The sequence below is a fragment of the Agromyces albus genome (assembly GCF_030815405.1).
In the GTDB taxonomy this organism is placed as follows: Bacteria; Actinomycetota; Actinomycetes; order Actinomycetales; family Microbacteriaceae; genus Agromyces; species Agromyces albus_A.
Genome location: NZ_JAUSWX010000001.1, coordinates 1424857 through 1655542, shown reverse-complemented (window position 1 = coordinate 1655542; position 230686 = coordinate 1424857). Strand labels below are relative to the sequence as shown.

General features: G+C 68.0%; 201 protein-coding genes, 3 tRNA genes, 1 other RNA gene and 6 pseudogenes (2 of these 211 running past the window's edge). 81 read left to right on the top strand and 130 right to left on the bottom strand.

Annotated elements, in window-relative coordinates:
* Positions 1-2467, top strand: a pseudogene (locus QFZ29_RS07735) (DNA gyrase/topoisomerase IV subunit A); it begins 9 nt to the left of the window's first position.
* 117 nt (positions 2468-2584) lie between these two features.
* Positions 2585-3919 carry an FAD-binding oxidoreductase gene (locus QFZ29_RS07730; RefSeq protein ID WP_306893595.1) on the top strand — a complete coding sequence of 445 codons (1335 nt, stop codon included), beginning with the start codon at positions 2585-2587 and terminating at the stop codon, positions 3917-3919.
* On the opposite strand, the gene QFZ29_RS07725 is transcribed toward QFZ29_RS07730, so the two are convergent.
* The gene (locus QFZ29_RS07725) at positions 3920-5998 is read right to left on the bottom strand and encodes a DNA gyrase/topoisomerase IV subunit B (protein ID WP_129520688.1); all 2079 of its coding nucleotides are present in this window, start codon (positions 5996-5998) and stop codon (positions 3920-3922) included. It lies immediately after the preceding gene.
* 146 nt (positions 5999-6144) lie between these two features.
* On the opposite strand from QFZ29_RS07725, the gene QFZ29_RS07720 reads away from it, so the two are divergent.
* Positions 6145-6381, top strand: coding sequence for a DUF7455 domain-containing protein (locus QFZ29_RS07720; protein ID WP_306893594.1), 237 nt, complete (start codon positions 6145-6147; stop codon positions 6379-6381).
* A gap of 87 nt (positions 6382-6468) precedes the next feature.
* Here QFZ29_RS07720 and QFZ29_RS07715 read toward each other — a convergent pair whose 3' ends face one another.
* The 4 genes from QFZ29_RS07715 to QFZ29_RS07700 form a co-directional block, all read right to left on the bottom strand.
* On the bottom strand, positions 6469-7212 hold the full coding sequence (locus QFZ29_RS07715; protein ID WP_306893593.1) for a type 1 glutamine amidotransferase: 744 nt from the start codon (positions 7210-7212) through the stop codon (positions 6469-6471).
* Entirely contained in the window at positions 7209-8462 is a 1254-nt protein-coding gene (locus QFZ29_RS07710) for a Mur ligase family protein (protein WP_306893592.1), read from the bottom strand. The genes QFZ29_RS07715 and QFZ29_RS07710 overlap by 4 nt, the downstream gene beginning before the upstream one ends.
* 7 nt (positions 8463-8469) lie before the next feature.
* Complete coding sequence (locus tag QFZ29_RS07705; protein WP_306893591.1) at positions 8470-9813, bottom strand: RNA polymerase sigma factor; 1344 nt, start codon at positions 9811-9813, stop codon at positions 8470-8472.
* A gap of 289 nt (positions 9814-10102) precedes the next feature.
* Entirely contained in the window at positions 10103-11029 is a 927-nt protein-coding gene (locus tag QFZ29_RS07700; protein ID WP_306893590.1) for a proteasome assembly chaperone family protein, read from the bottom strand.
* Positions 11030-11115: 86 nt separating this feature from the next.
* Here QFZ29_RS07700 and QFZ29_RS07695 point away from each other — a divergent pair, with 86 nt between their 5' ends.
* From QFZ29_RS07695 to QFZ29_RS07685, 3 genes are all read left to right on the top strand, one after another.
* Positions 11116-12588: a leucyl aminopeptidase gene (locus QFZ29_RS07695; RefSeq protein WP_306893589.1), complete on the top strand. Its 1473-nt coding sequence runs from the start codon at positions 11116-11118 to the stop codon at positions 12586-12588.
* Between the two features lie 101 nt (positions 12589-12689).
* On the top strand, positions 12690-14063 hold the full coding sequence (lpdA, locus tag QFZ29_RS07690; protein WP_306893588.1) for a dihydrolipoyl dehydrogenase: 1374 nt from the start codon (positions 12690-12692) through the stop codon (positions 14061-14063).
* Positions 14064-14129: 66 nt separating this feature from the next.
* On the top strand, positions 14130-15719 hold the full coding sequence (locus QFZ29_RS07685) for a 2-oxo acid dehydrogenase subunit E2 (protein WP_306893587.1): 1590 nt from the start codon (positions 14130-14132) through the stop codon (positions 15717-15719).
* Here QFZ29_RS07685 and QFZ29_RS07680 read toward each other — a convergent pair.
* Positions 15716-17284, bottom strand: coding sequence for a protein kinase (locus QFZ29_RS07680; RefSeq protein WP_306893586.1), 1569 nt, complete (start codon positions 17282-17284; stop codon positions 15716-15718). The two genes, QFZ29_RS07685 and QFZ29_RS07680, sit on opposite strands and share 4 nt — an antisense overlap.
* Positions 17285-17394: 110 nt before the next feature.
* On the opposite strand from QFZ29_RS07680, the gene lipB reads away from it, so the two are divergent.
* The 3 genes and pseudogenes from lipB (at position 17395) to QFZ29_RS07665 (ending at position 19804) form a co-directional block, all read left to right on the top strand.
* Positions 17395-18030 (top strand): lipoyl(octanoyl) transferase LipB, encoded by a 636-nt coding sequence (gene lipB / locus QFZ29_RS07675; protein ID WP_306893585.1) that lies wholly within the window; start codon positions 17395-17397, stop codon positions 18028-18030.
* Positions 18027-19017: pseudogene (gene lipA, locus QFZ29_RS07670) on the top strand (lipoyl synthase). The gene lipB and the pseudogene lipA overlap by 4 nt, the downstream one beginning before the upstream one ends.
* Positions 19018-19090: 73 nt before the next feature.
* The gene (locus QFZ29_RS07665) at positions 19091-19804 is read left to right on the top strand and encodes a DUF4191 domain-containing protein (protein WP_129522073.1); all 714 of its coding nucleotides are present in this window, start codon (positions 19091-19093) and stop codon (positions 19802-19804) included.
* Between the two features lie 67 nt (positions 19805-19871).
* On the opposite strand, the gene QFZ29_RS07660 is transcribed toward QFZ29_RS07665, so the two are convergent.
* Positions 19872-20306 carry an RDD family protein gene (locus QFZ29_RS07660; RefSeq protein WP_373426193.1) on the bottom strand — a complete coding sequence of 145 codons (435 nt, stop codon included), beginning with the start codon at positions 20304-20306 and terminating at the stop codon, positions 19872-19874.
* A 140-nt stretch (positions 20307-20446) separates the two neighbouring features.
* Between QFZ29_RS07660 and glnA the strand changes: the two genes are divergently transcribed.
* Complete coding sequence (gene glnA / locus QFZ29_RS07655; protein WP_306893584.1) at positions 20447-21871, top strand: type I glutamate--ammonia ligase; 1425 nt, start codon at positions 20447-20449, stop codon at positions 21869-21871.
* Between the two features lie 108 nt (positions 21872-21979).
* On the opposite strand, the gene QFZ29_RS07650 is transcribed toward glnA, so the two are convergent.
* Together QFZ29_RS07650 and QFZ29_RS07645 are read right to left on the bottom strand one after the other, a co-directional pair.
* Positions 21980-24997 (bottom strand): bifunctional [glutamine synthetase] adenylyltransferase/[glutamine synthetase]-adenylyl-L-tyrosine phosphorylase, encoded by a 3018-nt coding sequence (locus QFZ29_RS07650; RefSeq protein WP_306893583.1) that lies wholly within the window; start codon positions 24995-24997, stop codon positions 21980-21982.
* A 10-nt stretch (positions 24998-25007) separates the two neighbouring features.
* Positions 25008-26345 (bottom strand): glutamine synthetase family protein, encoded by a 1338-nt coding sequence (locus QFZ29_RS07645; protein ID WP_306893582.1) that lies wholly within the window; start codon positions 26343-26345, stop codon positions 25008-25010.
* 86 nt (positions 26346-26431) lie between these two features.
* Between QFZ29_RS07645 and panB the strand changes: the two genes are divergently transcribed.
* Entirely contained in the window at positions 26432-27319 is an 888-nt protein-coding gene (gene panB, locus QFZ29_RS07640; RefSeq protein ID WP_306893581.1) for a 3-methyl-2-oxobutanoate hydroxymethyltransferase, read from the top strand.
* A 6-nt stretch (positions 27320-27325) separates the two neighbouring features.
* Here panB and QFZ29_RS07635 read toward each other — a convergent pair whose 3' ends face one another.
* Positions 27326-27511 (bottom strand): SPOR domain-containing protein, encoded by a 186-nt coding sequence (locus QFZ29_RS07635; RefSeq protein ID WP_306893580.1) that lies wholly within the window; start codon positions 27509-27511, stop codon positions 27326-27328.
* Positions 27512-27522: 11 nt separating this feature from the next.
* Here QFZ29_RS07635 and map point away from each other — a divergent pair, with 11 nt between their 5' ends.
* Both map and ppgK read left to right on the top strand, forming a co-directional pair.
* Positions 27523-28386 carry a type I methionyl aminopeptidase gene (map, locus tag QFZ29_RS07630; protein WP_306893579.1) on the top strand — a complete coding sequence of 288 codons (864 nt, stop codon included), beginning with the start codon at positions 27523-27525 and terminating at the stop codon, positions 28384-28386.
* Positions 28387-28416: 30 nt separating this feature from the next.
* Positions 28417-29169 (top strand): polyphosphate--glucose phosphotransferase, encoded by a 753-nt coding sequence (gene ppgK / locus QFZ29_RS07625; RefSeq protein ID WP_306893578.1) that lies wholly within the window; start codon positions 28417-28419, stop codon positions 29167-29169.
* Between the two features lie 35 nt (positions 29170-29204).
* On the opposite strand, the gene rnpB is transcribed toward ppgK, so the two are convergent.
* The 4 genes from rnpB to QFZ29_RS07605 form a co-directional block, all read right to left on the bottom strand.
* Positions 29205-29597, bottom strand: an RNA gene (gene rnpB / locus QFZ29_RS07620) — RNase P RNA component class A.
* Positions 29598-29678: 81 nt separating this feature from the next.
* On the bottom strand, positions 29679-30416 hold the full coding sequence (locus tag QFZ29_RS07615; protein ID WP_306893577.1) for a zinc ribbon domain-containing protein: 738 nt from the start codon (positions 30414-30416) through the stop codon (positions 29679-29681).
* 61 nt (positions 30417-30477) lie between these two features.
* On the bottom strand, positions 30478-31296 hold the full coding sequence (locus QFZ29_RS07610; RefSeq protein ID WP_306893576.1) for a Nif3-like dinuclear metal center hexameric protein: 819 nt from the start codon (positions 31294-31296) through the stop codon (positions 30478-30480).
* Positions 31297-31350: 54 nt separating this feature from the next.
* Positions 31351-31423, bottom strand: a tRNA-Val gene (locus QFZ29_RS07605).
* A 51-nt stretch (positions 31424-31474) separates the two neighbouring features.
* On the opposite strand from QFZ29_RS07605, the gene QFZ29_RS07600 reads away from it, so the two are divergent.
* Positions 31475-32173 (top strand): hypothetical protein, encoded by a 699-nt coding sequence (locus QFZ29_RS07600; protein WP_306893575.1) that lies wholly within the window; start codon positions 31475-31477, stop codon positions 32171-32173.
* 45 nt (positions 32174-32218) lie between these two features.
* Here QFZ29_RS07600 and QFZ29_RS07595 read toward each other — a convergent pair whose 3' ends face one another.
* Positions 32219-32677 (bottom strand): peroxiredoxin, encoded by a 459-nt coding sequence (locus tag QFZ29_RS07595; protein ID WP_306893574.1) that lies wholly within the window; start codon positions 32675-32677, stop codon positions 32219-32221.
* Between the two features lie 170 nt (positions 32678-32847).
* Here QFZ29_RS07595 and aceE point away from each other — a divergent pair, with 170 nt between their 5' ends.
* The 6 genes from aceE to QFZ29_RS07565 all read left to right on the top strand — a co-directional run bounded on the left by aceE (position 32848) and on the right by QFZ29_RS07565 (position 40473).
* Positions 32848-35574, top strand: a complete 2727-nt coding sequence (gene aceE, locus QFZ29_RS07590) for a pyruvate dehydrogenase (acetyl-transferring), homodimeric type (RefSeq protein WP_306893573.1) — start codon at positions 32848-32850, stop codon at positions 35572-35574.
* 11 nt (positions 35575-35585) lie between these two features.
* Complete coding sequence (locus QFZ29_RS07585; protein ID WP_306893572.1) at positions 35586-36800, top strand: PucR family transcriptional regulator; 1215 nt, start codon at positions 35586-35588, stop codon at positions 36798-36800.
* A 92-nt stretch (positions 36801-36892) separates the two neighbouring features.
* Positions 36893-37813, top strand: coding sequence for an ACP S-malonyltransferase (locus tag QFZ29_RS07580; protein WP_306893571.1), 921 nt, complete (start codon positions 36893-36895; stop codon positions 37811-37813).
* Positions 37814-37839: 26 nt separating this feature from the next.
* Positions 37840-38844 (top strand): beta-ketoacyl-ACP synthase III, encoded by a 1005-nt coding sequence (locus QFZ29_RS07575; protein ID WP_129522089.1) that lies wholly within the window; start codon positions 37840-37842, stop codon positions 38842-38844.
* 65 nt (positions 38845-38909) lie between these two features.
* Complete coding sequence (locus tag QFZ29_RS07570; RefSeq protein WP_056008597.1) at positions 38910-39158, top strand: acyl carrier protein; 249 nt, start codon at positions 38910-38912, stop codon at positions 39156-39158.
* Positions 39159-39237: 79 nt separating this feature from the next.
* Positions 39238-40473: a beta-ketoacyl-[acyl-carrier-protein] synthase family protein gene (locus tag QFZ29_RS07565; RefSeq protein WP_306893570.1), complete on the top strand. Its 1236-nt coding sequence runs from the start codon at positions 39238-39240 to the stop codon at positions 40471-40473.
* 152 nt (positions 40474-40625) lie between these two features.
* Here the strand turns inward: QFZ29_RS07565 and QFZ29_RS07560 are convergent, their stop codons facing one another.
* Positions 40626-41147: a DUF3145 domain-containing protein gene (locus QFZ29_RS07560; RefSeq protein ID WP_306893569.1), complete on the bottom strand. Its 522-nt coding sequence runs from the start codon at positions 41145-41147 to the stop codon at positions 40626-40628.
* A gap of 214 nt (positions 41148-41361) precedes the next feature.
* On the opposite strand from QFZ29_RS07560, the gene QFZ29_RS07555 reads away from it, so the two are divergent.
* Complete coding sequence (locus QFZ29_RS07555) at positions 41362-41985, top strand: PadR family transcriptional regulator (RefSeq protein ID WP_306893568.1); 624 nt, start codon at positions 41362-41364, stop codon at positions 41983-41985.
* A gap of 13 nt (positions 41986-41998) precedes the next feature.
* On the opposite strand, the gene QFZ29_RS07550 is transcribed toward QFZ29_RS07555, so the two are convergent.
* On the bottom strand, positions 41999-43492 hold the full coding sequence (locus tag QFZ29_RS07550; RefSeq protein WP_306893567.1) for a bifunctional 3'-5' exonuclease/DNA polymerase: 1494 nt from the start codon (positions 43490-43492) through the stop codon (positions 41999-42001).
* Between the two features lie 452 nt (positions 43493-43944).
* On the opposite strand from QFZ29_RS07550, the gene QFZ29_RS07545 reads away from it, so the two are divergent.
* The 3 genes from QFZ29_RS07545 to QFZ29_RS07535 all read left to right on the top strand — a co-directional run bounded on the left by QFZ29_RS07545 (position 43945) and on the right by QFZ29_RS07535 (position 46829).
* Positions 43945-44706 carry a hypothetical protein gene (locus tag QFZ29_RS07545; protein WP_306893566.1) on the top strand — a complete coding sequence of 254 codons (762 nt, stop codon included), beginning with the start codon at positions 43945-43947 and terminating at the stop codon, positions 44704-44706.
* A 152-nt stretch (positions 44707-44858) separates the two neighbouring features.
* Positions 44859-45329, top strand: coding sequence for an NfeD family protein (locus tag QFZ29_RS07540; protein ID WP_306893565.1), 471 nt, complete (start codon positions 44859-44861; stop codon positions 45327-45329).
* Positions 45330-45368: 39 nt separating this feature from the next.
* Positions 45369-46829 (top strand): flotillin family protein, encoded by a 1461-nt coding sequence (locus QFZ29_RS07535; protein ID WP_306893564.1) that lies wholly within the window; start codon positions 45369-45371, stop codon positions 46827-46829.
* Positions 46830-46872: 43 nt separating this feature from the next.
* Here the strand turns inward: QFZ29_RS07535 and QFZ29_RS07530 are convergent, their stop codons facing one another.
* Positions 46873-48150, bottom strand: a complete 1278-nt coding sequence (locus tag QFZ29_RS07530; protein WP_306893563.1) for a Fic family protein — start codon at positions 48148-48150, stop codon at positions 46873-46875.
* Between the two features lie 92 nt (positions 48151-48242).
* Positions 48243-48713 carry a hypothetical protein gene (locus QFZ29_RS07525; protein WP_306893562.1) on the bottom strand — a complete coding sequence of 157 codons (471 nt, stop codon included), beginning with the start codon at positions 48711-48713 and terminating at the stop codon, positions 48243-48245.
* Between the two features lie 82 nt (positions 48714-48795).
* Between QFZ29_RS07525 and QFZ29_RS20405 the strand changes: the two are divergent.
* The 5 genes and pseudogenes from QFZ29_RS20405 to QFZ29_RS07505 form a co-directional block, all read left to right on the top strand.
* Positions 48796-48972, top strand: a pseudogene (locus QFZ29_RS20405) (MarR family transcriptional regulator); the annotation flags it as partial.
* Positions 48973-49065: 93 nt separating this feature from the next.
* Positions 49066-49935, top strand: a complete 870-nt coding sequence (locus QFZ29_RS07520; protein ID WP_306893561.1) for an ROK family protein — start codon at positions 49066-49068, stop codon at positions 49933-49935.
* Between the two features lie 206 nt (positions 49936-50141).
* Positions 50142-53258: a glycoside hydrolase family 3 protein gene (locus QFZ29_RS07515; protein ID WP_306893560.1), complete on the top strand. Its 3117-nt coding sequence runs from the start codon at positions 50142-50144 to the stop codon at positions 53256-53258.
* 281 nt (positions 53259-53539) lie between these two features.
* Positions 53540-54112 carry a YceI family protein gene (locus tag QFZ29_RS07510; protein WP_306893559.1) on the top strand — a complete coding sequence of 191 codons (573 nt, stop codon included), beginning with the start codon at positions 53540-53542 and terminating at the stop codon, positions 54110-54112.
* Between the two features lie 1466 nt (positions 54113-55578).
* Complete coding sequence (locus QFZ29_RS07505) at positions 55579-56310, top strand: hypothetical protein (RefSeq protein WP_306893558.1); 732 nt, start codon at positions 55579-55581, stop codon at positions 56308-56310.
* A 32-nt stretch (positions 56311-56342) separates the two neighbouring features.
* Here the strand turns inward: QFZ29_RS07505 and QFZ29_RS07500 are convergent, their stop codons facing one another.
* The 17 genes from QFZ29_RS07500 to QFZ29_RS07425 all read right to left on the bottom strand — a co-directional run bounded on the left by QFZ29_RS07500 (position 56343) and on the right by QFZ29_RS07425 (position 78379).
* On the bottom strand, positions 56343-57149 hold the full coding sequence (locus QFZ29_RS07500; protein ID WP_306893557.1) for a GIY-YIG nuclease family protein: 807 nt from the start codon (positions 57147-57149) through the stop codon (positions 56343-56345).
* The gene (locus QFZ29_RS07495) at positions 57146-59656 is read right to left on the bottom strand and encodes an HsdM family class I SAM-dependent methyltransferase (RefSeq protein ID WP_306893556.1); all 2511 of its coding nucleotides are present in this window, start codon (positions 59654-59656) and stop codon (positions 57146-57148) included. Before QFZ29_RS07495 ends, QFZ29_RS07500 begins: the two co-directional genes overlap by 4 nt.
* A gap of 105 nt (positions 59657-59761) precedes the next feature.
* Positions 59762-59989: a hypothetical protein gene (locus QFZ29_RS07490; RefSeq protein WP_306893555.1), complete on the bottom strand. Its 228-nt coding sequence runs from the start codon at positions 59987-59989 to the stop codon at positions 59762-59764.
* A gap of 11 nt (positions 59990-60000) precedes the next feature.
* Positions 60001-60729, bottom strand: a complete 729-nt coding sequence (locus QFZ29_RS07485) for a M48 family metallopeptidase (protein ID WP_306893554.1) — start codon at positions 60727-60729, stop codon at positions 60001-60003.
* A complete protein-coding gene (locus tag QFZ29_RS07480) occupies positions 60716-63814 on the bottom strand; it encodes a type I restriction endonuclease subunit R (protein WP_306893553.1) in 3099 nt (1032 codons plus the stop codon). Before QFZ29_RS07480 ends, QFZ29_RS07485 begins: the two co-directional genes overlap by 14 nt.
* On the bottom strand, positions 63811-65067 hold the full coding sequence (locus tag QFZ29_RS07475; RefSeq protein ID WP_306893552.1) for a restriction endonuclease subunit S: 1257 nt from the start codon (positions 65065-65067) through the stop codon (positions 63811-63813). Before QFZ29_RS07475 ends, QFZ29_RS07480 begins: the two co-directional genes overlap by 4 nt.
* A complete protein-coding gene (locus tag QFZ29_RS07470) occupies positions 65064-67502 on the bottom strand; it encodes a type I restriction-modification system subunit M (protein WP_306896645.1) in 2439 nt (812 codons plus the stop codon). The genes QFZ29_RS07475 and QFZ29_RS07470 overlap by 4 nt, the downstream gene beginning before the upstream one ends.
* A 414-nt stretch (positions 67503-67916) precedes the next feature.
* Positions 67917-69206 carry a hypothetical protein gene (locus QFZ29_RS07465; RefSeq protein ID WP_306893551.1) on the bottom strand — a complete coding sequence of 430 codons (1290 nt, stop codon included), beginning with the start codon at positions 69204-69206 and terminating at the stop codon, positions 67917-67919.
* Between the two features lie 5 nt (positions 69207-69211).
* Positions 69212-69481, bottom strand: coding sequence for a hypothetical protein (locus QFZ29_RS07460; protein ID WP_306893550.1), 270 nt, complete (start codon positions 69479-69481; stop codon positions 69212-69214).
* Positions 69482-69589: 108 nt separating this feature from the next.
* Positions 69590-70000, bottom strand: coding sequence for a sulfate permease (locus tag QFZ29_RS07455; protein WP_306893549.1), 411 nt, complete (start codon positions 69998-70000; stop codon positions 69590-69592).
* Positions 70001-70111: 111 nt separating this feature from the next.
* Positions 70112-73573 carry a MobF family relaxase gene (gene mobF, locus QFZ29_RS07450; RefSeq protein WP_444876255.1) on the bottom strand — a complete coding sequence of 1154 codons (3462 nt, stop codon included), beginning with the start codon at positions 73571-73573 and terminating at the stop codon, positions 70112-70114.
* Positions 73574-73928: 355 nt separating this feature from the next.
* Entirely contained in the window at positions 73929-74645 is a 717-nt protein-coding gene (locus tag QFZ29_RS07445; protein WP_306893548.1) for a class I SAM-dependent methyltransferase, read from the bottom strand.
* Positions 74646-74786: 141 nt separating this feature from the next.
* The gene (locus tag QFZ29_RS07440) at positions 74787-75296 is read right to left on the bottom strand and encodes a mycothiol transferase (protein ID WP_306893547.1); all 510 of its coding nucleotides are present in this window, start codon (positions 75294-75296) and stop codon (positions 74787-74789) included.
* 113 nt (positions 75297-75409) lie between these two features.
* Positions 75410-76060, bottom strand: coding sequence for a hypothetical protein (locus tag QFZ29_RS07435; RefSeq protein WP_306893546.1), 651 nt, complete (start codon positions 76058-76060; stop codon positions 75410-75412).
* A gap of 91 nt (positions 76061-76151) precedes the next feature.
* Positions 76152-76406 (bottom strand): HIT family protein, encoded by a 255-nt coding sequence (locus tag QFZ29_RS07430; RefSeq protein WP_306893545.1) that lies wholly within the window; start codon positions 76404-76406, stop codon positions 76152-76154.
* Between the two features lie 215 nt (positions 76407-76621).
* On the bottom strand, positions 76622-77272 hold the full coding sequence (locus QFZ29_RS20400) for an alpha/beta hydrolase (RefSeq protein ID WP_373426192.1): 651 nt from the start codon (positions 77270-77272) through the stop codon (positions 76622-76624).
* Between the two features lie 276 nt (positions 77273-77548).
* A complete protein-coding gene (locus QFZ29_RS07425; protein ID WP_306893544.1) occupies positions 77549-78379 on the bottom strand; it encodes a PhzF family phenazine biosynthesis protein in 831 nt (276 codons plus the stop codon).
* 305 nt (positions 78380-78684) lie between these two features.
* On the opposite strand from QFZ29_RS07425, the gene QFZ29_RS07420 reads away from it, so the two are divergent.
* The 4 genes and pseudogenes from QFZ29_RS07420 to QFZ29_RS07400 all read left to right on the top strand — a co-directional run bounded on the left by QFZ29_RS07420 (position 78685) and on the right by QFZ29_RS07400 (position 83273).
* A protein-coding gene (locus tag QFZ29_RS07420; protein ID WP_373426191.1) for an IS5 family transposase occupies positions 78685-79496 on the top strand; the annotation gives its coding sequence in 2 pieces (ribosomal slippage) (positions 78685-79033 and positions 79033-79496; 813 coding nt in all).
* A gap of 104 nt (positions 79497-79600) precedes the next feature.
* Positions 79601-80485: pseudogene (locus QFZ29_RS07415) on the top strand (IS5/IS1182 family transposase).
* Between the two features lie 474 nt (positions 80486-80959).
* On the top strand, positions 80960-82717 hold the full coding sequence (locus QFZ29_RS07405) for a cellulase family glycosylhydrolase (protein WP_306893541.1): 1758 nt from the start codon (positions 80960-80962) through the stop codon (positions 82715-82717).
* Positions 82718-82763: 46 nt separating this feature from the next.
* Positions 82764-83273: an IS5 family transposase gene (locus tag QFZ29_RS07400; protein WP_373426190.1), complete on the top strand. Its 510-nt coding sequence runs from the start codon at positions 82764-82766 to the stop codon at positions 83271-83273.
* A 392-nt stretch (positions 83274-83665) separates the two neighbouring features.
* On the opposite strand, the gene QFZ29_RS07395 is transcribed toward QFZ29_RS07400, so the two are convergent.
* The 5 genes from QFZ29_RS07395 to QFZ29_RS07375 form a co-directional block, all read right to left on the bottom strand.
* On the bottom strand, positions 83666-84625 hold the full coding sequence (locus QFZ29_RS07395) for a DUF2510 domain-containing protein (RefSeq protein ID WP_306893540.1): 960 nt from the start codon (positions 84623-84625) through the stop codon (positions 83666-83668).
* Between the two features lie 476 nt (positions 84626-85101).
* A complete protein-coding gene (locus tag QFZ29_RS07390; RefSeq protein WP_306893539.1) occupies positions 85102-86115 on the bottom strand; it encodes an alpha/beta hydrolase family protein in 1014 nt (337 codons plus the stop codon).
* A gap of 128 nt (positions 86116-86243) precedes the next feature.
* On the bottom strand, positions 86244-87266 hold the full coding sequence (locus QFZ29_RS07385; RefSeq protein ID WP_306893538.1) for a DUF6545 domain-containing protein: 1023 nt from the start codon (positions 87264-87266) through the stop codon (positions 86244-86246).
* Positions 87263-87727 (bottom strand): hypothetical protein, encoded by a 465-nt coding sequence (locus tag QFZ29_RS07380; protein ID WP_306893537.1) that lies wholly within the window; start codon positions 87725-87727, stop codon positions 87263-87265. The genes QFZ29_RS07385 and QFZ29_RS07380 overlap by 4 nt, the downstream gene beginning before the upstream one ends.
* A gap of 65 nt (positions 87728-87792) precedes the next feature.
* Positions 87793-88230 (bottom strand): hypothetical protein, encoded by a 438-nt coding sequence (locus tag QFZ29_RS07375; RefSeq protein ID WP_306893536.1) that lies wholly within the window; start codon positions 88228-88230, stop codon positions 87793-87795.
* Positions 88231-88561: 331 nt separating this feature from the next.
* On the opposite strand from QFZ29_RS07375, the gene QFZ29_RS07370 reads away from it, so the two are divergent.
* The 14 genes from QFZ29_RS07370 (at position 88562) to QFZ29_RS07305 (ending at position 100352) form a co-directional block, all read left to right on the top strand.
* Positions 88562-89623, top strand: coding sequence for an ArdC family protein (locus tag QFZ29_RS07370; RefSeq protein WP_306893535.1), 1062 nt, complete (start codon positions 88562-88564; stop codon positions 89621-89623).
* Positions 89623-90555: a bifunctional DNA primase/polymerase gene (locus tag QFZ29_RS07365; RefSeq protein ID WP_306893534.1), complete on the top strand. Its 933-nt coding sequence runs from the start codon at positions 89623-89625 to the stop codon at positions 90553-90555. The genes QFZ29_RS07370 and QFZ29_RS07365 overlap by 1 nt, the downstream gene beginning before the upstream one ends.
* Positions 90543-91244 carry a DUF2637 domain-containing protein gene (locus QFZ29_RS07360; protein WP_306893533.1) on the top strand — a complete coding sequence of 234 codons (702 nt, stop codon included), beginning with the start codon at positions 90543-90545 and terminating at the stop codon, positions 91242-91244. Before QFZ29_RS07365 ends, QFZ29_RS07360 begins: the two co-directional genes overlap by 13 nt.
* Positions 91237-91650, top strand: a complete 414-nt coding sequence (locus QFZ29_RS07355; protein WP_306893532.1) for a hypothetical protein — start codon at positions 91237-91239, stop codon at positions 91648-91650. The genes QFZ29_RS07360 and QFZ29_RS07355 overlap by 8 nt, the downstream gene beginning before the upstream one ends.
* Before the next feature lie 57 nt (positions 91651-91707).
* On the top strand, positions 91708-92541 hold the full coding sequence (locus QFZ29_RS07350; RefSeq protein ID WP_306893531.1) for a hypothetical protein: 834 nt from the start codon (positions 91708-91710) through the stop codon (positions 92539-92541).
* Positions 92538-93617, top strand: coding sequence for a ParB/RepB/Spo0J family partition protein (locus tag QFZ29_RS07345; RefSeq protein ID WP_306893530.1), 1080 nt, complete (start codon positions 92538-92540; stop codon positions 93615-93617). The genes QFZ29_RS07350 and QFZ29_RS07345 overlap by 4 nt, the downstream gene beginning before the upstream one ends.
* A gap of 53 nt (positions 93618-93670) precedes the next feature.
* The gene (locus QFZ29_RS07340; RefSeq protein ID WP_306893529.1) at positions 93671-94282 is read left to right on the top strand and encodes a hypothetical protein; all 612 of its coding nucleotides are present in this window, start codon (positions 93671-93673) and stop codon (positions 94280-94282) included.
* Positions 94283-94292: 10 nt separating this feature from the next.
* Positions 94293-95468, top strand: coding sequence for a M23 family metallopeptidase (locus QFZ29_RS07335; protein WP_306893528.1), 1176 nt, complete (start codon positions 94293-94295; stop codon positions 95466-95468).
* 1 nt (position 95469) lies between these two features.
* Positions 95470-95736: a DUF6112 family protein gene (locus QFZ29_RS07330; RefSeq protein ID WP_306893527.1), complete on the top strand. Its 267-nt coding sequence runs from the start codon at positions 95470-95472 to the stop codon at positions 95734-95736.
* A 239-nt stretch (positions 95737-95975) separates the two neighbouring features.
* Positions 95976-96512: a DUF4365 domain-containing protein gene (locus tag QFZ29_RS07325; RefSeq protein ID WP_306893526.1), complete on the top strand. Its 537-nt coding sequence runs from the start codon at positions 95976-95978 to the stop codon at positions 96510-96512.
* Complete coding sequence (locus QFZ29_RS07320; RefSeq protein WP_306893525.1) at positions 96509-97672, top strand: hypothetical protein; 1164 nt, start codon at positions 96509-96511, stop codon at positions 97670-97672. The genes QFZ29_RS07325 and QFZ29_RS07320 overlap by 4 nt, the downstream gene beginning before the upstream one ends.
* A 49-nt stretch (positions 97673-97721) precedes the next feature.
* Positions 97722-98660 (top strand): toll/interleukin-1 receptor domain-containing protein, encoded by a 939-nt coding sequence (locus QFZ29_RS07315; protein WP_306893524.1) that lies wholly within the window; start codon positions 97722-97724, stop codon positions 98658-98660.
* Positions 98661-98726: 66 nt separating this feature from the next.
* Positions 98727-99638: an aminoglycoside phosphotransferase family protein gene (locus QFZ29_RS07310; RefSeq protein ID WP_306893523.1), complete on the top strand. Its 912-nt coding sequence runs from the start codon at positions 98727-98729 to the stop codon at positions 99636-99638.
* 204 nt (positions 99639-99842) lie between these two features.
* Positions 99843-100352 (top strand): GNAT family N-acetyltransferase, encoded by a 510-nt coding sequence (locus tag QFZ29_RS07305; protein WP_306893522.1) that lies wholly within the window; start codon positions 99843-99845, stop codon positions 100350-100352.
* A gap of 77 nt (positions 100353-100429) precedes the next feature.
* On the opposite strand, the gene QFZ29_RS07300 is transcribed toward QFZ29_RS07305, so the two are convergent.
* Positions 100430-100852 (bottom strand): NUDIX domain-containing protein, encoded by a 423-nt coding sequence (locus QFZ29_RS07300; RefSeq protein WP_306893521.1) that lies wholly within the window; start codon positions 100850-100852, stop codon positions 100430-100432.
* 294 nt (positions 100853-101146) lie between these two features.
* Here QFZ29_RS07300 and QFZ29_RS07295 point away from each other — a divergent pair.
* Positions 101147-101371, top strand: a pseudogene (locus tag QFZ29_RS07295) (transposase); the annotation flags it as partial.
* Here the strand turns inward: QFZ29_RS07295 and QFZ29_RS07290 are convergent.
* Positions 101368-101556 carry a tyrosine-type recombinase/integrase gene (locus QFZ29_RS07290; RefSeq protein ID WP_306893520.1) on the bottom strand — a complete coding sequence of 63 codons (189 nt, stop codon included), beginning with the start codon at positions 101554-101556 and terminating at the stop codon, positions 101368-101370. The pseudogene QFZ29_RS07295 and the gene QFZ29_RS07290 sit on opposite strands and share 4 nt — an antisense overlap.
* 170 nt (positions 101557-101726) lie before the next feature.
* Here QFZ29_RS07290 and QFZ29_RS07285 point away from each other — a divergent pair, with 170 nt between their 5' ends.
* From QFZ29_RS07285 to QFZ29_RS07250, 8 genes and pseudogenes are all read left to right on the top strand, one after another.
* On the top strand, positions 101727-101996 hold the full coding sequence (locus tag QFZ29_RS07285; protein ID WP_306893519.1) for a DUF6112 family protein: 270 nt from the start codon (positions 101727-101729) through the stop codon (positions 101994-101996).
* Positions 101997-102038: 42 nt separating this feature from the next.
* Positions 102039-103436: a conjugal transfer protein TrbL gene (locus QFZ29_RS07280; protein ID WP_306893518.1), complete on the top strand. Its 1398-nt coding sequence runs from the start codon at positions 102039-102041 to the stop codon at positions 103434-103436.
* 2 nt (positions 103437-103438) lie between these two features.
* Positions 103439-104901 (top strand): annotated as a pseudogene (locus tag QFZ29_RS07275) (SCO6880 family protein).
* A gap of 380 nt (positions 104902-105281) precedes the next feature.
* A complete protein-coding gene (locus QFZ29_RS07270) occupies positions 105282-105605 on the top strand; it encodes a hypothetical protein (protein WP_306893517.1) in 324 nt (107 codons plus the stop codon).
* A gap of 47 nt (positions 105606-105652) precedes the next feature.
* The gene (locus QFZ29_RS07265) at positions 105653-106093 is read left to right on the top strand and encodes a hypothetical protein (RefSeq protein WP_306893516.1); all 441 of its coding nucleotides are present in this window, start codon (positions 105653-105655) and stop codon (positions 106091-106093) included.
* Positions 106090-107583 carry an ATP-binding protein gene (locus QFZ29_RS07260; RefSeq protein WP_306893515.1) on the top strand — a complete coding sequence of 498 codons (1494 nt, stop codon included), beginning with the start codon at positions 106090-106092 and terminating at the stop codon, positions 107581-107583. Before QFZ29_RS07265 ends, QFZ29_RS07260 begins: the two co-directional genes overlap by 4 nt.
* 48 nt (positions 107584-107631) lie before the next feature.
* Complete coding sequence (gene dprA, locus QFZ29_RS07255) at positions 107632-108627, top strand: DNA-processing protein DprA (RefSeq protein ID WP_306893514.1); 996 nt, start codon at positions 107632-107634, stop codon at positions 108625-108627.
* Positions 108628-108671: 44 nt separating this feature from the next.
* Entirely contained in the window at positions 108672-110483 is a 1812-nt protein-coding gene (locus tag QFZ29_RS07250; RefSeq protein WP_306893513.1) for a type IV secretory system conjugative DNA transfer family protein, read from the top strand.
* 81 nt (positions 110484-110564) lie between these two features.
* On the opposite strand, the gene QFZ29_RS07245 is transcribed toward QFZ29_RS07250, so the two are convergent.
* Genes QFZ29_RS07245 through QFZ29_RS07230 form a run of 4 tightly spaced genes read right to left on the bottom strand, consistent with a single transcriptional unit; the run spans position 110565 to position 114735 of the window.
* Entirely contained in the window at positions 110565-112091 is a 1527-nt protein-coding gene (locus QFZ29_RS07245; RefSeq protein ID WP_306893512.1) for a GMC family oxidoreductase, read from the bottom strand.
* Positions 112084-112851, bottom strand: a complete 768-nt coding sequence (locus QFZ29_RS07240) for an ABC transporter ATP-binding protein (protein ID WP_306893511.1) — start codon at positions 112849-112851, stop codon at positions 112084-112086. The genes QFZ29_RS07245 and QFZ29_RS07240 overlap by 8 nt, the downstream gene beginning before the upstream one ends.
* Positions 112851-113693, bottom strand: coding sequence for an ABC transporter permease (locus QFZ29_RS07235; RefSeq protein WP_306893510.1), 843 nt, complete (start codon positions 113691-113693; stop codon positions 112851-112853). The genes QFZ29_RS07240 and QFZ29_RS07235 overlap by 1 nt, the downstream gene beginning before the upstream one ends.
* Positions 113694-113721: 28 nt before the next feature.
* On the bottom strand, positions 113722-114735 hold the full coding sequence (locus tag QFZ29_RS07230; RefSeq protein ID WP_306893509.1) for an ABC transporter substrate-binding protein: 1014 nt from the start codon (positions 114733-114735) through the stop codon (positions 113722-113724).
* A 191-nt stretch (positions 114736-114926) separates the two neighbouring features.
* On the opposite strand from QFZ29_RS07230, the gene QFZ29_RS07225 reads away from it, so the two are divergent.
* The gene (locus QFZ29_RS07225) at positions 114927-116561 is read left to right on the top strand and encodes an amidohydrolase (RefSeq protein WP_306893508.1); all 1635 of its coding nucleotides are present in this window, start codon (positions 114927-114929) and stop codon (positions 116559-116561) included.
* On the opposite strand, the gene QFZ29_RS07220 is transcribed toward QFZ29_RS07225, so the two are convergent.
* Entirely contained in the window at positions 116546-117496 is a 951-nt protein-coding gene (locus tag QFZ29_RS07220; RefSeq protein ID WP_306893507.1) for a LysR substrate-binding domain-containing protein, read from the bottom strand. The genes QFZ29_RS07225 and QFZ29_RS07220 overlap by 16 nt on opposite strands.
* A 157-nt stretch (positions 117497-117653) precedes the next feature.
* Here QFZ29_RS07220 and QFZ29_RS07215 point away from each other — a divergent pair, with 157 nt between their 5' ends.
* The 8 genes from QFZ29_RS07215 (at position 117654) to QFZ29_RS07180 (ending at position 125950) form a co-directional block, all read left to right on the top strand.
* Positions 117654-118985, top strand: a complete 1332-nt coding sequence (locus QFZ29_RS07215) for a flavin-containing monooxygenase (RefSeq protein ID WP_306893506.1) — start codon at positions 117654-117656, stop codon at positions 118983-118985.
* Positions 118982-119422 (top strand): RidA family protein, encoded by a 441-nt coding sequence (locus QFZ29_RS07210; RefSeq protein WP_306893505.1) that lies wholly within the window; start codon positions 118982-118984, stop codon positions 119420-119422. Before QFZ29_RS07215 ends, QFZ29_RS07210 begins: the two co-directional genes overlap by 4 nt.
* Positions 119419-120084, top strand: coding sequence for a DUF1028 domain-containing protein (locus QFZ29_RS07205; protein ID WP_306893504.1), 666 nt, complete (start codon positions 119419-119421; stop codon positions 120082-120084). The genes QFZ29_RS07210 and QFZ29_RS07205 overlap by 4 nt, the downstream gene beginning before the upstream one ends.
* The gene (locus QFZ29_RS07200; RefSeq protein ID WP_306893503.1) at positions 120077-121270 is read left to right on the top strand and encodes an amidohydrolase; all 1194 of its coding nucleotides are present in this window, start codon (positions 120077-120079) and stop codon (positions 121268-121270) included. The genes QFZ29_RS07205 and QFZ29_RS07200 overlap by 8 nt, the downstream gene beginning before the upstream one ends.
* The gene (locus QFZ29_RS07195) at positions 121254-122741 is read left to right on the top strand and encodes an aldehyde dehydrogenase (RefSeq protein ID WP_306893502.1); all 1488 of its coding nucleotides are present in this window, start codon (positions 121254-121256) and stop codon (positions 122739-122741) included. The genes QFZ29_RS07200 and QFZ29_RS07195 overlap by 17 nt, the downstream gene beginning before the upstream one ends.
* 22 nt (positions 122742-122763) lie before the next feature.
* A complete protein-coding gene (locus QFZ29_RS07190; protein WP_306893501.1) occupies positions 122764-124725 on the top strand; it encodes a primary-amine oxidase in 1962 nt (653 codons plus the stop codon).
* 206 nt (positions 124726-124931) lie between these two features.
* Complete coding sequence (locus QFZ29_RS07185) at positions 124932-125384, top strand: single-stranded DNA-binding protein (RefSeq protein ID WP_306893500.1); 453 nt, start codon at positions 124932-124934, stop codon at positions 125382-125384.
* An 8-nt stretch (positions 125385-125392) separates the two neighbouring features.
* Positions 125393-125950 carry a hypothetical protein gene (locus QFZ29_RS07180; RefSeq protein ID WP_306893499.1) on the top strand — a complete coding sequence of 186 codons (558 nt, stop codon included), beginning with the start codon at positions 125393-125395 and terminating at the stop codon, positions 125948-125950.
* A gap of 131 nt (positions 125951-126081) precedes the next feature.
* Here the strand turns inward: QFZ29_RS07180 and QFZ29_RS07175 are convergent, their stop codons facing one another.
* The 5 genes from QFZ29_RS07175 to QFZ29_RS07155 form a co-directional block, all read right to left on the bottom strand.
* A complete protein-coding gene (locus QFZ29_RS07175; protein WP_306893498.1) occupies positions 126082-127323 on the bottom strand; it encodes a tyrosine-type recombinase/integrase in 1242 nt (413 codons plus the stop codon).
* A complete protein-coding gene (locus tag QFZ29_RS07170; protein ID WP_306893497.1) occupies positions 127323-127556 on the bottom strand; it encodes a helix-turn-helix domain-containing protein in 234 nt (77 codons plus the stop codon). Before QFZ29_RS07170 ends, QFZ29_RS07175 begins: the two co-directional genes overlap by 1 nt.
* Before the next feature lie 170 nt (positions 127557-127726).
* Positions 127727-127800: transfer RNA gene (locus tag QFZ29_RS07165), tRNA-Ile, on the bottom strand.
* 9 nt (positions 127801-127809) lie between these two features.
* Positions 127810-129066, bottom strand: a complete 1257-nt coding sequence (locus QFZ29_RS07160) for a glycosyltransferase (protein WP_306893496.1) — start codon at positions 129064-129066, stop codon at positions 127810-127812.
* Between the two features lie 156 nt (positions 129067-129222).
* Positions 129223-130128, bottom strand: coding sequence for a DMT family transporter (locus QFZ29_RS07155; protein ID WP_306893495.1), 906 nt, complete (start codon positions 130126-130128; stop codon positions 129223-129225).
* A 52-nt stretch (positions 130129-130180) separates the two neighbouring features.
* Here QFZ29_RS07155 and def (QFZ29_RS07150) point away from each other — a divergent pair, with 52 nt between their 5' ends.
* Positions 130181-130747, top strand: coding sequence for a peptide deformylase (def, locus tag QFZ29_RS07150; RefSeq protein WP_306893494.1), 567 nt, complete (start codon positions 130181-130183; stop codon positions 130745-130747).
* Between the two features lie 43 nt (positions 130748-130790).
* Here def (QFZ29_RS07150) and QFZ29_RS07145 read toward each other — a convergent pair whose 3' ends face one another.
* The 11 genes from QFZ29_RS07145 to dusB form a co-directional block, all read right to left on the bottom strand.
* Positions 130791-132128: a permease prefix domain 1-containing protein gene (locus tag QFZ29_RS07145; RefSeq protein WP_306893493.1), complete on the bottom strand. Its 1338-nt coding sequence runs from the start codon at positions 132126-132128 to the stop codon at positions 130791-130793.
* A 2-nt stretch (positions 132129-132130) separates the two neighbouring features.
* Complete coding sequence (locus QFZ29_RS07140) at positions 132131-132493, bottom strand: PadR family transcriptional regulator (RefSeq protein ID WP_373426189.1); 363 nt, start codon at positions 132491-132493, stop codon at positions 132131-132133.
* Between the two features lie 120 nt (positions 132494-132613).
* A tRNA-Asn gene (locus tag QFZ29_RS07135) sits at positions 132614-132686 on the bottom strand.
* Positions 132687-132768: 82 nt separating this feature from the next.
* The gene (locus QFZ29_RS07130; RefSeq protein WP_306893492.1) at positions 132769-133626 is read right to left on the bottom strand and encodes an ABC transporter ATP-binding protein; all 858 of its coding nucleotides are present in this window, start codon (positions 133624-133626) and stop codon (positions 132769-132771) included.
* Positions 133626-135314, bottom strand: a complete 1689-nt coding sequence (locus QFZ29_RS07125; RefSeq protein ID WP_306893491.1) for an ABC transporter ATP-binding protein — start codon at positions 135312-135314, stop codon at positions 133626-133628. The genes QFZ29_RS07130 and QFZ29_RS07125 overlap by 1 nt, the downstream gene beginning before the upstream one ends.
* Positions 135311-136384, bottom strand: coding sequence for an ABC transporter permease (locus QFZ29_RS07120; RefSeq protein WP_306893490.1), 1074 nt, complete (start codon positions 136382-136384; stop codon positions 135311-135313). Before QFZ29_RS07120 ends, QFZ29_RS07125 begins: the two co-directional genes overlap by 4 nt.
* A 1-nt stretch (position 136385) precedes the next feature.
* Entirely contained in the window at positions 136386-137480 is a 1095-nt protein-coding gene (locus QFZ29_RS07115; RefSeq protein WP_306893489.1) for an ABC transporter permease, read from the bottom strand.
* A gap of 84 nt (positions 137481-137564) precedes the next feature.
* Entirely contained in the window at positions 137565-139196 is a 1632-nt protein-coding gene (locus tag QFZ29_RS07110; RefSeq protein ID WP_306893488.1) for an ABC transporter substrate-binding protein, read from the bottom strand.
* A gap of 187 nt (positions 139197-139383) precedes the next feature.
* Positions 139384-141255: a DNA primase gene (gene dnaG / locus QFZ29_RS07105; protein WP_306893487.1), complete on the bottom strand. Its 1872-nt coding sequence runs from the start codon at positions 141253-141255 to the stop codon at positions 139384-139386.
* Between the two features lie 42 nt (positions 141256-141297).
* On the bottom strand, positions 141298-142575 hold the full coding sequence (locus QFZ29_RS07100) for a deoxyguanosinetriphosphate triphosphohydrolase (RefSeq protein WP_306893486.1): 1278 nt from the start codon (positions 142573-142575) through the stop codon (positions 141298-141300).
* On the bottom strand, positions 142547-143704 hold the full coding sequence (gene dusB, locus QFZ29_RS07095) for a tRNA dihydrouridine synthase DusB (protein ID WP_129520460.1): 1158 nt from the start codon (positions 143702-143704) through the stop codon (positions 142547-142549). The genes QFZ29_RS07100 and dusB overlap by 29 nt, the downstream gene beginning before the upstream one ends.
* Before the next feature lie 92 nt (positions 143705-143796).
* On the opposite strand from dusB, the gene QFZ29_RS07090 reads away from it, so the two are divergent.
* Complete coding sequence (locus QFZ29_RS07090) at positions 143797-144279, top strand: aminoacyl-tRNA deacylase (protein WP_306893485.1); 483 nt, start codon at positions 143797-143799, stop codon at positions 144277-144279.
* Between the two features lie 34 nt (positions 144280-144313).
* Here the strand turns inward: QFZ29_RS07090 and QFZ29_RS07085 are convergent, their stop codons facing one another.
* Positions 144314-144439 carry a hypothetical protein gene (locus tag QFZ29_RS07085; protein WP_306893484.1) on the bottom strand — a complete coding sequence of 42 codons (126 nt, stop codon included), beginning with the start codon at positions 144437-144439 and terminating at the stop codon, positions 144314-144316.
* Positions 144436-145101: a DsbA family oxidoreductase gene (locus QFZ29_RS07080; protein WP_306893483.1), complete on the bottom strand. Its 666-nt coding sequence runs from the start codon at positions 145099-145101 to the stop codon at positions 144436-144438. The genes QFZ29_RS07085 and QFZ29_RS07080 overlap by 4 nt, the downstream gene beginning before the upstream one ends.
* A 76-nt stretch (positions 145102-145177) precedes the next feature.
* Here QFZ29_RS07080 and QFZ29_RS07075 point away from each other — a divergent pair, with 76 nt between their 5' ends.
* Positions 145178-145741: an AAA family ATPase gene (locus QFZ29_RS07075; protein ID WP_306893482.1), complete on the top strand. Its 564-nt coding sequence runs from the start codon at positions 145178-145180 to the stop codon at positions 145739-145741.
* An 8-nt stretch (positions 145742-145749) separates the two neighbouring features.
* On the opposite strand, the gene QFZ29_RS07070 is transcribed toward QFZ29_RS07075, so the two are convergent.
* Both QFZ29_RS07070 and recO read right to left on the bottom strand, forming a co-directional pair.
* Positions 145750-146556, bottom strand: coding sequence for an isoprenyl transferase (locus tag QFZ29_RS07070; protein WP_306893481.1), 807 nt, complete (start codon positions 146554-146556; stop codon positions 145750-145752).
* Positions 146553-147290 (bottom strand): DNA repair protein RecO, encoded by a 738-nt coding sequence (recO, locus tag QFZ29_RS07065; protein ID WP_306893480.1) that lies wholly within the window; start codon positions 147288-147290, stop codon positions 146553-146555. Before recO ends, QFZ29_RS07070 begins: the two co-directional genes overlap by 4 nt.
* 62 nt (positions 147291-147352) lie before the next feature.
* Between recO and QFZ29_RS07060 the strand changes: the two genes are divergently transcribed.
* Complete coding sequence (locus QFZ29_RS07060) at positions 147353-148012, top strand: trimeric intracellular cation channel family protein (protein WP_129520465.1); 660 nt, start codon at positions 147353-147355, stop codon at positions 148010-148012.
* A 49-nt stretch (positions 148013-148061) separates the two neighbouring features.
* Here QFZ29_RS07060 and leuA read toward each other — a convergent pair whose 3' ends face one another.
* The 13 genes from leuA to hrcA all read right to left on the bottom strand — a co-directional run bounded on the left by leuA (position 148062) and on the right by hrcA (position 161301).
* On the bottom strand, positions 148062-149837 hold the full coding sequence (gene leuA, locus QFZ29_RS07055) for a 2-isopropylmalate synthase (protein ID WP_306893479.1): 1776 nt from the start codon (positions 149835-149837) through the stop codon (positions 148062-148064).
* Between the two features lie 204 nt (positions 149838-150041).
* Entirely contained in the window at positions 150042-151439 is a 1398-nt protein-coding gene (locus QFZ29_RS07050; protein ID WP_306893478.1) for an ABC transporter permease, read from the bottom strand.
* Complete coding sequence (locus tag QFZ29_RS07045; protein WP_306893477.1) at positions 151436-152197, bottom strand: ABC transporter ATP-binding protein; 762 nt, start codon at positions 152195-152197, stop codon at positions 151436-151438. Before QFZ29_RS07045 ends, QFZ29_RS07050 begins: the two co-directional genes overlap by 4 nt.
* A gap of 85 nt (positions 152198-152282) precedes the next feature.
* Positions 152283-152948 (bottom strand): response regulator, encoded by a 666-nt coding sequence (locus QFZ29_RS07040; protein WP_306893476.1) that lies wholly within the window; start codon positions 152946-152948, stop codon positions 152283-152285.
* The gene (locus QFZ29_RS07035; protein WP_306893475.1) at positions 152945-154135 is read right to left on the bottom strand and encodes a sensor histidine kinase; all 1191 of its coding nucleotides are present in this window, start codon (positions 154133-154135) and stop codon (positions 152945-152947) included. Before QFZ29_RS07035 ends, QFZ29_RS07040 begins: the two co-directional genes overlap by 4 nt.
* A 109-nt stretch (positions 154136-154244) precedes the next feature.
* A complete protein-coding gene (era, locus tag QFZ29_RS07030) occupies positions 154245-155138 on the bottom strand; it encodes a GTPase Era (protein ID WP_241843070.1) in 894 nt (297 codons plus the stop codon).
* Complete coding sequence (locus tag QFZ29_RS07025; protein WP_306893474.1) at positions 155131-156447, bottom strand: hemolysin family protein; 1317 nt, start codon at positions 156445-156447, stop codon at positions 155131-155133. The genes era and QFZ29_RS07025 overlap by 8 nt, the downstream gene beginning before the upstream one ends.
* A 2-nt stretch (positions 156448-156449) precedes the next feature.
* Positions 156450-156911: an rRNA maturation RNase YbeY gene (ybeY, locus tag QFZ29_RS07020; protein ID WP_306893473.1), complete on the bottom strand. Its 462-nt coding sequence runs from the start codon at positions 156909-156911 to the stop codon at positions 156450-156452.
* Positions 156908-157921: a PhoH family protein gene (locus QFZ29_RS07015; protein ID WP_306896640.1), complete on the bottom strand. Its 1014-nt coding sequence runs from the start codon at positions 157919-157921 to the stop codon at positions 156908-156910. Before QFZ29_RS07015 ends, ybeY begins: the two co-directional genes overlap by 4 nt.
* 73 nt (positions 157922-157994) lie before the next feature.
* Positions 157995-158354 carry a histidine triad nucleotide-binding protein gene (locus QFZ29_RS07010; RefSeq protein WP_129520475.1) on the bottom strand — a complete coding sequence of 120 codons (360 nt, stop codon included), beginning with the start codon at positions 158352-158354 and terminating at the stop codon, positions 157995-157997.
* Positions 158355-158378: 24 nt separating this feature from the next.
* Positions 158379-159113, bottom strand: coding sequence for a 16S rRNA (uracil(1498)-N(3))-methyltransferase (locus tag QFZ29_RS07005; RefSeq protein WP_306893472.1), 735 nt, complete (start codon positions 159111-159113; stop codon positions 158379-158381).
* 6 nt (positions 159114-159119) lie between these two features.
* Positions 159120-160217 carry a molecular chaperone DnaJ gene (gene dnaJ, locus QFZ29_RS07000; protein WP_306893471.1) on the bottom strand — a complete coding sequence of 366 codons (1098 nt, stop codon included), beginning with the start codon at positions 160215-160217 and terminating at the stop codon, positions 159120-159122.
* 61 nt (positions 160218-160278) lie between these two features.
* Complete coding sequence (gene hrcA / locus QFZ29_RS06995) at positions 160279-161301, bottom strand: heat-inducible transcriptional repressor HrcA (RefSeq protein WP_306893470.1); 1023 nt, start codon at positions 161299-161301, stop codon at positions 160279-160281.
* A gap of 190 nt (positions 161302-161491) precedes the next feature.
* Here hrcA and QFZ29_RS06990 point away from each other — a divergent pair, with 190 nt between their 5' ends.
* A complete protein-coding gene (locus QFZ29_RS06990; RefSeq protein ID WP_306893469.1) occupies positions 161492-161926 on the top strand; it encodes a DUF4870 domain-containing protein in 435 nt (144 codons plus the stop codon).
* Positions 161927-162068: 142 nt separating this feature from the next.
* Entirely contained in the window at positions 162069-162446 is a 378-nt protein-coding gene (locus tag QFZ29_RS06985) for a DUF4870 domain-containing protein (RefSeq protein ID WP_306893468.1), read from the top strand.
* Positions 162447-162452: 6 nt separating this feature from the next.
* Here QFZ29_RS06985 and hemW read toward each other — a convergent pair whose 3' ends face one another.
* Genes hemW through lepA form a run of 3 tightly spaced genes read right to left on the bottom strand, consistent with a single transcriptional unit; the run spans position 162453 to position 166199 of the window.
* Entirely contained in the window at positions 162453-163679 is a 1227-nt protein-coding gene (hemW, locus tag QFZ29_RS06980) for a radical SAM family heme chaperone HemW (RefSeq protein ID WP_306893467.1), read from the bottom strand.
* 2 nt (positions 163680-163681) lie between these two features.
* Positions 163682-164332 (bottom strand): DUF1990 family protein, encoded by a 651-nt coding sequence (locus QFZ29_RS06975; RefSeq protein ID WP_306893466.1) that lies wholly within the window; start codon positions 164330-164332, stop codon positions 163682-163684.
* 10 nt (positions 164333-164342) lie between these two features.
* Positions 164343-166199: a translation elongation factor 4 gene (gene lepA / locus QFZ29_RS06970; protein WP_306893465.1), complete on the bottom strand. Its 1857-nt coding sequence runs from the start codon at positions 166197-166199 to the stop codon at positions 164343-164345.
* A gap of 164 nt (positions 166200-166363) precedes the next feature.
* On the opposite strand from lepA, the gene QFZ29_RS06965 reads away from it, so the two are divergent.
* Positions 166364-167194: an alpha/beta fold hydrolase gene (locus QFZ29_RS06965; RefSeq protein WP_306893464.1), complete on the top strand. Its 831-nt coding sequence runs from the start codon at positions 166364-166366 to the stop codon at positions 167192-167194.
* Positions 167195-167310: 116 nt separating this feature from the next.
* The gene (gene rpsT, locus QFZ29_RS06960; RefSeq protein ID WP_129520485.1) at positions 167311-167571 is read left to right on the top strand and encodes a 30S ribosomal protein S20; all 261 of its coding nucleotides are present in this window, start codon (positions 167311-167313) and stop codon (positions 167569-167571) included.
* 103 nt (positions 167572-167674) lie between these two features.
* On the opposite strand, the gene holA is transcribed toward rpsT, so the two are convergent.
* The 10 genes from holA to QFZ29_RS06910 all read right to left on the bottom strand — a co-directional run bounded on the left by holA (position 167675) and on the right by QFZ29_RS06910 (position 183936).
* Entirely contained in the window at positions 167675-168703 is a 1029-nt protein-coding gene (holA, locus tag QFZ29_RS06955) for a DNA polymerase III subunit delta (protein ID WP_306893463.1), read from the bottom strand.
* Positions 168704-168727: 24 nt separating this feature from the next.
* The gene (locus tag QFZ29_RS06950; RefSeq protein ID WP_306893462.1) at positions 168728-171109 is read right to left on the bottom strand and encodes a ComEC/Rec2 family competence protein; all 2382 of its coding nucleotides are present in this window, start codon (positions 171107-171109) and stop codon (positions 168728-168730) included.
* Positions 171110-171796 (bottom strand): ComEA family DNA-binding protein, encoded by a 687-nt coding sequence (locus QFZ29_RS06945; RefSeq protein WP_306893461.1) that lies wholly within the window; start codon positions 171794-171796, stop codon positions 171110-171112.
* A 105-nt stretch (positions 171797-171901) separates the two neighbouring features.
* The gene (gene leuS, locus QFZ29_RS06940; protein WP_306893460.1) at positions 171902-174475 is read right to left on the bottom strand and encodes a leucine--tRNA ligase; all 2574 of its coding nucleotides are present in this window, start codon (positions 174473-174475) and stop codon (positions 171902-171904) included.
* 87 nt (positions 174476-174562) lie between these two features.
* On the bottom strand, positions 174563-176026 hold the full coding sequence (pabB, locus tag QFZ29_RS06935; protein ID WP_306893459.1) for an aminodeoxychorismate synthase component I: 1464 nt from the start codon (positions 176024-176026) through the stop codon (positions 174563-174565).
* Between the two features lie 111 nt (positions 176027-176137).
* Positions 176138-177985 carry a PA domain-containing protein gene (locus QFZ29_RS06930; protein WP_306893458.1) on the bottom strand — a complete coding sequence of 616 codons (1848 nt, stop codon included), beginning with the start codon at positions 177983-177985 and terminating at the stop codon, positions 176138-176140.
* Between the two features lie 150 nt (positions 177986-178135).
* Entirely contained in the window at positions 178136-179878 is a 1743-nt protein-coding gene (gene cydC, locus QFZ29_RS06925) for a thiol reductant ABC exporter subunit CydC (protein ID WP_306893457.1), read from the bottom strand.
* Complete coding sequence (gene cydD / locus QFZ29_RS06920) at positions 179871-181505, bottom strand: thiol reductant ABC exporter subunit CydD (RefSeq protein ID WP_306893456.1); 1635 nt, start codon at positions 181503-181505, stop codon at positions 179871-179873. Before cydD ends, cydC begins: the two co-directional genes overlap by 8 nt.
* A 1-nt stretch (position 181506) precedes the next feature.
* A complete protein-coding gene (gene cydB / locus QFZ29_RS06915) occupies positions 181507-182511 on the bottom strand; it encodes a cytochrome d ubiquinol oxidase subunit II (protein ID WP_306893455.1) in 1005 nt (334 codons plus the stop codon).
* A gap of 12 nt (positions 182512-182523) precedes the next feature.
* Positions 182524-183936, bottom strand: a complete 1413-nt coding sequence (locus QFZ29_RS06910; protein WP_306893454.1) for a cytochrome ubiquinol oxidase subunit I — start codon at positions 183934-183936, stop codon at positions 182524-182526.
* 107 nt (positions 183937-184043) lie between these two features.
* Here QFZ29_RS06910 and QFZ29_RS06905 point away from each other — a divergent pair, with 107 nt between their 5' ends.
* From QFZ29_RS06905 to QFZ29_RS06895, 3 genes are read left to right on the top strand one after another with little or no spacing between them, the layout of a single operon-like run.
* Positions 184044-184418, top strand: coding sequence for a BlaI/MecI/CopY family transcriptional regulator (locus QFZ29_RS06905; RefSeq protein ID WP_306893453.1), 375 nt, complete (start codon positions 184044-184046; stop codon positions 184416-184418).
* Between the two features lie 2 nt (positions 184419-184420).
* Positions 184421-185347 (top strand): M56 family metallopeptidase, encoded by a 927-nt coding sequence (locus tag QFZ29_RS06900; protein WP_306893452.1) that lies wholly within the window; start codon positions 184421-184423, stop codon positions 185345-185347.
* A 40-nt stretch (positions 185348-185387) separates the two neighbouring features.
* A complete protein-coding gene (locus tag QFZ29_RS06895; RefSeq protein ID WP_306893451.1) occupies positions 185388-186092 on the top strand; it encodes a DedA family protein in 705 nt (234 codons plus the stop codon).
* Here the strand turns inward: QFZ29_RS06895 and QFZ29_RS06890 are convergent.
* The 5 genes from QFZ29_RS06890 to QFZ29_RS06870 form a co-directional block, all read right to left on the bottom strand.
* Positions 186089-187012 (bottom strand): ABC transporter substrate-binding protein, encoded by a 924-nt coding sequence (locus QFZ29_RS06890; protein ID WP_306893450.1) that lies wholly within the window; start codon positions 187010-187012, stop codon positions 186089-186091. The two genes, QFZ29_RS06895 and QFZ29_RS06890, sit on opposite strands and share 4 nt — an antisense overlap.
* Complete coding sequence (locus tag QFZ29_RS06885; RefSeq protein WP_306893449.1) at positions 187013-187753, bottom strand: ABC transporter permease; 741 nt, start codon at positions 187751-187753, stop codon at positions 187013-187015.
* The gene (locus QFZ29_RS06880) at positions 187750-188439 is read right to left on the bottom strand and encodes an ABC transporter permease (RefSeq protein ID WP_306893448.1); all 690 of its coding nucleotides are present in this window, start codon (positions 188437-188439) and stop codon (positions 187750-187752) included. Before QFZ29_RS06880 ends, QFZ29_RS06885 begins: the two co-directional genes overlap by 4 nt.
* The gene (locus QFZ29_RS06875) at positions 188436-189248 is read right to left on the bottom strand and encodes an ABC transporter ATP-binding protein (protein WP_306893447.1); all 813 of its coding nucleotides are present in this window, start codon (positions 189246-189248) and stop codon (positions 188436-188438) included. The genes QFZ29_RS06880 and QFZ29_RS06875 overlap by 4 nt, the downstream gene beginning before the upstream one ends.
* A 117-nt stretch (positions 189249-189365) precedes the next feature.
* Positions 189366-190028 (bottom strand): TetR/AcrR family transcriptional regulator, encoded by a 663-nt coding sequence (locus QFZ29_RS06870; protein ID WP_306893446.1) that lies wholly within the window; start codon positions 190026-190028, stop codon positions 189366-189368.
* 109 nt (positions 190029-190137) lie between these two features.
* Here QFZ29_RS06870 and QFZ29_RS06865 point away from each other — a divergent pair, with 109 nt between their 5' ends.
* Positions 190138-191199 (top strand): App1 family protein, encoded by a 1062-nt coding sequence (locus QFZ29_RS06865; RefSeq protein WP_306893445.1) that lies wholly within the window; start codon positions 190138-190140, stop codon positions 191197-191199.
* 50 nt (positions 191200-191249) lie between these two features.
* Here the strand turns inward: QFZ29_RS06865 and QFZ29_RS06860 are convergent, their stop codons facing one another.
* The 24 genes from QFZ29_RS06860 to QFZ29_RS06745 form a co-directional block, all read right to left on the bottom strand.
* A complete protein-coding gene (locus tag QFZ29_RS06860) occupies positions 191250-192311 on the bottom strand; it encodes a quinone-dependent dihydroorotate dehydrogenase (protein WP_306893444.1) in 1062 nt (353 codons plus the stop codon).
* A gap of 42 nt (positions 192312-192353) precedes the next feature.
* The gene (gene nrdR / locus QFZ29_RS06855) at positions 192354-192827 is read right to left on the bottom strand and encodes a transcriptional regulator NrdR (RefSeq protein ID WP_129520506.1); all 474 of its coding nucleotides are present in this window, start codon (positions 192825-192827) and stop codon (positions 192354-192356) included.
* Positions 192828-192924: 97 nt separating this feature from the next.
* Positions 192925-194235: a histidinol dehydrogenase gene (hisD, locus tag QFZ29_RS06850; RefSeq protein ID WP_306893443.1), complete on the bottom strand. Its 1311-nt coding sequence runs from the start codon at positions 194233-194235 to the stop codon at positions 192925-192927.
* 47 nt (positions 194236-194282) lie between these two features.
* Complete coding sequence (gene dnaE / locus QFZ29_RS06845) at positions 194283-197750, bottom strand: DNA polymerase III subunit alpha (protein WP_373426264.1); 3468 nt, start codon at positions 197748-197750, stop codon at positions 194283-194285.
* Between the two features lie 137 nt (positions 197751-197887).
* Positions 197888-198808, bottom strand: coding sequence for an RluA family pseudouridine synthase (locus QFZ29_RS06840; RefSeq protein WP_306893441.1), 921 nt, complete (start codon positions 198806-198808; stop codon positions 197888-197890).
* Positions 198809-198810: 2 nt separating this feature from the next.
* Positions 198811-199380, bottom strand: a complete 570-nt coding sequence (gene lspA, locus QFZ29_RS06835; RefSeq protein WP_373426188.1) for a signal peptidase II — start codon at positions 199378-199380, stop codon at positions 198811-198813.
* A 40-nt stretch (positions 199381-199420) separates the two neighbouring features.
* On the bottom strand, positions 199421-200110 hold the full coding sequence (locus QFZ29_RS06830) for a DivIVA domain-containing protein (RefSeq protein WP_306893439.1): 690 nt from the start codon (positions 200108-200110) through the stop codon (positions 199421-199423).
* 115 nt (positions 200111-200225) lie between these two features.
* Complete coding sequence (locus QFZ29_RS06825) at positions 200226-200531, bottom strand: YggT family protein (RefSeq protein WP_129520511.1); 306 nt, start codon at positions 200529-200531, stop codon at positions 200226-200228.
* A 4-nt stretch (positions 200532-200535) separates the two neighbouring features.
* On the bottom strand, positions 200536-201012 hold the full coding sequence (locus QFZ29_RS06820) for a cell division protein SepF (protein WP_306893438.1): 477 nt from the start codon (positions 201010-201012) through the stop codon (positions 200536-200538).
* A 33-nt stretch (positions 201013-201045) separates the two neighbouring features.
* Complete coding sequence (locus QFZ29_RS06815) at positions 201046-201717, bottom strand: YggS family pyridoxal phosphate-dependent enzyme (protein ID WP_306893437.1); 672 nt, start codon at positions 201715-201717, stop codon at positions 201046-201048.
* Between the two features lie 31 nt (positions 201718-201748).
* A complete protein-coding gene (gene ftsZ / locus QFZ29_RS06810; RefSeq protein WP_306893436.1) occupies positions 201749-202945 on the bottom strand; it encodes a cell division protein FtsZ in 1197 nt (398 codons plus the stop codon).
* A 170-nt stretch (positions 202946-203115) separates the two neighbouring features.
* A complete protein-coding gene (locus QFZ29_RS06805) occupies positions 203116-204168 on the bottom strand; it encodes an FtsQ-type POTRA domain-containing protein (protein ID WP_306893435.1) in 1053 nt (350 codons plus the stop codon).
* A gap of 13 nt (positions 204169-204181) precedes the next feature.
* The gene (gene murC / locus QFZ29_RS06800) at positions 204182-205582 is read right to left on the bottom strand and encodes a UDP-N-acetylmuramate--L-alanine ligase (RefSeq protein WP_306893434.1); all 1401 of its coding nucleotides are present in this window, start codon (positions 205580-205582) and stop codon (positions 204182-204184) included.
* Between the two features lie 91 nt (positions 205583-205673).
* Complete coding sequence (gene murG / locus QFZ29_RS06795) at positions 205674-206774, bottom strand: undecaprenyldiphospho-muramoylpentapeptide beta-N-acetylglucosaminyltransferase (protein WP_306893433.1); 1101 nt, start codon at positions 206772-206774, stop codon at positions 205674-205676.
* Entirely contained in the window at positions 206771-208021 is a 1251-nt protein-coding gene (gene ftsW, locus QFZ29_RS06790; protein ID WP_306893432.1) for a putative lipid II flippase FtsW, read from the bottom strand. Before ftsW ends, murG begins: the two co-directional genes overlap by 4 nt.
* Complete coding sequence (gene murD / locus QFZ29_RS06785; RefSeq protein ID WP_306893431.1) at positions 207981-209546, bottom strand: UDP-N-acetylmuramoyl-L-alanine--D-glutamate ligase; 1566 nt, start codon at positions 209544-209546, stop codon at positions 207981-207983. The genes ftsW and murD overlap by 41 nt, the downstream gene beginning before the upstream one ends.
* Positions 209531-210628 carry a phospho-N-acetylmuramoyl-pentapeptide-transferase gene (gene mraY, locus QFZ29_RS06780; protein ID WP_306893430.1) on the bottom strand — a complete coding sequence of 366 codons (1098 nt, stop codon included), beginning with the start codon at positions 210626-210628 and terminating at the stop codon, positions 209531-209533. Before mraY ends, murD begins: the two co-directional genes overlap by 16 nt.
* Positions 210625-212037, bottom strand: coding sequence for a UDP-N-acetylmuramoyl-tripeptide--D-alanyl-D-alanine ligase (locus QFZ29_RS06775; protein WP_306893429.1), 1413 nt, complete (start codon positions 212035-212037; stop codon positions 210625-210627). Before QFZ29_RS06775 ends, mraY begins: the two co-directional genes overlap by 4 nt.
* Complete coding sequence (locus QFZ29_RS06770; protein WP_306893428.1) at positions 212034-213581, bottom strand: Mur ligase family protein; 1548 nt, start codon at positions 213579-213581, stop codon at positions 212034-212036. The genes QFZ29_RS06775 and QFZ29_RS06770 overlap by 4 nt, the downstream gene beginning before the upstream one ends.
* Positions 213582-213594: 13 nt before the next feature.
* Positions 213595-215394, bottom strand: coding sequence for a peptidoglycan D,D-transpeptidase FtsI family protein (locus QFZ29_RS06765; protein WP_306893427.1), 1800 nt, complete (start codon positions 215392-215394; stop codon positions 213595-213597).
* A gap of 50 nt (positions 215395-215444) precedes the next feature.
* Positions 215445-216029 carry a hypothetical protein gene (locus QFZ29_RS06760; protein WP_306893426.1) on the bottom strand — a complete coding sequence of 195 codons (585 nt, stop codon included), beginning with the start codon at positions 216027-216029 and terminating at the stop codon, positions 215445-215447.
* Positions 216026-216979, bottom strand: coding sequence for a 16S rRNA (cytosine(1402)-N(4))-methyltransferase RsmH (gene rsmH, locus QFZ29_RS06755; protein WP_306893425.1), 954 nt, complete (start codon positions 216977-216979; stop codon positions 216026-216028). The genes QFZ29_RS06760 and rsmH overlap by 4 nt, the downstream gene beginning before the upstream one ends.
* Before the next feature lie 103 nt (positions 216980-217082).
* The gene (mraZ, locus tag QFZ29_RS06750) at positions 217083-217514 is read right to left on the bottom strand and encodes a division/cell wall cluster transcriptional repressor MraZ (RefSeq protein WP_306893424.1); all 432 of its coding nucleotides are present in this window, start codon (positions 217512-217514) and stop codon (positions 217083-217085) included.
* 276 nt (positions 217515-217790) lie between these two features.
* Positions 217791-218174, bottom strand: a complete 384-nt coding sequence (locus QFZ29_RS06745) for a DUF3040 domain-containing protein (protein ID WP_129521515.1) — start codon at positions 218172-218174, stop codon at positions 217791-217793.
* A gap of 74 nt (positions 218175-218248) precedes the next feature.
* Between QFZ29_RS06745 and QFZ29_RS06740 the strand changes: the two genes are divergently transcribed.
* Positions 218249-219361, top strand: coding sequence for a polyprenyl synthetase family protein (locus QFZ29_RS06740; protein ID WP_306893423.1), 1113 nt, complete (start codon positions 218249-218251; stop codon positions 219359-219361).
* A gap of 79 nt (positions 219362-219440) precedes the next feature.
* Here the strand turns inward: QFZ29_RS06740 and QFZ29_RS06735 are convergent, their stop codons facing one another.
* Positions 219441-219779 carry an Rv2175c family DNA-binding protein gene (locus tag QFZ29_RS06735; RefSeq protein WP_306893422.1) on the bottom strand — a complete coding sequence of 113 codons (339 nt, stop codon included), beginning with the start codon at positions 219777-219779 and terminating at the stop codon, positions 219441-219443.
* A 175-nt stretch (positions 219780-219954) separates the two neighbouring features.
* On the opposite strand from QFZ29_RS06735, the gene QFZ29_RS06730 reads away from it, so the two are divergent.
* A complete protein-coding gene (locus QFZ29_RS06730) occupies positions 219955-221190 on the top strand; it encodes a LysM peptidoglycan-binding domain-containing protein (RefSeq protein ID WP_306893421.1) in 1236 nt (411 codons plus the stop codon).
* A gap of 145 nt (positions 221191-221335) precedes the next feature.
* Positions 221336-223225, top strand: coding sequence for a Stk1 family PASTA domain-containing Ser/Thr kinase (gene pknB / locus QFZ29_RS06725; protein WP_444876254.1), 1890 nt, complete (start codon positions 221336-221338; stop codon positions 223223-223225).
* A 99-nt stretch (positions 223226-223324) separates the two neighbouring features.
* On the opposite strand, the gene QFZ29_RS06720 is transcribed toward pknB, so the two are convergent.
* From QFZ29_RS06720 to QFZ29_RS06710, 3 genes are all read right to left on the bottom strand, one after another.
* On the bottom strand, positions 223325-224695 hold the full coding sequence (locus QFZ29_RS06720) for a class II 3-deoxy-7-phosphoheptulonate synthase (RefSeq protein ID WP_306893419.1): 1371 nt from the start codon (positions 224693-224695) through the stop codon (positions 223325-223327).
* An 83-nt stretch (positions 224696-224778) separates the two neighbouring features.
* Positions 224779-225468 carry a lysophospholipid acyltransferase family protein gene (locus QFZ29_RS06715; protein ID WP_306893418.1) on the bottom strand — a complete coding sequence of 230 codons (690 nt, stop codon included), beginning with the start codon at positions 225466-225468 and terminating at the stop codon, positions 224779-224781.
* Positions 225469-225519: 51 nt separating this feature from the next.
* Positions 225520-226470: an ROK family glucokinase gene (locus tag QFZ29_RS06710; RefSeq protein ID WP_306893417.1), complete on the bottom strand. Its 951-nt coding sequence runs from the start codon at positions 226468-226470 to the stop codon at positions 225520-225522.
* Between the two features lie 152 nt (positions 226471-226622).
* On the opposite strand from QFZ29_RS06710, the gene QFZ29_RS06705 reads away from it, so the two are divergent.
* On the top strand, positions 226623-228458 hold the full coding sequence (locus QFZ29_RS06705) for an AMP-dependent synthetase/ligase (RefSeq protein ID WP_306893416.1): 1836 nt from the start codon (positions 226623-226625) through the stop codon (positions 228456-228458).
* Between the two features lie 71 nt (positions 228459-228529).
* Here QFZ29_RS06705 and def (QFZ29_RS06700) read toward each other — a convergent pair whose 3' ends face one another.
* The 3 genes in view from def (QFZ29_RS06700) to QFZ29_RS06690 are tightly spaced (at most 37 nt apart) and all read right to left on the bottom strand, a layout consistent with a single transcriptional unit that may run on beyond the window.
* Positions 228530-229021, bottom strand: coding sequence for a peptide deformylase (gene def / locus QFZ29_RS06700; RefSeq protein ID WP_306893415.1), 492 nt, complete (start codon positions 229019-229021; stop codon positions 228530-228532).
* A gap of 11 nt (positions 229022-229032) precedes the next feature.
* A complete protein-coding gene (locus QFZ29_RS06695; protein ID WP_306893414.1) occupies positions 229033-230424 on the bottom strand; it encodes a MinD/ParA family ATP-binding protein in 1392 nt (463 codons plus the stop codon).
* Between the two features lie 37 nt (positions 230425-230461).
* On the bottom strand, positions 230462-230686 hold the final stretch of the coding sequence (locus QFZ29_RS06690) for a pyruvate carboxylase (RefSeq protein WP_306893413.1). It continues 3180 nt past the right edge of the window; only the last 225 of its 3405 coding nucleotides appear in the window; its start codon lies beyond the right edge, outside the window; it ends in the stop codon at positions 230462-230464.

The window sequence follows — 230686 nt, the reverse complement described above, 5'->3', positions numbered from 1 at the left end:
GCCAAGAATCAGCCCGCAGACGAGACCATCGTCGAACGCATCGAAGACGTCGACGTCGCCACCGAGATGCAGGGCTCGTTCCTCGAGTACGCGTACTCGGTGATCTACTCGCGAGCCCTTCCCGACGCGAGAGACGGCCTGAAACCGGTGCAGCGGCGCATCCTCTACCAGATGGTCGAGATGGGCTTGCGACCCGAGCGCGGGCACGTGAAGTCCGCTCGCGTCGTCGGCGAGGTCATGGGCAAGCTGCATCCCCACGGCGACACCGCCATCTACGACGCGCTCGTGCGCATGGCGCAGTCGTTCACGCTCCGGGTGCCGCTCATCGACGGGCACGGCAACTTCGGATCGCTCGACGACGGGCCCGCAGCACCGCGATACACCGAGGCGCGCCTCGCCTCCCCCGCCCTCGCGATGACCGAAGGGCTCGACGAAGACGTCGTCGACTTCGTGCCGAACTACGACAACCAGCTCACGCAGCCCGACGTGCTGCCCGCGGCCTACCCCAACCTGCTCGTCAACGGGGCGAGCGGCATCGCCGTCGGCATGGCCACGAACATGGCGCCGCACAACCTCATCGAGGTCGTCGGGGCCGCGCGACACCTGATCGCCAACCCCGATGCGACGCTCGACGACCTGATGGAGTTCGTGCCCGGCCCCGATCTCCCCACCGGCGGCACCATCGTGGGGCTCTCGGGCATCAAAGACGCCTACGCCACCGGCCGCGGCAGCTTCAAGACGCGCGCCAAGGTGAGCGTCGAGAGCATCACGGCGCGCAAGACGGGCCTCGTCGTTACCGAGCTGCCGTATCTCGTCGGTCCTGAGAAGGTCATCGAGAAGATCAAAGACGGCGTCAACGCCAAGAAGATCAGCGGCATCTCGGATGTCACCGACCTCACCGACCGCACGAACGGCCTCCGACTCGTCATCGGCATCAAGACGGGCTTCAGCCCAGAGGCCGTGCTCGAGCAGCTCTACCGGCTCACTCCCCTCGAAGACTCGTTCAACATCAACAACGTGGCCCTCGTCGACGGCGGTCCGCAGACCCTCGGCCTGCGGGAGCTGCTGCAGGTCTACGTCGCCCATCGCATCCAGGTGGTCACTCGGCGGTCGGAATACCGACTGGCTCGGCGGCGCGAACGGCTCCATCTCGTCGACGGGCTGCTCATCGCGATCCTCGACATCGACGAGGTCATCCAGGTCATCCGCTCGAGCGACGACACCGCGGCGGCGCGGGCACGCCTCATGGAGGTCTTCGACCTCAGCCTCGTGCAGACCGACTACATCCTCGAACTGCAGTTGCGGCGCCTTACGAAGTTCTCGCGAATCGAACTCGAGGCCGAGCGCGACCGGTTGCGCGCCGAGATCGAGGAGCTCGTGGCGCTGCTCTCGAGTCGCCACCGAATCGAGGCGCTCGTCTCCGATGAGCTCGCCGAGATCGCCGAGCGGTTCGGCACGCCGCGTCGTACGCTGCTCACCGACGCGCGCCCGAGCATCGCCGGAGCAGCCGCCAAGCGTGCTGCCGCAGTGCTCGAGGTGGCGGGATGTCGCGTGCCGCGTGTTCCTGAGCGCCACGGGCCGCATCGCTCGCGTCGACCTTCCCGAGGGCGACAACGGCACCGCCACGATCGCACCGCCGGCCCGGCGCAGCAAGCACGACGCCATCCGCTCGACGCTCGACACCACGAGCCGCGCCGAGATCGGGGCGGTGACGAGCCTCGGTCGCCTCATCCGCTTCACGCCCGTCGACCTGCCGATGCTCCCGCCGACGTCGGTGCAGCTCGGCGCGGGCGTCAAGGTGGCCGACTACCTGAACCTGCCCAATCGCGATGAGCGGGTGCTCGCGCTCGTCTCACTCGACGCCGACCGCTCGATCGTGCTCGGCACGAAGCAGGGTGTCGTCAAACGCGTCGCGACCGGTGCGTACCCGAGCAAGCCTGAATTCGAGGTGATCGGACTCAAGGTCGGTGACGAGGTCATCGGCGCGGTCCAGGGCGGCGAAGACGACGAGCTCGTCTTCGTGGCCTCCGACGCGCAGCTCCTGAGATTCCCCGCGTCGACGGTACGGCCGCAGGGATGCCCCGCCGGAGGCATGGCGGGCATCAATCTCGGTGCCGATGCGCACGTCGTGCACTTCACGAGCCTGCCGGCGGATGCCGCGGCCGAGGCCCTGGTCGTCACGATCGCCGGTCACAGCGACACGCTCCCCGGCACCGATCCGGGCAGCGCGAAGGTCAGCGACTTCAGCGAGTTCCCGCCCAAGGGACGCGCGACCGGTGGCGTGCGCGCGCAGCGCTTCCTCAAGGGCGAAGACGTTCTGCACCTCGCCTGGGTGGGGCGCTCCCCCGCGCTTGCCGTGGGCGCCGACGGCTCGTCCCGGCAGTTGCCCGACGGCGGCGCGAAACGAGACGCCTCCGGCCAGCCGCTCGAGTCCGTCGTCGCCGCGATCGGCTGCCGCATCGGCTGACCGTCGCCCGGCACCCTTGACGCCGGCTCCATCGGGGTGCATATTCGCCCACGTGGCCGGATCCTCTTGCGATGCTCTTCGGGACTCGCGACCGGCTCTCGACGGACGGAGCCACCGATGACGCGATCTGCACTCCACGAGACGATCCACGGGCGAGTGCTGGAACCGGGCGACGCCGGCTACGACGCCGCACGCACCGTGTGGAACGGGATGATCGATCGGCGGCCTCGGTACATCGTGCAATGCGCTGATACCGCCGACGTCGCCGCGTGCATCCGGTTCGCCACGGATCACGATCTCGACGTGGGGATCCGCTGCGGCGGTCACGGCATCGTCGGCCACGCCGTCGCCGATGACGGACTCATGATCGACCTTCGTCCGATGGGCGACGTGACCGTCGACCCGGCCACGCGCCGTGCCCGGGTGCAGGGCGGGGCTCTGCTCGGAGCGCTCGACCGGGCAGCGCAGCAGCACGGCCTGGCGACGACGGCCGGGAATGTGTCGCATACTGGCGTCGGCGGCCTCACCCTCGGCGGCGGCATGGGCTGGCTTGCACGACAGCACGGCCTCGCGTGCGACAACGTGATCTCGTTCGAGGTCGTCACCGCGAGCGGCGAGACGCTGCGGGTGAGCGCCGACGAGCACCCTGAGCTGTACTGGGCGCTGCGCGGTGGTGGCGGCAACTTCGGGGTCGTGACCGAGTTCGAGTTCGCGCTCCATCCCGAACCCGGAACTGCGATCGCCGCGGCGTTCCGCTTCCCATATGCCACGGCGCCCCGGGCGATGCGGCGCTGGCGCGACCTGAGCGCCTCAGCACCTCGACAGGCGACGTTCGAGGCGATCATCGGGGCGGATGGCGTCTCGCTCGGCCTCGTCTGGGTCGGCGACCCCGATGACGGCGCCGCCGAGATCTCGACGCTTGCCGGTGAGTTCGCCGAGGTCGCCGAACCCGAGGGGCGATCCGTCGAGGCTTTGTCGTACCTCGAGCTCCAGACCCGCGAAGACGACATCGAGGGCCACGCCTGGCGGCGGTACTGGAAGGGTCACTACTTCAACGAGCTCGGCGACGACCTCATCGACGCGCTGCTCGCACGCGATGGAGACGACCTGCCCGACGTCAGCCTGCAGGCCTATGGAGGCGCGATCGCCGACGTCGCCGACGCGGAGACCGCGTTCTCGGGCCGCGACACGGCATTCGAGTTCGTGGCGGCCTCGCGCTGGACAGATCCCGCCGACGACGAGCGACGCATCTCCGCCGCGCGCCGCTATGCGGGCACCTTGGGGAGGTTCGCGAGCGGCGCCTACGTCAACGTCCTCGGCAACGACGGTGACGCAGGCATCCGAAGGGCATTCTCAGAGGAGAACCTCCGACGGCTGACTGCCGTCAAAGATGCCTATGATCCCGGGAACCTCTTCCACCTGAACCAGAACATCCGGCCGTCAGGCGGCTGATCAGGCGTCGATGCGGTCGCGCTCGAGTGCGTCGGAGCTGTCGATGATGAACTCCTTGCGCGGCGCCACCTCGTTGCCCATGAGCAGCTCGAACACCCGGCCGGCGTTCTCGGCGTCGCCGATGCCGACACGTCGGAGCGTGCGATGGCCGCGATCCATCGTGGTCGTCGCCAGCTGGTCGGCATCCATCTCGCCGAGGCCCTTGTATCGCTGGATCGGGTCCTGGTATCGCTTGCCCTGCTTCTTGAGCGTCGCGAGCACTCCGACCAGCTCGGCTTCGGAGTAGGTGTAGATCGTCTCGTTCGGCTTCGAACCCGGATTCATGATGACCACGCGGTGCAGAGGCGGCACGGCTGCGAACACACGCCCCTGCTCGATCATCGGACGCATATAGCGGAAGAACAGCGTGAGCAGCAGCGTGCGGATGTGGGCGCCGTCGACGTCGGCGTCGCTCATGATGATGACCTTGCCGTAGCGAGCGGTCGCGATGTCGAAGCTGCGCCCGGAGCCTGCGCCGATCACCTGGATGATCGAGGCGCACTCGGCGTTGCCGAGCATGTCGGACACGCTCGCCTTCTGCACGTTGAGGATCTTGCCGCGGATGGGCAGCAGCGCCTGGTGCTCGCTGTCGCGCGCGAGCTTGGCCGTGCCGAGCGCCGAGTCGCCCTCGACGATGAACAGCTCGCTGTGCGCGACGTCGTTCGAGCGGCAGTCCACGAGCTTCGCCGGCAACGACGAGCTCTCGAGCGCGTTCTTACGGCGTTGTGTCTCCTTGTGGGCGCGAGCGGAGATGCGCGACTTCATCTCGGCCACGACCTTGTCGAGCAGCAACGCCGATTGCGCCTTGTCGTCGCGCTTGGTCGAGGAGAACCTCGCGCCGAGCTCTTTCGTCAGGACATTCGCGACGATGGCCCGAGCGGCGGGAGTGCCGAGCACCTCTTTCGTCTGGCCCTCGAACTGCGGCTCGGGCAGCCGCACGGTGATCACCGCGGTGAGGCCGGCCATCACGTCGTCCTTCTCGAGCTTGTCGTTGCCGGCCTTGAGGCGGCGCGCGTTCAGCTCGACCTGCTGCCGCAGGAACTTGAGCATGCCCTGGTCGAATCCCGCCTGGTGCGTGCCGCCCTTCGGCGTCGCGATGATGTTCACGAACGACCGCACCACGGTCTCGTACCCCGTGCCCCAGCGCAATGCGATGTCGACCTGGCATTCTCTCTGCAGCTCGGTCGGCACCATCGCCCCGCCGGGGGTGAGCACGGGCACGGTCTCGGTGAAGTGGCCGGTGCCCGTCAGGCGCCAGACGTCGGTGAGCGGGGCATCCGTCGAGAGGTGCTCGACGAACTCGGAGATGCCGCCGTCGAACTGGAACGACGACGTGTGGGTCTGCTCGCCGCGCTCGTCGACGACATCGATCGCGAGGCCCGGCACGAGGTACGCCGTCTGCCGGGCGCGCCCCAGCAGTTCCTCGGTCTGGAACTCGGCGCCCTTCGTGAAGATCTGCCGATCGGCCCAGTACCGAATGCGGGTCCCGGTCACGCCCTTGGCGACCTTGCCGACTACCCGGAGCTCGCTGCGCTGCTCGAACGGCGTGAAGGGCGCATCGGGTGTGGGCTCACCCGAGTCGGTGAAGATGCCCGGCTCGCCACGGTGGAACGACATCGCCCACGTCTTGCCGTCGCGATCGACCTCGACGTCGAGGCGCTCGGAAAGGGCGTTGACGACGGATGCCCCGACGCCGTGCAACCCGCCGGAAGCCGCATACGAGCCCGAGCCGAACTTGCCGCCCGCGTGCAGCTTCGTGAAGACGACTTCGACGCCGCTGAGCCCGGTCTTCGGCTCGGCGTCGACCGGAATGCCGCGTGCACGGTCGCGAACCTCGACGCTGCCGTCGGGATGGAGCGTCACGCCGATCTCATTGCCGTGCCCGCCCAGCGCCTCGTCGACGGAGTTGTCGATGATCTCCCAGAGGCAGTGCATGAGGCCGCGCGAGTCGGTCGAACCGATGTACATGCCGGGGCGTTTGCGCACCGCCTCGAGTCCCTCGAGTACGGAGAGATGGCGGGCGGAATAGTCGGAGCTCACGTCGGTCAAGCCTAGTGACGGGAGGTGACACCTTCGGTCAGGCACTACGCGCAGAGCGAAATGCCCGGCTCAAGGGAAGGCAGATGCCGCGGGGCGTGTTTTCATTGATGAACGCAAGAACGAGTGTGAGCGACGGAGGAGGAGCCATGACTCAGCACACCGAGAGCACCGGTGCAGTCGATGAACTCGAGACCCCTTACGAGCTCACCGCCCTGGACCGATGCGATGCCTGCGGCGCGCAGGCCTACATCCGCGTCGTGGTCGCGAGCGGCGAATTGCTGTTCTGCGCACACCACGGACGCAAGCACCAGGAGAAGCTCGCGCAGATCGCGCACAGCTGGCACGACGAGTCGAGCCGACTGCTCGCCGACGACCGCAGCTGATCCCCAAGAGCTCGAACACGAACGCCCCGGTCTCCACCGGGGCGTTCGTCATGTCGGGCGCGCCCTCGCCGAACGCGGGCGCAACCCTCAGGGATTCATCGCGGATGCCGCAGCGCGGGCCCTGTTCAATTGCGCCTCGCGCGCAGCCTCGGCGTAGCCGTCGACGACCGACGCCTGCGCACCGGGCCGGTACTCGACGCCCGCGCGCGCAGCGGCGCCGCCCAGCAGGTCGTCGGCAAGCGCGGGATTCTTCGCGAGCACCGGGCCGTGCAGGTGCGTGCCGACGACGCTGCCCATGACGACGCCCTCCTGGGCGGAGTCCCTGCCGTTGCCACTGCCGACGCGCACGCGTCCGAGCGGCGAGCCTTCGGCTCCGACGTAGTCGCGAGAGTGGTTTTCGAACCCCACGAGGATCCCGAACCGGGGCGAGGCGACGACGAGGTCGCCGGTGATGCGGGATCGTCGGGGCACCGCGCGACCCGGCAGGATGCCGAGCCCTTCGAGGCCCGTGCCGTCAGGACGTTCGATGCCCCAGCTGAGCAGTTCCCACCCCGTGCCGACCGCGAGCATGGGCACGCCTTCGGTCGCCCAGCGACGCAGCTCATCGTGCATCGTCAGGAGGACCGCGCGGCTGGACTCGAGCGACGCGTCGCTTCCGGAGCCGAGCACGACCGCATCGACCCGATCGGGAAGGTCGGCGCGCGACTCCACGGCGACGAGCTGCACGGCGAGTGCCGCCCACCTCGCGCGAGCGGCGAGCACTGCGGCGTTCTCCGCGTCACCGTTCGTGTTCTGGAGGCCCGGGAGCAGCGAGACGATCGTGAGGGTCATTCCGCTCCCCTGAGTCCGAGGTGGGCGCGGGTACGGCGCATCGCGTCGGCCGTGAAGACGATCGTCTTCACGCCCGAGTCGGGCGCCGGTGCTGCGAGGAAGTCGTCGAGTGCTCGAGCCAGGTCGGGTTCGACGCGGTCGATCACCACTCCGTCGTAGGCGAGCATGAGTGCGGCTTCGGCGGCCTTCGATCCGCTGACGATCGAGACCCGGCGGAGCGAAGCGGCCTCCGTCGGCCAGAAGTACGACGGATCGCGAACGTCGGAGCCCATCGCGAAGAGCAGCTGCTCGGTGCCTGGTGCGATGCTGTCGATGTTCAGCTGGTAGCTCGCGGGGTTCTGGACGAGCACGAACTCCACCTCGTGACCGCGTACCGTCACTCGCTCGCCGCGGCCGAACACCGCGGGGATCTCGCTGAGGGCTCGCGCCGCCGTTTCAGCCGAGAAGCGATCGTCGAGCACCGCTTGGGCGGTCGCATAGGCGGCTGCTGCATCGACGGCGTAGTGCACGCCGCGTGCCGGCAGCTCGATCGAGACGGTCGAACGGCCGTCGCTGATCGTCGCGCCCCGGCCGGTGACGGATTCGACGCGGACGCCGTCGCCCTCGAACCGCTCGGGAGTCGTCTCGGTGTAGCCGAGTCCGCGCGTGGTCGAATCGAGCACGTCCTGCGAGACCCCGAAGCGTCGCACGTCGACGCCGGGCCGGACCCTGCCCGCGAGTCGCTCGAGGTACGCGTCGTCGGCGTTCACCACGACCGTCTCTCCGGCGCGGGCGGCGATACGACCGAGCATCCCGGCCACCATCTCGGAGTCGTGGAAACGGTCGATCTGGTCGACCATGACGTTCATGAGCGTCACGACTCGCGCGTCGACGCCCTGCATCACGAGGGCGCCATGACCTTCGTCCATCTCGAGCACGGCGACGTCGCCGGGCACCCGACCCCGCCAATCGGCCCGTTCGAGCAGCGCGGAGGTGAGACCCTGGCTGATGTTCGCAGTCGACGGGTTCGTGAACACGTCGACGCCGTGGGCGCGGAGAATCGCCACGAGCATCTTGGTCGTCGTCGACTTGCCGCTCGAGCCCGACACGACCACAAGCCCCTGCGGGAACCCCGACAGGGTGCGCTTCAGGTAGCCGGGAGCGATGCGGTTGACGATGAGGCCCGGAACGGCCGAACCGCCGCCCGGCTTGCGCAGCCTGGCGGCGAATCGGACGCACCTGCCGACGAGGATCGCCGGCGCGTAGCGCACCAGCGGCCTACTCGAGGTAGTCGCGGAGCGACTGCGAGCGCGACGGGTGGCGGAGCTTCGCCATCGTCTTCGACTCGATCTGGCGGATCCGCTCGCGCGTGACGCCGAAGGTGTCGCCGATCTGGTCGAGGGTCTTCGGCATGCCGTCGCCGAGGCCGAAGCGCATGCGGATGACGCCTGCCTCACGCTCGGAGAGCGAGTCGAGGAGCGACTCGAGCTGCTTCTGCAGCATCGTGAAGCCCACGGCGTCGGCCGGGACGACCGCCTCGGTGTCTTCGATGAGATCGCCGAACTCGCTGTCGCCGTCTTCACCGAGCGGGGTGTGCAGTGAGATCGGCTCTCGGCCGTACTTCTGCACCTCGATGACCTTCTCGGGGGTCATGTCGAGCTCCCGCGAGAGCTCCTCGGGCGTGGGCTCGCGGCCCAGGTCTTGGAGCATCTGGCGCTGCACGCGGGCGAGCTTGTTGATGACCTCGACCATGTGCACCGGGATGCGGATGGTGCGGGCCTGATCGGCCATGGCGCGGGTGATCGCCTGGCGGATCCACCACGTCGCGTAGGTTGAGAACTTGAAGCCCTTGGTGTAGTCGAACTTCTCGACTGCACGGATGAGGCCCAGGTTTCCCTCCTGGATCAGGTCGAGGAACTGCATGCCGCGACCCGTGTAGCGCTTCGCGAGCGAGACCACGAGCCGCAGGTTCGCGCCGAGCAGGTGGCTCTTCGCGCGCTGGCCGTCTTTCGCGACCCACTGCAGTTCACGGCCGAGCTGCGAGCGCCGCTCGGCATCGGTCATGTGCGAGAGCTTCTCCTCGGCGAACAGGCCGGCCTCGATGCGCATCGCGAGCTCGACCTCTTCGGCCGCGTTCAGGAGCGCGACCTTTCCGATCTGCTTCAGGTAGTCCTTGACGGGGTCGGCCGTGGCGCCGGTGATGGCGCTCGAGTAGACCGGAACCTCGTCTTCGTCGTCGACCGCGCGCAAGACGAGCGCTCCAGTCGGGTGCGGCTCGACCGCGACGGGCTTCGCGTCGTCGTCATCGGATGCGGCGTCGTCGCCCTGCTCCTCGGTGACGACCGCCTCGACGACGACCTCCTCGAGCTCGCCGGGCTCGACCTCCTCGTCGTCTTCGCCGTTGGCGGCCTTGGCCTTGCCTTTCGGCTTCGTCGTAGTCTTCGCGGTCGACGCGCGCGGCGTCTTCGCCGCCGGCGTCGCCGAACCCTTCGTCGCCGGTGCCTTCGCAGCAGCCGGCTTCGCCTTCGCGGCCGTCGACTTCGCGGCAGTCGCGCGCTTCGTGGCGGGCTTCTCAGCCTCTGCCTCGCTCTTCGCCGACGTCGCAGCCTTCGTCGTTGCCATACGTTGAACCTCTCCTACCGTTGCGCGGCGCGCGTGCCCTCTCGGACCCTCGGCGCGTGCTGTCGGCCCGGTCGTTTTCGGACACTATGAGGACCCATGTCAAGTCCGCATCTCGACGCAACCATGATTGCGCTGCGGACCAGAACGGGTCCTGCCCCCATTATACAGGCGGACGCTCCGCAAGAGCACCGTGGCGAGCCCGCGCGTCGCCTCCACTATGGGGAACACACCGGCGGCCCGTGACATTCCCCGAAACGCCGTCCGGATCCGGCGCGGCACTCCGCCCAGATCAGCTGCCGAGCGGGGAGTCGTCGTCGCGTGTGCGGCGGAATGCGAGGAACTTCTCGAGCTCGGCGGCGATCTCGTCGGCCGAGGGCAGCTCCCCGTCTTCGTCGGTGAGCGGCGAGCGGAGCGTCGTGCCCTCCATATAGGAGTCGTGCCGCTCCTCGAGTGTGCCCACGAGCTTGCCGAGCTCGCCGTTCTCGGCCACCTGCTCGTCGATGCGCGCGACGAACTCGCGGCTCTGCTCGCGAAGGACATCGGTCGGGAAGATCCGGCCCGTCGAGGCGCTGATGACCTCGAGCGCCGCGATCGCCGCGGCGGGATACTCCGCGTCGGCGAGATAGTGCGGAATCAGCAGCACGAAGCCCGTCGTCGGGTGGCCGAGCTCGTGCAGGCGGTACTCGACGAGGTGCAGGGCGTTCGCGGGAACCTGGGTCGTCGGCCGCCAGATCGACATCGCCTCGATGAGCTCGGTGCGATTGCCACTCACGGTGACCCCGATCGGCCTCGTATGCGGGACCGGCATCGGAATCGCGTTGATCCACGTCGTGGTCGAGACCTTGAGGTCTTCGATGAGCCCCATGACGGCCGAGCCGAACCGCTGCCACTGGAAGTCGGGTTCGTAGCCGGTGAGCAGGAGGAACGGCTGCCCGAGGTCGTCGGTCGCGAGGTCGAGCGAGAGGCGGGGCGGGCGAAAGTCGGCGAGGTGATCGCCCTGGAACAGGATGATCGGTCGGCGCGCGCGATAGTCGAGCAACTCGTCGGCATCGAACGTCGCCACGGTCGTGCTCTCGAGCGTCGACAGGAGGTAGGCGGTGGTCTGAGCCACCGCCCCGCCGGCGTCGGCGAAGCCCGTGAGTCCGGCCACGAGCGGGAGTCCAGGAGGTACCGTGACATCCGGATTCAGCTCGTAGAGGGAACGGGGATCGCGCATATCTCCAGCCTACTGAGGGGCACCGGAGGCATCCGCACGATCGAGCCGACGCCGATGGTGCCGAGAGCGAACAGTACGATCGCCTGATGGCCACCCCTGCGCTCACCGTCACCGATTCGCCCGCCGCCGAGGCTGAGGCCGACGTCGTGCTGCTCGCCGCCCGAAGCGGGCCAGACGGACTCGAGCTCCTGGCCGCTGACGGCTTCGACTGGGTCGAACCCCTCATCGCCACGCTCGGTGCCACGGGAGCGACCGACGAGCTCACCCGGGTCGGGGGCCTCGACGGCGGACCCCGTGTCGTCGCGGTCATCGGCGTCGGCGAGCGAGCGGATGCCGCGAGCCTCCGCCTGGCGGCCGGCAGCGCGCTGCGGCAGCTCACGGGCATCGCCACCGTCTCGATCGCGGTACCCGCCGACGAGGCGGCCACCGCCGCCGCGCTCCTCGAAGGGGCCGCCCTCGGCGCCTACGCCTACGGGGAGTACCGATCGAAGCCGAAGCCCACGGTCGCCGCGATCACCCTGCATACCCCCTTCGACGCAGACACCGTCGGCGTCGAACGAGTGCGCGCCGTCGTCGACGCCGTCGCCCGCACCAAGGACCTCGTCAACATGTCGCCGGCCGACCTCTTCCCCGCGCGCCTCGCCGAGATCGCCGTCGAGACCGCGAGCGCTGCCGGCGTGTCCGCTCGCGTCTGGGACGAGGAGGCGCTCCGGGAAGACGGGTTCGGCGGCATCCTCGCGGTCGGGCTGGGCTCGGAGCGCGGGCCGCGGCTCGTCCGCCTCGAGTACGCGCCGGCCGGGGCATCCGTGCACCTCGCGCTCGTCGGCAAGGGCATCACGTTCGACTCCGGCGGGCTCTCCCTGAAGCCGGGGCCGTCGATGGTCGGCATGAAGACCGACATGGCGGGCGCCGCCGCCGTGCTCTCGGCGATCGTCGCGCTCGCCGAGCTGGAGACGCCGATCCACGTGACGGGCTGGCTCGCCCTCGCCGAGAACATGCCCTCCGGGTCGGCCGTACGTCCGAACGACGTGATGCGCATGCGTGGGGGTACGACCGTGGAGATGCTGAACACCGATGCCGAGGGGCGGATCGTGATGGCCGACGCGCTCGTCGCGGCGAGCGAGGAGCAACCCGACCTCATCGTCGACGTCGCGACCCTCACGGGCGCGCAGGTCACGGCGCTCGGCAATCGGATCGCCGGGCTCATGGGCGACGACGAGACCGTCGCCAAGGTGCGCGCCGCCGCCGACGCCGTGGGCGAGGCCACCTGGCCGATGCCCTTGCCGAACGACCTGCTCACGCTGCTGAAGTCGGATGTCGCCGACCTCACGAACACGAAGCTCGGCGCGGGGGTGCCCGGAATGCTGCTCGCCGGGGTCTTCCTCCGAGCGTTCATCGGCACGCGTGACGGGTCGGACGACGAGCGGATCCCGTGGGCCCATCTCGACATCGCGGGGCCGTCGCACAACACCTCCGGCGGGTGGGGATTCACGGGTTCGGGTGCCACCGGAGTCGCCGTGCGCACCCTCGTCAGGCTGGGCGAGGACCTCTCCGCCTAGGTAGTAAGGTCATATGGGCGAGAACGTCGCCCATGCAATCTGCCCCGGGCACACCCGGAGGCAGTTCGTGTCGCAGATCTGGTGCGCAAGGGAGATTGCGGTTGTCCGAGCAGAACTTTGACATTGTCATCCTCGGTGGCGGCAGCGGAGGGTACGCAGCAGCACTGCGTGCCGTCGAGCTGGGCTTCACCGTCGGCCTCATCGAGAAAGACAAGCTCGGCGGTACATGTCTGCACCGCGGATGCATCCCGACGAAGGCGCTCCTGCACGCCGCCGAGATCGCCGACAACTCGCGCGAATCGGCGAAGTTCGGCGTGCGGTCGGCCTTCGAGGGCATCGACATCCCGGGCGTCACCGCGTATCGCGAAGGCATCGTGTCAAGCAAGTTCAAGGGCCTGCAGGGCCTCATCAAGGCTCGCGGCATCACCGTGATCGAGGGCGAGGGCCGCCTCGTCGCGTCGAACGCCGTGCAGGTCGGCGAAGACCGCATCGTGGGCAAGAACGTGATCCTCGCGACCGGCTCCTACTCGCGGTCGCTGCCCGGACTCGAGATCGGCGGCCGCGTCATCACGAGCGAGCAGGCACTCGAGCTCGACTTCGTGCCCAGCAAGGTTGCCGTGCTCGGCGGCGGCGTCATCGGCGTGGAGTTCGCGAGCGCATGGAAGTCGTTCGGCGCAGAGGTCACGATCATCGAGGCGCTCCCCCACCTCGTGCCGAACGAGGAGGAGTCCGTCTCCAAGCAGCTCGAGCGCGCATTCCGCAAGCGCGGCATCGACTACAAGCTCGGCGTGCGGTTCCAGGGCGTCACGCAAGATGACAACGGCGTCGTCGTGACGCTCGAGAACGGCGAGACCGTCGAGGCCGAGCTCCTGCTCGTCGCCGTCGGCCGCGGCCCCGTCACGCAGGGCCTCGGCTATGAAGAGGCCGGCATCACGATCGATCGCGGCTTCGTCATCACGAACGAGCGTCTTGCGACGAACGTGCCCGGCGTCTACGCCGTCGGAGACATCGTTCCCGGGCTCCAACTCGCGCACCGCGGCTTCCAGCAGGGCATCTTCGTCGCCGAGGAGATCGCGGGCCTGAACCCGATCGTCGTCGACGACGTGAACATCCCGAAGGTCACCTACTGCGACCCAGAGGTCGCCTCGATCGGCTACACCGAGGCGAAGGCCGCCGAGAAGTTCGGCGCCGACGAGGTCTCGTCGTACGAGTTCAACCTCGCCGGCAACGGCAAGAGCCACATCCTCGGAACGAGCGGCTCGATCAAGGTCGTGCGCGTGAACGACGGTCCCGTCGTGGGCGTGCACATGATCGGAGCCCGCGTCGGCGAGCTCATCGGCGAAGCCCAGCTCGCCGTGAACTGGGAGGCCTACCCCGAGGACATCGCACCGTTCATCCACGCTCACCCGACGCAGAACGAAGCGCTCGGCGAGGCATTCCTGAAGCTTGCCGGCAAGCCGCTCCATGCACTCTGAGCCGGCCGCCCAGAACACGACTGCAATAAGCTAGAAAGCGTCCCACGCTGTGAAGGAGACAAGCGCATGAGCGAATCCGTCAGCCTCCCGGCACTCGGTGAGAGTGTCACGGAGGGCACGGTCACCCGATGGCTGAAGAACGTCGGCGACCGTGTCGAGGTCGACGAGCCGCTGCTGGAGGTGTCCACCGACAAAGTCGACACCGAGATTCCATCGCCGGTGGCAGGCGTCATCGAGGCGATCCTCGTCCAGGAGGACGAGACCGTCGAGGTGGGCACCGCCCTCGTGACGATCGGCGACGGCACCGGCGCAGCCGAGGCTGCACCGGCGGCCCCCACGTCGGAAGCCGCCCCGCCCGCCGCGGAAGCAGCACCGGCGCCCGCGCCCGCTGCAGAAGCAGCTCCGGCGCCCGCCGCAGAGGCGGCGCCGGCTCCTGCTGCGCCCGTCGCCGAAGCAGCCCCTGCCGCGCCTCCGGCGCCGGCACCGGCGGCGCCAGCGGCGCCCGCGGCTCCGGCTCCAGCCGCCGAGCCCGCTGCACCTGCAGCACCGGCACCGGCCGCCCAGCCCGCTGCACCCGCACCGGCCTCCGAGCCCGCTGCACCTGCAGCACCGGCACCGGCCGCCCAGCCCGCTGCACCCGCAGCACCGGCACCGGCCGCCCAGCCTGCAGCACCGGCGGCACCGCCGGCTCCTCAGCCCGTTGCTCCCGCCGCACCCGAGGCCCCTGCTGCACCGCAGCCGACGGCCACGGGATCGCACGCCGGCCCCGCGGGCTACGTCACGCCGATCGTCCGCAAGCTGGCGAACGAGCAGGGCGTCGACCTCGCGAGCGTCACCGGCACGGGAGTCGGTGGTCGCATCCGCAAGCAAGACGTGATCTCGGCACAGACCGCCCCGGCGGCCGCCGCTGCGCCGGCACGTCCTGCTCTCGAGACGTCGCCACTGCGCGGCACCACCGTGCCGATGACGCGCCTGCGCAAGGTCGTCGCCGAGCGCGCCGTGGTGTCCATGCAGTCCACCGCACAGCTCACGTCGGTCGTCGAGGTCGACGTCACGCGGGTTGCGCGACTGCGCGACAAGGTGAAGGGCCGATTCCAGGAGGCGACTGGCAACAAGCTCTCGTTCCTGCCGTTCTTCGCTCTCGCCGCCGCCGAGGCGCTCCGCGCCTACCCGATCATCAACTCCACCGTCGACGGCGACACGATCGTCTACCCGGCGCAGGAGAACATGAGCATCGCGGTCGACACCGAGCGCGGTCTGCTCACCCCGGTCATCCGTGACGCGGGCGAGCAGAACATCGCCGGACTCGCGGCGCAGATCGCCGATCTCGCCGAGCGCACGCGTAACAACCAGCTCAAGCCCGACGAGCTCTCGGGCGGCACGTTCACGCTGACGAACACCGGCTCGCGCGGTGCGCTGTTCGACACGCCGGTCGTGTTCCTGCCCCAGTCGGCGATTCTCGGAACCGGCATCGTCGTCAAGCGCCCGGTGATCATCAGCGAAGACGGCTCCGACGCGATCGCCGTGCGATCGATGGTCTACCTGGCGCTCTCGTATGACCACCGCATCATCGACGGCGCCGACGCAGCCCGATTCCTCTCGGCGGTCAAGGCTCGCCTCGAGGAGGGCGCATTCGAGGCCGACCTCGGCATCTAGCCGAAGATCTCGCGCAAGCGCCAACCGGCCTCGCTCCTCATCACGAGGATCGAGGCCGGTTCGCGTTCGGCCGTCATGAAGGGCACGGAGACGAGCACCGCGGATCCCATCTCTGCGGTCAGCGTGATGCGGTCGAGGTCATAGTCGAGAGGCGGCACTCCGTCTCCTTCTCGCGCGGCGACCATCGCCGCGCGATCATCTGTCTCGATGGCCGAGCCGGGCTGCACGACCACGTCGAGGCACGAGAGATCGAGCGTGGCGAAGCAACTCGAACGCAATTCGAGCAGTTCGGCGACCGCAGCCATCGCATCGTCGGCGAGCAGAGCAGAGCCTCCCGCCGCGTCACCGGGTGTGGCGGTCGTGGGACTCGGAGGTTCGGTCGAGGAGACCTCGGCGCCGGCAGAGGCTGGTGACGTCGACTCGGGAGGCACGGTCGCGAGAGCCGGGCCGCCCGACTGTGCACCGTCGGCCGTCGCCGGAGGCACGAGGGTGAGCATCAGCACGAACGCTCCCGCGCTCATCAGGCCGCCGAAGAGCAGTGTTCGCCGTCGCCCGGCGAGCAGCTTGCGAAGTCGGTCGATCGTCGATGCCGCGCGATCGACGTCGGCCGCCGCTGCGATCTGGGTCGCCGTCTGGTCGGGGAGCTGGGCGAGCGAGAACAGCATGCGCAGGCCGGCTCCCACTCGTCGCCGCGGAACCACGGCCGCCCCGGGCGCCTGCTGCGACTCGTCGGGCGCTGGGAGCATCGGCGCGCCGATTCGCGCCGGAAGGCCGACGGGTCTCGGCCTCGTCGCAATGCCCGAGATGGGCTCGGGCGATGCTGCCCCGAAGAGCGTGCGTTCGAGCTCGGGCTCGCACGTCAGGAAGGGGCGTGCGTCGAGCCGCCCGCGGAGGAGATCGATCGCCGCAGAGAGCGCGCCCGAGGGACGGGTGGCGGCAGCGACATCCTCGACGAGCTCGGCGAGTGCCACGTGCCCTGCGCGCAAGAGGGCAGTGCGCTCTGCCGCTCCGCCGTGGCCGGGAAGCCGCTCGAGCGCGCCGAGTCCGACGAGCCGTGGTCGGCCGGCGTCGTCGATGAGCACGTCGCTCGCCGACAGCCGCGTGTGCACGAACCCGCTGCGCGCGAGCTCCGCGACCGCGACGACGATCGGCGCGAGCACGGTGACCGCCTCTCCCGGCGAGAGGCTGCGATCGGTGAGGATGCGGGCGAGGCTGACGCCCGGCATCCGCTCGACCGCGAGGCAGCAACGACCGTCGTCGAGCGTCGCGACATCGTAGAGGGCGGGCAGCGCACCCGACGCATCGGCCGTCATCGCCTCGACCTCGACGGCGATCGCCGTACTCGACGCGTGCGCCGGGTAGACGCGGATCGCCAGCAGCGGAGCGGGTTCACCCGGGGCGGTCTCATCGGGGCGATCCGCCGTCGCGAGGTACACGTCGGCCCGTTCGCCCGAGGCGATGCGCCTGATGAGCCGGTATCCGGCGAGCCTGCCGTCGACGGGCGGGCTCGGCGCGACGGCGGCCGGAGTGTCGACAGCAGAACGGCGGGCGGCACGGCGACTCATACGCCGATCCTGACGCGATTCCCGCGGCCGGCCCCGGCTGCAGCGCGCTCCCCCGGCTGATCGCCACCGGGTGCCGGTTGTCGAGGACGAGTCGCCCTAGACTGGTCGGCATGCTCGACTTCGTCGTCGCGGGGCTAAGCGCCAACTCCGTGCCGTACATCGAGGGTCTCGACCTTCAGCGCGCCGTCCATCGCGCGGTCGTCAGGGGCGAACGCCCCGACACCGTCATCCTCCTGGAGCACCCCTCCGTCTACACCGCCGGCAAACGCACAGCCCCCGAAGAGCGACCCACTGACGGAACGCCCGTCATCGACGTCGATCGCGGCGGCAAGATCACATGGCATGGTCCGGGTCAGCTCGTCGGGTATCCGATCCTTCGGCTCGAGGAGCCGATCGACGTCGTCGGCTACGTGCGGCGCCTCGAGGGGCTCCTCATCGACGTGCTGGCTGACCTCGGCATCGACGGCCGTCGCGTCGACCGCCGGTCGGGGGTCTGGGTCGGTCCACCCGGCTTCGAGAACAAGATCGCGGCCATCGGCATCCGAGTGGCCGACGGGGTGACCATGCACGGATTCGCCCTGAACTGCAGCAATTCGCTCGACCCATACGAACGGATCGTGGCATGCGGCATCCGAGACGCCGGGGTCACGACGATCTCCCGCGAACTCGGTCGCACGGTCGATCCAGAAGACCTCGTCGCGCCGGTCACCGAACGCTTCCTCGCCGAGGCGGCGGTCACCGCATGAGCACCGCACCTGATGGGCGCCGGATGCTGCGCCTCGAAGTCCGCAACGCCGAGACCCCGATCGAGCGCAAGCCCGAATGGATCAAGACGCGCGCGAAGATGGGGCCCGAGTACCGCGCACTGCAGTCGCTCGTGAAGAGCGAGGACCTCCACACCGTCTGCCAGGAGGCCGGCTGTCCCAACATCTACGAGTGCTGGGAGGACCGCGAGGCGACCTTCCTCATCGGCGGGTCCCAGTGCACGAGACGCTGCGACTTCTGCCAGATCGACACGGGAAAGCCGGCCGACTACGACGTCGACGAGCCGCGCCGGGTGGCGGAGTCCGTCGAACGGATGCAGCTGCGCTACGCGACGGTCACCGGTGTCGCCCGCGACGACCTGCCCGACGAGGGCGCATGGCTCTATGCCGAGACGATCCGGCAGATCCATGCCCACACGCCGGGCACCGGCGTGGAGATCCTGGTGCCTGACTTCTCGGGCAACCCCGACCACCTCGCCGAGGTGTTCTCGGCCCCGCCCCGAGGTGTTCGCGCACAACGTCGAGACGGTGCCCCGGATCTTCAAGCGCATCCGGCCGGCGTTCCGGTACGAGCGATCGCTCGACGTGATCACGCAGGGTCGCGATGCCGGCCTCATCACCAAGTCGAACCTGATCCTCGGCATGGGCGAGGAGCGTGAAGAGGTCTCCGAGGCTCTGCGCGACCTCCACGACGCGGGCACCGACATCATCACCGTGACGCAGTACCTGCGGCCGAGCCCGCGGCACCTCCCCGTCGCGCGGTGGGTGCGGCCAGAGGAGTTCGTCGAGATCAAGGAGGAGGCCGAGGAGATCGGATTCCTCGGGGTGCTCGCCGGACCGCTCGTGCGATCGTCGTACCGTGCAGGCCGGCTCTGGGCGCAGTCGATGCGCGCCAAGGGGCGACCGCTTCCGGAGTCGCTCTCGCATCTTGCAGACTCGTCGCTCGGGTTCGCCCAGGCGGTCGGCTGAGGGATCCGGATTCCGCCTCCGCCCGTCGAGAACACGGTCGGAGGCGGTCCGACTCGCCGGTATCCTTGACACCATGGCACGCACCAAGGACAAGCCGTCCGCTCCCAAGGAGCCCGGCCGCATGAAGCAGATGTGGCAGGTCTTCCAGATGACCCGCCGCTACGACCCGACTGCGCAGTGGCTCATGCTCCTGGCCTTCCTCGCGCCTGTGCTCGTGGGCCTCGCCGTCGCGCTCCTGCTCGGCGAGGGCAACGGGTTCACGATCGCCCTCTGGATCATCGCGGGTGTGCTCGCCGGCCTGCTCATCGCGCTCGTCATCCTCGGCCGCAGGGCCGAGCGGGCCGCGTATTCGCAGATCGACGGCCAGCCCGGCGCGGTCGGTGCGGTGCTCCGCAGCGGTCTCCGCGGCGGCTGGATCGGCAACGAGATGCCCGTGGCCGTGAACGGCAAGACGCAAGACGCCGTCTACCGCGCGGTGGGCCGTGGCGGCGTGGCGCTCATCAGCGAGGGCCCGGTCTCACGCACCAAGCGCATGCTCGACGACGAGCAGCGCAAGGTCTCACGCGTGCTACCGAACGTGCCGATCACGCTCATCTCGGTCGGCCACGACGAGGGAACGGTCGAGTTGTACCGGCTTCCGGCGACCCTGCGCAAGACCAAGCGCACGCTCACGAAGCCCGAGGTGCTCGCGGTCTCGAATCGCCTGAACTCCCTGCAGAGCTCGTTGCCGATCCCCAAGGGCATCGACCCGATGAAGGCACGCCCCCAGCGCGGCAAGGCACGCTGAACCGAGCGATTCGAAGCGGCATCCGTCGATCGGCGGATGCCGCTTTCGTCGTCTTGCGCAGTGTCGATCAGGCGCGGACGAGCACGGTGCCGGCGATCTTGTCGTGGAAGCCGCGCTGGTCGGAGTCCCACACGAGTGCCGGCACCACGAAGACGAGGAGCGCGGTGCGCACGACCGGGCGCCACACGCCGATCCAGCCGCCGGTGAGCGGCACGACCCGCAAGCCCACGGCCCGATGCCCGATGCTACCGCCGAGCGTCGGGATGAAGATCACCTGGAGCACCCCGAACACGATCGGCGTGACCCAGGTGTAGGCGACGGACTCGTAGGGCGTGAACAGCAGCGCGAGGAGCATGGCGCTCGCCCAGTCGATGAGCAGGCCCCCGATGCGCCGCCCGACGCGGGCCACGGAACCGGGACCGCTCTTGGGAAGCCCCAGCCGCTCCCCCGGCCAGCGGCTCGGCTCGAGATCTCCGAAGGTCTGCGGTTTCGCGTCTGGCACCAGTCGAGTCTACCGACCGCGGCGTCGCGTAACATGGCCGAAACATTCACGTCACGGTAGGGAAACGGCGGCTCGATAGCGTCGACTACCGACTGTGCAAGTCCGTTCGGTCCACCCGCGCCCCCTTGGAGTTTCGTCACATGTTCAGTGATTCGTCTGAAGTGCTCAAGTTCATCAAAGACACGGATGTCAAGTTCCTCGACATCCGTTTCACCGATCTCCCGGGTGTGCAGCAGCACTTCAACATCCCGGCCTCGACCGTCGATGAGGACTTCTTCACGGTCGGCCAGCTCTTCGACGGCTCCTCGATCCGCGGATTCGCGAACATCCACGAGTCCGACATGCAGCTCATCCCCGACGTGTCGACGGCGTACGTCGACCCGTTCCGCGCCGAGCGCACCCTGATCATGGTGTTCGACATCTACAACCCGCGCAACGGCGAGATCTATGCGAAAGACCCGCGCCAGGTCGCGAAGAAGGCCGAGAAGTACCTCGCCTCGACCGGCATCGCCGACACCGCCTACTTCGCACCCGAGGCCGAGTTCTACATCTTCGACGACGTGCGCTACCACGTCGACCAGCACTCGAGCTTCTACTCGGTCGACTCGAGCGAGGGCGCCTGGAACTCGGGACGCACCGAAGAGGGCGGCAACCTCGCCAACAAGACCCCCTACAAGGGCGGCTACTTCCCGGTCTCCCCCGTCGACCAGCACGCCGACCTCCGCGACGACATCTGCCTCAAGCTCATCGACGCCGGCCTCATCCTCGAGCGCAGCCACCACGAGGTGGGCACCGCCGGCCAGGGCGAGATCAACTACCGGTTCGACACGATGGTGCACGCGGCCGACGACATCCTCAAGTTCAAGTACATCGTCAAGAACACGGCGAACGAGTGGGGCAAGACGGCCACCTTCATGCCGAAGCCCCTCTTCGGCGACAACGGCTCGGGCATGCACACCCACCAGTCCCTCTGGAACGACGGCACGCCGCTGTTCTACGACGAGGCCGGCTACGGCGGGCTCTCCGACCTCGCACGCTGGTACATCGGCGGCATCCTGAAGCACGCACCCGCAGTGCTCGCCTTCACGAACCCGACGGTGAACTCCTACCACCGCCTCGTGCCCGGCTTCGAGGCACCCGTCAACCTCGTATACTCGGCGGGCAACCGCTCCGCGTCGATCCGCATCCCGATCACGGGCACCAACCCCAAGGCCAAGCGCATCGAGTTCCGCGCGCCCGACGCCTCGGGCAACCCGTACCTCGCGTTCGCCGCCCAGCTCATGGCCGGCCTCGACGGCATCAAGAACCGCATCGAGCCCCACGAGCCCGTCGACAAGGACCTCTACGAGCTTCCCCCCGAGGAAGCCAAGTCGATCCCGCAGGTGCCGGGCTCGCTCGGTGCAGCACTCGAGGCGCTCGAGGCTGACCACGACTTCCTCCTCGAGGGCGGCGTGTTCACCAAGGAGCTCATCGAGACCTGGATCGACTACAAGCGCGAGAAGGAGCTGAAGCCCCTCGCTCAGCGTCCGCACCCGTTCGAGTACGAGCTGTACTACGGCGTCTGATCTCACCCGACCCGGAAGGGCCCGTATCGCAGCAGCGGTGCGGGCCCTTTCGCATGGAATGGCCGATTCAGCTCCCGGGCATCGCAGCGCGGAATCGGTCGAACGCGCTCAGGACGTGGTCGGCTCGCGGCGCGGTTCGATCCCGTAGAAGCCGCGTTCGAACACCGCGCGCGAACGACGGGTGAGCTGCAGGTAGTCGTGCTCGAGCGCCGTCGCCGAGCCCGGTGGATAGCCCATGATGCGCGCGACGCCCTCGAGCTGCGATCGTTCCACCGGTAGCACGTCAGTCGTGCGGTCGAGCCACAGCGTGAGCGACGATCGGGCTCGTGAGGCGAACACCCAGGCGGCACGCAGCGTCTCGGCATCGGATGCCGCGATGAGCCGATGTTCGACCGCGCTCGCGAGCGCCTCGAGGGTCGACGGCGTGCGCAGCGCCGGAACCGCGGCGGCGTGCTGCAGCTGCACGAGCTGCACGAACCACTCCACATCGCTCAGCGAACCGCGGCCGAGCTTCAGGTGCCGGGTGGGGTCGGCCCCTTGCGGAAGCCGCTCCCTCTCGACCCGCGCCTTGATGCGCTTCACCTCGCGCACGTCCTGCTCGGAGATGCCGGCCGGGTAGCGCACGGAGTCGGCGAGTTCGGTGAAGTCGCGGATGAGGGCGGCGTCGCCGGCGACACCGCGGGCGCGGAGCAGGGCCTGCGCCTCCCACGTGAGCGACCAGCGCGCGTAGTAGGCGCGGTACGCGTCGAGGGAGCGGGCGACGACGCCGTTGCGGCCCTCGGGTCGCAGGTCGGCGTCGAGATCGAACGGCAGCCGAGTGTCTTCGCTGAGGCGCACGAGCTCGGCGACGATGCGGAGCGCGCGCGCCTGTGCGTCTTCCGGCGCGGCATCCGTCGCCCTGAACACGTAGACGACATCGGCGTCGGAGCCGATGCCGAGTTCGCGGCCGCCGAAGCGTCCCATGCCGATGACGGCGAACTCGATGCCGTCGGCCTCGCTCCCCCGGATCGCCGACACGAGTGCCGAGATATGGCTCTCGGTGACGTCGCTGAGCCCGCGGCCGAGCTCCTCGACGGTGCAGATGTCGAGGATCGCCGAGAGGGCGAGACGCAGCACCTCGCGGCGACGGATGGCGCGCAGCACGTTCGCCGCCGCATCGCGGTCGTCATGCCGGGCCAGCACCGCGCGAGTCTGGTCTTCGAGGGCGGCGAGTGAGCGGGGCCGCAGTTCGTCGACGTCTTCGAGCCACGCCACCGCCTCGGGAATGCGCTCGAGAAGCTCACCGACGAATCGGGAGCCCGAGAGCACTCGAGTAAGACGCAGGGCTGCATCGGACGAGTCGCGGAGGAGCCTGAGATACCAGTGGGTGGTGCCGAGCGTGTCGCTGAGCCGGCGGAACGACAGGAGCCCGTAGTCGGGATCGGCGCCGTCGGCGAACCATGAGATGAGCACGGGCATGAGGTTGCGCTGGATCGCCGCGCGACGGGAGACGCCCGCCGTGAGGGCGCCGATGTGCGCGAGCGCGCCGCGCGGGTCGAGGAAGCCGATCGCCGCGAGGCGGGCAGCTGCCTGTTCGCTCGTCAACTCGAGCCCCGACGCGGGCAGTGCCGCGACGGCCGAGAGGAGCGGCCGGTAGAAGAGTCGCTCGTGCAGGCCTCGCACGCGCTGCCGCGTCGCCTGCCACACTCGCGTGAGCTCGGCGGCGTCTCGTGCGAGCCCCGAGGCCCGGGCGAGTACCCGCAGACTGCCCTCGTCGCGCGGCATGAGGTGCGTGCGTCGGAGTCGGTCGAGCTGGAGGCGATGCTCGAGCACGCGAAGGATGCGGTAGTGGCGGGCGAACTCCGCGGCCTCCTCCCGGCCGACGTACCCCCGCTGGGCGAGCGCCTCGAGTGCAAGCAGCGTGCCGCCCTGACGGATCTCGACGTCGGTCGCCCCATGCACGAGTTGCAGGAGCTGCACCGTGAACTCGATGTCACGCAGCCCGCCCGGGCCGAGCTTCACCTGCACCTCGACCTCGTTCGGCGGGATGTGCTCCGTCACGCGTTCGCGCATGCGCTGCACCGACTCCACGAACCCCTCGCGACTCGAGCTCGACCAGACCTTCGGCGCGACGCCCGCGGCGTACCGTTCACCGAGCTCCTCGTCGCCCGCGAGCGGCCTGGCCTTGAGGAGCGCCTGGAACTCCCAGCTCTTGGCCCAGCGGTCGTAGTACTGCAGGTGTGAGTCGAGGGTGCGCACGAGCGCACCGTTCTTGCCCTCTGGCCGCAGGTTCGGATCGACTTCCCACAGCGGGGGTTCGATGCCCGGTTCACCGATGGCCCGCATCGCGAGCATCGCGAGCCGTGTGGCGATCTCGATCGCACGAGGCGTACTCACCACCGCCTCATCTGCCGACTCGGCGACGAAGATCACGTCGACGTCGCTCACGTAGTTGAGTTCACGAGCGCCCGCCTTGCCCATGCCGATGATCGCCAGTCGCGTCGCGGCGACCTCGGCGGCTGGGAACCGGCCCGGCGCCGCCGGCTCGGCGTCGCGGCGGCTCACGGTGCGGCGAGCGATCGCGAGCGCAGCATCGAGCGTGGCACCGGCGAGGTCGGCCAGCCCGGCTGCAACCGTGTCGACGGCCTCGATCGCGTCGCCACGCGTCAGGTCGTAGATCGCGATGGCGGCCAGAACACGCCGGTAGCCGACCCGGAGCGCGTTCGCAGCGGTTTCGGCCGGATCACCGGATGCCGTCGACGGCCCATCAACCGCCGCGACGAGCGCCACTCTCGCTTCCGCGACACTCGGCGGGGGCGACGGCACCTGACCGAACACGGCGAGCTCGGCCGGATGCCGCAGCAGGAAGTCCGCGAACCCGCGCGACGCGCCGAGCAGGCGCGCCATCCGCTTGGCCGACGCATCGTCGCCGAGCACCGCGGTCACCTCGTCAGGCGCCCGATCTCGCAGTCGGCGCACCGCGCCGAGTGCTTCGTCGGGATTCCCGGCGTGCGAGAACGCCGCGAGCAGCGACTCGCTGTCGGTTCCCGTCGTCGACGCGAGTTCGGCGAGGTCGGCCGCTGCTCGCTCGAGACCGTCGAATCCCGCTCGCGCGAGCCCGCCGAGAGTGGGAGCCTGGCGTGACATCCGCAACCGGTCAGAGGATCTCGAGATTACGCTGCAGCTCGAACGGCGTGACCTGGGAGCGGTAGTCGCGCCATTCCGCGCGCTTGTTCGCGAGCACGAAGTTGAAGACCTGCTCGCCGAGCGTCTCGGCGACGAGCTCGGACTCCTCCATGAACTCGATCGCGTGATCGAGACTCGCGGGCAGCGGGTTGTAGCCGAGCGCGCGACGCTCGCTGTCGGTGAGGGCCCACACGTCGTCTTCGGCCTCTGCCGGGAGCTCGTAGCCCTCTTCGATGCCCTTCATGCCCGCGGCGAGAAGCAGCGAGAACGAGAGGTACGGGTTCGCGGCCGAGTCGATCGCACGGTACTCGACCCGCGCGCTCTGCCCCTTGTTGGGCTTGTAGAGCGGCACGCGCACGAGCGCGGAGCGATTGTTGTGGCCCCAGCAGACGAAGCTCGGCGCCTCGTCGCCGCCCCAGAGACGCTTGTACGAGTTCACGAACTGGTTCGTGACCGCCGAGATCTCGGACGAGTGACGAAGCAGGCCGGCGATGAACTGGCGACCGATCTTCGAGAGCTGGTACTGGGAGCCCGGCTCGTAGAACGCGTTGGCATCGCCCTCGAAGAGGGACAGGTGCGTGTGCATGCCCGAGCCCGGCTTGTCGGAGAAGGGTTTCGGCATGAACGTCGCATAGACGCCCTGCTCGATCGCCACCTCTTTGATGACCGTGCGGAAGGTCATGATGTTGTCGGCGGTTGTGAGCGCGTCGGCGTACCGGAGGTCGATCTCGTTCTGGCCGGGACCCGCCTCGTGGTGGCTGAACTCGACCGAGATGCCGAGGTCTTCCAGCATCCGCACCGAGCGGCGGCGGAAGTCGTGCGCCGTGCCACCGGGAACGTTGTCGAAGTAGCCGGCGGAATCGACCGGGATCGGCCCCTCCTCGCCGTACTTCGACGACTTCAGGAGGTAGAACTCGATCTCGGGATGCGTGTAGAACGTGAACCCGCGGTCGGCGGCACGCGCGAGCGTGCGCTTCAGGACGTTGCGCGGATCAGCGACGGCCGGTTCGCCGTCGGGTGTCGTGATGTCGCAGAACATGCGCGCCGTCGGATCGATGTCGCCCCGCCACGGCAGCGTCTGGAACGTCGTGGGATCGGGGTAGGCGAGCAGATCGGACTCGAAGGAACGACTGAGTCCCTCGATCGCCGACCCGTCGAATCCGATGCCCTCCGTGAAGGCACCCTCTACCTCGGCCGGCGCGATCGCCACCGATTTCAGAGTCCCGACGACGTCGGTGAACCAGAGTCTGACGAACTTGACTCCCCGTTCCTCGATGGTCCGGAGAACGAAGTCGCGCTGCTTATCCATCCACACCCTCTCTCGCTCCTCTAGGGTACTGGCTCGCGAACCCACGGCACGCCGCTCGTGCCTGTGCCGTGTGCGAGACTGGCGACATGTCCGACCAGCCCGCGAAGACCGCAGCATCCGACACCTCGACGGGAGTCGAGCAGAACCCGTACGGCGGCACAGCCGCGACCGGCGGACCCAAGAGGGTGCGCACGAGGCACTTCCAGAATGCGAAGCGCGACGGCATCAAGATCACCGGGCTCACGAGCTATGACCAGCTCACCGCGCGCATCTTCGACGAGGCCGGAATCGACTTCCTGCTCGTGGGCGACTCCGCCGGCAACAACGTGCTCGGCTACGAGACCACCCTGCCGGTCAGGGTCGACGACCTGATTCCGCTCACGCGCGCGGTCGCGGGCGCCGTCAAGCGCGCCTTCGTCGTCGCCGACATGCCGTTCGGCTCCTATGAGAACGGCCCTGAGGACGCGCTCCACACCGCCGTGCGATTCATGAAGGAGACCGGGGCGCACGCCGTGAAGCTCGAGGGCGGCGAACGCAGCCAGAAGCAGATCCGCCGCATCGTGCAGGCCGGAATTCCCGTGATGGCCCACATCGGCTACACCCCGCAGAGCGAGCACGGACTCGGCGGCCACGTCATCCAGGGCCGGGGCGAGGGCGTCAAGCGGCTCCTCGCTGATGCGAAGGCCGTTCAGGATGCAGGTGCCTTCGCAGTCGTCCTCGAGATGGTGCCGGCCGACGCGGCCCGGCAGGTCACCGAGATGCTCCAGATTCCCACCATCAGCGTCGGGGCGGGTCCCTACACCGACGGGCAGTTGCTCGTCTGGACCGACTGGGCGGGCCTCACGATCGGGCGCGTGCCGAAGTTCGTGAAGCAGTACGCGAACCTCTCGGGCATCCTCAGCTCGGCGGCGAAGGAGTGGCGTGAGGACGTCGAGTCGGGCAGCTACCCGAACAGCGAGCACAGCTACGAATAGCCGGGGCTACTCCTCGGCGGCCTCTTCCTCGGCCCATTTGGCGCTGTTCGCCCGCAGGATCTCGAGCGCATGCTCGGCCTCGGCTCGCGTCTCGAACGGGCCGACCCGATCGACGGAGGGCGACTCGAAGCCGTGCTCCACCTCGCCGGTTCGCATGTTGTACCAGAACAAGTGCTCGACGTCCTCGGCCATAGGCTGATCCTATGCCCAAGAACGCCCACGGCACCCTGATCCCCGGCCGCCTGTCGCCGACGCGAGCCGTTCCCGCCGAGATCCGTCGCCCCGAGTACGTCGGCAGGCGAGCTCCCTCGCCGTACACCGGCGGCGACCTGTACTCCCCCGCCGAGGTCGAGGGAGTCCGCGCTGCAGGGCGAGTGGCGGCACGGGCGATCGAAGCCGCGGCAGCCGCCATCCGTCCGGGCGTCACGACCGAGGAACTCGACCGCATCGTGCACGAGTACGTGGTCGGGCACGGGGCGTACCCGTCGACGCTCGGCTACCGCGGCTTCCCGAAGTCGTCGTGCACATCGGTGAACGAGGTCATCTGCCACGGCATCCCCGACGACACCGTGCTCGGCGACGGCGACCTCGTCAACATCGACGTCACCGCCTACCTCGACGGGTTCCACGGCGACCTGAACCACACGTTCCTCGTCGGCGAGACGAGGGAGGAGGCTGCACTCCTCGTGGAGCGGACGCGCGAGGCGCTCGCGCGCGGCATCCGCGCCGTGGCGCCCGGCCGCCAGGTCAACGTCATCGGTCGCGCGATCGAGGCCTACGCCCGCCGATTCGGCTACGGCGTGGTCCGCGACTACACCGGTCACGGCGTGGGCCGCGCCTTCCACTCGGGCCTCATCATCCCCCACTACGACGCCCCAGAGTTCGACACCGTGATGGAGCCGGGCATGGTCTTCACCATCGAGCCGATGCTCACCATCGGCGGCATCGAGTGGGACCTCTGGCCCGACGAGTGGACCGTCGTCACTCGCGACGGATCGCTCACCGCACAGTTCGAGCACACGCTCGTGGTCACGGAACGCGGCGCCGACATCCTGACCCTGCCCTGAGCGCATCCGCCGACGCGATAGTGTGGCGCCATGGCGAGTGAGCACGCGATCGGCATCGACATCGGCGGCACGGGCATCAAGGGGGCAGTCGTCGACCTCGGCACCGGAGAGCTCCTCACCGAGCGCCGGAAGGTCGCGACTCCCGAGGGCGGGCGGCCCGCCGACATCCTCGAGGCCACCGACGAACTCCTCGCCGTGATCGCCTCCGACGCGGGCCCCACGCTGCCCCTCGGAGTGTGCTTCCCGTCGGTCGTGAAGCACGGCTACACCCTCTCGGCGGCGAACATCTCAGAAGATTGGATCGGCCTGCCCGCCGAGGAGCTGTTCGAGAAGGAACTCGGTCGCGAGATCCACTTCATCAACGACGCGGATGCCGCGGGCTTCGCCGAGTCGCGCTACGGCGCCGCCGTCGGCGTCGACGGTCTCGTCATCCTCGCGACGCTCGGCACCGGCATCGGCACGGCCTTCATCTACGACGGCGTGCTCGTGCCGAACACCGAACTCGGCCACATGGAGGTCGACGGCGTGCACGCCGAGAAGCGCGCCGCGTATTCGGCGATGGAGCGCGAGTCGCTCAGCTGGAAGGAATGGGCGGCACGGCTGCAGCGGTTCTTCGACACGGTCGAGTTCCTGTTCACGCCCGACCTCCTCGTCGTCGGAGGGGGCGTCTCGAAGCACCACGAGCAGTTCCTGCCGCTGCTCAAGCTCACGACGCCGATCGTGCCGGCGGTGCACCGCAACAACGCCGGGATTCTCGGCGCGGCGGCGCTCGCTGCACGTTAGGGGCGCCGCACGTTAGGGGCGCCGCGCGTTTGGGGCGAATGGGCCGGCTGATACGCCGGGTTCTGTTCACGCGGCATCCGAGGATGCAGCGCTGGACGGCCATCTCTCTCGGGACTACGTTGCCGCAGCCCTCCAGCGGTCTACCCGGGAACGGGGCGGGCAGCCCCATGGTTCCCTGTCTGACCTTGCTCCGGACGAGGTTTACCGAGCCGGCCACGTCACCGTGACCGCTGGTGGGCTCTTACCCCACCGTTTCACCCTTACCGCAGGCGAGCCTGCGGCGGTCTGCTTTCTGTGGCACTGTCTCGCGGGTTGCCCCGGGTGGGTGTTACCCACCGTCCTGCCCTGTGGAGCCCGGACGTTCCTCGGCATCCGCCGGTGCTTCCGAAGAAGCAGCCACCGGATGACGCGACCGTCTTGCCGACCCACTCGCAAGTCAAGTGTACAGCCCGAACCCGGACCCCAGATCCATGGTCAGGGGTCCGCCACCACGACGAGCAGTCGCGGCGTCAGAGGCCGGATTCGTCGGTGCGCACGAGGATCCGGTCGCACTCAGGGCAGAACAGCACGTCGTCGGATGCCGCTCGCCGCACGCTCTCGAGATCGGAACCCGTGAACGTGATCGTGCACCCGCCGCACGTGCGCTGGCGCAGGTGCGCCGCGCCGACGCCACCACCGCGCACACGGCGCTGCTCGTAGAGGGCGATGAGATCGTGCGGCAACGTCGTGGCGACGACCCCGCGATCGCGTTCGGCGTGGTCGCGCTCGGTGTTGAACTCGGCTGCGGCGGCATCACGCTCGGCCTCGAGGGTCGCGACCTCGGCCGCGATCGCGGCACGCTGCTCGTCGATTCCGGCGACGACGCCCTCGGCCGCCTCGACACGCTCCATGACCGCGAGCTCGATGTCCTCGAGATCGGAGAGTCGCTTCGTCAGTGAGGCGAGCTCGGACTCGAGGCCCGCGACATCCTTCACCGACGAGGTCTGCTGCAGCCGTTCGCCATCGCGCTTGATGCGCGCCTCGACGACGGCGACGTCGGACTCGAGGCGCTTGAGCTCGGTACGGGCGTCTTCGAGACCGCCGACCGCCTCGGCGCGCGAACGGCGCACGACCTCATCGCGGGTCGCGAGCTCGGCGAGGGCTGCCGACTGCGGCAGCGAACCGAGACGGTGTGCGATCTGCTGCAGGCGGGTGTCGAGGGACTGCAGTCGCAGCAGTTCCTGCTGTTCGGCTGGGGTGGCCTTCACGTGGTGCTCCTCGTGGGGGTCGGTGTGGAGGTCGATGTGGGGGTGGAGATGGAGGGAGTCATCATTGCACGACCTGGAAGTCCCAGGGATCGGTGCGGAGGTCGCTCACGAGCACCTCGAGGTCGGGATGGGCGCTCTGCAGCTGGGCCGCCGCTGCATCGAGCCAGAGCCACTCGCTCGCCCAGTGCGACACGTCGATGAGCGCCGGCCCACCCGCGAGCAGCGCCTGCTCGCGGGCCTCCGACGCCGGATGGTGGCGGAGGTCGGCCGTGATGTAGACATCGGCGCCGAGCACCGCAGGGTCGCCGAGCAGGGAGTCCCCGGCTCCCCCGCACACTGCGATGGTCTGCACGTGGTCGTCGAACCCGCCCGACACCCGCACACCGGTCGCGGTCGCGGGGAGGAGCTCGGCGAGCGTACGCGCCAGGCGGCCGAGTGTCGTGGGCTCCGCGAGCCGGCCGACACGGCCGAGCCCCAGGGAAGGATCGGTGCCGGGCACGATCGGCCGCGAGTCGAGGAGCTCGAGTCGCGCCGCGAGCACGGCAGAGGTGCCCTCCTCGACGACGTCGGCGTTGGTGTGTGCCGCGACGAGCGCGCAGCCGGCCCTGATGAGCCGCGCGAGGAGCGCGCCCTTGTAGCGGTCTTCGGCGATGCTCGTCACGCCGCGCAGGAGCAACGGGTGGTGGGCGATCAGGAGGTCGGCGTCACGATCGACGGCCTCGTCGACGGTGGCTCCCACGGCATCGACGGCGAGCAGGATGCGGCGCACCGAGGCATCGGGGTCACCCGTCACCAGGCCGGGGGCGTCCCACGCTTCGGCGCCGGAGAGCGGCCAGAGTCGATCGACCGTCGTCAGGACTTCGGCGAGGACTGCAGGCACCCGCCCAGCCTAGCGCCGCCCGTGTCGGAGGGCCGCGACGCGCGAACCGTGAAGTGGGCCCTGCCGGGCTCGAACCGACGACATCCACGGTGTAAACGTGGCGCTCTACCAACTGAGCTAAAGGCCCACGCCGCGCGGCGCACCCCCATGGTATCCGAGCCTCCTTAGACTCGCGCCCATGGAGGCTGCACAGAGACACCCGAGTCGCACGACGGAAGCAGAGCATCGCTGGCCGGCGGTCGTTGGACTCCTCGCGGCGCTCGCCCTCTACGCATTCCTGCCGAACGAACTGGTCGGCGGCCTGAGGTTCGTGGTCGTGGGCGCCGGCCTGGCATCGCTGATCCCGCTCGTCGCAGTCAATCCGCACCGGCTGATCCGTCAGACGGCATGGTCGAGGGCATTGTCGGTGGGACTGGCCCTGCTTCTGGTCCTCGCGAATCAGGTGACGCTCGTGCTGCTCGTGTTCAAGCTCGTGGAGGGGCGTCACGACGCACCCGGCCTGCTGATCGCCGCCCTTCAGGTGTGGGTCGCGAATGTCATCGGGTTCGCTTTGCTGTACTGGGACATGGACCGGGGTGGTCCTGTGGTGCGGACGACCTGGGCAAGGACCGAGTTGCCGGCCGCCGACCTTCGCTTCTCGCAAGACGAGGACGAAGACGCGGTCGCCGAGGTCGCGGTGCGATCTTCGGCCGTTCATGACTGGACGCCCAGTTTCATCGACTACTTCTACACGTCGCTCTCGAACTCGATGGCGTTCAGCGCGAGCGACTCGATGCCGCTGTCTCAGCGCATGAAGCTGTTGATGGGACTCCAGGCGTTCGGCGGATTCGTGATCCTCGCTCTCGTGATCGCTCGCTCGGTCAGCATTCTGGACTGAGCCCCACCTGCAGCGGAGCAGAGAGCGGATGTCGCCGCGACTCCGTCACTGCCCTGCGAGCGCTGCGCGGTATTGGTCGAGCGAGCGGGCCTCGCCGCGCGGCGACGTGAAGCTCTCCCGCACGATGCCGTCGGCCCCGATCACGAACGTCGCACGCAGGGCGAGCCCGGTCGACTCGTCGAATGCGCCGAACGACGCCGCGACCGCGCCGTGCGGCCAGAAGTCCGACAGCAAAGGGAACCCGTACGACTCGGCCTCCGCCCATGCGCGGAGCGTGTGCTTCGAGTCGACCGAGACGCCGAGGAGCTGGGTGCCGGCGGCCTCGAACATCGAGAAGTTGTCGCGCAGCTCGCACAGCTCGCTGTGGCAGACCCGCGAGAAGGCGAGCGGGAAGAAGACGAGCGTGACGGGCGTCCTCCCCGTGAAGTCGCCGAGCCGCACCGTCTGGCCGAACTGGTTCGCGAGGGCGAAGTCGGGGGCGACGGCCCCTCGTGCAAGGATCATGGGCGGTGCGCTTTCGTGGTGGTTCGAGTGGACGCGCGCCCAGCCTAGCCCCGGCGGCGCAGGCATAGAATCACTAGGATGGCGTGGTGCCATGCGACCGTGATCCGGTCCGCTTCGTCGTGCGCACGCCCCACACCGCAGGCATGATCTGCTGAAAAGAGAGGTCGAGTGTGACTGTCAACGACCAGGACCCCTACTCGGTCGAGGCGATGGACTCGGATCCCGACGAGACATCCGAATGGTCCGAATCCCTCGATGCGCTCGTCGCCGAGAAGGGCCACCAGCGGGCGCGCGAGATCATGCTCAGCCTGCTCAAGCGCTCGAAGGAGCTGCACCTCGGCGTGCCGATGGTGCCCACGACCGACTACCTGAACACGATCGCGCCCGAGAACGAGCCCGACTTCCCGGGTGACGAGGAGATCGAGCGCCGCTACCGCGCGTGGATCCGCTGGAACGCGGCCATGCTCGTGCACCGCTCCCAGCGCCCCGGCATCGCGGTCGGCGGGCACATCTCGACGTACGCGTCATCCGCAGCGCTCTACGAAGTGGGCTTCAACCACTTCTTCCGCGGGCAGGACCACCCCGGCGGCGGCGACCAGATCTTCATCCAGGGCCACGCGTCGCCCGGCACCTACGCCCGCGCATTCCTCGAGGGCCGGCTCGGCGCCGACCAGCTCGACGGGTTCCGCCAGGAGAAGTCCCACGCCCCCAACGGCCTGTCGTCCTACCCGCACCCGCGGCTCATGCCCGAGTTCTGGCAGTTCCCGACGGTGTCGATGGGCCTCGGTCCGATCAATGCGATCTACCAGGCGCAGGCGAACAAGTACCTGACCAACCGCGGCATCAAGGACGCCTCCGACCAGCACGTCTGGGCCTTCCTCGGTGACGGCGAGATGGACGAGGTCGAGAGCCGCGGCCAGCTCCAGGTCGCCGCGAACGAGGGACTCGACAACCTGACGTTCATCGTGAACTGCAACCTGCAGCGACTCGACGGCCCCGTGCGAGGCAACGGCAAGATCATCCAGGAGCTCGAGAGCTTCTTCCGCGGTGCCGGCTGGAACGTCATCAAGGTCGTCTGGGGCCGCGAATGGGACGACCTCCTCGCTCGCGACAACGACGGCGCGCTCCGCAACCTGATGAACATCACGCCCGACGGTGACTACCAGACCTACAAGGCGGAGTCGGGCGCCTACGTGCGTGAGAACTTCTTCGGCCGCGACCCGCGGGCGCTCGAGCTCGTGTCGCACCTCAGCGACGACGAGGTCTGGGGCCTCAAGCGCGGCGGCCACGACTACCGCAAGGTCTACGCCGCGTTCAAAGCGGCCGCCGAGCACAAGGGCCAGCCCACCGTCATCCTCGCGAAGACCATCAAGGGCTACGGCCTCGGTCCGTCGTTCGAGGGTCGCAATGCGACCCACCAGATGAAGAAGATGACGCTCGACAACCTCAAGACCTTCCGCGACGCGATGCGCATCCCGATCACGGACGCCCAGCTCGAGGAGAACCCCTACCTGCCGCCGTACTACACGCCCGGCGACCAGGACGAGGCGATCCAGTACCTGCACGAGCGCCGGCGCGCGCTCGGCGGCTACCTTCCCGAGCGCCGCACGAAGCACACGGCCATCTCGCTGCCCGACGACTCCGCGTACGCGATCGCGAAGAAGGGTTCCGGCACGCAGGAGATCGCCACGACCATGGCGTTCGTGCGCATCCTGAAAGACCTGATGCGCGCCAAGGACTTCGGCAACCGCATCGTGCCGATCATCCCCGACGAGGCGCGCACCTTCGGCATGGACGCGTTCTTCCCGAACGCGAAGATCTACAACCCGAACGGCCAGCACTACACGTCGGTCGACCGCGAGCTCCTCCTCGCCTACAAGGAGAGCCCGCAGGGACAGATCATCCACGTCGGCATCAACGAGGCCGGTGCGCTCGCCGCGTTCACCGCCGTCGGCACGTCGTATTCCACCGAGGGCGAGCCCCTCATCCCGATCTACGTGTTCTACTCCATGTTCGGATTCCAGCGCACGGGCGACGCGATCTGGGCCGCGGGCGACCAGATGGCGCGCGGCTTCATGATCGCCGCGACCGCGGGCCGAACGACCCTCACCGGCGAAGGACTCCAGCACGCCGACGGGCACTCACTGCTCCTCGCGTCGACGAACCCGGCCGTCGTGTCGTACGACCCCGCATACGGCTACGAGATCGGGCACATCATGCGCTCGGGCCTCAACCGCATGTACGGCGGCACCCACCCCGATCCGAACGTCATGTACTACATCACGGTCTACAACGAGCCGCTCGTTCAGCCGGCCGAGCCCGAGGGCGTCGACGTCGAGGGTATCGTGCGCGGCATCCACCGCATCGCGGAGTCGCCGGCGCAGGGCCCGAAGGCGCAACTGCTCGCGTCGGGCGTCTCGGTGCCCTGGATTCTCGAGGCGCAGGAGCTGCTCGCCCAGGATTGGGGCGTCTCCGCAGACGTCTGGTCTGTGACGAGCTGGACCGAGCTCCGCCGCGACGGCATCGCCGCCGACGAGCACAACTTCCTGAACCCCGACGCCGAGCGCCGCACGTCGTACCTCACGCAGAAGCTGTCGGGCGCCCAGGGGCCCTTCGTCGCGGTGTCGGACTTCATGCACGCCGTGCCCGACCAGATCCGCGCCTACGTGCCGGGCGATTTCGCAACGCTCGGTGCCGACGGCTTCGGCTTCTCCGACACGCGCCCCGCGGCTCGTCGCTTCTTCAAGATCGACGGACCTTCGGTCGTGGTTCGCACGCTCGAGCTCCTCGCAGAACGTGGTGAAGTCGACCGCGCACTCCCCGCCCAGGCGATCGAGAAGTACCGGCTGCACGACGTGAACGCCGGCACCACCGGATCGGCCGGCGGCGAGAGCTAGCAGGCGACGAGGTGGCGACGAGGCCCAAGACGAAGGCGGAGACGCTCGCATGGTTGCGAACCATCGCGGGTGAGCTGTCGACCGCGACGCTGAAGCGTCTCGAAGACACGCTGCCGTGGTACGGCGACATGCCGCCGAGCCGGCGCTCCGCCGTGGGTCTCGTCGCCCAGGCCGGCATCTCGTCGTTCATCTCCTGGTTCGACGACCCCAAGTCGACGCCGTGGATCGCGGCCGACGTCTTCGGCGCCGCTCCGAGGGAACTGCTGCGTTCGGTGAGCCTCCAGCAGACGCTGCAGCTCATCCGCGTCACCGTCGAGGTCGTCGAGGAACGCGTCAAAGACGGCAGCGAGCCGCTCCGCGAGGCGATCCTCCTGTATTCGCGTGAGATCGCGTTCGCGGCCGCCGATGTGTACGCGCGTGCTGCCGAGGCACGCGGGCTCTGGGACGCGCGCCTCGAGGCGCTCGTGGTCGACTCGATCCTCTCGGGCGAGTACGACGACGAGCTTCCGAGCCGCATCGCCGCACTCGGCTGGCACGGTCACGGCGAGGTCTCCGTGCTCGTCGGCACCGCACCGAAGCAGCTCGACGTCGACCACGTGCGCCGCGCGGCACGTCACATGCACGCCGACGTGCTCATCGGAGTGCAGGGCAATCGCCTCGTGCTCGTGATCGGCCGCGCCGACCCGCTCACGCGCGAGAACGACGACGCCATCGGCACGGCCGCGGCCCTCACCTTCATGGAGATCGCCGAACAACTCGAGCCGCATTTCGGGCCGGGTCATCTCGTGCTCGGTCACGAGGTGCCGAACCTCGTCGACGCGTCGAAGAGCGCGAAGGCCGCGCTTGCGGGGTTCGCGGTCGCCCGTTCATGGCGCCACGCACCTCGCCCCGTGCACGCCGACGACCTGCTCCCCGAGCGCGCCCTCGCCGGCGACCCACTGGCTCGTGCCACGCTCGTGCACCGCATCTATCGGCCGCTGCAGGCCCACTCCACCGAACTCCTCACGACGCTCTGGAGCTATCTCGACAACGGTCGCTCGCTCGAGGCGACGGCACGCGAGCTCTTCGTGCACCCGAACACCGTGCGCTACCGCCTGAAGCGCGTCTCCGACGTGATCGGATGGGATGCCACGGGCGCCCGCGAGGCGCTCATTCTGCAGGCGGCGCTCATCATCGGCTCGATGAGCGATCACGACCAGGCGCCACGCCGCCGACCGCCGAGCTGACCGGCATCCTGTGGCTTCGATACAAGGCTTTCGCGAAGAGCTTGTAGCGTGGGCACACCACCGTCCCGATACTGATTGGCAGACTTGAAACCGTGATCGTCGTCGTCTGCCCTGGACAGGGCTCCCAGACTCCCGGATTCCTCGCCCCCTGGCTCGCCGAGCCGGCCTATGCCGAGCGCCTGGGCGCGTTGTCGGACGCCGCGGGGATCGACCTCGCATCCCACGGGACGGTCAGCGACGCCGACACCATCCGCGACACCGCGATCGCCCAGCCGCTCATCGTCGCGGCCGGCATCCTCACGCTCGAACGGCTTCTCGCCGATGGTCGCAGCGAGGGCATCGGCGGTATCGCCGGTCACTCGGTGGGCGAGATCACGGCAGCCGCAGGCGCCGGAGTGCTCAGCGAGACCGCAGCGATGCGCTTCGTCGCCGCACGCGGGCGGGCCATGGCCGATGCCGCGGCGCTCGAGCCCACCGGCATGAGCGCGGTGCTGGGCGGCGACGAGACGGCACTCGTGGCCCGGCTCGACGAACTCGGACTCGAGCCGGCGAACTTCAACGGGGGCGGCCAGATCGTCGTCGCCGGCGCGCTCGACGCACTCGAGCGCCTGAAAGACGAGTCGCCGGCCGGTGCGCGAGTCATCCCGCTGCAGGTGGCCGGCGCCTTCCACACGCGGTACATGCGTCCCGCCGTCGAGCGCCTCGCCGCGGTCGCGGGCGATTCCGACGTGTCCGACCCCGGCGTGACGCTGTGGACGAACCGCGACGGCAGCGTCGTGGCATCCGGCGCCGCCTTCGTCGACCTGCTCGTGGGGCAGGTCTCCTCCCCCGTGCGCTGGGACCGCTGCATGGAGGCGTTCGCGGCGGCCGGCGTCACCGGCATCATCGAGGTCGCCCCGGCTGGCGCCCTCGTCGGGCTCGCGAAGCGGGGTCTCAAGGGCGTGCCGACCGTCGCGGTGAAGACGCCCGACGACCTTCCCGCCGCGATCGACCTCATCGAGCAGGCCGCCTGAGCCGGGCGCACACGAGAAAGCCGAGCATGACGAAACCCACCCTCCAGCAGTCGCACGGCCCCGCCTACACGCGCATCTACGCGATCGGTGCTGCTCGCGGCGCCAACCTCGTGCCGAACGACGACCTCGTGGGCCCGATCAACTCGTCCGACGAGTGGATCCAGCAGCGCACCGGCATCGTCACCCGCGCCCGCGCCGGCGCCGACGTCGAAGCCCTCGATCTCGCGACGGATGCTGCGCGCGAGGCCATCGAGAAGTCGGGAGTCGCGCCCGAGCTCATCGATCTCGTCATCGTCGCCACCGTCTCGAACGTGCAGCAGACGCCCTCGATCGCCGCGGTCCTGGCCGATCGCGTGGGCGCCAACCCGGCCGCCGCGTACGACACCAACGCCGCATGCGCCGGCTACGCCTACGCGATCGCCCAAGCCGACGCGCTCATTCGCACCGGCAGCGCCCACTACGCGCTCGTGGTCGGCGCCGAGAAGCTCTCGAACGTCGTCGACCCGACCGACCGCTCCATCTCCTTCCTGCTCGGCGACGGCGCCGGAGCCGTCGTCATCGGCCCGAGCGACTTCCCCGGCATCGCTCGCACCATCTGGGGATCGGATGGCTCGAAGGCCGACGCCGTCGGCATGAACGCCACGCTCACCGAGTACCGCGACGGTGCCGCCGAGTGGCCGACGCTGCGCCAGGAGGGCCAGACGGTCTTCCGGTGGGCAGTGTGGGACATGGCGAAGGTCGCCAAGCAGGCGCTGGATGCCGCTGGCATCACCGCCGCCGACCTCGCCGCCTTCATCCCGCACCAGGCCAACATGCGCATCGTCGACGAGTTCGCGAAGCAGTTGAAGCTGCCCGAATCGGTCATGATCGCCCGCGACATCGCCACGACCGGCAACACGTCGGCTGCATCGATTCCCCTCGCGACCCACCGGTTGCTCGAGGAGCATCCGGAACTCTCGGGGGGCCTCGCCCTCCAGATCGGCTTCGGCGCCGGACTCGTGTTCGGCGCCCAAGTGGTGGTACTTCCCTGAACCACCGACCCTCGTCCATCTAGACTGTGTCTCGGTCAAACGAGACACCCCCAAGGAGAAGAACAATGGCATTGTCCACCGAAGAAGTGCTTGCCGGCCTGGCCGAGCTCATCAACGACGAGACCGGCATCGCGACCGACACGGTTGAGCTGGACAAGTCGTTCACCGATGACCTCGACATCGACTCCATCTCGATGATGACGATCGTCGTCAACGCCGAGGAGAAGTTCGACGTCAAGATCCCCGACGAAGAGGTCAAGAACCTGAAGACCGTCGGCGACGCCGTCACCTTCATCGTCAAGGCCCAGGCCTAGCAACTGCTGGAGCGGGCCGGCGCGACCGCCCGGCCCGCTCGATCAGTTCGACCATCACCTCCAACGGAGTGTTTCTCGAATGACCAAGAAGATCGTCATCACCGGCATCGGCGCGACCTCGCCCCTGGGCGGCACCGCGCGCGACAGCTGGAACGCACTGCTCGCCGGCGAGTCCGGCGCTCGCGCGCTCGAACACGACTGGGTCGCCGACCTTGCGCTTCCCGTCACCTTTGCGGCCACCGCGAAGGTACCCACCGCCGAGGTGCTCGAACGCCACGAGACGAAGCGCCTCGACCCCTCGAGCCAGTTCGCCCTCATCGCGGGCCGCGAGGCCTGGGCGGATGCCGGTGCGCCCGAGATCGCTCCCGAGCGGCTCGCCGTCGACTGGTCGACCGGCATCGGCGGCGTCTGGACGCTACTCGACGCCTGGGACACCCTGCGTGAGCGTGGGCCCCGGCGCGTCCTGCCGATGACCGTGCCCATGCTCATGCCCAACGGCCCCGGAGCCGCGATCGGCATGGACCTTCACGCTCGCGCCGGCATCACGACGGTCGTCTCAGCGTGCGCGTCGAGCACCGAAGCGCTCGTGAACGCCTACGACCACCTGCAGCGGGGCCTGGCCGACGTCGTCATCGCCGGCGGCTCGGAAGCCGCGATCCACCCGCTGCCCATCGCGTCGTTCGCCGCGATGCAGGCCCTCTCCCGGCGAAACGACGACCCGTCGATCGCCTCCCGTCCCTACGACATCGGTCGCGACGGCTTCGTGCTCGGCGAGGGCGCCGCAGCCCTCGTGGTCGAGACCGAGGAGCACGCCAAGGCCCGTGGTGCACGCATCTACGCCGAGCTGCTGGGCGGATCCGTCACGAGCGACGCCTACCACATCACCGCACCTGACCCCGAGGGATCGGCCGCAGCACGGGCGATGATCGCGGCCATCGAGGGCGCCGGCGCACGCCTCTCCGACGTGCGTCACGTGAACGCGCACGCGACGAGCACTCCAGTCGGCGACATCGCCGAGTACAACGCGCTCAAGCGCGTGTTCGGCGATCTGCTCGACGGCATCGCCGTGACCGCGACCAAGGCGTCCACCGGGCACCTGCTCGGCGGCGCCGGTGCGATCGAGGCCATGTTCACGGTGCTCGCGCTCCACGAGCGGGTCATCCCGCCGACGATCAACCTCACCGAGCAGGATCCCGAGATCCCACTCGACGTCGTGACGTCACCGCGGGCGCTCGCGGGCGACGACGTCGTGGCGATCAGCAACTCGTTCGGCTTCGGCGGCCACAACGCCGTCGCTGCGTTCCGCTCAGCCTGAACGCGATGTCGCGCCGTTTGGCGCAGAGATGAGAAAGACCCCGGCCGCATTTCGCGGGCGGGGTCTTCTCGTCTGCGGCTCAGGTTTCGATCGTGCGTCACCGGGAAGCATCATCCGACGATCGCGTCACGCCACCGCGCGAGCCGCGCCGCTCAACCCACCTGGTGCAACCAGACGACCGGAGCGAAATCACTGGCATGCCGGAACGGCTCGAGCTCGTCGTCCCACGCCTGCCCGAGCGCGAGGCGGAGCTCGCGGTGCAGCTCGAGGGGATCGTTGCCGGCGATCTCCATCGCGTACCGGATGCGGTCCTCGGGCACGACCGTGTTGCCGGCAGTGTCGGTCTGCGCGAAGAACACGCCGAGCTCAGGAGTGTGCATCCAGCGTGCACCGTCGGAGCCCGGAGTCGGATCCTCGCTCACCTCGAAGCGGAGCTGCTCCCAGCCTCGCAGTGCAGACGCGAGCTTCGCGCCGCTACCGGCCTCGCCCTCCCAGTAGAACTCGGCGCGCATCATGCCGCGATGGACCGGCTGCATGCTCCACTCGAAGTTGACAGCGCTCCCCAGCGCTCGCCCTGCCGCCCACTCGACATGCGGACAGAGCGCCCGGGGCGAGGAGTGCACGAACAGCACGCCTCGCGCGGTGCGCGCGGCCCGCGTGGTCATCTCCGCCATCTCTCTCTCCGTTCTTGAGGTGCGTCTTCCCCTACGACCTCGGAACGGTTTGGATGGCTGGTGTTCGATTGTGGACGGCGAGCCGTCATGGGCGATTATGCCGCGGATCAGGGCCGGTGACAAGATCGGATCGCCGAACGTGTCACTCGCGGCATCCGGCGGGCCAGAACTCTATACTCAGTGAATTGTTCCCCCTTCTCGAGACGGAGTCCAAATGGCAGTGCGCGATGCGCTCCTCGCCCTGCTCACGGCGGGCCCCGCCTACGGGTTCCAGTTGCACGGCGGACTCGAGGCGCGCACCGGCGGGCGACGGCAGGTGAACGTCGGCCAGACCTATGCGACCCTCGAGCGGCTCGGCAAGCAGCGTCTCATCGAGCCGGCCGGAGCGACGGATGACGGACTCCCCCTGTATCGCCTCACCGCGCCGGGCAAGGCGGCCGCCACAGCCTGGTTCGACGGAACGGATGCCTCGGGCGCCGACCCGTGGGACGAGACGGTCGATCGCGTGCTCATCGCACTCTCGCTGCCCGACGTCGACGGACTCGCCGTGGCGCGCGCGGAGATCGACCGCTGGAGAGTGCGTCGCGATGACGCGTCAGCGTTGACGACCGCGTCGGAGCCCGCTGAAGCAGCCGATGGAGCCGAGCCCGAGGCAGACGCTCGCGACGCCGAGACGGAACTCGCTCGTCTCGCCGCGACGGCCGACGTCGCGGTCGCCGATGCGGCACTCGGGTGGCTGGAGACGGTTGCCGCGGCATCCGCAGAGCGCCTCGCCTTCGCGCCGCGAGCGACACGGCCCAAGCGCGGTCGCCGCCCGGCGCCGCCCTCACCCGGCTGATCGACGGGCCCGCTCACGCGTCGGCGAGGGCGTAGCTGTCGACCACCGCCAGGTCGAGCGGGAACTCGACGGGGAAGTCGCCGAAGAGGAGCCGGCCGGCGCCCATCGCCGACTCCTCGACCGCGGCGGCGACCTCATCGGCGAGAGCCTGCGGCGTGTGCACGATGATCTCGTCGTGGAGGAAGTACACGAGGTGCGGGGCGCGCTCGAACGCCGGTCCGGATGCCGGCGCCGGAACGATCGACCCGGCCGCCTCACCGTCTGCCCCGGCGATCGCGGCGAGTCGCGTGCGAAGCGCGGCCATCCAGCAGAGCGCCCATTCCGCCGCGCTGCCCTGCACGACGAAGTTGCGGGTGAAGCGGCCCCACTCGCGCGCGACCGACCGAGCGCGGCGCTCGTCGGCCGGCGAGGCCTCGGGCTGGCTCGCCCGAGACTGTGCGGCGTGCCACTCGGACGGCGGCAACGGAGACGATCGACCGAGGAGCGTCGACACCACGCCGCCGCGCTCGCCCTCGGCTGCGGCCCGGTCGACGAGGGCCATCGCCCTCGGGTAGGCGCGCGCGAGCCGCGGCACGAGCCGGCCGCTCTCGCCGGTGGTCGCGCCGTACATCGCGCCGAGGATCGCGTACTTGGCCTGCTCCCTCGTCTCGACGACCCCCGCGTCGACGATGCCCAGGTAGAAGTCGAGGCCGCGCCCAGCGGCGGCCATCGCCTCGTCGCACGCCATGCCGGCGAGCACACGCGGCTCCAGTTGTGCGGCATCGGCGACGACGAGCGTCCAGCCGGGATCGGCCACGACCGCGCTGCGCACGTTCTTCGGGAGCTGCAGGGCTCCCCCGCCGGCGGTCGCCCACCGGCCGGTCGCGGTGCCGCCCGGCACGTAGTCGGGTCTGAAGCGTCCGCCCGCGATCCACTCGTCGAGCCACGCCCAGCCGTTCGCGCTCAACAGCCGCGCGAGCTTCTTGTACGCGAGCAACGGCTCGATCGCCGGGTGCTCCTGCTCACGCAGCTCCCATCGGCTCGTCGAATCGACTTGGATGCCCGCCCGGCGCAGCGCCTTCAGCAGGTCGAGTTGAGAGTCGAGATTGACGGATGCCGCGTCGAGCGCGGTGCGCACCTGTGCTGCGAGCTCCTCCATACGGGCCGGCTTCCATCCGGCCTTCGGCTTCGGCCCGAGCTCGGCCTCGAGCACGCGCTCATGTGCGGCGCGGTCCCACGGAAGGCCCGCCGCATGCAGCTCCACGCCGATGAGCGCGCCGGCGGACTCGGCTGCGAGGAGCAGGCGCAGGGCGTTCGGTTCGGTGCTGCCGGCGACGAGGGCGAGTTGGCGGTCGTGCTCGGCGATGATCGCCTCCACTTGCACGGCCGAGGAGCTTGCGACCGCGTCATCCGTTCGATCGACCAGACCGGCGCCGCGTTCCGCATTGGCGTCGGCGGTGCCGACGGCGTCGACGCCACCCGAGACAGCGGCATCGAACTCGTCGAGCTCGAAGAGCGGCGTGCGCACGATCACCGAAGGTGCGGCGAGGACCGCAGCCGCGCCCGGCTCGCTCGAACCCCGCGGGCAGCCACGCCGGTCGCGGATGGTCGCCGCCGCTTCTCATCGTCGCCGTCGCGGCCGAGTACTCGAGGATCGCCCCGCATAGGCGCAGGTCGTGACAGCGTTCGACGCGCACACCGGCCTCGAGGAGCCTCGGATACCACGATCGCGTGTCGCTCCACACCCAGCGCGGACGCCGAGTCTCGAGCCGCCGCACTGCATCGGGAAATCCGGCGAGCGGTACGGTGACGGCCTCTGTCGACGATGCCTCGGGATCGATGAGCGTGACGCGACCCTGCCCCGCCATTCCGACCACGATGCGCACCACCCCATTCTCGTGGGCGCCGCAGACACCGGGTCGCTTCGCGAGTGTCGGCGGTGCCGCCGATGATGGGGATCATGCAGAGAATCGAGGCGACATGGTCGAGGTGAGCTTCCGATGCGGTCATGGCGCGGTGGCGGGTGAGCCCGGCGTCGTGACGCTCGGGCGTGTCTGCCCGCTCTGCATGCTCCTCCACGAGACGCAGCGCTCCCGCGCCGAGCTGCTCGGCCGGGTCTCCCCGCCCCAGCGCGCAGCACTCGCCGTCGAGACGAGGATCGGCGCGAGTTACGACTGGCGATGCGCCCGCGGCCACGATCGGTATCCGGCCACGGTGCGCGAGGTGCTCACCGGACCGAGCTGTGCGAAGTGCCGCACCAACGCAGCCGGCCCCACCGCGATGCGCGAAGCCGGCGTGGCCTTCATGAAGCCGGGACTCCGTGTCGGCACCTCGATGACCGAGCAGCGGCTGCGGGCGATGCTCGGCGAACGCATCCGCCTGCATCATCGCGTCAATGCCGTGCGCATCGCCCGCATGTTCTACGGCCAGCAGGAGGTCTGGCCCGACATCCTGGTGCCGCAACTGCGCATTGCGATCGAGTACGACGACCCCGGCAAGTCGCGTCGGGCGCATCGAGGGCTGAAGGAGGCATCCGACACCGAGAAAGACGAAGCGCTCCGCGAAGTCGGCTGGGAGGTCATCCGGATTCGTGCCGGAGGCCTCGAGGGGCTCGGCACGAACAGCATCGTGTGTCGCGCGCTCACCAGCGGAGTCGTCGACGAGGTGGTCGCGCTCATGCGGCGCATCCGCGGTGCTGGCGCGGTCGATGCCATCGCGATCGAGCACCGGCTCCTCTCCTGATCGCAGCACCAGGCGGGTACTCAACTGCCACTGCGAGGACGCGCCGAGCGCTCGAGCGAGCCCTTCGTGTGCGCCGGCCCGCGCACCGATAAGGTGAGCACACCCGTGCGTGCCCGTCGCCTGGGACACGTCCGTAGAGAGGCAGCCAGTCGATGCTCCTTCCGTTCCTCATCATCGGAGGCATCGGCCTTGTGCTGCTGCTCATCTCGCTCGTGCTCGGCGACATCTTCGACCAGTTCGAGATCGGCGACGGTGCCATCTCGGGCACCGCGCTCTCGGTGGGGCTCGTGGTCTTCGGCGCGGCCGGCGCACTCACCGCGAGCATGGGACTCGCGATCGTGTGGGCCTATGTGCTCGCGGTGGTACTCGCGGCGGTCGCCTACGTGTTCAGCGTGCTCGTGGTGCGCAACCTCACCCGCAGCTCCGACGGTGTGCCGCAGTCCGCGGTCGGCCTCACCGGAGTGTCGAGATCCGACATCACCCCCGCGGGCGGCGAGGTCAGCCTCGACGGCCCCGGCGAAGTCGAACGACGGCTGGCGTACTCCGACGCGCCCATCGCCGAGGGCGTGCGCATCCGCGTGATCGAGCATGCGGGCACCCGCGTGAAGGTCACCACCGATTAGCCCTGCCACATCCAGCCAAGCCTGCTCGAAAGGAACCCGATGCTCACGCCTGTCATGATCCAGGTGATCGCCGTCATCGCGATCGTCATCGCTCTGCTGTCCCTGCTCATCTTCATCGCCCGGCGCATCCGCCGCGTACCGCCGAACGAGGCCCTCGTCATCGTGGGGCGAGGTGCAGGGCGTCCGGCCGCGGGCGAGGCTCCCACCGGTCAGCGTGTCGTGATCGGCGGTCGCACCTTCGTGTGGCCGATTCTCCAGCAGGGGTTCTCGATCTCGCTCGAGCAGCGCCAGATCGGCATCACGGTCGAGGGTGTCGACAAGAACCGCATCAAGATCGCCATCAAGGCGTCCATCAACTTCAAGGTGAGCGGCACCGAGGAGGGCGTGCGCCGAGCTGCGCAGCGATTCCTCTCACAGCAGAGCGCGCTCACCGAGATCATCAAGGAGTCGCTCGAGGGCTCGCTCCGTTCGATCATCGGTGACATGACGATCGAGCAGATCATCTCGGACCGCAAGGGACTCTCCGATCGCGTCGTCGCCGAGACCAAGACCGACCTCGTCGAGCAGGGCCTCCAGGTCGATCTCCTGAACATCTCCGACATCTCCACGCCGGGCAGCGACTACCTTGCGAACCTCGGCCGCGCCGAGGCCGCGCGCGCTCGCCAGGTCGCCGAGGTCAGCGAGGCCGAGGCCGCCCGTGCGAGTGAGTTCGCCCGCATCGAGGCGGCTGAGCAGATCGCCGAGCGCCAGAAGGCGTTGAACCTCAAGCAGGCCATCATCAAGGCCGAGACCGACCGCGCGAACGCCGAGGCCGATGCCGCAGGTCAGCTGGCGACGGCCGAGCAGGATCGTCTCGTCGCCGTCGAGGAGCGCTCAGCCCTCACCGAGCAGGCGCTCGTCACGCAGGAGCGCCTCGACATCGAGATCCGAAAGCCCGCCGAGGCTGAGGCCTACGCCGAGGTGCAGCGAGCAACGGCCCAGCGTGACGCGACGAACGCGAGCACCGAGGCCGAGGCGTTCAAGCGCACGAAGATCGCCGAGGCCAACAAGGTCGCCGCCGTGCAAGACGCCGAGGCTGCCGCCACCGCGGTTCGCGTCTCGGGTGAGGCCGAGCGTGACCGCCAGGTCGCCCTCGCGGCCGGCATCCGTGCCCAAGGTAATGCGAAGGCGGCAGCGATTCAAGCCGAGGGTCTGGCGTCCGCCGCCGCGACCGACGCGAAGGCGCTCGCCCTCGAGAAGTACGGTGAGGCCGCGCTCGCCCAGGAGATCATCTCCCGCCTCCCCGAGATCGTGCGGGCGGCAGCCGAGCCCATCTCGAACATCGACACGCTTACCGTGGTGTCGACCGACGGCGCGAGCGCGATCACGAAGACCGTCGGCCAGGTGCTCGGCGAGGGCACCGAGGTTGTGAAGTCCCTCACCGGACTCGACGTGAGCGCCATCCTGGCAGGACTCGCGGGCCGAGCTGCCCTCGTGAAGGCGGATTCACCCGCCGAGTGAGTCGAGCAGGGCGGTGCCGGTGAATGCGGCTAACGAGTGGGGCCTAACGGCTACGACGAGCTCGCGCCCCGAAGGCATCAAGTGCGTCCAGTACCTCGCTGGCCTGCCAGATCCGGTATCGCGCCCGCCCACCCGCCTGAGTGAGCACGTCCGCGTCGACGAGTTTGTCGATCGAGGTCTGTGCAGCCACCTCGCTGACGCTGAGCGCTGATGCGACGGTTTTCGTGTTGATCACGGGCTGGCGCAGCAGGTACTCCTTCACCCGGTGCACCGATGAGTCAGCCCGGGCCACGACTGTCGCGTTCCACCGCGCGCGAACCGCCTCGATATCGTCGACCAGGCGTTGCCCGTTGTTGACCGCTGCGAATGATGCCTCCGAGACGGAGGAGACGATCTCGTTCGGGTCTCCCGTGCGGTAGGCGTTGAGCGCGTCGAAGTAGGCGTCGGTGTCGCTGAGCAGGCCGGCGGAGACTGGCACTGCCACGTTCCGGGTGACTCCCCCGGCGCGCAGCATCCCCTGCAGGAGGGCACGGCCGGTTCGGCCGTTGCCGTCTGGGAACGGGTGGATGGTCTCGAACTGGGCGTGCGCGATCGCAGCTTGCACGAGCACAGGAATGTCAGTGCGATGGGCGAACTCGACGAGGTCCTTCATCAGTCCGGGGACTCGGTCCCGGTGCGGCGGCACGAACCTCGCCGTGTGTGGTGACACGCTGCCTCCGCCGATCCAGACCTGCTCCTGGCGCCAGCTGCCCACATGGTGAGGGGCGGAGGACGTGAGCAGGGCCTCGTGCATCGCGATGATGGCTTCCTCATCCAGCCGGTCGGACAGCGCAATCGCTGCATTCATCGCCCGTACATTCGAGACGACCAGTTGTGCGTTCCCCGATCGTGACTCTCCGATCTCGGCGAGAGCCACTTGTTTCGCGCTCGAGGTGACGTTCTCAACCTCGGAACTGGATGCGCTCTCGGTGCGCAGCAGGATCGACGCGAACGGCGCCGCGATCATCCCGGCTTTCGTGTCGAATCGGGTGAGCTCTTTACTCGCGTCGTCAGCGACGGCGAGCACAGCGGGCTCGAGGTCCAGGCGAAGCTTCGAGATCTCTGGCGGGACTGATGCCTGGTATTCGCTTGCGGCGGCACGTAGGGCTCTGCGGGATGCGACCTCGTCTCCGGTTCGCACCCAGGGCCGAGGTTCATAGTCGATCGGTGGCCACGCACGCTCGGGTTTCGACAGCTCGACGGATGCCTCGGCCCTTGGCGCCGGCATGAATTGCGCGCCGGCGGGCTGACCTGCTCGTTGCCTCGGTTGACCATCTGCCATGAAGCGAGCTTACCAAAGGATATGCATATATCCTTTGGTTACCCGCTCATTGGATAAAGGATCGGTGATTCGCCACGGGCTGGTCGACTCATTCACAGTTCCGTACCAGGCCGGGAATCGTGCTCGTTACCCGACAACTCGGGATTCCAGCTCCTCGAGCCGCTTGGGCTCGACGCCGACGTGGTAATTGAGATGGCGCGCCGTGCTCGTGCTTCGCGGCCGAGGACGCCGATACGTTGGATGAGGGCTACGGGCCTGGCGACGAGGAACTTCAATGCGTTCCACGCGAACAGCAGCGCGAGCACGTTGAGCCAGGCCGAGCCGCGGGCACAGATCTGATTGCACCGGGGAATCGGACGTGACGAGAGCGATAAGCAATGCAGAACGCGTAGATAAACAGGGCTTCTGTAGGGCGGACGGGACTTGAACCCGTGACCGATGGAACTCCCCGGCCCCGACGTCGCCCTCGAGCGCGGTACGTCGACGGTGTCCGACACCATCTCGGTCGATCGCGCGGGGCGTGCCGACTTGCTGCGCCCGCGGGCGATGATGTAGATGATCATCGCGAGGCTTCAACACCGTCACCCGACACGAACAATCCGCTGCGACTTAGCTTCCACAGGCCGCTTGACATAGGAGATAATCATGGTCGATTCCCGCAGTGAGCCCGCATGGGCCTGGCCGGATCTCCACGACGCCCAGCGGGATGTGCTCCTCGAGGTACTCATCAACGGCTCGGCATCGCGCGCTGAGCTTGCTCGCCGCACGGGCTTGTCGCGCACGAGTCTCACCCGCCTCGCTAGAGATCTCGTTGAGCTCGGATTTCTGACGGAGGGCGAGACGAATGCTCCGAACGGGCGTGGTCGCCCGTCTGAGATCTTGAATCTCGAGCCGAGTGCGGCCCAGTTCGCGGGCGTGAAGCTCACTGGTGAAGCCTTGTACGCGGTGGTCACAGACCTGCAGGCCAACGTCATCGAGCTCGAGGAGCAGTCGCTTGTCTCTCGGTACGCTCCCGACGCGGTCTCCCAGATAGCGGAGATCGTCAGGGGCTTCAGCGCCTCCCACCCTCGACTGGCGTCCGTGGGAGTGTGCCTGGCTGGCGACGTTGAACGGGTGCGTGGGCGCGCGGTCATCGTGGGATCGTACTTCCTCGGGTGGGACAACGTGCCCCTCGAGTCTCTCATCGAGGCGGAAATCGGCCTACCCATCGCGATGAGCAACGACGTGCAGGCGCTCACGGCCGCCCATCATTGGTTCGGAGCGGGGGTTGGGCGCAGGTCCCTCGTACTGTTCGGCCTGGGCGCAGGCATTGGAGCCGGCATCGTCGTGAACGACGAACTCGTACGCGGCTCGCACGGGCATCCCGGAAAAGTCGGTCACATCCCTGTGCGGCACATCGGTCCGACGTGCGATCGGGGCCACGTCGGGTGTGCGTCCGCCTACGTCACCATCCCTGCAATCCTTCACAACGCGGCCGACACCAGCTTCGAGCATGTCCTCGAGCGTGCTGCCGCAGGCGACCGAGCGGCGCAGGGTGCGCTCGACGATGCCGGATATGCACTCGGTGTCGTCGTCGCTGAGCTGATGAACGTCATCGATCCTGAGAAGGTGATCGTGACGGGCGAAGGTCTTGCGGTAGCTCGTGCCGGCAAGGCGGCGATGGACATCGCACTTGCCGAGCGGCTGGAGTCGGCTTCCGAGCGCTCGGAGATCGACGTCCACGACTTCGCCTTCGCCGACTACGCCTGGGCGGCGGCCGTCAGCGCGATTCGCAAGGTCGTCTGACAGCCGGCGTTGCGCAGGTTCCACTTCGGGGAGGGAGTTTGTTGCGCCCCTTGACATATTGTTTCATGAGGGCACAAAATAAACGGGCACTCGCGAGAGCGTACGACGGACAGGGCAGTCCCTCATCGGCCAACCGGTCCTCGAAACACCTCACCACCCGCAGGAAATCGGGCGTCACCGCCACTACAAGGAAGTAGGACGCACCCATGAAGCACACCTTCCGCGCAACGCTTCGACACGTTTTCGTGAAACCTCCCCTGCCCACCAAATCGGCGGCACTGGGAGGACCGTCGGTCACTCACCGAGAGGACGTCGCGCCGATGCGAGGTCTACCGCTCCCCGGCCGCCGTTCTTCAACCCGCATCAAGTCGGCCGCGATTGTCGCCCTCCTGGCCGCACCGCTGCTCGCAAGTGGATTGGTCGCTGCATCTCCCAGCGCGAACACCGACCATCCGTTCCGCGACCCAGACCTTCCGCTCGACGAGCGCATCGACGATCTTTTGGGTCGGCTGACCCTGGACGAAAAGCTCGGATTCCTGCATCAGTCGCAGATGCCGATCCCGCGGCTTGACATCCCCTACTTCAAGGCCGGCACCGAGGCACTGCACGGCGTGGCGTGGTCCAACGACCTCGACAACAACTGGGGCCAAGTGCTTGCGACGGACGCGACCGTCTTCCCGCAGGCGGTTGGCCTGGCCAGCACCTGGGACACCGACCTCATCAACGACGTGGGATCCGCCGTCGGCGATGAACTCCGCGCCTACAACACGCTCGACCCGCAGCTCTGGGGTCTGCAGGCGTGGGCGCCCGTGGTCGACCCGCTGCGTGATCCGCGTGCGGGGCGCAATGAAGAGGGCTACTCCGAGGACCCGCTTCTCACCGGCGAGATTGCCACCGCCTATGGGTCTGGCTTGTCGGGTGACGATCCGCTCTACCTCAAGGTGGCGCCAGTCATCAAGCACTACTTCGGCTACAACAAAGAGGCCGATCGCAGCGTGTCGTCGTCCAACCTGCCGCCACGAATCCGCAAGGAGTACTCGCAGGCGCCGTTCCGAAGCGTGATTTCGGCGGATGCGGCGACCGGTGTGATGGCGTCGTACAACCTCGTCAACGGACGGCCGACCCACGTCGACCCGTCGATCAACGAAGACATCCGCTCGTGGACTGACAAAGACCTCTACAACGTCAGCGACGCATGGGCGCCGCACGCGGTGACGCAAGCTCAGTTCTACTTCGACGAAGAGGACGAGGCGTACGCGGCGGTCCTGAAGGCGGGTCTCGACGGGTTCACCGTCGATGAGAGCGACCCGTCGGCGATGAAGGCAACGCTGCACTCTGCGCTGGACAAGGGCTACATCACCGAGGACGACGTGGACACCGCGGTCAGACACGTGCTGTCCATTCGGTTCCGTCTTGGCCACTTCGACCCCGACGGCGGACCGTACGCCGACATCGGCCCCGAGGTCCTGAACAGCGCAGAGCACCAAGCCCTGAACCGCCGGACCGCCGCAGACGCCATGGTGCTGCTGGACAATGGCGCCGACACCCTGCCGCTCGATCCGGATCAGACGTCGAGCGTCGCAGTCATCGGGCCACTGCACGACACGGTGTTCAGCGACTTCTACGGCGGCAGCATGCCCTATGAAGTCACGCCCCTCGACGGCATCGCCGAGCGGCTCGGCGGGGCCGCGGACGTGACCGGAGTCGAAGGCCTCGACCGAGTGACGCTCAAGGACTCCGCCACCGGGCGGTACCTCACCGCAACCGGTACAGATCCCGCAGACCTCGTCGTGGCATCCGACGCCTCGCCATCTGTCGCGTCGCAATGGGACGTCAACGACTGGATGGCTGACTACTCGACGCTGCGCAACGCCGAGAACGGCAAGTACCTCAGTGGCGCGTTCGGGCCATACACGACGTCGTCGGACGAGCCCTCGGGTTGGTACGTGCAGCAGCAGTTCCGGTTTGAGGAGCAACCGGACGGGACGGTTCTGATCCAATACGTCGGGTACGAAACGAACGAGAACTGGTGGTGGATTCCCGAGCACTATGTGACCGTCGCGCCCGATGGGACTGTGGGCACCGGTTCCAAAGCGGATGCGGCTCATTTCGTGCCTGAGGTCGTGTCGGATGGCGTCGACGCCGCCGTCGCCGCCGCGGGCCAAGCCGATGCCGCAGTCGTCGTGGTCGGCAGCCACCCGTTCGTCTACGGCAGGGAGAACCACGACCGCACCGATCTCGCCTTGGGTCGCAGCCAGCAGGAACTCGTCGACGCGGTGACAGCCGCGAATCCCAACACGGTTGTGGTGCTGGAAACCAGCTATCCAACGACGTTCGACAACCAGCCGGAAACGATGTTGTGGACCACGCACGCCGGGTCCGAGACCGGCAACGCCGTGGCTGACGTGGTCTTCGGCGACGAGAACCCGGCCGGCCGACTGACGCAGACCTGGTATGCCGGCGTTGACGACCTGCCGAGCATCGATGACTTCGACATCGTCAAGAGCGGCTGGACGTACATGTATTGCGACGGCGCTCCGCTCTACCCGTTCGGCCACGGGCTGTCGTACAGCACGTTCGACTACTCCAACCTGAAGACATCCGGCTCGTCCGTGGGCGGCGATGGTGCGATTCGCGTCAGCGTGGATGTCACCAACACCGGCGACGCCGCAGGCGATGAGGTCGTCCAGCTCTATAGCCGGCAATTGAGCTCACGCGATGCGACTGCCGACAAGCAGTTGCGGGCATTTGAGCGGGTCTCGCTCGCGCCTGGCGAGACGAAGACGGTGCGCCTCGAGTTGGACGCGTCTGATCTTGCCCGTTGGGATGTCACGCGCGATCGCTGGGTGGTCGAATCGTCGGAGTACGAGCTGCTCGTCGGTTCGTCGTCCGCGGACATCCGGCAGCAGGCGACCGTGCGCGTGAAGGGCGAGACGATTCCGGCTCGCAACCTGTCGAAGCCGACTCGTGCGGAGAATTTCGACGACTATGCCGGCGTCCTCCTGGTCGACGAGAGCAAGGAACGTGGCACCGCTGTCTCAGCCGAAGGTGATGGCTGGATCAAGTTCGGCGACACCAAGCTGCGCGCGAACGACGTGACGTTCACCGCGCGAGTTTCGAACGCGTCGGACGAGAACGGTTCGATCCAAGTTCGGCTCGGCTCGCCGACAGGAGAGCTGGTCGGCACGGCCGAGGTGACGAGCACAGGCGACGTCTACCAGTACGAGACAACAACCGCGTCGGTATCGGCGTCGCGGGGCGTCCACGACGTCTATCTCGTGTTCGACGGCGACTTCCGAGTCGCGGACTTCACCATCGGCTGATCTTTGTTCATGAACGCGTGTGCTGCGAGACCGTGCGTCACCGCGCACGGTCTCGCAGCACGTAGGTGTTACCAATGACCGCGTGAACCAGGCGACCGCAGCGCGGACGTCCGGGGCGATATGGGCGGCGAGCACTGGCGTGCTATAGATCTTCGGCGAACGGGTCGGCGACGCGTACAGCTGAATGGCCGACCCCGATGACGGCCGCAGGCATCCTGGAGCATTCGATCAGCCCGCGGATGACAGACTATTGGGGTTCGTGCAACGACCATTGGGAGATCATGACCGACAACCGACCAGACCTGAGCGGCGACTGGGACCTGGACCCCACCCACACTCGCATCGGCTTCTCTGCCAAACACGCCATGGTGGCGAATGTTCGTGGTGCCTTCAACGACGTTACCGGCAGCCTGCACGTCGATTTCGACGACACGACCAAGTCGACCGCCGAGATCGTGCTCAAGGTTGCCAGTGTCGACACCCGCAACACGCAACGCGACGACCACTTGCGCAGCGCCGACTTCTTCAACGCGGAGAAGTGGCCCGACATCGTCTTCAAGAGCACCAGGATCGAGGAGGTCGGCGACAACGCCCTCGTGATCTCGGGCGACCTGACGATTCGCGACATCACGAAACCGATCACCATCCCGATCGAGTTCACCGGCGTGGAGACCGACGCCTTCGGCGCACTGCGTGCCGGATTCGAGGGCACGCGGCGCATCGACCGCCGAGAATACGGCCTGGAGTGGAACATGCCGCTCGACTCGGGCGGTTGGCTCGTCTCGGAGAAGATCACGCTCGAGTTCGAGATCTCGGCGATCAAGCGCGAGAGCGACGTACAACAGGCCGCCTGAGGTTGGGTCGCGCAGATCGCCGGCCCCGAGGGCGAGAATCCGTGAGCGATGAGATTCGATCGCGCTGTCGCGCTTCGGTGACCCGGCGGGGGCGAGGTCCGGCTATAAGTATCGCGTTCGATGGTTGGACGGATATCCCACCGGGCCATGATCTGAACGCCAACGGCACGAACCTTCGTCGGTACCACCCGATCTATGAACCAAACCCGCAATACGGGACTGCTGCAGCCTTAGATGACTCGCTTGACCAGGTGCCCAGCTCGTCGGCGGCTGCGACGGTCATGCGCCAGTTGAGCCACTCCCGCACCGTCGCAAACAATGCCATCAGGACGACGAGGATCAAACCTGAGCTGCGGCTGTCCCCGAAACACCGGTCGCGAAAAGAACGCCGCCGACGCCCAGCAGCAGGCAGCTGCCGATGTCCGCCGGCAGCAGCCCAGCGACCCATCGATGTCGGCCACCTCATGTCACCATTCCACGCCGTGCTGATCTCCAGGACGGCTCCTCTGGGGATGGTATCGGCGGGCACTGACATCGCAGGATCCTTCGCTGCGAGCCGACTATTGGGAGCGGGATACGGCCGCGACCTGCCCGCTCGATCCACAGATGTTGTTGCCTACCGCTTAGTTCCGCGAGAGCGGGACTGGTGAACCGTGAAAAGTTCGAAGTCGCGCGAAGCGAACTAGTCTGGACTGGGCGTGCCAAGGCGATTCGAACAGGATCCGGCGATCCCGACCCGACGTTTCTATGGCTGAGATAGAGCCAATAGAAATTCCTGATCAGACCGTATTTGTAGGGCGGACGGGACTTGAACCCGTGACCGATGGACTCTCCCGGGACTACTCCCCCGGATCTCGAATCTCGGCTACTGCTCGACTGATCTCGACATGATCGGGGATTTCTCGCCGATCCTGCAACTGCACATCTCAGACTACTCGGGTCGCCTCGGTGCGACTCGATCGGGCTCGGATCGAATAAACGTTGGATAAACGTGAAATGTTCAAGCCCGCAACGGTGCCGTGGATGGGCGCGAGCCGGAGAAGGTCGGCCCGCGCCATCCAGGCGGCAGAGTTTGGCGTCGAGTCGTGCACTCGGTAGGAATTGTGCGTCAGAGCGGAGGGCGAATAGGAACCATGAACTAACCTCGCCGCTAACCTCATCGCATGGCCCTAGAGAACGAGCAATACGGGAGCTGCTGCCCGCGCACGGACTCAGCCTGGTGATCATCCCCATGTCGGACTTCCTCGTGAAAGGTCGATTCATCGTCCAGCATCGTGACGATGACCTCGCTATCGTGACACGCGCGCTCGTCGACTTCATCCCGGTCGGCAACCTAGGGGTATGACGTTGAAGGAGTGGCTGCTCGTCTCGGTGCGTCAACCCACGGCGGTCGATAGGCTTCGACGACGAGCTGACGAGCTCAGGCGGCAACAATGCCTTACGACGCTTCGGTAGGAGACAACAACTTGGTCGAGCCTGGCTACACAGACATTCCCGCCGTCATCCGAGTTTTGGATGGGATGAAGCTCTCTTCTTCGAGACAGACCGAGGGCGCGGTGAAAACTCTCCTTCGCGATCCCAAGACGAACAGCCTCTTGACACACGCGGAGGTCTTTCTCGTCGACAAGAGCAAGAGCGTACTAAAGGACTTGAACACCCGTGATCAAGTTCTTCTTGGGATCGGCGCGCTCGCCCTGATCGGGGTGACCGTGGCAACGGTAAAGGGCATTGATTATTTCAACGAGCGGCGGGGGGCGAAGGCCAAGTCAATCGAACCCGAGGCACCAGCTGAGATCGAGCTCTACGAACTCCCGGAGGAACTGGACACGGTGGAGAAACCTGTCGTGCTTATCATCGGCGCCGAGGTCGACATCTCTGACGAACGGGTCGTCATCACCGTGAGCGCCGAGGACTGGACTGAACTCCTGCGAAAAACCGTGATGCTCAACTCGCTCGAAGAGCGGATCTGGATGTTTCTATCCAGCGTTCGCATCGAAGGCGGCGACGAGGACGTACTCGAATGGCAGCAGCGGATGAAAGGGCTCTCGCCTCAGGAGACTGCTGACGAGATCAGGGGCATGCTTGAATCTCATCCCGAGCTGCGCGACGACGAAGACTTGGCCGACCGAATTCGGATTCTCATCGACGGACGGTCTGACGACAGAGGCAACGACCCCAAGCCGCTCGAGGCCGAATAGTCGCCGGGGAGATCCGGTTGGCGCTGCCGACGTCAGTTCCGATTCAGCCCGTGCTTGCGCGTATCTAGTGCGCGCTTGAAATGGCTCTCCGCCGCGTCGATCTCTCGCATCGGCGTCGCAGGGTCGAACACTCGAAGGAGCGAGAATCGGAAACTCGTAGGGTCCATGCCGCGCAGTTCGACGTTGCCGCCATGCCCGTTGACCGCGTAGGCGCTCCACCGCTGACGGATGTTCTCCGTACCATCGGCCTTGCCGACGTACTGGCGTCCGTCGCGGGTGTCAGTGAGGAGATAAACACCGACTACTGACGCGAGCGCCGTGCGCCACGCGGCATACCGGTGCTCCCGCATCACGGCCTGAAGCTGCGCATGGTCTAGGACGAGGCGATCAAAGCCCGGGAACGGGACCGGTTGCGCGTCTGCGATCTCCATCACCGGGTACCCTGCTGCCGTGGGCCCGTTGAGCCGCCACGTACGAGGCGACCGCCATCCGATAACTAGGCGGTTCCTGAGATCAGCCATCTGCTCGGAGACAACGAGGTCGAATGTCCGGTGCGTTCCGTCGTTTGAGATTTCGCCTCGGTTCTCCACCACCGACCACAGGCGCGCCCGGTCGCCACCCTCGGGTACGAACACCACCCATGTGCGCTGCGGGACTACAGGGAAGATCCGTGGCTTCGCCGACTGCTGGCCCGTGTAGGCGAGGATCTCGTCGTCCGACGAGTCGGCGTGGATGCCCTGCAGGCCGATGCCCTCCTTTACGTATGCGTGCCGAATGACTTGGGCGTCAGCGGGATCGATGCCGGCGCTGCGCAGGATCGAGTCAAGTACCAGGGTCATTGTTCCGCCAGCTCTCCGAAGTCGTCACGGAAGCTCGCCGCAGCCTCCTGCAGCTCGCTCTCCGAACCGTGTTGGTAGCTGACCAGGCGGACGCTCGATCCTTCGGTGCGGTTGTAGAAGTAGGTGGTGTACTGGGCGTCACGCGGGGCCGGTCTGAGCTGCACGAACTGGAGCAACCGCAGTGGAGATTCCGAGCCGTCCTTAACGAGGTAAAGATCGCCGCTGACCATAGGGTCGCCGACCCTGTAGGAGCTCTTACGGAAGGGCGACTTAGTCCCAAGCGCCACCTCTGCGGATTGCACGTAACCGTCCCGGCCTCGCTCGACGCTGCCCGCGCGAACGAGCGTCAGTTGCGCCCAAACATCGCCGAAGATCTGTCGGATCTCCCTGAGGTCTGCAACGAGGGCATCGATCTGCACCTGCCTCTGCTCATCGGCGGTGTAGCCAGAGTGCCCATTCCATCGATTTCGTTTTGTATTCAGCTCCTTGAACTTCTTGATGGCGTCTTTCGACGCGAGTCGTGCGATCCCTGCCTGCCCGAGGTCCCCGAACGCTCTTCGAATACGAGCAATCTCGTCCCTGTCGGCGGAATCGAGTGCCTGGCGGATAACACTCGAGGTCTTCTCCGCGATGACGATCCATGTTCCGAAGGCGGCTCGCTCGATTCCCAGACGTTGCTCGTGAAGGGCCCGACGGATGGCAGCCTGGACTTCGGTTCCCCTGCCGGGGATGCTTCGAATGGCTGAGAGCAGGACTGTCGCATGGAAGGCAACAATGGCTTCCCAGGCGTGCATGTATGCGAGTTGCTTGTCACCGACCGACGAGGCGGTCTCGGCGGTCCACAGCGCGGTGGCGATGGGGTATGGGAGCTGTTCCAGCCATGAGCTCAACGAGTCATCGAAAGCGCCAGCAACTCCGCTCACCACCGCGTCCGCGCCCTCGGGGGAAGCCCAAATGCTCGCGCGACGCGTGCTCAACTCTGCTTGGAAAGAAGCCAGGCGCTCGTCCGCGGAAGCGACCGCGAGCTGGACATCGCTCGGGGGCACCGGGATGATCAGTTCGTCGGCCCAGCGCATCAACGAGCCGGGGTCCGACCGAACGGCTCGCAGATGTGCTCCCGCGCTGCCGGCGTCGATAGCCCGCCGCTGGCTGATCAAGCCCTGCTCCGAGTTGAGCCAGGCCGCGAGGAACCCGGTGTGGATCGGATCTCCATCGAGGCTGATCGAGAGGACACGGCCTTCCGAGGCTGTGCCTGATACCGCGGTCGACACGACGCCGATGCGAGTGGTCGGAACGAAAAGGTCTGCTTCATCGCTCTCTTCGTCGCCCTTCAACGGCTCGGGCTCCGCTGCCAGCAGGTTGCTCAGACGTTGGGCTGGCCATCCCTTGGTCGCGAGATCCTTCAGGATCTCGCGAGAGTCGTCGCCGAAGTGGCGGCTCGGATCGAGATCGACGGTCTCACGCGGAACGCCGTCGACCAAAACGCCGGCATCGGGTCCGTAGCGCGATTCAAGAAACTTCACGTCGACCAATGTGTCGTTGTACGTCGTCAGACGCCACGAGAGCCGGCGTCCATCGCCGGTCGTCCTGACGAGCGAAACGTCCCGGCGAGTGAGCTGGCTCGCACGAATGCTGCGGATGCGTGGACCGGGCTTCCCCGTTCGCAGCCCTGATTCCATCTCCTCGAACGCGGTGGGTGACATCGATCGATTGCGGCCCTCCGTCGTGAACTGGGCTTGCAGATCGGCGATCACCGCTGCGTTCTGAGCAGTTCGGCTGGCATGGTTTGTGAAGGTCAATAGGTAGAGCGGGATCGCGGTGTTCGGCGCAAGGCCCTCCGGGAGACGGGTGACAGACTCCAGCAGCCCGGCTTCGACGATCGCGCGCCGCACTTCCGCAGTGGCACCACCAGTGCTCAGCGCGCTCGGTGCAACCAGAGCGGCGACGCGTCCTCCCCCATCGGCTGCAGAACGCAGCTTCTCCAGCGCCAGGGAGATGAACAGCCACGTGCTGTCGCTACTCTGCGGCAGTCCGAAACCGAACTCACCCGCTGCGTGCCGCGTGCGCACAGCAGGCGCGGAGTTCTGCCAACTCAAGCCCCATGGCGCATCGACGATGACAAGATCTGCGCTGAAGTCCGCGAAGGGGTCATCGACCAAGGTGTTAGCCTGCGCGATCTTCGCGTCGGCGAACGACGCGAACCGCTCCCGAGAAGCGATGACGACACGGTCGTTGATGTCCTGCCCTCGGTATCGAACTCGGACGCCCGCGGACTCCAGGGCGTCTACGAGCACTGCTCCTGCATAACCAGAACCAGCGGTTGGGTCCCAGATGCTGACCTCCGACAGGCCCGGATCCAACCGGCTGAGACAGCCGATAGCCAATGCACGAGCGAGGCTCGGGCTCGTGGTGTGCTCTAGGCCGAAATGATTGCGATCACGGTCAGAGTAGGACACGTCATTGGCGTCGTGAGAGATCGCGTGAACTGCGGGATGTGGGTCTTTCATGAGAGCTCCCTCTTTCATCGCCTACTTGCGCGTTCGCTGGCAATCTGAGACAGCGCCCTGACCGCATGGAATCATCCTTCCAGCAGCGACCGAAGTCACCACAGGTCAGGAGTCAACCGAACCTTCAGCAGTCCCTTCTGCATCCGATCCGCTCTTCCACAGAGCACGCATCCTGTTGACTTTGGAGTCACCAAAGCCCCAAGTATTTCTCGGCGGCATGTATGTGTCTACGTCCACGTCACGGAAGAAATTCGTGAACGACGCGTTTGAGAAGTCCAGGACGTAGCCATCGCCCATGCCAAGTACGGACTCAAGGAAGGTCTTGCTTGCCATGGATCGCCCGCTCACGACATCGACCCCCACTCCTCGTCCGCCAGCGGTGCATCATTGAGCTCGTCACGCCGAGCTCGCCAGTCCGGCATGTGGAGGTCCATGAGTTCGATGAAGCGATCGTTGTGGGTGCGCTCAATAAGGTGGGTCAGCTCGTGGACCACGATGTACTCAAGGCAGCGCGGGTTCTTCTTGGCCAGTTCGGGGTTGAGCCAAATGGCACGTGAGGTGGCTTGGCAGGTGCCCCACTTGGTCTTCATGCGGCGGACGACGACCTTGGTGACTTCCTCGCCGACGATCGGCTGCCATTTTTCTAGGAGCGGCGGAATTGCGGCCCTGAGCTCCTTACGGTACCAATGGTCAAGCACTGCCCTGCGCTGGCCGTCATCGTAGTCTGAAGGGGTAGTCAGCCAGAGTGTTTTGCCAGCAACACTGACCTTCGACCGGCCGCGGCTGGATGAGTCGAGACGAAGGCGCTCGCCCCACACGTAGTGGCTCTCGCCCGAGAGCAGATGGCGTTCGGTCTGGCGGTCGGCGTTCTGGAGCTGCTCGCGCTGCTTCCTGATCCACGGTAGACGCTGCACAATTGCCAGGCGGATCGCATCCTCGTCGAGGCGATGCGGTGCCGCGACCCGCACACGTCCGACCGGCGGGTAGACGGAGATGTGCAGGTTCTTGATGTCCTTGTAGATGACATCGATCCCGAGTCCGGCGACGGTGAGGTAGGCGCTAGCGGTACTCATCGCGGGCTTTCACCAGTTCAAAAAGTTCCTCGAAGCGGTCGAAACCGTCAGGCAGTGCGCGGCGAAGCTCGCGGGCCAAGGCTCGTTCTTTCATACGGTTGCCGACCCAGCCATGCTCCTTCTGGTGCATCACGGTGTAGTCAACGACGATCGCGAGGCTGGAGTCAGGGAAGCTGAAGTCGACCAACGCGCGCTGGGCTCCGCTCTTGGCCCACTCGGGATAGACAGTGTCCGACTCCTTCTTGCCGACCTTGGTCGCCAGAACGAGGAGCTGCTCCAGATAAGCCTTGTAGTCGACGGCATCCTGACGGCGCTGCTCGATAAGAGCATCAAGGAGCTCCGACATCTTGTCGTAGTAGCGCGGGTTCAGGGCGCGCTCGTCAACGATTGTCTTACGAACATTATTGACGATCGTCTCGGCCGCGGCCTCGGGGTTCCTGCGGATGTTTGGCGGAAGAGAAGCAAGCGCGTCCGCGCCGCGCTCGACGATGAGATCGACCAGACCCTTCTCGAAGGAAGCGACAACCTCGGAGGGATCGGCCCGGATATATGTGTCCAGCAGCGCGCGCATGCCGGCCTCGAACTGTTTCATGTCGATGTTCTCGCCAGCGCCGAGCTCCACCTCGTCGCGGACAGCAACGAAGTGCGTTACCTCGTTCTTGATGGCCGCAGCCTCATTGGGCGAGTAGCCAGCGGCGTCCATGTCGTTGGCCAGCGCCGTGTAGGCGCGCACCAGCGCGGAGAGGGCCTTATACAGCTCAACACGCTTGGCCTCATTGCCCTTGATCTGCGCAGCATCTCCCGGCACCGATGCCACGAAGTAGTGCTGGTACTCCAGCGTCCCTTTGGGCGGTGCGACGGGCTCGACCAGTGCGCGGATCTTCTCCAGCGCCTCATCAAGGTCCTGGCGACCTTGCTCGATGCGGTCCTTGAGTAGCCCCTCGACGTCCTTCTCCTCGTAGCCATCCAGCGCTCCCGAGGTGTAGTCGGTGATGGCCGATTCCAGCGAGTTGAAAAGGTCACGGTAATCGATGATGTAGCCGTAGGTCTTGTCGTCACCGTCGAGGCGGTTGACCCGGCAAATGGCCTGAAACAAGCCGTGGTCGCGCATCTTCTTGTCGATGTAGAGGTATGTGGCGCTTGGCGCGTCGAAGCCGGTCAGGAGCTTGTCGACGACGATGAGCAGGCGCATCTGGCCTGGTTCCTCGATGAAGCGGCGCTTGACCTCCTTCTCGAACTCCTCGATCCGACCGACTGCCTCGTCGGCAGGCACACGAAAGAAGTCAGCCAGCATCCGCCGGTAGATGTCGTATTGGCGTAGCTTCTCGGTAGCGCCCTCGCCCGAGTCCTCCTTGGAGATGTCGCTCGGGTTCGGCACATAGCTCGTGACGATGGCGACCTTATCCTTGAATCCAGCGTTGACGAACATCTCGTAGAACTTGCATGCCTGGTGGATGCTCTCTCCGACAAGCATCGCGTTACCGCGACCGCTCAAGAGGCGAGGCTCGGTCTCCATATCCAGCAGGATGTCCTGGACGATCTGCTTGGCACGAGGCTCGGCGGACACGACTTTCTGCATGGTGCCCCACTTTTTCTTGAGCCGGGCCTTGCTGAGGTCAGTGAGGCCCTTGGTCTTGGCCTCGAACCACTTATCTACCTTCTCGGGGCTTGTCAGGTCCTGCTCAATATTGCGCGCCTCGTAGCGCAGATCGAGCACGACACCGTCCTCGACGGCCTCGTCGAACTTGTAGGTATGGATGAACGAACCGAACGTCTCGATACTGGTCGCCTTGTCTGCCTTGAGTAGCGGGGTGCCCGTGAAGCCGATGAACATCGCGCTGGGCAGAAGTTCCTTCATGGCTCGGTGCATCTTGCCCGATTGCGTGCGATGCGCCTCGTCGACGAAGACGAACAGATTGCCCTTCGGAGCGAAGCCAGCCGGGACGCGTGCGCGTAGCTCAGCGATGAAGTCCTCACTGTCCCGGTCTACATCCTTGTCGTCGTCGCCACCACGGAACTTGTGAACGAGGGAACCGATCAGCCAAGGGTCGTGCTTGTTGATCTGGGTCAGCAGGTCAGCACCAGAAGTGGTGCGGTAGATGCTCTCGTTGACCCCGCTAAAGACCTTCTCGATCTGCTCGTCGAGTTCTGTGCGGTCGGTGATGATAAGCACTCGTCCCTGCTGGTGCTCGCGGATCCACTTCGCCAGCCACACCATCGTCAGGCTCTTGCCCGAGCCCTGCGTGTGCCAGATGATGCCACCCTCGCGCTCGGCGATTCGGGCCTGGGCGGCCTTCACACCAAAGAACTGGTTGTGCCGAGCGGTCTTCTTCGTGCCCGCATCGAACACCACGAAGTCGTGGATGATCTCCAAGAAGCGATCCTTCGAGCACATCCACAGGATCGCCTTGTCCAGCGGTTCGGCCACGTCAGCGCCGACCGTGCTTTCCACCGGCTCCTTCCACTCCAGCCAGTACTTCTCAGACGTCTCGATCACACCGTAACGCAACCCCTCGACGTCGTTGCCCGCGAACACGAGTTGGACGGTGGAGAAAAACGGACGGATGAAGTCGGCTCGCTGGTTGCCGATGCTCTGGCGGATGCCCTCAGTGACGCTCACCTTAGAGCGCTTGAACTCGACGACGCCCAGCGCCATGCCGTTGACGTAGAGCACGACGTCAGGGCGCTTGTTGTGCTCGCCGGCGATCGAGACTTCCTCGGCCACGACGAAGTGGTTGGCCTCGGGGTTGCTCCAGTCGATGAGCCGCACGTTCTCGAACTGGTCGCCTACGCCACGCTTGACTTTCACGCCGTACCGAAGCAGGCCATACACCTCGCGGTTGGCCTCGTACAGCGTACGAGCTCCACCGACAGATGCGGTCTTGGTGAGCTCGTTGATGGTCTTGCCGATGATCTCCTCGTCGTAGCCACGCGCGAGCAGATTGTCGCGCAGGTAGGTGACATCGATGTTCGTGTTACCTATATGGTCTTCCCGGTTGCCGCCGTACTTGTAGCCGAGGCGTTCCTGGAAGAACCTAACGACACGGTCCTGCGTCTTACGCTCAAATTGTCCGACGGTGCTCATACTGCGACCTTCCTGTCGGAGGGTAGACGTGTGCGACCCGTGAGGAGCTCTTGCATCACGCCCTGCTTGATGGCGCGAGTGGCCTTGAGTCGACGCTCGAGCATCTCGATTTCAGCGTCGGCGTCTAAAAGAACGGCAGCAATCGTGCGCTGTTCGGCCAGGTCGCTCGGGACGTTGAAGGTGAGCCTCACCAGATCCTTCTGGTAGAGGTGGTTGATCGTAGAGCCGGCGCTCAGCCCACCGACAAACTCTTCGAACGCACGAGAGCGAAGGATGCAGTAGAGGAAACGGGAGTCATACGCGTCGCGCTTCGGCCTCACCACGAACACACCGCTGTTAAGCGTCGTCGGGCCGGGCAGGGCGTCGACCAACGCGACCTTTCCAATGGTGCCGTCCTTTGTAATGAGCACGTCACCGACTTGGAGCTGAATATTCGGGTCTTGGTCGAAGCGCGCCTTGTCCACGTAGGGGGTCGTGTCCCAATTGACGCGACCATCGAGGAAATCAGAACCACCAACCAGTCGATACTCACCAGACTTGCGATACTCGGCCGTGGTCAACCCCTGCCACCCGATTCGTGCTTTGACGTGCGAGGCTGCCGCAACACGGAGGGTCGTCCAGCTACTCGCGATGCCGCCCAAGCGTGTACGACCCGTCAGCAGCTCCTGCATCATGCCCTGTTTGACGGCCCGCTTCTTGGTGACCAATGCACGCAGAGACTCGATCAGCGAGTCAACTTCTGCCAGCACATCCACGATCGCGCGCTGCTCAGGATCAGAAGGGAATGGAACCTTGATCTCTCGTATCAGGCTCGTGTTTAGATTGGGCTGCCCATTGCCGGACGCGACAACCTCCCGTAGATGTGTCGTCTGAGTGTTGAGGTAGTAGCAAAGGAACTCTTTCCTGCCCGAGTGCTGGTCCACGACGGCGGCGATGCCGTCGTTCGCGCAGCTGGCGATTCCCAGGATCTTCGCCACACCAAGGGTTGCCCCGCTATTCGCGATGATCAGAGTCTCAGGTTGAAGCGTGCGGCTACGCTTCGCGCCTTCCTCGGTGAGATTGGTGGCTGTGCGTACGACACGCATCTGGCTCTCTGGGATCGTCGTGAGCGCGGCAACCGTAAGCCACGGGATGAACGCGCCGTTGAAGTAGCGAGGATCTCCTGCTGGTCGGGGTGAGCCTCCACGCACGACGCGGCCGAGTTGCCCGAGGGTCCTGATCTCCCAATCTGCAGGGGCGCTCGTTGTAATCACGCATGGACCCCCATCGCAGCCAGATGCGCCGCTACCTTCGCCCCGAGCACCTCGACCTCTGTGTCGAGATAACCGACGGTCTTCTCGTAGCGTTCGCCAAGATCTTTTAGTCGCTCTACCAGCTTCTCGATCAGTGCGGTGAGCTCGTCCCTGGCACTGGCTTCCACGCGGCCGCCCCACTTGTCGTCGATGACGAGACTCCGAACGTCGGCGGTGCCGAGCCTGACGTATTGCTCTAGCGTCGCCTCGTCGAGCTTGGCCTGTGCGTCCTTTGCAGTCTTCCTGGCGGCAGCCTCGGCGTCGTAGAGGGCGATGAGCTCGGCCAGCGCCTTCACTTCGTGACCGTGCGGCTCTTCGCGTTCAACCACCTTCAGCCGAGCAGCGGCAAGCACCTTGGAGATCTTCTCGTCGTCCATGGCATCTGCCAGCGGGCCCTCCTCGCCCGAGTTCTCTTCGACGAACGCCTCGACCGCCTGGCTAGCGGCCTCGGCCACAGCCGCAAGGGCATCAACGTTTGCCTTCTCAGTAGCGAAGTAGCGGTCGACGATCAAAGCCGGTGGGATGAGGTCCATCTTCCACTTGGCAGCGTTACGACCAGCGCCGACCACGAGGTCGGGCGTCTCCGAGAGCTTCCGCTCCTTGTTCTCGATGGTTTTGCGTGGCTTGGCAGCGTCGTCCCACCCCTCGCCCATGATCAGCGCGACATCGTCGTGCATGACCTCGTTCCAGTAGCTCATAAGCCGCTCGTACACCCCGTACTCATCGATGAGCGGACGTGAGCGGAAAGCATCGAGCAGGGTGTCGCCGAGCTCGGCGATTAGGCCAGATGGGCGCGTTGTGCTTGTGATGCCCTGGAGCAACGCCTTGTGCTTTTCCCACCAGTGCCCGACGGCGCCGTTACTGCTGCTCACGAACGCTTCGTACTCAGCCGACCCCACGATCGCGCTCTGGATCTCGCTCCTGGCGACGGCCAGCTCGCTGTAGCCGTCACGAAGCGGCTTGAAGAGAGCCGAGCGAAGACTCGGGAAGGCGTCCCAGTAGGAGGAGCAGGCGTCGAGGTCGCGGTTCGGGATGCCGCCCTTGAGGTGAGCGTGCAGGTCCTGGATGTCCTCGGGCACTGAGCTGTCGATGTAGCGCGGGATGTTGAGGTTGTAGCCGTTCTTGATGTCAGCGATTTCGCTGACCGGCACCATGCGCGAGTAGCGCGCGATCTCCTTCTGGTTGACGAAGGTGTCGATGATCTGGTGCATGTCGCGCGGGCGCAGGCGGTTCTTATTGCCGTCCTTGGTGAAGCCATTGCCGGCGGCGATCATGAAGATGCCCGTGCGCGCCTGGGTGTTCTCCTTGTCGAGCACGATGATGCAGGCCGGGATACCGGTGCCGTAGAAGAGGTTCGCCGGCAGGCCGATTATCCCCTTGATGTAGCCACGCTTGATGAGCCCCTTGCGGATGGTCGCCTCGGCGTTGCCGCGGAAGAGCACACCGTGCGGCAAGATGACCGCACCCTTGCCGGTGCTCTTGAGGCTCTTGATCATGTGGAGCAAGAAGGCGTAGTCGCCGTTCTTCTCTGGCGGACGGCCGTAACCGTCGAATCGGCCGTACTCATTTTCGAGGCCGTTGTTCCACGACTTGACGCTGAACGGAGGGTTAGCGACGAGGTAGTCGAAGGTCTGCAGCTCGCTGCCCCTGAGGAACTGCGGGCTCGTGATCGTGTCACCCTGACGGATCTCAGCGGTCGCGTTCCCGTGCAGGACCATGTTCATCACTGCAAGAGCGCGGGTCGCGTTGTCCTTTTCCTGGCCGTAGATCGTCAGACCGTTCGGCGCCGCATCAGCCACCTTGAGGAGCAGGGAGCCAGACCCGCAGGTCGGGTCGTAGACAGTTGCAGCCTTCGGGGTGTTCGGCTTGATGCCGACCAACGCGGCCATCACACGCGAGACCTCGGCCGGCGTGTAGAACTGGCCCTTGCTCTTGCCCGACTCACTGGCGAAGTGCCGCATCAGGTACTCGTAGGCGTCGCCCAGCAGGTCGTCGCCCTCGGCGCGGGAGCCCGTGAAGTCGAGATCCTGGAAGATCCCGATCAGCTTGGTCAGGCGATCGACAAGCTCCTTGCCCTTGCCGAGCTTGTCGGGGTCGTCGAAGTCAGCGTTGTTGATTACCCCCTGTAAGTCGTTGGCGTCCGCCAGCCTGCGGATGGCCACGTTGACCTGCTCCCCGATGTCCGGCTTGCCCTTCAGGGCGACCAGGTCGTCAAACGAGCCACCCGCGGGCACCTCGATGTCCGCGTACGGGTCCGCCTTAGCCTTGTCCGAGACGTACTTCACGAACAGCAGGGTCAGGACGTAGTCCTTGTACTGGCTGGCGTCCATGCCGCCACGGAGCTCGTCCGCACCAGCCCACAGGGAGCTGTACAGGTCTGACTTCTTGAGTGCCATCGTCACGCCACCACCCTCGTAACGAGGCGCTCGCGGTCTTCAATTGTCGGTCTGTCGGTCATATCTTGATTGGTCTCCTGCGGCACTGTGGCTGCTGTGATGACTAGCTCTCGGGTCTTCCTCAGGGTATCGGCAACCCGCCCACAGGAGATCTCCAGTTGAAGGTGATTCGCGCCAGAGGAGCTCGCTCGAAGTGGACGCGAGAATCTATCCCATAAATCAGACACGACCAGAGCTATTCGGGAAGACGGTCACTCCAAGTCATTATTCGACGGTCACGCACGCCCCTAGCGTTGCGTCAATGCGACTGTCTGCTCGCCCCCTAGAGGCGGCAAATCCAAGTACTCGCGAATACGACCGGCCGGCTTACGACCCATGACAGCGCTCCGGCCATTCGTTTCGCGTGGACCGTTTCTACATCAGCCGCTGGTGCGGCGCGGAGTTGCTCGAGAACGTGGACGATTCGACTGGAATTGGAATCCGAAGGCTCGCCGCCCGCGCTGCCCTCCGAGCATCCCGGACAGTGAGGCGACTCATGGGCATCTCTTCAACCACCTCGTTCGTCGCAAGCTGCACTACGAGCGACTCGAACGATCCCGCTGGTTTGCCACGGACGTGCCGCGCCCGGCTCTCGAAAGCCGCTTCCTCGCTGAGGCGCTCGACATGGCTTTCAATGTGTGCGAGAAGCGCCGTCACCAGGCTGTCGAATTGTCGCCGACGCTCCACGTCGCGGACCCACGCCATCGTGCTCCGCACGGCAGCCGCAACATCTCCGCTAGTCAACAGATCGATGCGCCGCACCTGCTTGGTAACGACTTCGACCGCTCGGGCGTACGTTACTTGCTCAACGTCGACGCTCGGTAGCCCCATCCGCTCCCTCATGGTCACGTACGCCTCCGCGAACTCCCGCATCCGGTCCCCGTGCTCCAGCATGTGCTCCGTGAGTGTCGCTGCGAAGGCACTGAACTGCCGCACATGCTCCGAGATATCCGGATCCCCGAAGTACGCAGCCGCCTCACGCTCACGCGCGCGACGCTCTGCGGCCGAGGACGGATGCAGCCGCTTCGGCGGCAGTCCATCACGCTCAAGCCGACGCTTCAACCTCCGCGCCGCGGCGTTCGCGTCGAGCTCGGCACGGTAGACCTCCGGATCACGCCGACGCTCGCGCTGATGCTCCGCCCGCCGATCCTTGTTCCGCTCGGCCCACTCCTTCCGGACCTGCTTCACACGGTCGGGATCGGCGTCGCGTCGCGCCGTGGCTCGAGCATTCACCTCATCACGGTGCGTCGCGTAGTAGCGGTTGTAGTACTCCCGAACCTTCTCGCGGTTCTCTTGCACCCAGCCCTTTTGGTACTCGCGCACGCGCTCGGGATGCGCCTCACGCCATCGCTTCGCACGCTCCCGCCCGCGGGCGCGCTGTTCCGCATCCCTTCTCTTCCGCGCGACGGTGCGCCGCATCGAGTCCCGGTTGAGTTCGCGGGCTCGTTCGAGGTGCTCTGCCCGCCAACGCCGATTCGTCTCGCGCACCCGGTCGCGGTTGGCTTCGACCCACCGACGCCTTCCCTCTGCGTACTGCTCTGGGTGATGCTCGCGATAGCGGCGGTTCTGCTCGCGCTTCTTCGCGCGAGCCGCTTCGTCTTGGGCGGCCGTTCGATCCGCCGAGCCGATTCCAGGCGCAGGTTCCTCGTCGATTGGGCCGCTCATTATCGCTACTCGGTCGGGGGTGGCGGCGCCAGTTCGATCACCAGGGCGAGGAGCTCAGACCGATGCGCCGTCGGATTCGTGATCACACGCCCGACCGCGACGCGCAACCGCGCGGCATCCTCTTCCGCCAGCGCGAAGAGAGGCTCCATGCAATAGGCGATGTCCTTCTCGAGGTTGTACTCAGAATCGTCGACACTGATCTCCGGGTAATAGAACAGCGCTGCCAGCGCGGTGCGGCTAAGGAGATCGTCGAACTGCTCCTGCGGAATCGTCATTGCCAATCCTCCTGCTCGCGAAATCTCGTGCGAGACAAGACTTACGCGAACAGCAGGTGCACCGGATGCGCCTTGCCGACAGATCCCGTTTGAAGAGGGGTACCGCAGCTATCGGCTCAACTGGCCCGCGTCGCCTGCCGAAGCGAACGCCAATTCGTCGGAGCGCTCCGCCAGGGCATCCGTTTCGCGCATGCCGGCCACCGGAAGGCGTCGCGCACGAGCCTCACGGGCTCGCACGCGGAGCAGCTGGATGACCGTCACCGGGCCCGCGACGAGGAACTTCAACCCGTTCCAGACGAACAGCACGACGAGGAGGTTCAGCCATCCAGCCGCGCCGCGTTCGACCAGCCCCACGCAGTACACCGCCGCCAGACCATACGGCACGGCAAGCAGCATTGCCGGCACACCCCACTTGAGCCCGCGGCGCGTGTGAATCGCGTCGAGCACGAGGTTCGTCGGCATCAGCCGGCGCAGAATGATCCGGCCGCGTACGACGATCGCGAAGATGAATCCGAACATGCCGCAGCCCTCCAAGAGTTCGGCAACGAGAACCTTGAAGGCCGCCCGATGATCGGGAGGCATCCCATCGCGACGAGCGACGGGGCGAATAGAGATTGCCTTGGGAGGATGCTAAAACTCACGACCGACAGACGGAACCCCCGCCGTGACACTTGGTCGTGGCTCGGCAGCGAACTGGTCCGAAAGCTGTCGACTGGCCACGACCGCGGCGTGGGCGCGCGCGGCATCCAACTTCTGCGCGGTCGTCTCGGGCGCCGGTCCGAGCGCCGTCGTGCCGACGATGCCGTACCGGTCGCGGTACGCGGCAACCGTGCTCGCATGACGACGCCACGCAGCTGCGACCGGAGCGTCCGCGCGCGGGGACCGACCAAGGGTTCGGGTCCACGCCTCCCCCGCGACCAACGACCTGTCAAGGACGACTCGGGCACGTGACTCGATCAGCTCGGCGCGTTCGTGCAAGGCCCGCCGCATCTCGGCATCCATCGGACCGATTGCCTGTGGAATGAGACCGGCGATCAGACGAGGTCTCCGCCGCGCCCGGCCGGCAGTCGCTTGCGCGCCGGTACCCAGTGCGACGGCCGCTGCGAGCCGCGCACGGAGTACTGCCGCGACATCCGCCGCATCCTCGAACCCACGCAAGCGAACCACGCTCGCGAGCAGTCGGTCGACCTCGAATTGATGAGACTCGGCCCGCCGCAGTTCCGCAGTCAGCGGCCCGAAGGCATCCGACTCGATCGCCGCATCCGCCTGCCCGGGCGTGAGCCCGGAAGCACGCACCGCCGCTACCCATCGGTCGTGCTGCGCGGCGGCCGCGATCGTCTCATACTCGGCCGCAAGTTGTGCGAGCGAGCCCCACGCCTCCTGTTCCGCCGTAAGCATCTCGTGCGCGGACAGCTCGGCGCCGACATGCTGCAGGACACCGAACAGGATGCTCCGTGCGGTCGTCTCGCCGTCGTCACCGGGCCGCGGGCCGACGTGCGCGACATCCGGACGGTCAAGGGCGACGTAGGCGGTGTTCGCTTCTCGGCCACGGGTCATTGCGACGTAGAAGTTCTCCCTGGTCATGCCGGGTGCAGCGACGACGTGCGCGGTGTCGGTTGTGATGCCCTGGGCGCGGTAGGAGGTGACGGCGTATCCGAGCTCGACGTGTTGCCGGACGTACTCGGCGGGAAGGACCACGGTGCTCCCCCATCGCTGCTCAGGCCGACGTACTTCGAGCGACCCGTTGCGATGCACTGCGCAGACCGTCCATCGGTCGCCGTTGCGCACCCAGCGTCGCCCGGCGCGCAGCTGGCGGTCGTTGCGCCTGGTGATGATCGTGTCGCCGATTGCGGCGCGGGTGCCGTCGTGCAGGTCGACCTCGCGGAGCGCGTCGATGCGGCCATCGAGGATGAGTTCGGTTCGAGCACGCTGGTTCAACGTGGCGACCGCGTCGTTTGAGTCGCTGATCAGCACAGTCGCCCGGCCGGCGCGGGCATCCGCCCGCCAGGCCAAGTACGCGGCCTCCGCCATCGCATCGGTGTCACCCTCGCGCACCCGGCCGTGAGCGAGATATCGGTCGACCGATTCAGGATCGCCGCGACGCAGGCCGAGTGATGCCGCCTTCTCCCACTCGTTCACGAAGCGGTGCACGTCGACGAGCTCCGGGGCATCGCGCCGGTCGTGGACAAGCAGGGCGAACGCGCCTCCCGCGTCAACCGACTGCAGCTGAGCCGGGTCACCGACGAGCAGGACCTTCGCTCCCGCCTGTGCGGCGAGCGTGGCGACGCGGTCGAGCGGAAGGGTGCCGGCAAGGGATGCTTCGTCGACGATCACGAGCTGTCCGGGCCGGAGCGTCTCGCCGTGTGCCTGGTGGTCATGCCACCATTTCGCGAGGTTCTCGGTAGCGATGCCGAGATCCTCGGCGAGGACATGTGCGGCGGCAGCAGATGGCGCGAGGCCGATGACGGATGCTCCGCCATGAACCTGTACCCAGGCGCGGCGGAGGGCGTTCATCGCGGTGGTCTTGCCCGCGCCGGCGGGGCCGACGAGGACGTCGACGACACGGCCCGAGCCTACGATCCTCTCGAGTGCTTCGCGTTGGTCGTCGGCGAGCGCTCCCCCGCCGGGCAATCGCTTGCGTGTGACCTCCCTCAACGCAGTCGGCGCTAGGCGTGGACCCGACTTGTCGGCGGCGCGTTCGAGCAACCGAGACTCGGCGTCGAGCAACTCTGTCGAGGTGAACACGGTCGAGTGCTTCGGGCGGAACACGGATGTCCCGTCCTCCCGCCGGAAGGCTGCCGGGCTCGACGTGAGCTCCGGCGGCGTGATCTGCAACGACGCCCCCTCAGCGGCATCAACCACGAGACCGACGACGGCTTCGCGATCGGATGCCAACGCAAACCGGTATCGCATCGTCTGTCTGGCGGCCTCAGCGGCGAGGTTCCAATGCCGCCAAGTTGCGCGCTTCTCACTCACCGCCGCCAGGACGCTCGCGCCGAGTGCGGCGATCTCGACGAGGGGTACGTCATCCGCGCGCAGCGCTCGCTGTGCAGGTTTCACGGTTGCGGTGTACGCCCAGCTCGAGGCATCCGTGCCGAGCACTTTCGCCGCGCGATCGCGCCATTCCACCGTGAGGTCCGCGAGCGAGCGCACTTCTTTCGCCGGCCGCGTTGCAAGCGTGGCCTGCGCACGTAGCTTCATGATCGTCGCCGGATTCGGCCGACGACCGCGCGCCTGCACGAATGCGTCGATCAGGCGATCGGTCTCGGCGTCGATATGGCGCGAACGTGTCGAGAACTCCCGGACCAGCGACTCCGGCACCGACGCGATCGCCCACGCCGGATGCCGGTCACGACCGCGCTCTCGCTGCTCCCACTGCACGCCGAGCTCGCGCGAGAGTGCGTCGGCGAAGAGCGCCTCGTGCAACTCGGATAGCGCGACGACCGCGGCGTGCATCGGCCGGCCGTCGAGCGAGCGCCACTTGCCGTCGAGCACGGTCTGCACTTTGTTGCTGATCACGACGTGTGTGTGCAGGTGCGGATCGCCCGCCCGACTGTCGAAGTGATCGAACGCGGTCGCGATTACGCCGGTGACGTCGACTTGCGCAACGGCCCCGTCGCGGGATGTTGCACCGGTGCGTGTGGCCGCAACCTCCCGCTCGAGGAACGCGAGCGCCTTCGCAACGGCCGCGTGGTGCGCGCGCACGATGCGTTCCTGCGTCGTTGCATCCGCAATGCCCCAGAGCACGCTCGCCGACTTGGGAATCGAGAAGGTGAAGTCGTAGCCGGCGACCGCACGACGCCGACGGGCTCCGGGCTCGTACGCCGGGTAGGCGCGCCCGAGCGGTTGCCCGGTGACCGGATCACGGCCCATCCCGATGAGCAGCTGCAACTGGGATTCGGCGACCTCGTCACCCTCTGCGATGATCCCGGCACCGATGCTGGGAAGTCCGCTGCCCATCCACCGCCCCGGTGGCGTGCCCTTCGCGCTGTAGTAGCGCGTCAGCGACGTGGACATCGACCGTTCCCCGTCGCCGGCTGCGACAGTGCGCAGCAGGTACCGGAATCCGTCACCGGCGCTCATCACCCGCATCGACACCGTCACCGCGCCACCTCCGCCATCGCGGAAAAGGTGCGCGCCCTCGATCTGCAAGAGGCGTGGGGCCATTCGGGGGGGGGCATTCGGCAGGATCCCACGGGTCGGACCTTGCCGAACGTGGGATGCGCGCCACTAGCCGCCGGTGATGGTCGTTCATGACTGCCGCGTTTGGGGCACCGGCAGCGGGCCCGACTGCGGGCAGGTCTTGCGGGAATCCACCCGTCCGATTCGCGCTCAACTCGATCGCCAACGACGGCTGATCGACGTGCCCCGGTTGACGGACCGTCTATCGGGCACTCGCGTTAGCGGAGTGCAGCTCGGAAACGATGGTGTCCGGTTCCGTCGATCCCTAAGCCGGGTCTGTGAGGGTGGGCACTTCGACGACGAAGAAGAGGAATCCTGGTGAGGAGGACTGCCGCTCGAAGTCATCCGGGAACAATTCACGTGCAGCTGGCTCGGGCTGGGGCTCGCTGATGATGGAAAGCCGAAACCCCGCGTCCGTGAAAGCTTCGGTCATCGCTCCTAAGGACTTCCGCCAGAACTTCATTGGGGCAGAGTGCGAACCGATCGTCCAGGTGAACGTGTAGCTGTCGGGGGTGAAGTAGTTCGGCCAAGGTTGCCGAAACGTGTAAGCCACGATCGGGTGATCTACCGATGCGATCAGACGTCCGCCCGGCCGAAGCACCCTTCGGAACTCCCTCAGGGTCGGGGCCCAGTCTTCCAAGTAGTGCAGTACGAGCGAGGCGGTCACGTCGTCGAATGACGCATCACCGAACGGCAGCGGGTCGCTCAGGTCACCCACGTACAAGTCCGCGTCATCCCCGAGCCGGCGCCGGGCCAGAGCTATCATCTCGGCACTTATGTCCAGTCCGGTGACAGTCGCGCCTCGTTCACGAAGTGCCGCGGTGAGCGGGCCGGCGCCGCATCCGGCGTCGAGGATTCTGTGGCCGGACACATCGCCCGCCAGGGCGAGTACCGCGGGCCGTTCGTAACGGGCGTTTACGAAGTTGCTCTCGTTCTCCGCCGCGTATGCCTCAGCAAAGCTGTCGTAGTCGTTGGTCTGCACACGCTCAACGCTATCGATAACCTCGCAGGGCATCGATGCCCGCTAAGGGATCCGCTTGCGGACGTCCGCCGGCGGACGCTTCACGCGACCGCGCTAAGGGTCACGCCATAGTGCGCCACCCTTGATCACCCAGGGCGCCAGTCAACGCCGGAGATCGCCGAGCGCGGCGAACCGAAGCATGTGCGCTTGACCGCTGTGCAGCGTGTATTCGTGCAAGATCTTGATCAGCGTGTAGCCGAGTGGTCGACCGTGTCCGAGACCGGGAGCGTCATACGTCGGCAGCGCCGCGATGGCAGCATCCGCTCGGCTCACCTCGGCGAAATAGCCCTGCAGGTCGTCCTTGAAGGTGGCGGCGCTACCGCCGGCGTAGTCGTCCTCACCGTAGAATTCGGTTTGCTCGCCGCCGCCCAGACCCCAGACGAGATGGACGTGCTCCATCTGCCGCATGTGGCGCACGAGGCCGAGTACAGACAGTTGTACTGGCGGCACGGACCACTCCACCAGCTGGTCGACGCTGAGGTCGCGCAGCTTCCGCAGAAACTCGTGACGCTGATACGCCAACCAGGCGAGGAGATCCTCCCTGGGGTCGCCCGTCGGCTCGGGCTGGTCGGCACGGGCGAAATCCAATGAGTCGAAAGAACAGTTGGTCACGGCGGTAGTCTGCCCGACATGTCACTCAGGAAAGGAGCGCCGCCCTTCAAGGAGGTACGTCAAGCACGGCGCCGGCAGAACCATACGCGCATGCCTCGCGTCCACAGGATCGTCTACCGGACGTCGAGTCCAGCTGCCTTCAAACGCCGCCGCAAGAACACGGACTCCACTCGCTCATGCCATGCGAGACGGCGAAGTACCTTGACCGTGGTCCATAGCTCGGTCCCTTGGCGCTCGACAGCATCGCGGCGGATCGATAGCAACTGCGCCTGGATCCAGTGGCCTGACTCTTCCAACTCACCGAGGAGATCGGGTACCGGGGCGCGTTCCCCGCCTCCGACCAAGCGCAGATAGTGCCGCGACTCCGTGTCCGCGATATGCCAGGCGATCGCACTCGCGGTTCGCCAGCGCATCCACACTGGCTGAGCCACGCCTTCGTCGGCCGCTTCGAGTTGGTAGACGCTAGCTCGTGCGACGAGTTCGATGGTCCTTCGTCGCTCCTTTCGGAGTATGTGCGCCGTCATGCTCACCTGGGCGCCAGTTGCTGGGCGGAGGTCCGCCTCGAAGACCTCATCCCGCATGGCCGTCGAGATTCGGTCGACGATTCGCTGCTGGGCATTGCCGGTACGCCGCGCGAGATTCGCGACTGCGGCATCCTCGGTGATGCCCTGGCCACACTCACCCCAATGCTCGAGATCGAAGGACCAGGCCGCAACCTCGCCGACGGCTGTCATTCCCGGGCCGGTATCGACGTAGACGTCCATGCGCCGAGCATAGGAAGGAGCGCAGCCGTTGTCGAACGCCTCGAGCGCAACGTGCTGCCAGCTTGTCGCATGAAGGATCCGCTTGCGGGCGTCAGTCGCCGGCCCTCGTTGGGCTGAGCTTCCCCATGGTCGCACCGCGCAGGCGAGACGACATCGCGTCAAGTTCCGCTTCATCCGCGAGCTCGTCGGTCCATGGCGGCACCAACTCATCGTCTTTGGTGCGAGGCACGAGATGAAAATGGGTGTGGAAGACGGATTGCCATCCGGCATCCCGGTTGGTTTGGAAGATCGTCATGCCGTCTGGTCGGAGCTCACTCTCTAGTAGGAGTGAAGATGCAGGAACCATCCATGTGGCATCAACCTAGCGAACTCAGGCTACGGGCGTCACGCCGAGCGGATCCCGCCGCGGGCGAGAGCAGGTCCCGCCAAGGCAATCAGGCAAGCTCGATTCGCTTCAGATCCTGCATTTTTCCAGGTAGGGGATTTACTAATGGTGAAGTCACTTAACCGAATTTCTACAAAGCTCGCTCAGGCTGGTGACGCCCGCCGGGCGGTGTGCAACTAGCCAAGAATTGAGCGCATAACCGCTTCGACGTGCGAGATGTATGGGGAGTGGCTCGCGTCGATCACTTCTTCCGTGCCACAGCGACTCGCCATCGCCTGTTGTAGGACCGGATTCATCGCCCGGTCGCGCGCGCAGATGACGTAGTGGCTAGGCGCGTACTTCCATGCTGCATTGCTCACAACGCAACGGCCATGCCCCGACGCCTGTGGTATCAGCAGCTCCACTGCGCGTTGTGCCGCTTCGGGTTCGCAATCCCCATAGAACAGGTCTGTCGCAGCATCCTTAGGGATGTATGTTCCACCTTCGGGGTGCGGGCGTACCCATGCATTTACAGGCGCATCTGGTCCACCTAAAGAGGCGCAGCTCTCGCCTAGGTCTGGCACGAACGCGGCCATGAATACAAACGACGATGCGCCTTCCGTGCCAGACGCTACCGCGCCCCCATAGCTGTGTGCCACAACCACCGGCGGATCGCCGCACACGTCGATCGCTTCTTGGACCGCTACAGTGTCGGCCGCCAGGCTGCCCCGGTGCAGGCGTGGAGCATGAACCGAGACACCGCGCCGCCTAAGCGCGTCGGCGAGCGGCTGCAAATGTGCGGGCTGGTGGTAAAGACCGTGCACCAGGACGACTTCCGCAGATCTCATAGCTAAGGAAATCACACGGACTGTCACCCCAGCCCGTGAGCACGCGAATTGGCCCCGCAAGCTTCGACGATTCGCCAACAAGGACTCGAAGATGCCCAGCTCAAGTGCGCCAGATCCTGCGCTTCTTGCAGATTGGGAACTTTCTACGGCGTTCAATCTGAGCGGGTCACTGGAACCCTGATGGTGGTGAATGAGAGTGCCGCTTCTCGTTCCTGCACACTCGCTGGATGGGTTCGGCACGAGCACGAAGCTGGCTGATCACCGCGTTTCGGGAACTCATTCGCCGAGTTCCGACGCGGTACCCGTGACGCGCACACGACCCTTGAGCGGGATCTCGACCGTAATCAATGACGGCCGCCCCGTCGCCGCGCCCTGCTCGACCTCGATCACGGCGGGCAACGCGAGGTGCCCTCCCGCTCGGAGATAGGAGCCGAGACCTGCCGCAGCCGAGCCCGTGGCGGGGTCTTCTCGGATTCCGCCTCTGGGGAACGGATTGCGCGAGGCGAACCGGTCGGCTGAGAGGCGGTGCACGATCGGGATGGTGCCGTCCCAACCCTCGCGGTCCTGAAGGCGAAGAACGGCCTCGTCGTCGTGGTCGAGCGAGGTCAGAACGCCCGCTTGTACGAAGAGGAGCGGATGCGGGTTGCCTCCGCGCACGAATGCCGCCGGCAACGCGGGGTCTAGGTCGCTGGGCGAGAGGCGGAGGGCGGCGAGCAGCTCGGTCAGCAGTTCGTCGGCCAGCGTGTCGACCACCGTGTCGACGGCGGCAAGCGTAGCGGCGCCAGGGGTGACCTCCACGAGCACCTCACCGACGTTGGTCTCGAAGGCCACGACGGGACCGGCTCCGCGGCGGGCGAGCGCGACTCCCGAGGCGATGGTCGCGTGGCCGCAGAAGGCGATCTCGTCGCGGGGGGTGAAGTAACGAACGCGCGCCGATGTCGGTGTGACCGCGGTGAGGAATGCGGTCTCGCTGAAGCCGAGTTCGGCCGCAATGGCCAACATGTCGGCTCCCGAGAGTGCTTCGGCGTCGACGACGACCCCAGCAGGGTTACCGGAGTGCGGGTGCGGGTCTACTGTCGTGAACGCGCGAAATGTGAGGATCTCCATGGTGGGGAGCCTACGATCGCACAGTCCTGATTCTCGCGGGCCAATTCGACCCGGGTGGCCCGGTCGCCCGCGCTTGGTGCTGATAGGGCGCTTCTGTGGAATCGCAGAGAAATGCGGGTCGGGGAGGACTTCGCTGCCGGTCTTCATCACCCTGTAGAACCCGGCCGCCGATTCTTCTGATGGTGAAGTCTCCTAACCGATTTTCTACAAAGCTCGCTCACGCTCGAAGCGCTTAAGAGCTGGTTTCAGAATGACCGGCGTGTCCGGTTCGCCGTGTTCGGGTGGATCGGGCAGGCTGCGGGATCGTGATCGAGGATCTGGTTCCTGACGGGCTGTGGGAGCAGGTGGCGCCGCTGCCGCCGGTACCGGCGCCGCGGCCGCGGCTGCACCACGGCCGGCACCGGTCTGACGACCGGGCGGCGCTGGCCGGGATCGTGTTCGTGCTGCGGCACGGTGTCGGCTGGGCGCAGGTCCCGCAGGCTGTTCTGGGGGTCTCCGGGGTGACGTGCTGGCGTCGGCTGCGGGAGTGGACCGAGGCCGGGGTGTGGCCGGCGCTGCACGAGGCGGTGCTGGCCCAGATGCGCCGTGAGGGGCTGCTGGACCTGGACGAGATGAGCATCGACGGATCGCACGTGCGGGCGCTCAAAGGGGGGATCACGTCGGCCCGTCGCCGGTCGACCGCGCTCGCCCTGGCTCCAAGCACCACCTGATCGTCGATGCGAACGGCACCCCGCTGCAGGTGTCCCTGACCGGCGGGAACCGGCACGACGTCACCCAGCTGCTGCCGCTGGTCGACTCCCTGCCCCAGATCCGCGGCGTGGTCGGCCGGCCCCGGCGCAAGCCCAGACGGCTCTACGCCGACCGCGGCTACGACTACGACGTCTACCGACGCCAGCTGCGCGCCCGGGGCATCACCCCCAAGATCGCCCGCCGGGGCACCGCCCACGGCTCGGGACTCGGCAAGAAGCGGTGGGTCGTCGAACGCGGCTTCGCCTGGCTGCACCAGTTCAAACGCCTCCGCACCCGCTACGAACGCCGCGCCGACCTCCACCTGGGCCTCATGCACCTCGCCTGCGCCATCATCTGCTGGCGCAAACTGCCCGACCAGCCATTCTGAAACGAGCTCTTCGAGGTTCCGCCGGTAGGGCGTGAGTGAGGCAGGCACAGGACCTGCGGTTAGATACGGATTGTCTAGGTCTGTATCGATCCGCGAGGGGTCCTGTGCCTGCTGTGCCATCGTCGTTCATCGAGCCCGTCTGGGTCCAGTTCGAGGCGTTGATCCCGCCGCCCGAGGACGCTCACCCGCTGGGGTGTCAGCGCCCGCGCGTGGCGGACCGGGTGGTGTTCGACAAGCTCGTGGCAAAGCTCGTGCTGGGCGGCTCCTACGAGAAGCACGCCGACGCCACGTGCTCGGCGACCACGATGCGCCGACGGCGGGACGAGTGGATCGCCGCGGGGATCTTCACCACCCTTGCCCGGATCGCGCTGACCGCGTTCGACAAGATCGTCGGCCTGGACCTGAACGCCCTGGTGATCGACGGGCGGATCGACAAGGCCCCGTGCGGTGGCGAAGCGGCCGGACGTTCACCGGTGGACCGCGGAAAGTCGGGGATCAAGCGGTCCAACCTGACGGGTCCGGCATCCCGCTCGGCTCGATCCTGCTCGAGCCGACCCTGGACCTGCTGGCCGGCCTCGGCGACCGTCTGCCGTGCCCGGCCTCCATCCAGGTAGCACTCGATGCCGGCTACGACAGCAACGTCACCCGCGAACGCCTCGCAGCCCGCGGCCTGAACGGCGACATCACACCCAAGGGCGTCAAGGTCCCGATCAACAAGACCTCTCGCTGGGTCGTAGAACGCACCAACTCCAGGCAGTCACGCGGCTTCGGGCTGCTGCTCGTGTGAACCGAGCGACGCATCCGCGTCATCGACGCCTTCCTCGACGCTGCGAGCAGCGCCGCGAGCACTCGTACGGACGCGACGCGCTACGCGACGACCGTGACGCCGAGCGCGACCAGGACGCCGCCCCGCCACGCGGTCGACCACCGCCGCCAAGTGGCGAGGTCGGAGATCCCCCGGCCGAGAAGGAGCGGCACGCCTGCTATGACCAGGCCTGCCCCGGACGGCGCGATGAGCAGCAGCACGACGCCGAGCGCCGCCGTCACGAGCCCGGCCACCGCCCGGACGACGTCGGACCGCGTTGCTCGGGATGTCGGGCGGAGCGGGCTCACTCGTACCGGGCGGATCGTGCCTGATGGTCACATTCGGGACCTTACCTGCGACGAGGATCGCGGGCCCGTCAGACATGGCGCGGCGTCGGCGGGGCCTGTCCGAGGCCGAGCCCTGGGGCCTCGCCCTCGAAACGCCTCGACGAATGTCGACGACGCCAGCTGACACCCCGCCGATAGGCAGACCAGCCAACTTCTGCCCGTTTGCTCGGAGTTGGGGCTTGCATCCCTGCCATCTCCGCCCCTACGTTTGTCGAAGCGCTTCAACGACGCGCTGATCACCCAAAGGCGCGCTCGACGGGGAGCCAACCACCCCTTTTCGAGCGCCATATGTGCGCGAAGAAGGGCATACCGTGAAGAGACCCCCCTGGAAGAAGCTCGCCGCCGCCCTGGCGGCCGGGCTGGCACTGTCGGTGAGCCTGGCCGGCCCCGCCGGCGCGCAGACGACACCCGAGCGCCGTTCGGCCCCGCCGGACCACGCGGTCACGGCCATGGAGCAGGTCGCGGCCATGCAGCCGGGCTGGAACGTCGGCAACACCCTCGACGCGCTGGGCGGTGAGACCGCCTGGGGCAACCCGATGATCACCGAGGAGCTCCTCCAGACCATCAAGGCCAACGGCTACAAGTCGATCCGCCTTCCGGTGTCCTGGGACGAGCACACCGGCCCGGGGCCGGACTACACGATCGACCCGGCCTGGCTCGACCGCGTCGAGCAGGTCGTCGACTGGGCGATCGCGAACGACCTCCAAGTGATGGTCAACCAGCACGACCAGATGTGGACCAAGGCGCTGCCGGACGACCGCGAGAACGTGTTGGCGAAGTTCGACTCGATGTGGACCCAGATCGCCGAGCGGTTCAAGGACCACCCGTCAGAGCTGTCGTTCGAGAGCATCAACGAACCGCAGTTCCCCACCGACGAGGCCAACAAGGACGCCCTCACCGCCGAGCTCAACGTCGCCTTCTACGAGGCCGTCCGCGGCACCGGCGGGAACAACGCGGACCGGCTCCTGGTGATGCCGACGTGGGTCACCAACTCCGAGCAGCCGCACCTGGACGCGCTCAAGGCCACCATCGATTCGCTTGACGACCCGATGATCGCCGCCACGGTCCACTTCTACGGGTTCTGGCCCTTCAGCGTCAACGTCGCCGGGTTCACCACCTACGACGAGAGGACCCAGCAGGACCTCGAGGACACCTTCCAGCGCGTGAACGACACCTTCGTCGACAACGGCATCCCGGTCATCGTCGGGGAATGGGGCGTCCTCGGCTACGACTACACGCGCCCTGGCGCCCCCCAGTCCCAGCAGTACGGCGAGCTCCTGAAGCTCTTCGAAGACATCATGTACCAGGCCCGGGACCAGCACCTGACCTTGATGCTGTGGGACGCCGGCTCCTACCTCAACCGCCACACGCTCGAATGGCGCGACCCGTACCTCCACTCGTACATGGACTCGGGCCTGACGACGCGTTCGGGCACCGCCTCGTTCGACTCGATCTACCTCGAGAAGGCCGGGACAATCGCGGACGAGTCGCTCACCCTCAACCGCAACGGCCTCGAGTTCGAGGGCCTGTGGGACGGGGACACGGAGTTGGCCGAGGGCACCGACTACACGGTCGAGGGCGACACGCTGACCCTCACCGCCGCCACGCTCACCCGCCTCTCCGGCGACCGCGCGTACGGCGTGAACAGCACGATCGAGGCCCGCTTCTCGGACGGTGTGCCGTGGCAGATCCACGTCATCACCTACGACACGCCGCAGATCTCCGACCTCACCGGGACCACGGACACCGCACCTTGGTCCCAGTGGGAGGCCTGCAACTCCTCGTGCTTCGCGATCCCGACCGAGTTCAACGGCGACGAGCTTTCCACGATGGAGGCCAAGTACGCCGACGGCACCAACGCCGGGCCCCACACGTGGACCGCCTTCAAGGAGTTCTGGTGGACCTACCGGCCCGACTACGATGCGGGCACGATCAGCCTCACCCCTGACTTCTTCAACGAGGTCAGGGACGACGAGCCCGTCACCCTCACGTTCCACTTCTGGGGCGGCGGCACGATCGACTACACGATCACCAAGACCGGCACGACCGTGACCGGAACCTCCGCCTAGGCGGCAACCAGCAAAGCGGCGTAGGCACCCAAGTGCCCACGCCGCTTTGCTGTCGTGGACTGTCGTTATTTGCCGCGTGCCATGGCGAGGCGATCACGTCGGCCCGTCGCCGGTCGACCGCGCTCGCCCTGGCTCCAAGCACCACCTGATCGTCGATGCGAACGGCACCCCGCTGCAGGTGTCCCTGACCGGCGGGAACCGGCACGACGTCACCCAGCTGCTGCCGCTGGTCAACTCCCTGCCCCAGATCCGCGGCGTGGTCGGCCGGCCCCGGCGCAAGCCCAGACGGCTCTACGCCGACCGCGGCTACGACTACGACGTCTACCGACGCCAGCTGCGCGCCCGGGGCATCACCCCCAAGATCGCCCGCCGGGGCACCGCCCACGGCTCGGGACTCGGCAAGAAGCGGTGGGTCGTCGAACGCGGCTTCGCCTGGCTGCACCAGTTCAAACGCCTCCGCACCCGCTACGAACGCCGCGCCGACCTCCACCTGGGCCTCATGCACCTCGCCTGCGCCATCATCTGCTGGCGCAAACTGCCCGACCAGCCATTCTGAAACGAGCTCTAAGTCGCGTTGCTAACCGTTCAGAGACGGGGGAGCGCTTGGAAACGGTGCAAATCCTGCAGGTTGTGGATTTACTGATGGTGAAGTTGCTTAATCGGATTTCCACAAAGCTCTTCCCCCGCTTTCATGGCGTTTAGAACTCCCGGCAATCACGATGTACCGGGCCTGCCGAAGAGTTCAGTGCCTCATCCAGCGTCCCGGTGGGGGACCGGCTTACGGGCGCAAGCACGGTCTGCCCTCACGTCACGGCGGATGTCCTGCACGGTTCGATCTAGGTCCCGGATCGTGATCTCCGCTGTCGTTGGTTGGCCGTACCTGGTGTGGCGCGATCGCAAGCGTGCAGCCGCGCCAATAGGCCCGGGGATGTTGGCGAGCGGAGCGGTTCAACCGCCAGCAATGAGGTTGCCCTTCGCCGTTGCGTACTCGGCGTCGTCGAGGATGCCTTCCCGGTGGAGTTCAGCGAGCTTCCGCAACTCATCAGCGACCGAGACGCTTCGCGTGCTTTGAACGATGACTTGTGTCTTCTTCGACTCGACAATTCGCTTACGAAGCTCGTTGATTTCCGGCAACGCCTGCTGGTAAACCACCTTCAACAGCGGAAGGGTGTTCGAAAGCGTCCAAGGGTCATTGGAGTCCGCATTTCGACTGCGGTTCGTACCTCGCCAGTAGTCCTTATTCGCGGTCCCTTGGTAACTCGGGGTCAAGATCTCGAGCACGCCAGTGAGCCATTGACCGTTGAACTCGATCGACGTGATGTCAACGAGAGGAAATGTAGTAATACGTCCGCCGAGGAACGCACCGGCCATGAAGGAAGTCATCGTTCCGGTTTTGACGATCATCACGCGATCATGGAATGCTGCGAGGACGCCGGCGGTTCCACTTCCCACCATCAGCCAGGGCTGCTCGGACTCCTGACCGTGCGCCCGAATAGTTTGCTTTGCTTTCGCGGAGACCTTCTCGCCGACGAACCTCACATCGGCCCAGTACGCAAGGGCGGACTCTTCAGTTGCCTCAAGCTCCGCCTGCCTCTGGGCTTTGGCTGCGTTGGCATAGGCTTGCTTCTGGGCCTTCGCCGCTTCCTGGGCAGCCTGCCACTCACTCACTTGCTGTTGGCGCGCTTCCACGGCAGCGGTCCTGGAAGCCGCTTTCTCATCACGTTTCGCAACCTTCGCGAGTGCGGCCGCTTCCTTCTGGTCGTTCCGTTCGGCTTGCCGTTCGCCGATCTGCAGTTGCTGTGGAACATGTCGAGGTGCGACATGCCCGGTCCAGGCCGCGCCGTCCCAGTACCGAAAAGTCTTCGGGTCGTACGGGTCCGCGTACCAACCGGCCGGTGCCTGCATCATGCCACCTCACACTCTGACGACAAGGCTAGTGGCGGCCGGGCGTGTGGCCGCGTACTCGGCACGAATCTCCACCCCCGCTTTCGAGGGCCACATGAACCGCTATTCCTCTGTGCTGACTCGTGGCCGGGCCCAGGTTAAGGCTGACACTCGAACGCCGATAAAACTCCGAAATCGCGACGGCGCGGAGATGTAACTCAACCGAAATGGGGACGTTCGCGGCAGGTGCACATCCACTCACCGGTGCCGGGTGAGCGCCCTCGCTCTCGGGGAACACCGATCTAAGGACTCATTGATGTGTCCAATTCGACACCGCGTCAATTCGGGCGGCCTCCCGGGTATTTGCAAACGCCTGAACTACTTGAACTCGAAGCAAGACCAACGGTCGTCACCGGTCGTTCTTCCACGTTGTTGCAGCGGGGCGGCCTCCTCTGCCGGTGTCAAGCCGTTCTGCACCGAACCCCGGCTGCGGCAGATCACTATCCGACGTGCTCATCCAGCAAGGTAGTCACGGATGCCCGCCAACGCTCGGGGTCGGAGTTCCAGGTCATAGTGTGGTCAGCATCAAAACGCTCGAGCTGAACGAGATCGGGTCTGCGATCTCGGAGCCGCGCTGCTACCCCGATCGACGCGGACGTATCAGCGCATCCGTGGAGGATGAGCGTCGGGGCGGCGAGTTCATCGGCACGCGTGATCCAATCGAAGCGGCGCAGCCCGACGGTCGCGCTGAGACCAGTGATGCGTGACAGCTGCCGGTTGTCTAGCCACGGCACGGCGAGCGCGCCGGTCCACGCGGGCAATCCCGATCTCACGCAGTTCGCCTTGATCGTCGAGACCCAGTCAAGCACCGGCGATTCGAGAACGAGCCCGGCGACGATACCGCGAAGCCCAGGCTCTGCGCCGAGTTGCAGCGAAATGGCCGCGCCCATCGACCATCCGAAGAGGATGACTCGTCTCGCGCCATGTGCAAGCGCGTAGTGCAGGGCGGCCCGCACGTCGTCGACTTCGGTGGCGCCGAGCGTCGACCGTCCTGAACCAGTTGTCGGGCCCTCGCCGTCATTCCGGTGGGTCACCACGAGTGACGTGAGCCCGGTCTCGGCGGCGACCTGCACGCCGCGGAGCGTGCCGGCACGGGCGCTTCCGAGACCGTGAATGTGGATGGCCCACGTCGTCGAAGAGCCAGTTCGAGGGCGAATGAGCCAGGCGGGAGCCGGGCCGGCATCCGTCGGGATGGCGACGTCTGAAGCCTCGAGCCCGGCATCTTTCGGGCTCGAGAAGTAGATCCCGCTCCAGGACGCGCGTTCGCCGACATGCAGACCCGCGCGGGTCTCGCCCAACACGCCGCGGCCGACGAGCCCCGGACCGAGGTCCTCGACTTCGCTCGACAGCTGAACCCAGCCCCCGTTCTCGAGCAGAAGGCAGTAGCGACCGGGCGCTGCTGTTTGCGGCGTGCGATCGAGCGTAACGATCGGCCGCTCCCCCGAGTGATCCACCCCACGAATGGTGAGGTCGTACCTTCGACCGCCCACGGGAGTGGTGAGGCGCCTCGCGATACCGAAGCCCAAGCCTCCGAGCGCGACGCCGACCGAGGCCACTGCGCCCGCTACTCCCCACCCTGCTCTCATCGCTTCTGGTGCCCCCACGCGACACGCGGGTGCCCGTGTGCCGCCGATGCAGCAGCACCCGGACCGGCTGGGAGCAGATGCCGTTCTGCCCGCTCCACCAGCTCCCGCTCCACCTCATTCACTTCGAACGCCACCCGCGTGTCGATCGTCGCGTCGCGGATCTCGACGACCTTGCGATGCAGCACTGTTTCGCCGTCGTCGGCGTGGAATGAAGCATCCTCCCTTTGGCTGATACCGGGTCGCACCGCGATTGCTCGAGCCCACAGAGGTTCGAGCTGGCGCGTCAGTGTACGCGTTGTCCGTTCGCGAGACCGCGCCTGCAGGCTTCGGGCCACCGGCTGTCCGGCGAACCCGAGGCAGAGGAACATAAACGTGAGCAGGTACAGCGGGCCGTACGCGACCGAGACCGCAGCCATCAGGTGGAGGTTCCCGGCCACGTGCGCGACATCCATCGTGATGACGACGCCGGTGAGCGCGACGCCGAAGACGCTACCGAGGACCAACGAGGCAGGCGGCAGAAGTTGGACGCCCCGGTTGACTCGCAGCTGCCTGGCCGCGAGCACTGCCATCGCCGTGAGCACGATCGCGTAGTACGCGAAGTGAATCATCGAGTAGGCGGCTGCCGCCGACTGATATCCGAGGTCGAGCATGAAGGTTGTGGTGGTGGAGCCCCGATCGATGAGGAAGAACGCGACGATCGCACACACCAGCGCGGTCGCGAGCGCGGGTGTCCCGAGTGCAAGCTGTACGGATCGCGGCTGGTGATCGGATGCCTTCATGACGCCGCGACCGAGGAAGAACACGCCGACCGTGAGGGAGAGATCGGCGAGGAGGGTCACAAGGTTGGCTCCGCCGACACGTCCGTCGAGCGCGACATAGATCGAGTCGATGTTCAAGGTCATCGCGATCGCGATGATGAGCGCTGCGTAGGTAATGCTGCGCTCCCCCCGTCCCCGGCGCAGGATGAGCAGGCATGCAAGCAGCAGCCACATCAGAGCGGAGACGAGGACCGGAATCACCCGAAGATCTCCAGGAACCGCGACTCGTGCATCGCCGACCCGCGGATCGCAGCGGCCAACTGGTCCGCGAGCGATTCCGCCAGAATCTCATCGGCGGTGTCCAGATCCTGTCGCCGGAGTAGGCGCTGCCGGATCCCGGGCGGGATGTCTGGCAGTAGGAAATCGGGTTCCGCGGAATCATCGTCCTCACCGTGATCGAAGATCATGTGCGCGAGCTCGTGCAGCACGAACTGCTGTCGATGCAGCGCCGATTCGCTGTGTGCGTGGAGCACCAGATCCTCGGCATCGGTCTTGAGCCAGATCGCGCAAAGCCCGTCGTGGTCACTGAGTCCGGAGAGTTCGACAATCCGCAGGCGGCGCCCGCGCCGGGACTGCACGGCGCCGACCAGCGCGTCGAATGTGAAGGCGTCCCCCAGGGCGAGTTCGCTGAATGCCGCTGACACGGCCGCCTGGCTGTTCACGGGTCGTCACCTCCCTCGGGATGGTTGTAGGGTTCCCATCGCCCTCGGCGCATTCGCGCCCCCGGCTACGTCTTCGTGATCTCCTCGTCGAGGAACCTGCTAATCGCCTGGAGCGCGTTCGGCGAGATGTCTCCGAGCGTGCGAGCGGCGTACGACTTCACTCGAGCGGCGCGCATCGAGCGAACGAGATCAAGCTGTGCGCTCACCCTCGCCGGAGCTGTCGCACCCTCAGCGCCCATAAGGAATTCGGTGTCGACGTCGAAGAAGGCGGCGAGCCCGTCGAACAACGCGCGGTCCTGGACATATCGGTGGCCGTTCACCATATACGTCCAGCGGGATCGCGACAGGTTTGTTCCGCGCTCTTCGAGGTACGCGGCGATCTGCGAGTACGTGGGCTCCGACCCCGATTCAGCGATCGCGACATCGAGGAGGAGCCTGAGGCGCTTCGCAAGGTCCTCTGCGGCTGCTTTGCTCTCGTCTTCGTTCATGTCTCGGATCACCATCACCCTCGGGATAGGTCTGGTATCGCTGATCTGTGTCGCTCGGAGTTCGGTTGTTGGGCATGCTCAATCTATCCATTGGGCATGATCAACGCAAGCGTTGCGCATGCTCAAATCGCGTGCTATGAACGAGGTGAATTGCACTTTGAGCATGCTCAACGAGGGAGGTCGCGAGCGAGTTCAGAACTCCCGCGGTGTCCGTGCTGTTGATCACGCGCGGGCTCTGCCATCCATGCCGCTCACCTGCGCTCGGAGCAACCGTGCGCAGCCGGGCACACCTATGCGTCAGCCGCGCATCACTCGCGCGGGGTAGTCGTTCCGAAGGGTGGTCGCCGTGTCGACGAAACCGCAACCGCATCACGACCGCGAAGCGAAGCTCGTCGAGCTGCACGAGCACCTCGTCGCGTCCGTCGAGACGCTGGTCACCGGCGACGAGTGGAAGCGCGCCCTCGAGTTCGCCGCCCGATTCCGCACGCGATCCTTCAACAACACACTGCTGATCTGGTGGCAGCACGAGGCCGCCTACCGGCAGGGACGCGTCCCCGACCCAATGCCGACGTACGTCGCCGGCTTCAAGCAGTGGCAGACACTCGGCCGCCGAGTAATCGCCGGACAGCGCGGGTACATGATCATCGCGCCGCTCACCGCGCGGTTCGCAACCTCGTCGCCAATGGATGCGGACTCGTGGCGCCGGCTCGAGCGGAGCGAGCGCCCGCGTGCCGGCGAGATCGTACGCCCGCGAATGGTGGGAGTACGGCCGGCATACGTGTGGGATGTCTCGCAGACCGACGGCAGTCCAATCCCCGAACTGCCGCGGCCGAGCCTGCTCCACGGCGAGGCTCCGCCGGGACTCTGGGATGGGCTCGCCGCGATCGCTCGCGACGAGGGCTTCAGCCTGTCGATGGTGACGAATGTCTCGGAGCTGCGCGGGGCGAACGGCGTCACTGATTTCGGTGCGCGCGCGGTCATGGTGCGCGGCAACATGGATACCGCTGCCCGCGTGAAGACCTTGGCGCACGAGCTCGCGCACATCCGGATGCACGAGCCCGAAAGCGACGCCTCCTCGCATCGCGGGATCGGCGAGGTCGAGGCAGAGTCGGTCGCGTTGATGATCGGCGCCGCGCACGGGATGGACACGAGCGACTACACGATCCCGTACGTGTCGTCATGGGCGAACTCGGTGCACGCGAAGGAGCCGATCGAGGTGGTTCAGGAGACCGGTGAGCGTGTGCGACGAACCGCCGCCGCGATACTCGACCAGCTCCCCACCACCCAGAGCGGCGCCGGGGATCCTCCTGGACTCGATCGGTCCGCACCCGCCCAGCACGTCACCGCGACGGCCACCACCACGTCGCCCGAGCGGCAGCCGGAATCGCTCGAAGCGCGGAGCCTCTGATGGACATCGCAAAGTTGCTGTTGACCACGAACCGCATGCCGACGCGCAACGCGGCGATCGCATTCGCCCGTGCCGGCGTCCCGGTCTTCCCGTGCGCCCGCGAGCAGAAGCGCCCCCTGACCGCGGCCGGATTCCACGATGCCAGCTGCGACGTCGACCAAGTCGAGACGTGGTGGGCTCGTTGGCCCGACGCGAACCTTGGCATTCCGACTGGCAGCGCCTCCGGGATCGACGTCGTCGATGTCGATGCGAAGGGAGTCGCGGGATCGGGCTTCCCCGCGTTCGAGCGCGCCGCCACGGCGGGACTCGTTGACGGCGAACTCGGCCGGGTTCGCACGCCATCTGGCGGCCTGCACGTGTACTTCCCAGCGATGCGGTCCCGGCCTCAGCGCTGCTGGCAGGCAGCCGTCGCGCGAATCGACTTCCGCGGAACGGGTGGCTATGTGATCGCGCCGCCATCGATCCTGGCGACGGATCGCGGCCGGGTCGCTTACCGGCTCTTCTCCGTGTCATCCGCTCACGCGAAGCCCGTCGACGCCGTCGCGCTCCGCGAGTTCGTCGACCCGCGCCGGGCACGACCAAGCACGCGCTCGGCAGAACCGGCCACAGCCGCAGTGCTCGACCCGAGGAGGCTCGCTGGGTGGGTAGGCCGCCTCCAAGAAGGAGAGCGGAACGCCGGTCTCTTCTGGGCCGCCTGCCGACTCGCTGAAGCCGGCTTACCAGCCGACGCCGTCGCATCCGCACTAGCGCCGGCCGCGGCGAGCGCCGGCCTCGCGGATGCTGAGATCGCGACCACGATCCGATCCGCCAGCCGTCAAGCCTCGGCGAGACCACCGCGGCCGTCAAGCACGAGCCACACTCCTCCGCCGACCCCCTGGTCCGCTCCCCCGTCCCCACCACGAAGGGCAGGTGACACGCGATGCCTGCCCTGACCCGCTCGAACCCTCTCCCTCGCCCCGACGGCGTCCGCCTCGCGATGATCACCGCTGTAGTCGGCACCATCTTCATCGCGGCTGGAGCATTCTGGCTCTCATTCACCTCGCTCAGCGACCTCGCGCGCCGGTCCGGGCTCGACGCGGCGCAGTCGTGGGTGTGGCCGCTCATCGTCGATGGCATCATCGTGGTCGCGACCGTCGCAGCCGTCGCTCTCGCGCGGTCGAGCGTCGCCTGGTACCCGTGGATGCTCCTCATCGCCGGTGCCGCCATCTCCGTCGCCGCGAACGCCATCCACGCGATCGTCGCCGACACGACCGAAGTGCCGCTGCTGCTCGCGGCATCCGTCTCGGCCGTTCCGCCACTCGTGCTGCTCGCAATCACCCACTTGACCTCGGTCCTCATGCGCCATGACCCAACCCGAGCCGCAGCGCCCGCCGCCGCGCCCGAGCGCGCGAAGCAGCCGGCCAGGGCAACGATCACCGCAGCCCCGCCAGACCTCGAGCTCACCCCCACCGCCCCAGCCCGCGCGGATGCCTCATCGCTCCGCGCGCTCGGATGGTCGAACTCCGCGATCGCCCGGCACCTCGGCGTCCACCCATCGACGGTCGGCCGCTGGTTCCGTGACCGCGTCGTCACACCTGCCATGCAGACCAGCACCGTGAGGGAAGGCACGACCGATGGATGAAGACGACTTCGAGAAGGCACGCCCCGAGGCATCCGTTGCAGCGGGCATCGACAATGTGACGAACACGACGGCGATGCATCCCGTCGATGGCGACAGCTCTTCCTTCTCCGCACTACGGCGACGCGTGACATCCGACCCGAGCCGCACGCTCGGCCCGCTCCGCGATACCGCCGACCGCCCCGGAATCATCTGGGTCCGGACATCCGATCTGCTCAGTACGAGCACCGGCCGCCTCGCCGGCCGCGGCCTCGACTTCGAGGCCGAACTCGCGGGGCGCCTGCGCCACGCCCCCGCCACCGCCCGTCACGCGATTCGCGAGCGCGCCGACCGGCTCCCCCCACTCTCCGAATTCGGGCGATGGGGCGAGCATCCACAGCTTCGCCGCTATGGGCTTGGCCGTCGGTGACCTATGCGCACCATGATGAGCGCGCCGACACACACCTACGTGACCGGGGGTGACGCGATGAGCTCGAGTACACGATCGGATGCCGCTTCGGCGACGTTCCACGATTCCGAGGGACTGCGAACGCTGCTCGACCGCCTGCAATCCAACGGCGGCACCGGCTGGCGCACCGACCCCGAGGCCGCAGAGCTCATGAGGTACGCGGCCGAGCGCTACGCGGCCCTGGCGCACAAGCACGGCCTCGACCCGTGGGAGGCTGCCGCAGCCGCGTTCGACGCAATGCGCGCGCCGGCGACACTGCGCGCAGATGACCCGTGGGCGATCGTCACCCGCGCCGTGCAGGTCACCTGCATCGCCGAGGAACGTGCTCAAGGCCTCCTGTGTTCGGTGCACCAGGCGCGGCGACCGCGGGTTTCGTCGTACCACGACGCCGAGCGTTTCAGCGATCGCGAGCACGCCCTCCCTGACTACCACCCGGCGTTTCGGACCGATCCAGTCGACGCGCTGCCCGAGACATCCGAACCGCCGCGCCAAGTGGAGTCCGCCGTCGAGGATGCGATCTCGCTGTTCACCCTGCTCGGCTGGCAGCCGGATCGCGCCCGCGGCGGCGTCGAGTACATCTGCGGCCGGCTGGCGGATGCCGCGTCGCGTGCGTCCGCGTACGAGTCACTGCGGCGGGACTACGAGGCACGGGCGTTGCTTGACATTCCGCAGCGCGCGTGGATTGCGATGCTCCGCGCGGTCCTCGGTATCAGCGACCACATACACGAGCACACGACGGCGGGAAGGGGCATCCTGCTCCGGCTGCTCGTCGGCGAGCACCTGCGGTCGCTGCTCCACGACGACGACCTGGTCGCCGACATCGTCGACAACCTCCCGAAGGCGCACGAATGACCGGCACGCCGGGGCACATCGAGCTGGAGCGGTCGATCGACTCCATTCGGATCGGCTTGCGGCACCGTGCCGACCTCGGCGACATCGACGCCCTCGCTGCGTCAATTGAACGACAGGGCTTGCTGCAACCCATCACGGTCACACCCGACGGGGTGCTCGTCTGCGGCGCTCGCCGGCTCGCCGCTCTCCGCCAACTCGGCGTGCGCAAGCTCAACGTCTGGGTTCGCGCAGGCATCTCCGACCGACTCACGGAACTCCTCGCCGAGCAGGACGACAACACCCTTCACAAGCCGCTCAGCCCCACCGAATCCGCCACGCTCTACCGAGAGTTGAAGCATCTCCTCGCGGAGGAAGCGGCGCGTCGGCAGGAGGCGTCGCGGTTCCATGCCAACGGCGAAAACCCCCGATCAGACGGCGGGGCCGATTCGGCCCCACCGTCGCGAGGGGTCGGCCGCTCTCGGGAGCAGGCAGCCCGCCTGGTGACGGGTCATGGCTCCTACTCGCGGCTCGAGCAGATCGGCGACCTCCAACAGATCGCGGGAGACGAGAGAACGGATGCCTCAGTGCGGGCGCTCGCAGTCGCGGAGCTCGATGGCATCGACCGGGGCGGAGCTGTGTCGTCGGCGCATCAGCGGGTGAGCGCGCACCATTCGTTGGCGGAGCTCGAAGCAATCGCGGCTGATCTCTCGCGACCAGCCGGCGTGCGGCACGCATCCTCGGTGAGCGCAGCGCGGTTGCACGCGGTCGAGCGGACCGCGAGTGCGGCGGAGCTCGAACAGCTCGCGCGTGAGGCGCTGGCGCGGGTGAAGGCGGCGAAGAAGTCAACGAACGGATCGCACCGTCCAGGATCCGCGCGTACGACAAGCACGAGCGACGAGGCGAAACTACCCGTTCGCGCGTTCGTGTTCCTCTGGGGCGACCTGCACGCCTGGTGGACGCAATACGACGTCGCGGAGCTCTCGGTCGCGCTCACCGACGAGCAGTGGGAGCAGTTCGAAGAAACGCTCGCCGGCACGATCGCGTTCGCAGAGTCGCTGCAGGCGCTGCGTGCGAGAGCGCGTACGGCGGCGCGATGATGGAGTTCCGGATCCGGCTCCAACACCGACGCCGGTTGATCATTGCCGTCGCCATGAGTGGTGCCGTGCTACTCATGCTCGCGGCGTTCGGCGTCTACGGACTGCTCCGCGGGCCGGCGAGCGCGAGCCCGCCGAGAACGGCGACGCCCGAGGCATCCGAGTCGTCGGATATTCATAAGAGACCAGAACGGCCGCAGCCAGTACTCGCGTCCTCAGAGCCCGAGCGGTTCGCCCGGAGCGTCGCGCGGGCGCTCTTCACTTGGGATACGCGGCACCCTGGCGGGCCATCCGAGTGGGCGCAGGCGCTGGTCGACGTCGCCGATGTGGATGAGGCGGCGGCCGTGGCATCCGATGTCCGTAGTTACCTGCCCGGGCCGGAGATGTGGCAGCAGCTCAGCGACTACGGCACTCGGCAGTGGCTCGAGGTGGAGTCCGTCACCGTGCCCGACTCGTGGAGGACGGCGATCGCGCAGGCCGCGGCGGGACAGCTCCCCCGCGGCGCATCCGCCTTCACGGTAGAGGGGATCCGCCAGCGCGAAGGCACCTGGGGCACCGATGTCGTCAGCACCACGCGGCGTGTGTCGTTCACGGTGTTCCTCGCCTGCGCAGGCCAGGAGCCGTGCACCCTCCTGCGGATCTCGCAGCTCGACCGGCCTCTCGAATAGGAACCGTCGGATGAAGAAGATGCTCGGCACACTCGCGCTCATCCTGCTCCTCGGCCCGTCCGTCGGCCTATTGAGCGTCGCAGCGCTGATGAACCCGACCGCGATCTCCTGCTCGTCCGGGTCGCTCCTCGTCGGCGACATCCCCGACTCGCTGACCGCCCAGACCCGCGACGGCCGATCGATCGCGCTGAACCGGCAGCAGCTCACCCACGCCGCGACGATCATGACTGTGGGCGGACGTACGGCGGGTGTCGGACGCGACGGCGTGATCATCGCGCTCATGGCCGCGCTCACAGAATCGACCCTGCGGATGCTCGCCAACCCGAGCGCCTACCCCGAATCGCTCGGATTCCCGAACGATGGCGTCGGCGCGGATCACGACTCGCTGGGGCTCTTCCAGATGCGACACGCCTCCGGATGGGGAACCGTCGCCGAACTCATGGACCCGGAATACCAGGTGCGGGCGTTCTTCGGCGGGCCATCCGGGCCGAACGGTGGATCACCGCGCGGCCTGCTCGACGTCCCCGGGTGGCAACTGCTCGACCCCGGCGAGGCCGCGCAGGCCGTCGAGGTCAGCGCCTACCCTGACCGGTACCAGAACTATCAGCCGGTCGCCGAGGCAATCCTCACCGAGCTGACTCGCATGCAGTCCGACGGCGGATCGGCTGCGACCGCCGGCGGTCCCGTCGTTCCCGAGTCCTCACGCATAGTGTTCCCCCTCCCGGCGGGCACCTACACGAACACCGACAGTTTCGGACCGCGGATCGACCCGTACACCGGCGTGCTGCGATTCCACGCGGGCAGCGACCTCGCCGCACCGATGGGAACGCCGATCCTCGCGATCGCCGACGGCATCGTCACGTTCGCCGGCCAGCGCGGCACTTACGGCGGGCTCATCGTCGTCGAGCACACCGTCAGCGGCGAACGCGTGGCGTCGTACTACGCCCACATGTACGACCACGGCATCCACGTCACCGAGGGCGACACCGTCGCTGCCGGCCAGCACATCGGCGACGTCGGCTCCGCCGGCAAGTCGACCGGCGCCCATCTGCACGTCGAGATCCACCCCGGCGGCGCGAACGCACCCGCGGTCGACGCGATGGACTGGCTCGCCGCGCACGGCGCTGCCGGCCTTGCCGGTGCGGATGTCTCGATCGCCGCATGCCGACCCGAAAGGACGCCCTGAGATGGACATCTTCCCCGACTTCGGTGCCGTCGGCGGCGCCGCCGAACTCCGGAGCATCGCAGGGGCGTTGCTGGCGATCGTGCTCATCGTCGCTGTGCTCATGATGATCATCAGCGGGATCACGTGGGCGCTGGCGTCCGCGAACGGGCACTTCCAGATCGCGACGCGCGCGCGTCTCGGGTTGTGGGTGGCATGCGGAGCTGCGGCGCTCGCAGGTGCGGGGGTGGCGTGGATCAACTTCCTACTGGAGGTCGGCTCAGGGCTTTGACGAGCGGAACTCGAGCTTCGCAGCAGGCTGCGGAAACTGGCCACAGCAACCTGAGCGCGTTGAACAGGTCAGTCGGAGAAACGGTGCTGTCATTCCCCGACTCCCCAGTGTTTTGCTGGGCTGTTCGGTCAGTGTCGCCTGTGTCAACCCCGCGAAAACCCCGCGTCCCTCGTAGCCGTCCTAAAGAGCCTACCGGTCGCGTCGATGGAAGCTGGAGTCCCCCCGATAGGATCACGGGCATGGCAGCGAAGGGGTCCAAGGAGATGCTCGCTCCGCACCAGACGCTGACGCTCAATGCACGTAAGGGACGCTATGGCGTCGCGTATCTGAGGGCTGTTGCAGGACAAGCCGGATGCAACTTCTACGAGACGAGCCCCGGCGAAGACGTTCTTGCAGTCGACTGTCTACTGGAGTACCCGGAAAGCAACGTCCGTGTGCAAGTGAAGACGACCAAGCGGTACGCGATCGACGGGACAGACGCGGAGATCACTTACTCGGCTGACGAGAAGTGGATAGCGAAATGGGCCGCCTCTGCCTTGCCGGTGTACTTCGTGGTTGTGGTCGTTCCGGATGACAGTGCTGCGTGGTTGAATCACGACAACGACGGAACGCACATGGTCAGGACCGCCGCCTACTGGGTGCGGATTGACCCCGCAGATTTTGTGTCTTCGAAGTCAATCCGCATCCCTCGTGGCCAGCGGCTCGACGCTGCGACCATTGCCCTCTGGCACGACGACCTACGGAAGCTCTACACCCCTGCGGAGGTGACGGCATGACAAACCAGCGCGATGTCCGGCGGGACATTGTCAGTTACCTCACGCGCCACGGCTGGGAGGCCGGTCAGGGTGGCCCGGTTGGAGAACTCTGGCGCGTGCGGACAGGTGATGGCTCTTCACCCATCGCCGTGCCATTCAGTGTCCCGCTGCGTTCAGACGCATTCGATGCGGTCGTAGATAGATTGGCCCGATTTGAGCGGACGTCCCCGAGCGACGTCGCAGAAGGAATCGAGCGTGAGTTCCAAGACGTCCAGCGGTACAGGATCGGGGACGCATTCATCGTCGATGACGCGGTGCTGCTCGATTCCGCGGCTACTGTGCTCGCCTCGGCCCGCAGGCTGATCAGAGCCGCTGCAACCACGTCGAGGAAGCCTCGCGCGCGCATCGGATCTAACTACAGCCCGCCCGCCGATGAGCTCGCTGCTCAGGCGCGCCTCACGCACACACGCAAGGGTTCCTTCGTTCTGCCTGTCATAATGCCGGTCGAACCACCCGAGTTGACCGATGGAGAACTGCTCGGAGACAAGACGGAAATCGAACCTGCCGAGCGGCGAGTCACACGAACGCTCGCTATGGCACTCACCGCACTGGACAGGATTGCCGTTCGTCCGGCGCGAGACCCGAGACCGGACGACATCGCGCACCTCGTACAGAGCGGCGTTAGCAAGGAACTTGTGTCGGCGGTTCGCGCGATCTCGCTCGATTCGGGCGTCCATGCGTTCGACTCGGAGTTTCGGTGGGCACCCGGACTTCGCGCACCGGGCGGTGTCGCGGAGCGTGTAGTGATCTCGGATGAGGCTGCGCCGATCTTGGCAAAGGTCGAGAAGAAGCTACAGAGCGCTCGTCCCGAAGCTGACGAGTCAGTGTCGGGGCAGATCGTGGAGATTCGGCACCTCCCGGACGAACCTCTCGGTGAAATCGCGATCCGAACCATTCGCAACAACCGCAACGCGGAAATTCGCATAACGACGACCGAAGCCGTCATTCGGGAAGCGTTCGATTGGGCAAAGCAGAGTCGGGCCATCATTGCTCGTGGAAAGGTCGTCGTGACTCCAGGCCGACCTCTCACCCTGCCGCGGCCCGACTTCGTAAAGCCGATCGACGTGTTGTTCGCGATCGACTCCGAAACGGATCAGGCGGGGAAATTCGATTTGTTGTAGCCCCGCGTTCGTACGGGGGCGTCGCGGAGAGATGCGGCAAGATGTCGTCATGAAGCCCGGTGAGCGCATCCCTTTGATCAAGGCCTCTATTGACGCGCTCCTTCCGCGTATGGACGACGACGCGACATTGGTGCTCGACCAGTTCGGGCTTAGCGGTGACGGAAGTTGGAGCCGCGATGATGCCAGCCGCAAGAGATATCTGACGTGGTCCATCGCCGAGGCCACGGATAGCACGCTTCAGTCTCTTCACGACTATCTGGTCGGCGGCGAGCAAGCCCCGGTGTCAATATCGTCTGACGACAACCCGTGGGGGAATCAGCCGATCCGAGTATTCCTCTCTCACAAGTGGGAAGACGCGGAGTGGGTTGGCAAGGTGCAGTCATCACTGAGCAAATTCGGCATCAGCGCCTTCGTCGCCCACAAGGACATCACGCCCTCCCGACAATGGCGTGAAGTGATCAAGTCTGGCCTGAGCAGCTGTCACATACTGGTCGCCGTTCTTCATGAGGACTTCCACAAGAGCCAATGGTGTGATCAAGAGGTCGGATGGGCACTTGGGCGAGGAGTGCCAGTTGCGACCCTGCGGCGCAAGCTGGAGTTCGAGCGAGGCGTCGACGGCTTCCTCGAAGAGGTTCAGGACATACAGCTCGATCCGACGCGTGGTACTGGCGAGTGGCGAGCGGCGGAGGAGATCTTCCGCGCGGTCGTGCGATCCGTTAAACCACCGGAACTAGTCCGGCGAGCGCTGGCCGAGGCCCTTGTCACTTCTCCAAGCTTCGACAACACTAGGAAGCTTTGGCCAGCGATCTTCCGCCACGATCAGTGGGAACAGGAAAGCCTCGATCGAATCAAGTTCGCCGTTGAAACTAATCGGCAGGTGTACGAGGCGGACATGTCTGGAGTGCTGCTCCCGAAGCTCGTTAACGAGCTCGTTCAGAAGTTCGAACCGAAGCCGAGTGGTTGGGCTGATGACGAAACACCATTCTAGGGCGGTGATCGTCCGCGAGACCGTCGCGCGCAGCCCCGCCATGAAATCTCGAGGTTAGAATGTCGGATGACCAGTCAGACCGACCTCGTACGAGCGGTGGCGCGGATCCACGGACTCCCGACCGGACCGATCTCGGAACCTGCGTGGCCCGGCGTGGTCAACAAGGTCAACATCGTTGGCAGCGGGGCCGACCGGTATGTGATCCGCACCCCACGCGATCGGGTGGGGGCCGAGGAGTTCGCGATAGAGGCGTGGTGTGCAGGGCGGGCCCGGGAGCATGCCATCCCCACTGCCGACATTGTCGGCGTAGGTGTGGTCAACGCAGTCGCCTACTCCGTCCAGAGGTTTGTCGCTGGTGCCAATGGTGAGACCGTCCGCAGCGCCGAGCTCTGGCGGACTCTCGGCGAGTACGCCCGCACCATCAACACAGTTCCGCTCGCTGACGCGCCCGAGGCACTGTTCTCCCGTTTCGGCCGTGATCTGCCCGCGGCATGGCGAGCGCACCTGGACTACAACGTCGACTCGCTCAATGACGCGGACCCCCTCCTGGAGCTCGGCGTCTACGATCGCGCAGAGCAGTCACGCGTGCGGGGCATTGTCGAGTCACTGAGGTATCACTCCTTCGAGTTTGGGCTCAGCCATGGCGACCTTGCCCTTCGCAATCTGCTGGTTGACCCCGGACGACCGCCTGTGCTCATCGACTGGGGATCGGCGGCCACCGGGCCGGTCCCGCACACCGATCTCCTCATCCTCCTTCGCGACCATGATCGGCTCGACAACCCTCGCGATGACGAGCTCACGTTCTTCAGCGAGGGATACGGCGTCGACCTCGACGCCCTGCGGCCCCAGCTCGACGCGATGCAGACCCTCGCCGCCGTCGACCTCGTTCGCTGGGCCCACGACCAGCGTCCTGATCTCCTCGACCAGACCATCACCGCTGCCCGCGAACGAGTCACCGGCCTCTCAACGCGGCGCTGAGACCAGATCCATCCGTGTTCGAGGCCCAGGGGTGAAGGAGTCTGCTTCGTGAGAGCGTTTCTCGCGACACGTTCCGGTGTTGGTGTCGTGCAGGACGTTGCGCCGCCGACGCCAGATGCTGGCCAGGTCGTCGTCGCTGTGGCGCGCGCCGGCATCTGCGGCACCGATTGGAAGCCTCTGTCGGCGATGCGTAGGCTCAGTCTCATGTCCGATGCCATCACGATCCGGGAACTCCGTGAGGAAGATGCGCCTGTGATTGCCGCGGCGTTCCAGGCGCTCGGATGGAGCAAAACCGTCGACCAGTACGAGAAATACGCACGGCAAGCTGTCGAGGGAACGCGTCAGTGCTTCGTGGCTGAGTTGAACGGTCAGTTCGCGGGCTACTGCACGTTGCTCTGGGCATCGGCATATCCACCGTTCCGCGACGTCGGCATCCCCGAGGTCAGTGACCTCAACGTGCTGCCCACCTTTCGCAATCGGGGCATTGGCAGTCGCCTCCTCGATGCCGTCGAAGAGGCAGCCGCCGCGCGCAGCACGAAAGTTGGACTGGGCGTCGGCCTGTATGCCGACTACGGCGCCGCCCAGCGCATCTACGTGCGACGCGGTTACCTGCCCGACGGACGCGGCATCATGTACGCCAATGAGCCTGTCGAGCCGGGTGCGTACGCCCGCATCGACGACGACGCCACGCTCATGTTCATTCGCAGCGTGTAGTAGCGCTGAGGTGTCCGCTTCTGCCGCTGTGGGCGTGCCATCGTGCCGATTACAAGGCGGCCACCACCTTCCTCGTGCTACAGGGCGAGGAGCAGGGGTAGGTCCGTCTGTAGGTGTGCGGGGTGAAGGCCAAGTTCACGGAGATCATCGGGTCCTGCCCACATCAGTTCGAAACTGTTGTCCGGGCCGTGTGCCTCCAACTCCGGACCCGAGAGCCGGGGTGTTCCCACGACGTCTGCCATGAGGAAGTAGCGCGCTTCGCGCCCGTTGTGCTCCCCCGCCAGGAGTTGCCGTTCAACCCGGGCACGCAGGGTGCTCTCTTCCCACAGTTCTCTCAAGGCCGCCTCTTCGAAGGTCTCGCCTGATTCGACACTGCCCCCGGGCAGGACTGCGTAGTCGGTGCCGTTGAAGTGCCGCTTGATGACCAGCACCTCATGATCTCGACGCACGACGGCTACCGCCCGTGGTCCCTGGTTTTCAGCCTCAACGTTCTCGCTCATGGTGCAACCGTGCCAGATCGAGTTGATCAAGTGGTCTGAATTCCTCGGGTTTTGCTCGGCTGACCGCCCCTTCAGCGCCCTTCTCGTTGTCCTCGTAGAGGTCCAGAGCCACGTCTGCGGCCGGGATGCGACCGGCGCCGCGGGTCGCACGGTCTCGAACGGCACCCGGTCGACCCCGTCTTGCGGCGGAAATGATCTTCACGTGCTCGGCTTCGCCCTTGACCGCTCCCTGTTCGGTGATGTTGAGCTCGGTGCCGATCTGCCAACTCCATCCTGCTCGGTGCGTGACTGCTCGACCAGGTCACGAACCGGAAACGTCGCGGGCGAAACGGTGGCCGCCCGGTCGACCTCGACAAGGAGGCCTACAAGCGCCGCAACGTCATCGAGCGTTCATTCAACACACTCAAGCAATGGCGAGGACTCGCCACTCGCTACGACAAACTCGCCCTGACCTACCGAGGTGGAGCGGTCCTCAGCGCCATTGTCGTGTGGTTACGCGAATTAGGAGACACACCCTAGCCCTCCGCGACGAACGCCTCGAATCGCTCAATCTGCGTGGCGTAGTCGCTGGGGTAGAGGTGGGCGTAGATCGCATCGGTAGTCGAGGCGTTGGCATGCCCCGTCCACCGGGACACCTGCCACGGCTGGAACCCTGCGGCGAGCATGAGGCTCGCAAAAGTGTGGCGGAGGTCATGGAACCGCATGTGGTCGGCACAACGCCTGTGACGGCGACGCGGGTAAAGGTGGCTCATCTGCACCGCAGAATTCGGCCCGGGCGGGAGAAGCCAATCGATCTGGCGTCTGCACGGTGAGCCTCGTGGCGAATGCCGCGCACCTTCCTGTCGACCACACCCACTAGATCGAGGAGTTTCCAGTGATCGACATCGATCCGAACGGCACCGGACTTCCCGGCATCGAGCAGTTGCGCCTCATCGTTGGCGCGGTGATGACGGTCGGCCTCATCCTCAGCGTCTTGGCGCTGATCAGCTCCGCGATCGTGTGGGGCTTCGGCGCGAACTCCTCGAACCCGCATCTCGCCGCCCGCGGCAAGCTCGGCGTCCTCGTCTCCTGCGCGGCGGCGGTCATCTGCGGAGCGTCCGTCACGCTGATCAACTTTTTCTGGACTGTCGGCCAGACCGTCTGACCTGGACGAGACGATCTGAGCAGGCACGCAAGGTCGAGCGCGATGAGCGTCTGCGACATCCCCGTCATCGCAGAGGTCTGCGGCGCAGTGGGCGAGGGCACCGCATCCCTCGTCGCAGCGCCGTTTGATTGGCTCGCGCACGCGATGGGCGCCGCCGCAGCCTGGTTGTTCGAAGCGGTCTGGACCGCCTTCGACACGACCACGCTCGTCGACCTCAGCGACCCCGGCTACATCGCGGTCTACAACGTGCTGTTCGGCGTGGCGGTCTTCGTCGCGCTGATCTTCTTCTGCATGCAACTGATCACCGGACTCGTGCACCGCGACCCTGGCGCCTTATCCCGCGCCGCGCTCGGGCTCGCGAAGTCAGTGCTAGGGTCGTTCGTCCTCGTCACGATCACCGGCCTGCTGCTCGAGATCACCGACCAACTCGCAATAGGCGTCGTTCAAGCCTCTGGCAACACGATGGAAGGGATGGGCGACCGGATCGCGCTCCTCGCCGTCGGCCTCACGACGATCAACATCGGCGCACCAGGTGTGGGCGCGATCGTGACGATCTTCCTCTCAGCACTCGCAATCAGCGCGGCCGCGATCGTCTGGTTCTCGCTCCTGATCCGCAAGGCCCTGCTGCTGGTGGCGATTGTGTTCGGGCCGGTCGCGCTCGCCGGTGCGACGTGGGATGCCGCGAAGGGGTGGTTCACGAAATGGGTCGCATTCGTGATCGCGCTCATCCTGTCCAAGCTCGTCCTCGTCGTGATCTTCCTCGTCGCGGTCGCCCAGGTATCTGCGCCGATCGACGCTGACCTCGCATCGATCAGCGACCCGATCGCCGGGATCGTGCTGATGTTCATCGCCGCGTTCGCCCCGTATCTCACGTACAAGTTCCTCAACTTCGTCGGCCTCGATATGCACCACGCCATGTCCAGCGAGCAGGAGGCCAAGTCGGCACTGAACCGACCGGTCCCGGTTCCCAACGGCCCGATGACGGATGCTGCGAAGCAGATCCTCGGGCCCAGCGAGAGCGGTGGCGGGGGCGGCCGGGCCACGCGCGGCGGGCACGCCGCGGCGACATCCGGCGGGCCATCCACGGGAGGCGGCGCCGGGCCAGCCGGCGCTTCGAGCACCGGCGCGGCGAGTAGCGCGGCAGCACGCACGGGGGCGTCCGGGGCCGGGGCTGGGGCAGGCGCGGGTGCTGCAGCCGGAGTCGCTGGGGCAGGCGTTGCTGTCGGTGCGGCAGTTGCAGGCGCGGCGGCGCAGGCCGGACCACGGGTCGGCACAGCGGTCGGGAACATCAGCGACTCACACGTCGATTCCGCCGGCGACATTGGGGCATCCTCTCCCTCAGCCGTGCCCCCGGTTCTCGGACCCTCAAGGCACTCGACGCCAGCGCCAATGCCGGATGCTGCATCGCCGGCCGCCGCCCGCGCACGAAAGGACGTCTGACCATGGACACCGACACCACACGCCCCGAATACACCCTCGCCCCGATTCAGTTCTCGAGGCTCACCCGGCGGGGCATCCTGCTCGGACTCTCGCTCCCCCAGCTCGTTGCGCTCGCGATCGGGTGCTCACCCTCGTAACCGCGCTGTACACCGCGGGCGCGTCCGGGATCGCGTGGACGGCCCCGATCTGGGGCACGGCCGCATTCGTCGCGGCGATCCCCATCGGCGGACGCAAGATCGTCGAATGGGTACCGATCACCAGCAGCTGGCTGTGGCGCGCCGCCCGCGGGCAGCTCACGTATCGGCGCCGAATCATCCGCCCGCGACCGGCTGGCACCCTCGCGCTGCCCGGTGACGCCGCACCCCTACGCGAGTGGCACGACCCCGAGTCCGGTGCGGTGATGATTCAGGACCCGCACGCCCAGACCCTCACCGCGATCGTTGCGGTCTCGCACCCCGCGTTCGCGCTCCTCGACCCCGGCGAACAACACCGACGGGTCACCGGATGGGGTCGTGTACTCGCGGGCGCCTGCCGCTCCGGGCGCATCGCCCGCCTCCAAGTCACCGAACGCACTCTCCCCGACTCCGGCACCGGGCTCGCGGAATGGTGGGAACGGCACGGCATCCACGACGACAGCTGGGCCGCGTCGACCTACCGCGAGCTCATCGAGCGCGCGGGCCCGGCCGGCGAGCGACACGCGACCACTATCAGCCTCTCCCTCGATTTGCGGGCCGCCGCCCGGCAGATCCGCACCTCGGGCGGCGGCATGCGCGGTGCCGCAACCGTGCTCCGCCAAGAGATGATCGCCGTCACCGGCGCGCTCCGGGCTGCCGACCTTGTCGTCGATGGATGGCTATCCGCAGACCAACTCGCGAGCTTCCTTCGCACCGCCTACGACCCGGATGTCGGCGTCGAACTCGAACGGCATCCCTCTATCGGGCGGGACCTCGCGACCGCCGGGCCGGTCGCTGTCGCCGAGTCGTGGGACCGGCTTCGCTCCGACAGTGCGTTCCACGCCGTCCTGTGGATCAGCGCATGGCCCAGGTCGCAGGTGTTCCCCGGCTTCCTCTCGCCGCTCGTCTTCACGAATGGGGTGCTCCGGACGGTCTCGCTGCACTACCTGCCGGTTCGGGCCGATCAGGCCGCGCGGGACCTACGGAAGAAGAAGACCGAGCTCATCAGCGACGCCCACCAACGCCGCCGCATCGGGCAGATCGAGGACGCCTCCGCGACGGCCGAGTACGACGACGTGCTGCAGCAAGAAGCCGATCTGACGGCCGGCCATGGGGTGCTGCGGACTACAGGGCTCGTGTGCGTTACCGCGCCGACCATCGACGAACTGGATGCCGCGGTCGCTGCGATCGAGCAAGTGGCTATTCAGGCGTCTTGCGAGGTCAGGCGACTCGTCGGACAGCAGGCGCAGGCGTTCACTGCGGCGGCACTGCCGCTCTGTCGGAGCGTGTGATTGGCAGAGCGTCCCACCGGTGATTTGGCGCCAGGCCCGACGTTGCATGTTGAGACACCTCGGCCTATCCTCGAACATATCTTCGAATCTCTGAGGAGGCCGCATGCTCACAACACACGGTGAGCCCGTCACCGTTTGGTTGGACGGCGCCGACCTTCCAACACGACTCGTCCATCGCGGTATGCGCTACCGAGTCATCGACCAGCCCACCTCACTTCCCCGAAATCCCGAATGGCCGAGCGGTATCTCTCACCCACCAGCAGACGTGCTCCTGGCACCTGGGTGGCGTGTCACCGGACGCGCCGACGACGGCACTGTTCTCATCTTCGACTTGCGCCACGCGCCGAGCGGCTGGACCGTCGAAGCGACGTACGCCTGACGTGGGCGGCAACCGCAGGTACCCCGACGCTGCTGACGAACGCGCCGACGAGATCCGCCTCGAGCAGGAAAAGCTCGGGAATCCGGTCAGCCTGACGACCGCCGAAGTCCGACGCACCGGCTCCCACGCAGAGGCCCCCGAACCGGTCCCTGTTATCGCATCCGTCCGGTATCGAGTCGTCTACGAGGAACCACGAAGGGTGGAAGGCGAGGCCGTGGCCTGGACCCGTGGCGCCGTGCTCGTGAAGTACGCCGACCCGATGACGCGGCAGGATCGGTTCGTCTGGGTATACGCCAACGCCGTGACGCGACGCACCTCGCGGTGACCTGCTGGGTGCACCTTCAGGACGAAGCATCCTGATTGGAGCTCGTCATGACCACCCTTGTACAGCGCACGCCTGCTTTCCGGTGGATCAGCGTCGTCTTTCTCCAAGGCGAGGAGGGCGACGCGGTGCTCGAGATGATCGACCATGCCGGACCAGGCGCGGCAATCGAGTACCTGCAGCAGTGGGACTTCGGTGACGAGACCACCGAGGCCGCGCTTGAGAACGGGTACGTGTATGACGCCATTCCAGCCGGCAGCACCGACCGCACCACAACCGATGACGCGGGGCGATACGCACTGACGTACAGCTCGCAATTCGCCTACGTGTCGCTGCTGCGCAGTTACGACCCCGACGTCGAACCAGCGCTTGCTGTCGCCCTCGAGCGGCCTGCGACGGCGGGTGAGCGGGCGATGGCCGAGCACCCCGACCAGTGGTTCTCGTCGCACGAATTAATTACGCATCGCGCAGCACATTCGGTGACGCGGTGAGCGACGCTGACGCGCAGGAGCGCCTGCACACCGCGGCGCTGGTCGAACCGCACCACGAGCGCCGCAGCGATCGCCGCGCGCGGAAGCGTTCGGCAGCGCAGATCGAGGCCGCCGCCCGCAAGGCGAAGTCGCGCGAGCAACGCACTCGATGGCTGGCCGAGCGGGCAGAGGAGCGCTCGGCGGCCTATCTTCCCGCGGGTGGCGAGGCCGGTCCCGGCCAGCTTCGGATGCCGGGCAGGCTCAAGCTGCCCAAACACCAGGACACGTCCGCGACGCTCGCTGGGCACTACCCGTTCCTCGCCGAGGCCGGCCTCGGATCGGCCGGGGTGTTCGTCGGGCAGGACCTGTACTCGGGCGGCTCGTTCGTCTACGACCCGTGGGTGCTGTACCAGCACGGTATGATCACTGCGCCGAACATCGTGCTCGCCGGCATTGTCGGGTCCGGCAAGTCGTCGCTCGCGAAGTCCCTCTACACGCGGTCGCTGCCGTTCGGGCGGCGAGTGTACGTGCCCGGGGACCCGAAGGGCGAGCACACCCCGGTCGCCGAAGCCGTGGGCGGGAAGGCGATCATCCTCGGCCATGGGCTCCGGAACCGACTGAACCCGCTCGATGAAGGCCACCGCGCCTCATCCGCATCAGATGCAGAATGGGCCGCGCAGCTCGCGGCCCGCCGACGTGAGCTGATCGGCGCCCTTGCCGAAACGGTCCTCGACCGCACCCTGACACCGCTCGAGCACACCGCGATCGATCTCGCCCTCGCTGACGCGGTTCGATGCGCCGAGGTCCCGATCCTGCCGATGGTCGTCGACCGCATCCTGGCGCCGAATTCCGAGGACGACCCCGACCGGCGGCTCGCTGAAGACGGCCGGCTCGTCGGGCACGCACTCAGGCGGCTCGTCGCCGGCGATCTCGCCGGACTCTTCGACGGGCCATCCACCGTGCGATTCGATCCATCGCTGCCGATGGTGTCACTCGACCTGTCCCGCGTCGCAGAGAACTCGACCCTGATCTCGGTGCTGATGACCTGTTCGTCGGCGTGGATGGAGTCCGCGCTGGCAGACCCGGCCGGCGGGCAGCGTTGGGTGATCTACGACGAAGCCTGGCGGCTGATGGCCTACCCGGCACTGCTGCGCCGGATGGACGCGCAGTGGCGGCTCGCCAGGCACTTCGGGATCGCGAACATGCTCGTGTTCCACAAGCTCAGCGACCTCGACAACGTCGGCGACTCGGGGTCCGCGATGCGAGCGCTCGCGTCATCCCTGCTCGCGAACGCTGAAACCCGGATTGTGTACCGGCAGGAGCCCGACCAGCTCGGTTCCACCGCGACCGCGCTCGGGCTGTCCGGCACCGAACAGAAGCTGCTGCCGGCGCTCGGCCTCGGGCAGGGGCTCTGGCGGGTCAAGGACCGCAGCTTCGTTGTGCAGCACCAGTTGCACCCCGACGAGCTCGTTGCATTCGACACGACCGCGCGGATGACCGGCACACCGTAGCGGAAGGTGCCGGCCGTACACCTTCCAAGCGAAACGAGGAGGCATTCGATGGCCGATAGCGTGGACCAGCAGCGGGAAGCGAGGATGACGCTCGCGGCGCTATCCGAACCGAGCGACATTATCACCGGGACTCTCGTCGCACGGCTCGGTGCCACGGAGACGGTCGAACTCATCACGAGCGGAGATCGGCTCCCGAACGGTGTCGACCCTGCGGAGGGCGAACTCTGGCGGCGACGCCTCGCGCCGAGGATCAACCCGGGTCAAGTCGACCGGATCCGCGCGGACATGGAGCAGCATGACCTGCGCCTGCTGATTCCGGAGGACGTCGACTGGCCCGGGGAACTGCAGCAGCTCGGCGCGAGTGCCCCGCTCGCGCTCTGGCTCAAGGGCAACGGCCACCGGCTCGCGTCCCCGCTCTCGAGCAGGGTAGCGATCGTCGGATCTCGCGCTGCAACCGGCTACGGCGAGCACATCACCAGAGAATTGGCATCCGACCTCGCGTCCCAGCACCGACTGATCTGTTCGGGTGGCGCGTACGGCATCGATGGGGCCGCCCACCGTGCCGCGACCAGCGCACAGCCCGGTTCGACGATCGCGGTCCTCGCGAGTGGGCTCGACCGTCTCTACCCGGCCGGCAATGAACAGCTCTTCGAACGGATCGTAGAGACCGGCGGCCTCGTCGTGAGCGAACTCCCGCCCGGTGCATCCCCCACCCGTTGGCGGTTCCAGCAACGAAACCGGATTCTCGCTGCTCTCGCCGGTGCGGCTGTCGTCGTCGAAGCCGGCAATCGATCCGGATCGCTCAACATCGCCGGGCAAGCGCACTCCCTCGGCCGGCCGGTCGGAGCCGTCCCCGGCCCCGTCACCAGCCCTGCGAGCGCCGGCTGCCACCGACTCATCCAGGAAGGCGTCGCGAGCCTCGTCACCGACGCGCAGGACATCACCGACCTCCTCGACTCCACCGCAGGCTTCTCCGGGGACCGGACCTTCGCCTACTCCACCATTCGGCACTTCAGCCGCACCGGCGCCGACCTCATCCTCTGAGGGACCGCGATGAAAAAGCCGATGCGACGGATGCCACGGGCGCGATGAGCACGACACGAGCTCAGGGTGCCCTCGGCGATGAACTCGCCAACCTCGGTATCGGTCTGCTGATTGGAGCGGCCGCGCTCGCGTTGCTGCTCCGCGCCGCCGGCGCCATCGCCGCGTGGGCAGCCGGCCTCCCCCAACCAGCCGGCGGACCGGAAGCCGGCCTTGGTGTGCTCCTCACCCCAGACGATCCATCCGCCGCGTTGGACGCGCCCGGCCTGCACCCGATCGCATTCTGGGTCACCGCGGTACTCCTGATCGGCGCCGCCGTCACGGTGGCGATCTGGTTGTGGCGGATGCTGCATGACGCCGGCCGTGCCGCGAACACCGACCCGCACCGCATTCCCGGTATCGCCACGCGCACCGATGTCAAGCGCGCAGCATCCCGCACCGCGCTCATGAAGCGCGTCGCCCATCTGCGCCCGTCGTTGTCGGATGCCGGCCCGACCGACGTCGGGTACCTCCTCGGCCGCTCCCACGGCACGAACGTCTGGGCCAGCGTCGAAGACTCGATGCTCGTCATCGGCCCGCCGCGCTCCGGCAAGGGCGCGCACATCGTGCTCAACGCGATCCTCGACGCCCCCGGCCCCGTGGTCACCACGTCGACGCGACCCGATAACCTCACCGTCACGCTCCGCGCCCGACGGCGTGTCGGACCGGTGGCGGTGTTCGACCCGCAGCAGCTTGCAGCCGGGGTACCCGCAGGGCTCCGATGGTCGCCCATCCGCGGCTGTGAGGATCCGCTCACCGCGATGATCCGCGCGACCGGACTCGCCGCCGGCACGGGGCTCGCCGCCGGCGGCGTCGACGGTGGCGGATTCTGGGAAGCAAAGACCCGCACCGCCTTGCAAGCCCTCCTTCACGCCGCAGCACTTGACCGCCGACCGCCCGCTGAGCTCTTCCGATGGACCCTCGACCCCGCCGCAGCCCACGACGCCGTCGCAATCCTGCTCGGCAACTCCAACGCCGCGATCGGGTGGGGCGACGCGCTCCAGGCCATGCTCGACGCCGACCCCCGCACCCGCGACTCGATCTGGCAGGGCGTTTCCCTGTCCCTCGGCGCCCTCGCCGACCCCCGCGTCCTCGACGCAGTCTCCCCCGGGGACGGAGAAGCGTTCGACCCCGAAGGATTCCTGCGCAGCAATGGCACGCTCTACTTACTCGCCACTGGCGCCGGGGCCAATAACTCCGCCGCCCTCGTCGCCGCGTTCGTCGAAGATCTTATCGAGACCGCCCGCCGCATCGCCGCACGCAAGCCCGGGGCCCGCCTCGACCCACCCCTCCTGCTCGCACTCGACGAGATCGGCAACCTCGCACCACTCCCCTCCCTGCCCAGCCTGATGGCCGAAGGCGGCGGCACCGGCATCACTACCATGCCGGTGCTGCAGTCCCTCGCGCAGGCCCGCACGAAGTGGAGCGATAACGCCGCCACAGCCATCTGGGATGCCTCGATCGTCAAGATCGTCCTCGGCGGAGCATCCGGCTCCCGCGACCTCCAAGATCTCTCGACCCTCATCGGCGAACGCGACGAAACCACCGACTCGACCACCGTCGGCGATCGCGGATCCCGCTCGTCCCAGCGCTCGATCCGCCGCGTCGCAATCATGCCGCCCGACACGATCCGCACCCTCCCGTTCGGCACCGGCCTCATCCTGCTCCGCGCCGCCCCACCCGTCATCGCGAAGCTGCGGATGTGGACCGAACGCTCGAACGCCCCGGAACTGAAGGCGAACCGAGCCGAGATCGAAGCACTGCTGCGAGCGACGACTCGCGATCAACCCCCGGAACAGCCCGTCAGCCAAGCAGAGTGACAGCCACACGCAGCACTACACGTCGAGGTCGGCGTGACCGAGTTGATACTGCAGGTGAGGTCGTTATACTCGACGACCCACTCAGACCACCGCCGGCTCCCGGATTAGATCAACCGCGCGCTCGGCGACCGTCATGATGAGCCCCACCGGGTTGAGCGCCGACAGCGTCGGGAACACGGACGCATCCACGACCCGCAACCCGGCCACACCCCGGACCCGCAGCTCGCTGTCCAGCACGGCGAGCGGGTCGTCCTCCGCGCCCATGCGGCACGTGCACGACACGTGGTAGACCGTCTGGTGCGTCGCTCGAAGGACGGCGGAGAGCTCCTCGTCGGTCTGTACGTGCTCGCCGGGGAACACCTCGCGGACGAGGTGCGAGGCGAACGGCTCCTGCTGTGCGACACGGCGCGCCAGCTTCACGCCCTCGACCAGCATCCGCTCGTCACGACCCTCGACGTCCGTGAACGCGCGATAGTCGATCGCCGGCGCGGCATCCGGATCGGCGGACGTGATCCAGACGCGTCCGCGGCTGCGGGGCTTGGCGACGTTCGGCGCGAGTGAGACGTTGTTCGCCGGGATCCGCACACCGTGATTCTCCGCGTGCACGGTCCAGGAGTGCAGCGGGATGTGCGTGGAGACGTCGGGCACCGTGCTGTCCTCGTCGATGCGCAGCGCGTAGCCAGCATCCCACCCAGTCGCCGACACCTCACTCCGTTCGCCGCGGGCCTCCCAGACGATGAGACTCTCGGCGTGATCCTGAAGGTTCTCGCCAACACCAGGCAGGCCGACCAGCACGTCGACGCCGGCGTCCGCGAGCACCGCCGCCGGGCCGATACCCGACCGCATGAGCAGCGCCGGCGAGTCGATGGCTCCGCAGCTGACGATGACCTCTCGCGACGCACGGATCTCGCGCCACTCCCCTGCCACGCGCGCCCGGACACCGACGGCCTGCCCCGACTCAAGCAGCACCTTCTCGACCAGCGCCTCGAGCACGAGGGCGAGGTTCGGCCGCTCGACGCCGTGCAGGTAGGCGCGCGACGTCGACGAACGCAGGTTGGTCGCCGGGTCGTAGCCGATCTCGAAGAAGCCCGCCCCCTCCGCGAACTCCACGTCGTTCCACGTCTCACGACGCGGCAGGTCAAGAGCGGATGCCGCGGCCGCGACGGCATCGGCGACGTAGGCGTTCTGGTCGGCGGGGTCCACCGGCGTGATCGGGGTGGCGAGCCGGTCGAAGTAAGGCGACACCGTGTCGTAGTCCCAGCCCTCGACGCCGAGCGACGCCCACTCGTCGAGGTCGCCGCGCAGCGGCCGCCAGCTGATCATCGTATTCGCCGTCGAGCAGCCACCGAGGATGCGCAGGCGTGCCTGCCGAATGTCGGAGTTGCCGCGCTCCTGCGCGACGCTCCGGTAGTCGCGGTCGTACTCCCCCTCGAGCATCTCCGCCCAGCGGCGGATCGATCCGGCGCGAGGTTCGTGCTCGTCGCTCGGGCCCGCCTCGATGAGGCAGACCGTGACGCCCGGGTCCTCGCTCAACCGCGCGGCGACGATGCACCCGGCGGTGCCGCCACCCACAACGACGTAGTCGTACTCGTCGTGCGACTCAGGCATGGTGGATCAGCCCGAGGATCTCGCTGTAGTAGTGGTGGAACTCGGGGCTTCCGATCACCTCCGGGTCGCGCGGACGGGGCAGATCGATGTCGAACTCGGCGCGCACCTTTCCGGGGCGCGGGGTCATCGCGACGACGCGGTCAGAGAGGAACACGGCCTCCTCGATGTCGTGGGTGATCAGCATGACCGTCATGCGGTTTCGCTCCCACACGGTGGTCAGGAGTTCCTGCATCGTGCGGCGGGTCAGCGCGTCGAGCGCTCCGAAGGGCTCGTCCATGAGGAGCACTTCCGGCCCGTAGGCGAGCGACCGCGCGAGGGCGACGCGCTGCTGCATTCCGCCGGAGAGCTGCGCCGGGAACGAGTCCTCGAACCCGGCCAGGCCGACCTGCGACAACACGTCGCGCGCCCGGTCGACGCGCTGCCGGCGCGACATCCCCTGCTCGCCGCGGAGCGCGAAGATGACGTTCTCGATCGCGGTGAGCCAGGGCAGCAGCGTGGCCGACTGGAAGACGACGCCCCGGTCGCGGCCCGGCCCGTGGATCGGGTTTCCCTCGATGGATGCCACGCCGTCGGTCGGCGGCTCGAGCCCGGCGATGATCGAGAGCAGGGTGCTCTTGCCGCATCCCGATGCGCCGACGACGGAGACGAACTCCTGCTCGCCGAGCGTGAGCGTCACATCACTGAGCGCGTGGACGTCCCCGAACCGCTTGTTGACGTTCTCGACGCGGACCTTGGGCTGGAGAAGCGTGGGCGACGACATCAGGAACGTCCCTTCAGGTAGCGGAAGAAGCGGCGACCGAGCGCGCGCATGATCTGGTCGAAGACGAGACCGAGAAGGCCCAGGATGATGACGTATCCGATGATGAGGTCGGTCTCGAGGAAGCGCTGCGCCTGCGTGATGCGGTAGCCCATGCCCGAGGTGGCGGCGACGAGCTCGGCGACGACGAGCCAGGTCCACGCCCAGCCCAGGCTGATGCGCAGGGCGTCCCAGATGCGCGGCAGTGCCGCGGGGAAGACGATGCGGATCATGATCTGCCCGCGGAAGAGGCCGAGGGTCGCACCGAGGTTGCGGTACGACGCCGGAACGCGGCGCACGGCGTCGGCGAACAGCAGCACCTGCTGGAAGAACGTGCCGAGGAAGATGATGAGGAACTTCTGCGAGTCATCCGTTCCCACCCAGAGGATCGTCAGCGGCACGAAGGCCACGACCGGCATGTAGCGGATGAAGTCGATGATGGGCTCGACCGCGGCTTCGACGCGGTCGATCGATCCGCACAGCACGCCGATCGGCACGGCGAGCACGGTGCTGGCGAGGAAGCCGACCATGACGCGATACGTGCTCACGCCCATGTCCGACCAGAGCTCGCCGTTGACGGCCTGCTCGCCGAGCTTCTCGACCACGGCCAGCGGCGACGGCAGGAACAGCGGGTTGACGAGCTCGGACAGCGTGATCGCCGTCCAGACGACGATGAGGGTGATGAAGCCGATCACCGCGATGGTGATGTACTGCCGACGCGACAGCGGCGCGTCGATGACGGAGCGGGCCGCGCCCGCCGCGCGCTTGCGGGGCGCGACGGGTGCGGTCGTGGTGGAGATCGTCATTGGTGACTTTCCTGGAGTGGGGCGGGGATCACTGGGCGGCTTCGACGAAGGCGTCATCCACCAGGGCGTCGAGGTCGGCACCGCCTTCGAGCAGACCGACCTGCGTGGCGACCTCTTCGACCGTCGGCAGCACCGACTCGGAGTAGTCGCCGCCGAAGCGGGTCTTGTTCTCCTCGAGGGAGTAGAACTCGACGCCGTCGAACGCGGTCGCGAGGGCATCGACGTCGCTGCCGACGTTCTCGGCGATGATCGAGCGGGCCTCGTCAGTGTCGGAGCGGTAGAACTCGATCGCGGGGCCCCACGCGTTGACGACCTTCTGGACGGCCTCGGGGTTCTCGTCGAGGTAGCCGTTGTCGACGATCAGGACATCGCTGATCAGACCGGCCTTCTCGGCGGCGGTGAAGATGACCTCGAAGTCACCGGCGTTGCGCGCCTCGGAGATATAGGGCTCGTAGGTGACGGCGGCCGGGACGCTGCCTCCGATGAGTGCGGTGGCGGCCTCGGACGGGTCCATCGGTACCGGCGAGATGTCGTCGAGGCTCAGGCCCGACTCCTCGAGGGCGTACCCGAGGAGCAGGTTGCTGACCGATCCCTCTTCGAAGGCGATGTCCTGTCCGGCGAGGTCGGCGACGTCGGTGATCGATCCGTCGGTGAGGATCGCGTCGGCGGTGAGCGACGCGTCGAGCAGGAGGACGATCGAGATGTCGAGGCCCTGCTCGGCCAGCTGCAGCGCCGTGTGGCTCGCGACGTTCGCGACCTGGATGCGGTCGGAGGCGAAGGCGGCGCTCATGTCGGCGTCGTTCATGAAGTTGGTGATGGTCACATCGACGTCCTCGTCGTCGAAGTAGCCCTTCTCCTGAGCGATGTACCAGGGGCCGTAGCCGAGCCAGGGCTGGATGCCCATGCCGACGGCGTCGGAGCCGGATGCCGCGTCGGTGCTGCCGGAGCCGGGGGTGCCGGCGCAGGCGGTGAGGGCGATGAGGGAAGCACCGGTGAGTCCGACGGCGACCGCCGTGCGAAGGGAGCGTGTGGAGCGGAACATGGGTGTCCTTCCGGAACAAGGGATCGGGCGAGTGCGTCTAGCTTCCGGACCGCCATCGACCCGCGCAAATAGCCGCGAGCGACACCATACATCGATTATTTTGATGCAACTCGTCGGCAATATCGGCGTTACAAATGCGAAACACGAGCCGCTGAGGGTAAGGGCGTCGTTCCACTCACAAAGGGGTCCCCATGCTGACGACGCTGTACACGAACGGACTGCTCTACCTCGGCGAGGGCAAGTTCCGCCGCGGGCACGTCCTGACGCGCGGCGAACGCATCGAGCGAGTGGTGTTCGACGACGCCGCTCCTTTCCGAGCCGACGAGGTGGTCGATCTGCAGGGCGGCACGCTGCTGCCGGGGTTCCAGGACGCGCACGTGCACCCCCTCCTGGCCGGCATCCAACTCCTCGGCGTCGATCTCGCGCCGGTCCACGACCGCGAGGGCTATCGGCGGATTGTCGCGGAGTACGCGCGGGCGCACCCCGACGCCGCGGTGCTCTCCGGGGGCGGCTGGTTCGGCGACGTCTTCCCCGGCGGCTTCCCCACCGCCGGCGACCTCGACTACGTCGTCTCCGATCGACCCGTCGTCCTGCACAGTCACGACGCGCACGGTGTGTGGCTCAACAGCGCCGCTCTCGCCGCGGCCGGTATCGATGCCGCCACTCCCGACCCCGACGGCGGGCGCATCTTCCGCGAAGCCGACGGCGCACCGACTGGGATGCTGGTCGAAGGGGCGGTCGGCCTCGTCGGCCACCTCCTCACCGACCCGGAACCCGCGACTCTGGTCGAGGCGCTCCTCGCTGCTCAGCAGCGCCTGCACTCAGTCGGCATTACGGCCTGGCAGGACGCCGCAGTGGGGGCGTCGGATCTCGGCCCCGATGCCCTCCCCGTCTACGAGGAACTCGACCGGCGCCGGCTCCTCACCGCTCGCGTGGTGACCGCGCTGTGGTGGGACCGGACGCGCGGTCTCGACCAGATCGCCGACCTCGAGGCGATCCGCGAGCGGCTCTGCAGCAGCCGGCGACTGGATGGCGGCACCGTGAAGGTCATGGTCGACGGCATGGTCGAGAACCACACAGCCGCGATGCTCGAGCCGTTCGAGGGCACCACCGACGACTACGGCGTGACCTTCATCGCTCCGGATGCCCTGCGGCGCCTGAGCGTCGCGCTCGACGCCGCCGACTTCCAGATCCACTTCCACGCCGTCGGCGACGCGGCCGTCCGGAGTTGCCTCGACGCGCTGACCGCGGTCCGCGCACAGAACGGTGTCTCGGCGAACCGCCACCACATCGCTCACCTCGACATCGTCGACGCCGCCGACGTCGGTCGCTTCGGCGAGTTGGATGCCGCGGCGAACGTCACCCCGTTGTGGGCGCGGACCGACGAGGAGATCGTCACCCGCAAGCTGCCCCTGCTCGGCGCCGACCGAGCCCGGCACCACTTCCGGTTCGCCGACATCGCCGGAGCCGGCGGACGGATCGTGGGCGGCAGCGACTGGCCGGTCACAGACCCCAACCCGCTGTGGTCGGTGCGGACGGCCGTCACCCGGACGGGAGTGCCCGAGGACCCGCACGCAATCGGTGCCGACGTCCTGACCGAACCGCTCCTCACGGAGCAGGCGCTCTCGCTGGCGGAGGCGCTCGACGCGTATCTGTCCAACGCGGCCTACGTCAATCGGCTCGAAGCGTCGACGGGCACGCTCCGTGACGGGATGCTGGCCGACCTGGTGTGGATCGACCGCGATCTGCGCGACGTCGACGCCCTCGGGCGGGCGCGCGTGCGCCGGACGGTGGTCGGCGGGGAGACGGTCTACGAGGCCGTCTGAGTCGCGTCCGCGGTCGACCCCATAATGCGGGCGACGGCGAGGCGTGCTTCGTCGGCGAACAGGCTCGCCTTCCGCGTCATGGGGGCGGACGATGCCCGACGCGCGAGCACGATGTCGAGGGGGCGCGTCGGCTCGACGATGCTCAGCCGGTGCAGCTCGCCACCCGAGTAGGTGTAGCCGAGCTTCGGCTGCTGGTTGAGCAGCGTGAAGCCGTGGCCGCTCGCCACCATCGCTCGGACGCCCTCGAAGTTGGCGAACCGGTAGCGCACCGACGCCCGGAGCCCGTGGTCCGTGAACGCCTGCATGAAGTAGTCGCGGCTCACCGGCAGGTCCAGCAGCACCATGGGCTCGTCGACCAGATCGGCCAGCCGCACGCTCGAGCGCCCCGCGAGGGTGTGCGTCGCGCCGACCGCGACGTAGAGCGGCACCTGCGCGAGCACCTCGCGCGTGATGTCGCCGTCGAGGCCGAGGTCGTAGGTCAGCGCGACCTCGATCGCCTGGTCGTGGAGTGCGTCGTTGACGCCGTCCGCGAGGAGCTCGGTGACATCGAGCTGGAGCTCGGGGTGAGCCTCCTCGAGGGAGCTCACGATGCTCGGCAGGTAGAACGGCGCGAGGGTGCGGAAACAGCCGACGTTCACGCGCCCGGCGGTGTTCTCAGGCCGCAGTGCGCTGACCGCATCGTCGACCGCGGCCAGGATGGCCCGGCTGCGCTGCAGGAAGTCGACGCCCTGCGTCGTGATCTGCAGCCCCTTGGCTCGGCGGCGGATCAGCAGTTGCACGCCGAGCGACTTCTCGAGGTTCGCGATCGACGTGGAGATCGCCGACTGCGCGACGAACAGTTCCTCGCCCGCCCACGTCATGCTGCCCTGCTCGGCCGCGGCCACGAAGTAGCGCAACTGCGTAAGCGAGATGTCCGGCTTCTGGGTCGGGCGCATCGAGACCTCGTATTTCGAATGTGTTTCAGAGATATTGCCGTGGTTACGTCATCTTGATTTTAGATGCAAAGCGCCGTGTTCCGCTATTTGCGCCGCCGCTCGGGGCTTCCCAAACTCGTGATGACTTCTCTCCCCGATCGAAAGCCGCGCAGACACCATGGCGTCATCCCCTTCCCCTCTCACCCCCGACGACCGCGACGTGGAGGTGATCGTGGTCGGCGCCGGTCAGGCGGGCGTCGCGATCAGCGAGCACCTGACGCGCTCCGGCATCCGTCATGTCGTGCTCGAGCGCGGTCGCATCGCCGAGCGGTGGCGTTCCGAGCGGTGGGACTCGCTGGTGACGAACGGACCGGTGTGGCACGACCGTTTCCCCGGCATGGAGTTCGCCGACGTCGCTCCCGATGGGTTCGCGACGAAGGAGCAGGTCGCGGAGTACATGAGCACCTACGCCGAGAAGTTCGGAGGGCCGGTGCGCTGCGGCGTCGAGGTGACGGCGGTCCGCCGCGCCGTGGGAGCCGCGGGTTTCCTCGTCGACACGACGGACGGGCAGTACCGGGCCCGGTACGTCGTCGCCGCGACCGGCGCGTTCCAGCAGCCCGCGATCCCGGCGCTCGTTCCCGCCGAGGCGGGCATAGCGCAGATCCACTCGTCCGGGTACCGCAACCCGCAGCAGCTCCCCTCCGGCGCCGTGCTCGTCGTCGGTGCCGGTTCGTCGGGCGTGCAGATCGCCGCCGAGCTCCAGCGCGCCGGACGCCAGGTGTACCTCGCCGTCGGACCACACGACCGCCCGCCGCGCAGCTACCGCGGTCGCGACTTCGTCTGGTGGCTCGGCGTGCTCGACAAGTGGGATGCCGCGACTCCCCCGCTCGGCGCGGAGCACGTGACTATCGCGGTCAGCGGTGCCGACGGCGGTCACACCGTCGACTTCCGCCGGTTGGCCGCGGAGGGCGTCGTGCTGGTCGGCCGCGCGAACTCGTACGTCGACGGCACCGTGGGGTTCGGCGACGACCTCGCCCGCAACATCGCCGCCGGCGACGCGAACTATCTCGGGGTGCTCGAGGAGGCAGACGCGTACATCGCGCGGAACGGCCTCGATCTTCCCGAGGAGCCCGAGGCGAAGGTGCTCAACTCCGACCCGGCCTGCGTCACCGATCCGCTCCGTGAACTCGACCTGGCCGAGGCCGGCGTGACGTCGATCGTGTGGGCCACCGGGTTCACCTCCGACTATCGCTGGCTCCCCGCTGAGGCGCTCGACGAGAACGGTCGCCCCCGTCACCGTCGCGGCGTCTCCCCCGAAGCCGGCATCTACTTCCTCGGTCTTCCGTGGCAGTCGCGCCGCGGGTCGAGCTTCATCTGGGGCGTGTGGCACGACGCGAAGCACGTCGCCGATCACATCGCGATCCAGCGGATGTATGCCGCGTACCGCCCGGCGGACACCACCACCGACGCTGACCTGCTCGAGCCGATGAGTCTGGAGACCTCCCGATGACTGCGCACACCCGCATCCGTCCGTTCAACACGAAGGCCACCTACCCCGAGCAGTCGATCGACAACGACCTGTGTCAGGCGGTCGTCGCCGGCGGCGTGGTGTACCTGCGTGGTCAGATCGGTCAGGATCTCGAGACGCGCGAGAGCGTCGGCATCGGCGACGTCGAGGCGCAGGCCGAGAAGGCGATGGCGAACATCGACATGCTGCTCCGCGAGGCGGGCTCCCGTCTCGAGGACATCGTGAAGGTCGTCGTGTACCTCACCGACATCCGCTACCGCGAGCCGGTGTACCGCACGATGGGACGCTGGCTGAAGGGCGTCTACCCCGTCTCCACCGGGCTGGTGGTCGACGCGCTCGCCCGTCCCGAGTGGCTCGTCGAGATCGACGCCACCGCCGTGATCAGCGACCCCGCCGACGACACCGAGGTGACCCTGTGACCCTTTCCCTCATCGCCCATCACGACGGCGCCTTCGGCATCGTCATCTCGTCGTCGAGCCCCGCCGTCGCCTCGCGGTGCGCCCACCTGCGCGCCGGCGTCGGCGCGGTGGCCTCGCAGAACGTCACCAACCCCGCGCTCGGGCCCGCGGCCCTCGACGCACTGGAGAGCGGCGCGACCGCCGCCGAGGCGATCGCGGCGGCGCTCGCGACCGACGGCTTCGCCGACTACCGGCAGGTGACCGTGGTCGACGCGGCCGGCCGCATCGCTGTGCATTCCGGGGCACAGGCCCTCGGCATCCACGGCGAATCCCTCGGCGACGCGTGCCTGGCCGCAGGCAACCTCCTCGACAATGAAGGGGTGCTCGACGCGATGGTCGGCGGCTACACCGCCGCAACGGGAACGCTCGAGGAGCGCCTCCTCGCCGCGCTCGAAACTGCGGTCGCCGCGGGCGGCGAGGCCGGGCCACTGCGCTCAGCCGGCCTGTCGGTGGTGGAGGACGCGCCGTGGCGCGTCACCGACCTCCGCGTCGACGACCACGACGACCCCATCGGCGAGCTCCGTCGCCTCGTTGACCTGTGGATGCCACAGAAGGACGCCTACCTGACCCGCGCCGTCTCGCCGGGTGCCGCCCCCTCTTACGGCGTCCCCGGCGATGAATGACCCCGCCGTCGCTGCGGCCGACCTCAAGAGCCGCGCCGCCACGGCGATCGACGCGCATCGCGACGCGATCCTCGCGGTGAGCCACGCGCTCCACGCCGCACCCGAGACGGCGTGGCAGGAGCACGCGTCGGCGACGCTGCTCGCCGACACGCTCGAGGGTCTCGGCATGACGGTGACGCGCGGCGCGGGTGGTCTGGAGACCGCGTTCGTCTCGTCGGCGGGAACCGGCTCGCGCACCGTCGCGGTCGTCGCCGAGTACGACGCCCTCGCCGGGCTCGGCCACGCGTGCGGCCACAACATCATCGCCGCCGCGGCCGTCGGTGCGGCATCCGCCCTCGTGCCGCTGGCCGATGCGCTCGACGCCACGGTCCAGGTTATCGGCACGCCGGCCGAGGAGGGCGGCGGCGGCAAGATCCACCTGCTCCACGCGGGCGTCTTCGACGAGGTCGATCTCGCGATGATGGTCCACCCCGGCCCGGCCGACGCGCTGTACGCCCGCCCGCTCGCGGTCGCGCACTTCGACGTCGCCTACACCGGGCGGGAGTCGCACGCGTCGGCCTATCCGACCCTCGGCATCAACGCGGCCGACGCGTTCACCGTCGCGCAGGTCGCCATCGGCCTGCTCCGTCAGCAGCTGCCGGCGTCGGTGCGCGTGCACGGCGTCGTCCGCGAGGCCGGCACCGCCCCGAACGCCATCCCCGGATCGGCCCTCGGCAGCTGGTACGTCCGCGCCGCGTCGCTCGAGGAGTTGGATGCCGCGTTCCGTCGCGTGACCGCCTGCTTCGAGGCCGGCGCGCTCGCCACCGGCTGCGAGATCGACATCCGCGAGACGAGCCCGCGATACTCCGAGTTCCGCAACGACGACGCCCTGGCGGCCGCGTTCGCCGCGAACGCCGCCGCACTCGGCCGTGACATGGATGCCGAGGAGCGGCATCCGGGTGGGATGAACACCGCCTCGACCGACATGGGCAACGTGTCTCGCCGGGTCCGCGCCATCCACCCCTACCTCGGCATCGATTCCGCGCCCGCCGTCAACCACCAGGCGGCGTTCGCCCACGCGTCGATCCGGCCCGCCGGCGACCGCGCGGCGCTCGACGGCGCGCTGCTGATGGCGCAGACGATCATCGACGCCCTCACCGAGACACCCGACCCCGACCAGGAGACCGCACATGCACACGCACGCTGACTGGCAGCGTCTCGCCGAGACGATCGAGCCGCGCACCCGCGCGTACATCGACGGCGCTTTCGTCGACGCCGCCGACGGCGAGACGTTTGAGACGGTGAACCCCGCGACCGGAGCCGTCATCGCCCGCGTCGCCCGGGGGCGCGAGGTCGAAATCGACCGCGCGGTCGCCGCCGCTCGACGCTCGTTCGAGTCGGGCGTGTGGTCGCAGGCCGCGCCCGCCGAGCGCAAGGGGGTGCTGCTGGCGCTCGCGGGTGCGATCCGGGATGCCGCGGACGAACTCGCCCTGCTCGACAGCATCGACGGCGGCAAGCTCATCGCCGACACGACGGCGATCGACATCCCCGGGAGCGCCGCGATCCTGCAGTGGTACGCGGAGGCGATCGACAAGGTCTACGGCGAGGTCGCCCCGACCGGCGGCACCGACCTGGCGGTCGTCACCCGCGAGCCCGTCGGTGTCGTCGGTGCGGTCGTGCCGTGGAACTACCCCCTCGAGACGGCGATCTGGAAGCTCGCCCCCGCACTGGCTGCGGGCAACAGCGTCGTGCTGAAGCCGGCCGAGGAGACGCCGCTGTCGGCGCTGCGCTTCGCCGAGCTCGCCACCGAGGCGGGTCTGCCCGCCGGGGTGCTCAACGTCGTGCCGGGCTACGGTCACGAGGCCGGTCAGGCTCTCGGCCTGCACGATGACGTCGACGTGATCGCGTTCACCGGGTCGACCTCGGTTGGCAAGAAGTTCCTCGAGTACTCCAGCCGGTCGAACATGAAGGCGGTGTGGCTCGAGTGCGGCGGTAAAAGCGCGAATCTCGTGTTCGCCGACGTCGCCGATCTCGACGCGGTCGCCGACTTCGCCGTCGCCGGCATCTTCACGTGCAGCGGTCAGGTCTGCTCGGCGAACTCGCGCCTGCTGGTGGAGCGATCGATCGTCGACGACCTCACCGACCGCGTCGTCGCGCGCGCCCGCGCGATTCGCGTCGGCGACCCCCTCGACCCCGACACTGCCATGGGCCCGCTCGTGAGCGCGGCACAGCTGACGCGGGTGCGCGGACACGTCGACGGCGCCCGATCAGCCGCGCGGCTCGTGACCGGGGGTGACACCTCACTAGCGGAGTCGGGCGGGTTCTTCCTCGAGCCGACCGTCTTCGCCGACACCCCGGTGGACAGCGCGCTGTGGCGGGAGGAGATCTTCGGCCCGGTGCTGGCGATCACCCCGTTCGACGACGAGGCCGAGGCGATCCGCCTCGCTAACGACAGCGACTACGGCCTCGCGGCATCCGTCTTCACCGACAACATCCATCGGGCGCTCCGGGTCTCGAAGGCGCTGCGGGCGGGCACCGTGTCGGTGAACACGGTGGACGCGCTGGACGTCGTGACGCCGTTCGGTGGCGCGAAACAGTCGGGCTTCGGCCGAGACCTCTCGCTGCACGCCTTCGACAACTACACCGCCCTCAAGACCACCTGGTTCGCCGGGCGCTGAGCCCGCACCCTCGGAGAGAGCCATGACGCACGCACTCGACCGCCTCACCGCCGAAGAGATCGACACCAGTCGCCGCCTCGTGCTCGCCGACGGGTTCGACGAGGATGCCACGGCCTTCATGCTCGTGAACCTCATCGAACCCGAGAAGCATGCCGTCCTGGACGGCACGGCCACGGAGCGACGCGTCGGCAGCGTGCTGCTCGACCGGCGCGACGGCACGGTCTCCGAGATCACGACCGACCTGACGGCGGGCCGCGTGGTCGCACGGCGCACGATCGACCTCACCGAGGAGGGCCAACCGCCGATCGTGCTCGAGGAGTTCGACCGCATCGAGGAGCTGCTGCGCGCGCACGACGGCTGGGTCGACGCGATGCACACGCGCGGCATCGACGACGTCTCCCTCGTCCGCATCTCGGCCCTGTCGGCGGGCCGCTTCGGTCTGCCCGATGAAGACGGCCGCCGCATCGTGCGCTGCCTGTCGTTCCTGCAGCTCGACGCCGATGACAACGCGTGGGCGCACCCGATCGACGGCATCGTCGCGTACGTCGACCTCGTCACCGGCGAGGTGATGAAGCTGATCGACGACAAGATCTTCGACATCCCGCTCGAGCGGTACAACTTCCACCGTGCCGACGAGCTACCGGCGCCGCGTCAGACGCAGAAGCCGATCGTTATCACGCAGCCCGAGGGCCCGAGCTTCACCGTCGACGGTGATGTCGTCGAGTGGGAGAAGTGGCGGTTCCGCATCGGGTTCAACCAGGTGGAGGGGCTCACACTGCACGAGATCGGTTTTACCGACGGCGAGCGCCACCGTCCGATCGTGTACCGGGCGTCGGTGGCCGAGATGGTGGTGCCCTACGGCGACCCGAGCCCGGTGCGGTTCTGGCAGAACTACTTCGATGCCGGCGAGTACTCGCTGGGCAAGTCGGCGAACTCGCTGACCCTCGGGTGCGACTGCCTCGGCGAGATCCGCTACTTCGACGCCACGATCGCCGCGACCGACGGCAAGCCGCAGACGATCACGAACGCGATCTGCATGCACGAGGAGGATGCATCCATCCTCTGGAAGCACACCGACGAGTACTACCACTCGACCGATGTGCGCCGGAACCGGCGACTGGTCGTCTCGTTCTTCATCACGGTCGGCAACTACGACTACGGCTTCTACTGGCATTTCTATCTCGACGGCCGCATCGAGCTGGAGTGCAAGGCGACCGGCGTGGTGTTCGCGTCGGCCTACCCGGGAGCGCAACCCGACGGCAGCGATTACCCGTGGGCGTCGGAGATCGCACCCGGGATCGGCGCGCCGTACCACCAGCACCTGTTCTCGGCCCGGCTCGACGTCACGCTCGACGGCGTGCGCAACGCGGTCGACGAGCTCGAGGCGAAGCGCGTGCAGATGGGGCCCGAGAACCAGTACGGCAACGGCTTCACTCTGGCGACGCGGCGGTTGAAGACGGAGCAGGAGGGCGTGCGCGATGCCGACGGCAAGCGCGGTCGGGCCTGGCACATCGTGAACCCCGAGGTGCGGAACGTCGTGGGCAGGCCGGTCGGCTACATCCTCCGCTCGGAGGGCCAGCCGAGTCTGCTCGCCGACCCGTCGTCGTCGATCGCGCGCCGTGCAGCGTTCACTACCCACGACCTGTGGGTCACGCGATACTCCCCGACCGAGCGCTATCCGTCGGGCGAGCTCGTGAACCAGAACAACGGCTTCGGCACGATCGACCGCTGGATCGAGCGCGACGCCGACATCGACGGTCAGGACATCGTCGTGTGGCACACGTTCGGGCTCACGCACTTCCCGCGCACCGAGGACTGGCCGATCATGCCCGTCGACAGCACCGGCTTCTCCCTCGTGCCGCACGGCTTCTTCGACCACAACCCGACCCTCGACGTGCCAGCTCCGGCTCCCGCTCACGGCACCTGCCACACCGGCGCCGCGACCTGCCACTGCAGCGACGGGCACGGTTCCTGCGGGTGCTGAGGTGATCGAACCGACCTTGGACCGGATGCCGCACGCGACGTCGTTCCACAACGATCGACGCGGCTCGCACACCGGGGGGTTCGGCCGATGATCCTCTCACTCCCGGCAGTGCTCGAGCGTCGGCAGCACCGCCGACATGGGAACCGCCGCGCACCTCCCATGTGAGCGGGTCGAACGATCCGCCGGATCCTCTGGAGGACAGTCCCATGGCACTTCACACCCAGCAGTCACTCTCCGGCTTCATCGCCGCGGAGCCACAGCAGTCCGTCACCGAGAACGGCGACACCCGCTTCTACGTCCGCGTCGGCCAGCCCCACTTCCGCCGCGAAAGCGACGGCAGCTTCACCGAACTCGAGCCGACCTTTCACGACCTCGTCACTTACCGCGCGACCGCCGACCGCGCACTCACCCGGTTCGCAAAGGGCGACAGCTTCATCGCCGAAGGCTACGTCCGTACCTTCCAAGTCGAACGCGACGGCGCGCTCATCGAACGGGAGGAGTTCGTCGCGAAGAAGATCGGCCACGACCTCGCCCGCACCAACTACGACGTCGATCGCAGCCGCCGATCGGGCGGCGGCATCGAAGAGGATTCCCCTGGCCCACGTCCAGTCGTCGCGCCGGCGCAGGTGCGCGCCGACTCCGCCGTGCTCGGGATATGAGTGCCACGATGCCGGATGCCTCGGGCCGCCGGTGGGCTGCCCCGCAGGATGCCGCGCTCGATGATGGCTCGCTGGATGACCTTGACGGGCCGCTGACGTCGGAACCGCCACATCCGATCAACTGGAACCTACTCACGGCCGAAGAAGCCGAGACGGAATGGGTAGAGCTCAATCGGTGGGTCAACTGGCTCCGACGGACCTACGGACTCCCGGCTTCTGTCATTCCGCCGTTCTGGCACCGCCACCCTGAACTCGTCTGGGAGCTCTCCGCTCTACACCTGCACTGGCTCTGCGCCTACGACCCCGACCAACACGGCTCCGCACCATTCGGCTGGCACCGCGACTTCGCCGATGCCCGCCAACGGCTCCACGACTGGGTCGCTACATCGGGCACCCGGCTCGACCGCGACAGACCGACACGGCAAACCGCCTGGCCCGGCGAGCCGCCCACCGACGCAGTTGACGAGGTCGTCATCACCGACCGCAACGAGGACTTCATACGATTCGTCATCGACGACGTTGAACGCCGCAGACTAGCTGAGGACGTATTCTCGAAGCAGCGCTAAGTCGCAACGACCGATGCCTGAGTTCCGCGTCGCTTCCTCGCAGGCCACTCCTTCGCCATCGCAGTCCAGCTTGGTCTAGTACGCGAGGTCGCCGCGGCCAGGCCATTCGCCCCCTGCCCCGACACTCCCGACTACTCCTCCCAGTCGTCCCACGAGATTGAGTCAACGCCGTCGTCCGGAGCAGGCGGCTTCGGCGCCAGTCGCTGGAGCACCTCGGCCGGTTTGGACGTCACCGTTCGATCCGGCTCCGCATAGTGCTCCTTCGTAACGGCCGTCGATGTGTGCCCGAGCATGTCGGCTGCTGCTTGCAATCCGAGCTCGTGGGCGATCGCGGTCGCGCCCGTCCGACGGAACGCATGCGGCGAGATCCCCGCATCAGCGAGGCCGGCCAGCCCGAGGATCTTCCGGAACTGCCGCCGTACATTCGCGGGGATGAGCGGCGTGTCGTTCTTCGAGAAGAACAGAAGATGCTCGGGCTCAGCATCGGCCGGAAGGAGGGCGAGCCGCCGACGAAGCACCTCGGCTGCGAACACCGGGACGGGCACGAGCCGATTCGATTCTTTCGTCTTCGGATGCTCCTGCCGGTAGACCGGCACCCCGCTGCGCTGGATGATCGTGCCGCAGATCTCGACCCGCGGCGGCTCCGCCGTCACGTCGACGTCGCATTTCCGCAGCGCGAGCGCCTCGCCGATACGAGTCGCCGTACCGAGCATGACCTCGATGAGGTCGCGCACCTGCCCATCCGGTCGGGGCCCGAGCCAATGCGGATCGGTGCCGAACTCCCGCGCCGCGGTCCGGATCGCCGCCAACTCGTCAGGAGTCAGCGCCTTCGGCACCCGCTTGGGCTTTTTTAGCTGCGAGGTCTCCTTCACTGGATTCCGCTCGAGGAGTCCCTGCCGCACGCCGAAGGCCAACACCATGCTCAGCGTCGTCTTCGAATGTTTGGCCATCGAGAACGACCGCAGCCGCTGCTGCTTCAGATACCGCTCGATCCGGCCAACGGTGATCTCGCGCACCGCGAAGTCGGCGAAGAACGGCAGTACGCTGCCCCGAAGCTGGCGCTCGTAGGTCTCCTTCGTGCTCTCAGCGCGATCGACGTCCAAGCGCAGATCGTCCAGCCATGCGTCAGCGAGGTCCGCGAACTTCGAGTCGGGGGTGAGCGAGCCTTGCGTGCCGGCGTGCCGCATGCGCTCCTGCAGATCGAGCTTCAGCGCGGTGATCGCCGCGTTGCGGCTCTCCCCTGTCGCGCCGACTTGGCGCGTCTGCCCGTCCCAGTCGCGGAACCGGGTCAGCGCCCGGAACCTTCCACGCGCGAGCTCCGTCGTCTGGATGCTGCCGTAGGTGCCGATCGCCAGCCGGGGACGGCCTGCCATCAACCCTCACCTTCGACAGCGGGCACGGCCTCCGGTTCGTGAATGCCGTCCAGCCAGTGGATGACGTCGGAGACGCGGTAGCGGATCTCCCGGCCGACCCGCATCCCGGCAGGTCCGCGTCCGTCGGTGCGCAGGTCGTAGATGGCCTGCACGTGCACGCCGAGGTACTCGGCGAGCTCGCTCGTGGTCAACACGGGCTCGAGGCCGAGCCCGGAGAGGCGTTCGCTGTTCATACCACGAAGGTGTTCGAGGCGAACCCAACTCGGTCGAGTACGGTCGACCACCCTGACCGGAGCACGCCCATTTCTGCCCGAGCGAACGAATAAGCGTTGGATAAACGTTGACGACATCAAGTCCCTGCCCTCTATTAGAGGCAAGAAACCCTGATCAAGTCGAATTAAGGTAGGGCGGACGGGACTTGAACCCGTGACCGATGGATTATGAGTCCACTGCTCTAACCGGCTGAGCTACCGCCCCGCGCCCGCGTCACTCGGGGAGCGCCGCCGGTGCGACATCGGTGACCGGGTCGGTCACCGGCTTCCCACGATACAGGCTCTCGAACGTCGAGATCGTGCGCTGGATGTCGTGGGCGGCGATCATGCGAAGCGACCCCTCCTTGAGTGCGCGATATTCTGCCGCCGGCGCCTCGAGCACGATCCGGAGCTTGGCCGCGAGGTCTTCAGGGCTGCCCGGTTCGAAGAGGTATCCGTTCTCGCCGTCGTGCACGAGGTGCGGGAGGGCCATCGCGTTGGCCGCGACGATCGGCAGGGCCGAGGCCATGGCCTCCATCGTGACGATGCTCTGCAGTTCGGCGATGGAGGGCATGGCGAGCACGGATGCCCGGTGGTAGGCGCCTCGCAAGGCGTCGTCGGCCACGTAGCCGGTGAATGTCACCTGATCTGCGACTCCGAGCTCCACGGCCATGTGCTCGAGGTTGCGCTTCTGGTCGCCGCCGCCGACGATCTCGAGCTTCGCGTCGAGCTCGGCCGGGAGCAGCGCGAACGCACGCAGCAGCACGTCGATCTGCTTCTCACCGGTGACGCGTCCGACGAAGAGGATGCGATTCTCGCTGCGCGGCTCCCAGCTCGGCTCGTACTTGTGCGCGTCGATTCCGCACGAGATCGCGTGTACGCCCGAGAGGCCCGTGTGCTTCTCGAGGAACTGGGCCGCCTTGCGCGTCGGCGTGGTGACCGCCTCGGCGCGCCCGAAGGTGCGGCGAGCAGCCTTCCAGGCGAGCCCGACCGCCCACTCCTGCCAGCCCGCCGGCAACAGCGTGAACTCGAGCATGTTCTCGGGCATGAAGTGATTGGTGCCGACGATCCGGATGCCGCGCTTCTCGGCTTCGAGCGAAAGGCCCCGCCCAACGATGATGTGCGACTGGAAGTGCACCACGTCGGGTGTCACCTCGTCGATCACGCGGGCGCTGTTCTGGCGGATGCGCCACGGCAGCGCGAATCGGAGCCAGTCGTGCGGATACCAGCGCCAGCTGTTCAGGCGGTGCGCCGTGATCTCCTGGCCCTCGTGCACCTCTTTCCAGGTGCCGTGCTTGCGGCTGGCAGCTGGGGCCATGACGTGCACGTCGTGACCGCGCTCGACCAGGCCGGCCGCGAGGCGCTCGGCGAACTTCGCTGCCCCATTGACGTCGGGAGCGAAGGTGTCGGCGCCGATCAGGATCCTGAGCGGCCGTTCCGTCTCTGCGCCGTCGGTGCCGGCGGAAGGTGTAGCACCGGGATTGTCAGACACGTGGCGTTGTTCCTCACAGTTCGTCGATTCGGGACGGTCAGCCCCGGTGGGCGTCGCGGCGCAGGGTCGGCGCGCAGACTGAGTCCGACGATAGTCTACGCAGTGCGCACCGCGCGGCGTCGTTGTGGAGTTTCGCGCTTGGGGGCGTGATTCTGCTCAGATCCGTGTTTGCGGGTGGTTCTTCGCGAGCTGGAAGACGCCCACCACCGCGATCACGCCGGCGAGCACGAAGACCCCGTTCGCCCAGAGCGGCGCCTGCGACGCCTCCCCCAACACGATGATGCCGATCGCGACCGCGACCATCGGGTCGACCACCGTGAGCCCCGCGATGACGAGGTCGGGCGGGCCCGATGCGTAGGCATTCTGCACGAAGTACGCACCGAGGCCGGTCGCTGCGAGCAGGCCGACGACGCACAGCCAGGTGAGCCACTCGAACTCCCCCTGCTGGAGTCGGCCGAGCACCACCTTCGCGAGCGTCGCCACGAACCCGTAGAGCACGCCGGCCATGATGACGTAGAAAATCGCCCGGATGTGCCGGCGCATCCATCCGAAGGCCACTCCGGCTGCCGCGAGCACGACGGCGAGGATGATCAGGATCGTGATCAGGTGCTGATCGGTCACCGGCTTGTCGACGGCGGTGAAGGCCGCGACGCCGACGAAGAGCAGGACACCGCCGACACACATCACGATTGCGATGATGGATTTGTGCTTGAGCCTGACGTGGTTGATGCGCGAGTTCAGGATGGAGGTGATCACGAGCGCGATCGCGCCGAGCGGCTGCACGACGATGATCGGCGCGAAGTAGAGACTCGACAACTGGAAGACGATGGCGAGCCCGAGCATGACCGAGCCGAGCACCCATGACGGGCGCGCGAGCAGCAGCGCGAGCTGGTTGAAGCTCAACCCCTTGCCGAGGGTGTCGACGGTGCGCGACTCAACCTTCACCACGCCGCGATGCTGGAACTGTGCGCCCAGCGACAGGAAGACCGCTCCCACGAGCGCGAGCGGAATTCCGATGAAGGAGGTGGGGTCGAGGGCGATCTGCTCGGTGAGCTCGCTCATGTCCGGATCCACGCATCGACCCTACCCGCTCGTCCCCCGATATCCTGTCCGAATGGCCGTGCTCCCCATACGAATCACCGGCGACCCGGTCCTCCACTCCCCCGCCCTGCCCGTCGAGTCGATCGACGATGAACTGCGTGCGCTCGTGCGGGATCTCTTCGAGACGATGGATGCCGCGCCGGGCGTCGGCCTCGCCGCTCCGCAAGTGGGTGTGGCGCTCCGGCTCTTCACCTTCGGCTGGGTCGACGAGGCGGGCACCCGCTGGCGCGGCGTCGCGATCAATCCCGAACTCTGGATCTCCCCGCCCCCCGTCGGCGACCCCGACCCCGACGAGGAGTCCGAGGGCTGCCTCTCCTTCCCGGGCGAGCGATTCGGCTTGCGTCGCGCCGAGCGCGCGATCCTCCGCGCGACCGACCTCGAGGGTGTCCGGTTCGAGATCGAGGCCGAGGGCTGGCTCGCGCGAATCTTCCAGCACGAGTACGACCACCTCGACGGCATCCTCTACACCGACCGCTTGGGCGAGCGCGACCAGCGCATCGTCACGAAGATCAATCGCAAGCTCGGTTGGGGGCAGCCGGGCCAGCAGTGGATGCCGGGCGTCGACGACCTCGAAGGCTGAGGCCCGCGGCAGCAGTGCGCACTGCGCGGCGAAGGCCGTGCGATCACGCGAAGCCGAAGAGGGGCGGCACGACGAGCACGACCACCAGCACCCAGCCCGCGAACACCGGGAGGTATCCGGTCTGCCACCGCTCGAGCCGGACCGCCGACGCCTTCGCCGCGAGCAGGCGGGCGATGAGCCATGCCGTCATCACGAGGTTCACGAGCAGCACGACGTTCAGCCCGAGTGCCGCCACGCGGTTGGCGGTGAACCCGAACTCGCCCACGCGGGCGAGCATCGAGCCGAGCACGAGAATATCGAGCACGACGGCGGCGATGACCGCCACCAGGCGGAGCACATCCATCAAGCCGGCCGGGCGGTTCGTGTCACGCGCCGAGATGCCGTAGACCACGAGGCCGAGGACGACGAGCAGGAGCACGTCGAACACGGTCAGCAGGTCGCGGTCGAAGTCGCGCCCGACGCCTGCCGCGAGGTATCCGATCGCCGATACCAGCAGCATGACGGCGAACAACGGCGTGAAGATGGCGGTGAGCACCGGCGCGAGATTCTCGATGACGCTCTTCTTCTCCTCGACGAGCCACGCTGCCACGACCACAGCTCCCGCGGCTCCCGATGGAACGACCCAGGTCATGACCTCCGGGATCGCGTCGGGGGCGATCGGCGTGAGCACGAGGCTGGTCAGGCCGAGCAGCACCGCGCCGCCGAGGGCGATCAGCGCATAGTAGATCGCCCACTCGCCGGTGAATCGGATGAAGTCCATGCGCCTGGCGGCTGATCGCACGTCTCCCCCGACATAGGCGACACCCACGACGAACCAGAGCGCGAACGGGAGATGAATCGCGACGAGCAGGTCGGTGCTCGAACCCGGAGGAAACGGGAAGACGTTGACGGCCACTGCGAGCACGGCCACTGCCCCGACGAGGCTGACGGCGGGTCTCAACGGCATCCGTCTGACCACCGCGAAGAACGTCGCGAGCACCGGCAGGACGAAGAGGCTGAGGTCCCGCAGGAACCACGCGCTGCTCGAGCCGGGAACCTGGGCGAGAAGGCGAGCGACCTGGATGAGCACGGCGGTGACCAAGGCGAAGCCGAGCATCGTCAGCACCGCCTGCTGCCCGCTCTCGTCAGGGTGTGACATCACGAGCTGCTTCCAGAGCCGATCGCTGTGCTCGCGAGCGAACTCCGCGGTGATGAGGTCAACCTCACCCAGCCGCTTGACCGCGATGAGGAAGGCCTCATCGCCCGAGAGTCCGGCACTCTCGAGCTCTTCGATCTGCTCCCGCAGATGGCCTTCGAGCTCGTCGGCGTCGCCTCCGTCGACCGCACGACCCCGAAGGACCGCGGCGCGCCATTGGTCGATCTGGTGCTCGACGGAATCCATGCTCATGCCCCTGCCACTGGAACTGCCATTTCCCACAGCCCGCCGAGAGTGCGGGTCGCGGTGTCCCATTGCCGCCGCTGCTCCGCCAGCTGGGCGCGACCGACCTCGGTGATCTTGTAATAGCGGCGGCGCCTGCCCTCGGGCGAGACGCCCCACTCGGCGCGGATGCAGCCCATTCGCTCGAGCCGGTGGAGCAGCGGATACAGCATTCCGTCGGTCCATTCGAGATCGCCGCCGGAGAGCTCACGGACCCGCTTGAGGATCGCATAGCCGTAGCTCGTGCCCTCGACGAGGATCGCAAGCACGAGCGGTGTCGCCATCGCGGCCACCAGGTCTTTGTCGATGTTCATGACACCCCGATCCATCGATCATTATACCTTGCGGTTCTATGCATCGATGATCTAGGCGTCGTACCGGCTGATGGCAGCGCCGACCGGGTTAACACAAGAAACCCCGTCCTTCTCGGGAAGGACGGGGTTCTGCGGCTCCCCCACTTGGACTCGAACCAAGAACCTATCGGTTAACAGCCGATTGCTCTGCCAATTGAGCTATGGAGGATCGCTTGTTCAGCATCGATACTCTAGCAAAGGGAGTGCCCGACTCCCAATTCGTGCCGGCCCCCGAGCGGCCGCGACATCCGTCACGCGAGTGGGCCGGAGTCCAGCTCGTCGATCACCGCGTGTCCGGCGTCGAGTGCACCCGCGAGTGCCATGACATACGGATGCCGCGGATCGTCGAAGACCTCGTCGATCGTGCCGATCGCGGCGAGCTCGCCCTTGTCGAGCACGGCGATGCGGTCGGCGGTGCGGCGCAGCACCGGCAGGTCATGGCTGATGATGATCGCCGAGAACGTGTGCTGCTCGCGCAGGTCGCGGATGAGCTGGGCGACCGCGTCCCGCACGGTGAGATCGATGCCGGCGGTCGGCTCGTCGGCGATGAGCACCGACGGGCCGAGCACGAGCGCGCGGGCGAGCGCGACGCGCTGGCGCTGGCCGCCGCTCAATTCGTAGGGGAACCGATCGAGCATGCCGAGCGGCAGCCGCACGCTGTCGATCATCGTCGCCACCCGGTTCGTGAGCGCGTGGCGGTTGTACCGACGGTCGCGTTCGAGAATCGGTTCGCCGACGATCTCGGCGACCGTGCGGTCGGGCGGCAGGCTCGACGCGGCATCCTGCGGCAGGTACCCCACGTGGAAGCGGTACTCGGGAAGCTTTCGCTTCGGAAGACCGCGAAGTTGGTGGCCGAGCACCGTCGCCTCGCCGCCCGTGATCACCGGTCGCACGTCGCCGGTGCGCGGCTCGAAGGCGACGCCGGAGAGCACCTTCGCGAGAGTGCTCTTGCCGCTGCCTGCGCTGCCGAGCATTCCGAGCACCTCGCCAGGCGCGACCCTGAGCGAGATCCCGTGCAGTGCGACGTGGGCGGCGCTCGCTCCATGGGCGGGGTATTCGATCGAGAGATCGCTCAGCACGATGGGATAACGGTGCGCGGCACCGGTCATCAGCTCGCCTCCCGAATGCGCCGGAGTTCCGCGCGGCGCTCGGCTTGGGCGACCGGGTCGGGTACCGGGAGGGACGCGAGCAGGCGCTGGGTATACGGATGCTTCGGAGCTCCGAGCACCTCGGCACCGGTGCCCTCCTCGACGAGCGAGCCGCGGTAGAGCACGCCGATGCGATCGGCGAGCAGGTCGACCACGGCGAGATCATGACTGATGAAGAGCGACGCGAAGCCGAACTCGCGCTGGAGTTCGGCGAACAGCTCGAGCACGCGAGCCTGCACCGAGACGTCGAGCGCCGAGGTCGGCTCATCGGCGATGAGCAGTTCGGGTTCGAGCGCGAGCGCGCGCGCAAGGCTGGCACGCTGTCGCTGGCCGCCGCTCAGCTCGTGAGGGTAGCGGTCGCCGTATGCGCGTGGCAGCTGCACGGCCTCGAGCAGCTCGTTCACCCGTGCTCGGGCTGCATTGGCGTCTTTCGCCCGGCCGTGGATGATGAGCGGCTCGGCGACGCACTCGGCGATCGTCAGGAGCGGATTGAAGCTCGAAGCCGGGTCTTGGAACACGAATCCGAGCCGACTGCGGAGCGGACGGAAATTCCGCTCGCGGATTCCGTTCATCTCCGCGCCGAGCACGCGCAGCGATCCTCCGGTGACCTTCGTGAGCCCTGCGATCGCACGGCCGATGGTCGTCTTGCCCGAGCCGGACTCGCCGACGAGACCGAGCACCTCCCCCGGTCGGATGACGAAGTCGACGCCATCGACGGCGCGGAACCCCGGCCGGCCGAATCGGCCCGGATACGAGATCTCAAGTCCGCGCGCCTCGACGACGGGGGTCAGCTCGGCCCATCCCGCGGCCCGCGCGGCTACGCGTTCGACCGCACTCGCGGCACCGTGGCCCACATACGGCACGGCGGCGAGCAGGGCTTTCGTGTAGTCGGCTTGCGGAGCCGAGAACAGCGTCTCGACGTCGGCCTGCTCGACGACGTTGCCCTCGTACATCACCGCGACACGATCGGCGAGATCGGCGACGACGCCCATGTTGTGGGTGATCAGCACGATCGCCGTGCCGAACTCATCTCGGCACTTCCGAAGAAGATCGAGGATCTCCGCCTGCACCGTCACGTCGAGCGCGGTGGTGGGCTCGTCGGCCACGATCAGGCCGGGGTCGAGCACGAGCGCCATGGCGATGACCACGCGCTGCTTCTGCCCGCCCGAGAACTGGTGCGGATAGTGGTCGACACGTTCCTCGGGGTCGGGGATGCCGACCCGTCGCAGGATGTCGATCGCCTTCGCGCGCGCGTCCTTCTTCGAGACGTCGCCGTGGGCCCGAATGCCCTCCATGATCTGCCAGCCCACGGTGTACACCGGGTTCAACGCAGTCGAGGGCTCTTGGAACACCATGGCGACGTCGGTGCCGCGCACCTCGCGGAGCTGGTGTGTCGAAAGGCTGATGATGTCGGTCTCGCGAGTGCCCTCGCGGTTCGAGAGCACCACGGCGCCGCTCGTCGTTGCCGTCTCGGGGAGGAGCCCGAGGATCGTCTTCGCCGTGACCGTCTTGCCACTGCCGGACTCGCCGACGATCGCGAGCACCTCACCGCGGGCGACCGACAGCGAGACGTCGTCGACCGCCTTGACCGCCCCGGCATCCGTCGCGAAAGAGACGCCGAGGTTCCTGATGTCGACCACCGTGCTCATCGCCTGACCTCGATCCCGTGCTCGTCGAACGATTGGCCGTCTTCGAGACCATCGAGGCCTCCGGGACCGGCCGTCAACGTGCCGCCGGGGACGACCGACGTCGCGGCGACCTCGCCGGCCGCCTGTGCGACGCGGCGGCGCCCCCGGAGCCGCGGATCGGCCAGGTCGTTGAGGCTCTCGCCGACGAGGGTGATGCCGAGCACCGTGAAGACGATGGCGGCGCCCGGGAAGAAGGCCGTCCACCAGATGCCGCTCGTGACATCCGATTGCGCCTTGAACAGGTCGTACCCCCACTCGGCTGCAGCCGTCGGCTCGATGCCGAAGCCGAGGAAGCCCAGGGCCGCGAGAGTCAGGATCGCCTCCGACGAGTTGAGCGTGATGATGAGTGGAAGAGTGCGCGTGGCATTGCGGAAGACGTGCTTGAACACGATCCGCGTGCTCGAGGCGCCGAGCACCTTCGCCGACTCGACGAACGCCTCGGCCTTGATGCGCACCGTCTCGGCGCGGATCACCCGGAAGTACTGCGGGATGAAGACCACCGTGATGGACCCGGCCGCCGCGAGCACGCCGCCCCACAGGTTGGACTGCCCCTGCGAGATGACGATCGACAGCACGATGGCGAGCAGCAGCGACGGGAAGGCGTAGATCGCGTCGCACACGACGACGAGCACGCGGTCGAGCCAGCCGCCGAAGTAGCCGGAGAAGAGGCCGAGCGCCACGCCGATGAAGATCGAGAGGATCACGGCGATGACGATCACGAGGATCGCGGTCTGGGTGCCCCAGATGACGCGAGAGAACACGTCGTAGCCGCCGACTGTGGTGCCGAAAATGTGTTCGGGCGATGGTGGCTGTTGTGTACCGAACCCGCCCGACTCGTCTTTCCGCTGTGCGAAGCCGTACGGGGCGATCAGGGGCGCGACGATCGAGCACAGGATGAACACCGCGACCATGACGAGACCGGCGACGAGCATGCCCCGCTGGAGGCCCATGCTCTGCCGGAGTTGGTGGACGATCGGAAGCCGATCGCGCAGTGGGCGACGGCGCACGGGGGTGACGGATGCCGCGGTCATCTCAGTACCTCACCCTCGGGTCGATGAACGCCGCGATGATGTCGACGACGAAATTCGTGAGGGCGACGATCACCGCGAGCAGCACCACGATGCCCTGGACGGCGACGAAGTCACGGGACTCGAGGAACTCGGCGAGGATGAAGCCGAGGCCCTTCCACTCGAACGTGGTCTCGGTGAGCACCGCGCCCGAGAGGAGCAGTGCGATCTGCAGGCCGATGACCGTGACGATCGGGATCAGCGCCGGCCGATAGGCGTGCTTGCGCAGCAGCCGAGACTCGGCGACCCCGCGTGAGCGCGCCGCATCGACGTAATCGGTCGCGAGCGTTCCGATCACGTTCGTGCGCACGAGCCGGAGGAAGATGCCGCCCGTGAGCAGGCCGAGGGCGATCGCCGGCAGCACGGCGTGCGCGAGCACATCGCCGAGGACCGCGGGGTCGCCGGTCATCAGTGCGTCGATCGTGTAGAAGCTCGTCTTGTTCGGCAGGACCTGCATCTGCAGTTCGGCGCTCACGCTTGCGCGCCCTGCGACGGGAAGCCATTTGAGCCACACCGCGAAGATGAGCTTCAGCAGGAGGCCCGCGAAGAAGATCGGCACGGCGTACCAGAGGATCGCGAGCACGCGGAAGACCGCGTCCTGCGGCTTGTCGCGGTGGTAGGCGGCGAGGCGGCCGAGTGGGATGCCGACCGCGAAGGCGATGATGAGTGAGTAGGCAACGAGCTCGAACGTCGCCGGCCCGTAGGTGGTGAGCACGTCGATGACCGGACGGTTCGTCGTGAGCGTCGACCCGAAGTCGAAGGTCGCCACCTGGCCGAGGTATTCGAAGTACTGGATGAAGAGAGGCCGGTCGTAGCCTGCAGCCTCGCGGAGCGCGGCAAGGGCCTCGGGTCCGAGGCGCCCGCCCTGTGCGGCGGTGATCGGGTCGCCCGTCGTTCGCATCAGGAAGAAGACGAGGGTGACGAGGATGAAGATGGTCGGGAAGATCAGCAGGAATCGGACGAGCAGATAGCGGCCGAACCCACCGCCCTGCGATTTCGGCTTCGGTCGGCCCGCGGCGGGCGCTCCCTCGGCGACGGGCGCGGTGTCAAGTGTGCTCATGGAATCCTCGGGGTACAGGGGAACGGGGGCGACCCGCGGTAGCAGATCGCCCCCGTCGTCGAGCTTCAACGACTCTAGTCGGAACTAGCCCTTTGACAGAGCGGCGTACCGGAACTTGAACGAGCCGTCGAGGGTGTCTTCGGCCCCTTCGATGTCAGTTCCGACAACGGCGACCTGGGCTCCCTGCATGTACGGGATCGTGGAGAGGTCAGCCGCGACCTTGTCCTGGATCTCGCCGATGAGTGCTTCGCGCTCTGCCGGGTCCTGCGTGACCGCCTGCTCGAGGATCAGGTCGTTCACCTCGGGGTTGTCGTAGTGGTTCACGAGGAAGTTCTCCTTGAGGAAGAACGGCGTGAGGTAGTTGTCGGCATCCGAGTAGTCGGGGAACCAGCCCATCTGGAAGACGGAGTAGAGGTCGGCAACGCGGTCCTCGGAGTACTGGACCCACTCGGTGGATTGCAGGTTCACCGTGAACAGGCCGCTCTCCTCGAGGTTCTCCTTGATGACCGCGTACTCATCGCTCGACGACGGTCCGTAGCGCTCGGCCACGTACTGGATGTTGAGCGCGACCGGCGTCGTGACACCTGCTGCCGCGAGCCGTTCGGCGGCCCGGTCTGCATCGGGCGCGCCGTCGCCATCGCCGTACAGCTCTTTCAGCGCCTCGTTCGCGCCGGCGAGCCCCTCGGGCACGTAGGAGTACAGGGGCGAGAAGGTGCCCTTGTAGACATCTTCCGAGATGGCATTGCGGTCGATGAGGTCGGCGATCGCCTGGCGGACGGCGAGGGCCTTGACCGGGTCGGCTTCGGCCGTCGTGGCACCGAACGGCATGGTGTTGAAGTTGAACACCAGGTAGCGGATCTCGCCACCGGGGCCGTCGACGACCTGGACGTTGTCGTTGCCGCGGAGATCTTCGATGTCGGTCGCACTGAGGGTGCGGTTCGCGACGTCGATATTGCCCTCCTGCACGTCGAGCTTGAGGTTCGACGCATCGGTGTAGTACTTGACGTTCACGGTCTCCGTCTTCGCCGGAGCGAGGAGACCCTTGTAGTCGGGGTTCGCCTTGTACGAGATGAGGTTGTTGAAGTCGTAGCTCGTGATGACGTACGGCCCGGCGAACGCGTTCGCCTCGACGATCTCCTCGTCGGGAGTGAGTGCGTCGGCCGCGAAGACCTCGTCGTCGACGATCGCGCCGGGGAAGCTCGTGAGGATCTTCGGGAAGACCTGGTCGTTCTCGGCCTTCAGATTGAAGACGACGGTCGTGTCATCGGGAGCATCGACGCTGTCGAGGTTGTAGAGCAGCGACGACGGGCCGTTCGGGTCGGCGATGGCGAGCTGGCGGTCGAAGGTGAACTTCACGTCGGCGGAGGTGAGATCGTTGCCGTTCGCCCATTTGAGGCCTTCGGGAAGCGTCACCGTGTACTCGCTCGGGGAGGTGAACTCAGCCGATTCGGCGAGGTCGGGCACCACTTCGGTGCTCTGATAGTCGGTGTTCAACAGGTACGGAAAGACCTGCGTGTGCACCGCGAGCGAACCGTTGTCGTACGAACCGGCCGGGTCGAGCGCCGTGACCTGCTCGGTGGTGCCGATCGTCAGCGTGCCACCGCCGGTTTCGCCACCGCCGCCGCCAGGCGTGCAGCCGGCGAAAGCGAGAGCTGCCACCGAGACACCGGCCGCCGCGATGAGTCCGCGACGCCGGTTCATGGATGCGGATGTCATATCCGTCTACCTCTTCCTGTCAGGAATGAAGCGCGCAGCAGTGAACCGCGGCGCGTTCTCGTATACCCCAGACCTAGCACACGAGGCCCGGATGTTGCATCGAGGGCCGTCGAAACGGAGGAATATTTACCGATCTGCAATCTTTTACGCACACGATCCGCGTGGAGAGCCCGGATGACGGATGGACTCACTCGGCTCGAAGCGCGCGCCGCTCGGTCTCGAGCTCGACGAGTGCGCGCTGCAGCGTCGCGAACGTCGCGGCGTCGCTCGGGTCGGTGCGCTGGAGCCGCCCGAGCAGTTCGGACTTCTGGCGCAGGAGCTCGCGATCGACGAGTGCGCTCACGACGCCTCGCACATAGGACGCGAGCTCTGCCTCATCGCGCTGCGGAACGGGCGCGACCGCGAGCTGCTGCACGACCCCCGCAAACGGGGCCGGCACCTCGGCGACGACCCGCTCGATGCGGATGGCGGGATCGGGCGAGGCGAGCACCGACGCGATGCCGTCGCGCACGACCGCGAGCGATGCGTTGCCGAATCGGCTGTCGGCCGCGTGCCGCAAGAGGTCGTGGCCCACGGCGTCGGGGAATTGCAGCATGGCCTGGAGGGCATCCCGCTCGAGGCGTGTGGAGGGGTCGCTCGGCAGCTCGGTGATCGAGAACGGGCGCTCGGCGGCATCCGTCGCCCCCGACTGGACCGAACCCGCACCGGATGCCGCCGACCCGCCCTCACTGCCCGGCTTGGGCCGCCCTGTGGCACCGCGCACCGCACGAGTCACTTCGGCGAGTTCGAGCCCGAGCATGCGAGCGAGCTCTCGCGTGTACCCGGGCCGGAGCGACGGATCGCGGATGTCGGCGACGATCGGCGCGGCCGCCCGCAGTGCCGCGACGCGGCCCTCGACGGTCTCGAGGTCGTAGCGGGTGAGCGTGTGACGGATGACGAACTCGAACATCGGCTGACGAGAGTCGACGAGCGAACGCACCGCGGCATCGCCGCGTGCCAGTCGGAGGTCGCACGGGTCGAGCCCGTCGGGCGCGACCGCGACGAAGGTCTGCGCGGCGAAGCGCTGCTCCTCGGCGAAGGCCCGCATCGCCGCCTGCTGCCCGGCCGCGTCGCCGTCGAAGGTGAACACGACCTCTCCGAGTCCGGAGTCGTCACCGAGAACGCGGCGGAGCACCTTGATGTGATCGACGCCGAAGGCGGTGCCGGATGTCGCGATCGCCGTCGTGACACCGGCGAGATGGCACGCCATCACGTCGGTGTACCCCTCGACGACGACGACGCGATGGGTCTTGGCGATGTCGCGCTTGGCGAGGTCGAGGCCATAGAGCACTTGCGCCTTGTGGTAGATCGCGGTCTCGGGAGTGTTCAGGTATTTGGGGCCCTGATCGTCGTCGAGAAGGCGTCGCGCGCCGAACCCGACGGTCTGCCCGGTGACGTCGCGAATCGGCCACACGAGACGGCCGCGGAACCGATCGTAGACGCCGCGGTCGCCCTGCGAGACGAGACCGGCCGCTGCGAGCTCCTCGGTCGTGAACCCCCGCCTCTTCAGGTGGTTGGTGAGCGCGTCCCAGCTCTTCGGTGCGAAGCCGACACTGAATCGCCTCGCCGCCTCGGCATCGAACCCGCGTTCGCCGAGGAACCGCCGACCCACCTCCGCCTCGGGCGACCCGAGCTGCTCGATGAAGTACTCGGCAGCCGCCTGGTTGGCGGCGAGGAGTCGCGCGCGGTTGCCGTGATCGGACGCCTGCCCGCCGTCTTCGTAGTGCAGCTCGAAGCCGATGCTGCCGGCCAGCCGCTCGACCGCCTCGGTGAAGGAGACGTGGTCCATGCGCTGGAGGAAGGTGTAGACGTCGCCGGATTCACCACAGCCGAAGCAGTGGTAGTAGCCGAGCCCCGGCCGCACGTGGAAGCTCGGACTGCGCTCGTCGTGGAAGGGGCAGAGACCCTTCAGCGAGCCGACGCCCGCGGACTTCAGGCTCACGTGCTCGCCGATGATGTCGGCGATGTTCGTGCGGGCCTTCACCTCATCGACATCGCTCTGTCGAATGCGGCCCGCCATGGACTTCATCCTAGTTCGCCGGGCAGGCGGGGAGGGCTGCCATCAGCGCTGCACGAGCCGTTCGTACCAGGCGAGCGCCGATTGGTCGGTGAGGCTCGCGACCTGGTCGACGACCACGCGCTGGCGCGCCGCGTCGTCGGCGGCAGCAGCCCAGTCGGTCGAGAACCCCGGGTCGAGCTCGGCTCCATTGCTCGCGAGCAGCACGTCGGCGAGATCGGCGAGGATGCGTCGCTGCTGGGTGTAGATGGGCTGCCTGGTGTTGCGGGACATCACGAACGTCGCGACGATCCCCTTCAGCACCGCGATCTCGGCCTGGACGTCGAGCGGAATGACGATGTTCGCGCCGAACCGCACGAGGCTCGCGCTGGGATGTGCGGCGAGCGTCGCTGACATGGCGCCGTGTACGAATCGGCCGATGAGCTGGCTCGTGAGGTTCTTGAGCGCTCCGAGATCGTGACGCGAGCCACTCCACGCGACCGGCCAGCCGTCGAGCCGGTCGAGCCGGTCGAACGCGGCGATAAGGCCGTCGTGACCGATCTCGCCACCGATCCACTCGTGCATCGAGTCGACGAGCGCATCGTGGTCGACGCGGCTGCCGAGCGCTGCGACGTCGATGTAGCCGTTCACGATCGCGTCTTCGAAGTCGTGCACCGAGTAGGCGATGTCGTCGGAGAGATCCATGACCTGGGCTTCGATGCAACGCACGCCCTCGGGAGCTCCCTCGCGGAGCCAGGTGAACACCTCGACGTCGTCGGTGAAGAAGCCGAACTTCGCACGGCCGCTCGGATCGGCGACCGACGACTCGGCCGGCCACGGATACTTGCAGCTGGCATCGAGGCTCGCGCGCGTGAGGTTCAGCCCGTAACTGCGACCGTCGGCGCCGAAGACCTTCGGCTCGAGTCGCGTGAGCAGGCGCAAGGTCTGTGCGTTGCCCTCGAATCCCCCGATGTCGGCCGCCCAGTCGTTGAGCGCGCGCTCGCCGTTGTGACCGAACGGCGGGTGCCCGAGGTCGTGCGCGAGGCACGCGGTGTCGACGACGTCGGGGTCGAGGCCGAGGCTCTCTCCCAGCTCGCGACCCACTTGGGCGACCTCGAGCGAGTGCGTGAGCCGGTTGCGTGCGAAATCGAGGCCGGCGGTGGGGCTCAGCACCTGGGTCTTCGCGGCGAGCCGACGAAGCGCACTCGAGTGCAGCAGGCGCGCGCGGTCGCGGGCGAAGTCGCTTCGGGGTGAGGAATGCTGCTCGGGCAGCCAGCGGTCGGCGTCGAACTCGGTGTAGCGCCCCACGTTCGAATCAGCCGCCACTGGTGTCCAATTCTGCATCGACGAGGGTGACCCGATCGTCGCCGACGAGCTCTTGCGAGTCGAGCCAGCGCTCGGGCAAGGCCGGCTTCTTCGGCGTGCCGGCACGCCCCCGTGGCCCCTCGGCGCCTTCGCCCGGGTAGGGCGTCGACCAGTCGAGCGTGCCGAGCAGTTCGTCGAGCTGCTCGAGCGACTCGACCGTTGCGAGGCGCGAGCGAAGCTCACCGCCCACGGGGTAGCCCTTGAAGTACCAGGCGACGTGCTTGCGGATGTCGCGGCACCCCCGCTCCTCGCTGTCGAAGAACTCGGTCAGCAGCTCGGCGTGCCTGCGGAAGGTCTGCGCGACCTCGCCGAGCGAGGGCGTGGCCGTTCGCGCCTCGCCGCGGAACGCTGCAGCGAGATCGCCGAAGAGCCACGGCCGGCCGAGGCATCCGCGCCCGACGACCACGCCGTCGCAGCCGGTCTCTGACACCATGCGGAGCGCGTCGTCGGCCGACCAGATGTCGCCGTTGCCGAGCACCGGCACGCTGGTGACCGTCTCTTTCAATCTCGCGATCGCCGACCAGTCGGCCTCGCCCGAGTAGAACTCGGCGGCCGTGCGCGCGTGCAGCGCCACGGCCGCAACGCCGGCGCCCTCGGCGATGCGGCCGGCCTCGAGGTAGGTGAGGTGGTCGGAGTCGATACCCTTGCGCATCTTGATGGTGAGGGGCACGTCGCCGGCGGCGCGCACCGCCCCCTCGACGATGCCCCGGAACAGCCCCGTCTTCCACGGCAACGCGGCGCCGCCGCCCTTGCGGGTGACCTTCGGCACGGGGCATCCGAAGTTCAGGTCGATGTGGTCGGCGCGATCTTCGGCCACGAGCATCGTGACGGCTTCGGCGACCGTCTTCGGGTCGACGCCATAGAGCTGGATGGAACGCGGGACCTCTGACTCGTGGTGCGTGATGAGCCGCATGGATTCGGTGGTGCGCTCGACGAGCGCGCGCGACGTGATCATCTCGCTCACGTAGAGGCCGGCGCCGAACTCGCGACAGAGCCGACGGAACGCCGTGTTCGTGATGCCCGCCATGGGGGCAAGCACGACGGGCACGTCGAGTTGGAGCCCGCCGATCGTGAGCGGGCCCGCGGGAAGCGTGGTGATCGATGACATCACCGTCGATTCTCCCAGACTTGCAGCGCCCGGCGCCCACCGGCCGCTTGCGCGCCTAGGATTCCGAGGAGGACCAGACTGTGGAGGACGAGATGACCGACGGTGAACTCATCGGTGCGGACCGCGTGCGAGCGGATGCCGCGGCGCGCGGCCTCGAGGTCGACATCATCGAGCGGCCGGCCGCCGGCAGCCTCGAGGAGGCCGCCGAGCTCATGGGCATCACGCCGGCCGACATCGTGAAGTCGCTCGTCGTCAAGCGCAGCGACGATACCTACGTCTTCGCGCTCGTGCCCGGCGGCCGCAAGATCTCGTGGCCCAAGCTCAGGGCGCTGCTCGGTGTGAACAAGCTCCAGCTTCCGGATGCCTCGCTCGCGCTCGCGGCGACGGGATACGAGCGCGGCACCATCACGCCGCTCGGCTCGACGACCGCGTGGCCCGTCGTGGTCGACGCCACGATCGCCGGGCGCCGCGTATCGATGGGCGCGGGCGAGCACGGTCGCAGTCTCTTCGTGGATGCCGACCGGCTCGTCGACGCGTTCGATGCCACGGTCGCCGACATCACCGACCCCGAGTAGCCGGGCGGACGGACAGGCCGACGCGCTGGCCGCGCTACTCCGTGGAGGCTCCGGGGATGTAGCAGACGTCGCCGTCGCACACCATCGCGGACGGGTCGCCCGTCACCATCGTGAACGGCGACGGCGCTGCGGCATCCGTCGTCGTCGCTTCGTCGGTCACGCTGCGGTCTCGTCGCGCTCGCCGGCGACTTGCGTGAGCACCTGGGTGAAGACCTCGGCGGGCTGGGCGCCCGAGACGCCGTACTTGCCCTCGAACACGAAGAACGGCACGCCGTTGATGCCGTAGGCGCCGGCCTGTGCGATGTCGGCCTGCACGTCGGCGGCGAAGTGCCCCGACTCGAGCGCGGTGCGTGCCGCGTCGGCGTCGAGCCCGACCTCGGCCGCGAGCTCGACGAGATCGTCGATACGGCCGACGTGGCGCCCCTCGGTGAAGTACGCGCGCATGAGGCGCTCGGTGAGCTCGAGCTGCAGGCCCTGCTCCTTCGCGAAGTGCAGCAGCTCGTGGGCCTTCAGGGTCTTCGTGTGCTGGAGCGCGTCGAAGTCGTAGTCGAGTCCCGCTGCTGCAGCGACGCCCGTGACGTGATCGAGCATCTGGTGCACCTGCGCGGCCGGCAGGCCCTTGTGCTTGGCGAGGAAGTCGACCTCGGACCCGTGGAAGTCGACGGGAGTGTCGGGCGCGAGTTCGAACGAGTGGTACTCGATCTCGACGTCGGGGGCGTCGGCGCCGAGCGCGGCGATGCCGCTCTCGAGGTGCCGCTTGCCGATGTAGCACCACGGGCACGCGATGTCGGACCAGATGTCGATCTTGATGGCCTCACTCACGATGTATGCGAACGGATGTTGCCGTCCGCCTATTCCCGCACCGGAATGCGGCGACGTCGTTGGATACGCTCGGATGATGCTCAGCCCCTCCGACCCGCTCCCGCTTCGACCCCGACGGGTGATCGTCGCGGGCACGAGCGGTTCGGGGAAGTCGACGTTCACGCGGAGACTCGCAGCCGCCTCCGGCATCCCGTACCAGGAGATCGACGCCTTGCGGCACGGGCCCGGCTGGACCCCGCGCCCGAGCTTCATGGAAGAGGTCGCCGCCTTCACGTCGCGAGCCGAATGGGCCACCGAGTGGCTCTACGCCGACGCGCGGGACCTTCTCGCGTCACGTGCGCAACTCCTCGTGTGGCTCGACTACCCACGGCCGCTCGTGATGTTCCGCGTGCTGCGGCGCACGGTCAGGCGACAGGTGCGTCGCGAGGTGCTCTGGAACGGCAACGTCGAGCCGCCTCTGCGCACGGCGTTCACCGACGCCGACCACATCGTGCGCTGGGCCTGGCGCACGCATTCGACGTGGTCGTCTCTCGTCGAAGGCGCCGCGGCGAGGCATCCGCAGCTCACGATCGTGCGGCTCCGAAGCCCTCGCGAGGCGGAGACGTGGCTCTCGGGAGCGTTCGCGCAAGCCGTGCGGTAGCGCAGCGCTCACCCCGCGGTCGGCGCGTCGACCGCGCCGCCGAACCGGCGGTTGCGGGCCGCGTAGACCTCGATCGCCTGCCAGAGCTCGGTGCGCGAGAAGTCAGGCCAGAGCGTGTCGAGGAAGACCATCTCGGCGTACGCCGACTGCCAGAGCATGAAGTTCGAGGTGCGCTGCTCTCCGGAGCTGCGAACGAAGAGGTCGACGTCGGGCAGCTCGGGTACGTAGAGGCGCTTGGCGATGAGCTTCTCCGTGACGGCGGAGGGGCGGATGCGCCCGGATGCCACGTCGTCGGCGATCGAGCGCACGGCGTCGGCCAGCTCGTTGCGACCGCCGTAGTTCACGCACATCGTGAGGGTGAGCGTGTCGTTTCGGGCGGTGAGCTTCTCGGCGTACTGGAGCTCGTTGATGACCGACGCCCAGAGCCGAGGGCGCCGCCCCGCCCAGCGGATGCGCACGCCCCACTCGTTGAGCTGGTCGCGACGCCGGTGCAGCACGTCGCGGTTGTAGCCCATGAGGAAGCGCACCTCCTCGGGTGAGCGCTTCCAGTTCTCGGTCGAGAACGCGTAGACCGAGACGTGCTTCACCCCGGCCTGGATGGCACCCGCCACGACATCGAGGAGGGCCGCCTCCCCCGCCTTGTGTCCTTCGATGCGCGTGAGTCCCCGGCGGTTCGCCCACCTGCCGTTGCCGTCCATGACGATCGCGACGTGGTTCGGCACGGCGCCCTTCGGAAGCTCGGGAGGATAGAGGCCCGTCCAATCGATCGGCCGGTAGGGCACCGCGTCACGATGGGTGTAGGGCTTCGGGCTCACGGGGCCGCCGTTTCTCGGTCGACGTGGGACAGCGAGCGGAGGCCGCGCTCGAGGTGCCACTGGGTGTAGGCGGCGACGATGCCGCTCGCCTGGTTGCGGTCGCCCTCGCCGGCCGCCTCGGCAAAGGCCCAATCTCCGGCGAGCAGGGCGCCGAGCAGGGCGACGGTCGAGCGGGCGATGCGCGGCGTGCCGGGCGGCGCATCGTCATCGCAGACCACTCCGCCGAGCTGCACGACGACCGCCGTGTGCTCACCGACCTTGCCGCAGCGCGCGCAGTCCTGGAAGCTCGGCGCCCACCCGGCGAGGGCGAGGGCGCGCAGCAGGTAGGAGTCGAGGGTGAGGCTGGCACCGTGCTCCAAACGCGAGAGCGAGCGGAGCGCGCCGACGAGCAGGAGGTACTGCTGCAGCGATCCCTCGTCTTCGGTGAGCTTGTCGGCCGCCTCGACCATCGCGTTCGCCGCCGTGTACGACCCGTAGTTCTGGGTGATCTCCGCGCCGTAGGAGCCGATCGACTCCGCCTGGGTCACGACGTCGAGGGTGCGGCCCTCGTAGAGCTGCAGGTCGGCGACCATGAACGGCTCGAGTCGCGCACCGAACTTCGATCCGGTTCGGCGCACTCCCTTCGCGACCGCTCTGACCTTGCCGTGCCGGCGCGTGAGCAGCGTGAGGATGCGATCGGCCTCACCCAGCTTGTGGGTGCGGAGCACGACGGCTTCATCTCGATACACGGGCACAATCGATTATCTCGCGTTCCGGGCCGCGCACGGCCGAGGCGCTCGCGTGATTCACTGGTGCCGTGACCTCGGCCCTGTTCATCATCCCCCTCTGGCTCGACCTCACGGCCGTCGCCGTCGGCGCCATCCAGGGCGCGATGTTCGCGGCCCGCCTCACCGAGCGCCGCATCGACCTGCTCGGCGTCGCCCTCATCGGCGTGATCGTCGGACTCGGCGGCGGCCTCATGCGCGACCTGTTGCTGAACCAGCTCCCGGCGGCGATGGCGAGCAATTGGTACCTGCCGGTCGGCACCGCAGCCGCCCTGCTCGGGATGCTCCTGCTTCGCGTGTTCGCCCGGCTCAACGGCCTCATCATCGCCCTCGATGCCGTGACGATCGGGCTCTTCGGCGCGATCGGCACCTCGAAGGCGCTCGCCTACGGCGTGCCCGTCGTCCCCGCGGTGTTCGTGGGCGTGCTCTCAGCGGTCGGCGGTTCGATCCTGCGCGACGTCGCCCTCAACCTGCCGATCGCCCTGATGCACGTCGGATCGCTGTACGCGGTCGCGGCGACCGTGGGCACGACGCTGCTCGTCGTGCTCGTCGCGATGGGAACGCCCATCATCGCGGCTGCCACGGCGTGCGTCGTCGTCACGACGCTCATCAGGCTGGGCTCGGTGCGTTACGGCTGGAGCCTTCCCGAGCAACGTGCCCTCGGCAGCTGGAAGGTCTGGCGACGCGCTTGAGGGAACACGGATGCCGCGAGCCCGACGTGGGGCTCGCGGCATCCGATCGCTAGGCGGTGACGGTCTCGAGCTTGTCAGCCTTGACGGGAGCTCCGCGCAGCGCCCGGTTGACGGCGGAGACGACGGCCTTCAGCGACGCGGTGGAGATGTCGCCGTCGATGCCGACGCCCCACAGCACCCGGCCCTCGACCTCGAGCTCGACATACGCGGCCGCCTGGGAACTGCCGCTCGCGGCGAGCGTGTGCTCGACGTAGTCGCGGAGCCGCACGTCGACGCCCTCGGCGCCGAGCACCGCGAGGAACGCCGAGATGGGTCCGTTGCCGTTCGCGTCGGCCTCGACTCGCTCTTCGCCGTCGCGTAGTCCGACGTGCACGTTGACGACCCCGTCGAGCGCGCTCTCGGTGCGCAGCGACAGCAGCTCGAAGCGGCCCCACTTCTCGTCGGGGTGGTCGGCGGGAGCGGGCAGGTACTCGTCGTTGAAGATGCGCCAGATGTCGGCACTCGAGACCTCGCCGCCCTCGGCATCGGTCTTGGCCTGCACGACGCCTGAGAACTCGATCTGGAGGCGTCGCGGCAGGTCGAGCGCGTGGTCGGTCTTCAGCAGGTAGGCGACGCCGCCCTTGCCCGACTGGGAGTTGACGCGGATCACGGCTTCGTAGCTGCGGCCCAGGTCTTTCGGGTCGACCGGCAGGTAGGGCACGGCCCATTCGAGCTCGTCGACGGTGACGCCGCGCCGGGCCGCCTCTGCGTCCATCGCCTCGAAGCCCTTCTTGATGGCGTCTTGGTGGGAGCCGGAGAACGCCGTGTAGACGAGGTCGCCCGCCCACGGGTGCCGCTCGGGCACCGGCAGCTGGTTGCAGTACTCGGTGGTCCGCTTGATCTCGTCGATGTCGGAGAAGTCGATCTGCGGGTCGATGCCCTGCGTGAACAGGTTCACGCCCAAGGCGACGAGGTCGACGTTGCCCGTGCGCTCGCCGTTGCCGAAGAGGCAGCCCTCGATGCGGTCGGCGCCGGCGAGGTAGCCGAGCTCGGCCGCCGCGATGGCGGTGCCGCGGTCGTTGTGGGGGTGCAGCGAGACGATGACGTTCTCGCGGTGGGCGAGGTGCCGCGACATCCATTCGATCGAATCGGCGTAGACGTTCGGCGTCGCCATCTCGACCGTCGCCGGGAGGTTGATGATGACCTTGCGCTCGGGCGTGGGCTCGAAGATCTCGAGCACCTGGTTGCACACGTCGACGGCGAACTCGAGCTCGGTGCCTGTGTAGCTCTCGGGCGAGTACTCGTAGTACACGGTCGTGCCGGGAACGGATGCCTCCATCTCGCGGCACTTGCGAGCGCCGTGGAGGGCGATGTCGATGATGCCCTGCTTGTCGGTGCGGAACACCACGTCGCGCTGCAGGATGCTCGTGGAGTTGTAGAGGTGCACGATCGCCTGCTTGGCACCCGCGATCGACTCGTAGGTGCGCTCGATCAGGTGGTCGCGCGCCTGGGTGAGCACCTGGATGGTGACGTCGTCGGGAATCGCGCCCTCGTCGACGAGGCTCCGCACGAAGTCGAAGTCGGTCTGGCTCGCACTCGGGAAGCCGACCTCGATCTCCTTGTAGCCCATGCGCACGAGCTGGTCGAACATGATGCGCTTGCGCTCGGGGCTCATCGGGTCGATGAGGGCCTGGTTGCCGTCGCGCAGGTCGACGGCGCACCAGCGGGGCGCGCGCTCGATGCGCTTGGACGGCCACGTGCGATCAGGGAGCTCGACGCGGATCTGCTCGTGGAACGGGCGGTACCGATGAACCGGCATCGACGACGGCTTCTGGGTGTTCTGCATTGGGTGCTCTTCTCGCTTACGGATGGGTTTCAGCCGACGACGAACTCCGCAGCGAGGGAGGCCTGTGAACTAGGACTCGCTGCGGCAGCTAAGAAGGAGCAGGCCGGGAAGCACGCGTCAAGGCTAACACCGAGGACGCGTGCTCGCGAAACATGACGCTGAACGGATGCCGCAGGCGCCGTGGCATCCGTTCAGCGTCGTCGTTCACTCCACCGCGAGTGCCACCACCGGCGAGACCCGCATGGCGCGGCGAGCCGGCGCGATCGACGCGACGAGGGTCAGCACGCCTGCGGCGACGAGGAGCCCGCCGAACAGTGCCCACGGAATGCCGGGCAGCACGAACGTCGTCCCACCCTGGACGCCGCCGAGCAGGGCCTGCGCGCCGGCCCACCCGTAGCCGAACCCGAGGACGATGCCCATCGCCGTCGCCGCAAGGGTCAGCGCCCCGCTCTCCACGACGATCATGCGCCGGAGCTGTCGACGGTCGAACCCGAGCGCGCGCAACAGGCCGAGCTCCCGAGTGCGCTGCATCACACTGAGGGAGAGGGTGTTCACCATGCCGATCGCGGCGATCAGGGCGCTGAAGCCGATCAGCACCGTGAAGATCGCGATGGTCGCGTTCAGCATCTCGTCGATGCCGGCGTACACCTCCGGTCGCACCTGCTGCGCGGCGAGGAGCATCGCGCGATAGGACTCCATCGCGACGGCGAACGTCGTCACGAGCGTCACGCCGATGACGAGCCCGATGGTCATGCGCGAGCTCCGCTCGGGATGGCGCACCGCGTTCTCGGCCGCGAGACGAGCGGAGGGCGAGCCTCCGAAGAGGCGACCGACGAGGCGAAGGGCCGGCGGCATGACGACGTGGGCGGCGAGCACGATCCCGGTGAACGAGACGACGCCGCCGAACACGGCGACGAGCATCCACGCGGGGTTGGTCGGCCCCCAGATGACGCCGGCGACGAGCATGCCGAGGCCGAGGACCGACAACACGATGGCGCTGACGTTGCGACCGCGCCCTCGACCGAGTTCCTCGCGGTCCTGCTCGTTCGAGTTGCCGATCGCCTGGATCGGCCGCACCCGGAGCACGCGCCGGGAGCCGACCCACGAGGCGAGCCAGGTCGTGATGACGACCGCGACCGCAGGCAGCACGACCCAGACGTTCAGGTACGCGTAGTCGGTCACCGGCATGAGCTCGTTCGCGACGGCGATCTCGTCGAGCGCGAACGCGACGCCCGTGCCCAGCACGACGCCGATGGCCGCCCCGGCCACGCCGACGAGCAGCCCCTCCCTGGTGATCTGCGCACGCTGGGTGCGGGCACTCGAGCCGACGAGCCGGAGCAGTGCGATGAGCCGGGTACGCCCGGCGACGACGGTCGACACCGTGTTCGCCGTGACGACCGCGCTCACGTAGATCGCGATCACGATGAACACCATCGCCACGACACCGAGCATGAGCGCCACGGTGATGCTCCCGCCGGTGACGTCGTCGGCAGCGATCGCGGCACCGAGCAGGCCGGTGATGTGGAGCAGCGCGACCCCGAAGGTGGCGGCCAGCGCAGCGACGAGGAGCGTCGGCCACTGGTCCTTCAGCCGAGTGCTCACGCCGCGACCTCCATCGCGAGCATGAACGTCGAGATGTCCTCGGGCGTCGATCGCGCCGAGTCGCGCACGATCCGGCCGTCGGCGAGGAAGAGGATGCGGTCGGCGTGGCTCGCTGCGATCGGGTCATGCGTGACCATCGCGATCGACTGGCCGTATCGGGCACTCGCGGCGGCGAGGAGGCCGAGCACCTCGCGCCCGGTGCGGGAGTCGAGGTTGCCGGTGGGCTCGTCGGCGAACACGAGGTCGGGGCGGGTCGCGAGGGCGCGCACGATCGCGACCCGCTGCTGCTGCCCGCCCGAGAGCTCGTGCGGCCGGTGGCCGAGCCGCGCACCGAGACCGAGCGTCTCGAGCAGCTCGTCGATCCACGCCTGCTCCTCGCGGCTCGGGCGACGGCCGTCGAGCTCGAACGGCAACATGACGTTGCCGCGCACATCGAGGGTCGGCACGAGGTTGAACGACTGGAAGATGAACCCGACGCGCCGGCGGCGGAGCACGGTCAATGCACTGTCGGAGAGCTCGGTGATGTCGGTGTCGCCGAGCCACACTCGGCCCGAGCTCGGCGTGTCGAGGCCGGCCATGATGTGCATGAGGGTCGACTTGCCTGAGCCCGACGGGCCCATGATGGCGGTGAACTCGCCGCGCCGGAGCCCGAGCGAGACGTCGTCGAGCGCGGTGACCGCTCCCGCGCCCTCCCCGTAGTGCTTGCCGAGGGTCGCGACGCGAGCGATGAGGCCGAGGTCTGAGGGTTGGATCTGCATGACATCGAAGCTACGGAGGCGGCCGCGGTGCGGCATCCGGCGGTCGGATGGTTCGCCGTCATCCTCGAGGATGACGCGGGCCGGGTCAGCTGCCGAGGTCGTGCTCGTAGCCGAACACGACGAGCTGCACGCGATCGCGGAGACCGAGCTTCGCGAGGATGCGGCTCACGTGCGTCTTCACGGTCGCCTCGCTCAGGAACTCGGATGCCGCGATCTCGGCGTTCGAGAGCCCGCGCGCCGCGAGGGCGAAGATCTCACGCTCGCGCGGCGTGAGCCCCGTCCAGGCCGCAGGAGCCGGACGGCGCCCGCTCCCCCGGCCCACGTGGGCGAACAACTCTCGCGTGGCCGAAGCGGCGATCACCTGGTTGCCCTGGTGGACGGTGCGGATCGAGGCGAGCAGGAACTCGGGGTCGGCATCCTTCAGCACGAACCCGCTCGCTCCGGCCCGAATCGCCCGGGCGGCGTTCTCGTCGAGGTCGAAGGTCGTGAGCACGAGGATCCGCGGCGGCGTGCGCCCCTCGAGGTCGGCCTCGGCGAGGATGCGCTCGGTCGCCGAGATGCCGTCGAGCACCGGCATCCGAACGTCCATCAGCATCACGTCGGGCCGGGACCGGGCGGCGAGGGCGATACCGGAGGCCCCGTCGCCCGCCTCTCCCGCGACGTCGAGGTCGGGTTGCGACTCGACGAGCATGCGGACGCCCGCACGGAAGAGGGCCTGGTCGTCGACGAGTGCGACGCGGATGGTGCTCATGCGATGCTCCCTAGCTGGACGGGGATGCGGGCGCGGAGCCGGAATCGCCCGTCGTCGCCGGCCTCGGCGCTCAGTGATCCGCCGGCGAGTTGCGCGCGTTCGCGCATGCCGGGAACGCCGTGCCGGATGGTGTGCGGCTCGGTCGGAACGGAATCCGGGTGCATGGCGTTCACGACCTCGAGCTCCACACCTGCTGCATCCCACGCGAAGTCCACGAAGACCGGCTCCGCGCCGTCGCCGTGACGCAAGGCGTTCGTGAGGCCCTCCTGCACGATCCGGTACACCGCGATCTGGTGACCGGTGCCGAGTTGACGGCGCTCGCCGGTTTCCGTGAAGCGCACGTCGAGGCCCGCGGCGCGCACCTGCTCGAGCAACTCGCCAAGGTCGTCGAGCATGGGCTGCGGGGCGCCGGCCTCGTGGTGGCGCAGTTCGGCGAGTAGCATCCGCACGTCGCCCAGGGCGCCGCGCGCGACGCCCGCGATCGTGCCGAGCGCCTCGATGCCCGCCTCGGGCCTCGACGGCGCGGCGAACCTCGCGCCGTCGGCCTGTGCGATGACGACGGCGAGCGAGTGCGCGACGACGTCGTGCATGTCTCGGGCGATGCGATTGCGCTCCTGCTCCACCGCGTAGCGATACTCGACGAGCGCGCGCTCGCGCGTGGCGGTCTCCTCGCGTCGCCGTACCTCGCGGGTGTCGCGCACCGAACGCACGAGCAGGCCCGTGGTCCACGCGAGCACGAGCACCGCGATCGACGCGACGAAGAGCACGGCGGCGAGGAGCACCGTGCTGAACGGGTCTCCCGAGGCGAAGCCGGCGTTGTCGAGGAGCGGCTTCACGACCGCGAGGTACCCGGTCGCCAGCAGCGCCCCGACGCCGGCCGAGGCGAGGCCGAGCCACTTCAGCACCCGCCCGCCGTGCGCGGCGGTCGAGTAGAGCACGCCGAGCACGGCAGCGTCGTAGAGCTGCAGATCGCGCAGCATCGTCATCTGCAGGAGCGCGGCGCCCCAGGCGATCCCGAGCGACCAGGCAGTCGCCCGGCGACGCACCACGAGTGCTGCCGCGAAGGCGGCGAGCACCACGAAATCGGGCCAGCCGCCGAGTGCCGCGAACGGCAGGCAGAGCACCGCGAAGACGCCGGCCAGCACGGCATCCGTCGTGAACCGGGCACGGCTGGTCGAGGTGGGCACCGATCCACCGTACGCGCCCGGTCGGGCTCCGCCTTCACGACGCCCGCGGAATCATCCTAGCGATGTATCCCCCGGAGAGGTGAGGACAGGCGCAGGCTCCCAGAAGTGCTCAGAAGCCGAGGCGCCCCAGTTGCTTGGGGTCGCGTTGCCAGTCCTTGGCGACCTTCACGTGCAGGGCGAGGAAGACCTTGCGGCCGAGGAGGCCCTCGATCTGCACCCGAGCGGTCGCCCCGACCTCGCGGAGCCGCGCGCCGCCCTTGCCGATGATGATGCCCTTCTGGCTGTCGCGCTCGACGTAGAGGTTGGCGTACACCTCGACGAGGTCCTTGTCGTCGCGCTCGATGACGTCGTCGATGGTCACGGCGATCGAGTGCGGCAGCTCGTCGGAGACGCCCTCGAGCGCCGCCTCGCGCACGAACTCGGCGATCCGCTCGTTGACGTCTTCGTCGGTGAGGATCTCGGCCGGGTAGAGCTCGTGCTCCGCGGTCGGCATGAGCGCGAGGAGCTCGTCGACGAGCACCTCGAGCTGCTCGCCGCGCGGCGCCGAGACCGGGACGATCGAGTCCCATTCGCGCAGTCGCGAGACCGCGAGGAGCTGCTCGGCGACGTGCGCCTTCGATGCGGCATCCGTCTTCGTCACGATCGCGACCTTCTTGGCCCTCGGATACTGCTCGAGCTGCTCGTTGATGTAGCGGTCGCCCGGACCGATCGCCTCATTCGCGGGAACGCAGAACGCGATCACGTCGACATCGCCGAGCGTCGACTGCACGAGCGTGTTCAGTCGCTCGCCGAGCAGCGTGCGCGGGCGGTGCAGCCCCGGCGTGTCGACGAGGATGAGCTGTCCGCGTTCGCGATGCACGATGCCCCGGATGGCGCGCCTCGTGGTCTGCGGCTTCGAGCTCGTGATCGCCACCTTCTCGCCGACGAGGGCGTTGGTGAGCGTCGACTTGCCGACGTTGGGCCTCCCGACGATCGAGACGAATCCGGCACGGTACTCAGCCACGGCTGTTCCTTCCTTCGGGGTCGCCCGACTCGAACGCGGTCTGCGCATCGATCAGCGCCTGGTCGCGTTCGACGAGGATGGTGGAGATGCGCTTTCGGCGGCCCTCGGTGCGCTCGGCTTCGAGCAGGAGGCCAGAGACGGTCACGCGCTCGCCGGGCTGCGCGAGGCGGCCCAGCTCTTTGGAGAGCAGCCCGCCTGCAGAGTCGACGTCTTCATCCTCGAGGTCGAGGCCGAAGAGCTCGCCGAGCTCGCCGATCGGCAGTCGCACGTTCACGCGATACCGCCCCGGCTCGAGTTCCTCGACCTGGGCGGCCTCGCGATCGTACTCGTCGGAGATGTCGCCGACGAGCTCCTCGATGAGGTCTTCGAGCGTGACGAGTCCGGCGATGCCGCCGTACTCGTCGACGACCATCGCGAGGTGGTTCGATTCGAGCTGCATCTGGCGGAGCAGCGCGTCGGCTTTCATGGACTCGGGCACGAAGACCGCTGGGCGCACGAGCTCGCCGACGGTGAGGCCCTCGGCATCGAGCGGTTGTTCGAAGCCGAGTCGTGCGAGATCTCGCAGGTAGAGGATGCCGGTGACGTCGTCGGCGTCGCGCTCGACGACCGGGATGCGCGAGTAGCCGGCCCTCAGGAACAGCGCCATCGCGTGCGCGAGGTGCTCGGAGGCGTCGATCGTGACCATGTCGGTGCGCGGCACCATGACCTCGCGCACCACGGTGTCGTTGAACGCGAAGATCGAGTGGATGAGCTCGCGGTCGCCCTCCTCGAGCACGTCGAGCTCGGTCGCCTCGTCGACCATGCTGAGCAGTTGCTCCTCGCTCGACACCCCGGCGAAGCGGATGCGGCCGGGCGTGACTCGGTTGCCGAGCGTGACGAGCGCTCCCGCCAGCGGGCCGAGGAGCACGCGCAGGAAATGCACGAGCGGAGCCGTGAGACGGAGCACCGTGGGCGAGTGTGCACGGCCGACGCTGCGCGGGCTCGCCCCCACGAGCACGAACGAGACGGCGGTCATGATGAGCGCCGAGTACAACAGCACGAGCCAGATGCTCTCGATGAAGAAGGTGAACGCGAGGGTCACGAGCACCGCCGAGGTCGTCTCGGCGATGATGCGCATGAAGTTCACCGCGTTCACGTGGGCGCCGGTGTCCTCGGCGATCGCGAGGAGCGAGCGGCGCGCCCGCGACCTGAAGCCCAGGTCGGTGATGTCGGCGCGCGAGCTCACGCCGATGGCCGAATCGACGGCGGCCATCAGACCGCCGAATGCCACGAGCACGAATGCCGCTCCGAGGAAGAGCCAGGGCTCCATGGTCAGCGGCGCCGCTCCTGCATGGAGAAGCCGACGAGGATGTCGCGCTGCACGCCGAACATCTCCTTCTCCTCGGCTGGCTCGGCATGGTCGAACCCGAGCAGGTGGAGGATGCCGTGGGTCGTCAGCAGCAGGAGCTCGTCGATGAGCTCGTGGCCTGCCGTCTGCGCCTGCGCTTGCGCGACCTGCGGACAGAGCACGATGTCGCCGAGCAGGCCCGGCGGGGTGGGCTGGTCTTCGGTGCCTGGGCGCAGTTCGTCCATGGGGAAGCTGAGCACGTCGGTGGGGCCCGGCTCATCCATCCACTGCACGTGCAGTTGCTCCATCGCGCCCTCGTCGACGAGCACGATCGCGAGCTCGGCGTCGGCGTGCACGTGCATGGCGTCGAGTGCGTACACGGCGAGCCGCTGGATGGCGCTCTCGTCGACCGCGATGGCCGACTCGTTGTTGATCTCGATGCTCACGTGTTCTTCCTCGGCTGGTGATCGCGTGGCGCGTGACCCCGTCGTTCGGCGCGGTTCGCGAACTCGCGAGCCTGATCACGCTCGAACCGCTGGGCCTGCGTGCGCTGGTCGTACTCGGTGTAGGCATCGACGATGCGGCCGACGAGCGAGTGGCGCACGACGTCGTCGCTCGTCAGCCGGATGAACTCGATGTCGGCGACGTTGTCGAGGATGCGGGTGACGAGCCGCAGTCCGCTCGCGCCGGTCGGGAGGTCGACCTGGGTGATGTCGCCGGTGACGACCATGCGCGACCCGAACCCGAGACGGGTGAGGAACATCTTCATCTGCTCGGGCGTGGTGTTCTGCGCCTCGTCGAGCACGACGAACGAGTCGTTGAGGGTGCGGCCGCGCATGTAGGCGAGCGGAGCGACCTCGACCGTGCCCGCGGCGAGCAGCTTCGGCACGAGCTCGGGATCCATCATCTCGTTGAGCGCGTCGTAGAGCGGGCGGAGGTAAGGATCGATCTTGTCGGTGAGCGTGCCCGGCAGGAAGCCGAGGCGCTCCCCCGCCTCGACGGCGGGGCGGGTGAGGATGATCCGACTGACCTCTTTGCGCTGCAGCGCCTGCACGGCCTTCGCCATCGCGAGATACGTCTTGCCCGTGCCGGCCGGACCGATGCCGAAGACGATCGTGTGCTCGTCGATCGCGTCGACGTATTGCCGCTGGCCCTCGGTCTTCGGTCGGATGGTCTTTCCGCGACTCGACACGATGACCTGCCCGAGCATCTCGGACGGCTTGGCATTGGGATCGGCTTCGAGCATTCGGGCCGAACTCCTCACTTCGGTGGGTGTCGGATCCTGGCCGTTGCGAACGAGCGCCAGGAGTTCTTCGATGAGTCGGCGCACGCGCGTGCGACCGTCGACGTCGCCGCGGATCGCGATCTCGTTGCCGCGCACGTGCACTTCGACGCCGGGGTTCTCGCGCTCGATGCTCGAGAGCAGGCGATCCTGCGGGCCGAGGAGGCGCACCATGGCGATGCCGTCGATGGTGAGGCGCTCTTCATCGTCGCGCGCGGGCTGCGGCGCGGCGCCCTGGCCGATCGGATCAGTCGCCAAGCGAAGTCTCCTCGAGCCCTCCGCCGAGCACATGTGCGTGCACGTGGAAGACGGTCTGGCCGGCGTCGGGCCCGGTATTGAAGACGAGTCGGAACTGGCCGTCGGCGAGCGAATCCGCGACCTCGTGCGCTGCGGCGACGAGTTCCGCGAGGAGGCCGGGGTCTCCGGCTGCGAGTTCGACGACGTCGCGGTAGTCGCCGGCCTTCGGCGTCACGACGACGTGCACCGGCGCCTTGGGCGCGATGTCGTGGAACGCGATCACGCGCTCGGTCTCGAGCACGATGCGCGCGGGAATCTCACGAGTGGCGATCCGCTCGAAGAGGGAGGGCCGTGCACCGGAGTCGCTCATGCCACCATCGTAGCGATCGATGGCTCACCACCGCCCGAGCGCAGCGTTGAGCACGGCGATCGCGGCCGGTCCGGCCGTCGACGTGCGCAAGACGGATGCCCCGAGTCGCACCGGCTCCGCGCCGGCCGCCACGAGTCGCTCGTGCTCGGGCGGCGCGATGCCGCCCTCGGGCCCGACGACGAGCGCGAGGTCGCGACCGTCGGGCCGGATGTCGGTGATGGGTGTCGTCGCCGTGGGTTCGAGCAGCAGCATCCGCGTGCCCTGCAGCAGACCGGCGAGGTCGCCCGTCGTCGTGACCGGCGCAACCGGCGGAAGCCAGGCCCTGATCGACTGCTTCACCGCCTCGCGAACGATGCTCGCCCAGCGCTGGCGCCCCTTCTCGGCCTTCGGGCCCTCCCAGCGCGACACCGATCGGGCGGCCGCCCACGGAACGACCGCGTCGACGCCCAGCTCGGTCGCCGCTTGCACGGCGAGCTCGTCGCGATCGCCCTTCGCGAGCGCCTGCACGAGCGTGATCCGCGTCTCGGGGGGTTCTTCGACGAGCACCTCTTCGACCTCGAGCGCGAGTTCGCGGGCCCCGGTGGAGACGACCACGCCGCGCACGAGGATGCCGCGGCCGTCGCCGATCGCGATGCGCTCACCGGTGCGAACACGTGCCACGGTCACCGCGTGCCGCGCCTCGTCGCCGGAGAGCTCGACGGTCGCACCCGGTGTGACGGCGCCGAGTTCGAGCGATTCGTCGAGGTACAGGCTGCTCACGCCGGCCTAGCCGAGGAACCGGTCGCGGAGGCGCGCGAAGAGCCCCTGCTGGAAGTGTCCGAGCTCGGGCCCGTGCGATTTCTTCGAGGCGGCGAACTGCTGGATGAGATCGCGTTCCTTCGTCGAGAGCTTCGTCGGGGTCACGACCTGCACGCCGATCTTCAGGTCGCCGCGTCCGGTGCCGCGGAGCTTCGTGACGCCGCGGTCTTTCACGGTGAGGATCTCGCCGCTCTGCAGCCCCGCCCTGAGTTCTACGTCGACGTCTCCGTCGAGCGCGGGGATCGTCGTGCTCGTGCCGAGGATCGCGTCGGTCATCGCCACCTCGAGGAAGCACAGGAGGTCATCGCCGTTGCGGCTGAAGACCTCGTGGTTCTTGACCTTGATCTCGAGGTAGAGATCGCCGTTGGGGCCGCCGGCAGGTCCGGCCTCCCCTGAGCCGGGCATCTGCAGGCGAACACCCGTGTCGACGCCGGCGGGGATGTCGACGGGCACGGTTCGCCGGGCACGCACGCGACCCTGGCCCTGGCACGTGATGCACGGCGTGGCGATCACGGTGCCGTAGCCCCGGCAGGTGCCGCAGGGGCTCGACGTCATGACGTTGCCGAGCAGCGAGCGCACCGAGCGCTGGATCGAGCCGGTGCCGTGGCAGATGTCGCACGTGACGGGCGAGGTGCCCGGTTGGCAGCAGCTGCCGTGGCACGTGCCGCACGTGATCGCGGTGTCGACCTCGATGTCGCGGTGGGTGCCGAAGATGACCTCTTCGAGCCCGACCTCCACCCGGATGAGCGCATCCTGCCCGCGCTCGCGTCGCGACCGCGGCCCGCGAGTGGCCTGGCCGGCACCGAAGAACGTCTCGAAGATGTCGCCGAACCCGCCGAAGCCCTGCCCGCTGAAGCCGCCCTGCCCGCCCAGGTCGTACTGCTGGCGCTGCTTGGGGTCGCTCAGCACGTCGTAGGCGTGCGTTACCGATTTGAATCGCTCGGATGCCTCGGCTCCGGGATTCACGTCGGGGTGGAGCTCTCGGGCGAGGCGCCGATACGCCTTCTTGATCTCGTCGGGAGTGGCGTCGTGTGCGACGCCGAGGACCTCGTAGTGGTCGGCCACGGAGGGCTTGTCCTTTCGGTTGCCGGATGCAATGCGCCGGTGTCGCGGCGAATGACGGGGTTCAGCTCTCGCCGAGGGTGCGGGAGAGGTAGCGTGCCACGGCGCGAACCGCCGCCATGCTGTTGGAGTAGTCCATTCGGGTCGGCCCCACGACCCCGAGCCGGGAGATGTCGCGCCCGGGGATCTCGAACGCGCTCGTGACGACCGAGGTCTCCCCGAGGCCGAAGGAGGCGTTCTCACGCCCGATCCGCACGGCGACGCCGTGCTCGTCGGTGGCCATCTCGCCGAAGAGCTTCAGGAGCACGACCTGCTCCTCGATCGCCTCGATGACACCGAGGATCGATCCCGCGAAGTCCTGCTCGGTTCGCACGAGGTTCGCGGCACCGGCGACGACGAGCCGGTCGGTGCGCTGGACGCGCGCCTGCTCGGCGAGCGTCGCGGCGAGCGTGTGCATCACTGCGGCGTGACGGCGATCGGCGGAGCGGACCTCGCCCGAGAGGGCGATCGCGGCATCCGCCATCGTCTCGCCCGCAGCGATGTCGTTGAGGCGCACGCGCAAGTCGGCGAGGGTGTCTTCGTCGACGGGCTGCTCGAGCTCGACGAGTCGCTGTTCGACCTGGCCGGAGTCGGCGATGAGGACGCAGAGCACCCGGTTCGGCGCGAGCGAGACGAGCTCGACGTGCCGCACGCGGGCGCTCGTGAAGCTCGGGTACTGCACCACGGCGAGTTGCTTCGTGAGCTGGGCGATCAGCCGCACGGTGCGTGCGAGGAGTTCGTCGAGGTCGCTCGACTCGCCGAGGAAGGTCTCGATCGCCTGCCGTTGCGCCTGGGTCAGCGGACGCACGTCGGTCAGCTGGTCGACGAAGACGCGGTAGCCCTTGTCGGTGGGGATTCTGCCCGACGACGTGTGCGGCGCCGCGATGAGCTCCTCCTCTTCGAGGAGCGCCATGTCATTGCGGATCGTCGCGGCGGAGACGCCGAACGCATGGCGTTCGACGATCGTCTTCGAGCCCACGGGCTCGCGTGACGCCACGTAGTCCTGCACGATCGCGCGGAGCACCGCGAGACTCCGTTCGGAGACCATGACCCTCGCTTTCCATGCACCGGCTTAGCACTCGTTCTCCCTGAGTGCCAATCATATCGCGACATCCGTGCCGTAGTCGTTGCCAGCCCGCGGGTGTCGGCGCTACCGTATGGGTAATCCGCGCGTCACCACTGGCTGCGAATCTCCTTCACAGTCGCGGTTCATCAGAGAACCTTCGAAAGGCACGCTCATGACCGACCCCAATGCTCAGACTCCCGACCCCAACGTCCCGCCGCCGCAGCAGCCTGCAGCTCCGCAGCCGGTCGCTGCCGCGCCACTGTCGCCTGAGCAGGACATCCAGTGGGGTTCATTCGCACACCTCGGTGGAGTCCTCGGATTCCTGCCGTCGCTCATCATCTGGCTCGTGTTCAAGGATCGTGGCACGTTCACGAACACCGAGGGCAAGGAGGCGCTGAACTTCCAGATCACGCTGGTCTTCGCGTACATCGCGGTCTGGATCGTCACGGCGCTCGTGACCGTCGTCACCTTCGGCCTCGGCAGCGTGCTGTCGCTGCTCGCCTGGGTCGTGTGGATCCTGGGCGTCGTGTTCTCGATCATCGCGTTCCTCCAGGCGAAGGACGGCAAGCACTACCGTTACCCGTTCTCCGTGCGTCTCATCAAGTAGGTCTCATCAAGTAGACGCTCGTCACCACGCGGCCGACGAGCGCGCCGGGGAAGGCGAAATCCGCCCCCGGCGCGCTTGTCTGTGCCAGCATGAGATCGACCGAGTACCGCCCTTCGGCGACACGACCTAGGAGACGCACTACATGTCCGACGCAACACCGCCGCCGCCATCGAGCCCCTACGAGCAGACCAATCAGCTGAACCCAGCCGACGAGAAGCTGTGGTCGATGCTCATCCACCTCGGCGGCATCTTCTTCGGGTTCATCCCCGCACTCGTCGGCTACCTCGTGCTGAAGGATCGCGGACCGTTCGTGCGCGCGCACACCGCGACGGCGCTGAACTTCCAGATCACGATGACCATCGCGATGATCGTCAGCTCGATCCTCACGATCATCCTCATCGGCTTCCTGCTGATGGCGGCGATCGGCGTCCTGATCATCGTCTTCAGCATCATCGCCGCCGTGAAGGCGAACCAGGGCCAGCCGTACTCGTACCCGCTCTCGATCAAGTTCGTGAGCTGAACGGCATCACACCTCGAGCAGGCGCCTGACCACGGCGTCGGCGAGCAGCCGCCCTCTCATCGTGAGCACGAGCCCACCCGAGAGGGCGGTTCTCGCATCAACGAGCCCGTCGGCGATGAGACCGGCGACCGCCGTGCGTCCTTCGGGGCGCAGCGAGCCGAGGTCGATCCCCTCGCGGATGCGGGTGCCGAGCAGAACCCGCTCGGTCTCTCGCGTCGACGCGTCGAGCACCTCGCGGCCGACCGCCGGCGACACCCCGGCGGCAACACGTTCGGCATACGCCGCCGGATGCTTCGCGTTCCACCAGCGCACGCCGCCCACGTGGCTGTGCGCACCGGGGCCGACGCCCCACCAGTCGTCACTGCGCCAGTAGCCGAGGTTGTGCCGTGAACGGTGCGCGGGCGCGGTCGCCCAGTTGCTCACCTCGTACCACTCGTAGCCCGCTGCACCGAGCAGGTCTTCGGCGAGCTCGTACATGTCGGCCTCGAGGTCGTCGTCGGGCGTTGCGAGCTCGCCGCGGCGGATCTGCCTCGCGAGCTTCGTGCCTTGCTCGACGATGAGCGCATACGCGCTCAGGTGGTCTGGTTGTTGCCCGATGGCGGACTCCAGGCTTCGCCGCCAATCGTCGAGCGACTCCCCCGGCGTGCCGTAGATGAGGTCGAGGCTCACGTCGAGCCCGGCATCTCGCGCCCAGTCGACCACGAGCGGCACGCGTGCTGGGTCGTGGGTGCGGTCGAGCGCCGCGAGCACGTGGGGCACGGCGGATTGCATGCCGAACGAGACACGGGTGAATCCGCCGTCGGCGAGGCGCCGCAGGTCGTCGGGCCCCACCGAATCTGGATTGGCTTCGGTCGTCACCTCGACGCCGGCTGCGAAGCCGAACTCGTCGCGAACGGCGCCGAGCATGCGCACGAGGTCGTCGGCAGGGAGCAGGGTCGGCGTTCCGCCGCCGAAGAAGACCGTCTGCGCGGTGCGGTCGGGCACGTCGGATGCCTCGAGCATTCGCCGCGACATCCGGATCTCGCCGATGGCGTGGTCGGCGTAGTCGGCTTGCTTTGCACCGCGTAGCTCACCGGCCGTATACGTGTTGAAGTCGCAGTAGCCGCAGCGCACCCGGCAGAAGGGCACGTGCACGTAGACGCCGAATGCGCGCTCAGCGGCACCTGCGGCCGCGGAAGGCGGCAGCACGCCGTCGGCCGGCGCCGGATCGCCGAGCGGGAGGGCGGAGCCCACGCCTACACGCCACCCGCAGGATGCAGGGCGCGGAGCTCGACGCGAGTGAGCTCGCGCCGCTTCCGCCGCTGGCCGGGCGCGAACAGGCCGCGGATGCCGCCGCGAGTCGCGAGGATCGAGCGGATGGTGAGCCACACGGTGTCGTCGTCGCGTCGCTCGAGGATGAAGGACTCCTCGCCGCTCTCGGGTCCGTCGGCGGTCGTGCCGTAGGCGAAGCCGATGCGGTCGGGCTCGTCGAGCACGTAGACGACGAGTACGGGCGTGGACTGCGTGCGGAAGCGCCCCTTGTGGCGAAGCGTCGCCGTCATGCCGGCTGCGATGTAGGGCGTTCCGTCGGGGCCGAATCGTTCCTCGGCGCGCGGTGCCGGCTGGTCGGCGAGCGGCGAGCCGTCGGCGTCGTAGACGACGCCCGGGTACTGCGCACCGGTGCCCGTGGAGACGTCGTCGACCGTGAAGCCGGCGCCCCGCTGGATGCCCCACGTCATGAGCGATTCCGCGGCCCGCTCGAATCGCTCGATGCCGCTGCCGATTCGCACCGCGTCCTCAGCGGGGCGATAGCCCGCCGGCGGATAGCGCAGGAGATCGGGCGCGAGGGTCGCCCCGATCGCGCCATAGGTGACCGACTGGTCGGTGAACGTGCTTCGGCGAGTCATCCGTCGCCTCCTACTTCTTCGCGTCTTTCTTCTCGGTGTCGCCGCTCAGGGCGGCGATGAACGCCTCCTGCGGCACCTCCACCCGGCCGACCATCTTCATGCGCTTCTTGCCCTCTTTCTGCTTCTCGAGGAGCTTGCGCTTGCGGCTGATGTCACCGCCGTAGCACTTGGCGAGCACGTCTTTGCGCATGGCGCGGATCGACTCGCGCGCGATGATGCGGGCGCCGATCGCGGCCTGGATCGGTACCTCGAACTGCTGCCGCGGGATCAGCTCGCGCAGGCGCCCCGTCATGAGCACGCCATAGGCATACGCCTTGTCGCGATGCACGATGGCGCTGAACGCGTCGACCTGCTCGCCCTGCAACAGGATGTCGACCTTCACGAGATCAGCAGCCTGGTCGCCCGTGGGCTCGTAGTCGAGCGAGGCGTACCCCGCGGTCTTCGACTTCAACTGGTCGAAGAAGTCGAAGACGATCTCGCCGAGGGGCATGTTGTAGCGGATCTCGACGCGGTCTTCACCGAGGTACTCCATGCCGAGGAGCGCACCGCGGCGGCTCTGGCAGAGCTCCATGATCGTGCCTACGTAGTCTTTCGGGGCGAGGATCGCCGCGCGCACCATGGGCTCACGCACCTCGACGATCTTCGCGCCCGTCGGGAACTCGCTCGGGTTGGTGACGGTGACCGTCTTCTTGTCTTCGGTGGTCACCTCGTAGACGACCGACGGAGCTGTCGCGATGAGGTCGAGACCCCACTCGCGGCGCAACCGCTCGGTGACGATCTCGAGGTGGAGGAGTCCGAGGAAGCCGCAACGGAAGCCGAAGCCGAGGGCGACCGAGGTCTCGGGCTCGTAGACGAGCGCGGCATCCGACAGCTTCAGCTTGTCGAGCGCCTCGCGAAGCTCGGGGTAGTCGCCGCCGTCGATGGGATAGATGCCGGAGAACACCATGGGTAGCGGCTCGGTGTAGCCGGGCAACGCCTGAGTCGCGGGCTTCGCGGCCGTCGTGACGGTGTCGCCGACCTTCGACTGGCGCACGTCTTTCACGCCCGTGATGAGGTAGCCGACCTCGCCGATACCGAGCCCCTTGCCGGGCGTCGGCTCGGGCGCGCTGACGCCGATCTCGAGGATCTCGTGCGTGGCGCGCGTGGACATCATCTGGATGCGCTCGCGCGGCGCGAGATGACCGTCGATCATGCGCACGTAGGTGACGACACCGCGGTAGCTGTCGTAGACGGAGTCGAAGATCATGGCCCGAGCCGGGGCATCCGCGTTGCCGACCGGCGCAGGGATGCGCTCGACGACGCGGTCGAGCAGCTCCTCGACGCCGACGCCCGTCTTGCCCGAGACCTTCATGACGTCGTCGGGCGAGCCACCGATGAGGTCGGCGAGCTCGCGCGCGTACTTCTCGGGCTCGGCGGCCGGGAGATCGATCTTGTTGAGCACGGGGATGATCTCGAGGTCGTTCTCGAGCGCGAGGTAGAGGTTCGCGAGGGTCTGCGCCTCGATGCCCTGTGCAGCGTCGACGAGGAGGATCGCTCCCTCGCACGCCGCGAGCGAGCGGGAGACCTCATAGCTGAAGTCGACGTGACCCGGCGTGTCGATCATGTTGAGCGCGTACGACGTGTCGCCGACCTGCCACGGCATGCGCACGGCCTGGCTCTTGATCGTGATGCCGCGCTCACGCTCGATGTCCATGCGGTCGAGGTACTGGGCGCGCATGTCACGGTCGGAGACGACGCCGGTGATGCCGAGCATGCGGTCGGCGAGGGTCGACTTGCCATGGTCGATGTGCGCGATGATGCAGAAGTTGCGGATCAGCGCTGGGTCGGTGGCGGCGGGCACCGGAGGATTGGCGGCTCGAGGGGACATCCCGACGATTCTCCCATGAGTTCCGGCCCTGCTTTCGACGGGTGTCGCGCAAGAGGCCCGTTGGCTAGGCTGGCAGCATCATGACCGTCATCGTGATTGCCGGTGCTCACGTCGTGAAGCACGTCGTAAGGCGCGTTGTGAATGCCACCGAGGCGGGCTGACGGATGCCACGCGCCCGTGTCGTGCTCGTGCACGGTCTCCGCACCTCGGCGACGATGTGGCGGAAGCAGCGCGCCATGCTCGCACGACACGACCTCGACGTGGTCGCGATCGACTTGCCCGGGCACGGAACCCGGCTCGGCGAGCCGTTCTCGTTCGACGAGGCGATGCGCCTCATCGATGAGGGGCTGAATCCGCCCGGCGCGCTCCCGGTACCGCGACTGCTCGTGGGGCTGAGCCTCGGCGGCTACTTGGCGATGGAGTTCGCGGCGACGCATCCCGATCGCCTCGACGGGCTCGTGGCGGCGTCGTGCGGCACCCGCCCCCGTGGTCCGGCACTCGCCGGGTACCGCCGCCTCGCGGCCTTGATCGGGAGGATGCCCGACCGCGGCCGCGCATTGCACGATCTGATGACGCGCCTCTTCCTTTCGCCCGGCGCTGCAGAGGACGTGCTCGCCGGCGGCGTCGCCCTCGACGTCATGGCGCCCGTGCTCGAGGCGGCGGCGTCGATGGACCCCGAGGCGGCGCTCGCCCGCATCGAGGTTCCCGTGTGGCTCGTGAACGGCCGATTCGATCACTTCCGCTTCGATGAACGACGGATGCTCCGTGCTGCACGCGACGCTCGCCTCGTCGTCGTGCCCGGCGCCACCCATCTCGTGAGCCTCGTGCGCCCCGACGACTTCGCGGCCGTCGTGGCAGGTGCCGTGGCCGAACTCGAACGACGCGCCGCGGTGGCCGCACGGCGTCGCCGGATCGCACGCGAATCGGGATCCGCTCAGGATGGCACCGCCTCCGGTGCGCCGTCGACGAGCCGCATTGGTGTGGCCGGGGAGTAGCTGGTATCGTTGCCTGTTGGCTTCCGTGTGGGTCCCACCCCGCACGATTCGCCGGCGAGGCCCCTCTACCTTCGCTCGGCACATCCGGTACCCGCATAGAAGGAAAGACGAACCACGTGGCAAACATCAAGTCGCAGATCAAGCGCATCCGCACTAACCTCAAGGCGCAGGAGCGCAACAAGGCCGTCAAGAGCGAAGTGAAGAGCGCCGTTCGCGCGACGCGCGACGCCATCGCCTCGGGCGACAAGGAGAAGGCGGCCAGCGCCCTCCGCGTCGCGACGCGCAAGCTCGACAAGGCGGCCAGCAAGGGCGTCATCCACAAGAACCAGGCTGCGAACCGCAAGTCGTCGATCGCGAAGCAGGTTGCTTCGCTCTGACGCGAGCCACTCAGCTCGAAGGCCCTGCACGAGAGTGCGGGGCCTTCGTCATTTGCGGCAGACGGCCGGTCGACCTCTGCGGGTGACCTCTGCCGAGGCGACCTCAGCGAGGATCGCGCCCGCGGGAGGCGATGACGCCGACGAGTCGTTCGAGGGCGAACACCGGATCGCGCTCGGCGCCCTTGACCGCCGCATCGGTCGCCGCGAGCGCCTCGATCGCAAGAGCGAGCCCTTCATCGTTCCAGCCGGCGAGATCGCGACGGGCCCGGTCGACCTGCCACGGCGCGAGCCCGAGCGACGAGGCGACCTGCGCTCCGCCGCCACGCACCCCCGACACCTTGGCCATCGTGCGCACCTTCATAGCGAACGCCGCCACCATCGGCACCGGGTCTGCGCCGCTGTCGAGCGCGTGGCGCAAGGCGATAAGCGCGTCTCCACGGCGGCCCGCGATCGCGGCATCGGCGACGGCGAACGAACTGGTCTCGACGCGGCCTCCGTAGTAGCGCGCCACGACACCCTCGGAGATGTCGCCGGGAGCGTCGGCGATGAGCTGTCGACATGCGGCGGCGAGCTCGGCGAGGTCATCGCTGAAGGCCGCCACGAGCGCACGCAGTGCCCCCGGGCTGATCTTGCGACCGGCGGCACGGAACTCGGTGGCGGCGAAATCCTGCTTCTCGGCGTCTTTCTTCAGTTCGGTGCAGACGATCTCGATGCCGCCGCCTGTGCCTGCACGGATCGCGTCGAGCAGCTTCTTGCCGCGCACGCCTCCCTTGTGCCGGAGCACGAGCGTGGTCGAATCGGCGACCTGGCCGAGATAGTCGAGGGCATCGAGCAGGAAGTCGTCGCTCGCGCGTTCGACGGCCTGCACTCGGATGAGCCGTGGTTCGCCGAACAGTGAGGGGCTCGCGAGGGTGAGGAGCTCGCCGCGGCGATACCCGTCGGCCTCGAGGTCGCTCACCTCGAGCGCGGGATCTTCTGCGCGGAGGAAGTCTCGGAGCATCGTCGTGGCACGTTCGGCGAGGACCTCTTCGCCGCCCGTCACGAGCACGACCGATGCGGGGCGGATGCCGTGCCACGGCAATTGCGGGATCGCCGCCTTCGCCTTGACCGATCCACTCGCGCGTGCCGCCACAGCACCTCCCGTTCCGTGTCAAGTCTACGGTCGGGCACCGACGCCGCCCGCGCCGCGTTCCGTCCACAGCTCGAAGCCACCGTCGTTCGCCGTAAGCACCGCGGTGCCCGCGCGGTCGGTGCGCACGACGGCGGTGCCGGCGTCGGCGAGGAGGTCGAGGAGCCGGTCGGTCGGATGTCCGTAGCCGTTGTCGGCACCGACGCCGATGAGCCCCACCGTGGCGCCGAGTTCGTCGTACAGCGACTCGCTCTGGTCGGCCGACCCGTGGTGCGCGACCTTCACGAGATCGACGGCGCCGAAGTCGGCCGACGACAACATCCGCGATTGCGCGCCCTCGCCCAGGTCGCCGAGGAACACCCCACGGTAGCCCGGCGCGTCGACGTCGAGCACGACACTCGCATCATTGCCGGGGAGCGCACCGGGCTTCGGCCACACCACCTTCCACCGCGCATCGCCGAGTGTGCCCCGATGTCCGGCGACGACTTCGATCGCAGCGGCTCCCCCGCTCGTGAGCGGACCCAGCACGCGGCTGGAACGCTCGCCGTCGAGTGGGCCGTGGATCACCGTTCCGACTCGTCCGACGACGGCCTGCGCTCCCCCGGCGTGGTCGGCGTCCCAGTGCGTGACGACGAGCAGGTCGATGCGATCGATGCCGAGGAGCGCGAGGCATCGCTGCAGCGCGGCAGGCTCAGGGCCGGTGTCGATGAGTGCCGTCTCACCCGCGGACCGCAGGAGCACCGCGTCGCCCTGCCCGATGTCGCAGGCCGCGACATCCCACTCGCCGGGCTTGGTGACGAAGCTGACGGCCGGTGCGCCGACGAGCATTCCGAACGGGATCGCCACGGCGAGGATGAGTGCCGTCCACGCCGAAGCCCGGAGCCTCGGTCGACGCCTGCGTGAGAGCGCGAGCCAGAGCGCCACTGCTGTGCACGCCGACAGGAGCACCGCGCCCGGGGCATCGGGCAGCCACGGCAATCGCCCCAATGGCATCGCTGAGGCGCCGTGCGCGACGAGCGCGATCCAGCTCGCGGGCAGCCACGCGAGCTGGAGGCAGGCGAATCCGACGGACGGCAGCACCGGCAGGAGGAGACAGCCGACGAGGCCGACGACCGTTCCGAGCGGCGCCGCCGGTGCCGCGAGCAGGTTGGCCGGCACTCCGTAGAGCGCAAGACCGGGATCGAGCAATACGAGCACGGGCTGGCACGCGAGCTGGGCGGCGAGCGGCACGCCCAGGAGCGCGGCGAGCGGCACGGGCATCACCCGCGCGAGCACCCCCGTGAGCGGCGCGGCGAGCAGCAACAGCCCGGCGGTCGCGCACACCGAGAGTGCGAATCCGTAATCGCGCGAGAACCACGGGTCGAGGGTGAGCAGTGCCACGACCGCGAGCGCCAGGGCGGCGATGCCACCGCCCTGGCGGCCCGACGCGATCGAGGCGAGCACGACGACGGCCATGGCGCCGGCCCGGACGACACTCGACTCCGGTGTCACGAGCACGATGAAGCCGATCAGGGCGAGGAGGGCGATCCCGACGCGGATCCACCGGGCGAGGCCGAGGGCCGCCGCGAGAGCGAAGGCGGCCGCCGTGACGATCGCGCAGTTCGCGCCCGACACTGCCGTCAGGTGGCTGAGGGAGCTCGACTTCATGGCGGCGTCGAGTTCGGCGCTGACCGCACTGGTGTCGCCGATCGCGAGTCCGGGCACGAGCGCACCGCCATCGCCGCTGAGCGCGCTCGCTGCCGCCGCGAATCCGCTGCGAAACCCCGCCGACCAGCCGAGCCAGGGTGGCGGAGCAGCCGTGATCTCGAGCTCGGTTACGGGCCGCAATCGGAACGCCGCAGCCTCCGCTGCAGGAAGCGCCGCGACACGGGCATCGAACGCCACGAGTGCACCGAGATCGAGTCCGTCGCTCGGGGCCGAGCCCATTGCCGTCACCGGCACCGCCGGTACGGCACGACCATCGACGGCGATGAGGCGCCCCTCGAGGCGCACCGGAGGATCCGCCGCCGGATCGAACCAGAGGGCGGGGGCAGGGCGTGGCGCCGTCGTGAGCTCGATCACGACGGCGGCCGTGCTGTGCTCTGCTGCGATGCTCTGCAGGGGCGAGTGCTCCCGTGCGTCGAGCCCCAGAGCCGCCGCCGTCGAGACGAGCCCGCACGCGGCGAGCGACACGAGCGCCGTCGCGGCGAAGGGCACGATCCGGCGCGCCCGAGCCGGCCTCGGGATCTCGATCGCGTTGCGCCTTCGCACGAGCAGGATGCCGGCCAGCACCGCGGTCGTGAGGCCGGCGACCGCCCAGCATGCCCCGGCGAACAGCCATGGCGCGATGCCGGCGTCGGGGGCGGCGACCGCACCCCAGGCGGCCACCCAGGCCGCTGCGGCGGGCACGAGCAATCGAAGGTCGCGCATTCAGAGACTCACGCGATCGACGAGCCCTGCGAAGACGGCGTCGCCGATGCCCGTGACTTCGAGTAATTGCTCGACGCTCGTGAACGGTCCGTTCGCGTCACGCCAGTCGATGATGCGCTGCGCGAGCGCCGGTCCGATGCGGGGCAACGTGTCGAGCGCGGCGAGATCGGCCGTGTTCAGGTGCACGACGCCGTCGCCGGCAGTGCCCGATCCACTCGAATCGGCGGCCGAACCGGCGGCAGGGCCGGGCGGCGGCACCTGCCCGATCGCGAGCACCACGAGTTGCTCGCCGTCGACCACGGGCCGCGCCAGGTTGACGCCGGCCGGATCGGCCTCGGCCGTGAACCCGCCAGCAGCCGCCACGGCGTCGACGACGCGCGAGCCGGCCGCGAGCTCGACGAGCCCCGGCTTCGCCACGGCACCGAGCACGTGCACGAGCAGCGTGGTCGTGGCCACCTCTTCGACCGGAGCGTGATGTCCCGCGGCATCCGCCGCCTCGCCTTCGACGGCGTCGATGCGCCCTTGGCCACCCCCGCCGCTCGCGCCGAACGAGAGCATCGCCGCCGCCGCGACCGCGACGACGAACAGCACGACGGCGGCACCCACCGCGATGCGAACGCGCGGGCCGGCGCGCCGAGCGACCGGGTCGAGCGCATCGAGCAGCTGGGGGTCTGGACTCGCGGGCATGCCCGCACGCTAAGCGAGCCAGACCGAACGGATCGCGCGCTCGATCAGGTCAGCGAACACCTCGGACCCTCGAGCCGTTGTCGAGGGCGAGTCGGCGCCTGCCGGTCAGGCGCGCGTGGCGATGTTCACGAGTCGCGGAGGGCGAACGATGACGTTCACGATCTCGCGTTCGCCGATCGCACGGGCGACGCCCGCCGAGGAACGGGCGAGCAACTCGAGCTCATCGCCCGACACCTTCGGCGAGACCTCCAGCCGATCGCGCACCTTGCCGTCGACCTGCACGATCGCGGTGACCGACTCCTCGACGAGGAGTGCCGGATCGGGCTTGCGCCACGGCACGAGTGCCACGGTGGGCTCGTAACCCAGCCGCTCCCACATGTCTTCGGCGGTATATGGCGCGAAGAGATTCAGGATCATGGCCGTGACCTCGGATGCCTCCCGCACGGCGGCATCCGCTGCTCCGGCACCCGAGTCGATCGCCTTGCGCGTCGCGTTCACGAGTTCCATGAGCCGGGCCACGACGACATTGAACTTGAAGGCCTCGATGAGGCTCGGCGCATCGGCGAGCAACCGGTGCGTGATGCGGCGCAGCGCAGGATCGCCGGACTTCCATTCGATGTCGGGGCTCGAGGTGACCTCGCCCGAGACCCGCCACGCGCGCGCGAGGAATTTCGCGGCACCGACCGGCGAGACATCCGCCCAGTCGATGTCGTCTTCGGGCGGCCCGGCGAACGCGAGCGTCACCCGCAGTGCATCGGCGCCATGGGCCGACAGCTCGCTCGCGAACTCGACGAGATTGCCCTTCGACTTCGACATCTTGGCGCCGTCCATGATGACCATGCCCTGGTTCAGGAGCGACGTGAACGGCTCGGTGAAGCTCAGGTAGCCGAGGTCGAAGAGCACCTTGGTGATGAATCGGGAGTAGAGCAGATGCAGGATGGCGTGCTCGACGCCGCCCACGTACTGGTCGACGGGCATCCACTTCTCGGCCTCGGCCGGGTCGAACGCGATCGTGTCGTCGTTGGGGTTCAGGTACCGCAAGTAGTACCAGGAGCTGTCCACGAACGTGTCCATGGTGTCGGAGTCGCGGCGGGCATCGCCGCCACAGTTCGGGCAGGCCACCTTCGACCACTCTTCGGCGGCGCCGAGCGGGCTCGCGCCCTTCGGCTTCAAGTCGAGCCCCGCGGCATCCGGCAACCGGACCGGGAGCTCGCTCTCGGGCACCGGCACCTCGCCGCACTCGACGCAGTGGATGATCGGGATCGGCGTTCCCCAGTAGCGCTGGCGGGAGATGAGCCAGTCGCGCAGCCGGAAGTTCTTCGACGCCCTGCCGAGACCGCGCTCGGCGAGCAGCTCGATGACCCGGCGGATCGCGTTCGATTTGCTCAGGCCGTCGAGCGGGCCGGAGTTGATGAGCCGGCCCTCGCCCGGGAGCGCGATGCCAGTCGATGCCGGATCGACCGGCTCGTAGTCGTCGGGCAGCACGGGGTCGCCGTGCTCGTCGAGCGGGATCACGGGGATCACGCCCGTGACGGGCGCATTCGTGTCGACCACGACCCGCACCGGCAGCCCGAAGGCCCGAGCGAAGTCGAGGTCGCGCTGGTCGTGGGCGGGCACCGCCATGATCGCGCCGTGGCCGTAGTCGGCGAGCACGTAGTCGGCGGCCCAGATCGGCAACCGCTCGCCATTCACGGGGTTCACCGCGTAGCGCTCGAGGAACACGCCGGTCTTCGGGCGTTCGGTGCTCAGTCGGTCGATGTCGCTCTCGGCGCGCACGGAATCGAGGTAGCCCTGGAACCGCGAGCGCACCTCGTCGGATGCCTCGGCGGCCAGTTCGGCGGCGAGTTCGGAATCGGGCGCCACGACCATGAAGGTTGCGCCATAGAGCGTGTCGGGTCGCGTCGTGAACACGGACACGCGCTCATCGCGCCCTTCGATCTCGAACTCGACATCGGCACCGGCGGAGCGGCCGATCCAGTTGCGCTGCATGGAGAGGACCTTCGACGGCCACGCCCCCTCGAGCTGGTTGAGGTCGTCGAGCAGCCGGTCGGCGTAGTCGGTGACCCGGAAGTACCACTGCGTGAGTGCCTTCTTCGTCACCACGGCGCCGCAGCGCTCGCAGTGCCCGTCGATGACCTGCTCGTTCGCGAGCACGGTCTGGTCGTTCGGGCACCAGTTCACCTGCCCGGCCTTGCGGTAGGCGATGCCCTTCTCGTAGAGCTTCAGGAAGAGCCACTGGTTCCACTTGTAGTACTCGGGGTCGCTCGTGTGCAGTTCACGCGACCAGTCGAACGACGGCGCATACTGGCGGAACGAGCGCTTCTGCTGCTCGATGTTGTCGTAAGTCCACGGCCGCGGATCGATGCCCCGCTTGATCGCCGCGTTCTCGGCCGGCAGGCCGAAGGAGTCCCAGCCGACGGGATGCAGCACGTCGAAGCCCTGCTGGCGCCAGTAGCGAGCGACGGTGTCGCCGTAGCCGAAGGCCTCGGCGTGCCCCATGTGCAGGTCGCCCGACGGATAGGGGAACATGTCGAGGATGTACTTGCGCGGCCTCGTGTCGCCGGGCCGGCCGGCACGGAAGGGCTGCAGCTCTTCCCAGACGGGAAGCCACTTCGCCTGGATCGAGGCGAAGTCGTACGCGCCGGCGTCGGCGTGTGCTGGGTCCTGATCGTGTGCCACGTGACTCTCAATCGTGTGTCGCTGCCCCGGGCGGGCTCCCGGGTTCCGGGCGCGCAAGATCGCGGCGCGCTCGAACATCAAGACTACTCACTCCGCCGGGGGCATCGCCGCGCCGAGCACGGCCAGCAGGGCCCGCGCCTTCACTCGCGTCTCCTCGATCTCCTCGTCGGCGACGGAGAGCGCCGTGATGCCACCCCCCGTGCCGATGCTCGCGCCGTCGGGGGTCAGGACGATCGAACGGATCACCATCGCCAGGTCGGCGCTGCCGTCGATGCCGAGGTACCCGAACGCGCCGGAGTACACGCCGCGGGGGCCGCGCTCGAGCTCGTGCAGGATCGTCATGGCGCTGTGCTTCGGCGCCCCGGTCATCGACCCGGCGGGGAACGCCGCCTGCACGACGTCGAGGGCCGTGAGCGGATGCCGCAGTCGCGCCGTCACCGTCGAGACGAGTTGGTGCACGTGGGCATACTCCTCGACATCGAGGAGGCTCGGCACCGACACGCTGCCGAGCTCGGCGATGCGACCGAGATCGTTGCGCATGAGGTCGACGATCATGAGGTTCTCGGCCTGTTCCTTCTCGCTCTCGAGGAGCTCGCGTCGCAACGCCGCATCGCGCGCTGGGTCGGCGCTGCGCGGGCGGGTGCCCTTCATCGGCTTCGTCGAGACGAGCCCATCTGGGTCGACGTGCAGGAACTGCTCGGGCGACGCGCTCAGCAGCGCGAACGCCCCGAACCGGAGGTAGCCGGCATGGTGGCTCGGGCTCGAGGCCCTCAGGGCGAGGTAGGTCTCGCCGGGGTCGGGCCGCACGTCGACGTCGATGCGGTTGGTGAGGCAGAGCTGGTACGCGTCGCCGCGCAGGATCGCGGCCTTGCACTCGGCGATGAGCGACGCGTAGGCGCGCGGGTCGTGGCGCCATCGAACCGCCGGCGCCGCCGCGGCCCGAGCCGCCGCCGCCGCCGGGGCCGCCTCGAGTGGCGACTGCAGAGCCGCACTCATGGCGTCGGCCCATGCCCGAACGTCGGCGGCGACCTCGGCCTCGCCGGCCTCGCCGGCCTCGCCGGTGGGGTCGGGTTCGAGCCACACGAGCCGCAACGAGCGCGCGCCGTGATCGAAGACGATCGCGCGGTCGACGAAGAGGAAGGCGGCATCCGGCGTGTCGGCCGCCTCGACGGCCACGCCGCTCAGCCGCGCCCCCAGCTCGTAGCCGAACCAGCCGAACCAGCCGAGGGGCCCGCCGACCCGGGCGGCCTGGCCGAGCCCAGACGTCATGCCCTGCAGCCGCTCAGCCAGCACCTCGAACACGGATGCCTCGACCGTCGCCTCGCCATCGTCGCCGCGCATCGGCATCGAGCGGGTCACGGTTCCGCTCGCCACGTCGGCCGTCACGAACTCGCTGCCCGCATGGGCCGAGGCGAGGACGCTCACGCCGGATGCAGCTTCGGCTCCGCCGTCGAGCCACACCGCGTAGGGGGCATCCGCAAACCACGCCCGGAACACGGCCCCGGGGTCGCGCCACTCGGGCAACGAGCGGGTTCGGACGCGGCGCGGCATCCTCTCAGCCTAGGTGTGCGCGCATGGCGGTTGCGAGGCAGGCGTGGCGACATGACGGTGGGCCGGCGCTTCCGCGCCGACCCACCGTCATCCGTTCAGCCCTTCAGCCGATCACGGAGCGTTGTACTGGAAGATGTACAGGCCGCTGTCACGGTCGGAGGCCAGTACGTACTCCTGGCCGTTCGGGTGCTCATGCACCTCGACGCCCCAGAAGTTGTTGCCGCCCTCGTCGATGAAGTGCCCGACTTCCTCCATGCCGTCAGGCCCGTAGCTCACGACCCGGAATCCCGCCGCGTAGTACGAGATGTAGGCGAGGTTCTCATCGGGATCGGTCGCGACCTCGTGCACCGAGAGGTCGCCGAAGCCCGACGCGTACGCCGGGTTCTGGCTCTCGGGCACGTAGTACTGGTCGACGTCCTGCATCGTGTTCGCGTCGAACAGGTGCACGTAGCCCCATCCGTCGAAGATCGCCGAGATGTCGACATCCTGGCCGGACGCACCGACCGCCGCCGGGATCAGGGTGCCGGCACCCGATGCGTCGCACGTGTAGTCGGCCGGAACCCCGCCCGTCAGGATGCGGAATCCGTCGGTGCGCGAGACGAACACCGCGGGGATGCCGGCATCGACGAGCATCGACACGAGCGAGTCGCAGCCATCGACCCCGGTTCGGTTGAACACGATCACTCCTGCGTACCCGGCGGCCTCGGCGTTCTGCACCTTCACGACGAAGTCGCACACGCCACGCTCGATGACCGCGACGCTCGCCGTGTCATCGGCGGGCGGCACCGAAGCGGCGTCGCACGCGAGGCCGAGATAGCGGGTACCGCCGGCAAGGCTGGTGTCGGCGTCGATCTGCGGTACGTCGGAGCCCTGGACGGCGGTGAACTCGGTGCCGTCCTCCATGGTGGCGGTGACGCGGTACGGATCGAAGTCCTCGTCGGTGGCGATGAAGTACTCGTTGTCTTTCGTGAACTCGGCCTGGTGCGCATTGCCCTCAGGCGAGATCGTCTCACCGAACTCGGCACGGACCGGGTCGTTCGCCTCGAAGTCGGTGTCGGCGATGAACACGGGGTTGGCCGGGTCGTCGACGTTGAGCTTCGCGTAACCGCCGTCCCAGTACGAGGCGAGCATCGTCTGGACGCCGTCGATCTCCTCGACGACCATGTCGTGGAGGAACACCGCGTCACCGTGCACCACCCCGGGTGCCTGTGCCGTGTCGGCGTCGAGCGAGGTCTCGGAGATGAGCTTCGGCTTCGACGGGTCCGTGATGTCGAGGATGTCGACGTCGGTGTCCTCCTCGTCGTCGACGAGCACGGCGTACGCCTTGTCGCCGTCGGTCCACATGCGCACCGAGTGGGTCTCGTTCGACATGGTCTGCGCTTTGCCGTTCACGGTGAAGTCGCCGAATCCCTCGACGAGCTTCTTCGGCTTCGTCGGGTCGGTGACATCGACGAGCGTGATGCCGCCGATGCCCTTCGTCTCACCCGGGCAGATCTCGTTCTGGAAGGCGAGCACTTCGCCGCTGAAGTACTTCGTCTCGAGGTGGATCACTTGCGAGCCCTCGCCGCTGAACGTGCCGCGGTGGCTTGGGACCAGGGACACGAACTCGGGCGATGCAGGGTCGGAGATGTCGGCGATGTACACCCCGCCGCGGTCACACTCGGGCTCCCAGAATGCGGTCAGGTAGGCGTAGTTGCCGTAGGCCGAGACGTCGGCGATACGGCCGGGCTGCTCTTCATCGCCGAAGAGGTCGAGATTGCCGATGAGGTCGACGTTCTCATTCGTGGCGGGCAGATGGCCCTCCTCCTCGCCGTGCTGGGCGTGATGGTTGTGCGTCTCCTTTCCCGAGTCCATGGTGCTGTCGTCGACCCACACTTCATCGTGTGCGTAGGCGGGTGCCGCACCCAACAGGAGCGCGGCGGTGACGGCGAGGGTGGTACCGGTGATCGTGGCTCTCATGGCGAAATGCTCCTCAGCATCAGGTGTCGCAGGCCGATATGGACGAGAGTCAACCAGATGGGCGCCACAACGCGCCACATCTCGGGCGCGATACGCAACAGGCGTGCGCGATGCGCTCGGATTCGACGACCGATCGGAGCTCTCGATCCCTTAAGCGTCGGAGTGGAGCAGTGGCGACGCCATGGCCGGCTTCACGGAGATCGCCCGGTCGATGAGCTCTCGCGGGGCGCCGGTGTGCGAGATGACCACGACCGATCGGCCGGGCCCCGCGGCGGTGAGGAGGTCGCGCAACAGCGAGTCGGCGCGGTCTGGATCCACGCTCGTCGTCGGTTCGTCGAGCACGAGTACGGGGAAGTCGGCGAGCATCGCGCGAGCGAGGGCGATGCGCTGGGCCTGCCCTCCCGAGACGAGTGCACCGCGCTCGCCGACGGGCGCACCGAGTCCGCCGCGCTCGGCCACCCAGTCCGCGAGTCCCACTCGGGCGAGCACGGCAAGGAGTTCCTCGTCGCTCGCAGTGTCTCGCGCGAAGAGGAGATTCTGGCGAATGTCCTCGTCGAAGAGCCACGGGCGCTGCTCGACGAGACCGACGATGCGCCGAACCTCCATCGGATCGAGGTCGCGAACCTCTGCACCGCCCAGTCGGTACGATCCCTTGTACTCGAGGAACCGCACGAGCACGTGGGCGAGGGTCGTCTTGCCCGAGCCCGACGGGCCCTCGACGAGCACGCGCTCCCCGGGTTCGACGTCGAAGTCGAGGGGACCGAGGTCCGACGATGCCACGCTCAGCTCAGCGACCCGCGAGACGCCCATATGCGAATCCTCGCCACCCGCGATGCGCGGCCACCGGGCAGAGACTCCACGGAGACGGAGCGCGGGTGCCCCGGATCGACTCGGCGATTCGGCCGCGGCAGCCGGCGGGATCGGCACGCCGTCGGGAACGACGTCGGGCACGGCATCGGCGACGCGTTCGGCACTCGTCTGCGCAGTGCGAAGGAACCCCACCGCGATCGGCAGAGCTGCAGAGACCTCGGCGATCGCGAGCGGCACGAGGCACAGCACCGCGAACGTCGGCGCGTCGATCCGGCCACCGTCGATCAACGGCTCTGCCGCCCACATGCTCGCCGCCGCAGCGAATCCGCCCACCGCACTCATCGCCGCCGTCGTGATGCCCACGGCCGACGCCCGTCTGCGGGTCGCCTGCTCGAGCCGTTCCCCCAGCCGTCGGATGTGCGCACGCCCGGTCGCAGCGGCATCGAACGCGACGAGCACGTCGAGTGCGTGCACGTGCTCGACCACGGCCGCCTGCAACTCGCCTCGAAGGGGCGCGATGTGCCGGTCGGCGCGCACCGCGATGACCTGCTGCGCGACGATCGCGACGATGATGCCCGCGACGAGGCATCCGGCCGCCGCGAGGGCCGAGGCAGGGGCGAGCCACGCGAGGCCGGCGACGGCGACGACCACCACCACCGAGGCGCTCACGACGGGCTGCACGATGCGGAGCGAGACACTCTGGAGCTCGTCGATATCGCCGACGAAGCGCGCGAGCAGGTCGCCGCGACGTGTGGCGGCGAGACCATCGGGCGCGATCGGCAGCAGTCGCTCGAACACGCCCGCGCGGATCGTCGCGAGCTGCTGGAACGCCGCGTCATGCCCGGCGAGGCGCTCCAGGTACCGGAACACGGCTCGCCCGAGCGCGAAGGCGCGCACGCCGACGACGCCGAGCGAGAGGTACAGTACCGGCGGCTGTTCGGCGGCCCGCACGATGAGCCACGCGCTCGCGGCGAGCAGCGCGACGCTCGAGAGCCCGGCGGCGATGCCGAGCAGCACCGGCGGCACGAGGCGGCGGAGTGGCGGCACGGCGTGCCGCAGCACGGCGGTTGAGCGGTCAGACACAGGCCGCCTCCGACAGGGAGACGGTGCGGTCCGCTACCTCGGCGAGCCCCGGTCGGTGCGTCGTGACGAGCACGGCCCGGCCGTCGCGGGCGAGCTCCCGGAGGCGCCGGCCGAGCTCCAGCTCACGATCGGCGTCGAGCGCGGAGCTCGGTTCGTCGAGCAGGAGGACGCGAGCGTCGGCGGCGAGCAGGCGATGCACTGCGCGTGCCGTCGCGACGCGTTGCGCCTGACCGCCCGACAGCCCCGCACCGCTCGGCCCGAGGGTGCGATGACTCGGCAGGTCGACGCCACCGAGGCGGAGGGCACGTTCGATCAGTTGCGGCGCGGCATCCGGATGCCCCAACCGCACGTTCTCGGCGATGTTGCCCGCGAGCAGGTGCGGCGCCTGGCCGGCCCACGCGGTGTTCGAGCGCGTCGCGGCACCGACCGGCACGCCGTCGATGGTCACCTCGCCCTCGAAATCGGCGAACCCGAGGATCGCCGAGAGGAGGCTCGACTTGCCCGAGCCGCTGTCACCAGTCACGACCACGAACTCACCCGGCGCGACGTCGAAGGTCAGGCCCTCCAGCACCACGGCGCCGTCGCGGATCACCCGGAGGTCGCGAACTCGGAGGCCCGCGGCATCCGTGGCTCCCGTCGGATCAGCTTCCGCCACTGGCGAAGGCACGTCCGCCGCCTCGGCCTGCTCGAGCGCGTCGAGGGCGTCGCGCGAGGCCTCCAGACCGGCCGTCGACGCATGGAAGGCGGCTCCGACGTTGCGGATCGGAAGGAAGACCTCGGGCGCGAGCACGAGCACGAAGAGTCCCGGCGCGAGCGAGAAGTCCCCCGCGACGAGTCGGAGCCCGATCGACACCGCCACGAGCGCGACCGAGAGGCTGCCGGCGAGTTCGAGGGTGAAGCCCGAGAGGAACGTCACGCGCAGCACCTTCATCGTGCTCGACCGGTAGGCGTCGGTGACGTCGCGAATGCGGCCGACCTGGCGTTCGGCCCGCCCGAACACCATGAGCGTCGACAGTCCGCCGACCACCTCGAGGAATCCCTTCGACAGCGATTCCAGCCGCCGCCACTGCCGCCGCTGCACGGCGCCCGTCGCCATGCCGATGAGCGCCATGAACACCGGGATGAGCGGCAGCACGATGACCAGGATGAGCCCAGAGAGCCAGTCCGCCACCCACACGGAGATGACGAGCACGGGAGTCGCGACCACGGTGAGCACGAGTTGCGGCAGGTAGCGTCCGAAGTACTCGTCGAGTGCGTCGAGCCCCGGGCCCAGCAGCGTCGCGGCGCGTGCGATCGTGAGGCTCCGGATGCCGCCGGGCCGCTGTTCTAGCGCTGCGAGCAGGTCGTCGCGCAATTCCGACTTCACCCGCATCGCGCCGGCGGAGCCGACCCACTCCCAGAGCCATCCAGCGAGAGCGCGCACGGATGCCGCGGCGAGCAGCACCACGAGCGCACCGCGGCTGCCCGCCGGCGACGCGCCACCGATGAACCCCGTGACGAGGGCCGTGAGCGACCACGCGAATGCGATCGTGGCTGCGGCCTGCAGGAGGGCGAGTGCGGCGCCCGACAGGAGGAAGCCGCGAGCGGCGCGGGAGCGCAGCACGAGTCGAGGGTCGAGGGGTTTCACGTCAATGCGCCGCAGCGTCGATCGAGGCCCGGGTGACTCGCTTCCGGAACACCCAGTAGGTCCAACCCTGATAGACGAGCACGAGCGGCAGGAAGATGAGCGCCGTCCAGCTCATGACGGTGAGCGTGTACGTCGAGCTCGACGCGTTCGCGATCGTGAGGCTGTTCGCGGCGTCGTTCGACGCCGGCATGACCTCGGGAAACAGCGCCGAGAACAGCGCGAGCACCACGGACGCGATGGTGATCGCGAGCAGGGAGAAGGCCGTGCGCTCCGCCGCGCGCGCGTTCGCGAGCCAGCCGCCGACCAGGGCGACCGCCGCGACGAGGGCGAGGACCCAGAACCACGGGGTGCCGAAGGCGAGCCCCGTCCAGAGGAGGAACGCCGCAGCGACGACGATGGTCACGGCTCCCGCCCGGGTCGCGAGGTGCCGTGCCCGCTGCCGCAACTCGCCCTCCGTCTTCAGCGAGACGAACACCGCGCCGTGGGTGAGGAAGAGGAGCAGCGTCGTCACCCCGCCGAGGAGGGCATAGGGATTCAGCAGGTCGACGACGGTGCCGGTGTAGTTGTGCCCGGCATCGAGGGGCACGCCCTGGACGATGTTCGCGAAGGCGACGCCCCACAGCAGCGCGGGCACGGCCGAGCCCACGGTGATCATGCCGTCGAACCGGCGCTTCCACGCCGCCTCCGGGCGCTGGTGCCGGTACTCGAACGAGACGCCGCGGGCGATGAGCGCGAGCAGGATGAGCAGCAACGGGAGGTAGAACCCCGAGAACAGGGTCGCGTACCACTCCGGGAACGCCGCGAAGAGCGAGGCGCCCGCGACGATGACCCACGTCTCGTTGAGGTCCCACACCGGGCCGATCGTGTTGATGAGCACGCGTCGGTCGGTCTCGTCGCGACCCAGCAGCGGCAGCGACATCCCGACGCCGAAGTCGAAACCGTCGAGCACGAAGTAGCCGACGAAGAGGAACGCGACGATCCAGAACCACAGCACAGGCAGATCCATGTCCGACTCCTCCTAGTACACCGTCGTGACGGGCTCGACGCGGCCGGTCTCGGGATCGGGTTCGCCCACCTCGGGCGGCCCGCTCCTGATCGCGCGGATGACGAGTCGCACCTCGACGACCGCGAGCGCGCCGTAGATCAGGGTGAAGGCGACGAGCGAGATGAGCACCTCGAGCCCGCTCACATTCGGCGAGACCGCCGACTCGGTGGGCATCAGGCTGAACACGATCCACGGCTGCCGCCCCATCTCGGTGAAGACCCAGCCGACGATCATCGCGGCGAGCGAGAGCGGGAAGCTCCAGATCGCGGCCTTCCAGACCAGCGGATGCCGCGGCATCCGCCCCCTGCGGGTGAGCCAGAGGCCGACCACGGCGATGAAGACGTGCAGCATACCGAGGCCGATCATCCACCGGAACGCCCAGTAGGTGACCCAGATGATCGGCGCGTAGTCGCCCGGTCCGTAGAGCTCGGTGTACTGCGCCTGGAGGTCGTTGATGCCCTCGACGCATCCGTCGAACGTGTGCGTCGAGAGGAACGAGAGCAAGTAGGGCACCCTGATCGAGAACAGCTCGGTGGAGCCGTCGGGCGTGCCGAGGGTGAAGAGCGAGAACGAGGCATCCGCGCCGCAGACCGTGTCGTAGGTGGCTTCGGCGGCGGCCATCTTCATGGGCTGGGTCTCGACCATGGCGAGGCTCAGCTGGTCGCCGAACAGTGTCGTGAGCGCGCCTGCGACGACCATCGTCCACAGGCCGAACTTCAACGCGGTGCGCATGGTGTCGAGGTGCTGGTTGCGGGCGAGGTGCCAGGCTGCGGCGCTGATGATGAGCCCCGCCGCGACCATGAAGCTCGCCGCGATCGTGTGCGGGAACGCGGCGACGGCAACGGGGTTCGTCAGCAGCGCCCAGATGTCGACGAGTTCGGCGCGCCCCTTCTCGGCATTCATCTCGTAGCCGACGGGGTTCTGCATGAACGCGTTCGCCGCGATGATGAAGTACGCCGACATGATGCTGCCGATCGCGGTCGCCCAGATCGTGGCGAGATGGAGGCCGCGTGGCAGCTTGTCCCACCCGAAGATCCAGAGTCCGATGAAGGTCGCCTCGAAGAAGAACGCCAGCAGGCCCTCGAGCGCGAGCGGTGCGCCGAACACGTCGCCGACGAAACGGGAGTACTCCGACCAGTTCATGCCGAATTGGAACTCCTGCACGATACCCGTGACGACGCCCATCGCGAAGTTGATGAGGAAGATCGTGCCGAAGAACCGCGTGATGCGGAGGTACTCAGCCTTGCCGGTGCGGTACCAGGCGGTCTGGAAGACGGCGGCGGTGCTCGCGAGGCCGATCGTGAGCGGGACGAAGAGGAAGTGGTAGATGGTGGTGAGGCCGAACTGCCATCTCGACAGCAGCAGGGGGTCGAGCAGTTCGTTCACGGATGCCCCTTCTCACACGATCGCCTCGCGGCCTCGTTGTTCTACAGCGTGTAGAACATTCTTCTACAGAGCGTAGAACATTGGCGCGCCGACGGTAGTCTGGTGGCATGGCGAGTCTCGGTGAACTGGAGCGCTCCGTGATGGAGCTCTTGTGGAACAACGACGCCGCCCTCACCGCCAACGAGTTGCGCGACCGTCTCGCCGAGCGCGGCGAGGGGGCGGCGCGGGCCGTAGCGACCACGACGGTGCTCACCGTGCTCTCACGACTCGAGCGCAAGGGCTTCGTCTCCCGGGCACGCGACGTGCGTCCCCACCGCTACCGTGCGCTCCTCAGCCGCGAAGAGCACACGGCCGAGCTCATGCACGAGGTGCTCGACCGCGCGAGCGACCGCGACGCCGCGCTCGCCCGCTTCGTCGGCTCGGTGAGCGACGGCGAAGCCGCCATCCTCCGGCGCCTGCTCGACGAGCACACCCACAGCTGACCGTGCTCGTCGTCGCGGCATCGCTCGGCGCGCTGGCCTTCGCCCTCGCCTGGCCGATCCCCGTCGCCCTCTCCCGTGCCTCGTGGCCCGCCCGGTCCCCCGCGGTCGCCGTCGCGCTGTGGCAGGCGATCGCCCTCGCGGGCGGCCTGTCGATGATCGGATGCCTCGTCGCCTTCGGAGCCGCGCCGGCGGGCTCCCTGCTCGCCGCCGCCGCACAGCTCCTCCCGCGTCTCGTCATCGGGCCCATCCCGCCGGGTTTCGGCCTCCTACAGCTCGCCGCGCTCGCACTCGCGGTCCTGCTCGCCGTGCACCTCGCGTTGAATCTCGTGTCGACCGCGGTGCGGGCCGAGCGCGAACGGCGCCGGCAGCACCAGCTGATCGACGTGTTGAGCGACCCGCTGCCCGGCCAGCCGCACACGCGGGTGCTGGCCCACTCCGTGCCGTTCGCGTACTGCGTGCCCGGCATCCGCACCGCCACCGTGCTCACCGCCGGGCTCGTCGATGCGCTCGACGACGACGAGCTCGCCGCGGTCATCACACATGAGCGAGCCCACCTCGACCAATTCCATCACCTCGTGCTCCTGGCCTTCCGTGCCTGGCACAGCGCACTCCCCTGGTTCCCGATCGCGAATCGCGCTGAGCGCTCCGTGGCATGGCTCACTGAGATGCTCGCCGACGATCGCGCTCGGCGCGAAGTGGGCGCCGATCCGCTCCGGCGAGCCATCGAACGAGTCGGCAGCCAGGGCGAGCTCGGCGCCTACGCCGACGCGGGCGGGGTGAGTCCCGATGCCGCGATGCTCGACGCGCGGCTCGCCCGGCTGGGATCCGATCGCGGCGAGCCGGCGTTCGGCCTGCGCGCGGCGGTGGTCGCGGCATCCGCCGCGCTCGTCGCTCTTCCCGTCGCCGCAATGCTCGGAATCCTCCTCTAGGCTGACGCACCCGGTCACGCGACTCGATACGCTCGAGCATATGAACGAGATCCTCGACTGGATCCTCGACACCGTGCAGAGCGTCGATCCCATCGCCCGCACCCTGCTCGCGGGCGTCGGCATCCTCCTCGAGACCTCAGTGCTCATCGGGCTCGTCGTGCCGGGCGACACCGTCGTGCTCGTCGCCTCGACGGCGGTCGGGAGCGTCGTCGAGTACTTCGCCCTCATCGTCACCGTCATCCTCGGCGCACTCGCCGGCGAGACCATCGGCTTCGGGCTCGGACGGTGGTTCGGGCCTCACCTCCTGCACTCGCGGCTCGGCCGGCGGATCGGCGAGCACAACTGGCACCGGGCCCAGCGCTATCTCGATCGCCGCGGCGGACCCGCGGTCTTCATCTCGCGCTTCCTGCCCGTGCTGCATTCGCTCGTGCCGCTCACCGTCGGCATGAGCACGATGCGCTACCGGCGCTTCCTCGCATGGACCGTGCCCGCTTGCGTCGTATGGTCATTCGCCTACGTCAGTGTCGGCTCGCTCGCCGCAGGCGGTTACCGTGAGCTCAGCCGTGAGCTGCACTGGGCCGGCTACCTCTTCGTCGGCGTGATCGCGATCTTCCTTCTCGGCGTCTGGGGCGTGAAGAAGCTCCTCATGCGCTCGGAAGCCAAGCACATGGCGGAGGCCGCGGCACCCGCCGAGGGGCCGGATGCCGCGGCATCCGACCCCTCGAATCTCGACGCGAACCGCTAGAAGAGCTGCTGCTCGGCCAGCCAGTCGGCAGCGATGTCTTCGGCGGACTGCTGCTCGTCGACACTCAGGACGTTGAGCTCGACGAGATCTTCGGCGGTGAGCGCGGCACTGACCGTGTTGATGATCTCGGCGATCTCGTCGGTGACCTTCTCGCTCACGACGGGCACGACGTTCGACGCGAGGAAGAGCCCTTCGGGATCCTCCAGCGTCACGAGGTCGCTCGAAGCGATCGCCGGGTTGGCACTGTAGATGTTGACCAGTTGCACCTGGCCGTCTTCCAGGGCCTTGATCGTCAACGGCCCGCCGCTGTCTTCGATCGGAGTGAAGGCGACGTCGACGCCGTACACCTCCTTGAGCCCCTCAGGGCCATACGGTCGGGTCTCCAGTTCGGAGTTGCCCCCGAGCGTCAGCGGCGTGGTCACGCTCGCAAGATCGGCGAGACTCGTGACGCCGTTCGCCTCGGAGAACTCCCGTGTGACGTTGTAGGAGTCCTGGTCGGTCGCAGGCGACTGGTCGAGCACTCGCAGTCCCTCGGGCAGAGAGGTCTCGAGCTCGGCGTATACGTCGTCGCTCGTCGTGGCCTCGGTGTCGGGCACGTAGTACTGCAGGAGGTTGCCCGTGTACTCGGGGAAGACGTCGATGCCGCCGCCCTCGATCTCGGGGATGTAGACCTCGCGCTGGCCGATCCGGAACTGGCGATCGACGGTGAACCCGTTCTCCTCGAGCGCCTGGGCGTACAGCTCGGCGATGATCTCGTTGGAGTAGTAGTCCTGCGAACCGACGACGATCGTCTCGGAGGGGCTGCCATCGGCCGATCCCCCGTCGAGTGGATCACCGGATGCGCACCCTGCCAGGGCCACTGTCGCCCCGACCGCGACCGCTGCGAGGGCAGCGAGCCGGCCTTTTCCTGCTGTGATCATCTACTGATTCCCTTCATTGATGGCGTGTCCCACGACCGCTCGTGGCCGGGCCGGCCCCGAGCGGAGCTCTGATGACCTCGTGGCCCGCACTCCGGCGGGCACCACGAGGCGTTGGGTGACGGCGAAGCATCCGTCGACGACGATCGCGAGCACGATGACGAGGATGGAGCCGCCGAGCATCTCGCCGTAGTCCCGGATCTTCAGGCCCTCGAAGATGAACCGGCCGAGCCCTGCATCGGCGATGAACGCGGCGAGCGTCGCCGTGGCGATGATCTGGAGCGTCGCCGAGCGGATGCCTCCGACGAGGATCGGCATCCCGAGCGGCAGCTCGACCTTGCCGACGATCTGGCTCTCACGCATGCCGACCGCCCGCGCCGCGTCTATGGTGTGCCGGTCGACCGACTCGAACCCCGCATACGCGCCGGCGAGGAGCGGCGGGATCGCGAGGATGACGAGGGCGAGGATCGGCGCCGACAGCCCGATGCCGATCCAGAGGCCGAAGAGCGTGAGCACGCCGAGCGTGGGAAGCGCGCGGAGCCCGCCCGAGACCCTGATGGCGAGCTCGCGGCCCTGGCCGCTGTGACCGATGATCGCACCCACCGGCAGGGCGATGGCCGACGCGATGAGGAGCACGACGAGGGAGATCCACAAGTGCTCGCCGATGCGCTGCGAGATGCTGCCCGACCCGCTCCACTGGGCCGGGTCGAAGAGCCACGCCAGGGCGTCGAGGAAGAGGTTCATGCGGCATCCACCCGCTTGACGACGGGCGGCGGCTCGCCGCGGACGTTCTTCACCTCGGGCCGTGACCAGGGCATGAGCAACCGCCCGACGTGCACCAGCACCCAATCGAGCCCGAGCGCGAGCACGATCGTCGCGACGATACCGGCGATGATCTCGACTTCGATGCCGCGCTGGAATCCGTCGGTGAAGAGACTGCCGAGGCTCTGCACCCCGATCACCGCCCCGACCGTCGCGAGGCTCACCGTGCTCACCACGACGACCCGAAGGCCTGAAAGGAGCACCGGGCCGGCGAGCGGAAGCTCCACGGCCCAGAAGCGCCCGGCCGTCGAGTAGCCCATCGCCGTGGCCGACTGGAGCACGTCGCGCTCCACGGCGTCGAACGCGTCGGCCGCCGTTCGCACCATCACGGCCATGCCGTAGAGGGTGAGTGCGATCACGAGGTTCACGGGCGATCGGAGGGCGAGTCCGGTCACTGCGGGGAGCGCAATGAACAGGGCGAGCGACGGGACGGCATAGAGGAGTGCCACGAGCGACAGCAGCACGCCGTGCGCCCACCGAGATCGGTGGGCGACCCATCCGATCGGAACCGAAACCACGAAGCTCAGTATGATCGCGGGCACCGACAATGCCAGGTGCACGAGGATGAGCTCGCCGACCTGGTCGAGGTTCGACCAGAGCCAGTTCACTGGGCCAGGATCCCAGCCGGGCGGCCGTCGGCGTCGACGACGACGCTGCGACCGTCGACCTGGGTGAGATGCAGCGTCCGCTTGCCGCGGTTCGCCCCGACGAAGTCCGCTACGAAGTCGTCGGCCGGGTTCGCGAGGATCTCCGTCGGCGAGGCCGCTTGCGAGATCTTGCCGCCCTGCTGCATGATCACCACCTGGTCGCCGAGCAGGAACGCTTCGTCGATGTCGTGCGTCACGAAGACGACGGTCTTGCCGAGCTCGCCCTGCAGGCGCAGCAACTCCTGTTGCAGTTCGGCCCGCACGATCGGATCGACCGCCCCGAACGGCTCGTCCATCAACAGGATGTTCGGATCCACTGCCAGGCCTCGCGCGACGCCGACGCGCTGCTGCTGCCCGCCCGACAGTTGGCTCGGATACCGATCGGCGAGGGAGCGATCGAGGCCCACCGTGTCGAGCAGTTCGAGCGCGTGCGCGCGTGCCTCTGCCTTGCTCGTGCCGCGCAGGAGCGGCACGGTCGCGATGTTGTCGACGACCTTGCGGTGCGGCAGCAGGCCCGAGTTCTGCATCACGTAGCCGATGCCGCGACGCAACCGCACAGGGTCGACGGTCGCGACATCCGCTCCGTCGATGAGCACTTGGCCACTCGTGGGGTCGACCATGCGGTTGATCATGCGCAACAGGGTGGTCTTGCCGGAGCCGGAGGAACCCACGAGCACGGTCGTCTTGTGCGGTGGCATGACGATGTCGACGCCGGCGACGGCCACGGTGCCATCGGGGAACTGCTTGGTGACGCCGCGGAACTCGATCATCTGGCCTCAATCCCCGTGTCGGGCGGTCATTCGACGTGCGGATTCAAGCCAAACACCATTCGCGCCGGGAGGCAAACCTCGCAACAGCGCGCGGTCGTCGGGCGATGCCTCGCGTCGTCAGGCGGCGGTGCTCGCGCGCAGCGCCTCACCGAGGTGCTCGGCGAGATAGGCGTGCACGAGGCGCTTCGCTTCGGCGAGGTAGCGCTCGTCGCCGGATGCCTCGCGCTCGAACGCGCGGCTGATGAGCGCGTCGCCGAGCTCGATCGCGATGCCCAACCGGAAACGCAATTCGGTCGGCTCGGCCTCGCCGCCGAACTCCGCCTCGATGAGGCGTGCGATGCGGTGCGCGAACTCGGGCTCGATGTCATCGGCCGCCGTCTCGCGCTCGGCCCCATACACGACGCTGAAGCCCGGCTCTTCGCGATACGAGGCCGCGCTCGCTTCGAGTGCGACGTCGACGACATCCCACCAGTTGGTGAGCTCGACGCGCGCCAGCTCGTCGGCGACCCTCTCGCGATAGCGCCGGATCGAACGCTCACGGAGCGCGTGCAATACGGCGACACGATCGGGGAAGTATCGGTAGACGGTGCCGATCGACGCGCCGGCTCGTTCGGCGACCATCTGCGTCGTCAGCCGCTCGAAGCCGGTCTCGTCGACGATCTCGGCAGCGGCATCGAGCAGGGCGTCGAGCCGCTGCGTACTGCGCCGCTGCGTGGGCTCTGTGCGAACCGGCCGTTTCCGAGCGGACTCGGCCCCCAGAATCACGTCGATATTCGGCACGGAACCTCCTCAGTTGCGCGTCCACTCTATCGGGATGGAAGGGGTACACGACACCATCCACGCCGAGCGCGTTTCGCAACCCGCGGTGGCTGCATGCCAGACTGAGGGGATGCCGGCGAGCTCCCCAACTCCGGCCGGATCCGTAGAGCGCCAGGTCCGGCATCGCGCCGCGCGCCTCGAAGACTGGGTGCACGAGGTGCGCGAACGCTGGGCTCGCCGTCGCGGACAGGTGCCCACGATCGTCCCGTACACCGGATATGGCTCCACCGATTGGGTGCGCATCTTCTGCCGTGTGCTGCTCAGCCGGCCCGTCGATCCGAACGAACCGTCGAAGCGCCGCCGCCGCCGCGGCGAACAGGGCATCCGCGGCTGGCGCAGCTTCACGAGCGTGCCGATCGGCGGCGTGTCCGTCGTCATCGAGGTCGGCGGTGAGCGCATCGAGGTGCTCGCCGACCGTGGCGGCGTCGTCGACACGAGGGTACCGGTGCAGCTCGCTCCCGGCTGGCACCAGGCGACGCTGCACACCGAAGGCTCCAAGTCCGTCGAGGCGCCCATCTGGATCGTCGGCCCCGATGTGCATTTCGGCATCATCTCCGACGTCGACGACACGGTCATGGTCACCGCGCTGCCGCGGCCCCTCGTGGCAGCGTGGAACACGTTCGTCCTCGACGAGCACGCACGCATCCCCACGCCCGGTATGGCCGTGCTCTTCGAGCGCCTCGTGCGCTCCCACCCGGGAGCGCCGGTGATCTACCTCTCGACGGGCGCGTGGAACGTCGCGCCGACGCTCACGAGGTTCCTCTCACGAAACCTCTATCCGGCCGGGCCGCTCCTGCTCACCGACTGGGGACCGACGCACGACCGCCTCTTCCGCAGCGGCCGTGCGCACAAGGAGGAGAACCTCAGGCGGCTCGCCGGGGAATTCCCCGACGTGCGGTGGTTGCTCATCGGCGATGATGGCCAGCACGACGAAGAGCTCTACGCGCGATTCGCGGCAGAGCATCCGGACCGCGTCGCGGCGATCGCCATTCGCCGTCTGTCGACTGGTGAGGCCGTGCTCGCCGGTGGCCGAACGAAGGCCGAGCAGCACGGAGCAGACGACGTGCCGTGGGTCTCGGCGAGCGACGGCTCGACCATCGCCGACCAGCTCGCCGATGTCGGCATGCTCTGATCGGGGTACACGGTCGAGAAGTCCTCAGGTTCGCCGGGTGCTTTCGGCCGCTAGGCCGCCCGCGATGACGCCATTGCGGCACGGTTGCGACGGAACCGAAGCAGCCCTCGATTCACGTGCCGCGCCCAGAGCGGACCGCGGTAGATGAACGCGGTGTAGCCCTGCACGAGCGTGGCGCCGGCGTCGAGGCGGTCCTGCACGTCGGCCGCCGTCTCGACGCCCCCGACCGAAACGACGCAGAGCTCGGCCGGCACGCGGTCGCGGATCAGCCGGAGCACGGCGAGCGATCGAGCCGCGAGGGGGGCGCCCGACAGGCCGCCCGCACCGATCTCCTCGACCGCGGATGCCGGCGCCTTCAGGCCTTCGCGAGCGATCGTGGTGTTCGTGGCGACCATGCCGTCGAGCCCCAGACTCACGACGAGATCGCAGATGCGCACGACCTCGTCATCGGCGAGATCGGGCGCGATCTTCACGAGCAACGGGGTCTGCCCCGCAGCGAGCTTCACCGACTCGAGCAGAGGCGTGAGCGCGTCGAGCTCCTGCAGGCCGCGCAGGCCCGGCGTGTTCGGGGAGCTCACGTTGACCACGAGGTAGTCGGCGAACGGCGCGAGCACGCGCGCGCTGCGCTCGTAGTCGGCGACGGCCTCGTCGACCGGTGTCACGCGGCTCTTGCCGATGTTCACGCCGAGCACCGGTCGATCGGTGCGGCGCGACAGGCGCGAGAGCCGCCCGGCTGCGGCATCCGCACCGCCGTTGTTGAACCCCATGCGGTTCACGAGCGCGCGATCGGCTGGGAGCCGGAACAGCCTCGGGCGTGGATTGCCGGGCTGTGCGACCGCCGTGATGGTGCCGACCTCGACATGGCCGAAGCCGAGCTGGCCAAGCCCGCGCACGGCGAAGCCGTCTTTGTCGAAGCCCGCGGCGACGCCGAACGGCGATGGGAACCGAAGCCCGAGCGCCTCGACACGAAGTGCCGGATCGGGAGCGGTGAACCGTTCGACGAGCCGGCCGAGACCGATCGCCGGGAGCCGCTGGATGAGCCGGAACGCCAGGTGGTGCGCGTCTTCGGGATCCATGCGCGAGAGGAAGAGGGAGAAGAGAAGTCGATACATGCCGGACTCAGGCTATCGGAGCCGCAACGTGCGGCCGACGGTTCACTCGACCGGGCGGGCCGGAAGCCGGCCGTGCTCGGCGCGCAACTGCCCGATGGCGGCGTCGAAGTCGTCGAGCGACTCGAAGGCCTGGTACACGCTCGCGAACCGAAGGTAGGCCACCTCGTCGAGTTCGCGGAGCGGCGGCAGGATGGCGAGACCGATGTCGTTCGCCTCGATCTGCGATGCGCCCGTCGAACGGATGGTCTCCTCGACCTTCTGCGCGAGCACGGCGAGGTCTGAGTCGGTGACGGGTCGCCCCTGGCAGGCCTTCTTGACGCCGAGCACGACCTTCTCGCGGCTGAACGGCTCGACCACCCCACTGCGCTTGATCACGACGAGACTCGCCGTCTCGGTGGTCGAGAACCGCCGCCCGCACTCGGGGCACTGCCGACGGCGACGGATCGAGAGCCCGTCGTCGCTCGTGCGCGAGTCGATGACACGGGAATCGGGGTGACGGCAGAACGGACAGTACATGGTGCTTCCAGCCTAGCGGCGGTGGGCGACCGGGCGACCGCGCCGGGCGACCGCGCCGGGCGGCCGGCAGCCGGGCAGCGGATGCCGCCCGCCGGCGTCAGCGCCGATCGAAGCGCGCCGTCACGGCCTCGCCGTGTGCGGGGAGGTCTTCCTCGGTCGAGAGCGCAGTGATGACGGGGGCGACCTCTCGGAGGGCCGCCTCGTCGTAGCGGATGACCTGCTGCGGGCGCAGGAACGTCGCCGCCGAGAGTCCGGCGGCATAGCGGGCCTGGCCTCCCGTGGGCAGCACGTGGTTCGAGCCCGCGGCATAGTCGCCGAGACTGACCGGCGAGTAGGCGCCGACGAAGATCGCGCCCGCATTCTCGATGCGCGAGAGCACGTCGCCGGTGTCGCGCACCTGGATCTCGAGGTGCTCCGGTCCGAAGGCGTTGGCGAAGTCGGTCGCCTGCACGAGGTCGTCGACGAGCACGAGGGCGGACTGCGCGCCGATGACCGCCTCGCGCACGCGATCACGGTGCTTCGTGCCCGCGACACGCTCGGCCAGCCGCTCGAGCACTTCGTCGGCGAAGGCGGCGGAATCGGTGACGAGCACGGCTGCCGCGAGTTCGTCGTGCTCGGCCTGGCTCACGAGGTCGGCCGCGACGAAGTCGGCGTCGGCGGAGTCGTCGGCGATGACGAGGATGTCGGTGGGGCCGGCTTCGGCGTCGATGCCGGTCACGCCCTGCACGAGCCGCTTGGCGGCCGCCACGTAGACGTTGCCGGGACCGGTGACCCGTTGCACCGGATCGAGCCCGATGCCGTCGACGCCGTAGGCGAACGCGCCGATCGCCCCGGCACCGCCCATCGCGTAGACCTCGGTGATGCCGAGCAGCGCGGCGACGCCGGCGACAGTTGGGTGCACGCGCCCGCCGAACTGGGCTTGCGGCGGCGAGGCGAGCGCGATCGAACGGACGCCGGCGACCTGCGCGGGCACGACGTTCATGACGACGCTCGACGGGTAGACGGCCTTGCCGCCGGGCACGTAGAGGCCGACGCGGGTGACGGGCTGCCAGCGCTGCTCGATCACCGCGCCGTCGCCGAGCACGGTCGTCTCCGGCACCGGCACCTGCGCCGCACTCGCGGCACGCACTCGGGCTATGGTGTGCTCGATGGCATCGCGGATGCCGGGGGCGAGACCGGCGAGCGCCTCCTGGAGCTCTTCGGCGGGAACTCGGACCGCCGACGGTCGCACCCGGTCGAGTCGCTCGGCCTGGTCGAGAAGCGCGGCCTCACCCCGCTCTCGCACGTCGTCGATGAGCGTGCGCGCGACCTCGAGCGCGGCGGAGACATCCGTCGCGGCACGCGGCACGAGCGCGAGCAGCTGTCGCTGGGTCGGACGGGTTCCGCGGAGGTCGATGGTTCGCAGCATGGCGGATCCAGCCTAGCGAGCGCGGCGGAGGGGGCAGTCGCCCGCCGTCACACGAGGCAGTTCGGGCCGAGCAGGCTCTTCAGCTCGCCATAGAGGTCGGCGGTGACCCGCACGGGGTAGGGCAATTCGAACACGCGCGCCGAGCGACCCTTCACGAGCCGCAAGCGCACCTCGGTCTCACCACGATGCCGGATGAGCACGTCGCCGAGCGCCGAGATCGTGTCGGTCGTGGCGCGCACGTCGGGCAGCGAGATGACGACCGGGCCGACCTCGTCGCCCTGGCCGAGTTCGGGTGAGAAGACGCTGTAGGCGTGCAGGTTCATGCCGTCGTCGCGCATGCTCACCCGGCCGCGCACCACGACGATCGAGTCGCCCTTCAGCCCCGGTGCGAACTCCTGGTAGGCCTTGCCCATGAACATCACCGTGATGTCGCCCGAGAAGTCCTCGACCTGGATCATGCCGTACTGGTTGCCGCTCTGGCGCGCCACGCGATGCTGCACGCTCGTGACGAGCCCGGCAACCGTGACGGTGTCGCCGTCTTGAGTGGAGTCCGAGCTCAGGAGGTCGGTGATCGTCGTCGAGGCGTGCTTCGCGAGCGGCGCCTCGAGTCCGGCGAGCGGGTGATCGGAGACGTACAGGCCGAGCATCTCGCGCTCGAACGCGAGCTTGTCGCGCTTGGCCCATTCGGGCCGGTCGGGAACGAGCGTCACCGCGTGCTTCTCGTGCTCCTCGAAGAGGCTGTCGAAGTCGAACCCGAAGTCGCCGACCTCCTCGGCTCGCTTCTCCTTCACGACGGACTCGACCGCACTCTCGTGGATCTCGACGAGGGCGCGCCGCGTGGCGCCGAGCGAGTCGAACGCGCCGGCCTTGACGAGCGATTCGACCGTGCGCTTGTTGGCGACCTGGAGCGGCGATTTCTTCAGGAAGTCGTGGAACGACTCGAACCGCCCCTTCTGCTCTCGGGCTGCCCTGATCGCGTCGACGACGTTGAAGCCGACGTTGCGTACCGCGCCGAGGCCGAAGCGGATGTCGTCGCCGACGGCGGCGAAGTACCCGATCGACTCGTTCACGTCGGGCGGCAGCACCTTGATGCCCATGCGGCGGCACTCGTTGAGGTAGAGCGCGAGCTTGTCGCGGGCGTCGCCGACGCTCGTGAGCAGCGCCGCCATGTACTCGGCGGGGAAGTGCGCCTTGAGGTAGGCGGTCCAGTAGCTCAGCACGCCGTAAGCGGCCGAGTGCGCCTTGTTGAAGGCGTAGTCGGAGAAGGGCAGGAGGATGTCCCACAACATCTTGATCGCGGCATCCGAGAAGCCGTTGGCTTTCATGCCGCCGCGGAAGCCCTCGTACTGCTTGTCGAGCTCGGACTTCTTCTTCTTGCCCATCGCACGGCGCAGGATGTCGGCCTGGCCGAGGGAGAATCCCGCGACGCGCTGGGCGATGGCCATCACCTGCTCCTGGTAGATGATGAGGCCGTAGCTCGTGTCGAGGATCTCTCGCAGGGGCTCTTCGAGCTCGGGATGGATCGGCGTGATCGGCTGCAGGCCGTTCTTGCGCAAGGCGTAGTTGATGTGCGAGTTCGCGCCCATGGGTCCGGGGCGGTACAGCGCGATGACGGCCGAGATGTCCTCGAAGTTGTCAGGCTTCATCTGCCGGAGGAGCGACCGCATCGGCCCTCCGTCGAGCTGGAAGACGCCGAGCGTGTCGCCCCGGCTGAGCAATTCGTACGCACCGCGATCGTCGAGGGCGAGATCTTCGAGCACCGGCCGGAACCCGCGGTTCGCCTCGATGTTGTCGAGGGCGTCGTCGATGATCGTGAGGTTGCGCAGCCCCAGGAAGTCCATCTTGATGAGGCCGAGGGCCTCGCACGCGGGATAGTCGAACTGCGTGACGATCTGGCCGTCTTGTTCCCGCTTCATGATCGGGATGATGTCGATGAGCGGATCGCTCGACATGATGACGCCCGCGGCGTGCACACCCCACTGCCGCTTCAGGTTCTCGAGGCCGAGGGCCGTCTCGAAGACCGTCTTCGCCTCGTGGTCGGTCTCGATGATCGCCCGGATGTCACCCGCTTCCTTGTAGCGCGGGTGATCTTTGTCGAGGATGCCCGTGAGCGGGATGTCCTTGCCCATGATGGCCTGCGGCATCGCCTTCGTGAGCTTCTCGCCCATGCCGAACGGGAAGCCCAGCACGCGCGATGAGTCTTTCAGCGCCTGCTTCGCCTTGATCGTGCCGTAGGTGACGATCTGCGCGACCCGCTCGTCGCCGTACTTCTCGGTGACGTACCTGATGACCTCACCGCGACGACGCTCGTCGAAGTCCACATCGAAGTCGGGCATCGAGACGCGGTCGGGGTTCAGGAACCGCTCGAAGATGAGGCCGTGCTGGAGCGGGTCGAGGTCGGTGATGCGCATCGCGTAGGCCGCCATCGAGCCCGCACCGGAGCCACGCCCGGGTCCGACGCGGATGCCGTTGTTCTTCGACCAGTTGATGAAGTCGGCGACGACGAGGAAGTATCCGGGGAACCCCATCTGCAGGATCACCCCGACCTCGTAGTCGGCCTGCTTGCGCACCTCGTCGGGGATGCCGTTGGGATAGCGCACGTGGAGGCCGCGCTCGACCTCCTTGACGAACCAGCTCTCCTCGCTCTCGCCCTCTGGCACAGGGAAACGGGGCATGTAGTTCGCGTTCGTGTTGAACTTCACGTCGCAGCGCTCGGCGATGAGCAGCGTGTTGTCGCAGGCCTCGGGGTGATCGCGGAAGAGGTGGCGCATCTCGGCCGCGGTCTTCAGGTAGAACTCGTCGGCGTCGAACTTGAAGCGGTTCGGGTCGTCGAGGGTCGAGCCCGACTGCACGCAGAGCAATGCAGCGTGGCTCTTCGCGTCGTGCGCGTGCGTGTAGTGCAGGTCGTTCGTGGCGACGAGCGGCAGATCGAGCTGCTTGGCGAGGCGCAACAGGTCGTCCATGATGCGCTTCTCGATGCCGAGCCCGTGGTCCATGATCTCGGCGAAGTAGTTCTCGCGGCCGAAGATGTCGCGATAGTCGGATGCCGCTTTCACGGCCTCGTCGTACTGCCCGAGCCGGAGCCGGGTCTGCACCTCACCACTCGGACAGCCCGTGGTGGCGATGAGCCCGTTCGAGTAGGTCTGCAGGAGCTGGCGGTCCATACGCGGCTTGAAGTAGTAGCCCTCGATCGAGGCGCGACTCGAGAGCCGGAAGAGGTTGTGCATGCCCTCCGTGGACGCGGAGAGCAGGGTCATGTGGGTGTAGGCGCCGGAACCCGACACGTCGTCGCCGCCGCCGCTGCCCCAGCGCACCCTTGTTTTGTCGCCACGGGCCGTGCCCGGCGTGATGTAGGCCTCGGTGCCGATGATCGGCTTGATGCCGGCATCCGTCGCCTGCTTCCAGAAGTCGTATGCGCCGAACACGTTGCCGTGGTCGGTGATGGCGACGGCGGGCATCCCCTCGCTCTTCGCGGCTTGGATGAGCTCGCCGACCCGTGCTGCACCGTCGAGCATCGAGTACTCGCTGTGCACGTGCAGGTGGACGAAGGAATCGGTGGCCACTGGGCTCCAAATCGGGGTGCTGCAAGTGTGGTCTGGGGTCTTCAAAGTCTATGGGCGGCCGCCCCCACTGAGGCCTCGTTGGGGGCGAGTCAGTCGCCGCGCAGCACCTCGAGCGCATGCGCGAGGTCGCTCGGGTACTCCGAGACGAAGGTCGCCCACTCCCCGTCGGCGGGGTGCGAGAAGGAGAGTTGTCGCGCGTGCAGCCACTGCCGGGTGAGGCCGAGACGCGTCGAGAGCGTGGGGTCGGCCCCATACATGGTGTCGCCGGCGCACGGATGCCGCTGCGCCGCCATGTGCACCCGGATCTGGTGTGTGCGCCCGGTCTCGAGGTGCACGTCGAGGAGCGACGCGGCGCGGAAGGCCTCGAGCGTCTCGTAGTGCGTCACGGCGTGCTTGCCGCCCGCGAGGACCGCGAACTTCCACTCCGACCGCGGATGCCGGCCGACGGGTGCGTCGATCGTGCCGGCCAGGGGGTCGGGGCGACCCTGCACCACGGTGTGGTAGATCTTCTCCACCTCGCGGTCGTGGAACTGGCGCTTGAGCTCGGTGTAGGCCCGCTCGGATTTCGCGACGACCATGAGCCCGCTGGTGCCGGCGTCGAGTCGGTGCACGACGCCCTGGCGCTCGGGTGCGCCCGACGTGGAGATGCGGAAGCCGGCAGCCGCGAGGGCGCCGACCACGGTCGGCCCGTTCCAGCCGAGCGACGGATGCGCGGCGACGCCGGCGGGCTTGTCGACGACGACGAGGTCGTCGTCGTCATGGACGATGCCGAGGTCGGCGACCGCGATCGGCTCGATCGCGAGCGTGCGCGGCGGCTCCCAGCTCACCTCGAGCCAGGCCCCACCGCGAAGGCGGTCGGACTTGTCGACGGATGCCCCGTCGAGCAGCACGCCGCCGGCGCCCGCGATCTCCGCTGCGAGCGTGCGTGAGAAGCCGAGGAGCTTGGCGAGTCCCGCGTCGACGCGCACGCCGTCGAGCCCGTCGGGAACGGGGAACGAACGATGCTCCATGCTCAGGACTCACGCGCGAGCTCAGGGCTCGCCGAGAACGCGCGACCGTCGCTCGTCGCCGCATCGCTCGTCGCGGCCTCGGGCGCCGCCGTGGAAACCTTCGCCTTCACTTCGCGGTTGCCGTCGAGCCCGACGCCGCGGATCGTGAGGATCATGAAGAGCACCATGCTCGACACGATCGCGATGTCGGCGAAGTTGTAGATGGCCGGTATGAACCACGGCGTCGAGATGAAGTCGACGACGTGCCCCAGGCCGAAACTCGGCTCCCGAAGGAGCCGATCGGTGAGATTGCCGAGCACGCCGCCGAGAAGCAGCCCGAAGACGACCGCCCACGCGATGGAACGGATGCGGCGGGCGAACCACACGATGAACGTGATCACGGCAGCGGCGAGGATCGTGAAGATCCACGTCATGCCGCTCGCGAGCGAGAACGCCGCACCGGGGTTTCGCACGAACTGCCACTGCAGCGCCGACCCGAGCACCGGCACGATCTCGCCCTCGGTCAGGTTCGAGACGACGAGGAACTTGCTGGTCTGGTCGAGGCCGTACGCCGCGACGGCGGCGCCGGCCAAGACCAGGAGAGCACTGGCGATGCCGACCTTTGCGGCCCGCTCAGCCTCCAAAGCCCTGGAAGGTCGGCGCAGGCTGCTCGGCCGGCACGCCGGCGCTCACCGGCGAGGAGAAGCCCTGATTGCCCGACACGGAGACGGGTGCCGCCGTGTCGAGGTCGCGCAGCTGACCCTCGATGTAGCTCTTGAGCTTCTGGCGGTACTCACGCTCGAACACCCGGAGCTCGTCGACCCGCTTCTCGAGCGCGAGGCGCTCCTGGTCGAGGATGCCCATCTGGGCGCGCTGCTTCGCTTCGGCCTCGGCGACGACGCGAGCCGCCGTGGCGTGGCCTTCGGCGATGAGCGCGTCGCGCTTCTCGACGCCCTCGCGCACGTGCTCCTCGTGCAGCCGGCGGGCCAGCTGCAGGAGGTTCGTCGTGCTGGTCTGCTCGTCGAAGTCCGACTGCGGGACGGCCGGAGGCTGCGTCTGCACGGCCACCGTGGGCGGCGGCGCAGCGGGCTCGGCGTACACCGCGGCAGGCGCCGGCGCCGCGGCGGATGCCTTGCCGGCCTCCGCGGCACGGGCCTCTGCCGCGGTCACTCGCTGGCGCAGCTCCTCGTTCTCCTGGTTGAGCCGGCGAAGCTCGACGACCACCTCGTCGAGGAAGTCGTCGACCTCGTCTTGGTCGTACCCTTCCCGGAACTTCGTCGCCTGGAAGCGCTTGTTGACCACATCTTCCGGAGTTAGCGCCATGGCTTTCCACCCTCAAATCTGTCGAACTGTTTCGAACACGTTCAGCTAACGCTAGCAAAGAGAACCTGAGAGGCGCAGCGCCGATCGTCTCAGCGTCACTCCTCGCAGGAGATCGTCAGCCCGCAGCAGCGAGCCATGACACCACGGTCATGGCCACGATGATGACGAGCATCGCAAGGCTCCACCCGAGATCGAGTGCGATCTGGCCGATGCGGATCGGCGGCACGAGCCGCCGGAAGAACCGGACCAGGGGGTCGGTGACGCTGTACACGGCCTCGACGATCACGAGCGACGCCCCCCGGGGTCGCCAGGATCGGTTGAACGTGCGCACGAGGTCGAGTATGAAGCGCCCCCACATCACGAAGAAATAGATCAGGAGCAACGTGTAGAGGATGCTCCAGACGACGGAGAACGCGCCCACGTGGCTACGCGTGCGTGAAGAACGACGCGTCCACGTCGCCTTCGGCCTCGCCGGTCTCCCCCGAGACCACCACATGTGCGGGTGAGAGCAGGAACACCTTGCTCGTGACGCGCTCGATCTTGCCGTAGAGGCCTTGCGAGAGACCGCTCGCGAAGTCGATCAGGCGTCGCGCATCGGCATCCGACATCTGCGAGAGGTTGATGATCACCGGCACTCCATCACGGAAGGACTCGGCGATCACCTGCGCGTCGCGATACTGACGCGGGTGCACGGTCAGGATTTCGTTCATCTCCGCCTGCGGTGTGCTCGGTTGTACATGGTGCTTTCGCAGCGGCGTCACCGCCGCGCCGGTCTTCGGCGCCGGTGCCGCGTGCACGATCGGCGCGGCCGATGGTTGCGGGTGCGCCTGTGGGGTCTCGTCTTCGAACTCCTCATCGGCGAGTCCGAGATAGACCATGGTCTTCTTGAGCGGGTTCGACATCGCTGCCTCCGTCTGTTTTCCGTCTCTTCGAGGCTAACCGGCGACCGGCCGATTCCCGGTGATTGCGGTGCCGATCCGGAGGTGTGTCGCACCTTCCGATATCGCGTCGCGGTAGTCGTGGGACATCCCCATGGACAATCCTCGCGCTTCCGGAGCGATTCGACGAATGCGTTCCGAGTATTCCCTCATGCGGGCGAACGCAGGGCGGGCGGGTTCGCCGAGCGGTGCGACGGCCATCAGTCCGAGCAGGCGGAGTCCGGATGTCGCCAGCACGCGCTCGACGAGGGCGTCGAGCTCGTTCGGCGCGACGCCGCCGCGACCCGGGTCGTCGGTGAGGTTCACCTGGACGAAGCAGTCGACGGATGCGGCATCCGACCGCAGCGCGTCGACGAGGCCTGGCCGGTCGACCGAGTGGATCACCGAGGCGTAGGCGAGGGCCTGCCTGGCCTTCTTGCTCTGCAGTTGGCCCACGAAGTGCCAGCGGAGCCCGAGCCCTGCCAGCTCGGCAGCCTTGGCCTGCGCCTCCTGATGGCGGTTCTCGCCGATGTCGCGCACGCCGAGCTCAGCGAGCTCGGCCACGAGCGAGGCCGGCTGGAACTTCGTGACGACCACGGTCGTGAGCTCATCGGGCGATCGCCCGGCCGCGGCAGCGGTCTCGGCGATGGCCGCGCGCACGGCGGCCAGCCGGTCGGCGAGTGCGCTCATGCGCACCGCCTGCCGGGCTGGAACGCGCCGCTCACTTCAGGAAGTCGGGGATGTCGAGGTCGTCGTCGCCGCTGTCGAAGGCGGGGTCGGAGACAATCTGGTCGCCGGCACCGGTCGACGCCTCGCCCCAGTTCGCGGTCTCGACGAGTTCGTCGATGTTGATCTCGCCGATGGCGTCGCCGGTGTCACCCGACAGCGCCGAGCCGCCGATGCCGGCGCCGACGGCTGCAGTGGCGAAGTTCGAGCGCCGTGCTTCGACGGGCTTCGCGCTCGAGCTCGGCTCGCCCCCGTCGAATCCCGCGGCGATGACCGTGACGCGAACCTCATCGCCGAGGGTGTCGTCGATCACGGCGCCGAAGATGATGTTGGCCTCCGGGTGCACCGCCTCCTGCACGAGGCGTGCCGCGTCGTTGATCTCGAAGATGCCGAGGTTGGAGCCGCCCTGGATCGAGAGGAGCACTCCGTGTGCGCCGTCGATCGAGGCCTCGAGCAGTGGGCTCGCGACAGCGAGTTCGGCCGCCTTGATCGCACGATCGGCTCCTCGCGACGAGCCGATGCCCATGAGCGCGGAACCCGCGCCCTGCATGACCGACTTGACGTCGGCGAAGTCGAGGTTGATGAGGCCGGGCGTGGTGATGAGGTCGGTGATGCCCTGCACTCCGGCGAGCAGCACCTGGTCGGCCGTCGCGAACGCCTCGAGCATCGAGATCCCGCGGTCGCTGATCTCGAGCAGGCGGTCGTTCGGCACGACGATGAGCGTGTCGACTTCTTCTTTCAGCCGCGCCACACCCTGCTCGGCCTGCGTCTGGCGACGCTTGCCCTCGAACCCGAACGGCTTCGTGACGACACCGATGGTCAGGGCGCCGATCGATTTCGCGATGCGCGCGATGACGGGCGCGCCACCGGTGCCCGTGCCACCGCCCTCGCCGGCCGTGACGAAGACCATGTCGGCGCCCGCAAGCGCCTCCTCGATCTCCTCGGCGTGGTCTTCGGCGGCGCGGCGACCGACCTCGGGGTCGGCCCCGGCACCCAGTCCGCGGGTGAGATCGCGGCCGACGTCGAGCTTGACGTCGGCGTCGCTCATGAGCAGCGCCTGCGCATCGGTGTTGATTGCGATGAATTCGACTCCGCGGAGACCGAGTTCGATCATGCGGTTGACGGCGTTGACACCACCGCCGCCGATACCGACGACCTTGATGACGGCGAGGTAGTTCTGATTTGTTGACACGTCCGGCCTCCGTCGAAACTCTGAACCTCTAGTCGAAGGTTAAAGTCTTGCTGAGTATGCAATTCCTGACTTGACGGTACGTGCCACGCGCCCGCCGCCGCGCAAGGAGGGCCCGCGTGTCGCGATCCGCCGCCGGATATCGGCCCGATGGGATGGCCCGGGGCGCCGTCTCAGCGCGTGACGGCGCTCTGCGGCGACGACACGTCGTAGGACGCGACGGTGTCGGGAGGCGCCGCGACCATGAGCCTGGCGAGCACAGCCGCCTTCTGCGCGGACTCCTCTGCACTCCCCCACACGACGGTCGCACCCGCGGCGAGCTGGAGCCGCACGTCGTCTGCGGTCGCCGCGTGCACGCCGACGAGCTGCCCGCGCACGTCGGGCGGCAGGCTCCGCACGACGGCGGCCGCGGCGCGGAACCCCTCGCCCGCGATGCCACCCTCGGCCTCGATGAGTGGTTGCCCATCGGGCCGCGTCTCCGGCCGTTCGATCACCACGCCCGCCGCGTCGACGAGCTCCAGGCCCTCGCCCGTGTCGATCACGCCGACGGGCGTGCGCTCCACGATTCGCACGACGAGCGTGCCGGGCGGAATCGTCTCGGTCGAATACGTCTCGATGAGCGGGAAGGCCGAGAGCGCGTCGTGCACGTCGGCCGAGGCGATGAGCGGCAGCGGCGTGCCGAGCGTGCCGGCGAACGCTGCTTGCACCTCTGTGGCCGGAATACGCTGGGCGCCTTCGACGCGCACGTCGCGCAGGGCCATCAGGGGCGAGTATGCGCCGCCGATGACGACAACCACGAGCGCCGCGATCGAGCCGAGCACCACGCTCCAGACGAGCCGGCGGCGGCGCGAACGCTTCGTGAAGCGGCGCACCTCCTGCCGCTCGTACCGGCGACGTTCTCGCGCGGCGGCCGCGAGGGCGCGCCTGGTCGAGCGGGCGTCACGCGGAAGGTCACCGGGCACGGCCAGTCCGGATGCCGAGGCGGGTCGCCCGGGCTCGGCATCGGGAGTGTGCGACAACGTGCTGCCGGATGCCGCGACGACCGGGATCGGCTCGGTCGCGACCCGATCGCGATCGGATGGCGGTTTCGACCCGGCCGTCCGCCGGGGTGCGCCGGCCGTCGTCGCAGTTGCAGCTGATTCGCGCGCGGCCGGCGCCGCGCCGGCCGGCTTCGGCCGCCCGGCACGACGCTTGGCCGGCTGGTCGAACCCCTGCGGCCGCTTCACGCGCCGCGCACCCTCATCCGCGCTCCCGCTCGAGCGAGCCGAGCAGCTGCGGCACGATGCGATACACGTCGCCGCAGCCGAGGGTGATCACGAAGTCACCCTCGCGCGCGATGCGCGCCGTGTAGTCGGCGGCCTCCTGCCAGTCGGGCACATAGGCGACGTGCGACGAGTCGGTGAATCGTTCGCTCACGAGGGCGCCGGTGACGCCGGGCTCGGGGTCTTCACGCGCCCCGTAGACATCGAGCACGACCGTCTCGTCGGCGAACCGCTCGAGCACCTCGGCGAACTCGTTGGCGAACAGCCGCGTGCGGCTGTAGAGATGCGGCTGGTGCACGGCGATGATCCGCCCGGAACCCACGACGGTGCGCGCCGCCGAAAGGGCGGCGGCGACCTCGGTCGGGTGGTGCGCGTAGTCGTCGTAGACGCTCACGCCGCCGACGGTGCCGTGCAGCTCGAAGCGGCGGCCGGTGCCGGCGAACCGGGCGATGCCGTCGAGGGATGCCCCCGGGTCGAACCCGAGGCCCACGAGCACGGCGAACGCGCCGGCGGCGTTGATCGCGTTGTGCCGGCCTGGGATGCGAAGCGTCGCGCGGTGGTCGACGCCCTGGTAGGTGATCGCGAACGAGACGGGACCGTCGGTCTCGATGGAGTGCACGCGCACCGAGGCATCCGCCGCCTCGCCGAAGGTGACCACCCGCTCATGCGAGAGCCGCTCGGAGACGCGCTTGGCGCCGGCGTCGTCGGAGGAGATGACGACGAACTCACGGGCACGGTCGGCGAAGTCGACGAACGCCTGCTCGAACGCCTCGAGCGACCCGTAGTGGTCGAGGTGGTCGGCATCGACGTTCGTGATGAGGGCGACCGAGGTGTCGTAGAGCAGGAACGAGCCGTCGGACTCATCGGCCTCGACGACGAAGAGCTCCCCCTCGCCCGCCGACGAGCTCACGCCGAGCTCCTCGATGACGCCGCCGTTCACGAAGCTCGGGTCGGCGCCGAGCTCGAGCAGGGCCGTGATGATCATGCCCGTCGAGGTGGTCTTGCCGTGCGCACCCGCGACCGAGACGAGTCGCTGGCCCGCGATCAGCCAGGCGAGCGCCTGCGAGCGATGCAGCACCGGCAGTCCTCGCTCGAGTGCCAGCTGGTACTCGGGGTTGTTCTCCCACAACGCACCGGTCACGACGACGGCATCGGCATCGCCCAGGTTGGCGGCGTCGTGCCCGATCGCGATCTCGGCGCCGAGCTCGCGCAGGACTGCGATGTTGTCGGAGTCGCGCACGTCGGAGCCCGTGACGCGATGACCCGCGCCGAGGAAGAGCCGTGCGATGCCGCTCATGCCCGATCCGCCGATGCCGACGAAGTGCACGGCGCCGAGCTCGGCGGGAATCTGGACGGTGAGGTCGGGCTTGATGGTCACGGGGTGCGGGTCTTCCTCGGTGTGGTCGATCTCAGTGTGGTCGATGAATCGTTCGGTCTGGAGCGGGGCCGCGGCATCCGCCCACTCAACGTTACGCGCCTCGCGCGGACTCGCCGGCTCCCCCGCCGAGCGCGGTGTCGACGAGCGCGACCATTCGATCGGTGCCGTCGCGACGGCCGACGGATGCCGCGGCCTCGGCCATCGCTGTGACACGCGCTCGGTCGCCGAGGAGCGGCGCGAGCTCGGCGGTGACCCACTCGGGCACGAATGCCGCGTCGTCGACGAGGATGCCGCCGCCTGCCGCGACGACCTCGGCCGCGTTGAATCGTTGCTCGCCGTTGCCGACGGGATAGGGCACGTAGACGGCCGGGATGCCGAGCGCGGCGAGTTCGCTCACGGTTGCGGCGCCGGCCCGGGAGACCGCGAAGTCGGCGAGGGCGAGCGCGAGATCCATGCGGTCGGCGTACTCGACCATGCGATAGCCGGCCATCGCCGGGTCGTCGACCTCAGACGCGGCTCCCGTGATGTGCAGCACCTGCCACCCGGCATCCGTGACGGCGCGTGCGCTGTCGACGACCGTGCGATTGATGCGACGCGCGCCGAGCGAACCGCCGGTCGCCAGCAGGATGGGGCGATCAGGATCGAGGCCGAAGAACGCCGCGGCCTCGGCCCGCAGCGCCGCGCGATCGAGCGATTCGATCTCGGGGCGGAGCGGCATGCCGACGACCTGCGCGCGAGGGAGGGGCGTGCCGGCGAACGCGACGCCGACGGCGGCCGCCGATCGTGCGCCGAGGCGGTTGGCGAGACCGGGTCTCGCGTTCGCCTCGTGGATTGCGACGGGCACGCCCTCGCGTCGTGCCGCGAGATACGCGGGCGTCGAGACGTAGCCGCCGAAGCCGACGACGACGTCGACGCCGCGTTCGGCGATGATGGCGCGCACGTCGTCGATCGAGCGTCGGAACAGGGCGGGGAACGCGAGCGCCGCGCGGTTCGGGCGCCGCGGGAAGGGCACCTTCGCGATCGTGAGCAGCTCGTAGCCGCGCGCCGGGACGAGCCTCGACTCGAGGCCCTCGGCGGTGCCGAGCACGAGCACAAGCGCCTCGGGGTCGCGCTCGCGCAAGCGACCGGCGACCGCGAGCAACGGGTTCACGTGGCCGGCGGTGCCCCCGCCGGCCAACAGGTAGACGGTCATCGGAGCGGACGCCCCACCGCGCGTGCCTTGCGGGCCTCGGCGCGTGCCGCCGCGCGAGCCGGCGCTTCGGGATCGCGTGCGACCGAGAGCACGACGCCGATCGCGAAGAGCGTCGTGAGCAGGGCGGTGCCGCCCGCTGAGACGAGCGGAAGGGGGACACCGAGAACGGGGAAGACGCCGAGCACGACACCGATATTGACACAGGCCTGACCGATGATCCACACGAGCACCGCTGCCGTCACTGCACGTGCGAACTGCGTGCGAGCCGCCCGGAGCACACGCGCGAACGTGACGGCGAGCACGACGAAGAGGGCGATGACGACGACCGCGCCGATGAGGCCGAGCTCCTCGCCGATGATCGCGAAGATGAAGTCGTTGTCGGCGGCCGGAAGCCACGACCATTTCGCCGCCGAGTTCCCGAGCCCGACTCCGAACACCCCGCCGTTCGCGAGGGCGAACATCCCGTGCTGGATCTGGTAGCAGTCCTCCTGGTCGTACTGCGAGCAGTTCTCCTCGAGGAACGCCGTGATGCGTCGCATCCGGCTGTCGCTCGAGACGGCGACGATGACGAAGGCGATCGCGCCGATGAAGACCGGCGGCAGCAGGAGGCGGAACCGGACGCCGATGAGGAAGAGCGCACCGAGGAGCATCGCGCCCATGATCATGACGGTGCCGAGGTCGCCGCCGAGGAGCACGAGCCCGATCGAGCCGCCGCCGACGAGCAGGATCGGCAGGATGCCCCGCCGGAACTCGCCGAGGTACGGTTCCTTCTTCGTCACGATGAGTCCGAGCCACATGACGAGCGCGACCTTGATGAGCTCCGACGGCTGGAACTGCACGGGCCCGATCGCGAGCCAGTTCGTGTTGCCGCCGACGGTGATGCCGAGCGGGGTCGCCACCACGAGCAGTTGCAGCACGCACGAGACGATGAGGGCGGGCCACGCCATCCGCATCCACAGCGTCTCGGGCATCCGGCTCGCGATGAGCATGATCGGAATCCCGAACAGCGCGTAGAGGCCCTGCCTGGTCGCCTGCACGAAGAACCCGCCGTCATCGAGGTGCGACTCGACCGACGACGAGGAGAGCACCATGATGAGCCCGAACACGACGAGGAACAGCGTCGTGCCGAGCAGCAGGAAGTAGTCCTTCGACTCGACGCGGAACACGCGGCCGAGACCGATGCGGGCGGCCCAGGCGCCCGTCTGCTCAGCCTTCGCTGGGCGGCTCTTGCGGGGCGGGGTCGCCATCCGCCTCACCCCCAAGCTGTGCGATGACCGCGTCGTGGAATCGCCGGCCGCGGTCGGCGTAGTCGGCGAACTGGTCCATGGATGCCGCGGCCGGCGCGAGGAGCACGGTGTCGCCCTCCCCCGCGACCGCCGCAGCGAGTGCGACCGCCTCGGGCATCACGTGTTCAGTGTCATCCGCGTCGACCTCGAACACGGGCAGTGCCGGCGCGTGTCGGGCGAATGCGGCGACGAGCTCGGTGCGATCGACGCCGATCACGATGGCAGCGCGAAGGCGCGGCGCGTGCGACGCCACGAGCGCGTCGGCGTCGACGCCCTTCAGGAGCCCGCCGACGATCCAGACGACCTGCCCGAACGCCCGCAGCGAGGCCTCGGCGGCGTGCGGATTCGTGGCCTTCGAATCATCGATCCAGCGGATGCCGCCGGCCACCGCGACCGTCTCGATGCGATGTGCGTCGAGACGGAAGTCTCTGAGCGCGTCGTGGATGACCTCGACCGGAACACCGAAGGATCGCGCGAGCGCCGATGCCGCGAGGATGTTGGCCACCACGTGCGGTGCGGCGAGGCCGTGCCGCTCGAGCTCTGGGACCGTCACGATCTCGAGCGCGGAGGTCTGCCGCTCCTCGAGGAACGCACGGTCGCAGAGGATGCCCTCGACGACGCCGAAGTCGCTCGGCCCGGGAACGTCGAGCCCGAACCCGATCGCCCGGGCCCCCTCTTCGACGTCGGCATCGCGCACCATCTGCTCGGTCGCCTCGTCGCCGCGGTTGTAGACGCACGCGACCTTGGTGTTCGCGTAGACGGTGCCCTTCGCCGACCGGTACGCCTCGGCGGAGCCGTGCCAGTCGAGGTGGTCGTCGGCGACGTTCAGGCACACGCTCGCCCACGGGTGCAGGGCTCCAGGGCCGATGGTCGGCAGATGGTGGAGTTGATAGCTCGAGAGCTCCACGACGAGCACGTCGAATCCGCCCGGGTCGCGTACGGCGTCGAGCACGGGCACGCCGATGTTCCCGCAGGGCGCCGCGCGCAGGCCGTTCGCCGCGAGGAAGGTCGCCGTGAGCTGGACCGTCGTGGTCTTGCCGTTCGTGCCGGTCACGAGGATCCACTCGGCGGCGTTGACCTTGTCGCGCACGCGCCAGGCGAGCTCGATGTCGCCCCAGACGGGCGTGCCGGTCTCCCCCGCCCATTCCAGCACGGGGTGGTCGGGGTGGAACCCGGGCGAGGCGACGATGAGCTCAGGGGCGAACTCCGCGAGCCCGGCGGGCACCGAGTCGAGCGGATGCCGCAGCAGCTCGGCGCCGATGACCTCGAGGATGCGGGCCCGGTCGTCGTCGGGCTCGGGCGCGAGCACGAGCACCTTCGCGCCGAGCTCGGTGAGCGTGTCGGCGACGGCGAAGCCCGTGACGCCGAGTCCGAGCACGGCGACGCGAAGCGCGCTCCAGTCGGCATGCCAGCTCGTCAGGGAGTCGAGGCGGGCGGTTGAGCCCTGCGGGCTCGTGGCGGCATCCGAGGTCAACTCTGCAGCCATTCGAAGTAGAAGCTGCCGACGCCGGCGGCGACGAACAAGCCGCCGATGATCCAGAACCGGACGACGATCGTGACCTCGGCCCAGCCCTTGAGCTCGAAGTGATGGTGGATCGGACTCATCAGGAAGATGCGTTTCCCGCGGGTCAGTTTGAAGTAGGCACGCTGCACGATGACCGAACCCGTCTCGATCACGAAGAGGCCGCCGATCACGAGGAGCAACAGCTCGGTGTGGCTCACGATCGCGAGGGCCGCGAGGGCGCCGCCGAGCGCGAGCGAGCCCGTGTCGCCCATGTAGATGTGCGCGGGGTTCGTGTTCCACCACAGGAAGCCGATGAGGCCGCCGACGATGGCCGTCGCGACGATCGCGATGTCGAGCGGATCGCGCACGTCGTAGCTGCGATAGAAGTCGCTCGGATTGAGGTTCTCGCCGAAGCGCGACTGGTTGAACTGCCAGAACCCGATGATGACGAACGAGCCGATCGCGAGGATCGAGGCGCCCGTGGCGAGCCCGTCGAGTCCGTCGGTGACGTTCACCGCGTTCGAGGTGCCGGCCGTGATGAGGCAGATCCAGAGCACGTACAGGATCACGCCGCCGATGGTGCCGAAGACCATGAAGTCGAGGTCGAGGTCGCGGATGAACGAGATCTTCGTGTTGGCGGGGGTCACGCCCTGCGCGTTCGGGAACTGCAGCGCGAGCAGGGCGAACGTGGTCGCCACCGCGACCTGCCCGGCGACCTTCGCCCAACCGCCGAGCCCGAGGCTCTGCTTCTTGCGGGTCTTCAGGAAGTCGTCGATGAAGCCCACGGCCCCGAGGCCCACCATCATGAGCAGCACGAGCAGCCCCGACTCCGTCGGGGGCTCGTTGCTCACCAGGAGGGTCGCCACGAAATAGCCGAAGAGCGTGCCGAGGATGAAGATGATGCCGCCCATCGTGGGCGTGCCGCGCTTGACGTGGTGGCTCTTCGGACCGTCGTCGCGGATGAATTGGCCCCACCCCAGCCGCGTGAACAGGCGGATGAACAACGGGGTCAGAAACAGGGTGAAGGAGAGCGACAGGGCTCCGGCAGTCAGCAGTGCTCTCACGAGAACCATTCTCCCAGTCGGTCGCCCAGGTGACGCAGGCCGGCCGAGTTCGACGATTTGACGAGCACCGTGTCACCGGGGCGGATGGAGGACACGAGGAGGTCGAACGCCTCGTCGGCGGTCTCCACGTAGGCGGATTCGCCGTCCCACGAGCCCTCGTTGATGGCGGTGATGTGCAGGCGCCGGGCGCCATTGCCGACGACGACGAGTTGCGACACGCCGAGTCGCACGGCCAGCAGCGCGATGCGGTCGTGCTCCTCGCCCGAGAACTCGCCGAGCTCGCTCATCTCGCCGAGCACGGCGATCGTGCGCCCGCCCGGTGCCTTCACCTGCGCGAGGGTCTTCAGCGCAGCGGCCATCGAGTCGGGACTCGCGTTGTAGGCGTCGTTGATGATCGTGACGTCGTCGCGGCCGCCCATGAGCTGCATCCGCCAGCGCTCGGCGAGGGTGACCGACTCGAGGGCCTCGACGATGGCCGACAGGGGCACGCCGAGTTCGACGGATGCCGCGATCGCCGCGAGGGCGTTCATGACGTGGTGCTCGCCGAGCACGCCGAAGCGCACTCGTGCTCGCTCGCCGCCTCGCAGGACGACCGTGAACTCGGTGCCGCGGGAGTGCGCGACGACGTCGACGGCTCGCACGTCGGCCGATTCGCCGAGTCCGAACCACACGACTCGAGCCGCGGTGAGATCGGCCATGGGCACGACGCGCGGGTCGTCGGCGTTCAGCACCGCGACATCCGTGCCGAGCAGTTCGGTGACCATCTCGGACTTCGCACGCACGGTCTGCTCGATGCCGCCGAACCCCCCGGCATGGGCGAGGCCCACCTTCAGGACGATGCCGATGTCGGGCTTGGCCAGGCGGATGAGCCGAGCGATCTCGCCGACCGCGCTCGCGCCCATCTCGGCGACGAGGAATCGGGTCTCGTCGGTGAGCTCGAGCATCGTGATCGGCGCACCCACCTCGTTGTTGAACGACGCGCGTGCGGCGACCGTGGGACCCACTCGCTCGAGCACCGTGCGGAGGAGGTTCTTCGTGGTCGTCTTGCCGTTCGATCCGGTGACGCCCACGATGCGGAGCTGCCCGTGGGAGCGCACGCGCCGAACGACCTCTGCGGCGATCGCACCGAGCGCGTCGACCGAGTCGGCCACGACGAGCTGGGGCACCGGCACGTCGAGCGGTCGTTCGACGACGAGGAGGGCGGCTCCCTGGTCCGCGGCGGCGGGAGCGAAGCGGTGGCCGTCGTCGAACTCACCGCGCTTGGCGACGAACACGCCGCCCGCCGAGACCTCGCGGGAGTCGGTCGTGACGGCGCCGGAGACGACCGTCTCAGGCGTCGCGTCGGTGCCCTTGAGGTGGAGCTCGCCGGGGGCGGCCGCTGCGAACTCTGCAAGGGTGAGCGCGATCATTCGAGCCACCCGGCGTCGCGCAACGCCTGCTTCGAGTCCTCGCGAGCCGAATACGGGATCTTCACGCCTCGCACTTCGTGGTAGTCCTCATGGCCGGGCCCTGCATAGAGGATCGCGTCACCCTCGCCGGCGAGGGCGAGCGCGGCGCGGAACGCGGCACGCGGGTCGGGAACCTCGTGGATCTCGCGCTCGGGCACTGCCGCGCGCGCTCCGGCGATGAGCGCCGCGCGGATGGCGGCGGGGTCTTCGAAGCGAGGATGGAAGTCGGTGACGACGACCACGTCGGCGCCGCGTGCCGCGATCGCGCCCATCTCGGCGCGCTTCGTGGTGTCACGGTCGCCGTCGGCGCCGAAGACCATCACGAGTTTGCCCGAGGTGAAGCGGCGGATGGCGCCGAGGGTCTGCAGGAACGCATCGGGGCTGTGGCCGTAGTCGATGTAGACGACGGGGCCGCGATCGCCCGAGATGCGCTCGGCGCGACCCGGGATGTAGGCGTCGACGCCGCCGTCGCGCTCGAGGACGTGCGCGATGCGCTCGAGATCGATGCCCGATTCGACGAGCATGATGATCGCAAGCGCGGCGTTCGCCGCCATATACCAGCCGAGCAGGGGCACACTCGACTCGAGGCGGCGCCCCTCTGGGCCGTCGAGCACGAAGCTCGTGTGGGTGGCCGTCTCGTCGAGCACGGTGAGGCGCCAGTCTGCCACGACGCCGTCGATGGTCGTGAGCGTCGTCACGGGGATGCGAGACGCGCCGACGAGTCGCTCCCCCCACTCGGAGTCGACCGTGATCACGCCGCGACGTGCGCGCTCCGGCTGGAACAGCTCGCGCTTCGCGTCGAAGTACTCCTCGAGCGACGCGTAGTCGTCGAGGTGGTCGTGCGTGAGGTTCGTGAACCCGACGACGTCGAACACGAGCCCGTCGACCCGGTGCCGCGAGAGCGCCTGCGCCGACACCTCGATGCCGACCGCGCGCACGTCGACCTCGCGCATGCGCGCGAGCAGCGCGTGCAGCTCGCTCGCCTCGGGCGTCGTGAGCGAGCTCGTGACGGCTTCGTCGCCGATGCGCCGTTCGGCCGTCGAGGTGAGGCCGGCGACGATGCCGAGCTGGCGGAGGATGCCGTAGAGCAGGTACACGACGCTCGTCTTGCCGTTCGTGCCGGTCACGGCGAACAGGGTGGCGGGATTCTCGGCCGTGCGGTGGATCCACGCCGCCACTTCGCCGAGCGCGGCTCGCGCGTCGGGGGTCACGAGGATCGGCAGCCCGGCTCCCGCGGCCCGCACGGCGCCGGTCTCATCGGTGAGCACGGCGACCGCGCCGGCATCGCGGGCTGCGGCCGTGAAGTCGGCGCCGTGCGCGTTCCTGCCGGGTACGCCGACGTAGAGGTCGCCGGGGCGCACCGTCGCCGACGAGAGTGCCGCGCCGGTGATCTCGAGACCGTCGACATCGCCGCGCACCTCGAGGCCGAACGCCTCGGCGAGGCCGTGGACGGATCGGGGGCTCGGATGCTGCGGCCGGAGGGCCGTGGGAGGCGATCCGGTCACGAACCCAACTTTCTCACCAGGTGGCTGGCAGCTCGGGCGCCGGGGCGCCGGATGGAACGGTCCGATACTTCTTCAGCACTTGGCTCATCACCTGCTGGAAGACGGGAGCGGAGGCGGCGGACGAATTCATCTTAACCGGATTCATGATGCTCACCGAAACGACGAACTCGGGGTCGTCGGCCGGGGCGAAGCCGGAGACCGACACGAGGTGGCCGGTCAGGTAGCCGCCCTGGCCATCGGCGACCTGCGCGGTGCCGGTCTTCGCCGCCACGCGGTAGCCGGGGATCTCCCACTCGTCGGCGAGCCACCCTTCGAGGTACACGCGCTCGAGCATCTGGCTCGTCTGGTCGGCGGCGCCTTCGGAGATGACCTGCGTTCCGGTGGACTCGGTCTCGGTGACGTCGCCGTTCTCGTCGCGGCATCCGTCGACCAAGGTGACGGGCATGCGCACGCCGCCGTTCGCGATGGTCTGGTATGCGCTCGCGATCTGCACGGCGGTCGTGGTGAGTCCCTGGCCGAACATCGTCGCGTACTTGGTCTGGTTGTCCCACTCGTCGGGACCGCCGTGCAGGTCGCCGGGCTCCTCGGCGGGGAACCCGACCTCGGTGCGCTCGCCGAGCCCGAAGCCCTGCATGTACTCGAACCGCTGCTGGTCGGTGAGACGTTCGCCGAACATCGACATGCCGGTGTTCGACGAGTCGATCAACACCCCGGTCAGCGTGTACGGGGTCGGCCCGTGGAAGAAGCTGTCGGTGATGTCGGCGCCGTTCGGCGGCAGGTACTGGTAGTCGGCGACGATCTCGCTGAGCGGATCGGCCTTGCCCGCGTCGATCACGGATGCCGCGGTGAGCGCCTTGAACGTCGATCCGGGCTCGAATGGGGCGGTGAACGACCGTGAGCCGCGGTCGCCCTTGGGAGTCGCGGCAGGGTCGTTCGGGTCGACCGTCGGCACGTCGGCGACGGCGAGGAGCCGGCCGGTCTTCGCCTCCATGACTGTGACGGTCGCCCAATCGGCCCCGGTCGCCTGCACTTGCGCCTCGGCGGCACGCTGCACGAACCACTGCAGGTCGCTGTCGATCGTGAGCTCGAGGGTGCCGCCGTTGCGCGCCTCCTTGTGCACGACCTCCGTTCCGGGGATCGTCACCCAGTCGCGCAGGCTGTGCAGGTAGCTGCTCTCGCCGTTCTCGCCGGCGAGGCACTCGTCTTCGGCGAGCTCGAGGCCCGCGAGCGCCTCGCCGTCGGGGTCGACGAATCCGATGAGGTTGCCGGCGACGGCGCCGTTCGGGTAACGACGGCTGGGGTGCTCTGAGGGCACGACCCACGGGATGTCGAGCGCCTTCACCGCTTCATAGGTCGGAGTGTCGACGAGCTTGGCGACGTAGGCGAAGTCGGACTTCGGGTCGGCGGCGAGGTGGCTGTCGATGATGGCGAGCACCTCCTCGCCCGTGATGCCCACGGCCGCGCCGAGCTCTGCGGCGACCTGTTCGAGCGGGACCTTCTCGGTCGTCGTCTTCGCGGGATCAGCGGGATTGGGGACCTCGCGGTCGACCGGTCCGGCGTTCTTCGGCGAGAGGGCGATGTCGTACCGGATGACGCTGTCGGCGAGCACCTTCCCGTTCGCGTCGACGATGTCGCCGCGTGCCCCGTAGGTGGTCACCGGTTGGGACCGGGCGTCTTCGGCCTGCACGTTGAGCTCGGCGGCGCGCACCACTTGGATGTCGACGAGACGCACGACGAAGACGCCCACGAGCGCGACGAGCACGACCGCCGCGATCAGGATGCGACGCATCGGGTGCCGGCTGATGCGGTTCATCCGTTCCCCGTCCCCGTTCTCGTCATCGTCGTGCTGCTCGCCATGCGCGTTCAGTGCGTCGCGGGCGTCGGGAGTCCGTTGCCCGCCGGCGGTGCGGCCGCCTGGTTCGGCGTCGCGGGGTCGGCGGCGTGCTCGGGCTTCGCCGCGTTCTCAGCATTGCCGCCCTGCTGCTCGGTCACGAGCGGCACGCCGTCGATGAGGGTGTTCGGCACGAGCGGAGCGGATGCCGCTGCGCCGCCGGTCGCGGCGGTCGGCTGCCCGAGCACCGCCCCGTCGGACAGTCGCAGGTACACCGGGCTCGAATTCGGCACCATGCCGAGCGCCTCGGCGTTCATCGCGAGGAACTGCGGCGACTCGACTCGATCGAGATCTTCGGTGAGCGTCTGCTGCTCCCGTGCGAGCTCGGCCTGGCGCACTTGGTAGGCATCGATCTCGTAGGCGCCCTGGGTGACCGCGATGGAGAGCAGCAGCTGCGCGAGGATGATGACCGCGACGCTGCCGAGGGCGATCACCGCATAGCCGAGCGTGGGTTTGGCGCGCGCGATCGCGCGTTCGGGAGCAGGACGGAGTCGCCGCTGGCTCTCCGTCTCGATGCGACGTGGGGCTGGTACGGACTGGGCCGGCACAGCGCTCATGACGGCCTCCTCACTCGTTCGGCGGCGCGCAGTCGCACCGGCTTCGCACGCGGGTTCTCCGCTTGTTCTGATTCGCTCGCCTGTTCTGCTCCGCGTACGAGCAGCTTGAAGTTCGGGCGGTGTTCGGGCAGTTCCATGGGCAACCCGGCGGGTGCACTGGAGCTCGCTGCGGCCTGGAGTGCCCGCTTGACGATGCGGTCCTCGAGCGACTGGTAGGCGAGCACGACGATGCGACCGCCGACGGCGAGCGTGTCGAGGGCGGCCGGCATTGCATCCTGCAGCACCGAGAGCTCTTCATTCACCTCGATGCGCAGCGCCTGGAAGACCCGCTTGGCCGGATGCCCCTGCCGTTGCACGACGACGGGCGTCGCCGCCGTGATGATCTGGACGAGCTGGGCCGAACGGGTGATCGGAGCCTCCGCCCTGGCCCGCACGATCGCTCGCGCATACCTCGCCGCGAGCTTCTCCTCGCCGTAGTCGAGGAAGATGCGCTTGAGCTCGTCTTCGCTCTCTTCGGCGATGACGTCGGCCGCGGTGCGCCCCTGCGTGAAGTCCATCCGCATGTCGAGCGGAGCATCTTTCGAGTAGGCGAACCCGCGCTCGGCCCGATCGAGCTGCAGCGACGAGACACCGAGGTCGAAGAGCACTCCCTGCACCTCACGGAATCCCTCGGATCGCACGGCGCGCGCGATGCCGTCGTAGACCGTGTGCACGAACCGCATGCGGTCACCGTAGGCCGCGAGGCGCTCACGGGCGATCTCGAGGGCGTCGGGGTCGCGATCGAGGCCGATCACGGTGAGGTTCGGGAAGCGCTCGAGGAACGCGCGAGTGTGTCCGCCCATGCCGAGCGTGGCATCGACGAGCACCGCGCCCTCGCGATCGAGGGCGGGAGCGAGCAGCTCGACCGTGCGGTCGAGCATCACCGGGGTGTGAATTCGTTCGAAGTCCATAGTTCCGCCTTGCCTTCGGGGCCTCGGGTTCCGATCCCCATCCGTTCGTCCTGGTGCGGGGAAGTGCATCAGGCGCGGCCGGCTGGGAGTCGGAGCCAGAGGATCAGAAGAGCCCGGGGATCACCTCCTCCGCCGTGTCTGCGAAGGCCGCCTCCTGCTCGGCGAGGTATTTCTGCCACGCCGTTGCATCCCAGATCTCCACCCGGCTGCCCGTGCCGATGACCGTGAGGTCACGGTCGAGCCCCGCATAGTTGCGGAGCGTGGCGGGGATGGTGACGCGATGCTGTTTGTCGGGGGTCTCCGCTGACGCCCCGGAGAGGAAGACGCGCATGTAGTCGCGCGCTTGCTTGCTCGTCACCGGGGCTTGGCGGATCTTGTCGCTCATGTTCTCGAACTCCCGCACGCTGAACACGTAGATGCAGCGCTCCTGGCCTCGTGTGAGCACGAGGCCGTTCGACAACTCCTCACGGAACTTCGCCGGAAGAATGACTCGACCTTTCTCGTCGAGCTTTGGTTCGTAGCTTCCGAGGAACATCGCGTCACCCCCTTTCCTCCGGCCAGAATCCAGGTAACCCCACTTTACTCCACTCTCATCCACCAATCAACGACATTCGCTCGCTTTCGGCGGTTCGGGCATGGGAGTTCCCTGTGAGTACGGGGCTGTGTGGAGTGGAGGGAAATGGAGCACGCTCGCTCTCCGACGGCGCGGCGACTCGTCAGGACAGGCGGATCAGCGCGCTGAGGCGCCCCCGGATCGGCCCGTTTTTTCTTGCCCGGGAGATCGACCCGTGAAGTGGTGGGGAGTGGAGGGTTACTCGCGACCCTCTTGACGACGATCCCAGCGGTCGTTCATGCGATCCATGAACCCGCCTCCCGACCGAGCGGTGCGCTTTGCTGTGGTGGGCTCCCCAGGGGCGGCGGACATGGGCCCGCGCTTCGAGGGGGTGATGGCGATGAGCACACCGCCGAACATCAGAGCGAAGCCGACGATGCCGACCACGAGATTCTGCAGTGCGACCCCCGCGATGAGCGCGGCGATGCCGGCGACGGCGAGGAGGATTCCGAGCACGATCGATCGGTAGTTCGGGCGGCGTCCACGAACTCCGCCGACTGCATGCACGAAGTCGGCGTCATTGCGATAGAGGTTCCGCTCCATCTCCTCGAGAAGACGTTGCTCCTGCTCTGAAAGCGGCATCTCATTCCCCTCAGGCTCGGGATCGACGCATCCGATTCCATTCTAGCGCCGCGCCGCCTCGCTAGGCTAGGCGGGTGGCTCACGGTTCCCGGCTGGTCGATCTGGTGCACGAACGCATCGAGGATTTCCTCGCCGAACGCTCTTCTATTCTCCGCTCCATCAGCAGCGACCTCGAACCGCTCGATGCGTTCTCAAGGCGCTTTCTCAGCGGAGGCAAGCGCTTCCGGGCGCTGTTCTGCTATTGGGGCTGGGAGGCTGTGCGCGCACGCGGGTTCGACGCGTACGCCACCGACGGCGAGAGCGACCGCTTTCCGGTCGTCTCCGCGGCATCCGCCCTCGAACTCTTCCACGCGGCCGCGCTCGTGCACGACGACATCATCGACAGTTCCGACACGCGGCGGGGGGCGCCGTCGGCCCACCGGCTCTTCGAGCAATTGCACGACGACTCGGGCTGGGCGGGCAGCGCCCCCGGCTTCGGCCGTGCATCGGCGATCCTCCTCGGCGACCTGCTGCTGGGGTGGAGTGACGAACTGCTCGACGAGGGACTCTCCGCACTGCCCGACCGAGCCTCTGCTCGCGCGGCGCGCGCCGAGTTCGTGCGCATGCGCACCGAGGTGACCGCCGGGCAGTACCTCGACGTGCTCGAGGAGCGGGCGTGGCTGACGAAGCCCGATTCCGAGCAGCGACTGCGCGCCGAACGGGTCATCGTCTACAAGGCCGCGAAGTACAGCGTCGAGGCGCCGCTCACGATCGGCGGTGCGATCGCCGGCGCCACGAGCGCGCAACTCGAGTCGCTCCGCGAGTTCGGCCTGCCGCTCGGCATCGCCTACCAGTTGCGCGACGACCTGCTCGGCGTGTTCGGCGACCCCGAGATCACGGGCAAGCCGAGCGGCGACGACCTGCGCGAGGGCAAGCGCACGGTGCTCATCGCGATCGCGCGCGAGCGCCTCGCGCCCGGCCAGCGCCGGCTGCTCGACGAGCTGCTCGGCGACCCCGACCTCGACGCCGAGCAAGTGGGGATGCTCCAGAGCACGATCCGCCAGTGCGGAGCGGTCGATGAGATCGAGCGGATCATCGCCGAGCACGTGGCGCGGGCGACCGCCGTGCTCGCCGAGGCCCCGCTGAGCCGCGACGCGCGAGCAGAGCTCGGCTCGCTCGCGAAGGCCGTCACGAGGCGGGCGCACTGACCAGGGTCTGAGGCCGGACGAGGATGCCGCGCGCCGCGGCGCGCACGACGTGCGCTTGCTCAGGCGGATGCGCGCTTGCTCAGGCGAGCGCTTGTGCGATGCGGCGGACCTCGGCCTTCCGGCCGGCGCGGAGGGCGGTGATCGGCGTCGTGCCGAGGCTGTCCTCATCGGAGAGCAACCACTCGAGCGCCTCGTCGTCGCTGAATCCGGCGTCGGCGAGCACCATCGCGGTGCCGTGCAGCTCGTGCAGCGGTTCTCCGTCGCGGAGGAACGACGCGGGTACCTTCAGCACGCCGTCGATGCGCGTGGCGAGCAGGTGTCGGTCGTCGATGAGCCTGCGGATACGGCTGGGGCTCTGCCCGAGCAGTTCAACGAGGTCGGGAACAGTCAGCCATTCAGGCTGGGAGGCGTCGGTCACCCCTCAAGACTGCCATGATCGGCGGGACCGCCGGAAGCGGGATCCACTGCGAATTCGCCGCCGCCGGCGGGCACGCGCGGAGTCGGCGGACGCGCGGCGAGGTGTTTGACTCCCCTATATGCCTGTGCGACGGTTGGCGCGGGAGCCGGCATCGGACGCCGGCGAAGGGGGAACAATGCACCACCAGTCCGAGGCCGCCGCGGCCGATCGCGCGCCCACGACCGATGCCGTCGAGCGGATCAGACCGCGACGACGGCGCATCCGTCGCCTTCTCACCCTGCCACTGGCCGTCGTGAGCACCATCGCGGTCACCCTCGGCATCGCCCAGCCCGCCGAGGCGGCTCCGCAGCAATCGAAGCGCCAGCCGAAGGCGAAGGCGACCACGGCAAAGCCCATGAGCGTGGCGGTGAACGCCCCGGCATCCGTTCCGTCGGAGTACACGGTCGCCGACGGCGACACCGTGAGCAGCATCGCCGAGCGGTTCGGTCTCGCCACGGCTGAGCTGCTCGCGCACAACGGGCTCGGCTGGTCGAGCCTCATCTTCCCCGGACAGCGACTCGCGCTCCCCGGCGGCGGCGCGCCCGCCGCGGCACCGAGCCCCGAGGCGGAGATCGCGAAGCACGTGGTCGTCTCGGGCGACACGGTGAGCGGCATCGCGGCCGCCTATGGCCTCAACGTCGACCAGCTGCTGAGCGCGAACGGGCTCAGCCGCCAGAGCCTCATCTTCCCCGGGCAGGCGATCGTGCTGCCGCCAGTGAACGGCACCGCGGATGCTGCGGCGCCCGCCCCGGCTCCGGCGCCCTCGCCGCCAGAGACGGCGACGGAGGACACCCACCTCGTCGTCGACGGCGACACCCTCTGGGACATCGCCGCACGCAACGACGTCGGCGTGCAGGAGCTCATCGACGCCAACGGCCTCGACGCCTCGGGGATCATCCAGCCCGGCCAAGCCCTGCGGATCCCCCGCCTCGTCGCCGTGACGACCGTGGCGTCGGTGAGCGTCGCGCTCACCGACGAGATGCGCGCCAACGCCGCGATCATCATCGACGTCGGTCGTGCACTCGGCGTGCCCGACCAGGGCATCGTCGTCGCTCTCGCTGCTGCCCCGCAGGAATCGGGCCTGACGAACGTGCAGCACGGCGACCTCGACTCCCTCGGCCTCTTCCAGCAGCGGCCGAGCCGCGGCTGGGGCACCGTCGAGGAGGTACTCGATCCCGCGCGCGCCGCGACCGCCTTCTACGGCGGACCGGTGAACCCGAACGCGGGCCGCACCCTCGGCCTGCTCGACATCGCAGGGTGGGAGTCGATGACGGTCACGCAAGCGGCACAGGCCGTGCAGCAGAGCGCGTTCCCCGACCACTACGCGAAGTGGGAGACCTCCGCTCGGGCCTGGCTCTCCGAGCTCGGGTGACCACGCTCACCGACGTGCTCGATGTCGCGGCGCACCACCCGCGTATCACGATGGGATTGCGATCCGCGCGTCCGCGGCGTTTGTTCGAGTTCCGGCATATGGGTGTTCGTAGACTCGAACGGTGACCACCGCGCCCGCAGATCCGATGATCGGCCGTCTTGTCGACGGCCGCTATCAGGTGCGCTCGCGAATCGCCCGCGGCGGCATGGCCACCGTCTACCTTGCGACCGACCTGCGCCTCGAGCGCCGCGTCGCGATCAAGGTGATGCACGGGCACCTCGCCGATGACAACTCGTTCAAGACGCGCTTCGTTCAAGAAGCCCGCTCGGCCGCTCGCCTGGCACACCCGAACGTCGTGAACGTGTTCGACCAGGGTCAGGACTCCGACATGGCGTATCTCGTCATGGAGTACCTCCCCGGCATCACGCTGCGCGAACTGCTCAAGGACTACAAGACCCTCACTCCCGAGCAGACGGTCGACATCATGGACGCCGTGCTCGCGGGCCTCGCCGCGGCGCACAAGGCGGGCATCGTGCATCGCGACCTCAAGCCCGAGAACGTGCTGCTCGCCGACGACGGCCGCATCAAGCTCGGCGACTTCGGTCTCGCTCGGGCCACGAGCGCGAACACGGCCACGGGCCAGGCTCTCCTCGGCACGATCGCGTACCTCTCCCCCGAGCTCGTCACGCGTGGCGTCGCCGACGCGCGCAGCGACATCTACTCGGTCGGCATCATGATGTACGAGATGCTCACCGGCGCCCAGCCCTACGTGGGCGAGGCACCGATGGCGATCGCCTACCAGCACGCGAACGACTCCGTGCCCACGCCGAGTTCGAAGAACCCCAAGGTGCCCGCCGAACTCGACGAGCTCGTGCTGTGGGCCACGGTCCGCGACCCCGAGGAACGCCCGCGCGACGCGCGCGAGATGCTCGATCGCCTCCGAGAGGTCGAGCCGGTGATCCGCGGTCCGCAATCGCCGCGCACCGAACAGGGCACGATGGTGCTGACGGATGCCGCGGTGCCGGCAGGTGCGGCCACGGCGGCGACGCAAGTGATCGGCCCGCGCGTCGCACCCACGGCGACGACGATGCTGGAGGCATCCGAGGGCGACGACACCACCGCACTCGCCAAGGGCGCAGAGCGCCGCAAGCGGCGCGGCTACTGGATCTTCGCCCTCGTGCTGCTGCTCACTGGGCTCGCGGCGGGCACCGGATGGTACTTCGGCGCCGGCCCCGGCGCGCTCGCGACCGTGCCCGAGACGGCGACGCTCCTTCCCGATCGGGCGACCGAGTTGCTCGAGGAGGCGGGGTTCGAGGTCGAGCCCGGCCAGCGCAACGATCCCGTCGTGCCGGTCGACCAGGTGTCGGGCACCGACCCGGCTGCCGGACGGCAGGTACGGCGGGGCACCACCATCACGCTCTTCGTCTCGATCGGCCCGCGCATGTTGAGCGTGCCGGCGGTGCTCGGGCTGCCCGAGGCCGACGCCCGCGCGCAGCTCAAGGACTTCACGGTCGCCGAGCAGAACGCTCAGCAGTTCTCCTCCGACGTCGCCGCCGGCTCCGTCATCGCCGTGCTCGACGCCGACGGCGCGCCGGTCGGCGAGACGTACGCCGAGCTCCGCGACCTCACGCTCGTGGTCTCACTCGGCCCGGTGCCCGACGTGACGGGCCTTCCGGTCGGCGACGCCGAGGCTGCGATCACCGCTTTGGACCTCGCGGTCGGCTACGCCGATGCCGAGTTCAGCGACGACGTGCCGGCCGATCATGTGATCTCCGCGACCCCGGCGACCGACCCGGTGCGTCCCGGCGATACGATCGTGCTCACGCTCTCGAAGGGCCAAGACCTCGTCGAGGTGCCGAACGTGATCACCGGCCAGACGATCGCGCAGGCACGAGCGCAACTCGAAGCACTCGAATTCGCGGTCACGTCGAACGTGCCCGCCTTCCTCGAGGGCGCGGTCATCGCCTCGGTCCAGAGCCCCGCCGCCGGCGAGATGCTCAAGCGCGGCTCTGAGGTCACCGTCAACTTCGGCTGAGCGATCTGGTTCCCGCGCAATGCGCGGTCGCCAATTGGCGCCTCGATCGGGCAGCAGCAGCGCGGGGCATCCGTCGCCGGACGCCCCGCGCGTGCCTGCTCAGCGGGCCGAGAGCTCCTCGGCCACGAGGAAGGCGAGCTCGAGCGACTGCATGTGGTTCAGGCGCGGGTCGCAGAGCGACTCGTAGCGCGTCGCGAGCGTCTCTTCGTCGATGTGCTCGGAGCCCCCGAGGCACTCGGTGACGTCGTCGCCCGTGAGCTCGACGTGGATGCCGCCGGGGTGCGTGCCTGCGGCCCGGTGCGCCTCGAAGAAGCCCTTGACCTCGTCGACGACGTCGTCGAAGCGACGCGTCTTGTAGCCCGTGGGGGTCGTGATGCCGTTGCCGTGCATCGGATCGGTGACCCACAACGGGTTCGCGTCGCTCGCCTTGATCGCCTCGAGGAGGGGCGGCAGGGCGTCGCGGATCTTGCCTGCGCCCATTCGGGTGATGAACGTGAGACGACCCGGCTCGCGGTGGGGGTCGAGCTTCTCGACGAGCTCGAGCATGACCTCGGGCGTCGTGGTCGGGCCGAGCTTCACTCCGAGCGGGTTGCGCACGCGCGACAGGAAGTCGACGTGCGCGCCGTCGAGCTCACGAGTGCGCTCGCCGATCCAGATGAAGTGCGACGAGGTGTCGTAGGGCGTGCCGGTGCGCGAGTCGATGCGCGTCATCGGCCGTTCGTAGTCCATGAGCAGGCCCTCGTGGCCCGTGTAGAACTCGGTGTGCTTGATCGCCTCGAAGTCGGCGCCGCAGGCCTCCATGAACTTGATCGCGCGGTCGATCTCGCGGGCCATCGACTCGTAGCGGGCGTTCGCCGGGTTGGTGGCGAACCCCTGGTTCCACGAGTGCACCTGGCGGAGATCGGCGAACCCGCCCTGCGTGAACGCGCGAATGAGATTCAGCGTCGACGCCGCCGTGTGGTAGCCCTTCACGAGACGCGCAGGGTCGGCTGCGCGCGACTCGGGCGTGAAGTCGTAGCCGTTCACGATGTCGCCTCGGTACGCGGGCAGGCTGACGTCGCCGCGCGTCTCGATGTCGCTCGAGCGCGGCTTGGCGAACTGGCCCGCCATGCGGCCCATCTTCACGACCGGCATCGAGGCGCCGTACGTGAGCACGACCGCCATCTGGAGCACGGTCTTCACACGATTGCGGATCTGGTCTGCCGTGGCACCCGCGAAGGTCTCTGCACAGTCGCCGCCCTGCAGGAGGAACGCCTCGCCGCGAGACGCGGCCGCGAGCCGGTCGCGCAGGATGTCGACCTCGCCCGCGAACACGAGCGGCGGCAGCGTTGCGAGCTCTGCGGATGCCGCGTGCGCGGCCTCGGGGTCGGGCCACGCCGGCTGCTGCTTGATCGGCAGCGTGCGCCAATAGTCGAGGCCGGCAATGACGGAGGGATCTGCATTGACGATCGGCTCGACGAGCTGTACCACGGGAGTGTCCTGGAGGGTTCGGGCGCACGGGGGCGCCGGGAATGGATAACGGCGTCGCACGCTGCGACCGCCGCTGAACGAGCCTATCGCGATTGCGTGGCCCGCTGCTCCTTGACCGAACTCGCATACACGTCGACGTATTCCTGCCCGCTGAGTTCACGCAAGTCGTAGACGAGCTCATCGGTCACGGAGCGCAAGACGAAGCGGTCACCCTCGAGCCCCTCGAATCGGCTGAAATCGAGCGGCTCGCCGAACACCAGGCCGATGCGGCGCACCTTCGGCAACCGGGTGCCGATCGGCATGACGCGCTCGGTGCCGATCATGGCGACGGGGATGACCGGCACCCCGGCCTCGAGCACCATGCGCGCAACTCCGGTGCGCCCCCGGTAGAGGCGTGCGTCGGGGCTGCGGGTCCCCTCGGGGTAGATCCCGAGGATGTGGCCTTCGCCGAGGACGCGAAGTCCGGTCTCGAGCGACGCCTCCGACGCTTTGCCGCCCGAGCGGTCGATCGGCAGCTGTCCGGCGGCCTGGAAGAACACCCGCGTCGCCCAGCCCTTGAGCCCCTTGCCGGTGAAGTACTCGCTCTTGGCGAGGAAGATCACCGGGCGGTCGACGACGAGCGGCAGGAAGATCGAGTCGATGAACGAGAGGTGATTGCTCGCGAGCACGACGGCGCCGTCTTTCGGCACGTGCTCGAGCCCCACGACCCAGGGGCGGAAGATCGACAGCAGGATCGGCCCGACCACGAGGTTCTTCATGATCCAGTAGAACACCGTGCGGCCCCTTCCCTGCCAGTGGTCACGCCCAGCCTATCGCCGGGCGATTCAGGCGTGTTCGGCGACCCACACACGGGCGAGGTCGGCTGCGCCGACGACCCCGGCGTCGTTCTCGAGTTCTGCGATCACGAAGTCGGGTTCGGGGTGGTACCCGCGGGCCGGCAGGTGCTCGAGGTACGCCTCGCGCACCGGACCGAGGAGGAGCTCGCCGGCGACGGCCACGCCGCCGCCGAACACGAATCGCTGCGGGTCGAGCACAGCCGACAGGCTCGCGGCCGCCTGGCCCAACCAGTGACCCAGTTGGCGGAGCGCAGCGACGGCGCCCGGGTCCTCGATTTCGATGAGCGCGCCGACGGAACGGCCGTCGAGCGACCCGTTCTCGTCGCGCACCCGCGCGAGAGCCTGACCGATGCCGCCGGCGTCGGCGATCTCGTTGGCCATGCGGAGCAGCGCCCTTCCGGAGCCGTACTGCTCGAGGCATCCGCGCTGGCCGCAGCCGCACGCGAGGCCGTCGGGCACGACCCGAAGGTGGCCGAGCTCGGCGCCTGCGCCGAAGCCGCCACGGAACAAGCGGTCTCCGGCAACGATCGCGCCGCCCACACCGGTGCCGATCGTGAGCATCGCCATGTCGCTCACCATGCGACCCGCGCCGTAGCGGAACTCGGCCCAGCCCGCGGCGTTCGCATCGTTGTCGACGACGACGGTCGTGCCGACTCGAGCCTCGAGCTTCTCGCGGAAGGGTTCGTTGCGCCAGTTGATGTTGGGGGCGTAGTACACGGTGGACTGCGCGGCGTCGATGAAGCCCGCTGCAGCGACTCCGACCGCGGTGATCTCCTGCCCGGCGCTGAGCGAGTGGATCATCGCGACGACGGCGTCTTCGAGGCTGGCCGGGTCGCCTGCCGGAGTGGGCACGCGCTCGCTGCGCACCATGGCTCCGAAGTCGTCGACGACCGCACCCGCGATCTTCGTACCACCGATGTCGATTCCGATCGCGTGCACCGGCAACTGCCTTCCAGGAGAGGGGTGAAGTCGAGACGCGCCAGGCCCTGATGGCCGGGCGGGCAACGACTAGAGTGTAATGGACCCCAATGCCGAGGTTTGCGCAAGCACCCGCGCCGCGCGTGACCCTCCCCGGTGCCGAAGGAGCTACCGTGATCGAATTCGCTACCCCAGCCGTGGTGGCCCCCGACCCTGAGGCGAATACCACCGATCTCCTCGTCGATCGCGTAGCTGCGACTCCCGACTCCGTGCTGTTCTCGTTGCCGACCGCCGACGGCGGATGGTCGCCGGTGACGACTCGTGAGTTCTACGACCAGGTCATCGCCCTCGCGAAGGGCCTCGTCGCTGCCGGCATCCAGCCCGGCGACAAGATCGGCCTCATGTGCAAGACGCGCTACGAGTGGACCCTCGTCGACTTCGCGACGTGGTTCGCCGGAGCGGTGCTCGTTCCCATCTACGAGACGAGCTCGCCCGCGCAGGTGCGCTGGAACCTCTCCGACTCCGGCGCCATCGCCGTCATCGTCGAGACGCCCGATCACTTCGCCCGCTTCGACGAGGTGCATCCCGAGCTCCCCGCCATCCGCAACGTGTGGCAGATCGACCTCGGCGACCTCGACAAACTCACCGCCGCGGGCACCGAGGTGGCCGACGACGAGATCGAGCGCCGCCGCAATCTCGCGGTCGGCTCCGACATCGCGACACTCATCTACACGTCAGGCTCCACCGGCAAGCCGAAGGGCTGCGTGCTCACCCACTCGAACTTCGTCGAGACCTCGCGCAACTCCGCCATCGCGCTGAAGGAGGTCGTGCTCGATCCGAACGGCGCCTCGACGCTGCTGTTCATCACGACTGCGCACATCTTCGCCAGGTTCATCGCCGTGCTGAGCGTGCACGCCGGCGTGCGCGTGGGCCACCAGCCCGATACGAAGCAGTTGCTGCCGTCACTCGGCACGTTCAAGCCGACCTTCCTCCTCGCAGTCCCGCGAGTGTTCGAGAAGGTCTACAACGTCTCAGAGCAGAAGGCCGAGGCGGGCGGCAAGGGCAAGATCTTCCGCACCGCGGCCGACACCGCGGCCGCCTACTCGATGGCGAAGGCGGCCGGCAGCCACGTGCCGTTCGCACTCAAGCTGAAGTTCCGCGTCTTCGACAAGCTCGTGTACTCGAAGCTTCGAGCGGCGATGGGCGGCAACGTCAAGTACGCGGTGTCGGGGTCTGCGCCGCTCGGCCCACGTCTCGGGCACTTCTACCACTCGCTCGGCATCGTGATCCTCGAGGGCTACGGGCTCACCGAGACCACCGCCCCCGCCACCGTGAACCTCGCGAACAAGTCGAAGATCGGCACGGTCGGCCCGCCGCTTCCCGGCGTCGCGGTGCGCACCGCCGACGACGGCGAGATCGAGATCAAGGGCGTCAACGTCTTCAAGGAGTACTGGAAGAATCCCGAGGCGACCGCAGCGACGTTCGACGGCGACTGGCTCAAGACCGGCGACATCGGTTCCTTCGACAGCGACGGCTTCCTGACCATCACCGGTCGCAAGAAGGAGATCATCGTCACGGCGGGCGGCAAGAACGTGGCACCCGCGGCGCTCGAGGATCCGATCCGGGCGAACCCGCTCGTCGGACAGGTCATCGCGGTGGGCGACAAGAAGCCCTTCATCTCCGCACTCATCACGCTCGACACCGAGATGCTTCCCGTCTGGCTCAACAACAACGGCGAAGACGCGGGCATGACGGTCGACGAGGCCATCACGAACCCCGCCGTCCTCGCCGAGGTGCAGCGTGCGATCGACGCCGCGAACGAGAACGTCTCGCGTGCGGAATCGATCCGCAAGTTCACGATCCTTCCGATCGAGCTCACTGAGGCGAGCGGTCACCTGACGCCGAAGATGAGCATCAAGCGCAACGTCATCCTCGAGGACTTCTCCCCGCAGATCGAGGCGATGTACTCGGGCGCGCCCGCGACCGAGGGCCACTCGATCGTGCAGTGAACTGAGCAGTACAGCGGAACGGGCCCTCGCCGACCGGCGGGGGCCCATTCTCGTTCGCGGCGGGCTCGGCGCTAGAACCAGTCGGACTCGCGAACCTGCTTCATCGCAAGACGCCGCTGCGGCTTCTCGAGTCGATCGAGGTAGAGGATGCCGTCGAGATGGTCGGTCTCATGCTGCAGCGCCTGGGCCATGAGGCCGGTTCCCTCGAGCTCGATCTCGTTGCCGTCGAGGTCGATGCCCCGAACACGCGCGAACGGATGTCTCGGTGTCGGGTGCCAGAGACCGGGCACCGACAGGCATCCCTCGTCGACGAGTTCGGGCTCGCCCGAGACCTCGACGATGACGGGATTCAGGATGTAGCCGACCTCACCCTCGATGTTGTAGCTGAACGCCCTGACGTTCACCCCGATCTGCGCCGCGGCGACGCCGGCCCGGCCGGGAATCCGCACACTGTCGAGGAGGTCGTCGACGAGCGCGCGCACGCCATCGTCGACCTGTTCGACGGGGGCTGAGATGGTTTTGAGGACGGGGTCGCCGAACAGGCGAATGGGACGTTCCGGCAATTGCGCTCCGATCAATGCCCGCGGTCGACGGGCAGGCCTTCCACCACGAGGGCGGCCAGTTCTCGCGCCGCGTGCTGCGTGACGGGGCGCAATCCATGCCAGTTCACGACCGAGCCGGCCGCGAGCTGCGGGTCGTAGGGAATGCGCACGATCTCGCGCACACGTGACTGGAAGTGCGCCTCGATCTCGTCGACCTTGACGAGGTGGGTGCCTTGCGTTGCGAGGTTGATCGCCACGATGGCATTGCGCACGAGCTCGCCGTAGCCGTTCGCCTCGAGCCAGGTGAGCGTCTCGGAGGCGAGCCGCGCCTCGTCGACACTGCCACCGGAGACGACCACGATGGAGTCGGCGCGCTGCAGCGTCGCGCTCATCACGGAGTGCACGATGCCCGTTCCGCAATCGGTGAGGACGATCGAGTAGTACCGCGCCGCGAGGCCCGCCACGATGTTGTAGTCGTTGTCGTCGAACGCCTCGGACAGCGTCGGGTCGGTGTCGGACGCGAGGATGTCCAGTCGGGTCTCATCGCGCGAGACGAACGACGAGAAGTCGGTGTATCCGCCGATCGACGCGGCCTTCGTCACGACGTCGCGGACCGTCTCACGGGTCTGCCGGTCGACGCGTTCGGCGAGCGTGCCTCGATCGGGGTTCGCGTCGATCGCGATCACGCGGTCGTCGCGCGCATCGGCGAGAGCCATGCCCAGGAGTGCCGTGATGGTCGTCTTACCGACGCCGCCCTTGCGGGTGAGCACCGGCACGAAGCGGGCGCCGCCCTCGAAGCGCTTCTGGATGCGCTGGCTCATGGCCTTGTGCGCGCGCACCTTCGCCGAGTCGCCGAGGTTGATGAGGTGGAGCGACGCCTCGTAGAGGAAGCGGTTCATGCCACCGTGCGGAGCCGGGCGGGTCGTGCGATTGAGGTCGATGAGCCGATCGGCGGTCAGCGACTCGGGGCGTTCGGGCACCTCGGAGGGCTCGCCCTCGTCACCCGGCACCTCGACCACGGCGACGTGGGTGCCGACGGCGGCGCTCACCCGCTCGCTTGGCGTGCGTGCGGAATCCGAGGCGAGCAGGGCGCTGTAGGGCGAGGGCTCGCGGCGGTAGCCGCTGCGCGCGCCTGAGCCGTGCAGTGCGGGCGTGACCACCTCGATCGACATGGTGCCCCGGGCGCCTTCCGCCACGGCTCCGGGGTTGACCGTGACCTCGTCGATCGCCACGGCGACCTCGTCTTCGGGCATCTCGTGCACGGGTGCCGGCGGCAGGTCGACACGGAGGTCGAGGCTCTCGGGCAGTGCGTCTGCCCTGCGCGAGCGGTTCGCCCGCGGCAGGTCTCCGTGCTCGACGGCCGTCGTGCGGGTCGCGCCCACACGTCGGGTCGCCGGCTTGTGATCGTTCTCGTTCTCAGCCACCGATACCCCTCCTCATCAGCGCCAATGCATGCACAGCCTAGCGCGGACGCACGACGACGAGGAGATCACCCGCCTCGACCTGCTGCGTCTTGGGAATCGCCACCCGCTCGATGACTCCTGCGATGGGCGAGGTGATGGCCGCCTCCATCTTCATCGCCTCGATGGAGGCGACGCTCTGCCCGGCGGCGATCTCGGCACCGACCTCGGTCTGCAGGGTCACCACGCCGGAGAACGGCGCGGCGATCTGGCCCGGCTGCGAGGC

What these genes read in the sequence shown, in the direction of transcription:
- QFZ29_RS07730 (WP_306893595.1), top strand. Translation starts at nt 2,585, where the DNA reads ATGACGCGATCTGCACTCCACGAGACGATCCACGGGCGAGTGCTGGAA.
- QFZ29_RS07720 (WP_306893594.1), top strand. Translation starts at nt 6,145, where the DNA reads ATGACTCAGCACACCGAGAGCACCGGTGCAGTCGATGAACTCGAGACC.
- QFZ29_RS07715 (WP_306893593.1), bottom strand. Translation starts at nt 7,212, where the DNA reads ATGACCCTCACGATCGTCTCGCTGCTCCCGGGCCTCCAGAACACGAAC.
- QFZ29_RS07705 (WP_306893591.1), bottom strand. Translation starts at nt 9,813, where the DNA reads ATGGCAACGACGAAGGCTGCGACGTCGGCGAAGAGCGAGGCAGAGGCT.
- QFZ29_RS07700 (WP_306893590.1), bottom strand. Translation starts at nt 11,029, where the DNA reads ATGCGCGATCCCCGTTCCCTCTACGAGCTGAATCCGGATGTCACGGTA.
- QFZ29_RS07695 (WP_306893589.1), top strand. Translation starts at nt 11,116, where the DNA reads ATGGCCACCCCTGCGCTCACCGTCACCGATTCGCCCGCCGCCGAGGCT.
- QFZ29_RS07685 (WP_306893587.1), top strand. Translation starts at nt 14,130, where the DNA reads ATGAGCGAATCCGTCAGCCTCCCGGCACTCGGTGAGAGTGTCACGGAG.
- QFZ29_RS07680 (WP_306893586.1), bottom strand. Translation starts at nt 17,284, where the DNA reads ATGAGTCGCCGTGCCGCCCGCCGTTCTGCTGTCGACACTCCGGCCGCC.
- lipB (WP_306893585.1), top strand. Translation starts at nt 17,395, where the DNA reads ATGCTCGACTTCGTCGTCGCGGGGCTAAGCGCCAACTCCGTGCCGTAC.
- QFZ29_RS07665 (WP_129522073.1), top strand. Translation starts at nt 19,091, where the DNA reads ATGGCACGCACCAAGGACAAGCCGTCCGCTCCCAAGGAGCCCGGCCGC.
- glnA (WP_306893584.1), top strand. Translation starts at nt 20,447, where the DNA reads ATGTTCAGTGATTCGTCTGAAGTGCTCAAGTTCATCAAAGACACGGAT.
- QFZ29_RS07650 (WP_306893583.1), bottom strand. Translation starts at nt 24,997, where the DNA reads ATGTCACGCCAGGCTCCCACTCTCGGCGGGCTCGCGCGAGCGGGATTC.
- QFZ29_RS07645 (WP_306893582.1), bottom strand. Translation starts at nt 26,345, where the DNA reads ATGGATAAGCAGCGCGACTTCGTTCTCCGGACCATCGAGGAACGGGGA.
- panB (WP_306893581.1), top strand. Translation starts at nt 26,432, where the DNA reads ATGTCCGACCAGCCCGCGAAGACCGCAGCATCCGACACCTCGACGGGA.
- QFZ29_RS07635 (WP_306893580.1), bottom strand. Translation starts at nt 27,511, where the DNA reads ATGGCCGAGGACGTCGAGCACTTGTTCTGGTACAACATGCGAACCGGC.
- map (WP_306893579.1), top strand. Translation starts at nt 27,523, where the DNA reads ATGCCCAAGAACGCCCACGGCACCCTGATCCCCGGCCGCCTGTCGCCG.
- ppgK (WP_306893578.1), top strand. Translation starts at nt 28,417, where the DNA reads ATGGCGAGTGAGCACGCGATCGGCATCGACATCGGCGGCACGGGCATC.
- QFZ29_RS07600 (WP_306893575.1), top strand. Translation starts at nt 31,475, where the DNA reads ATGGAGGCTGCACAGAGACACCCGAGTCGCACGACGGAAGCAGAGCAT.
- QFZ29_RS07595 (WP_306893574.1), bottom strand. Translation starts at nt 32,677, where the DNA reads ATGATCCTTGCACGAGGGGCCGTCGCCCCCGACTTCGCCCTCGCGAAC.
- QFZ29_RS07575 (WP_129522089.1), top strand. Translation starts at nt 37,840, where the DNA reads ATGACGAAACCCACCCTCCAGCAGTCGCACGGCCCCGCCTACACGCGC.
- QFZ29_RS07570 (WP_056008597.1), top strand. Translation starts at nt 38,910, where the DNA reads ATGGCATTGTCCACCGAAGAAGTGCTTGCCGGCCTGGCCGAGCTCATC.
- QFZ29_RS07565 (WP_306893570.1), top strand. Translation starts at nt 39,238, where the DNA reads ATGACCAAGAAGATCGTCATCACCGGCATCGGCGCGACCTCGCCCCTG.
- QFZ29_RS07560 (WP_306893569.1), bottom strand. Translation starts at nt 41,147, where the DNA reads ATGGCGGAGATGACCACGCGGGCCGCGCGCACCGCGCGAGGCGTGCTG.
- QFZ29_RS07555 (WP_306893568.1), top strand. Translation starts at nt 41,362, where the DNA reads ATGGCAGTGCGCGATGCGCTCCTCGCCCTGCTCACGGCGGGCCCCGCC.
- QFZ29_RS07545 (WP_306893566.1), top strand. Translation starts at nt 43,945, where the DNA reads ATGGTCGAGGTGAGCTTCCGATGCGGTCATGGCGCGGTGGCGGGTGAG.
- QFZ29_RS07540 (WP_306893565.1), top strand. Translation starts at nt 44,859, where the DNA reads ATGCTCCTTCCGTTCCTCATCATCGGAGGCATCGGCCTTGTGCTGCTG.
- QFZ29_RS07535 (WP_306893564.1), top strand. Translation starts at nt 45,369, where the DNA reads ATGCTCACGCCTGTCATGATCCAGGTGATCGCCGTCATCGCGATCGTC.
- QFZ29_RS07530 (WP_306893563.1), bottom strand. Translation starts at nt 48,150, where the DNA reads ATGGCAGATGGTCAACCGAGGCAACGAGCAGGTCAGCCCGCCGGCGCG.
- QFZ29_RS07525 (WP_306893562.1), bottom strand. Translation starts at nt 48,713, where the DNA reads ATGATCATCTACATCATCGCCCGCGGGCGCAGCAAGTCGGCACGCCCC.
- QFZ29_RS07515 (WP_306893560.1), top strand. Translation starts at nt 50,142, where the DNA reads ATGAAGCACACCTTCCGCGCAACGCTTCGACACGTTTTCGTGAAACCT.
- QFZ29_RS07510 (WP_306893559.1), top strand. Translation starts at nt 53,540, where the DNA reads ATGACCGACAACCGACCAGACCTGAGCGGCGACTGGGACCTGGACCCC.
- QFZ29_RS07500 (WP_306893557.1), bottom strand. Translation starts at nt 57,149, where the DNA reads ATGACCCTGGTACTTGACTCGATCCTGCGCAGCGCCGGCATCGATCCC.
- QFZ29_RS07495 (WP_306893556.1), bottom strand. Translation starts at nt 59,656, where the DNA reads ATGAAAGACCCACATCCCGCAGTTCACGCGATCTCTCACGACGCCAAT.
- QFZ29_RS07490 (WP_306893555.1), bottom strand. Translation starts at nt 59,989, where the DNA reads ATGGCAAGCAAGACCTTCCTTGAGTCCGTACTTGGCATGGGCGATGGC.
- QFZ29_RS07485 (WP_306893554.1), bottom strand. Translation starts at nt 60,729, where the DNA reads ATGAGTACCGCTAGCGCCTACCTCACCGTCGCCGGACTCGGGATCGAT.
- QFZ29_RS07480 (WP_306893553.1), bottom strand. Translation starts at nt 63,814, where the DNA reads ATGAGCACCGTCGGACAATTTGAGCGTAAGACGCAGGACCGTGTCGTT.
- QFZ29_RS07470 (WP_306896645.1), bottom strand. Translation starts at nt 67,502, where the DNA reads ATGGCACTCAAGAAGTCAGACCTGTACAGCTCCCTGTGGGCTGGTGCG.
- QFZ29_RS07465 (WP_306893551.1), bottom strand. Translation starts at nt 69,206, where the DNA reads ATGAGCGGCCCAATCGACGAGGAACCTGCGCCTGGAATCGGCTCGGCG.
- QFZ29_RS07460 (WP_306893550.1), bottom strand. Translation starts at nt 69,481, where the DNA reads ATGACGATTCCGCAGGAGCAGTTCGACGATCTCCTTAGCCGCACCGCG.
- QFZ29_RS07455 (WP_306893549.1), bottom strand. Translation starts at nt 70,000, where the DNA reads ATGTTCGGATTCATCTTCGCGATCGTCGTACGCGGCCGGATCATTCTG.
- mobF (WP_444876255.1), bottom strand. Translation starts at nt 73,573, where the DNA reads ATGCGGGTGATGAGCGCCGGTGACGGATTCCGGTACCTGCTGCGCACT.
- QFZ29_RS07435 (WP_306893546.1), bottom strand. Translation starts at nt 76,060, where the DNA reads ATGGACGTCTACGTCGATACCGGCCCGGGAATGACAGCCGTCGGCGAG.
- QFZ29_RS07430 (WP_306893545.1), bottom strand. Translation starts at nt 76,406, where the DNA reads ATGGTTCCTGCATCTTCACTCCTACTAGAGAGTGAGCTCCGACCAGAC.
- QFZ29_RS20400 (WP_373426192.1), bottom strand. Translation starts at nt 77,272, where the DNA reads ATGAGATCTGCGGAAGTCGTCCTGGTGCACGGTCTTTACCACCAGCCC.
- QFZ29_RS07425 (WP_306893544.1), bottom strand. Translation starts at nt 78,379, where the DNA reads ATGGAGATCCTCACATTTCGCGCGTTCACGACAGTAGACCCGCACCCG.
- QFZ29_RS07395 (WP_306893540.1), bottom strand. Translation starts at nt 84,625, where the DNA reads ATGATGCAGGCACCGGCCGGTTGGTACGCGGACCCGTACGACCCGAAG.
- QFZ29_RS07375 (WP_306893536.1), bottom strand. Translation starts at nt 88,230, where the DNA reads ATGGTGATCCGAGACATGAACGAAGACGAGAGCAAAGCAGCCGCAGAG.
- QFZ29_RS07365 (WP_306893534.1), top strand. Translation starts at nt 89,623, where the DNA reads ATGGACATCGCAAAGTTGCTGTTGACCACGAACCGCATGCCGACGCGC.
- QFZ29_RS07360 (WP_306893533.1), top strand. Translation starts at nt 90,543, where the DNA reads ATGCCTGCCCTGACCCGCTCGAACCCTCTCCCTCGCCCCGACGGCGTC.
- QFZ29_RS07355 (WP_306893532.1), top strand. Translation starts at nt 91,237, where the DNA reads ATGGATGAAGACGACTTCGAGAAGGCACGCCCCGAGGCATCCGTTGCA.
- QFZ29_RS07350 (WP_306893531.1), top strand. Translation starts at nt 91,708, where the DNA reads ATGAGCTCGAGTACACGATCGGATGCCGCTTCGGCGACGTTCCACGAT.
- QFZ29_RS07345 (WP_306893530.1), top strand. Translation starts at nt 92,538, where the DNA reads ATGACCGGCACGCCGGGGCACATCGAGCTGGAGCGGTCGATCGACTCC.
- QFZ29_RS07340 (WP_306893529.1), top strand. Translation starts at nt 93,671, where the DNA reads ATGAGTGGTGCCGTGCTACTCATGCTCGCGGCGTTCGGCGTCTACGGA.
- QFZ29_RS07335 (WP_306893528.1), top strand. Translation starts at nt 94,293, where the DNA reads ATGAAGAAGATGCTCGGCACACTCGCGCTCATCCTGCTCCTCGGCCCG.
- QFZ29_RS07330 (WP_306893527.1), top strand. Translation starts at nt 95,470, where the DNA reads ATGGACATCTTCCCCGACTTCGGTGCCGTCGGCGGCGCCGCCGAACTC.
- QFZ29_RS07325 (WP_306893526.1), top strand. Translation starts at nt 95,976, where the DNA reads ATGGCAGCGAAGGGGTCCAAGGAGATGCTCGCTCCGCACCAGACGCTG.
- QFZ29_RS07320 (WP_306893525.1), top strand. Translation starts at nt 96,509, where the DNA reads ATGACAAACCAGCGCGATGTCCGGCGGGACATTGTCAGTTACCTCACG.
- QFZ29_RS07315 (WP_306893524.1), top strand. Translation starts at nt 97,722, where the DNA reads ATGAAGCCCGGTGAGCGCATCCCTTTGATCAAGGCCTCTATTGACGCG.
- QFZ29_RS07310 (WP_306893523.1), top strand. Translation starts at nt 98,727, where the DNA reads ATGACCAGTCAGACCGACCTCGTACGAGCGGTGGCGCGGATCCACGGA.
- QFZ29_RS07305 (WP_306893522.1), top strand. Translation starts at nt 99,843, where the DNA reads ATGTCCGATGCCATCACGATCCGGGAACTCCGTGAGGAAGATGCGCCT.
- QFZ29_RS07300 (WP_306893521.1), bottom strand. Translation starts at nt 100,852, where the DNA reads ATGAGCGAGAACGTTGAGGCTGAAAACCAGGGACCACGGGCGGTAGCC.
- QFZ29_RS07290 (WP_306893520.1), bottom strand. Translation starts at nt 101,556, where the DNA reads ATGCGGTTCCATGACCTCCGCCACACTTTTGCGAGCCTCATGCTCGCC.
- QFZ29_RS07280 (WP_306893518.1), top strand. Translation starts at nt 102,039, where the DNA reads ATGAGCGTCTGCGACATCCCCGTCATCGCAGAGGTCTGCGGCGCAGTG.
- QFZ29_RS07265 (WP_306893516.1), top strand. Translation starts at nt 105,653, where the DNA reads ATGACCACCCTTGTACAGCGCACGCCTGCTTTCCGGTGGATCAGCGTC.
- dprA (WP_306893514.1), top strand. Translation starts at nt 107,632, where the DNA reads ATGGCCGATAGCGTGGACCAGCAGCGGGAAGCGAGGATGACGCTCGCG.
- QFZ29_RS07250 (WP_306893513.1), top strand. Translation starts at nt 108,672, where the DNA reads ATGAGCACGACACGAGCTCAGGGTGCCCTCGGCGATGAACTCGCCAAC.
- QFZ29_RS07245 (WP_306893512.1), bottom strand. Translation starts at nt 112,091, where the DNA reads ATGCCTGAGTCGCACGACGAGTACGACTACGTCGTTGTGGGTGGCGGC.
- QFZ29_RS07240 (WP_306893511.1), bottom strand. Translation starts at nt 112,851, where the DNA reads ATGTCGTCGCCCACGCTTCTCCAGCCCAAGGTCCGCGTCGAGAACGTC.
- QFZ29_RS07235 (WP_306893510.1), bottom strand. Translation starts at nt 113,693, where the DNA reads ATGACGATCTCCACCACGACCGCACCCGTCGCGCCCCGCAAGCGCGCG.
- QFZ29_RS07230 (WP_306893509.1), bottom strand. Translation starts at nt 114,735, where the DNA reads ATGTTCCGCTCCACACGCTCCCTTCGCACGGCGGTCGCCGTCGGACTC.
- QFZ29_RS07225 (WP_306893508.1), top strand. Translation starts at nt 114,927, where the DNA reads ATGCTGACGACGCTGTACACGAACGGACTGCTCTACCTCGGCGAGGGC.
- QFZ29_RS07220 (WP_306893507.1), bottom strand. Translation starts at nt 117,496, where the DNA reads ATGCGCCCGACCCAGAAGCCGGACATCTCGCTTACGCAGTTGCGCTAC.
- QFZ29_RS07215 (WP_306893506.1), top strand. Translation starts at nt 117,654, where the DNA reads ATGGCGTCATCCCCTTCCCCTCTCACCCCCGACGACCGCGACGTGGAG.
- QFZ29_RS07210 (WP_306893505.1), top strand. Translation starts at nt 118,982, where the DNA reads ATGACTGCGCACACCCGCATCCGTCCGTTCAACACGAAGGCCACCTAC.
- QFZ29_RS07200 (WP_306893503.1), top strand. Translation starts at nt 120,077, where the DNA reads ATGAATGACCCCGCCGTCGCTGCGGCCGACCTCAAGAGCCGCGCCGCC.
- QFZ29_RS07195 (WP_306893502.1), top strand. Translation starts at nt 121,254, where the DNA reads ATGCACACGCACGCTGACTGGCAGCGTCTCGCCGAGACGATCGAGCCG.
- QFZ29_RS07190 (WP_306893501.1), top strand. Translation starts at nt 122,764, where the DNA reads ATGACGCACGCACTCGACCGCCTCACCGCCGAAGAGATCGACACCAGT.
- QFZ29_RS07185 (WP_306893500.1), top strand. Translation starts at nt 124,932, where the DNA reads ATGGCACTTCACACCCAGCAGTCACTCTCCGGCTTCATCGCCGCGGAG.
- QFZ29_RS07180 (WP_306893499.1), top strand. Translation starts at nt 125,393, where the DNA reads ATGCCGGATGCCTCGGGCCGCCGGTGGGCTGCCCCGCAGGATGCCGCG.
- QFZ29_RS07175 (WP_306893498.1), bottom strand. Translation starts at nt 127,323, where the DNA reads ATGGCAGGCCGTCCCCGGCTGGCGATCGGCACCTACGGCAGCATCCAG.
- QFZ29_RS07170 (WP_306893497.1), bottom strand. Translation starts at nt 127,556, where the DNA reads ATGAACAGCGAACGCCTCTCCGGGCTCGGCCTCGAGCCCGTGTTGACC.
- QFZ29_RS07155 (WP_306893495.1), bottom strand. Translation starts at nt 130,128, where the DNA reads ATGAGCGAGCTCACCGAGCAGATCGCCCTCGACCCCACCTCCTTCATC.
- def (WP_306893494.1), top strand. Translation starts at nt 130,181, where the DNA reads ATGGCCGTGCTCCCCATACGAATCACCGGCGACCCGGTCCTCCACTCC.
- QFZ29_RS07145 (WP_306893493.1), bottom strand. Translation starts at nt 132,128, where the DNA reads ATGGATTCCGTCGAGCACCAGATCGACCAATGGCGCGCCGCGGTCCTT.
- QFZ29_RS07140 (WP_373426189.1), bottom strand. Translation starts at nt 132,493, where the DNA reads ATGGATCGGGGTGTCATGAACATCGACAAAGACCTGGTGGCCGCGATG.
- QFZ29_RS07130 (WP_306893492.1), bottom strand. Translation starts at nt 133,626, where the DNA reads ATGACCGGTGCCGCGCACCGTTATCCCATCGTGCTGAGCGATCTCTCG.
- QFZ29_RS07125 (WP_306893491.1), bottom strand. Translation starts at nt 135,314, where the DNA reads ATGAGCACGGTGGTCGACATCAGGAACCTCGGCGTCTCTTTCGCGACG.
- QFZ29_RS07120 (WP_306893490.1), bottom strand. Translation starts at nt 136,384, where the DNA reads ATGACCGCGGCATCCGTCACCCCCGTGCGCCGTCGCCCACTGCGCGAT.
- QFZ29_RS07115 (WP_306893489.1), bottom strand. Translation starts at nt 137,480, where the DNA reads ATGAGCACACTTGACACCGCGCCCGTCGCCGAGGGAGCGCCCGCCGCG.
- QFZ29_RS07110 (WP_306893488.1), bottom strand. Translation starts at nt 139,196, where the DNA reads ATGACATCCGCATCCATGAACCGGCGTCGCGGACTCATCGCGGCGGCC.
- dnaG (WP_306893487.1), bottom strand. Translation starts at nt 141,255, where the DNA reads ATGGCGGGCCGCATTCGACAGAGCGATGTCGATGAGGTGAAGGCCCGC.
- QFZ29_RS07100 (WP_306893486.1), bottom strand. Translation starts at nt 142,575, where the DNA reads ATGCAGAATTGGACACCAGTGGCGGCTGATTCGAACGTGGGGCGCTAC.
- dusB (WP_129520460.1), bottom strand. Translation starts at nt 143,704, where the DNA reads ATGTCATCGATCACCACGCTTCCCGCGGGCCCGCTCACGATCGGCGGG.
- QFZ29_RS07090 (WP_306893485.1), top strand. Translation starts at nt 143,797, where the DNA reads ATGACCGACGGTGAACTCATCGGTGCGGACCGCGTGCGAGCGGATGCC.
- QFZ29_RS07075 (WP_306893482.1), top strand. Translation starts at nt 145,178, where the DNA reads ATGCTCAGCCCCTCCGACCCGCTCCCGCTTCGACCCCGACGGGTGATC.
- leuA (WP_306893479.1), bottom strand. Translation starts at nt 149,837, where the DNA reads ATGCAGAACACCCAGAAGCCGTCGTCGATGCCGGTTCATCGGTACCGC.
- QFZ29_RS07045 (WP_306893477.1), bottom strand. Translation starts at nt 152,197, where the DNA reads ATGCAGATCCAACCCTCAGACCTCGGCCTCATCGCTCGCGTCGCGACC.
- QFZ29_RS07040 (WP_306893476.1), bottom strand. Translation starts at nt 152,948, where the DNA reads ATGAGCACCATCCGCGTCGCACTCGTCGACGACCAGGCCCTCTTCCGT.
- QFZ29_RS07025 (WP_306893474.1), bottom strand. Translation starts at nt 156,447, where the DNA reads ATGGAGCCCTGGCTCTTCCTCGGAGCGGCATTCGTGCTCGTGGCATTC.
- QFZ29_RS07015 (WP_306896640.1), bottom strand. Translation starts at nt 157,921, where the DNA reads ATGGTGCGCCTCCTCGGCCCGCAGGATCGCCTGCTCTCGAGCATCGAG.
- QFZ29_RS07010 (WP_129520475.1), bottom strand. Translation starts at nt 158,354, where the DNA reads ATGAGCGACTCCGGTGCACGGCCCTCCCTCTTCGAGCGGATCGCCACT.
- hrcA (WP_306893470.1), bottom strand. Translation starts at nt 161,301, where the DNA reads ATGGTCTCCGAACGGAGTCTCGCGGTGCTCCGCGCGATCGTGCAGGAC.
- QFZ29_RS06990 (WP_306893469.1), top strand. Translation starts at nt 161,492, where the DNA reads ATGACCGACCCCAATGCTCAGACTCCCGACCCCAACGTCCCGCCGCCG.
- QFZ29_RS06985 (WP_306893468.1), top strand. Translation starts at nt 162,069, where the DNA reads ATGTCCGACGCAACACCGCCGCCGCCATCGAGCCCCTACGAGCAGACC.
- QFZ29_RS06975 (WP_306893466.1), bottom strand. Translation starts at nt 164,332, where the DNA reads ATGACTCGCCGAAGCACGTTCACCGACCAGTCGGTCACCTATGGCGCG.
- lepA (WP_306893465.1), bottom strand. Translation starts at nt 166,199, where the DNA reads ATGTCCCCTCGAGCCGCCAATCCTCCGGTGCCCGCCGCCACCGACCCA.
- QFZ29_RS06965 (WP_306893464.1), top strand. Translation starts at nt 166,364, where the DNA reads ATGCCACGCGCCCGTGTCGTGCTCGTGCACGGTCTCCGCACCTCGGCG.
- QFZ29_RS06950 (WP_306893462.1), bottom strand. Translation starts at nt 171,109, where the DNA reads ATGCGCGACCTTCGATTGCTCGTGCCCGCCGCAGCGGCCTGGGTGGCC.
- QFZ29_RS06945 (WP_306893461.1), bottom strand. Translation starts at nt 171,796, where the DNA reads ATGCCCGCGAGTCCAGACCCCCAGCTGCTCGATGCGCTCGACCCGGTC.
- pabB (WP_306893459.1), bottom strand. Translation starts at nt 176,026, where the DNA reads ATGCCGCGCCGCGTCCGAACCCGCTCGTTGCCCGAGTGGCGCGACCCC.
- QFZ29_RS06930 (WP_306893458.1), bottom strand. Translation starts at nt 177,985, where the DNA reads ATGAGAGCCACGATCACCGGTACCACCCTCGCCGTCACCGCCGCGCTC.
- cydB (WP_306893455.1), bottom strand. Translation starts at nt 182,511, where the DNA reads ATGGATCTGCCTGTGCTGTGGTTCTGGATCGTCGCGTTCCTCTTCGTC.
- QFZ29_RS06905 (WP_306893453.1), top strand. Translation starts at nt 184,044, where the DNA reads ATGGCGAGTCTCGGTGAACTGGAGCGCTCCGTGATGGAGCTCTTGTGG.
- QFZ29_RS06895 (WP_306893451.1), top strand. Translation starts at nt 185,388, where the DNA reads ATGAACGAGATCCTCGACTGGATCCTCGACACCGTGCAGAGCGTCGAT.
- QFZ29_RS06890 (WP_306893450.1), bottom strand. Translation starts at nt 187,012, where the DNA reads ATGATCACAGCAGGAAAAGGCCGGCTCGCTGCCCTCGCAGCGGTCGCG.
- QFZ29_RS06885 (WP_306893449.1), bottom strand. Translation starts at nt 187,753, where the DNA reads ATGAACCTCTTCCTCGACGCCCTGGCGTGGCTCTTCGACCCGGCCCAG.
- QFZ29_RS06875 (WP_306893447.1), bottom strand. Translation starts at nt 189,248, where the DNA reads ATGATCGAGTTCCGCGGCGTCACCAAGCAGTTCCCCGATGGCACCGTG.
- QFZ29_RS06865 (WP_306893445.1), top strand. Translation starts at nt 190,138, where the DNA reads ATGCCGGCGAGCTCCCCAACTCCGGCCGGATCCGTAGAGCGCCAGGTC.
- QFZ29_RS06860 (WP_306893444.1), bottom strand. Translation starts at nt 192,311, where the DNA reads ATGTATCGACTTCTCTTCTCCCTCTTCCTCTCGCGCATGGATCCCGAA.
- nrdR (WP_129520506.1), bottom strand. Translation starts at nt 192,827, where the DNA reads ATGTACTGTCCGTTCTGCCGTCACCCCGATTCCCGTGTCATCGACTCG.
- hisD (WP_306893443.1), bottom strand. Translation starts at nt 194,235, where the DNA reads ATGCTGCGAACCATCGACCTCCGCGGAACCCGTCCGACCCAGCGACAG.
- dnaE (WP_373426264.1), bottom strand. Translation starts at nt 197,750, where the DNA reads ATGCTCGACGGTGCAGCACGGGTCGGCGAGCTCATCCAAGCCGCGAAG.
- QFZ29_RS06840 (WP_306893441.1), bottom strand. Translation starts at nt 198,808, where the DNA reads ATGGAGCATCGTTCGTTCCCCGTTCCCGACGGGCTCGACGGCGTGCGC.
- QFZ29_RS06830 (WP_306893439.1), bottom strand. Translation starts at nt 200,110, where the DNA reads ATGGCGCTAACTCCGGAAGATGTGGTCAACAAGCGCTTCCAGGCGACG.
- QFZ29_RS06820 (WP_306893438.1), bottom strand. Translation starts at nt 201,012, where the DNA reads ATGTCGAACCCGCTCAAGAAGACCATGGTCTATCTCGGACTCGCCGAT.
- QFZ29_RS06815 (WP_306893437.1), bottom strand. Translation starts at nt 201,717, where the DNA reads ATGAGCGCACTCGCCGACCGGCTGGCCGCCGTGCGCGCGGCCATCGCC.
- murG (WP_306893433.1), bottom strand. Translation starts at nt 206,774, where the DNA reads ATGACCGTCTACCTGTTGGCCGGCGGGGGCACCGCCGGCCACGTGAAC.
- ftsW (WP_306893432.1), bottom strand. Translation starts at nt 208,021, where the DNA reads ATGGCGACCCCGCCCCGCAAGAGCCGCCCAGCGAAGGCTGAGCAGACG.
- murD (WP_306893431.1), bottom strand. Translation starts at nt 209,546, where the DNA reads ATGGCTGCAGAGTTGACCTCGGATGCCGCCACGAGCCCGCAGGGCTCA.
- QFZ29_RS06775 (WP_306893429.1), bottom strand. Translation starts at nt 212,037, where the DNA reads ATGATCGCGCTCACCCTTGCAGAGTTCGCAGCGGCCGCCCCCGGCGAG.
- QFZ29_RS06765 (WP_306893427.1), bottom strand. Translation starts at nt 215,394, where the DNA reads ATGAACCGCATCAGCCGGCACCCGATGCGTCGCATCCTGATCGCGGCG.
- QFZ29_RS06760 (WP_306893426.1), bottom strand. Translation starts at nt 216,029, where the DNA reads ATGAGCGCTGTGCCGGCCCAGTCCGTACCAGCCCCACGTCGCATCGAG.
- rsmH (WP_306893425.1), bottom strand. Translation starts at nt 216,979, where the DNA reads ATGGACTTCGAACGAATTCACACCCCGGTGATGCTCGACCGCACGGTC.
- mraZ (WP_306893424.1), bottom strand. Translation starts at nt 217,514, where the DNA reads ATGTTCCTCGGAAGCTACGAACCAAAGCTCGACGAGAAAGGTCGAGTC.
- QFZ29_RS06745 (WP_129521515.1), bottom strand. Translation starts at nt 218,174, where the DNA reads ATGCCGCTTTCAGAGCAGGAGCAACGTCTTCTCGAGGAGATGGAGCGG.
- QFZ29_RS06730 (WP_306893421.1), top strand. Translation starts at nt 219,955, where the DNA reads ATGCACCACCAGTCCGAGGCCGCCGCGGCCGATCGCGCGCCCACGACC.
- pknB (WP_444876254.1), top strand. Translation starts at nt 221,336, where the DNA reads ATGATCGGCCGTCTTGTCGACGGCCGCTATCAGGTGCGCTCGCGAATC.